General features: G+C 68.0%; 186 protein-coding genes and 2 tRNA genes (2 of these 188 only partly in view). 102 read left to right on the top strand and 86 right to left on the bottom strand.

The features are described 5' to 3' along the window. From PWS46_RS18955 to PWS46_RS18920, 8 genes are all read right to left on the bottom strand, one after another. Nucleotides 1–1,009, bottom strand: the 5' portion of a protein-coding gene (locus PWS46_RS18955; protein WP_434622968.1) for a glycosyltransferase family 4 protein. 305 nt of this gene lie to the left of the window's left edge; 1,009 of the gene's 1,314 nt are visible here — the first part of the coding sequence; it begins with the start codon at nt 1,007–1,009; its stop codon lies off the left edge, out of view. Nucleotides 1,010–1,064: 55 nt separating this feature from the next. Continuing rightward, nucleotides 1,065–3,260, bottom strand: coding sequence for a hypothetical protein (locus tag PWS46_RS18950; RefSeq protein ID WP_434622967.1), 2,196 nt, complete (start codon nt 3,258–3,260; stop codon nt 1,065–1,067). Further along, nucleotides 3,257–4,645 (bottom strand): glycosyltransferase family 4 protein, encoded by a 1,389-nt coding sequence (locus tag PWS46_RS18945; RefSeq protein WP_434622966.1) that lies wholly within the window; start codon nt 4,643–4,645, stop codon nt 3,257–3,259. Before PWS46_RS18945 ends, PWS46_RS18950 begins: the two co-directional genes overlap by 4 nt. Continuing rightward, nucleotides 4,642–5,484, bottom strand: a complete 843-nt coding sequence (locus PWS46_RS18940) for a class I SAM-dependent methyltransferase (protein ID WP_434622965.1) — start codon at nt 5,482–5,484, stop codon at nt 4,642–4,644. The genes PWS46_RS18945 and PWS46_RS18940 overlap by 4 nt, the downstream gene beginning before the upstream one ends. Continuing rightward, nucleotides 5,481–7,772, bottom strand: a complete 2,292-nt coding sequence (locus PWS46_RS18935; RefSeq protein ID WP_434622964.1) for a glycosyltransferase — start codon at nt 7,770–7,772, stop codon at nt 5,481–5,483. The genes PWS46_RS18940 and PWS46_RS18935 overlap by 4 nt, the downstream gene beginning before the upstream one ends. Before the next feature lie 142 nt (nt 7,773–7,914). After that, nucleotides 7,915–8,733 (bottom strand): calcium-binding protein, encoded by an 819-nt coding sequence (locus PWS46_RS18930; protein WP_434622963.1) that lies wholly within the window; start codon nt 8,731–8,733, stop codon nt 7,915–7,917. Between the two features lie 538 nt (nt 8,734–9,271). Then, the gene (locus PWS46_RS18925) at nt 9,272–10,627 is read right to left on the bottom strand and encodes an HlyD family type I secretion periplasmic adaptor subunit (protein ID WP_434622962.1); all 1,356 of its coding nucleotides are present in this window, start codon (nt 10,625–10,627) and stop codon (nt 9,272–9,274) included. After that, entirely contained in the window at nt 10,624–12,348 is a 1,725-nt protein-coding gene (locus PWS46_RS18920) for a type I secretion system permease/ATPase (RefSeq protein WP_434622960.1), read from the bottom strand. The genes PWS46_RS18925 and PWS46_RS18920 overlap by 4 nt, the downstream gene beginning before the upstream one ends. A gap of 538 nt (nt 12,349–12,886) precedes the next feature. Here PWS46_RS18920 and galE point away from each other — a divergent pair. The 3 genes from galE to PWS46_RS18905 are packed head-to-tail and all read left to right on the top strand — an operon-like array spanning nt 12,887 to nt 15,752. Further along, nucleotides 12,887–13,900 (top strand): UDP-glucose 4-epimerase GalE, encoded by a 1,014-nt coding sequence (gene galE, locus PWS46_RS18915; protein ID WP_434622958.1) that lies wholly within the window; start codon nt 12,887–12,889, stop codon nt 13,898–13,900. Between the two features lie 48 nt (nt 13,901–13,948). After that, nucleotides 13,949–14,509, top strand: coding sequence for a winged helix DNA-binding protein (locus tag PWS46_RS18910; RefSeq protein WP_434622956.1), 561 nt, complete (start codon nt 13,949–13,951; stop codon nt 14,507–14,509). 16 nt (nt 14,510–14,525) lie between these two features. After that, complete coding sequence (locus tag PWS46_RS18905) at nt 14,526–15,752, top strand: DUF2336 domain-containing protein (RefSeq protein ID WP_434622954.1); 1,227 nt, start codon at nt 14,526–14,528, stop codon at nt 15,750–15,752. A gap of 5 nt (nt 15,753–15,757) precedes the next feature. Here PWS46_RS18905 and PWS46_RS18900 read toward each other — a convergent pair whose 3' ends face one another. Beyond that, nucleotides 15,758–17,080, bottom strand: a complete 1,323-nt coding sequence (locus PWS46_RS18900; RefSeq protein ID WP_434622953.1) for a nitrate- and nitrite sensing domain-containing protein — start codon at nt 17,078–17,080, stop codon at nt 15,758–15,760. A gap of 222 nt (nt 17,081–17,302) precedes the next feature. Between PWS46_RS18900 and PWS46_RS18895 the strand changes: the two genes are divergently transcribed. Beyond that, the gene (locus PWS46_RS18895; RefSeq protein WP_434622952.1) at nt 17,303–17,494 is read left to right on the top strand and encodes a hypothetical protein; all 192 of its coding nucleotides are present in this window, start codon (nt 17,303–17,305) and stop codon (nt 17,492–17,494) included. A 120-nt stretch (nt 17,495–17,614) separates the two neighbouring features. Next, on the top strand, nt 17,615–18,829 hold the full coding sequence (locus PWS46_RS18890; RefSeq protein ID WP_434622951.1) for an alpha-hydroxy acid oxidase: 1,215 nt from the start codon (nt 17,615–17,617) through the stop codon (nt 18,827–18,829). Between the two features lie 84 nt (nt 18,830–18,913). Here the strand turns inward: PWS46_RS18890 and PWS46_RS18885 are convergent, their stop codons facing one another. From PWS46_RS18885 to PWS46_RS18875, 3 genes are all read right to left on the bottom strand, one after another. Further along, nucleotides 18,914–19,678, bottom strand: coding sequence for a hypothetical protein (locus PWS46_RS18885; protein ID WP_434622950.1), 765 nt, complete (start codon nt 19,676–19,678; stop codon nt 18,914–18,916). A 123-nt stretch (nt 19,679–19,801) separates the two neighbouring features. Further along, nucleotides 19,802–20,347: a hypothetical protein gene (locus tag PWS46_RS18880; RefSeq protein WP_434622949.1), complete on the bottom strand. Its 546-nt coding sequence runs from the start codon at nt 20,345–20,347 to the stop codon at nt 19,802–19,804. Nucleotides 20,348–20,419: 72 nt separating this feature from the next. Further along, entirely contained in the window at nt 20,420–20,593 is a 174-nt protein-coding gene (locus PWS46_RS18875) for a hypothetical protein (RefSeq protein ID WP_434622948.1), read from the bottom strand. A gap of 286 nt (nt 20,594–20,879) precedes the next feature. Here PWS46_RS18875 and PWS46_RS18870 point away from each other — a divergent pair, with 286 nt between their 5' ends. Next, nucleotides 20,880–21,665 carry a hypothetical protein gene (locus PWS46_RS18870; RefSeq protein ID WP_434622947.1) on the top strand — a complete coding sequence of 262 codons (786 nt, stop codon included), beginning with the start codon at nt 20,880–20,882 and terminating at the stop codon, nt 21,663–21,665. Continuing rightward, entirely contained in the window at nt 21,658–22,377 is a 720-nt protein-coding gene (locus tag PWS46_RS18865; RefSeq protein ID WP_434622946.1) for a metallophosphoesterase family protein, read from the top strand. The genes PWS46_RS18870 and PWS46_RS18865 overlap by 8 nt, the downstream gene beginning before the upstream one ends. A gap of 140 nt (nt 22,378–22,517) precedes the next feature. On the opposite strand, the gene PWS46_RS18860 is transcribed toward PWS46_RS18865, so the two are convergent. The 3 genes from PWS46_RS18860 to PWS46_RS18850 all read right to left on the bottom strand — a co-directional run bounded on the left by PWS46_RS18860 (nt 22,518) and on the right by PWS46_RS18850 (nt 26,675). Continuing rightward, complete coding sequence (locus PWS46_RS18860; protein ID WP_434622945.1) at nt 22,518–23,570, bottom strand: ABC transporter ATP-binding protein; 1,053 nt, start codon at nt 23,568–23,570, stop codon at nt 22,518–22,520. Next, nucleotides 23,563–25,230: an ABC transporter permease gene (locus PWS46_RS18855; protein ID WP_434622944.1), complete on the bottom strand. Its 1,668-nt coding sequence runs from the start codon at nt 25,228–25,230 to the stop codon at nt 23,563–23,565. The genes PWS46_RS18860 and PWS46_RS18855 overlap by 8 nt, the downstream gene beginning before the upstream one ends. Nucleotides 25,231–25,571: 341 nt before the next feature. After that, nucleotides 25,572–26,675: an ABC transporter substrate-binding protein gene (locus tag PWS46_RS18850; RefSeq protein WP_434622943.1), complete on the bottom strand. Its 1,104-nt coding sequence runs from the start codon at nt 26,673–26,675 to the stop codon at nt 25,572–25,574. Between the two features lie 182 nt (nt 26,676–26,857). Here PWS46_RS18850 and PWS46_RS18845 point away from each other — a divergent pair, with 182 nt between their 5' ends. From PWS46_RS18845 to PWS46_RS18790, 12 genes are all read left to right on the top strand, one after another. After that, on the top strand, nt 26,858–27,523 hold the full coding sequence (locus tag PWS46_RS18845) for a response regulator (protein WP_434622942.1): 666 nt from the start codon (nt 26,858–26,860) through the stop codon (nt 27,521–27,523). Further along, on the top strand, nt 27,523–28,971 hold the full coding sequence (locus PWS46_RS18840) for a sensor histidine kinase (protein WP_434622941.1): 1,449 nt from the start codon (nt 27,523–27,525) through the stop codon (nt 28,969–28,971). Before PWS46_RS18845 ends, PWS46_RS18840 begins: the two co-directional genes overlap by 1 nt. Before the next feature lie 516 nt (nt 28,972–29,487). Then, nucleotides 29,488–29,634 (top strand): hypothetical protein, encoded by a 147-nt coding sequence (locus PWS46_RS18835; RefSeq protein ID WP_169054973.1) that lies wholly within the window; start codon nt 29,488–29,490, stop codon nt 29,632–29,634. A gap of 136 nt (nt 29,635–29,770) precedes the next feature. Further along, nucleotides 29,771–30,409 carry a bifunctional nicotinamidase/pyrazinamidase gene (gene pncA, locus PWS46_RS18830; RefSeq protein WP_434622940.1) on the top strand — a complete coding sequence of 213 codons (639 nt, stop codon included), beginning with the start codon at nt 29,771–29,773 and terminating at the stop codon, nt 30,407–30,409. Nucleotides 30,410–30,519: 110 nt separating this feature from the next. Next, nucleotides 30,520–31,014, top strand: coding sequence for a GFA family protein (locus PWS46_RS18825; protein WP_434622939.1), 495 nt, complete (start codon nt 30,520–30,522; stop codon nt 31,012–31,014). Nucleotides 31,015–31,039: 25 nt separating this feature from the next. Beyond that, nucleotides 31,040–31,750 carry an extensin-like domain-containing protein gene (locus PWS46_RS18820; protein ID WP_434622938.1) on the top strand — a complete coding sequence of 237 codons (711 nt, stop codon included), beginning with the start codon at nt 31,040–31,042 and terminating at the stop codon, nt 31,748–31,750. Nucleotides 31,751–31,863: 113 nt separating this feature from the next. Continuing rightward, nucleotides 31,864–32,355 carry a BLUF domain-containing protein gene (locus PWS46_RS18815; protein ID WP_434622937.1) on the top strand — a complete coding sequence of 164 codons (492 nt, stop codon included), beginning with the start codon at nt 31,864–31,866 and terminating at the stop codon, nt 32,353–32,355. Between the two features lie 122 nt (nt 32,356–32,477). Then, the gene (locus PWS46_RS18810) at nt 32,478–33,914 is read left to right on the top strand and encodes a cyclic nucleotide-binding domain-containing protein (RefSeq protein WP_434622936.1); all 1,437 of its coding nucleotides are present in this window, start codon (nt 32,478–32,480) and stop codon (nt 33,912–33,914) included. Between the two features lie 420 nt (nt 33,915–34,334). After that, nucleotides 34,335–36,110 carry an N-acetylglutaminylglutamine amidotransferase gene (locus PWS46_RS18805; protein ID WP_434622935.1) on the top strand — a complete coding sequence of 592 codons (1,776 nt, stop codon included), beginning with the start codon at nt 34,335–34,337 and terminating at the stop codon, nt 36,108–36,110. Nucleotides 36,111–36,224: 114 nt separating this feature from the next. Next, nucleotides 36,225–37,985 carry an N-acetylglutaminylglutamine synthetase gene (gene ngg, locus PWS46_RS18800; protein ID WP_434622934.1) on the top strand — a complete coding sequence of 587 codons (1,761 nt, stop codon included), beginning with the start codon at nt 36,225–36,227 and terminating at the stop codon, nt 37,983–37,985. Between the two features lie 145 nt (nt 37,986–38,130). Continuing rightward, entirely contained in the window at nt 38,131–39,189 is a 1,059-nt protein-coding gene (locus PWS46_RS18795; RefSeq protein WP_434622933.1) for an osmoprotectant NAGGN system M42 family peptidase, read from the top strand. Nucleotides 39,190–39,238: 49 nt separating this feature from the next. Continuing rightward, entirely contained in the window at nt 39,239–39,703 is a 465-nt protein-coding gene (locus tag PWS46_RS18790) for a nucleotidyltransferase family protein (RefSeq protein WP_434622932.1), read from the top strand. A gap of 25 nt (nt 39,704–39,728) precedes the next feature. Here PWS46_RS18790 and PWS46_RS18785 read toward each other — a convergent pair whose 3' ends face one another. The 8 genes from PWS46_RS18785 to PWS46_RS18750 form a co-directional block, all read right to left on the bottom strand. Beyond that, nucleotides 39,729–41,399, bottom strand: coding sequence for an ATP-binding response regulator (locus PWS46_RS18785; RefSeq protein ID WP_434622931.1), 1,671 nt, complete (start codon nt 41,397–41,399; stop codon nt 39,729–39,731). Nucleotides 41,400–41,506: 107 nt separating this feature from the next. Further along, on the bottom strand, nt 41,507–42,274 hold the full coding sequence (locus tag PWS46_RS18780; RefSeq protein ID WP_434622930.1) for a response regulator transcription factor: 768 nt from the start codon (nt 42,272–42,274) through the stop codon (nt 41,507–41,509). Continuing rightward, nucleotides 42,271–43,401: a chemotaxis-specific protein-glutamate methyltransferase CheB gene (cheB, locus tag PWS46_RS18775; RefSeq protein ID WP_434622929.1), complete on the bottom strand. Its 1,131-nt coding sequence runs from the start codon at nt 43,399–43,401 to the stop codon at nt 42,271–42,273. Before cheB ends, PWS46_RS18780 begins: the two co-directional genes overlap by 4 nt. Continuing rightward, complete coding sequence (locus tag PWS46_RS18770; RefSeq protein ID WP_434622928.1) at nt 43,398–45,638, bottom strand: hybrid sensor histidine kinase/response regulator; 2,241 nt, start codon at nt 45,636–45,638, stop codon at nt 43,398–43,400. The genes cheB and PWS46_RS18770 overlap by 4 nt, the downstream gene beginning before the upstream one ends. Before the next feature lie 181 nt (nt 45,639–45,819). Further along, complete coding sequence (locus PWS46_RS18765; protein WP_434622927.1) at nt 45,820–47,508, bottom strand: methyl-accepting chemotaxis protein; 1,689 nt, start codon at nt 47,506–47,508, stop codon at nt 45,820–45,822. A gap of 46 nt (nt 47,509–47,554) precedes the next feature. Further along, nucleotides 47,555–48,262 (bottom strand): chemotaxis protein CheW, encoded by a 708-nt coding sequence (locus tag PWS46_RS18760; RefSeq protein ID WP_434622926.1) that lies wholly within the window; start codon nt 48,260–48,262, stop codon nt 47,555–47,557. After that, on the bottom strand, nt 48,259–49,659 hold the full coding sequence (locus PWS46_RS18755; RefSeq protein ID WP_434622925.1) for a CheR family methyltransferase: 1,401 nt from the start codon (nt 49,657–49,659) through the stop codon (nt 48,259–48,261). The genes PWS46_RS18760 and PWS46_RS18755 overlap by 4 nt, the downstream gene beginning before the upstream one ends. After that, on the bottom strand, nt 49,656–50,195 hold the full coding sequence (locus PWS46_RS18750) for a chemotaxis protein CheW (RefSeq protein WP_434622924.1): 540 nt from the start codon (nt 50,193–50,195) through the stop codon (nt 49,656–49,658). Before PWS46_RS18750 ends, PWS46_RS18755 begins: the two co-directional genes overlap by 4 nt. Before the next feature lie 241 nt (nt 50,196–50,436). Between PWS46_RS18750 and PWS46_RS18745 the strand changes: the two genes are divergently transcribed. Next, nucleotides 50,437–50,901 (top strand): MaoC family dehydratase, encoded by a 465-nt coding sequence (locus PWS46_RS18745; RefSeq protein ID WP_434622923.1) that lies wholly within the window; start codon nt 50,437–50,439, stop codon nt 50,899–50,901. A gap of 34 nt (nt 50,902–50,935) precedes the next feature. Here the strand turns inward: PWS46_RS18745 and PWS46_RS18740 are convergent, their stop codons facing one another. Both PWS46_RS18740 and PWS46_RS18735 read right to left on the bottom strand, forming a co-directional pair. Beyond that, entirely contained in the window at nt 50,936–51,868 is a 933-nt protein-coding gene (locus PWS46_RS18740) for a response regulator (protein WP_434622922.1), read from the bottom strand. After that, the gene (locus tag PWS46_RS18735; RefSeq protein WP_434622921.1) at nt 51,865–55,353 is read right to left on the bottom strand and encodes a hybrid sensor histidine kinase/response regulator; all 3,489 of its coding nucleotides are present in this window, start codon (nt 55,351–55,353) and stop codon (nt 51,865–51,867) included. Before PWS46_RS18735 ends, PWS46_RS18740 begins: the two co-directional genes overlap by 4 nt. Nucleotides 55,354–55,502: 149 nt before the next feature. On the opposite strand from PWS46_RS18735, the gene PWS46_RS18730 reads away from it, so the two are divergent. Together PWS46_RS18730 and PWS46_RS18725 are read left to right on the top strand one after the other, a co-directional pair. After that, a complete protein-coding gene (locus tag PWS46_RS18730) occupies nt 55,503–55,892 on the top strand; it encodes a DUF1636 domain-containing protein (RefSeq protein ID WP_434622920.1) in 390 nt (129 codons plus the stop codon). Between the two features lie 75 nt (nt 55,893–55,967). Then, entirely contained in the window at nt 55,968–56,222 is a 255-nt protein-coding gene (locus PWS46_RS18725; RefSeq protein ID WP_434622919.1) for a hypothetical protein, read from the top strand. 20 nt (nt 56,223–56,242) lie between these two features. Here PWS46_RS18725 and PWS46_RS18720 read toward each other — a convergent pair whose 3' ends face one another. The 3 genes from PWS46_RS18720 to PWS46_RS18710 form a co-directional block, all read right to left on the bottom strand. Next, nucleotides 56,243–57,547: a hemolysin family protein gene (locus PWS46_RS18720; RefSeq protein ID WP_434622918.1), complete on the bottom strand. Its 1,305-nt coding sequence runs from the start codon at nt 57,545–57,547 to the stop codon at nt 56,243–56,245. Nucleotides 57,548–57,574: 27 nt separating this feature from the next. Next, nucleotides 57,575–58,327, bottom strand: coding sequence for an exopolysaccharide biosynthesis protein (locus PWS46_RS18715; protein ID WP_434622917.1), 753 nt, complete (start codon nt 58,325–58,327; stop codon nt 57,575–57,577). 191 nt (nt 58,328–58,518) lie between these two features. Further along, nucleotides 58,519–58,953 (bottom strand): response regulator, encoded by a 435-nt coding sequence (locus tag PWS46_RS18710; RefSeq protein WP_085083386.1) that lies wholly within the window; start codon nt 58,951–58,953, stop codon nt 58,519–58,521. A gap of 236 nt (nt 58,954–59,189) precedes the next feature. Between PWS46_RS18710 and PWS46_RS18705 the strand changes: the two genes are divergently transcribed. Further along, on the top strand, nt 59,190–61,328 hold the full coding sequence (locus PWS46_RS18705; RefSeq protein ID WP_434622916.1) for an ATP-binding protein: 2,139 nt from the start codon (nt 59,190–59,192) through the stop codon (nt 61,326–61,328). A 34-nt stretch (nt 61,329–61,362) separates the two neighbouring features. Further along, complete coding sequence (locus PWS46_RS18700) at nt 61,363–61,971, top strand: transcriptional regulator (protein WP_109156451.1); 609 nt, start codon at nt 61,363–61,365, stop codon at nt 61,969–61,971. A gap of 32 nt (nt 61,972–62,003) precedes the next feature. Here the strand turns inward: PWS46_RS18700 and PWS46_RS18695 are convergent, their stop codons facing one another. Beyond that, entirely contained in the window at nt 62,004–62,510 is a 507-nt protein-coding gene (locus tag PWS46_RS18695) for a helix-turn-helix domain-containing protein (protein WP_434622915.1), read from the bottom strand. Between the two features lie 539 nt (nt 62,511–63,049). On the opposite strand from PWS46_RS18695, the gene fliF reads away from it, so the two are divergent. Genes fliF through PWS46_RS18645 form a run of 10 tightly spaced genes read left to right on the top strand, consistent with a single transcriptional unit; the run spans nt 63,050 to nt 74,963 of the window. Next, nucleotides 63,050–64,711, top strand: coding sequence for a flagellar basal-body MS-ring/collar protein FliF (gene fliF / locus PWS46_RS18690; protein ID WP_434622914.1), 1,662 nt, complete (start codon nt 63,050–63,052; stop codon nt 64,709–64,711). Nucleotides 64,712–64,758: 47 nt separating this feature from the next. Then, entirely contained in the window at nt 64,759–65,535 is a 777-nt protein-coding gene (locus PWS46_RS18685) for a FliH/SctL family protein (RefSeq protein WP_434622913.1), read from the top strand. 34 nt (nt 65,536–65,569) lie between these two features. Beyond that, a complete protein-coding gene (gene fliN, locus PWS46_RS18680; protein WP_085083374.1) occupies nt 65,570–65,887 on the top strand; it encodes a flagellar motor switch protein FliN in 318 nt (105 codons plus the stop codon). Next, nucleotides 65,887–66,807, top strand: coding sequence for a motility protein A (locus PWS46_RS18675; RefSeq protein ID WP_434622912.1), 921 nt, complete (start codon nt 65,887–65,889; stop codon nt 66,805–66,807). The genes fliN and PWS46_RS18675 overlap by 1 nt, the downstream gene beginning before the upstream one ends. A 4-nt stretch (nt 66,808–66,811) precedes the next feature. After that, the gene (locus PWS46_RS18670; protein ID WP_434622911.1) at nt 66,812–68,371 is read left to right on the top strand and encodes a sigma-54-dependent transcriptional regulator; all 1,560 of its coding nucleotides are present in this window, start codon (nt 66,812–66,814) and stop codon (nt 68,369–68,371) included. 53 nt (nt 68,372–68,424) lie between these two features. Beyond that, nucleotides 68,425–70,605, top strand: coding sequence for a flagellar biosynthesis protein FlhA (flhA, locus tag PWS46_RS18665; protein WP_434622910.1), 2,181 nt, complete (start codon nt 68,425–68,427; stop codon nt 70,603–70,605). 46 nt (nt 70,606–70,651) lie between these two features. Next, nucleotides 70,652–71,941 carry a GTPase gene (locus tag PWS46_RS18660; protein ID WP_434622909.1) on the top strand — a complete coding sequence of 430 codons (1,290 nt, stop codon included), beginning with the start codon at nt 70,652–70,654 and terminating at the stop codon, nt 71,939–71,941. After that, nucleotides 71,938–72,735: a MinD/ParA family protein gene (locus PWS46_RS18655; RefSeq protein ID WP_085083366.1), complete on the top strand. Its 798-nt coding sequence runs from the start codon at nt 71,938–71,940 to the stop codon at nt 72,733–72,735. The genes PWS46_RS18660 and PWS46_RS18655 overlap by 4 nt, the downstream gene beginning before the upstream one ends. A 21-nt stretch (nt 72,736–72,756) precedes the next feature. After that, nucleotides 72,757–74,607: a hypothetical protein gene (locus tag PWS46_RS18650; RefSeq protein ID WP_434622908.1), complete on the top strand. Its 1,851-nt coding sequence runs from the start codon at nt 72,757–72,759 to the stop codon at nt 74,605–74,607. Continuing rightward, nucleotides 74,604–74,963, top strand: a complete 360-nt coding sequence (locus tag PWS46_RS18645) for a hypothetical protein (protein WP_434622907.1) — start codon at nt 74,604–74,606, stop codon at nt 74,961–74,963. Before PWS46_RS18650 ends, PWS46_RS18645 begins: the two co-directional genes overlap by 4 nt. Before the next feature lie 120 nt (nt 74,964–75,083). On the opposite strand, the gene PWS46_RS18640 is transcribed toward PWS46_RS18645, so the two are convergent. From PWS46_RS18640 to PWS46_RS18620, 5 genes are read right to left on the bottom strand one after another with little or no spacing between them, the layout of a single operon-like run. Further along, a complete protein-coding gene (locus tag PWS46_RS18640) occupies nt 75,084–75,548 on the bottom strand; it encodes a diheme cytochrome c (protein ID WP_434622906.1) in 465 nt (154 codons plus the stop codon). 10 nt (nt 75,549–75,558) lie between these two features. Continuing rightward, nucleotides 75,559–76,014, bottom strand: coding sequence for a DUF1924 domain-containing protein (locus PWS46_RS18635; protein ID WP_434622905.1), 456 nt, complete (start codon nt 76,012–76,014; stop codon nt 75,559–75,561). Next, a complete protein-coding gene (locus tag PWS46_RS18630) occupies nt 76,011–76,547 on the bottom strand; it encodes a hypothetical protein (protein ID WP_434622904.1) in 537 nt (178 codons plus the stop codon). Before PWS46_RS18630 ends, PWS46_RS18635 begins: the two co-directional genes overlap by 4 nt. A 25-nt stretch (nt 76,548–76,572) precedes the next feature. Next, complete coding sequence (locus PWS46_RS18625; protein WP_434622903.1) at nt 76,573–76,722, bottom strand: hypothetical protein; 150 nt, start codon at nt 76,720–76,722, stop codon at nt 76,573–76,575. A 13-nt stretch (nt 76,723–76,735) separates the two neighbouring features. Next, complete coding sequence (locus tag PWS46_RS18620; RefSeq protein WP_434622902.1) at nt 76,736–77,140, bottom strand: cytochrome c maturation protein CcmE; 405 nt, start codon at nt 77,138–77,140, stop codon at nt 76,736–76,738. A 239-nt stretch (nt 77,141–77,379) separates the two neighbouring features. Between PWS46_RS18620 and PWS46_RS18615 the strand changes: the two genes are divergently transcribed. From PWS46_RS18615 to PWS46_RS18605, 3 genes are read left to right on the top strand one after another with little or no spacing between them, the layout of a single operon-like run. Next, the gene (locus PWS46_RS18615) at nt 77,380–77,706 is read left to right on the top strand and encodes a PepSY domain-containing protein (RefSeq protein WP_434622901.1); all 327 of its coding nucleotides are present in this window, start codon (nt 77,380–77,382) and stop codon (nt 77,704–77,706) included. A gap of 4 nt (nt 77,707–77,710) precedes the next feature. Beyond that, the gene (locus PWS46_RS18610) at nt 77,711–78,370 is read left to right on the top strand and encodes a response regulator (RefSeq protein WP_434622900.1); all 660 of its coding nucleotides are present in this window, start codon (nt 77,711–77,713) and stop codon (nt 78,368–78,370) included. A 22-nt stretch (nt 78,371–78,392) separates the two neighbouring features. Further along, a complete protein-coding gene (locus PWS46_RS18605; RefSeq protein ID WP_434622899.1) occupies nt 78,393–79,748 on the top strand; it encodes an ATP-binding protein in 1,356 nt (451 codons plus the stop codon). Nucleotides 79,749–79,765: 17 nt separating this feature from the next. Here PWS46_RS18605 and PWS46_RS18600 read toward each other — a convergent pair whose 3' ends face one another. Further along, the gene (locus tag PWS46_RS18600; protein WP_434622898.1) at nt 79,766–80,002 is read right to left on the bottom strand and encodes a thioredoxin family protein; all 237 of its coding nucleotides are present in this window, start codon (nt 80,000–80,002) and stop codon (nt 79,766–79,768) included. 15 nt (nt 80,003–80,017) lie between these two features. Next, entirely contained in the window at nt 80,018–81,070 is a 1,053-nt protein-coding gene (locus tag PWS46_RS18595; protein ID WP_434622897.1) for a permease, read from the bottom strand. Nucleotides 81,071–81,377: 307 nt separating this feature from the next. On the opposite strand from PWS46_RS18595, the gene PWS46_RS18590 reads away from it, so the two are divergent. The 6 genes from PWS46_RS18590 (at nt 81,378) to PWS46_RS18565 (ending at nt 90,517) form a co-directional block, all read left to right on the top strand. Further along, entirely contained in the window at nt 81,378–81,779 is a 402-nt protein-coding gene (locus PWS46_RS18590) for a hypothetical protein (RefSeq protein WP_434622895.1), read from the top strand. 317 nt (nt 81,780–82,096) lie between these two features. Further along, nucleotides 82,097–83,182, top strand: coding sequence for an aldose epimerase family protein (locus PWS46_RS18585; protein ID WP_434622894.1), 1,086 nt, complete (start codon nt 82,097–82,099; stop codon nt 83,180–83,182). Nucleotides 83,183–83,255: 73 nt separating this feature from the next. Continuing rightward, complete coding sequence (gene pyk, locus PWS46_RS18580; protein WP_434622893.1) at nt 83,256–84,755, top strand: pyruvate kinase; 1,500 nt, start codon at nt 83,256–83,258, stop codon at nt 84,753–84,755. 333 nt (nt 84,756–85,088) lie between these two features. Further along, on the top strand, nt 85,089–86,564 hold the full coding sequence (locus PWS46_RS18575; RefSeq protein WP_434622892.1) for an MHYT domain-containing protein: 1,476 nt from the start codon (nt 85,089–85,091) through the stop codon (nt 86,562–86,564). Between the two features lie 199 nt (nt 86,565–86,763). Continuing rightward, nucleotides 86,764–89,592 (top strand): EAL domain-containing protein, encoded by a 2,829-nt coding sequence (locus PWS46_RS18570; protein WP_434622891.1) that lies wholly within the window; start codon nt 86,764–86,766, stop codon nt 89,590–89,592. A 106-nt stretch (nt 89,593–89,698) separates the two neighbouring features. Further along, complete coding sequence (locus PWS46_RS18565) at nt 89,699–90,517, top strand: formate/nitrite transporter family protein (protein WP_434622890.1); 819 nt, start codon at nt 89,699–89,701, stop codon at nt 90,515–90,517. 9 nt (nt 90,518–90,526) lie between these two features. Here PWS46_RS18565 and PWS46_RS18560 read toward each other — a convergent pair whose 3' ends face one another. Beyond that, nucleotides 90,527–91,432 (bottom strand): LysR family transcriptional regulator, encoded by a 906-nt coding sequence (locus PWS46_RS18560; protein ID WP_434622889.1) that lies wholly within the window; start codon nt 91,430–91,432, stop codon nt 90,527–90,529. 152 nt (nt 91,433–91,584) lie between these two features. Between PWS46_RS18560 and PWS46_RS18555 the strand changes: the two genes are divergently transcribed. Then, entirely contained in the window at nt 91,585–91,941 is a 357-nt protein-coding gene (locus PWS46_RS18555; RefSeq protein ID WP_434622888.1) for a ribbon-helix-helix domain-containing protein, read from the top strand. Nucleotides 91,942–92,077: 136 nt separating this feature from the next. Here the strand turns inward: PWS46_RS18555 and PWS46_RS18550 are convergent. Further along, a tRNA-Arg gene (locus tag PWS46_RS18550) sits at nt 92,078–92,154 on the bottom strand. A 295-nt stretch (nt 92,155–92,449) separates the two neighbouring features. On the opposite strand from PWS46_RS18550, the gene PWS46_RS18545 reads away from it, so the two are divergent. The 8 genes from PWS46_RS18545 to PWS46_RS18510 all read left to right on the top strand — a co-directional run bounded on the left by PWS46_RS18545 (nt 92,450) and on the right by PWS46_RS18510 (nt 101,141). Continuing rightward, complete coding sequence (locus PWS46_RS18545; RefSeq protein WP_434622887.1) at nt 92,450–93,469, top strand: LacI family DNA-binding transcriptional regulator; 1,020 nt, start codon at nt 92,450–92,452, stop codon at nt 93,467–93,469. Between the two features lie 29 nt (nt 93,470–93,498). Further along, nucleotides 93,499–94,515, top strand: a complete 1,017-nt coding sequence (locus PWS46_RS18540; protein ID WP_434622886.1) for an ABC transporter substrate-binding protein — start codon at nt 93,499–93,501, stop codon at nt 94,513–94,515. An 8-nt stretch (nt 94,516–94,523) separates the two neighbouring features. Then, nucleotides 94,524–95,399, top strand: a complete 876-nt coding sequence (locus PWS46_RS18535) for an ABC transporter permease (protein ID WP_434622884.1) — start codon at nt 94,524–94,526, stop codon at nt 95,397–95,399. 5 nt (nt 95,400–95,404) lie between these two features. After that, nucleotides 95,405–96,208, top strand: a complete 804-nt coding sequence (locus PWS46_RS18530; RefSeq protein WP_434622883.1) for an ABC transporter permease — start codon at nt 95,405–95,407, stop codon at nt 96,206–96,208. Nucleotides 96,209–96,219: 11 nt separating this feature from the next. Next, nucleotides 96,220–97,269 (top strand): ABC transporter ATP-binding protein, encoded by a 1,050-nt coding sequence (locus PWS46_RS18525; RefSeq protein WP_434622882.1) that lies wholly within the window; start codon nt 96,220–96,222, stop codon nt 97,267–97,269. 170 nt (nt 97,270–97,439) lie between these two features. Then, nucleotides 97,440–98,258: a phosphodiesterase gene (locus PWS46_RS18520; protein ID WP_434622881.1), complete on the top strand. Its 819-nt coding sequence runs from the start codon at nt 97,440–97,442 to the stop codon at nt 98,256–98,258. A gap of 85 nt (nt 98,259–98,343) precedes the next feature. After that, nucleotides 98,344–99,330 carry an ABC transporter substrate-binding protein gene (locus PWS46_RS18515; protein ID WP_434622880.1) on the top strand — a complete coding sequence of 329 codons (987 nt, stop codon included), beginning with the start codon at nt 98,344–98,346 and terminating at the stop codon, nt 99,328–99,330. Between the two features lie 107 nt (nt 99,331–99,437). Continuing rightward, nucleotides 99,438–101,141, top strand: coding sequence for an ABC transporter permease (locus PWS46_RS18510; RefSeq protein WP_434622879.1), 1,704 nt, complete (start codon nt 99,438–99,440; stop codon nt 101,139–101,141). 2 nt (nt 101,142–101,143) lie between these two features. On the opposite strand, the gene PWS46_RS18505 is transcribed toward PWS46_RS18510, so the two are convergent. Further along, entirely contained in the window at nt 101,144–102,160 is a 1,017-nt protein-coding gene (locus PWS46_RS18505; protein ID WP_434622878.1) for an oxidoreductase, read from the bottom strand. A gap of 46 nt (nt 102,161–102,206) precedes the next feature. Further along, entirely contained in the window at nt 102,207–102,896 is a 690-nt protein-coding gene (gene pgl, locus PWS46_RS18500; RefSeq protein ID WP_434622877.1) for a 6-phosphogluconolactonase, read from the bottom strand. A 294-nt stretch (nt 102,897–103,190) separates the two neighbouring features. On the opposite strand from pgl, the gene PWS46_RS18495 reads away from it, so the two are divergent. The 7 genes from PWS46_RS18495 to PWS46_RS18465 all read left to right on the top strand — a co-directional run bounded on the left by PWS46_RS18495 (nt 103,191) and on the right by PWS46_RS18465 (nt 111,209). Further along, nucleotides 103,191–104,156, top strand: coding sequence for a carbohydrate ABC transporter permease (locus PWS46_RS18495; RefSeq protein WP_434622876.1), 966 nt, complete (start codon nt 103,191–103,193; stop codon nt 104,154–104,156). Further along, nucleotides 104,149–105,039, top strand: a complete 891-nt coding sequence (locus tag PWS46_RS18490) for a carbohydrate ABC transporter permease (protein WP_434622874.1) — start codon at nt 104,149–104,151, stop codon at nt 105,037–105,039. Before PWS46_RS18495 ends, PWS46_RS18490 begins: the two co-directional genes overlap by 8 nt. Nucleotides 105,040–105,046: 7 nt before the next feature. Beyond that, nucleotides 105,047–106,156, top strand: coding sequence for an ABC transporter ATP-binding protein (locus tag PWS46_RS18485; RefSeq protein WP_085084586.1), 1,110 nt, complete (start codon nt 105,047–105,049; stop codon nt 106,154–106,156). A gap of 304 nt (nt 106,157–106,460) precedes the next feature. After that, the gene (locus PWS46_RS18480; RefSeq protein WP_434622873.1) at nt 106,461–106,979 is read left to right on the top strand and encodes a 2Fe-2S iron-sulfur cluster-binding protein; all 519 of its coding nucleotides are present in this window, start codon (nt 106,461–106,463) and stop codon (nt 106,977–106,979) included. Continuing rightward, entirely contained in the window at nt 106,976–107,965 is a 990-nt protein-coding gene (locus tag PWS46_RS18475; protein WP_434622872.1) for an FAD binding domain-containing protein, read from the top strand. The genes PWS46_RS18480 and PWS46_RS18475 overlap by 4 nt, the downstream gene beginning before the upstream one ends. Next, nucleotides 107,962–110,247, top strand: coding sequence for a xanthine dehydrogenase family protein molybdopterin-binding subunit (locus PWS46_RS18470; RefSeq protein WP_434622871.1), 2,286 nt, complete (start codon nt 107,962–107,964; stop codon nt 110,245–110,247). Before PWS46_RS18475 ends, PWS46_RS18470 begins: the two co-directional genes overlap by 4 nt. Before the next feature lie 137 nt (nt 110,248–110,384). After that, on the top strand, nt 110,385–111,209 hold the full coding sequence (locus PWS46_RS18465; RefSeq protein WP_434622869.1) for an aldo/keto reductase: 825 nt from the start codon (nt 110,385–110,387) through the stop codon (nt 111,207–111,209). Between the two features lie 22 nt (nt 111,210–111,231). Here PWS46_RS18465 and PWS46_RS18460 read toward each other — a convergent pair whose 3' ends face one another. The 3 genes from PWS46_RS18460 to PWS46_RS18450 all read right to left on the bottom strand — a co-directional run bounded on the left by PWS46_RS18460 (nt 111,232) and on the right by PWS46_RS18450 (nt 113,867). After that, nucleotides 111,232–111,408 carry a type II toxin-antitoxin system CcdA family antitoxin gene (locus PWS46_RS18460; protein ID WP_434622868.1) on the bottom strand — a complete coding sequence of 59 codons (177 nt, stop codon included), beginning with the start codon at nt 111,406–111,408 and terminating at the stop codon, nt 111,232–111,234. 247 nt (nt 111,409–111,655) lie between these two features. Continuing rightward, complete coding sequence (locus tag PWS46_RS18455) at nt 111,656–113,116, bottom strand: ATP-binding protein (protein WP_434622867.1); 1,461 nt, start codon at nt 113,114–113,116, stop codon at nt 111,656–111,658. Next, nucleotides 113,106–113,867 (bottom strand): response regulator, encoded by a 762-nt coding sequence (locus PWS46_RS18450; RefSeq protein ID WP_434622866.1) that lies wholly within the window; start codon nt 113,865–113,867, stop codon nt 113,106–113,108. Before PWS46_RS18450 ends, PWS46_RS18455 begins: the two co-directional genes overlap by 11 nt. A gap of 263 nt (nt 113,868–114,130) precedes the next feature. Between PWS46_RS18450 and PWS46_RS18445 the strand changes: the two genes are divergently transcribed. The 3 genes from PWS46_RS18445 (at nt 114,131) to PWS46_RS18435 (ending at nt 118,680) form a co-directional block, all read left to right on the top strand. Then, nucleotides 114,131–115,399 (top strand): ABC transporter substrate-binding protein, encoded by a 1,269-nt coding sequence (locus PWS46_RS18445; RefSeq protein ID WP_434622865.1) that lies wholly within the window; start codon nt 114,131–114,133, stop codon nt 115,397–115,399. A gap of 622 nt (nt 115,400–116,021) precedes the next feature. Then, nucleotides 116,022–117,455: a hypothetical protein gene (locus PWS46_RS18440; RefSeq protein WP_434622864.1), complete on the top strand. Its 1,434-nt coding sequence runs from the start codon at nt 116,022–116,024 to the stop codon at nt 117,453–117,455. A gap of 100 nt (nt 117,456–117,555) precedes the next feature. After that, a complete protein-coding gene (locus tag PWS46_RS18435; RefSeq protein WP_434622863.1) occupies nt 117,556–118,680 on the top strand; it encodes a hypothetical protein in 1,125 nt (374 codons plus the stop codon). 25 nt (nt 118,681–118,705) lie between these two features. Here PWS46_RS18435 and PWS46_RS18430 read toward each other — a convergent pair whose 3' ends face one another. Beyond that, a complete protein-coding gene (locus PWS46_RS18430; RefSeq protein WP_434622862.1) occupies nt 118,706–119,782 on the bottom strand; it encodes an NAD(P)-dependent alcohol dehydrogenase in 1,077 nt (358 codons plus the stop codon). Between the two features lie 385 nt (nt 119,783–120,167). Between PWS46_RS18430 and PWS46_RS18425 the strand changes: the two genes are divergently transcribed. From PWS46_RS18425 to groL, 3 genes are all read left to right on the top strand, one after another. Then, a complete protein-coding gene (locus PWS46_RS18425) occupies nt 120,168–120,695 on the top strand; it encodes a hypothetical protein (RefSeq protein ID WP_434622861.1) in 528 nt (175 codons plus the stop codon). A 570-nt stretch (nt 120,696–121,265) separates the two neighbouring features. Then, entirely contained in the window at nt 121,266–121,583 is a 318-nt protein-coding gene (groES, locus tag PWS46_RS18420; protein ID WP_149199491.1) for a co-chaperone GroES, read from the top strand. 18 nt (nt 121,584–121,601) lie between these two features. After that, the gene (gene groL, locus PWS46_RS18415) at nt 121,602–123,227 is read left to right on the top strand and encodes a chaperonin GroEL (protein WP_434622860.1); all 1,626 of its coding nucleotides are present in this window, start codon (nt 121,602–121,604) and stop codon (nt 123,225–123,227) included. A gap of 65 nt (nt 123,228–123,292) precedes the next feature. Here groL and PWS46_RS18410 read toward each other — a convergent pair whose 3' ends face one another. After that, nucleotides 123,293–124,324 (bottom strand): sensor histidine kinase, encoded by a 1,032-nt coding sequence (locus tag PWS46_RS18410; protein WP_434622859.1) that lies wholly within the window; start codon nt 124,322–124,324, stop codon nt 123,293–123,295. A 234-nt stretch (nt 124,325–124,558) separates the two neighbouring features. Between PWS46_RS18410 and PWS46_RS18405 the strand changes: the two genes are divergently transcribed. Together PWS46_RS18405 and PWS46_RS18400 are read left to right on the top strand one after the other, a co-directional pair. Further along, nucleotides 124,559–125,722, top strand: a complete 1,164-nt coding sequence (locus PWS46_RS18405) for a PQQ-dependent sugar dehydrogenase (RefSeq protein ID WP_434622858.1) — start codon at nt 124,559–124,561, stop codon at nt 125,720–125,722. Between the two features lie 19 nt (nt 125,723–125,741). Next, entirely contained in the window at nt 125,742–126,218 is a 477-nt protein-coding gene (locus PWS46_RS18400) for a GNAT family N-acetyltransferase (protein ID WP_434622857.1), read from the top strand. Between the two features lie 19 nt (nt 126,219–126,237). On the opposite strand, the gene PWS46_RS18395 is transcribed toward PWS46_RS18400, so the two are convergent. Beyond that, on the bottom strand, nt 126,238–127,215 hold the full coding sequence (locus PWS46_RS18395) for a quinone oxidoreductase family protein (protein WP_434622856.1): 978 nt from the start codon (nt 127,213–127,215) through the stop codon (nt 126,238–126,240). Nucleotides 127,216–127,332: 117 nt separating this feature from the next. Here PWS46_RS18395 and PWS46_RS18390 point away from each other — a divergent pair, with 117 nt between their 5' ends. The 5 genes from PWS46_RS18390 to adhE all read left to right on the top strand — a co-directional run bounded on the left by PWS46_RS18390 (nt 127,333) and on the right by adhE (nt 133,642). Further along, nucleotides 127,333–128,208: a LysR family transcriptional regulator gene (locus tag PWS46_RS18390; protein WP_434622855.1), complete on the top strand. Its 876-nt coding sequence runs from the start codon at nt 127,333–127,335 to the stop codon at nt 128,206–128,208. 449 nt (nt 128,209–128,657) lie between these two features. After that, nucleotides 128,658–129,032 carry an ArsR/SmtB family transcription factor gene (locus tag PWS46_RS18385; protein ID WP_434622854.1) on the top strand — a complete coding sequence of 125 codons (375 nt, stop codon included), beginning with the start codon at nt 128,658–128,660 and terminating at the stop codon, nt 129,030–129,032. A gap of 23 nt (nt 129,033–129,055) precedes the next feature. Then, nucleotides 129,056–129,574, top strand: a complete 519-nt coding sequence (locus PWS46_RS18380; RefSeq protein ID WP_434622852.1) for an arsenate reductase ArsC — start codon at nt 129,056–129,058, stop codon at nt 129,572–129,574. A gap of 34 nt (nt 129,575–129,608) precedes the next feature. Then, nucleotides 129,609–130,640: an ACR3 family arsenite efflux transporter gene (gene arsB / locus PWS46_RS18375; RefSeq protein ID WP_434623028.1), complete on the top strand. Its 1,032-nt coding sequence runs from the start codon at nt 129,609–129,611 to the stop codon at nt 130,638–130,640. Nucleotides 130,641–130,960: 320 nt separating this feature from the next. Then, nucleotides 130,961–133,642, top strand: coding sequence for a bifunctional acetaldehyde-CoA/alcohol dehydrogenase (gene adhE, locus PWS46_RS18370; RefSeq protein ID WP_434622850.1), 2,682 nt, complete (start codon nt 130,961–130,963; stop codon nt 133,640–133,642). A 31-nt stretch (nt 133,643–133,673) separates the two neighbouring features. On the opposite strand, the gene PWS46_RS18365 is transcribed toward adhE, so the two are convergent. Both PWS46_RS18365 and PWS46_RS18360 read right to left on the bottom strand, forming a co-directional pair. Beyond that, the gene (locus PWS46_RS18365) at nt 133,674–135,266 is read right to left on the bottom strand and encodes a DHA2 family efflux MFS transporter permease subunit (protein WP_434622848.1); all 1,593 of its coding nucleotides are present in this window, start codon (nt 135,264–135,266) and stop codon (nt 133,674–133,676) included. Then, nucleotides 135,263–136,399, bottom strand: a complete 1,137-nt coding sequence (locus tag PWS46_RS18360; protein ID WP_434622846.1) for an HlyD family secretion protein — start codon at nt 136,397–136,399, stop codon at nt 135,263–135,265. The genes PWS46_RS18365 and PWS46_RS18360 overlap by 4 nt, the downstream gene beginning before the upstream one ends. A 598-nt stretch (nt 136,400–136,997) precedes the next feature. Here PWS46_RS18360 and PWS46_RS18355 point away from each other — a divergent pair. The 6 genes from PWS46_RS18355 (at nt 136,998) to PWS46_RS18330 (ending at nt 144,414) form a co-directional block, all read left to right on the top strand. After that, nucleotides 136,998–137,978 (top strand): TRAP transporter substrate-binding protein, encoded by a 981-nt coding sequence (locus PWS46_RS18355; RefSeq protein ID WP_295831212.1) that lies wholly within the window; start codon nt 136,998–137,000, stop codon nt 137,976–137,978. A gap of 58 nt (nt 137,979–138,036) precedes the next feature. Next, complete coding sequence (locus tag PWS46_RS18350; RefSeq protein ID WP_434622843.1) at nt 138,037–138,618, top strand: TRAP transporter small permease; 582 nt, start codon at nt 138,037–138,039, stop codon at nt 138,616–138,618. Between the two features lie 63 nt (nt 138,619–138,681). Further along, on the top strand, nt 138,682–139,965 hold the full coding sequence (locus PWS46_RS18345) for a TRAP transporter large permease (protein ID WP_434622841.1): 1,284 nt from the start codon (nt 138,682–138,684) through the stop codon (nt 139,963–139,965). 104 nt (nt 139,966–140,069) lie between these two features. Then, the gene (locus PWS46_RS18340) at nt 140,070–141,713 is read left to right on the top strand and encodes an SLC13 family permease (RefSeq protein ID WP_434622839.1); all 1,644 of its coding nucleotides are present in this window, start codon (nt 140,070–140,072) and stop codon (nt 141,711–141,713) included. A gap of 190 nt (nt 141,714–141,903) precedes the next feature. After that, a complete protein-coding gene (locus PWS46_RS18335; RefSeq protein WP_434622837.1) occupies nt 141,904–142,467 on the top strand; it encodes a GAF domain-containing protein in 564 nt (187 codons plus the stop codon). 129 nt (nt 142,468–142,596) lie between these two features. Then, nucleotides 142,597–144,414: a putative bifunctional diguanylate cyclase/phosphodiesterase gene (locus tag PWS46_RS18330; protein WP_434622835.1), complete on the top strand. Its 1,818-nt coding sequence runs from the start codon at nt 142,597–142,599 to the stop codon at nt 144,412–144,414. A 1-nt stretch (nt 144,415) separates the two neighbouring features. Here PWS46_RS18330 and hglS read toward each other — a convergent pair whose 3' ends face one another. Both hglS and PWS46_RS18320 read right to left on the bottom strand, forming a co-directional pair. Then, on the bottom strand, nt 144,416–145,813 hold the full coding sequence (gene hglS / locus PWS46_RS18325) for a 2-oxoadipate dioxygenase/decarboxylase HglS (RefSeq protein WP_434622833.1): 1,398 nt from the start codon (nt 145,811–145,813) through the stop codon (nt 144,416–144,418). Nucleotides 145,814–145,929: 116 nt separating this feature from the next. After that, complete coding sequence (locus tag PWS46_RS18320; RefSeq protein ID WP_434622831.1) at nt 145,930–146,841, bottom strand: LysR family transcriptional regulator; 912 nt, start codon at nt 146,839–146,841, stop codon at nt 145,930–145,932. A 189-nt stretch (nt 146,842–147,030) separates the two neighbouring features. On the opposite strand from PWS46_RS18320, the gene PWS46_RS18315 reads away from it, so the two are divergent. Further along, complete coding sequence (locus PWS46_RS18315) at nt 147,031–148,326, top strand: NAD(P)/FAD-dependent oxidoreductase (protein WP_434622829.1); 1,296 nt, start codon at nt 147,031–147,033, stop codon at nt 148,324–148,326. A 76-nt stretch (nt 148,327–148,402) separates the two neighbouring features. Here the strand turns inward: PWS46_RS18315 and PWS46_RS18310 are convergent, their stop codons facing one another. The 17 genes from PWS46_RS18310 to PWS46_RS18230 form a co-directional block, all read right to left on the bottom strand. Continuing rightward, nucleotides 148,403–149,104, bottom strand: coding sequence for a CBS domain-containing protein (locus PWS46_RS18310; RefSeq protein WP_434622827.1), 702 nt, complete (start codon nt 149,102–149,104; stop codon nt 148,403–148,405). 253 nt (nt 149,105–149,357) lie between these two features. After that, nucleotides 149,358–150,182 carry a cell wall hydrolase gene (locus PWS46_RS18305; RefSeq protein WP_434622825.1) on the bottom strand — a complete coding sequence of 275 codons (825 nt, stop codon included), beginning with the start codon at nt 150,180–150,182 and terminating at the stop codon, nt 149,358–149,360. Between the two features lie 148 nt (nt 150,183–150,330). Further along, a complete protein-coding gene (locus PWS46_RS18300; RefSeq protein ID WP_434622823.1) occupies nt 150,331–150,525 on the bottom strand; it encodes a hypothetical protein in 195 nt (64 codons plus the stop codon). Between the two features lie 461 nt (nt 150,526–150,986). Next, the gene (locus PWS46_RS18295; RefSeq protein WP_434622821.1) at nt 150,987–151,775 is read right to left on the bottom strand and encodes a hypothetical protein; all 789 of its coding nucleotides are present in this window, start codon (nt 151,773–151,775) and stop codon (nt 150,987–150,989) included. 301 nt (nt 151,776–152,076) lie between these two features. Next, on the bottom strand, nt 152,077–152,556 hold the full coding sequence (locus tag PWS46_RS18290) for a VOC family protein (RefSeq protein WP_434622819.1): 480 nt from the start codon (nt 152,554–152,556) through the stop codon (nt 152,077–152,079). Between the two features lie 50 nt (nt 152,557–152,606). Continuing rightward, nucleotides 152,607–153,041 (bottom strand): CopD family protein, encoded by a 435-nt coding sequence (locus PWS46_RS18285; protein WP_434622817.1) that lies wholly within the window; start codon nt 153,039–153,041, stop codon nt 152,607–152,609. Nucleotides 153,042–153,074: 33 nt separating this feature from the next. Beyond that, a complete protein-coding gene (locus tag PWS46_RS18280; RefSeq protein WP_434622815.1) occupies nt 153,075–154,025 on the bottom strand; it encodes a zinc-dependent alcohol dehydrogenase family protein in 951 nt (316 codons plus the stop codon). 128 nt (nt 154,026–154,153) lie between these two features. Continuing rightward, the gene (locus PWS46_RS18275) at nt 154,154–155,113 is read right to left on the bottom strand and encodes an isoaspartyl peptidase/L-asparaginase family protein (protein ID WP_434622813.1); all 960 of its coding nucleotides are present in this window, start codon (nt 155,111–155,113) and stop codon (nt 154,154–154,156) included. Between the two features lie 11 nt (nt 155,114–155,124). Beyond that, nucleotides 155,125–155,958 carry a M55 family metallopeptidase gene (locus tag PWS46_RS18270; protein WP_434622810.1) on the bottom strand — a complete coding sequence of 278 codons (834 nt, stop codon included), beginning with the start codon at nt 155,956–155,958 and terminating at the stop codon, nt 155,125–155,127. After that, nucleotides 155,955–157,034 (bottom strand): P1 family peptidase, encoded by a 1,080-nt coding sequence (locus PWS46_RS18265; RefSeq protein ID WP_434622808.1) that lies wholly within the window; start codon nt 157,032–157,034, stop codon nt 155,955–155,957. The genes PWS46_RS18270 and PWS46_RS18265 overlap by 4 nt, the downstream gene beginning before the upstream one ends. After that, the gene (locus PWS46_RS18260) at nt 157,009–157,893 is read right to left on the bottom strand and encodes an ABC transporter permease subunit (RefSeq protein ID WP_434622806.1); all 885 of its coding nucleotides are present in this window, start codon (nt 157,891–157,893) and stop codon (nt 157,009–157,011) included. Before PWS46_RS18260 ends, PWS46_RS18265 begins: the two co-directional genes overlap by 26 nt. Next, entirely contained in the window at nt 157,890–158,810 is a 921-nt protein-coding gene (gene gsiC / locus PWS46_RS18255; protein ID WP_434622804.1) for a glutathione ABC transporter permease GsiC, read from the bottom strand. The genes PWS46_RS18260 and gsiC overlap by 4 nt, the downstream gene beginning before the upstream one ends. A gap of 290 nt (nt 158,811–159,100) precedes the next feature. Continuing rightward, complete coding sequence (locus tag PWS46_RS18250; RefSeq protein WP_434622802.1) at nt 159,101–160,633, bottom strand: glutathione ABC transporter substrate-binding protein; 1,533 nt, start codon at nt 160,631–160,633, stop codon at nt 159,101–159,103. A gap of 23 nt (nt 160,634–160,656) precedes the next feature. After that, a complete protein-coding gene (locus PWS46_RS18245) occupies nt 160,657–162,582 on the bottom strand; it encodes an ABC transporter ATP-binding protein (protein ID WP_434622800.1) in 1,926 nt (641 codons plus the stop codon). Next, the gene (locus PWS46_RS18240) at nt 162,579–163,424 is read right to left on the bottom strand and encodes a D-amino acid aminotransferase (protein ID WP_434622798.1); all 846 of its coding nucleotides are present in this window, start codon (nt 163,422–163,424) and stop codon (nt 162,579–162,581) included. Before PWS46_RS18240 ends, PWS46_RS18245 begins: the two co-directional genes overlap by 4 nt. 40 nt (nt 163,425–163,464) lie before the next feature. After that, entirely contained in the window at nt 163,465–164,358 is an 894-nt protein-coding gene (locus PWS46_RS18235) for a MurR/RpiR family transcriptional regulator (protein WP_434622796.1), read from the bottom strand. Nucleotides 164,359–164,516: 158 nt separating this feature from the next. Further along, nucleotides 164,517–165,218 carry an MORN repeat-containing protein gene (locus tag PWS46_RS18230; RefSeq protein ID WP_434622794.1) on the bottom strand — a complete coding sequence of 234 codons (702 nt, stop codon included), beginning with the start codon at nt 165,216–165,218 and terminating at the stop codon, nt 164,517–164,519. 170 nt (nt 165,219–165,388) lie between these two features. Here PWS46_RS18230 and fliG point away from each other — a divergent pair, with 170 nt between their 5' ends. From fliG to PWS46_RS18200, 6 genes are all read left to right on the top strand, one after another. Then, on the top strand, nt 165,389–166,411 hold the full coding sequence (gene fliG, locus PWS46_RS18225) for a flagellar motor switch protein FliG (RefSeq protein WP_085084489.1): 1,023 nt from the start codon (nt 165,389–165,391) through the stop codon (nt 166,409–166,411). A gap of 239 nt (nt 166,412–166,650) precedes the next feature. Further along, nucleotides 166,651–167,664, top strand: coding sequence for a TRAP transporter substrate-binding protein (locus tag PWS46_RS18220; RefSeq protein ID WP_434622791.1), 1,014 nt, complete (start codon nt 166,651–166,653; stop codon nt 167,662–167,664). 113 nt (nt 167,665–167,777) lie between these two features. Further along, nucleotides 167,778–168,287: a TRAP transporter small permease gene (locus tag PWS46_RS18215; RefSeq protein ID WP_434622790.1), complete on the top strand. Its 510-nt coding sequence runs from the start codon at nt 167,778–167,780 to the stop codon at nt 168,285–168,287. Nucleotides 168,288–168,290: 3 nt separating this feature from the next. Further along, nucleotides 168,291–169,592 (top strand): TRAP transporter large permease, encoded by a 1,302-nt coding sequence (locus PWS46_RS18210; RefSeq protein ID WP_434622788.1) that lies wholly within the window; start codon nt 168,291–168,293, stop codon nt 169,590–169,592. 11 nt (nt 169,593–169,603) lie between these two features. Further along, on the top strand, nt 169,604–170,323 hold the full coding sequence (gene pxpB / locus PWS46_RS18205; RefSeq protein ID WP_434622786.1) for a 5-oxoprolinase subunit PxpB: 720 nt from the start codon (nt 169,604–169,606) through the stop codon (nt 170,321–170,323). After that, nucleotides 170,323–171,381: a biotin-dependent carboxyltransferase family protein gene (locus PWS46_RS18200; protein ID WP_434622784.1), complete on the top strand. Its 1,059-nt coding sequence runs from the start codon at nt 170,323–170,325 to the stop codon at nt 171,379–171,381. The genes pxpB and PWS46_RS18200 overlap by 1 nt, the downstream gene beginning before the upstream one ends. 8 nt (nt 171,382–171,389) lie before the next feature. Here the strand turns inward: PWS46_RS18200 and PWS46_RS18195 are convergent, their stop codons facing one another. Both PWS46_RS18195 and PWS46_RS18190 read right to left on the bottom strand, forming a co-directional pair. After that, nucleotides 171,390–172,526 carry a diguanylate cyclase gene (locus tag PWS46_RS18195; protein WP_434622782.1) on the bottom strand — a complete coding sequence of 379 codons (1,137 nt, stop codon included), beginning with the start codon at nt 172,524–172,526 and terminating at the stop codon, nt 171,390–171,392. Between the two features lie 230 nt (nt 172,527–172,756). Beyond that, nucleotides 172,757–175,306: an EAL domain-containing protein gene (locus tag PWS46_RS18190; RefSeq protein WP_434622779.1), complete on the bottom strand. Its 2,550-nt coding sequence runs from the start codon at nt 175,304–175,306 to the stop codon at nt 172,757–172,759. A 611-nt stretch (nt 175,307–175,917) separates the two neighbouring features. Between PWS46_RS18190 and PWS46_RS18185 the strand changes: the two genes are divergently transcribed. The 3 genes from PWS46_RS18185 to glmS all read left to right on the top strand — a co-directional run bounded on the left by PWS46_RS18185 (nt 175,918) and on the right by glmS (nt 179,411). Then, the gene (locus tag PWS46_RS18185) at nt 175,918–176,103 is read left to right on the top strand and encodes a hypothetical protein (protein ID WP_434622777.1); all 186 of its coding nucleotides are present in this window, start codon (nt 175,918–175,920) and stop codon (nt 176,101–176,103) included. 76 nt (nt 176,104–176,179) lie between these two features. Next, nucleotides 176,180–177,532 carry a bifunctional UDP-N-acetylglucosamine diphosphorylase/glucosamine-1-phosphate N-acetyltransferase GlmU gene (gene glmU / locus PWS46_RS18180; RefSeq protein ID WP_434622775.1) on the top strand — a complete coding sequence of 451 codons (1,353 nt, stop codon included), beginning with the start codon at nt 176,180–176,182 and terminating at the stop codon, nt 177,530–177,532. A 52-nt stretch (nt 177,533–177,584) separates the two neighbouring features. Further along, nucleotides 177,585–179,411, top strand: coding sequence for a glutamine--fructose-6-phosphate transaminase (isomerizing) (gene glmS, locus PWS46_RS18175; protein ID WP_434622773.1), 1,827 nt, complete (start codon nt 177,585–177,587; stop codon nt 179,409–179,411). Between the two features lie 232 nt (nt 179,412–179,643). Here glmS and PWS46_RS18170 read toward each other — a convergent pair whose 3' ends face one another. The 11 genes from PWS46_RS18170 to PWS46_RS18120 form a co-directional block, all read right to left on the bottom strand. Next, nucleotides 179,644–182,064, bottom strand: a complete 2,421-nt coding sequence (locus PWS46_RS18170; protein WP_434622771.1) for an HD domain-containing protein — start codon at nt 182,062–182,064, stop codon at nt 179,644–179,646. Continuing rightward, the gene (locus PWS46_RS18165) at nt 182,031–182,942 is read right to left on the bottom strand and encodes a hypothetical protein (RefSeq protein WP_434622768.1); all 912 of its coding nucleotides are present in this window, start codon (nt 182,940–182,942) and stop codon (nt 182,031–182,033) included. The genes PWS46_RS18170 and PWS46_RS18165 overlap by 34 nt, the downstream gene beginning before the upstream one ends. A gap of 202 nt (nt 182,943–183,144) precedes the next feature. Beyond that, on the bottom strand, nt 183,145–183,852 hold the full coding sequence (locus PWS46_RS18160) for an SDR family NAD(P)-dependent oxidoreductase (RefSeq protein ID WP_434622766.1): 708 nt from the start codon (nt 183,850–183,852) through the stop codon (nt 183,145–183,147). Further along, the gene (locus PWS46_RS18155; protein ID WP_434622764.1) at nt 183,849–184,607 is read right to left on the bottom strand and encodes a fumarylacetoacetate hydrolase family protein; all 759 of its coding nucleotides are present in this window, start codon (nt 184,605–184,607) and stop codon (nt 183,849–183,851) included. Before PWS46_RS18155 ends, PWS46_RS18160 begins: the two co-directional genes overlap by 4 nt. Nucleotides 184,608–184,623: 16 nt before the next feature. After that, nucleotides 184,624–185,805, bottom strand: a complete 1,182-nt coding sequence (locus PWS46_RS18150) for a sialidase family protein (RefSeq protein WP_434622762.1) — start codon at nt 185,803–185,805, stop codon at nt 184,624–184,626. 54 nt (nt 185,806–185,859) lie between these two features. Further along, nucleotides 185,860–187,812 carry a TRAP transporter permease gene (locus PWS46_RS18145; protein WP_434622760.1) on the bottom strand — a complete coding sequence of 651 codons (1,953 nt, stop codon included), beginning with the start codon at nt 187,810–187,812 and terminating at the stop codon, nt 185,860–185,862. A gap of 99 nt (nt 187,813–187,911) precedes the next feature. Next, a complete protein-coding gene (locus tag PWS46_RS18140; RefSeq protein ID WP_434622758.1) occupies nt 187,912–188,916 on the bottom strand; it encodes a TAXI family TRAP transporter solute-binding subunit in 1,005 nt (334 codons plus the stop codon). A gap of 86 nt (nt 188,917–189,002) precedes the next feature. Next, nucleotides 189,003–189,902: a dihydrodipicolinate synthase family protein gene (locus PWS46_RS18135; protein ID WP_434622756.1), complete on the bottom strand. Its 900-nt coding sequence runs from the start codon at nt 189,900–189,902 to the stop codon at nt 189,003–189,005. Between the two features lie 41 nt (nt 189,903–189,943). Continuing rightward, nucleotides 189,944–191,080: an iron-containing alcohol dehydrogenase gene (locus PWS46_RS18130; protein WP_434622753.1), complete on the bottom strand. Its 1,137-nt coding sequence runs from the start codon at nt 191,078–191,080 to the stop codon at nt 189,944–189,946. 12 nt (nt 191,081–191,092) lie between these two features. Then, a complete protein-coding gene (pdxA, locus tag PWS46_RS18125) occupies nt 191,093–192,127 on the bottom strand; it encodes a 4-hydroxythreonine-4-phosphate dehydrogenase PdxA (protein ID WP_434622751.1) in 1,035 nt (344 codons plus the stop codon). Then, a complete protein-coding gene (locus tag PWS46_RS18120; protein ID WP_434622748.1) occupies nt 192,124–193,341 on the bottom strand; it encodes a four-carbon acid sugar kinase family protein in 1,218 nt (405 codons plus the stop codon). Before PWS46_RS18120 ends, pdxA begins: the two co-directional genes overlap by 4 nt. Before the next feature lie 334 nt (nt 193,342–193,675). Here PWS46_RS18120 and PWS46_RS18115 point away from each other — a divergent pair, with 334 nt between their 5' ends. Next, nucleotides 193,676–194,506: a FadR/GntR family transcriptional regulator gene (locus PWS46_RS18115; RefSeq protein WP_434622746.1), complete on the top strand. Its 831-nt coding sequence runs from the start codon at nt 193,676–193,678 to the stop codon at nt 194,504–194,506. Between the two features lie 28 nt (nt 194,507–194,534). On the opposite strand, the gene PWS46_RS18110 is transcribed toward PWS46_RS18115, so the two are convergent. Beyond that, nucleotides 194,535–194,792: a hypothetical protein gene (locus PWS46_RS18110; RefSeq protein WP_434622744.1), complete on the bottom strand. Its 258-nt coding sequence runs from the start codon at nt 194,790–194,792 to the stop codon at nt 194,535–194,537. A 316-nt stretch (nt 194,793–195,108) separates the two neighbouring features. On the opposite strand from PWS46_RS18110, the gene PWS46_RS18105 reads away from it, so the two are divergent. From PWS46_RS18105 to PWS46_RS18065, 9 genes are all read left to right on the top strand, one after another. Continuing rightward, nucleotides 195,109–196,944, top strand: a complete 1,836-nt coding sequence (locus tag PWS46_RS18105; RefSeq protein WP_434622742.1) for an ABC transporter ATP-binding protein — start codon at nt 195,109–195,111, stop codon at nt 196,942–196,944. 100 nt (nt 196,945–197,044) lie between these two features. Continuing rightward, complete coding sequence (locus PWS46_RS18100) at nt 197,045–197,215, top strand: hypothetical protein (RefSeq protein ID WP_434622740.1); 171 nt, start codon at nt 197,045–197,047, stop codon at nt 197,213–197,215. Between the two features lie 131 nt (nt 197,216–197,346). Further along, a complete protein-coding gene (locus PWS46_RS18095; RefSeq protein ID WP_434622738.1) occupies nt 197,347–200,169 on the top strand; it encodes a xanthine dehydrogenase family protein molybdopterin-binding subunit in 2,823 nt (940 codons plus the stop codon). Next, nucleotides 200,166–200,744 carry a (2Fe-2S)-binding protein gene (locus tag PWS46_RS18090; protein ID WP_434622736.1) on the top strand — a complete coding sequence of 193 codons (579 nt, stop codon included), beginning with the start codon at nt 200,166–200,168 and terminating at the stop codon, nt 200,742–200,744. Before PWS46_RS18095 ends, PWS46_RS18090 begins: the two co-directional genes overlap by 4 nt. Further along, nucleotides 200,741–202,039, top strand: coding sequence for a c-type cytochrome (locus tag PWS46_RS18085; protein WP_434622734.1), 1,299 nt, complete (start codon nt 200,741–200,743; stop codon nt 202,037–202,039). Before PWS46_RS18090 ends, PWS46_RS18085 begins: the two co-directional genes overlap by 4 nt. Nucleotides 202,040–202,643: 604 nt before the next feature. After that, the gene (locus PWS46_RS18080) at nt 202,644–207,860 is read left to right on the top strand and encodes a DEAD/DEAH box helicase (protein ID WP_434622732.1); all 5,217 of its coding nucleotides are present in this window, start codon (nt 202,644–202,646) and stop codon (nt 207,858–207,860) included. After that, nucleotides 207,857–210,655 carry a DEAD/DEAH box helicase gene (locus PWS46_RS18075; RefSeq protein WP_434622730.1) on the top strand — a complete coding sequence of 933 codons (2,799 nt, stop codon included), beginning with the start codon at nt 207,857–207,859 and terminating at the stop codon, nt 210,653–210,655. Before PWS46_RS18080 ends, PWS46_RS18075 begins: the two co-directional genes overlap by 4 nt. Before the next feature lie 8 nt (nt 210,656–210,663). Beyond that, the gene (locus PWS46_RS18070) at nt 210,664–214,995 is read left to right on the top strand and encodes an Eco57I restriction-modification methylase domain-containing protein (RefSeq protein WP_434622728.1); all 4,332 of its coding nucleotides are present in this window, start codon (nt 210,664–210,666) and stop codon (nt 214,993–214,995) included. A 4-nt stretch (nt 214,996–214,999) separates the two neighbouring features. Beyond that, nucleotides 215,000–215,779: an HNH endonuclease gene (locus tag PWS46_RS18065; protein ID WP_434622726.1), complete on the top strand. Its 780-nt coding sequence runs from the start codon at nt 215,000–215,002 to the stop codon at nt 215,777–215,779. 167 nt (nt 215,780–215,946) lie between these two features. Here the strand turns inward: PWS46_RS18065 and PWS46_RS18060 are convergent, their stop codons facing one another. Then, nucleotides 215,947–216,195, bottom strand: coding sequence for a hypothetical protein (locus PWS46_RS18060; RefSeq protein ID WP_434622723.1), 249 nt, complete (start codon nt 216,193–216,195; stop codon nt 215,947–215,949). 570 nt (nt 216,196–216,765) lie between these two features. On the opposite strand from PWS46_RS18060, the gene PWS46_RS18055 reads away from it, so the two are divergent. Further along, nucleotides 216,766–219,081 carry an McrB family protein gene (locus tag PWS46_RS18055; RefSeq protein WP_434622721.1) on the top strand — a complete coding sequence of 772 codons (2,316 nt, stop codon included), beginning with the start codon at nt 216,766–216,768 and terminating at the stop codon, nt 219,079–219,081. A gap of 1 nt (nt 219,082) precedes the next feature. Then, nucleotides 219,083–220,723: a nuclease domain-containing protein gene (locus PWS46_RS18050; protein WP_434622719.1), complete on the top strand. Its 1,641-nt coding sequence runs from the start codon at nt 219,083–219,085 to the stop codon at nt 220,721–220,723. A gap of 60 nt (nt 220,724–220,783) precedes the next feature. Here the strand turns inward: PWS46_RS18050 and PWS46_RS18045 are convergent, their stop codons facing one another. Then, nucleotides 220,784–221,662, bottom strand: coding sequence for a hypothetical protein (locus PWS46_RS18045; protein ID WP_434622717.1), 879 nt, complete (start codon nt 221,660–221,662; stop codon nt 220,784–220,786). A 649-nt stretch (nt 221,663–222,311) separates the two neighbouring features. Between PWS46_RS18045 and PWS46_RS18040 the strand changes: the two genes are divergently transcribed. Together PWS46_RS18040 and PWS46_RS18035 are read left to right on the top strand one after the other, a co-directional pair. Further along, nucleotides 222,312–225,065: a MobA/MobL family protein gene (locus PWS46_RS18040; protein ID WP_434622715.1), complete on the top strand. Its 2,754-nt coding sequence runs from the start codon at nt 222,312–222,314 to the stop codon at nt 225,063–225,065. A 99-nt stretch (nt 225,066–225,164) separates the two neighbouring features. Beyond that, complete coding sequence (locus PWS46_RS18035; protein ID WP_434622713.1) at nt 225,165–225,521, top strand: hypothetical protein; 357 nt, start codon at nt 225,165–225,167, stop codon at nt 225,519–225,521. Nucleotides 225,522–226,329: 808 nt separating this feature from the next. On the opposite strand, the gene PWS46_RS18030 is transcribed toward PWS46_RS18035, so the two are convergent. The 3 genes from PWS46_RS18030 to malQ all read right to left on the bottom strand — a co-directional run. Next, nucleotides 226,330–228,306: a DUF6538 domain-containing protein gene (locus PWS46_RS18030; protein WP_434622711.1), complete on the bottom strand. Its 1,977-nt coding sequence runs from the start codon at nt 228,304–228,306 to the stop codon at nt 226,330–226,332. A gap of 130 nt (nt 228,307–228,436) precedes the next feature. Beyond that, nucleotides 228,437–228,510, bottom strand: a tRNA-Gln gene (locus PWS46_RS18025). Nucleotides 228,511–228,671: 161 nt separating this feature from the next. Beyond that, nucleotides 228,672–230,686, bottom strand: partial view of a 4-alpha-glucanotransferase gene (malQ, locus tag PWS46_RS18020; RefSeq protein ID WP_434622709.1) — the 3' portion only. Its footprint extends 178 nt past the window's final position; 2,015 of the gene's 2,193 nt are visible here — the last part of the coding sequence; its start codon lies off the right edge, out of view; it ends in the stop codon at nt 228,672–228,674.

The following is a 230,686-nucleotide window of genomic DNA, read 5'->3' as shown; positions in this document are numbered from 1 at the left end:
CGACGGGGGAATTCTCCCACCAGATCGACGGGATGATCATCCAATCGACGTCCTTCATCAGCCCCGGCAACTCGGCGGAGCGGTAGCTGCCGTAGAAGCGCACCCGGTCCCCGGCCTTCTCCACCGCCTCGTTGAAACGCTTCTGATAAGCTTCCGGCTGGCGTTCCAGATTTCCGCCGAAGATCATCAGCGCACCGTCCTCGCCCCAGGCCTTTTCGGAGATGCGCGACACCGCCTCCACCAGCAGATGGGCGCCCTTGAACTCGGTCAGCTGGCCAAAGAAGGCGAAGCGGTTGCGCTTGCCGGCTCGGGTGACCGGACGCGGCGGGGCGATGCCCTCGATGGTCAGGCCGTTCTCGATCATGCGGAACTTCTCGCGCGGGAGACCCCAGTCGACATAGCGGTCGATCAGGAAGTTCGACGGGCTGACGTAGAAATCCGCCTGCTCCAGGAAGGTCTTCAGGAACAATTCGCGCTTGAAGAACTCCGCCTCGCCGATTTGCGGGAAGCAGCCGGCGCAGTCGGCCGGGCTGGCGCGGTAGCACAGCGTGTTGCGGCTGGTCTTCACCATCTGGCCATGGTGATGGCAGATCGACAGGTACTCGTGCAGCGTCACCACGATGGGCACGCGCGGCAGGGCCTGACGCACCGCCTGGATCGTCTCGATCCCCAGCCCGAGGAAATGGTGGAAGTTCACCACGTCCGGCTGTAGGTCGCGGACGTAACGGACGAAGTCCTTCTCCAGCCCCGGCAGGTTGCGGTTGGACAGGCGGAAATGGTCGTAGTCGTTGGCGTAATACAGCACCTCCCGCTCCTTCTGGCGCAGAGCCATCAGGGCGGAGCCGCGATGCTGGGCGATCGGCGGCGCCACGCGGGCCAGATAATGGCTTTCCCAGCCCGGCAGGTCGTGCAGGCCGTTGTGCAGGTTGTAGGAGGCGACCTCACCCCCGCCCAGCGAGAAGGAGGGGTGGCCATGGCTGATGATCAGCGCGCGCTTGGTCTTGCTCATCGGGTGACCGTCTGTCCTAAGCGGGGGTGGTGAGAAACGGAATAGGGTCAATAACTCAGGCCGCGATCGACGCCTTCCAGCGCTCCGCGAAGTTCCATTCGTCGACCAGCGCGCTCATGCGCTCCAGCCGGGGGTCGCGGGCGTGGCGGGACTGTTCGTCAACCGCCACCAGCCGGACCTTCGGCAGCCACAGGCAGGAACCGCCGGCCGCCCGCACCCGCAGGCACAGGTCCAACCCCTTCGGCTCCGGCCCGAGATAGCGGCCGCCGTCGGCCATCGCCCGCACCAGCAGCTCGCGCGGCAGCAGCGCGCAGTCGGCCGACGCGGCATCGACCGCCGACACCTCCTGCTCCTTCAGCCAGTCGCGCGGATAGCCGGCGAAGCGGCGCTCGTAGGTGAGGACGCCGCCCGGCCCTTCCACCGCGACGATGCCGGCGAAGCGGACGGAATGGTCCTCATACAGAAGGGTCGGGCTGGCCATCACCGGCGCCAGTGCTGCGGAGCCCACGGCGTTCGGCTTGCGGATCGCACGCTCCAGCGCCGACAGCCAGCCGCGCTCGGTCGGCAGAACCGACGGCGACAGCAGCAGGACGCGGTCGGCGCGGACATGCGGCAGGGATGCCGCGACCGCTTCGAACGGATCGGCGGCGGTGGGTGCCGCGACGAAGCCGACCGCCAGCCGGTAGAAGCCGGCGGCTTGCCGGACCATGCCGGCCAGCCGTTCATGGGTGCCGGCACCGGCCACCACCAGGATTTCCGCTTCGGCGAAGTCCGAGTCGTTGGCCATGCGGGCAAGGTTCAGGTCCACATCCTCGCGCCCGTCGCAGACCGGCAGTATCACCGACACGCGCGGGCTCTTCACCGCGCGGCCCATCGGGTGCAGGACGGAGGAGGGAGCCGGCTGCCCGGACGCAGCCATGCGCAGCATCGGCCCGAGATGGGTGGCGATGACGCGGTCGATGGACGGGCTGTCGGGATTGACCGCACCCAGCATGCGGCGCAGCGCGTCACCGGTCGGCGGCTGGCAGGGCAGCGGCAGAAAGGCGATGCCGTCGGCCAGCGTCAGTTCCAGATGGAACTCGACGTCGGCGGCGATGCCGGCCGGTTCGCGGGCGAAGGCGGTGAAGCCGTGGCCGTCATTGCCCGGCAGCAGACGGCCGGCGAACATCGGGTCGTGAGCGAATGCCTCGGACACGTCCTTGCGGGCCAGCCGCGACCAGTCGGTGTCCAGCCGCGCCGTCATGCCACCACCCTTGACGGTCACCGCGCGAACCGCCTGGGTGGGGTCGAGCAGCCAGCCGCAGACGAACAGCCCGGCGCCCGGAACGCGCACCGCCATGTCCAGCCCCATACGCACCGGCGCCTGGATCTGCGATACCGTCTCCACCCCGTTGTAGCGGGCGGCGATGGCGGCTGCGACACCGCGGCGGGCGGCATCGCCCTGCAACTGGCCCAGCATGTCGCGGGCATGGGCGGAGGCGACGCCGTCGGCCAGCAACTGCCGGTGTTCGAAGATCGCCAGATGGCGCCAGCCGTCGGCGGCGCGGAAATGGATGCGGCGGATGGTGTCGGGGGCGGCGACCGGGCCTTCCAGAACGGTCAGCAAACCGGAGGCATCGTCCGGCAGGTCCGGGCGGTGGAAGGGCGCGGCGGCGCTGGCATGGGAGCGCAGATCGTCGGCCTCGACCAGCACGGGAGCGGTGCCGGCCGGAAAGCCGTGCGACCAGCCCTGCACCATCAGCGCGCCGTCGCGGAAGCGCCCCAGCACCTCGGCGAACCCGTCGGGGCGGGAGGCTTCATGGGCAAGACCCGACAGCAGGCGGGTGCGGCGGTCGCCGTCCCCCGCTTCGCCCTCGCCCATCTCCGGGCCGGACAGCAGGGTCACGGCGACATCCAGCGCCACGCCGAGCGACTGCGGCTGCACCTCGCGCAGTGCTGCGACGAGATGGGCGGGGTTGGTGCGGACATTGGACAGGCGCGGCAGCAGCAGATGCTTGCCCCGGGCATCCTCGATCTCGATGCGGGACGGGCGCATGTGGGCCAGCCCGGTGACACGGATGGCGCCCAGGAACCAGCGCTCCCCCGCCGCGTCGGTCCAGCAGCCGCCACGGAACCGTCCGTCGATCATGCCGTCCAGCATCACCGCGCTGTCGGCCGGCAGGGGCTGGTCGATAGCGCCGAACAGCATCAGCGTGTCCTCGTCCAGCAGGACGGCGGCGGTGATGTCGGCCTTGGTGCTGCGGTCCTTCATCGGGTGCGGTTCCCCTGGTTGAGAGCGGCGGGTGCGGATGACAGAAGTTCGCCGTAGAGCGCGAGGTGGAGCGACGCGGCCTCCTCCGTCGGGCGGACGGCGGGGATGTTGGCCGACAGCCGCTCCCACAGATCGGGTTCGGTCATGGCACGGGTCATGACGCGGGCGAGGTCGGCCGCGTCGTTGGGACGGACATGCAGGCCGTCGATGCCGTCGCGCACCGCCTCCGCCATGCCGCCGATGCCGCTGACGATGACCGGCCGGCGGTGCTGGAAGGCCTCCTGGATCACCAGCGGCGCGTTTTCCCACCAGATCGACGGCATCACCACCCAGTCGGCGGCAGCCATCAGCGCCGGCATCTCCTGCGGCCGATAGGGACCATGGGCGGTGGCAAGGCCGTTCGTCGCGTCGAAGCCGTCGGCCACGCGCTGGCGGAACTCCGGCGCCTGATAGAGGCTGCCGCCATGGACGGCGAGCGAGGGGAAGAGCCCCTGCCGCGCCATGCGGGCGACGGCGTCGAGCGCCACGGTGACGCCCTTGAATGGATTCAGGTTGCCGAAATAGGCGAAGGCGTCGCGCGCAGCACCGGGGGCGAGGTCGCGCCTCGGAGCCGGCTCCACCGCCGGCCGGCTGTTCGCCATCACCTCGATGCGGGCGGGGTCGAGGCCCCAGGCGACATAGCGGTCGCGCAGGAAGCGGCTCGGTGCCAGGAACTGGTCGACCAGCCCGAACATCGCCTTGATGTGCTTCTCGCGCAGCAGGAACTGGTCGGCCGGCCTGTCGGGGAAGCAGCGGTGACAGGCATCGGGCGACGCCTTGCCGCACAGCGCGCGTCCGCCCTCACCGCGCGGCGGCGTGACCATCTGCCCGTCATTGGCGCAGATCGGGTAATAGTCGTGCAGAGTGTAGACGATCTTCGCATCCGGGCAGACGCGGCGGATCAGGAACAGCATCTCCACGCCCAACAGCAGCGTGTGATGCACATGCACGATGTCGGGCCGGAAGGCGCGCAGCAGGTTGGACAGGTCGGGAACCAGCCCGTGCAGGTCGATCTGGCTCTGGTGGAAATGATCGAAATGACCGGCCCACAGCAGCACCTCGTCGGCGCTGCGGCCCAGCGTCTGGAAGCCTGTGCCGGGACGCGGCGCGCGGTGGGTATCGTTGGTGCAGGCCAGGAACAGGCATTCCGCCCCCGCCGCCTTCAGGCCGCCGAACAGCTCGTGCGCGAAGATCTCGGTGCCGCCGGGATGCAGGCTCGGATGGTTGTGCGCGATCAGCAGCACCCGCGGCGGCCGGGCGGCGACCAGCGGGCGCGCCGGCTGGCGCGGGGCGGGACGGGCGGCAGTGTGGTTGGCGGGAAGCAGCGGAAGGCGGCGGCGGCTCATGGCATGGCCCCCTTCTCCAGAACCAGCAGGTCCTGGAAGTTTTCCGCCTCGCGCTGGCCGCTCCAATGCCCGCGCATCACCGGACGCGCCGGGCGCAGGCCATGGGCGGCGAAGCGGCCGAGCAGGAACGCCTCGTCATAGGCGACGGCGGCGTTGGGGTGCTCCGGATCGGCCAGCAGTTCCACTCCCGGCGCATCGCGGCCCGGATCATCGCGGAACGGCGGCCGCGCGGTGCCCTTGGCGATGCCGGCGCGGGCGGTGGCGTCGGCCAGGAACAGGCTGAGGAAGCAGCGCCCGCCCGGCTTCAGCACACGCGCGATCTCCGCCGCGTAGCGCTCGGTGTCGGCCGTGCGCAGATGGGTGATGACCGAGGTCAGGATGACGAAGTCGTAGGATGCCGCCTTGAAGGGCAGCGTCGCCGTCTCCCCTTCGATCCTGCCGTCGGGATTGTAAAGGCCGTTGGCGACGTCGAGATGGTGGAAGCGGAACTCCGGATAGGCCGGCGTGATGGTCGAGGCGCACCAGCGGATGCCGTCCAGCACGATGTCGATGCCGTCGTAGGACGAATCGAGATATTGCGTCAACGGCAGGGCCATGCGGCCGACGCCGCAGCCGATCTCCAGCACCTTGTGGTCGGGACGCAGGCCGCCGAGACGAACGAAATGGCGCAGGAACTCCGCCCCGATGGCGCGGAAATCGCCGTCGCCGATGAAATGCAGTTCGGACGGCGGCACCGGCAGGAAGCGGTTGCGCGCGATCTGGGCGCAGAGCCATTCCAGCCGCGGATCGGTCTGGCGGCGCAGGACTGCAAGCTGCGGGGTCGGCAGAAGCGCATTCATCGGGTCACCTGTGCGGTCTTGCGGCTGCGGCCGGCCTTGGAAGGCCGTGCCTCGTCGTCGGCGCACCAGTCGCGCGCCATCAGCTCGGCCATGCGGTCGGCCCAGCGGCGGCCATGGAGCCAGCGGTTGTATTCGGAGGCGACTCCGCGGGTGTAGCCCTGGTGCCGGCCGATGGAGCGGCGCTCCAGATGGTAAAGCTCGACCGCCGGGGCATAGCGGATGTCGAGACCCTGGCCGCGAATGCGCAGGCAGAGGTCCGAATCCTCGAAGTCGCCGATGATGTAGTCCTCGCAGAAGCCGCCGGCGGCGGTGTAGGCGGCCCGCGTGGTCAGCAGGCAGGCGCCGGTGACGCCGGGAACCGCGCGCGGACGGCAGGCGGCGGCGAAGTCGCGCGGCAGGCCCTTGAAGTAATGGTGGTTGTACCAGGCGCCCTGCAGATCGCGGTCGAAATAGAGGCCGGCATGCTGGAGACTGTCGTCATCGAACAGCAGTTTCGGCCCCACCGCGCCGATACCCGGACGTTCCTCCAGCGCCGCGACCAGTTGCGGCAGCCAGCCGGCGCGGTCGGGCACGACGTCGGAATTGAGGAACAGCAGACGGTTGCCGCGGGCCACCGCGACGCCGGCATTGTTGGCGGCGGAGTAGCCGTAGTTGGCGCTCTGCACCAGCAGCAGCATCGGCAGGCCATAGAGGCCATGGAAGCCGCGCAGCAGATGCACCACCTCGTCGCGCTGCTCCGGGCTGTCGAGCACGAAGACCAGTTCGGCGTCGGCCATCGCCGGATCGGTGGCGAAACACGCGATCTGAAAACGCAGGAATTCCAGCGTGCGGTAGAGCGGGATGATCACCGACACCGCGGGCTTGGCCTTGCGCTCGCCGTAGACGACCAGTTCCGGCTCGCCACGGGTGGCGAGATGGGCGGCGTGCAGCGGGGCGACGGCTGGGCCGATGACGGTCTCCAGCAGTTCCGGCGTGGCGAAGCGTGGCGGCAGGCTGCCCAGCACGGCGGCGCGGGCGTCGGCATGGGCGCGTGGACGCGGCGGCGGGACGAGGCGCAGCGCGCCGCCCGACGCCAGCCGAAGCTCCGCCGTCACCTGAAGCGCCTCCGCCGGTTCGGGCGTACCCGGCAGATGCAGGATGAAGCCGCTGCGGTCGATGCCCGAGGTGGCGTAGAGCTTGGCGACATCCTCGCGCGGGAAACGGTGGGCGAAGCGCTCCACCCGGCGTTCGCCGCCGAAGGGAGTGCGCACCACCAGTTCCGCCGCCAGCGCATGGGGATCGTGCAGCCAGCCGGCAAGGAACAGCCCGCCGTCGGACGTGGGAACCGCGAGGTCGAGCGAGGCGCCGATCGGCCGCTTGGCATCGGCCGCCTGCCGGCGCGGCAGCGGGGCCAGCGCCTGCAACTCGCTGACCGCCGAGGCGGCGGACGCATCGCTGCGGCCACGCTGGGCGAGGCAGGTCAGCAGATAATGGCGAAGGGTGGCGGGCGTGTCGGGACGGGCGTTCAGGCGGTCGGTCAGGGTCGGGAGGCCGACCGGTTCTTCGGGGAAGCGGCGGCAGGCGACGCCGTTGGCGCCCAGCACCACCAGCAAGTTGCCCGGCGCGCACAACCCGTGGTCGATCAGCAGGTCGAAGGCGATGCGCCCCTTCCCAGCCGGATCGGCACCGATGCAGGCATCGAATGGCGCCCGTGCCACCGTGTTCGGCGACAGTACCACCAGACCATTGATGGCGCCGAAACGGCCGGACAGCGCGCCGGCACACAGCAGAAGGCCACCGCCCGCCGTCGCGCGGACCGCCAGATCGGCCGGCTCCGCCGCACGGTCCAGCACCAGCCGGCGGCACAGGCCAGCGAAGGCGGCATCGCGGCGAAGCGCCGGGGTGGAGCAGGCGAAATCGAACAGGAAGCGCAACACCCGCAGCCGGGCCGCGCCGTCCAGGCTGCCGAGCAGCCCGGTGGCGTCCAGATCGGCGGCGCCGGATTCGGTGCGAAGTTCGGCGATCACGCGGTTGTTGGCGATGAAATGGATGGGCATCCGCGGGTCGCGCGGTGCCGGCAGGATCGACAGGACGCGCCGCCCGCCCCAGCCGGTCTCGACGGTCAGCGTGGTGAAGGGCGGACGCACCGGCTCGCCGTCGACGCTCGGCGTGATCGGGCCGACCGGATCGGCCGTGCCGTCCACCTTCCCGTCCATGGTCCAGGAGACGAGGAGGAAGCGGCGGCCCAGCGCCAGACGTTGGGCGGGGGCGATCGACACCGAATTCGGCAGGACGGCGATGACGGTCATGATTGGGATTCCGGCAGCGTCGATGGGTTTGAAAGTCAAAGAAGGTGGACTTCAGGCAAAGGGGGACCGGCGGCGGCCTTGACACCACCGGTCCGTCCCTCTCGTCAGACGTTTGAAAAAGCGTCGGACGATCAGTGCCCGATCAGTGAATGACGAAGAAGTCGTTCGGGTGGTTGTGGATGTCTGCGGCCGAGACACCCTTCAGCGTGATGCTGTCGCCATGGCCGAGGTCGATCACGGCGTCGCCATGCTGGTCGGTGACGCGGGCGGCCAGATCGGCGGCGTCGGTCACCTTCAGACCGTTGATGTTGCGGGAGATCTGCAGGACGTCCTCGCCGGCCTTGAAGTCCAGGACCACGTCCTGGCCACCGCCGCCGGAGAAGATGAAGACGTCGTGACCGGCGCCGCCGGACAGGATGTCGTTGCCCTTGCCGCCGTCCAGGATGTCGTTGCCGTCATCGCCGAACAGCACGTCGTTGCCGTCGCCGCCGGACAGCATGTCGTTGCCGGTGCCGCCATGCAGGATGTCGTTGCCCTTGCCGCCGTCGAGGATGTCGTCGTGGCCGCCGCCGGACAGGATGTCGTCACCCTTGCCGCCGGTCAGAATGTCGTTGCCGTCCCCCCCGGACAGCACGTCATTGCCGTTGCCGCCATCCAGCACGTCGCGACCGGCGCCGCCGATCAGAACGTCGTCACCATTCCCCCCCAGGATGATGTCGTCGCCCGAACCGCCGTCGATGATGTCGTTGCCGTTACCCCCCAGCAGCACGTCCGCCGCGGTGCCGCCATGGATCACGTCCGCACCGTTCCCCCCGAACAGAGCGTCATGTCCATCGCCGCCGAGCAGAGTGTCGTTCCCGTTGCCCCCCAGCACCAGGTCGTTCCCCTGTCCGCCAACCAGCAGATCGTCATGATTCGTGCCGACATGCACGTCGTAGCTGCCCCCAGGAACCGTAGCCATCGTAGGTGTCTCCTTGCGATGTGATTGGGATTGTTGGGCCGTCTTTCGGCCTCGCTCGAAAGGCTGAGCTCGCCTTTCGGTGTAACCAAATCTATAGGGCGGATAGTGTGATAAAACTCGGGCACATGGAAGAGAAAGTTGAGTCAAGACAACGGATTCTTGCAGTAGAGCGCATTGTCGATATTTTCAAAAAGACAGTTAGTCTGATTTACATCGAAATTCTAAGCAGTTTCCGTCTTAAAAAATGATGGCCTATCCCTCATTCTGACTCCGAGGAGCCCGCGGACCCGTGTCGACATCAACCAAGACCGATTTTCGTTAAAGGATAGTTTTCAAATCCGGGCGGTCCGAACAAAGCCACAGAAGCAAAGGATGGGTTGTCGCCTGTCACCTTGTCCCATTCGCGGATGTGCAAAAGGGCCGGCGTGGGGGACGCCGGCCCTTCCACGGGGCCGCTTGGCAGGGGATGGATACCCAGGCAAGCACCCCAGCCCGCACCGGCCCGAACGGGGGAGGACCGGGGGGATGGCGGTTACGCTTACCGCTCGCGGAAGGCTCTCTGCAGGCCATCTGTCAGCGGTGTCAGGAAGTAATCGATGGCGCGGCGGGCGTGGCCATGGATCATTACTTCGGCCGGCATGCCGGGATGCAGCTCGACATTGGGCAGGGCCTTCAGTTCCGCCGCATCCATGCTGATCCGCGCCGCAAAGTAATAGGCGCCGGTGCGCTCGTCCTCCAGCTGGTCTGCCGACAGCGACACCACCTGCCCCGCCACCGGCGGCACGGCACGCTGACGGTAGCCGGTCAGCTTCACCATGGCCTTGCTGCCGACCTCCACATTCTGGACATCATGCGGTGAGACGCGCGCCTCCACGATCATGGCGTCGTCCTGCGGCACGATGTCGAGAATGCCGGCGCCGGCGGGGATCACGCCGCCGGAGGTGAAGAACTTCAGCCCCGTGACCCGCCCGGCCTGGGGCGCGGTGACCGCCTGCCGCAGCAGCACGTCGTCGGCGCTGCGCAACCGTTCCGACAGGTCTGAAACGCTGGCCTGGGCCGCCTGCAGGTCGGTCGAGACCTCCGACCGGCGGGTGTTGCCGATGTTGATCATGGTCAGTTCGGCAGCGGCGATGGCCTGTTCCGCCTTGGACTTGTTCGCCATCAGCTCGCCCAGCCGGCCTTCGGAGTCGGCTACGTTGCGCTGAAGCTCCAGCATCCGCGGCTTGCGCTCATAACCCTTGGCCAGCAGGCCCTGCACCACCCGCAACTCGTCCTGGGTGTAACGCAGCCGATCGGCGGTGGCGACGCGCTGGGCCTCCAGCGCCACGATCTCGTCGCGCAGCTGGGAGATTTGCTTGCGCTGGATCCCCAGCTGGGCCACGTAGCTGTCATGGCGGGAGCGGAACAGCCGTTCTTCGACCGCCATCGCCTCGGCCGCCACCGGATTGTCACGAGCGGCCTTGACCAATTCATCGGCGAACAGTGGATTGGCCGCGTCCGACTGTTCGGCGCGCAGCCTGCCCATCTTTGCCAATGCCGTCCAATACTGCCCCTGCAGCTGCGCGACCACCGCTTGGCTTTGCGTGGAGTCCATCCGCAGCAGCACTTGGCCGGCCTGCACGAGGTCGCCGTCCTTGACCAGCAGGTCGCGCAGGATGCCGCCCTCAAGATGGGAGACGGTCTTGCGGTGGCTTTCCACCATTACCGTACCGGCGGCAAGGGCGGCGCTGTCCAGGCTGGCGGTGAAGCCCCAGGTCAGGAAGCCGCCGAATCCCACCAGCACGGCCAGCGCTCCCGCCAGGGCGGTACCCCGAAGCGACGGTTCGACCGGCGCCATGTCGATGGTCGCGGTCCAGACGGGCTGGGACGACAGAAGGGGCGTTTCGCCGGTCATCGTTGTTCTCCACTGCGGACGAGACGGGTCACGCCAGCGGGTACGCCGCCCGGCTGCACCAGTTTCAGGACGTCGCTGCGGGCGCCGAAATGCTCGACGGCGCCCTCCTTCATCACCACCAGCTTGTCGGCGATGGCGACGATGGACGGACGATGGGCAATCATCACCACCGTCGTGCCGTCGGCCTTCACCTTGTGAACGGCGTTCAGCAATGCCTGCTCGCCTTCATGGTCAAGGTTGGAGTTGGGCTCGTCCAGCACCAGCAGGCGCGGACGGCCGAACAGGGCGCGGGCAAGCGCAATGCGCTGCCGCTGGCCGCCGGACAGGGAAAAGGCGCTGTCGCCCACCGGCGTGTCGTAACCGAAAGGCAAGCGGCCGATCATCTCGTGCACGCCCGCCAGCCGGGCGGCGCGGACGATCTCCGCCGGATCGGCGCTGGCCATGCGGGAGATATTCTCGCCGATGGTGCCGTCCAGCAACGCCACCGACTGCGGCACGTAGCCGACATATTTGCCGAAGCTCTCACGCTCCCACAGATAGGTGCTGGTGCCGTCCAGATAGATGCCGCCGGCCGTCGGCTGCCAGACGCCGACCAGCAGGCGGGCCAGCGTCGATTTGCCGGCGCCCGACGGGCCGATGACGCCCAGCACCTCCCCCGCCTCGATCGCGAAGGAGACGTTGCGCAGCACCGGGCGGCTCATCCCGGCCGGCACGTGGCTGACGCGGTCGACGGTCAGCGCGCCGGTGGGTTGCGGCAGCGGCATGGTCGAGCGGGCCGAAGCGCCGTTGTTCAGCAGGTCGCGGATGCGGCGATGCGCCTCCAGCGCCTTTACCCACTGGCGCCAGCCGTCCACCAGTTGTTCGAAGGGGTGCAGCAGCCGCCCGGTGATGAGGCCGGCGGCCATCATGCTGCCGGGGGTCACCAGATTGTCGATTACCAGCGTGGCGCCGGCCGCGATCACGCCGACCTGAAGGATCATCCGCAGCGAGCGGGAGGACGCCGCCAGCCCACGCGACAGCGTGGCGCCGCGGTCGATCATCCCGGCCGATCCGCTTTGCGCCGCTTGCCAGCGCCGGGCCAGGGCCGGCAGCATGCCCATCGCCTCGATCGCTTCCGCATGACGGACGGTGCCGGCGATGTCGGCGAAGACGCGGGCCGAGGCCTCGTTCGCCTGGGCCATCGGCCGCCGGGTCAGCATATCGGTCAGCACGCCCATCACCAGCAGCACCAGCGCCGAGATGATGGCGAGCACGCCGTAGACCGGGTGCAGCAGAAACAGGATCGCCAGGAAGATCGGCGCCCAGGCCAGTTCCAGCGGGGCGGTCACGGCGCTGCTGGTCATGAAGCTGCGCAGGTCGTTCAGGTCGCGCATGGTCTGCGCCGCATTGCGCGGGCCCCCAGACAGCGCGTCGACGATCGAGGCCTCCAGCGCCGGGACGTTGAAGCGGTGCGCGATCACGGCACTGGTCACCAGGAAGGCGCGGGCGCGGATGAAGTCCAGCACGCCGTACAGCGCCAGCGCCCCCACCGCGATGATCGCCAGCATCGTCAGCGTTTCCAGGCTGCGGCTGCTCATCACCCGGTCATAGACCTGCATGGTGAAAAGCGGCAGCACCAGCATCAGGACGTTCACGAACAGGCTGAGGATGCCGGCCAGCAGGAGGCCCTGTCCGATCTTCCGGTAGGCTTGGGTCAGCAGGGGCCGATCCACGGAACTCATAGTCGATCCTTCCTGATGGAGGACTCGCCGGCTCGTACGGCGCTGGAAAATGGGCACAAACGGAAAAAGCTGCCGGCGACGACGGGCGCGGGACAGGAAGCCGGCTGGGGGGATGCCGGATGCGGCCAGTCCCGTGATCGGGCGGTCGCCTATGATTGGACAGGTTCGGACGCGGGGGGAGGCGTCGGCGGACTTGGCACGCTTAAGCCCTACACCAGGGACATTTTAGGGACGTGTGACAAGTTTCGGTCTCCACTCCTTTCCAGCAGTCGAAAAAGGGGTATATGTGCGCCTGTAAGGCACTGACAGAAAACAGAAACTCAGCACTTCACCGAAGGTCTTAGGCCATTGGTGGCAGTTTTTGCAGCCATCTGGTCAGACGCGTCCGACATCGTGCATGCTGCGCTGCATGAGTTTTCGCAAGGCGCCGCGATCCCCCCATCCGGCCCGCCCTGCACCGCCCCCGCTTTCCTTCCACCATGCCGGCCGCCCGCTTCAGGTTGCGGCCCAAAATCCGGTTCAAGGAAACCCACGCTCCATGACGACCTCCAAAACCATCCTCGTCACCGGCGGCGCCGGCTATGTCGGCAGCCACTGTGTGGCAGAGCTTCTCGACCGCGGCCACAAGGTCGTGGTGTTCGACAATCTGCGCCAGGGCCATGCCGCCGCCGTTCCGGCCGAGGCGACCTTCGTCCAGGCCGATCTGGCGGACGAGGCGGCACTGGCCCGCGTGTTCGGGCAATGGCGCTTCGATGCGGTGTTCCACTTCGCAGCCCTGTCGGTGGTCGGCGAATCGATGCGAGACCCGCACGCCTATCTGCACGGCAACACCGTCACCTCGCTGAACCTGATCCGCGCCGCGGTGAAGGCGGGGGTGATGAAGCTGGTCTTCTCCTCCACCGCCAACCTGTTCGGCTCGCCCAAGCGGATCCCGATCGACGAGGACGAGGCGATCGATCCCGGCAGCCCCTATGGCGAATCGAAGTTCATGATCGAGCGCGCCCTGCATTGGGCCGACCGCTGCCATGGACTGCGCTCCGCCTGCCTGCGCTACTTCAACGCCGCGGGCGCCCATCCCAACGGACGGCTCGGCGAGGATCACAGCCCGGAGACGCACCTGATCCCGCTGGTGATGGACGCCGCCACCGGCAAGCGGCCGCACATCGAAATCTTCGGCGACGACTATGAGACCCGCGACGGAACCTGCATCCGCGACTATATCCATGTCTGCGATCTGGCCGACGCCCATCTGCGGGTGCTGGACGCGCTGGACGAGCGGTCGGTCCGCTACAACCTCGGCAACGGCACCGGCTACAGCGTGCGCGAGGTGATCGCGTCGGTGGAACGCATCACCGGCAGAAGCGTGCCGGTGAAGGTCGGTCCGCGCCGCCCCGGCGACCTGCCGGTGCTGATTGCCTCGTCGGAGCGCATCCGCCGCGACCTCGGCTGGCAGCCGCGCTTCCCGGAGCTGGACAGCATCATCGGCAGCGCCTGGGCGTGGCGCAGCGCACATCCCAACGGCTTCCGCGGTCTTGCCGCCGCGGCTGAGTGAGTCAGCAGGAAGGACGACGGCAATGCTAGAGCCGGGATCATGGACGCGATGAGCAATCTGGACTGGGACGACGACGACGCGCCCGAACCGGGACCGGACGACAAATCCGTGGACCAGCCGAGTGGCAAGCCCGGCGAGGCTCTCGACCTCGCCGACTTCCACGGCATGGCGCGCCTGATCGAGCGGATGCACCGCCGCTACCTCGATGTCGTCCGCGTCGGGCTGTCCAAGCAGGGGATCGAGGACATCGGGCCGGTCCAGGCACTGATGATCATGCTGATCGGCGAGGACGAGCTGTCGGTCCGCGACCTGATGGAGCGCGGCTATTACCTGGGTTCCAACGCCTCTTACAGCCTGAAGATCCTGGTCGACGCCGGATACATCAACCGGGCCGCCAACCAGCGCGACCGCCGCACCGCCCGCCTCCAGCTGACCGACAAGGGTCGGGAGCTGTGGGAGGGGCTGCGGCGGATGGAGCAGGCGCAGGCCGAGGCGCTGGTCCGCAACGAGACCGAGGTCCGCGACCTCAAGGCCAGCTACCGCACGCTCCGCCGGCTCGACCGGCTTTGGGGCGACATGGTCCGTTATTCCTGCCTCGATTTCGATTGAGCGAAGGTTTTCTCCGATGCCGCAGCCGGGTGCCATGATGCCACACGCCGCCGCCCACCCCGACGACCCCCACCCCAACGGCCTGTCAGCCAAGGACGTGGAGCGGCTGCTCGTCTCGCCGAACGCGGAAACGCGGATCGAGACGATGAACAAGCTGTTCCATGACCTGGAGGCAGGCGCGCTCAGCCCGGCCGAACGGTCGCTGGCGATCGAGGTGGTGCATTGCTTTGCCGGCGACGCCCAGGTGGCGGTGCGCGAGGCGGTGGCCTGGCAGCTGCGCAACAGCCCGCTGCTGACCGGGGATCTGGCGGAGCGGCTGGTGCGCGACGTCGGCCGGGTGGCCTTCCCCATCCTGCGCGACGCCGCCGGACTGACGGACGACCTGCTGCTGGACGTGCTGTCCGATCCCGATGCCGGCAAGCATGTGGCGGTCGCCAGCCGCTCCAAGGTCTCGGCCCGCGTCTCCGGCGCGATCGCCGAGCGCGGCAACGTGATCGCGGTGACCGCGCTGCTGCGCAACGACGGCGCCGAGGTGCCGGACAGCGCCATGAGCCGCGCGCTCGACCGCTTCGGCCGCGTCCGCATGGTCAGCGAGGCGGCGGCGACCCGCCCCGGCCTGTCGCTGGCGATGGTGGAACGGGTGGTCGCCTTCGTCTCCGACAGCATGCGCACCACGCTGATGCAGGCGCACGGCCTGTCGCGCGAGCTGGTCGAACGGCTGGTCGAGCGCGGGCGGGAGGCGGCGACCATGCGCATGCTGCGCCCGGTGCTGCGCGGGGCCGAGGACATCGACGCGGTGATCCAGTGGCTGCACACCAACCGCCGCCTGACGCCGGTCCTGCTGTTCCGGGCGCTGTGCGCCGGCGACCTCGGGCTGTTCGTCGCCGGCATGGCGCTGCGCGCCGGCATCCCACAGGAGAATGCCCGCCGGCTGGCCTGGGACGACGGCGAGCTGGGCATGGCGGCGCTGATGAAGAAGGCGACCGTCGCCCCCGGCCTGACCCACCCGTTCCAGGTCGCGGTCGGCGTCGCCAAGCGGATGGAGTATGAGGGCGGCGACGCAGGCCGCGAGGATTTCCAGGCGGAGGTCATCAGCGAGCTGTTCACCGCCTGCACCCCCACCAACGACTGGATGGTCGACGACCTGCTGCTGCAGCTGTTCGACCAGAAGTCCGAGGAGGTGATCGACCGGGCGCTGGATCAGGCGGGGCTGCCCTTCTCGCCGGTGCGGACGGTGCAGTAATCGGGTCAGCCTCCTCCCGCCGGGGCGCCGGCAGTGACGCCGCGGAGGATGTCGGACATGCTGAGGATGGCCTCCGCCACCTCGATGATTCGTTTGTTCTGGTTCATCGCCGTCTTGCGGATCAGCTTGTAGGCCTCCTCCTCCGACAGGTTGCGGGTGGACATCAGCAGGCCCTTGGCGCGGTCGATCACCTTGCGTTCGTTGAGCGCCGCCTTGGCGGTCTCCAGTTCCAGGCTGACGTCGCGCAGGCGCTGCGACTGTGCCTGCACGACGTCGAGGACCGAGCGCATCAGCTTCGGCCGCAGCCCGTCGGGGGCATAGAGGCCGGAGGTGTCCTGCCCTGCAAGGGTCGGATCGGCGTCGACCAGCACCATGGCGACCGGCATCACCGCGTCGGGGGTGCGGCCGTCGGACCGTTCCAGATCGGCGCGGGCCTGGACCAGCTTCGCCTCGCACAGGTGGCGGAGGTCCTCGGTCAGCCGGTCCTCCACCGTCTTCAGCAGATCCATGCGGCGGGTGGAGCGTTCGAACCAGACCTCCGGCGTGATGCCCGACAGTTCGCCGTGACGGGCATCGTCGGAGAGCGCCACCGCACGCATCCGCTCCACCTCCGCCACCGCCGGGTCGGCCAGGGCGGTGCGGAAGGCGGTGGCGTGGGCGGGATCGGCGAACTCCGCGAAGATGCGGAAGGCGCGGTTCTGTGCATCGATCAGTTGGGCGAGGCGGGCATGCTCCGCCCCGTCGAAGCGCCCGCGCGAGAATCCGGCGCTGGCGGTCGCCCGCTCCTGCCCGGCGAATTCCTTGCCCTGGACCATGTTGAACAGGGCGACAAGGGCGCGGGAGATCGCCGGGTCGGCGGCGATGTCGGCGGCCTCGAACACCACGGACAGCAGATGGCCGATGATGTCGGTGAAGGCCTTCACCGAATCCTGTGGCACCAGCGCCAGCGCCGACACCTGACCGCGCAGGCCCGGCAGCCCATCCAGGGCGTGGAGCGCGATGGCGACGCGGCTGTAGAACTGCGCGCCGGAACTGAGGCGGTCGAGCTGTTCGTCCACCAGATCCAGACGGTCGCGCAGCACCGCTTCCAGCGCCCTGGCATCGGCCTGCCAGCGGGCGCGGTCGTCGGCGAAGCGGCTGCCGCTGGAGCCCAGATAGATGGAGGAGGCGCCGCGTTCCTTCTGCAGGGCGTGGATCAGGGCGCTGAGATCGCGGACGAGCGCGCTGACCACCAGAAGCTGTTCGACGTCGCGGATGCGGCACAGCCTGGCGGCGCGCAGGAACCGCGCCGCGGCGGCGCTCGTCATGGTCTGCTGCTGTACGTCCATGCGGCCCGCTCCCCCGACATTGCCCTGCCCCACGGCCCTGTACGCAATGGATATGCCAGCGTGAATACGCATTCGCTCCGGGCGGAAATGCGGTTTCCTGCCCAAGATTCCGGCGGCGTTGCCGGAAAATTGGGCGGATCGGTGGCGCGAGGATGTGCAGTGCAACATCCGAGCGTCGGCCTTGTTTGTATGGGAGTTCTCCCGCACCGGAGTCGTCCGACGATGACCAAGAACCCTTTCATGAGCGCGTGGTTGTCCTGGGCCAACCGCGCCGGCGGCATGTGGACCTCCGCCGCGATGTCGGCGGCCCGGCGCAACCAGGCGACGGCCCAATCGGCGATGATCAAGGCCATGATGACGCCGCCCAAGTCCGGACACGCCAAACCGAAGCGCAAGTCCAAGCCGGCGCGCTGATCCGCACCGCGTGAACCGGGCAAAGGGCAGCGTTGCCGCAGCCATGGCTTGACGGTGCGCGGAGGGAGTGGCCAAATCCACCCCCTTCCGTTTCACGCGCAACCGTTCGAGACACGCCCCATGACCTCCGTTCGCATGCCTTCGTCGCGGCCGCCGTCGCGCTGGGCGAACCTGTTCACCGACCGGCCCGTCACCTGCATCGAGGATCTGCGGCAGCTGGCGGAATGGCGCGTGCCGCGGATGTTCTACGATTACGCCGATTCCGGCTCCTACACCGAGTCGACCTACCGCGCCAACGAGTCCGACTTCGGCCGGATCAAGCTGCGCCAGCGCGTGGCGGTGGACATGACCAACCGGACGCTGGCCAGCAGCATGGTCGGCCAGCCGGTGGCGATGCCGGTGGCGCTGGCCCCGACCGGCCTGACCGGCATGCAGCATGCCGACGGCGAGATCCTGGCTGCCCGCGCAGCCGCCAAGGCCGGCGTGCCCTTCACCCTGTCGACGATGAGCATCTGCTCCATCGAGGACGTGGCGGAGAACACCGACAAGCCCTTCTGGTTTCAGCTCTACGTCATGCGCGACCGCGCCTTCATCGACAAGCTGATCGACCGGGCCAAGGCGGCGGGCTGCTCGGCGCTGGTGCTGACGCTGGACCTGCAGATCCTCGGCCAGCGCCACAAGGACATCAAGAACGGACTGTCCACCCCGCCGAAGCTGACCATCGGCAACATCCTGGACATGGCGACCAAGCCGCGCTGGTCGATCAACATGCTGCGGACTCATCGCCGCACCTTCCGCAACATCGTCGGCCACGCCACCGGCGTCAGCAACCTGTCGTCGCTGTCCTCCTGGACGGCAGAGCAGTTCGACCCGACGCTGAACTGGGACGACGTTCGCCGCATCCGCGACCGCTGGGGCGGCAAGCTGATCCTGAAGGGCATCCTCGATCCGGAGGACGCGGTGATGGCGGCGGACACGGGCGCCGACGCGCTGATCGTGTCGAACCATGGCGGGCGGCAGCTGGACGGCGCGATGTCCTCCATCGCTGCACTGCCGGCCATCGTCGAAGCGGTGGGCGACCGCATCGAGGTGCTGATGGACGGCGGCATCCGCTCCGGCCAGGACGTGGTCAAGGCTCTGGCGCTGGGTGCCAAGGGCACCTTCATCGGCCGCGCCTTCCTCTATGGGCTGGGCGCCGGCGGCGAGGCCGGGGTGGCCCAATGCCTGGAGATCATCCGCAAGGAAATGGACGTGACCATGGCCATGTGCGGGCTGCGCGACATCAAGGACGTGACGTCCAACATCCTGGCGGGGAAGCCGAATTTCGGGGTTTGAGCGGGGTCTTGTCTCCGTCCTGGCCTGCGGTGGGATGGAACGGCGTGGAACGCTTTTTCCGATGCCGTTTCAACCTGCCGAGAGCTACGGGCGTCCCGACAGGCGCCAGGAGAAGGCACCGGCGGCGCGGCGGGACACCGGGCCGGGGATGAGGTTGGGGTAATGTTCGTACTGGTTGACGGTCCAGGGGAAGACGCCCTTCGGGCCGGCGGCTTCCGGCCGGGCCAGGATGGCGGCGACCATGGCCGGATTGGGCGGCGTGCGTTCGCGCAAAGCGCCGGGAATGTCGTCGTCGAGTTCAGGGACGGTGACGGCGGGCGGGTCTTCGGGACGGGGCGGCTGCGGCCCGGCATCCTGGATGTCCCTGGGCGGGATGTCCCTGGGCTGGATGTCCCTGGGCGGGATGTCCCTGTGGGTGTTCCTCATGGTCTCCCGGCCCGAGGCGGCCCCGGGAATCAGGCCCAGCCGCTCGGCCAGCCAGCGGACGGTGGTGGGATCGCCGGCCGACACCAACCGCTCGATCTGCTCGGCCACCAGAATGCGCAGCGAGGAGAGGCGCAACTCGGCCTCGCGGTTCAGCGCCTGCCGCTCCCACCACACACGCAGGCGGAAATCCTTGGAGCCGTAATAGGCGCGCCACAGCGTGGTGCGGCTGCAGCCCATGTCGCGGGAGACCTGAAGGAAGCTGTTGCCGCGGGCCAGCATGCCGGCGGCCATGATCCACTGTTCCTCGTGGAACTGCGATCCGGGAACCAGCGAGCCTTCGGCGGGCACCGGCGGCTCCTCCGCCCAGCAGGGGAAACGGTCGGCGGCGGCTTCGGCGGCGAGGGTGCGTTGGTCGAGGGGCATGGAGAGGCTCCGCGGAATGGTGGCTTTCGCGGAAGATTATAGGATAGTTTTCAGATTGATAGGACTTTGCGCAAATCGGCTTGGCGCAAACGGCCATTGGCCGCCTGTGTCGCCGCATCACGTTCAGCGATACTGCGCCTCTGGAACACGGAAATAGCCCTGGATGCTCGTTTCCGGTGTCAGCACGGCGATCTGGATGTGGGTCTTGCTCAAGATCTTAGATCCGTCGAAGACCGGATCATCTTCCTGATAAAGCCCCCGGACAGAGTTGAAGGGTGGGAGCGGGCTTGGGTTTCCATCGGCATCGACGTTCTCGGCCAGCATCTGGTGCAGATGGTTGATTACCGCACAATCGAGATTATGAGCCGGCCCCTTGGTTGTGCGCTTGTTTTCAGGTAACGGACTTCCGGGAAAAGATCTGGCGTGGAATTTTTCGAATGATCGGTAGGCGGACTTCAGCGCGTCAAGGGAACCGCGATCCATAAGGTTGAGGCAGTTGCCAAGATGAATGACAGCGCCGATCACGAATGGCTCACCACCCTTCGCCTTACAAGCTTCGACGGCCCACTCATAGCCACGTCGTGGGTCTGCCTCCCAGAAATACACGCCCTTGCCGAGCCAGTCCCAGGCGTTGTCGCTGAATTTCAGGTGCCGGTCGGCGTCGGCCAAAATAGCCTCCCCGATATCCCGGCGGCATCCATGATAGCCGAGGACAAAGGGGTTGGATAAGACAGACATGCTTTACCGATAATGCTTGCCGGGCTCACCGTTCTCTTCATAAACCCCCTCGCGGACGAGCATCTCCTTGGCAAATCCTGCATCACGCTCGGCTCGCTCATTGGCGCGCTCGATGGCCTCCAGGATGGCCTTCCTCTGCTCATCGCTCATCGTCGTCCCCGTCACATAGATCGTCATGATCGGTGCTCCCTTAAACCAGCCTGGAGTGACGACAGCAACCAGTTTTGCAGATATCTGCAAAATCGGGAAGCATCCGGGCTTTCGGGGATCTGGATGACTTGAGCCGCTCTTTCAAGCCGCCGACGAAGACCACCGTTCCGCAGTGTGCTGGCGGCTCGCACCTCCTTCCGACCGAACCACATCGCCTGGGCGATAGCTCGACCGCCACCCCCGCAACGCTTCCCGCCCTGCCCTGTTGTACCGAAGCAACGTGCCCGTTCCGGCGCATCTGGGGGAGTGGTCCATGAGCGAACTCCGTGAGGGCAGCGCCACCGTCACCGCGGAGGCCGAGGCCTTCTATACCGAAAGCCTGAAGCTGCTGACCCAGTCCGGCATCCCGTTCCTGCTGGGCGGGACCTACGCCATCAGCGCCTATACCGGGATCAACCGGCCGACCAAGGACATCGACGTCTTCTGTTGCGGCGGCGACTTCCCGCGCATCCTCTCCCATTTCCAGGACCATGGCTTCGAGACGGAGATCGAGGACGAGCGCTGGATCGGCAAAGTGAAGCATGGGGAACTGTTCTTCGACGTCATCTTCAATTCCGCCGTCGCCATCAACCCGGTCAACGACCGCTGGTTCAAGGAGGAGCACCGCGCGGTGATCTGCGGCGCCGACGTGCGGCTGGTGGCGCCGACGGAGATGATCTTCTCCAAATCCTTCGTCCAGATGCGCCACAAGTACGACGGGCCGGACGTGGTCCACATGATCCTGAAGCAGCATGACAGGATCGACTGGAAACGGCTGCTCGCCCATATGGAGCAGTATTGGGAGGTGCTGCTGATCCACCTGCTGAACTTCCGGTTCATCTATCCGACCGAGCGCGACCGCATCCCCGACTGGCTGGTGGCGGAGTTGCTGGAGCGGATGCAGGAGCGCGCCAAGCTGCCGGTCGCCCAGACCCGCATCTGCCGGGGACGGCTGTTCTCGCGCGAGGATTACCTGATCGACGTCACCCAATGGGGCTTCGCCGACGTGGTCGGGGAGGAGGGAACCAAGGAGAGCCTGAGGGAGAGTGGAAATGGATGAGCGCAGGCTGACCGTCGCCGCCATCGGCGACATCCATGTCGGCGAGACGACGCAGTTCCCCTATCGCGAGCTGTTCCAGGAAATCGCCGGCAAGGCGGACGTGCTGGCGCTGTGCGGCGACCTGACCAACCACGGCAAGCCGCGCGAGGCGGAGATCCTGGCCGACGCCCTGCGCTCCATCGGCATTCCGGTGGTCGCGGTGTTCGGCAACCATGATTACGAATGCGGCCATGTCGAGGAGATCGAGCATATCCTGACCCAGGCCGGGGTGCGGTTCCTGGACGGTGCGCCGCAGGAAATCGGCGGGGTCGGATTCGCCGGGGTGAAGGGCTTCGGCGGCGGCTTCGGAAACCGGATGCTCGACAGCTTCGGCGAGCCGGCGATCAAGCAGTTCGTCCACGAGGCGGTGAACGAGGCGATGCGGCTGGAAAGCGCGCTGCGGCAACTGGACACCGAGCGGGTTTTCGTCGTGCTGCACTATGCCCCCATCGCCGCGACGGTGGAGGGGGAGCCGACGGAGATTTTTCCCTTCCTGGGCTCGTCCCGGCTGGCGGAGACCATCGACCGCTTCGACACTGTGCGGGCGGTGGCGCATGGGCATGCGCATCACGGGAGCTATACCGGGAAAACGCTGCGGGGGACGCCGGTCTACAATGTGGCGCAGACGATCCCCAAGGAGACGGGGCGGCCTTATGCGTTGATCGAGGTTTGAGGGGTTCTCCTTCTCCCCCCCGGGGAGAAGGTCGGGATGAGGGGGTTCGGCGTAGCCGAAGAGGTCCGGCGGGAGCATCCCCCTCACCCTAACCCTCTCCCCGGGGGGGAGAGGGAATCTTGGGGCGCGAGAGGCCCCCCTCAAAACACCCAGAGCTGCTCCGGCGGCAGGTGCAGCCAGTGTGTGCCGGCCGACAGTGGACGGCCGAAGGCCCGCAAGGTCTGGTCGCCGCAGCGGAAGACATGCTCCCAATGGCTGCCGAGATAGACCGAGGTCTCCAGCTCCGCCGGAACGCAATTCTCGCCGTCTCCGTCCACCACCTCGACCTGTTCCAGGCGGATCACGCCGGTCGCCTCGTCCGACACGGACTTGCCGGCGCGGTCCTTGCCCCACAGCGGAATGCCGGACAGGTCGATGCGGGCGTAGCCGCCGCGCTTGTCCTGCACGCGGGCGCGGATCTGGTTGTTGACGCCCATGAATTCCGAGGCGAACAGGCTGACCGGCTCGGTGTAGAGCTGTTCGGGAGTGCCGGCCTGGACGATGCGGCCGCCGTCGAGCAGGACGATGCGGTCGGCGATCGCCATCGCCTCGATCTGGTCGTGGGTGACGAAGACGGCGGTCAGGTTCATCCGCTTGATCAGGTTGCGGATCCAGATGCGCGCCTCCTCCCGCAGCTTGGCGTCGAGGTTCGACAGCGGCTCGTCGAGCAGGATGACGGGCGGGTTGTAGACCAGGGCGCGAGCCAGGGCGACGCGCTGCTGCTGGCCGCCCGACAGCTGGTGCGGATAGCGGTCGCCGAGATGGCCGAGGCCGACGCCGTCGAGAACGGTGGCGACGCGCTGCTGAAGCTCCGCTTTCGGCACGTTGCGAAGGCGCAGGCCGTAGGCGACGTTCTCGAACACCGTCTTGTGCGGCCACAGCGCGTAGGACTGGAAGACCAGACCGAGCCCGCGCTTTTCCGACGGCACGTTCAGGCCGGCGGCGGCGTCGAACACCGGCTGGTCGCCGATGGAGATGACGCCGCGCTTCGGCTCCTCCAGTCCGGCGATCGAGCGCAGCAGCGTGGTCTTGCCGCTGCCCGACCGGCCGAGCAGGGCGACGATCTCGCCCTGGGCGAAGGTGGCGGTGATGCCCTTCAGGATCTCGGTGCTGCCGTAGGACAGGTGCAGGTCGTCGATGATGAGCTTAGCCATGGGAGCGTTTCCCGAAGAGCGACATCAGCAGCAGGCCGCCGCCGATCATCGCGATGTTGACGGTGGAGAGCGCGGTGACGAGATCGACGGCGCCGGTTCCCCACAGCGAGACCAGCAGCGAACCGATCACCTCGGTGCCGGGGGCCAGCAGATAGACGCCGGTCGAGTATTCGCGCATGAAGGTGACGAAGATCAGCAGCCAGCTGGAGAACAGGCCGACCTTGATCAGCGGGATGGTCAGGTCGCGCGACACCCGGCCGGGGCTGGCGCCGACGATGCGGCCGGCTTCCTCAAGCTCGGGGCCGATCTGCAGCAGGGCGCCGCTGACCAGACGCATGCCGTAGGCGAGCCAGACCAGCGTGTAGGCGACCCAGATGGCGATCATGGTCTGGCGCAGCGGGGCCAGGAAGGGCGTGAACAGGAACACCCAGAAGATCGCCAGACCGGCGACGAGGCCCGGCATGGCGCGCGGCAGCAGGACCAGATAGTCCATCAGCCGGGTCCAGCCCGACGGCCAGCGGTGGGCGGCGAGGTTCAGGACCGTGTAGACGCCGACCGACAGCGCCCCGCCGACCGACGCGATCAGCAGCGTGTTGACGATGCCGCGGGTCAGGTTGGGGAACTCCATCAGCTCGCGGAAATGGGCCAGCGTCAGCACGTCCAGCAGGTTGACGCCCTCGCCCCAGCTCGACACGAAGGCGCGGAGCACGAGGCCGCTGAGCGGGACGACGACGGTGAACAGCAGCCACGCGGTGATCATCGCCGCAGCCGGCCAGCGCCAGACGCCGATCGACACCGGCTTCTGCGCCGCGGCCTTGCCCTTCACCGAGACGTAGCGGTTGGCGGCGCGCAGCAGGAAGCGCTGGAGGGCCACCAGCGGCAGGGCGATGCAGATGATCGCGACCACGACCACCGCCATCAGCTGGTAGGACGGCGTGCCGAGCTTGTTGGTCAGCTTGTAGAGATAAGTCGCCAGAACCAGGATGCCTTCGGGGTCGCCCAGCACCAGCGGCAGGCCGAACAGCTCGAATCCCAGGAAGAAGACCAGCACCGCCGAATAGAGGATGTTCGGCATCACCATCGGCAGGCTGACGGTCATCGCCGTGCGCAGCGGGCCGGCGCCGGTCATCCGCGCCGCTTCCTCGACGTCGGAGCCCAGGCTGCGCAGGGCGGACGAGGTGTAGAGGAAGATGTGCGGGACGTGGGTCAGGCCGGCGATGACGATCAGCATCCACTTGGAATAGAGATACCAGGGGACATAGCCGAAGACGCCCTTGAACCACAGCGTGACGAAGCCGGCCGGGCCGAGGCTGACCACGAAGCCGAAGGCCAGCACCACCGACGACACGAACATCGGCACCAGGATCACCGGTTCGATCCAGCGGCGGCCCGGCAGGTCGGTGCGGGTCATCAGGAAGGCGAGCAGAGCGCCGACCGGCACCGCGATGGCGGTCATGCCGAAGGCGATGACGCACGAGTTGTAGAGGGCGTCGAAGAAATCCTCGTCGTCCAGAACGAACTCGTAGGCCGACAGGGTGAAGGAGATCTTGGGCTGGAAGAACGGCCCGTCGAGGAAGCTCTGGTAGACGACCAGCCCGATCGGGGCCAGCACGGCAATCGCCATGGCGACGATCACCGCGATGCGCGTCGCGCGGTTCATGGGGGGATTCCTTGAATTCGGCGGCTTCGGCGCCCTCCCCGTGGGGGATTCCCCCTCTCCCCCCGCTCACGCGCAAACGGAGTTTGCGCTGACGCGACAGGCGGACCCTTGGTCCGCCGAAAGCGGGGAGAGGGTCGGGGTGAGGGGGAGGCGTGGGGTGGATTTCGGGGGCACGCGGGGCGCTTTCCGGCGAACTAAGCCACGCCATGCGTCCCCCTCACCCTAACCCTCTCCCCGCTTTCGGCGGATCTTCGATCCGCCTGTCGCGTCAGCGCAAACGAAGTTTGCGCGTGAGCAGGGGGGAGAGGGGACTTTGGCGGGGTCGAGAGGAGGTGTTTAAATCACTTCCCCTGCAGGGCCTTCTGCCAGTCCTTCAGGAACTTCAGGCGCTTCACCTGATCGAGGTAGGTCAGCAGTTCCGGGCCGACATGGATCGGGCGGAGCGTGCTTTCCGGAACGCCGGCGGTCGGGTTGGCGCTCGCCAGATCGGGGCGGATCGAGCCCATGTAGCGGGCCTGCATCGCCTGCTGGCCGTCCTTCGACAGCAGATAGTCGAGGAACAGCTTGGCGGCGTTCGGGTGCTTGGCGCCCTTCGGGATGAAGGCGATGCGCGACATCACGATGGTGTAGTCGGACGGCAGCACGATGCCCAGCGAGTCCGGGTCCTTGTGCTGGCGCTCGAAGACGTAGGAGCCGATCATGTTGTAACCGATGGTGTGCTCTCCCGAGGTCAGGCGCTCGATCATCGCGCCCGACGAGGTGTAGAGCTTCACCCCGGTCTGGCCCATCGCCTTCACCAGATCCCAGGTGCCCTTGCTGGCCTGCACGTCCTGGGTGATGTAGAGGAAGCCGACGCCGCTGCGCTCCGGATCGTAGGAGGTGACCTTGCCCTTGTAGGCGTCGGGCTTCTCGGTCAGCAGCTTGGTCAGGTCGGCGTGGGTCTTCGGCACGTCGGCGGCGGGGACGACGCGCTTGTTGTAGGCGAAGACGATCGGCTCGGCGGTGGTGCCGAAGGCCTCGTTCTTCCAGTTGGCCCAATCCGGGATGTTCTTCGTTTCCGGCGAGCCGTAGGACTGGGCGTAGCCGTCGTTGACCAGCTTCATCTGCAGGTCCATCGCCGACGACCACATCAGGTCGGTGGTGCCGGTGTTGGCCGCCGCCTCGCTGATGAAGCGGTTGTACATCTCGGTGGAGTTCTGGTCGGCGTATTCCAGCTTGATCTTGGGATAGAGCGCCTCGAACCCCTTCAGGAGCTCCGACACGGCGGCCGCGTCGGTGGCGGAATAGATGCTGAGCGCGCCTTCCTGGTTCGCCGCCTCGATGACCTTGGCATAGGAGGGATCGTAGCCGGCGGGGACCGACTGCGCCATCGCGGTGCCGGCGGTGAAGGCCGGAACGGAGATCGTCAGGGCGGTCGCAACCAGAAGGGCCAGTTTGGTGCGCATCGTTTCCTCTCCTGCGGTTGGTTTCCACGGCGCCGTTGCGGGCCGGGTTGGTTGGGCTTACAAGCGACTTTGTCGTGACTATAGGCGGCCAACCTGTCGTCAATCTGTCGCGAGTGGAAATTGTTGGCGGAACGGAACAGGGGCGTTCGGATGATGGCCCGGTCTGACGAAGGGTGCCGCGCTTGCGCATCCTGATCGTGGAGGATGACGCCGCCCTGGCGCGCGGGCTGACCGCGTCGCTGAAGCTGGCCGGCTATGCCGTCGACCATGTCGCATCGGGCGAGGAGGCGGCGCGGCTGGAGCGGGCGGAGCCCTATGGGCTGGTGGTGCTCGATCTCGGGCTGCCCGACCTGTCGGGGTTCGAGGTGCTGACCCGCATCCGCCGCCGCGGCTCCACCGTGCCGGTGATGATCCTGACCGCGCGGGAGGCGGTGGCCGACCGGGTCAAGGGGCTGGATCTCGGCGCCGACGACTATCTGCTGAAGCCCTTCGACCCGGCGGAGTTCGAGGCACGGGTGCGCGCGCTGATGCGGCGCGGCCAGGGCACCCCGGTGCCGGAACTGGTGTGCGGAGGGCTGCGCTACGACCGCTCCACCGCGACGGTGACGCTGAACGGCCGGGCGCTGGATTTGCGCAAGCGCGAGCTGGCGGTGCTGGAGGGGCTGATCACGCGGGCCGGCAAGGTGGTGCCGAAGGACCGGCTGGCCGGCGAGGTGTTCGGCTTCGACGAGCCGGTGGCGCCGAATGCCATCGAGCTGTATGTCGCCCGGCTGCGCAAGAAGCTGGAACCCGACGGGCCGCAGATCCGCACCATCCGCGGGCTTGGTTACCTGATGGAAAGCACCTGATGGCAAAAAAGCCGGAGCGGGTGCCGTCGCTGCGGCGCCGGCTGCTGACCCGGCTGCTGGTGCCGCTGGGTGCGCTGGCGGTCGGGCTGGGCGTCGGCGGGTCGGCGCTGATCCATGGCTTCGTGCAATCGACCCATGACCGGCTGCTCGCCGGCTCGACGCTGGCCATCGCCGAGCGGCTGGCGGTGGACGACGACAATGGCGAGGTGACGGTCGACCTGCCCGCCGTCGCCTTCGGCATGCTGGAGAGCCAGGCGCGCGACAGCATCTACTACAACGTCGCCCATGAGGGCGGGGTTATCACCGGCTATCTCGACCTGCCGCTGCCGGACATCTCGAAGATGCCGGCCAACGTCACGGTGTTCCGCGATGCGACCTATCGCGGCCATGCGGTGCGGGTGGCGGCGCAGATCCGGCGGCTCTACGGCGTGCCGCAGCCGGTGCTGGTCCAGGTGGCGGAGACCACGGCCGGGCGGCGGGCGGTGGAGGTCGATCTGCTGCTGTGGCTGACCCTGCTGGAGGTGGCGCTGGTCGGCGGCAGCGGATTGCTGGTGTGGGGAGCGGTCGGGCGCGGGCTGGCGCCGCTGGGGCGGCTGCGGCGGGTGATCGACAGCCGGTCGGCACGCGGCATAACGGGAGGCGGAATGGCGCTGGTTCCGCTGCCGCTTGCGGTGGTACCGGTGGAGGTGCTGCCGCTGGTGATCGCCATCAACGGGCTGCTGGCCCGGCTTGACCAGTCCATCGGCACCATGCGCCGCTTCACCGCCGACGCCTCGCACCAGCTGCGCACACCGCTGGCGGTGCTGCGCACCCATCTGGCGCTGCTGCGCCGCTTCGGCACCGACAGCGCGGAGGGTCGCGCGGCGCTGGACGATGTCGAGGGGGCGGTGAAGCGGCTGGAACGGCTGCTGGTCCAGTTGCTGGCGCTGGCCCGCGCCGACGAGGACCCGCCGGCGGTGCCGGCCGCGCCTGAGGTGACCGACCTGCGGCAGGTGGCAATGGAGGTCGCCGCGGAGCAGGTGCCGGCGGCACTGGCCCAGGACATCGAGGTGCGGTTCGAGGAGCCGGAGGGCGGGGACGCGGGGCTGCGGGCGGTGGGAAACCCGGTGCTGGTGGGGGAACTGCTGGGCAACCTGCTGGACAACGCCATCCGCTACAACCGGCCGGGCGGCACGGTGACGGTGCGGGTTGGAGAGGGTCCTGTCCTGGAGGTGGAGGACGACGGCCCCGGCATCCCGGAGGCCGAGCGCGAGCGGGTGTTCGAGCGCTTCTACCGCCTGGACCGTCCGGGCGAGCCGCCACGCACCGGCAGCGGGCTGGGCCTCGCCATCGTCCGCGCGCTCGCCGACCGGCTGGGGGCGGTGGTGCGGCTGGACGCCGGGCCGGACGGCCGGGGGCTGAAGGTGACGGTGACGCTGCGGCCGGCGGATGGGGGGCACACGCCGTAAAGGCAATGGCCGAATTGTTCCGACACGCCGCAGGATCATCCACCGCTTTTTCAGCGTCATTCCCGCGAAGGCGGGAATCCAGCCGTTTCAACGGTTTCATTGCGGAGTTTCTGGATCCCCGCCTTCGCGGGGATGACGCAAAGTTCCTTTCGTTTCAGAAGCTTAGCGATGCCTGGAATTGTGTGAATGCCGTAGCTCCCCCCGGGGAGAGGGGATGGAGGCGCCACCCCAACCTCTGCCATGACAATTTTGTTAACCTGAGCTGCGCGGATATGTCGCCGGCTTCCATTGCCAGTTCGCAGCTGCGGGACTATCTGACCGCTCCGCGCAGACTGTGCCGGCAAGGTGTTGGAAGTAAAGACTGTCCGGATAACGGACGATTATTTTTCCTCATCACGGTCCAGTCCACGGAAGAATGAAGCAGCGTCCGGCGTCTATTGCCGGGAAGACCGCGGAATAAGGGTCTGGCTGCCCCGAACGGGTGGCCGAAAGAGGTTAGGGAAAGGGTCAGTCGCCATGCTTTGCAACATCGTCACCGTCGCCTCGCTGGGCGTCCTTCTGCTGTCGGGCATCGGCTTCAGCATCACCAAGACGCCGAAGCAGGACCGCCAGCATCAAACCGACATGCCGCGCCGTATCGCGGACGAGAACATCATGGGGTGATGCGTATCGCTGCCGCCGCTTGGCGGGAGCGCTTGTTTGTTGCCCTCTCCTGAGTTGGGGAGAGGGCGGTGGAACCGACCGGCGGATGTGCCTACACTCCAGGCGATCGTTTTCATTCGCCGGATGGACACAGCCGATGCCCACCCTCATTCCGCAACCGGCCGACGCGCTGGTCCTGATCGACATCCAGAATGATTTCTGCCCCGGCGGCGCTCTGGCGGTGGCGGATGGGGATGCGGTGGTACCGGTGGCGAACCGGCTGGCGCAAAGGTTCGGCACGGTGGTCCTGACGCAGGACTGGCACCCGGCCGGCCACCGCTCCTTCGCCAGCGCCCATCCCGGCAACGCGGCGTTTTCGGCCGTCGAGTTTCCCTATGGGCCGCAGGTGCTGTGGCCGGACCATTGCGTGCAGGGCACGAAGGGGGCGGAGTTCCATCCGGATCTCGACACCACGCGGGCGGAGCTGGTGCTGCGCAAGGGGTTCCGCGTGGGGATCGACAGCTATTCGGCCTTTTACGAGAACGACCGCAGCACGGCGACCGGACTGGCGGGCTATCTCCGCGAGCGCGGGGTTACGCGCGTGGTGCTGGCCGGGCTGGCGACGGATTACTGCGTGGCCTATTCGGCGGAGGACGCCGTGCGCTGCGGATTCGAGGCGGTGGTGGTCGAGGACGGCTGCCGCGCCATCGATCTGGACGGGTCGCTGGAGACGGCGCGGAATAGGCTGGTGAAATGTGGGGTGGTGTTCTGTTGGGAGGGGGAGATCAGGGGATAAGTCCCCTCTCCCGCCCCTCGCACAGACTTCGTTTGTGCTGACGGCGTCAGGCGGATCGGAGATCCGCCGAGAGCCGCGGGAGCGAGCATTTTTCCGAGGAGAACGCTGCCATGAAGCTTTCCGGTTCCTGCCGCTGCGGCGCCGTCCGCTTCACGCTGAACTCGCCGACGCCGGTGCCCTACATGCGCTGCTACTGCACGATCTGCCGCAAGAGCGCCGGCGGCGGCGGATACGCCATCAATCTGGGCGGCGACGCCGACACGCTGGAGGTCGAGGGGCGTGAGGCCGTCGCGATGTGGCGGGCGCCGATGGCGGACCCCGATCATCCGGAGCGGACCCACCTCGGCCCGTCGCACCGGCATTTCTGCAAGCACTGCGGCACGGCGCTGTGGGCGGAGGATCCGGCCTGGCCGGAGCTGGTCCATCCCTTCGCGTCGGCCATCGACACGCCGCTGCCGACGCCGCCGGAACGGGTGCACATCATGCTGGACTTCAAGGCGCCGTGGGTGGAGGTGCCGAGCGGGCCGAACGACGTGCATTTCGCCCGCTATCCGGAGGAATCGCTGGAGGACTGGCACCGGCGGCACGGGCTGCTCGACCGCTGACGGCGGTCGGCGATGGCGATCGGCGATGGCGAGGCTGTTGCGATGGCTGGCGCTGCTGGTCCTGCTGGCGCTGGCCGGGGCGGCGGCGGGGGTGTGGGCCGGGCTGATCGTGGTGCCGGCGCGCTATGATCCGTGGGCGCGGCTCGATCTGCGGGCGGAGCCGGACTGGCTGACCGGGTTCAAGCTGTCGCGGCTGGAGCGCGAGCCGGAGCAATGCCGGGCGGCGCTGGGTGAGACGGGCTTGCGCTTCACCGCCCTGCCCGACCGCGATTCGGATGAGAATTGCGCGCTGCGCGGCGTGGTGCGGGTGGCGCGGTCGGATGTGGCGTTCAGCAGCGGCTTCATCGCCACCTGCGGGCTGGCCGCCGCCTGGACCCTGTTCGAGGCGAACGCCCTGCAGCCGGCGGCGGAACGGCATTTCGGGCAGCGGGTGGCGCGGGTCGAGCATCTCGGCAGCTTTGCCTGCCGCAACGTCTATGGCCGGACGTCGGGGCGGCGCAGCGAGCATGCGACCGCGAATGCCATCGACCTTGCCGCCTTCGTGCTGGCCGACGGGACGCGGGTGGGCGTGCTGGGCGACTGGGAGGTGAAGCCGGACGGCCGGAAAGCGGCCTTCCTGCGCGATGTGCGCGACGGCGCCTGCCGCTTCTTCGACGTGGTGCTGGGACCGGACTACAACGAGGCCCACCGCAACCACTTCCACCTTGATATGGGGACCTTCCACACCTGCCGCTGAGACCCATCCGGTTCGGAATATGCCCAGCGGCTGCGACACCGACTCTACGAAAGAAAGGGTTACCACGCAGCGGTTTCCTCGCCATTTTCATAAGTAAAAATGGGAGGAACGCCATGCTGACTCTGCTCTACCGGAGTGATGCGGTCTCTCTGCTGCCTTTTTCGGCATTGGCGGACATTTGCGTACGAAGTTCCGCAAAGAACCGGCGTCTGGGCATCACCGGCTTCCTTATCGAACATGAGGGCACGTTTCTTCAGGTGCTGGAGGGCGAGCCGAAGGCGGTGAACGAACTCTTCGACCGCATCTCGCACGACGAGCGGCACTGCAACATGGCGGTGCTGGGCCGGTGGGAACGGACGGGACGGTCCTTCGGCTTCTGGGCGATGAATTTCGGCCCGCTGGACGATCCGTCCTTCTGGCAGGGGGAGTTCGCCGATCTGCGCGACGGCGATGCCTTCCGGCGCAAGAGCGGCAATGCCGACACCGCGCTGGCGGTGCTGTGCCGCGCCTATGCCTTCGCCGGCATGGTCGCGGGGTCCGATCCGGTGATCGGCGGCTTCGTGATGGGATACCCGCGGGCCTTGCCGGGTCCGGCGAGCGTCTGAACGGTCAAGTCTCTGATTCGATTGAGCGGATTCAATTGACCGCTTGACGGGAGGGCGCGTGCTCGTGCCATCGTCGCCCCTCGCCCGGCCGAGGTTGGCCGGCGGCCGAGGAGTCCCCGTCGATGAACGCCTTGCGGCGTCTGTCCGCCCCTGCCCTGGTCCTGGCCCTTCTGGCCGCGCTGGTCGCCGCCAAGCCCTGGCTGCACAGCCATCTGGAGCCCTTCGTCGGGCTGCCGCTGAGCGGCGGTTTCGACATCGCGGTCGCGTCGGCCGCGTGGCTGGTCGCCGCCTGGGGCGGGGCGCGGGTGATCGACATGCTGGCGGCGGGCAACGGCGGCCGGCCGCCGCGCATCCCCCGGCTGCTGGCCGACCTGCTGCGCTTCTTCGTCTATGGCGTCGCGGTGCTGGCAATCCTCGCCTTCGTGCTGGAACAGCCGGTGACGGGGCTGCTGGCGACCTCGGGCGTCGCCATCGCCGTGCTGGGCTTCGCGCTGCGCAACATGATCGCCGACATCTTCGCCGGCATCGCGCTGAACATCGAACATCCCTACCGGCTGGGCGACTGGCTGGAGCTGTCGCCCGGCGTGGCGGGGCGGGTGGACGAGATCAACTGGCGGGCCACCCGGCTGATCGCCAGCGACGGCACCGCCATCGTCGTGCCGAACGGCATCGTCGCCGGCAGCCGCTTCGTCAATTACAGCCGCCCCAACCCGGCCTTCCGCGCCTCCGTCCCGATCCTGCTGGACCAGGAGGTGCCGGTGGAGCGCGCCAAGCGCATCCTGCTGTCGGCGATGCTCTGTGCCGACGGCGTGCTGCCCACGCCGCGGCCGGACGTGATCGTCGAGGCGGTGACGCCCAACGGCGTGTCCTATCTGGCGCGCTTCTGGACCGACGACGGCGGGCGGGTGTCGATGGTGCGCGATGCCGTGCTGACGGCGGCACTGTCCAACCTCGCCCGCGCCGGGATCGAGCCGGCCCGACCCAAGCAGGAGATCCGCCGGCGCCAACCGGGGCCGCCCGACGGCGGCACGCTGCGGCGGGGGCTGCTGCGCCAGCTGGAGCTGTTCGACGCCTTCGACGACAAGGAGGTCGACGCGCTGGCCCAGGCGATGCGCCAGTTCCACATCCCCGCCGGCACCCCCGCCGTCCGTCAGGGCGACGCCGGCGAATCGCTGTTCGTCATCGCCGAGGGGGTGTTCGACGTCCAGGTCGCCGCCACCAGCGCCGCGGACGCGGAGGATGGGCAGCGCTCCGGCGTGGTCCACCTGACGCGGTTGCGGCCGGGCGACCTGTTCGGCGAGATGTCGCTGCTGACCGGGCAGCCGCGCAGCGCGTCGGTCGTCGCCTGCACCGACGCCGTGGTGTTCGAACTGGCCCGCGGCCATCTGGACCCGGTGCTGCGGCGACGGCCCGAGCTGGCGGAACGGCTGGCGGAACTGATGGCCGAACGCCAGACCCGCAATGTCAGCCAGTCCAAGCGCCAACAGGGCGTCACCCCGCCGCCGCCGGCGGAATCGCAGGCGCTGCTGGCACGGCTGCGGGGCTTTTTCGGGCTGTAGCCGGAGCTTTATGTCCCCTCTCCCCCCGGGAGAGGGTTAGGGTGAGGGGGAAGCGTGGCGGCCCCTTATCGAGAATCCTCGCGGTGCATCCCCCTCACCCCGACCCTCTCCCCGGGGGGGAGAGGGAGAATTCCGCCGTCCACAAACGGTGGCAAAATTGGAACTCCATCCCTATCTAAGCAGTCCCGGTCGTTATACGGCCGGCTGCGAGCGGTGATGCCCGGCGGTCTTTCTTCATGGAACCTCGGGCGGTGCGCGGCGTTATGCGCGCGGGTGCCGGCAATGATTTTGCGATCGGAGCATCGTCCATCGCTCGCAACGGGTGGCGGCCGCATTCCGCAGCCGGCGCCCCCGGTGTTTGGCCCTTCTTGCGGGTCGAGCGCCCCTTCGTCCTGAACCAACGAGGAGGCTCGACAGCCGATGTGCGGACTGAGTGGTGAAATTCGTTTCAAGGCCGGCGAGGCGGCCAGCACGGTGGCCGTCCAGGCCATGTGCGACAGACTGGCGCCCCGCGGGCCGGACGGCCACGGCCTGTTCGCCCATGGGCGCGTCGCCTTCGGACACCGCCGGCTGAAGATCATCGATCTCAGCGAGGCATCGCAGCAGCCGATGGTGGATGCGGCCCTGGGGCTCGCCATCGTCTTCAACGGCTGCATCTACAATCACCGCGATCTGCGGGAAGAGCTGGTCGGGCTCGGCTACCGCTTCTTCTCGGAGGGCGACACCGAGGTCCTGATCAAGGCGTATCACGCCTGGGGTCCGGATTTCGTCAAGCGACTGAACGGCATGTTCGCCTTCGCCATCCACGAGCGCGACAGCGGCCGGGTGGTGCTGGGCCGCGACCGGCTGGGCATCAAGCCGCTGTACTTGGCGGACATTCCCGGCGGCCTGCGCTTCGCGTCCTCGCTGCCGGCGCTGGTCGCGTCGGGCGGGATCGACACCGACGTCGATCCGGTGGCGCTGCACCATTACATGAGCTTCCACGCCGTCGTCCCGGCGCCCTACACCATCCTGAAGGGCGTGCGGAAACTGCCGCCGGCCACGGTCATGATCCTGGAGCCGGACGGCACCCGGCGCGAGAACAGCTATTGGTCGCTGACCTTCGGGCCGCAGTCCGGCGACGAGGGGCGCGACTTCGCCGACTGGCGCGAACTGGTGCTGGAGACGCTGACCCGCGCGGTGCGCCGCCGGCTGGTCGCCGACGTGCCGGTGGGCGTGCTGCTGTCGGGCGGGCTGGACAGCTCGCTGATCACCGCGCTGCTGGCCGAGAACGGGCAGAGCGGCCTGAAAACCTTCTCCATCGGTTTCGAGACGGTGGGCGACGAGCGCGGCGACGAGTTCCAGTATTCCGACATCATCGCCAAGCATTTCGGCACCGACCATCATCGCCTCTTCGTCGACAGCGCCCGCGCCCTGCCGGAACTGACCGACTGCGTCCGCGCCATGTCGGAGCCGATGGTCAGCCACGACAACATCGGCTTCTTCCTGCTGTCGCAGGAGGTGGCCAAGCATGTGAAGGTGGTGCAGTCGGGCCAGGGCGCCGACGAGGTGTTCGGCGGCTATCACTGGTATCCGCCGCTGCTGGACAGCACGGACGCCGTCGGCGATTACGCCCGCGTCTTCTTCGACCGCGATCAGGCGGAGATGGCGGAGGCGCTGGACCCGCGGCTGGTCGGCGAGAACCATTCCCGCCGCTGGCTGGAACAGCGCTTCGCCATGCCCGGCGCCGAGCGGCCGGTGGACAAGGCGCTGCGGCTCGACACCACCGTCATGCTGGTGGACGACCCGGTGAAGCGGGTCGACAACATGACCATGGCGGCAGGGCTGGAGGCGCGCGTGCCCTTCCTCGACCATGAACTGGTCGAGCTGGCCGCCCGCATCCCGGCGGAAATGAAGCTGCCGGACGGCGGCAAATACGTCCTGAAGGAAGCGGCGCGGCGCGTGGTGCCGGCGGCGGTGATCGACCGGCCCAAGGGCTATTTCCCGGTGCCGGCGCTGAAATACCTGCGCGGTCCCTTCCTGGAGCGGGTGCGCGACGTGCTGAACGCCCCGGTGGCGCGCGAACGCAGCCTGTTCCGGCGCGAGTATCTCGACCGGCTGCTGGCCGATCCGGAAAGCCACATCACGCCGCTGCGCGGGTCGAAGCTGTGGCAGGTGGCTCTGCTGGAATTCTGGTTCCAGGAACAGGGCCTGTAAGCGGTCCATCAAAGCTAAGAACGCTCCGCCGGCAACCGACCGGGCGCGGGACCGATCCGCGTCCGGCGGCGTTTTCCGAGCGAGGAGCCGCATCCGACGATCAGGGGGATCCCAATGAGCTACGCCCGCGTGAAACCGCACCGGCTGGAACGCGCCGCCAGCGCCACCCTGCGCCACACCCGGCGCTACACTGGCCGTCCGCCGGCCGGAGAGACCGAGGCCGACGCGCCGCGCGCCGACGTGGTGGTGGATTGCGGCTGGGGCCGGCTGATCTTCGCCCACACCTTCGGCGATCTCGACCGCATGATCGAGACGCTGCGGCAGGAGGCGCCGGGCACCCGCGACATCGTGTTCTATCTGCAGGACCCGCATGTCGCGCTGTCGCGCGCGCCGCAGGAGCTGTTCCTCGACCCCTCCCACACCTTCCGCCTATGGCTGACCGATTACCGGCCGTCGCGGCGGCGGCCCAAGGGCTACAGCGTCCGCCGGCTGCGCACCCGCGAGGATGCCGAGGGCGTGCAGCGCATCTATGCGCGGCGGCGGATGGTCCCGGTCTCCTCCTCCTTCCTGGTGGCGTCGCGCAACAGCCGGGTGCTGACCCATTTTGTCGCCTGCGACGATGCCAGCGGCGAGGTGATCGGCTCGGTGACGGCGGTGGACCACGCCCATGCCTATGGCGATCCGGAAAACGGCAGTTCGCTGTGGTGCCTGGCGGTCGATCCGCAGGCGTCGTTTCCGGGGATCGGCGAGACGCTGGTGCGCACCGTGGCGGAGCATGTGCAGGCGCGCGGGCGGGCCTTCCTCGATTTGTCGGTGCTGCACGACAACGAGAACGCCATCGCGCTGTACGAGAAGCTGAATTTCCGCCGGATTCCGACCTTTGCGCTGAAGACCAAGAACCCGATCAACGAGCGGCTGTTCACCGGCCCGCAGCCGGGCGAGCGGCTGAACCCCTATGCCACCATCATCGTCAACGAGGCGCGGCGGCGCGGCATCGGCGTCGATGTGGTGGATGCCGAGGCCGGCTATTTCTGCCTGACCTGGGGTGGGCGCAGCGTGGTCTGCCGCGAATCCCTCAGCGAGCTGACCAGCGCCGTCGCCATGAGCCGCTGCGATGACAAGGCGGTGACGCGGCGCGTGCTGGAACGCGCCATGCTGAAGGTGCCGGCCCAGGCGGTGGCGGGGAGCGCGGAGGAGAACGCCGCCTTCCTGGCAACGCATGGCCGCGTCGTGATCAAGCCGGCGCGCGGCGAGCAGGGGCGCGGCATCACCGTCGACGTGCGCGACGCCGAGACGATGGAAAAGGCCATCGCGTCGGCCCGCCAGCATTGCGACACGGTGCTGTTGGAGCAGTTCTGCGAGGGGCAGGATCTGCGGATCATCGTCATCGACAAGAAGGTGGTGGCCGCCGCGGTGCGCCGCCCGGCCGAGGTCACCGGCGACGGCACCCACAGCGTGCGCGAACTGATCGAGGCGCAGAGCCGCCGCCGCGCCGCCGCCACCGGCGGGGAAAGCCACATCCCGATGGACGCGGAGACCGACCGCTGCCTCGCCGCCGCCGGCAAGAGCCTGGACGACGTGCTGGCGGCCGGCGAGGTGCTGCCGGTGCGCAAGACGGCGAACCTGCACACCGGCGGCACGATCCACGACGTGACCGACAGCCTGCACCCGGAACTGGTGGAGGTGGCGACGGTGGCGGCCCGCGCGCTGGACATCCCGGTGGTGGGGTTCGATTTGCTGGTGGAGGCGCCCGACCGGCCGGGCTACGTCTTCATCGAGGCGAACGAGCGGCCGGGCCTCGCCAACCACGAACCGCAGCCGACGGCGGAACGTTTCGTCGACCTGCTGTTTCCCCAGACGCGGGGGGTGCTGTAGGCCCCCCCTCTCCCCCCCGGGGAGAGGGCCGGGGTGAGGGGGATGCACCGCGTGGATTCTCGGTAAGGGGTCACCACGCTTCCCCCTCACCCTAACCCTCTCCCCGGGGGGGAGAGGGGACTTTCAGCAGGAGGAAAAACCGACCATGGCCGTGCCGCTGCCCATCGATATGGGCTATGTCACCGACATTCTCTACCGGCTGCTGACCACGCCCAGCCCGACCGGCTATACCACCGACGTGGTCCGGCTGTGCTGTGCCGAGCTGGAGCGGATGGGCATCCATTACGAGCTGACACGGCGCGGCGCCATCCGCGCCGACCTGAAGGGCGTGCGGGCCAGTCCCGACCGGGCGCTGGTCGCCCATGTCGACACGCTGGGCGCCCAGGTGAAGATGCTGAAGGACAATGGCCGGATGGAGCTGGTGCCGATCGGCCACTGGTCGTCGCGCTTCGCCGAGGGGGCGCGCTGCACCGTGCTGACCGACCGCGGCCCCTGGCGCGGCACCATCCTGCCGCTGAAGGCGTCGGGCCACACCTTCAACAAGGAGGTGGACAGCCAGCCGGTCACCTGGCAGCAGGTGGAACTGCGCGTCGACGCCCCCTGCCGCAACCGGGCGGAGTTGGAGGAGCACGGCTTCAACATCGGCGACATCGTCGCCATCGACCCGCAGCCGGAATTCCTGGAGAACGGCTTCATCGTCTCGCGCCATCTCGACGACAAGGCGGGGGTGGCGGTGATGCTGGGCGCGGCGAAGGCGGTGGTCGATGCCGGGGCCGCCCTGCCCGTCGACTGCCACCTGCTGTTCACGATCTCCGAAGAGGTCGGATCGGGCGCGTCCTCGATCCTGCATCAGGACGTGGCGGAGATGGTGACCATCGACAACGGCACCACCGCCCCCGGCCAGAACAGCAGCGAATACGGCGTCACCATCGCCATGGCCGACAGCACCGGCCCGTTCGACATGGCGCTGACCCACTCGCTGATCACGCTGTGCAAGGCGCAGAACATCCCGCACCAGCGCGACGTCTTCCGCTATTACCGCTGCGACAGCGCGTCGGCTATCGAGGCCGGCAACGACATCCGCACGGCGCTGGTCTGCTTCGGCATCGACGCCTCGCACGGCTACGAGCGCATCCATGCGAACGCTCTGGAAAGCCTGGTGCGGCTGCTGGTGCTGTATCTGCAGAGCCCGCCCCGGGATTGAGGGTAATGCGCCGGACCTGCTAAACTGGAGTGGCTTCAGTGAGGACGATATGCAGGGCGCCGAACGAGACAGCCACCCTCCCACGCCGACGGTGCCGGACGAACTGCTCCGCCCGGTCATCGCCCATTTCCAGCCGCGGAAGGTGATCCTGTTCGGCTCGCAGGCGCGGGGCGATGCCGGAAGCGACAGTGACTTCGACCTGTTCGTTATCGTCGAGGACGATACGCCGCCGGAACGGCTTTCCTGGCAAAGCAAGTACGAAGCCCGCAGGACCTATCACCGGGCGGTCGACATCGTCGCCTGCCGTGCTTCGGTATTCGAACGCAAGCGCGGCGTGGCAGGGTCGCTTTCGAACATTGCCGACCGGGAAGGCGTGGTCGTTTATTCGGCTGATCTGGACCGGCGGCCCGCAATCGGAGATACCCCCTCTCCCCCCCGGGGAGAGGGTCGGGGTGAGGGGGTGGCACCGCGTGCCTTTCCCAAGAGTCCTCGTTGCGCTTCCCCCTCACCCTAACCCTCTCCCCGGGGGGGAGAGGGGACTAATGGGCCATTCCCGCCGTCCCGTCCCGCCGCACCTCCTCCAGCACGCGGCGCAACTCTCCGGGGTGGAGCGGCTTGTGCAGGAAGGCGCAGCCGCGGCGCTGGCCCTCCAGCAGGGATTCGGGCGCGGTCTCGCCGGTCAGGACCACCGCCGGAATGTCGGCCTTGAACAGCTTGCGCACGCGGTCGATCACGTCGAAGCCGGAGACCTTTCCCGGCAGGCGCAGGTCGGTCAGGATGGCGTCGGGCGGCCCCTCCAGCCCATCGACAGCCGCAAACACCTCGCGCATGTTGGATGCGGAGACGAAGGCGCAGCCCCAGCTTTCCAGGGTCAGCAGCAGGCCGGACAGCACCATGCTGTCGTCGTCCACCACCAGGATGCGCATGCCGTCCAAGGGCACGGCCGCCGCCCCGTGGTCGGCCGATGCCGTCGCCGACAGGGTGTCGGCAGCCGCCCCCTCCCCGTCCAGCCGGTCCACCGTGACGGCGAAGACCGAGCCGCGGCCGGAGCGCGACCGCACGTCGATGGGCGCGCTCAGCAGAACCGACAGGCGCCGCACGATGGCGAGGCCGAGGCCGAGGCCGCGCGTCGGGTCGCGGGCCGGGTTGGTCAGCTGGTGGAATTCGTCGAAGATGACATCCAGCTTGTCCTGCGGAATGCCGAAGCCGGTATCCCACACCTCGATCCGCCACTGGCCGTCGCGCCGGCGCAGGCCCAGCAGGATGCCGCCGCGCTGGGTGTAGCGGATGGCGTTGGCCAGCAGGTTGCGGACGATGCGGCCGAGCAGCACCGGATCGCTGCGGGTGAAGGCCCGGCAGGGCAGATGGACGCGCAGGCGCAGGCCCTTCTCCTCCGCCTGCGGACGGAACTCCTCGGCCAGCGACTGCAGCATCGCGTCGAGCGACACCGGCTGCAGATCGGCCTCCACCGTGCCGGCGTCCAGAGTGGAGATGTCGAGAAGCGCGTTCAGCAGTTGCTCGCCCGCCGTCATGGCGTTGGCCAGCATGCCGGCGGTGCGGCTCGCCCGCGCGTTGTCCTGCACCTGTGTGGTCAGGGCGTCGAGGAACAGCCGCATCGCCTGGAAGGGCTGGCGCAGGTCGTGGCTGGCCGAAGCGAGGAAGCGGGAGCGCGCCGCCGTGGTCCGCGCCACCTCCGCCCGCATCGCCTCCTCCAGCTTTGCGATGGCGCCGTCCAGCGTCGCCGTCGCCAGCACCCCCACCACGCGCCCGTCGACCAGCAGCGGCGTGGCGCGCAGGCTCAAGGGCGGCTCGGTCGGCAGCTGCAGCGGGGCGCTCTCCGGCGGCATGGCCGGGCCGTCCGTGCCGTAGAGCGGGCGCAGCGCCTCGGCCACCGCCGGCCAGCCGCCGGACAGCAGGGTCGGCCCGCTCTCGTCGCGGGTGGCGGCGCGGGGCTGGTTCAGCAGGGTGGCCAGCGCCTCGTTGCAGCGGACGGCGGCCATCTCCGGCCCGCCGATCACCAGCATGGTCGGCACCGTCCCGGCCGCGCAGACCCGGCGCGCGTTGTCGAGACACTCGCGATAGCGCAGATCGGTCGGGGACATTGGGGTGGCCGAAGATCGGTGCATCGCGTCGGGGTCTCTCGCGTCGGTGTCGCCGGTGAGCGGGGTGAGGATCGGAGTCTCGTGGAACGGCTGGAGGCTGATCGCCATCGGAGTAGGCACCGGCACCGGTCGGACCGTAGGACAGTTTCAGAAAGTCCGCAGAGAATAAACGGACAAGCCGGCTTCCGAAATCACACGATGGCTCTACTCCCTTCCTATGCGGAAGGTGCAGGCCGCGGCCGCCGCATAAGATGATCCTCCACAAAATATTTCCGACGCAGAAGCGCCATCAGGCGGGTCTTCAGGACATCCATTTCCTGCGCCTTTCCAACGAAATCGTCGGCGCCGGCGTTCAGGCTGATCATCAGCTGCTCCTCGTCGTCCTGGCTGGTCAGGATGACGATTTGGAAGAACAGGCCGCGCTGGCGCCGGAACCTGTCGAATCTTTCGCAGAGCTGGGTGCCGCTGGTGCCCGGCATTACGAGGTCGAGGATGACGCAGTCGAGCCCACCGCCGGCGAGCGCCGTCACCGCCTCGTCGGCGTTGCGGGCGGCGGTGACGGTGCAGCCCTCCTGCTCCAGCTCGGCGCGTAGGAACTCGCGGTAGGTCGCGCTGTCGTCGACGATCAGGATGCGGGCGCGGCGGAAGATTTCCGGCACGGTCGGCGGAGCGCTGCGCCGCTCCAGCAGCGCGCAGGCGGTCTCCACCAGCGCCTTGGGGTCGGAGGGATCATGCTCGCCCTCGCCACGGCCGAGCACCATGACGGCGGCGTCGCTGCGCGCGCGCAGGTCGGCAAGGCCGGTGGGGCCAGCAAGCTCGCCCTCGACGATCAGCAGGTCCTGCGAATTGCCGGCGATCTCGGCCAGGGCGGATTCGACGCCTTCGACGCAGACGGTCTCGACGCCGCGTTCCTCCAGCAGAAGCTTCAGCAGAAGCCCCTGCGTCTGGGAACCCATGACCACCAGGCTGCGGAGTCCGTTCATGGCGCCATCTTCTCGTCGGAGGTCAGTTGCAGCAGCCGTCCGGCCACCCGGTCGAGAGGCAGTTCCTCCACCGCGCCGCCCAGCCGCACCGCGGTGCCCGGCATGCTGTGGATCACCGCCGTGGAGGCGTGTTCGGCTATGGTGTAGGCGCCCACCCGATGCATGTCCACCAGTCCCCTCGCTCCGTCCTCTCCCATGCCGGTCAGCAGCACGCCGATGCCCGAGGCCCCATAGGCGCGCGCCATCGACTGGAACAGCACCTCGCCGGACGGGCGCTGGCCGCACACCATCGGGTCGCCCGACAGGTGGATGGCGCCGTTGTCCACCAGCATGTGCCGGTCGCCCGGCGCCACATAGACAGTGCCGGGGCGCGGCTTCACCCCCGCCTCGCCCAGTTGCACCGGCAGCGGGGAGACGGTGCCCAGCCAGTTGGCGAAGCCTTCCATGAAGGGAGCGCCCATGTGCTGGACCACGAAGACCGGCAGCGGGAAGCCGGCCGGCAGTTCCCGCAGGACCTTGGACAGCGCCGCCGGGCCGCCGGTGGAGGCGACGAGGCCCAGCCCACGGAACCGGCGGATGCGGCCGTCGGCGGTCACCGCCGCCTCGGGCAGGCGGCCGTCCGGAGCCGGGGTTTCGCCGGGGACGCTGTAGGACCGCGCGCCCCGCGCGGTGATGCGGTGGCGGATGACCTTCACCTGGCTCATGATGACGAGCTGGGTACAGAGATGGTGCGCCACCGTCTGGTAGTCGGCGCGCGCCATGCTGCCCGGCTTCTCCACCACCGCCAGCGCGCCGGCCTGCAGCGCCCGCATCGGGATGTCGAGGTCGCGCACGTCGGACGCCACCACCACGATCGGCAGCGGGGTCTGCCGCATGATGCGGCTGGTGACCTCGAAGCCGTCGATGCCCGGCAGGCGGATGTCGAGCGACACCACGTCGGGGGCGTTCTTCTCGATCATGCGCAGGGCCTGCTCGCCGCTGGAGGCGATGCCCGCCACCTCCAGCCGCGGGTCGGCGCCGATGACGTGGCTGAGAAGCTGCTGGATGACCGGACTGTCCTCCACCACCAGCACGCGGATGCGACGGTTTCCGGTGGTGGAGGATCCGGCGTTGCCCGCCCCGCTCACAGCAGCCGCCGGATGCCGGCCAGAAGCTCGTTCTGGTCGAAGCGCGTCTTGACGATGTAGGCGTCCGCCCCCAGCCGCAGGCCGCGCTCGCGGTCCTCGTCGCTGGCGCGCGAGGTGACGAGGATCACCGGAATCTCCTCCAGCCGCCTGTCGGCCTTCACCGCCTGCAGCAGGGCGAACCCGTCCATCCGGGGCATCTCGACGTCGCTGATGATCAGGCCAACCTCCATCCCTTCGGAAAGGCGCTCCAGGGCCTCGCGCCCGTCCACGCACAGCGTCACCCGATAACCATGGGCTTCGAGGATGCTCTTTTCCAGCGTGCGGGTGGTGATGCTGTCATCGACGACCAGGATATGCGCCCGGGCAGGGGTAACCTCTTCCGCCGGGCGTGCGGGGGGCGGCAGGACGCTGCCGGGCAGCGGCATCAGGCCGGAGATGTTCAGCACCAGCGCCGGCCCGCCGTCGTCCATCAGCACGGTGCCGAGATAGCGGCCGCTGTCGAGCCCGGTCTCCTCCGCCGCCGTCACCACCGTCTCGCGCGTCGCGACGAAGCGGTCGACCGCCAGCGCCAGCCGGCGGTCCGCCGCCCGCACCACCACCAGCGACAGCGAGCGTTCGGCGGCGGGCACCACCGGCGCCTCCATACCCAGCAGCGCGGCCAGCGAGGTGACGGGGGTCTCCTCTTCGCCGATGCGGATCATCGGGGTGCCGACGCCGGAGAACAGCGTCTCGGCGGTGGCGGTGCGCAGCCGGACGACGTCGGCGGACGGGATCGCCAGGATCTGGTCCTGCACGGCGACGAAGACCAGACGCTGGCTCAGCAGGCTCAGCGGCACCTCGATGGTGACGGCGGCGCCGCCTTCCGGCCGGTCGGCGATGGTCAGGTTGCCCTGCAGCCGTTCCACCTCCCGCCGGGCGATGGCCAGCCCCATGCCGCGCCCGGCCAGTTCGGTGGTGCGCGACGCGGTGGAGAAGCCGGGGTGGAACAGGAACTCGGTCAGCCGCTCCAGCGGCATCTCGTCGCCGGCGGACAGCTCGTCGGCGTCGATCAGGCCGCGTTCCGCCGCCTTGCGCAGGATCGCCGCGCGGTCCAGCCCGCGGCCGTCATCCTCGATGCGCAGGCGCAGGCGGGAGCCTTCCACCGACGCGGCGATGGTGACGCGCGCCGCCGGCCGCTTGCCCAGCGCCAGCCGTTCCGCCGGCGTCTCGATGCCGTGGCTGATGGCGTTGCGGGCGATGTGGAGGATGGGGTCCTTCAAGCGCTGGAGGACGTTGCGGTCGGCCTCCACCTCCAGGCCGCGGACGTCGACCTCGACCTCCTTGCCCTCGGCCCGGCTGATGTCGCGGATCATGCGGCCGAGACCGCTCAACTGGTTTTCCGCCGGCAGCATGCGCAGGCGCCGCATGTCCTGCTGGAAGCCGCCGCCCCAGCGCCGCATCGACCACAAGAGCCGGTCATGGCTGCGGTGCGCGCCGTCGAGCGCGCCGCCGAGCGCGCGGAAGCGCCGTTCGAAGGCCATCAGGGCGGGCAGCGCGCCGCGGCCGTCGAGCGCGTCGGCACCATCCTCCGGCCGGGCGTCGAGCCGGGCGCCGCGGCCGAGCTGCACGCGCAGATGCCGCCATGCGCGGTCGAGCGCCCGCCATTCCTGCCGCATGGCGCGGAGCTGCTCGCCGAGGCCGGCCTGCGCCTCCACCTCCGGCAGCAGGGCGGAGGCGGTTTCCGACAAGCGCTCCAGCCCCTGGGCGGCGATGCGGACCAGGGCGGCGGAATCGGCATCGCCGGCGGGCTCGCGCCGGCGGGTCGGACGGCCTTCGGCGGCACGGGCGGGCGTTGCCGGGGCGGGGACCGGAGGGACGCCGCCCCCGCCGGCCAGCGCGTCGAGGTCGGCGAGCACGCCGGCCGTCTCCACCTCGCCGCCGCCCTGGAGCGACCAGGCGACCAGATCCTCGATGGCGTCGAGCGAGCGGCGGAACACCCCGACATTGGCGGCGTCGAGCGGGATCTCGCCCTTCTGCACGGCGATGAAGGCGGCTTCCAGCCGGTGGGAGATCGCCTCCACCTCCGGCAGGTCGACGGCGCGGGCGGCGCCCTTCAGGCTGTGGGCGCGCCGGTGGATATCGACCAGATCGGGCGCCTCGCCCGTCGCCTCCGCATCGCGGAGCGCGTTGCGGATCGCGGCGAGATGGTCCTTGTGCTCCAGGTCGAAGGCGGCGAGCAGGCGCTGGCGGATGTCCATCAGGGTCCTCTCACGCCCGACGCCGGTCCCCTCTCCCCCCCGGGGAGAGGGTTAGGGTGAGGGGGACGCGCGGCGGGACTTTTGGGGCAATCATGCAATGCCTCCCCCTCACCCCGACCCTCTCCCCGGGGGGGAGAGGGGGAGTGGGGCGGGCGAGAGGTAAAAAGCCGCATCATCCGCATCACACCCGGTAGTTCCGCACCGCCTCGACCAGGCCCTGGCCGAGGTTGTTCAGGTTGGCGGCGGCGCCTTCCAGCTGGCGGGTACCGGCTGCCGTCTGGCTGCTAGCCTCGCGGATGTTCTGCAGCGCCTGGATCACCTGCTCCAGGCCGATCTGCTGCTGGTTGGTGCCGGCGACGATCTGCTGGAAGGCGAGAACGCTCTCCTGGATGTTCTCCGCCATGGTGCGGATGGTCGATTGGGTGGCGTCGGTCTGGCGCTTGCCGGCGGCGACGCGCTTCACCGCCTCCTCCGTCAGCATGACGGACGCATTGATGCCGTGCTGGATCTCCGACAGGTTGGAGCGGACCTGGGCGGTCGCCTCCTTCGACTGGTCGGCGAGGCTCTTGATCTCGCCCGCCACGATGGAGAAGGTGCGGCCATGCTCGCCGGCCGCCGCCGCCTCGATGGCGGCGTTCAGCGCCAGCAGGTGGCAGCGCTCGGCGATGTCGTTGACCGTCACGATGATCTCGCCGATCGCCTGGGTGCGCTCGGACAGCATGACGATGTTCTCGGCCACCGCCTCCGCCTGTTCGCGGATGGCGTCCATCGCCTGGATGGTGTCGTCCACCGCCTTCATGCCGGAATGGCTGGAGGACGCCACCGACTGGGCGCCGTGCGAGACGTCCTGGGCGCGGCGGTTGATCTGGGCGCCGGATTCGGTGATCTCCGACAGGGTCGCCGTGGTCTGCTCCACCGCCGCCAGCTGTTCGGCAACGCTGGCCGACTGCTGCTGGGTCGAGGCGCGGATCTGGGCGGTGGCGGCGTGCACGCTCTCCGCCGTCTCGCGGGTGGTGCGGGCCATCGACTTCAGCCGGCCGGCCATCTCGTTCAGGTGCTGGCCGAGGACGGACAGCTCGTCCTTGCCGGCGATGGCGATCTCCTGCGTCAGGTCGCCGTGGCCGACCTTGGTGACGAAGTCGATGGCGCGGCCGAGCCGCCGGGTGATGGAGCTGCCGATCAGATAGGCGACCGCCACCGCGATCAGGAAGACGACGACCAGCGCGATGACCGAGGACTGGATGGCGGAGTTGTAGATCGACCGGATGTCGGCGCGGCCGGCCTGGGTCAGATGGTCGATGGCGGTCTGGGCCTGGGCGATGCGCGCCTCCATGTTCTTGCGCAGCTCGTCCACCCGCTGGCGGCGCTGCAGCGCCTCGGCGATCTGGTTGCGCTCCAGCATGGTGTAGATCGTCCGCGCCTCGTCGCCGACCAGGGTGATGGCACGGGACATCTCGTTGACCGACGTGTCCAGTTCGACCCAGCCGCGGCGGCGGCTGTCGGTCACGCCGGTGGAGGACCGCTCCGCCACCATCGCCCGCAGCTGGCCCAGCCGGTCGCGCAGCTGGGCGCCGACTTCGTCGTAATGGCGGCGCAGCGGTGCCAGCAGCGTCGGGATCTCGGCCGTCCGACCTTCGGCGTTGGCGACGGACACGGCGTTCAGCGCCGTCTCGCGCGTGCTGCGCAGCTCCGCCTGCAGGTTGCCGACGTCCGTCACCATGTCGGCGGCTTCGTTGTCGTAGGTCGACACCGCCATGATGACGTCCAGCGCATCGGAAAAGCGCGACATCTGATAGAGCGCCAGCAGCGCCGTCAGGACGCAGACCACGCCGAATCCCAGGACCAGCTTGTGCGCGACTTTCATGTTCATTCTTGGACTCCAGCCCCGGACGGCTCTTCAGGTGGATCGGTCTTGATCAGGTCTTCACGAGGTCGAGCAGTGCCGCCATGTCGAGGATCGCCATGCGGTCGGCGGCGATGGCCCTGACCAGCGGCCCGGCCTCCGCCGGAGCGGCGCTGCGCGGCGGCACGATGTCGGCGACCCGCTCCACCTCGTGCACGCGCAGGGCCGCCGGGCGGCCGGTGCCGGTGCGCAGCACGATGGCATAGCCGGACGGGTCGGTCCCGACATCGGCCCTGGCAAGAGCGGCGGATACACTGGCCGACGTTCCATTGCACAGCCGGTCGAGGTCGAACAGCCGCATCACCCGGCCGGCGACGGCGATCACCCCCAGCACGGCGGGCGGCGCCCCCGGCACGCGGGCCAGCCGCGGCATCGGCACGATATGGCCGAGATGGCGCAGTTCCAGCCCATAGAGCGTTTCGGCGCCGCGGGCGACCAGCATCGGAATGCCGGCGCTTTCCTCCCCGTGGAGTTGCGGGATTTCGGCCAGATCCTCCGCCCGGCGGGCCAGCACCGCGTCGGCCCAGGGGCCGCGCCCGGCGAAGGTCGCCTCCAGCTCGGCATTGCGGCGGGCCAGCTTCCTGTGCACATCGTCCCAGTCGATTGCCGCACGGGCGGCGGCGCGGTCGGGGGATGCGCTTTCGAGGGCGGCGATCAGCGGTGCGGCGCCCGCTCCCGCTCCATTGACCGCCCCTGTCCCGGCGAGCGTGTCGTCCATCATCCCTCCTCACCGGTCAGCCAGAGGTCCAGCATGCCGCGCAGCTCCTGCACGGTCAGGCCGCCGCCCTCCGCCACCGCCTCGTCGTCGGGACGGCTCTCCAGCGCTTCGCGCGCATTGCGGAAATGGCGCTGCGCCGGGACCAGCCGGCCGCGCCGCCAATAGGCCAGCGCCAGATGATAATCGGCCAGGACGAAGCGCGGGTCGAGATACAGCGCGCGCTTGAAGGCCGCCACCGGGTCGCCGACGCCCAGTTCCTCCTCCGCCAGACCGAGCTGGTAGTGGGCGCCGGGGTCGAGCCGGTTGGCCTCCACCCGGGCCAGACAGGCTTCCAGAACGGTTGACCGCTCGTTGGTCTCGGCGGTGTCCGGCGGGGTCGGCGCGGCGGGAGGCGTCGCGGCCGGTGTTGCTTTGCGCGCGCGGGGAGCGGGGCGGAGGGCGGGATCGGCTGCGGCGTCCGGCGCCCGGCCGGTAGCGCTGCGGGACTTGAGCAGGGGGGCCGGAGCCGCCGCTGCCGGGGCCGCCTGTTCGACCTGCTTGCGGTAGAGGGTGGCGCCGGGGACCGAGACCGGGATGAACAGCTCGTTCATCTGCGGACCCGCCTCGGCATGGCCGACCACCAGCCAGCCGCCGTCGGCCAGCGCCTTGTGCAGGTTGCCCAGCAGCCGGTGCCGCGTCGCCTCGTCGAAATAGATCATGACGTTGCGGCACAGGATGATGTCGAAATGCCCGATCCCGTGCGGATAGGAGGGAATCGACCCGTCCACCAGGTTGAAGGGCATGAAGCTGGTCCATTGCCGGAATTTCGGCTTGACCGACCACAGCTTGTCCTGGCGGTCGAAGCAGGCCTCCAGCGTTTCCGGCGACAGGCCGCGCACCGCCCAGTCGCCGTAGGCGCCGCGCCGCGCCTGTTCCAGGAAGGCGCCGTTGATGTCGGTGCCGACGATGTGGACCTGCCAGCCGTCCAGCTGGGAGGCGAAATGCTGCTTCAGCAGGATTTCGAGCGTGTAGGCCTCCGGCCCGATGGAGCAGCCGGCGCTCCAGATCCGCAGCAGGCGGCTCGACTGGTTGCGGCGCAGGCATTCGGGGATGGCGACGGCGCGCAGCGCGTCGAACTGCTCGATGTAGCGGAAGAAGAAGGTCTCCCCCACCGCCAGCTCGTTGATGAGGCCCTGGTACTCGGCGCCGGACGGCCCCTCCGCCTCCAGCGCGGCGAGATAGCCGCCGACCGTGGCGATGCTGCCGAAGGGCAACCGGCGGTTGATCCGCTCAGCGAAGGCGGCGTCCTTGTCGGCGTAATAGGCGAGCCCGGTGGCGTCGATCACCATCGACTTCAGGCGCGGGAAGTTCGGATCGCGGCGGATCGCCTCGATCCCGGCGGCGACGGCGTTCGGCATCATGCGGCACCATCCGCGGACGGCGCATCCGGTGTCGTGGGATCGGGGGATGCGGTTTGCCACTGCGCCAGCCGGCGCTCCGCCACCGCGCGGAAGGCGTCGAGCAGCCGGGCTTCCGCCTCGCTGAGCAGCCGGTCGGGGTCGAGCAGGGTCACGGTGCCGCCGCGGCCGGTGACCCGGTCGGGAAAAGCGCCGGCGGCGCAGCCGTTGAAGGTCAGCGACGGGTCGGAGTGGGTGCGCTCGGCGGGATCGACCAGGGTGTCGCCATGGACCCGGTCGGCCAGCAGCGCCGCCGGCCGGCCCTGCCAGGTGACGAGGAACAGCGGCGAATAGAGGTTCGGCTCCGCGATTTCGGCGCCCTCCGCGGCCAGATCCAGCAGCACGTCCAGGCGCAGGACCGGCACCACCTCACCCTGATAGCGGAACACGCCCTCGACCGGCAGCGGCGCCGTCGGCAGCCGGTCGAGACGCGGCAAGGGCAGGAAACGCCGCACGGACTCCACCGGCAGCGCCAGCGCCCGGCCGGCTACCGAAAACACGACGCAACGGAATGACGATGGCGTGGCGGTGGTTTGCGCGGGGTTTGGTGACATCCGTCCGTCGATGGTCTGGAATCCGACCGGGAACATGCCCCATCACGACCGGAATGCGAATTACGCCAATGGTTTACGCCGTAGGGCCTATGCCCCCGCCGCAACCGTCCCTGCCCTTTGCCGGATGGACCCGGCGGGCTACTCTCCTGCGGCAAGGATAAACCAAGACCTGGGGAGAATCGATACGATGACCGGCCGCTATTTCGAGGATTTCCGCATCGGCGACGTGATCTTGTCGGAAGGGGCGACCCTGACCGACAGCCAGATCATGGATTTCGCCCTGCGCTTCGACCCGCAGCCCTTCCACATGGACGCTGCGGCGGCGGCCGACGGGCCGTTCCAGGGGCTGATCGCCAGCGGCTTCCACACCCTGTCGCTGACCTTCCGGCTGATTCGCGACACCGGCATCATCACCGGCACCAGCCTGGGCGGGTCCGGCATGGACGAGCTGCGCTGGCTGCGGCCGGTGCGGCCCGGCGACACCATCCGCGCGCGGGTGGAGGTGGTGGAGACCATCCCGTCGCGCCGCGGCGGGCGCGGCACGGTGCGGCTGGCCTACACCACGCTGAACCAGCGCGGCGAGCCGGTGATGACCTGCATCATGAACCACATCATCGCCGGACGGGGCGGGCCGCAGACCGTCGAGGTCTGAACGCCGCCTGTCCGCCGCCGCCACTCCACCGCCTTCAGGCCCGCGCGGCCAGGGTGCGGATCGCCAGCGCGGCGGCGGAGGCGCGGTTCTCCACCCCCAGCTTGGCGAAGACCTGTTCCAGGTGCTTGTTCACCGTGCGCGGGCTGATGCCCAGGATCTCGCCGATGTCGCGGTTGGGCTTGCCGTTGGCGATCCACAGCAGAACCTCCGCCTCGCGCGCGGTCAGGCCGAGCGCGTCGCGCAGCACCGCCTCCTGCCGGCCGGCGGTCGGCTCGCTGAGACGGAACAGAAATTCGTCAGGGTTGGCCGGGCTGAGATAGGTGAACTCCAGCCGCCGCACCCCCTCGCCGTCCGGCAGGTCCAGCGTGAAGCTCTCCGCCGAGGCGCCGGGGGACGAGGGCCGGCGCAGCCGGACCAGACCGGCGGCCAGGGCGGATGCCGCTTCGGGGCGCACGCCGTCGGGGCCGGGCAGCAGGCCGCAGAGCAGCCGCTCCGCCTGCGGGGTGCACCACAGCAGCCTGCCCTCCCCATCGGTCGCCAGCAGGAAGCGGCCGGTAGCGTCGAGCGCGGCGCGGGCGCCGTAGGCGACGCGGGCGTTGGTCAGATGGACGCGGATGCGGGCGATCAGCTCGTCCACCACGATCGGCTTGGTGACGTAGTCGACGCCGCCGGCCTCCAGCCCCTTCACCACATGCTCGGTGTCGCTGAGGCCGGTCATGAAGATGACGGGGATGTGCGACAGGTGGGGGATCTGCTTCAGCCGCCGGCAGGTCTCGAAGCCGTCGAGACCGGGCATCACCGCGTCCATCAGGATCAGGTCCGGGGTGATCTGGCCGACGAGGTCCAGCGCACTCTCGCCGTCGACGGCGACCAGCACGGTCAGGTCGGCCTGCTCGATGGCCTCCGTCAGGAATCCCAGCGTGTCGGGGGTGTCGTCCACCACCAGGATCATGTCGCGGCGCTTCATCCCGTCACGGCCCCGTCTTCTTCCAGATCATCTTCCGCCCGATCATTGTCGCTCCGCGCCGCGTCGCGCTGCGCCGCCGCCTCTTCCACCGCACGCATATAGCCTTTCAGGTCGAAGGCGCGCACCAGCGTTCGCAGCCGCTCGACGAAAGGCAGGGTGGCGGCATCCTCCGCCTCGATCTCGCGCAGCTTGGCCTCGATCCCGCGAATATAGCCGATCCGGCCAAGCTGGCGCAGGTCGTCGAGATGACGCAGCGCCGACTCCGGCAATTGGTTGGACAGCGTTTGATTGGACGGCGTTTGATTGGACGGCTCCGGCGTTTGATCGGCCGGCGCGGGCGGCGGGGCAAGCGGTTCCGCAGGCTTTTCCACCGCATGGATCCATTCCAGGCCGGTCAGCGCCTGCAGGCGGTCGAGCAGCGCGTGGATTTCGATGGGCTTGGCGACGAAGGCGTCGTGCGGCGCCCGGCCGTCGCCCGGCCCCTGCGCCTCGTAGGCGTTGGCGGAGACCATGATGATGCGGATGCGGTCGGCGAACTGCCGGCGCAGTTCCTCCGCCACGTCCCAGCCGCTCTCGCCGGGCATCGAGATGTCGAGCATGGCGACGTCGGGCTTGCACTGCGCCGCCAGCTCAAGGCAGGTGGCGGCGTCCGACGCGATGAACAGCACGAATCCAAGCGGGCGCAGGATGTCGGTCATCAGCGCCAGATGGTCGCGGTCGTCGTCGGCCAGCAGGATGGTGATCTGCGGCCCGGCATAGCCGGTGATGGCGCGGCGCTCCACCTGCTCGCCCGGCCGGTGCATGGCCTCCGACAGCAGCAGGCGGACGGTGAAGACGCTGCCCCGCCCGGCTTCGCTGCGCAGCGCGATGTCGCCGCCCATGATGCGGGTCAGCACCCGCGTGATGGTCAGGCCGAGGCCGGTGCCGGCCACCGCCCGCACCGCCGCCCCCCGCCCGCGCTCGAACGGTTCGAAGACGCGGTCGAGATCCTCGGCCCGGATGCCGATGCCGCTGTCGGCGATCTCGAACTCGGCGATCTGGCTGCGGTAGCGCACCGTCAGGGCGACATGGCCGCTCTCGGTGTATTTCACCGCGTTGGACAGCAGGTTGATCAGGATCTGGCGCAGGATCTTGCTGTCGGTGTGGACCCAGACCGGCAGATGCGGCACGCGGGCATAGCGGAACTCCAGCCCCTTGGCCGATGCCTGGATGCGGAACATGTCGGCCAGCTGGTCGAGGAAGTCGATCAGTTGCACCTTGTCGCGGCTGAGCCGGCGCAGTCCCGATTCGATCTTGGAGATGTCGAGCAGCCCGTCGATCAGGTTCGACAGATGCTCCGCGCTGCGGCGGATGACGCGGACGGCGTCCTGCGGGCGCTGGGTGCTGTTGCTTTCCAGAAGCTGGGCATAGCCGGAGATGGCGTTCAAGGGCGCGCGGATTTCGTGGCTGACGCCGATGATGTAGCGGCTCTTGGCGGCATTGGCGGCCTCCGCCACCTCCTTGGCCTTCTGGAGCGCGGCGTCGGTACGTTCGTGGGCGGCGATCTCGTCCATCAGCATGGCGGTCTGGCGGCCGGTCTCCTCCTCCGCCTTGCGGCGGCTTTCATGGGCCAGCACCAGGAGCCAGGCGGCGACGCCGGACAGGATGAACAGGCAGACGAAGACGGTGACCAGCGCGGCGTGGATCGCCGCCCGTTCCGCCGCCTCGGCATTGGCATATTGGAAGTCGATGACCAGCAGCACCCCGCCCAGCACCAGCGAGAACAGCGTCATCACCCCGATGAAATGGCCGGTGCGGGTGTGGACCCCGGCGGCCATGCGTTTGGGCAGCACGCGTTGCAGGGCGCGGGCGATCTGGTCGGCGAAGCGGCTGTCGGTCTTGCACAGATCGTGGCAGCGCGCCTCCAGCGTGCAGCAGAGCGAGCAGATCGGCGCGTCGTAGGCCGGGCAGAAGGCCATGTCCGGCCGTTCGAAATGGTTCTCGCAGATCGAGCAACGGACGGTCGCGCCCTCGCCGGGCAGGGGATCGGACTTGCGGGCGAGGTAATAGCGGCCTCCGGTCCTCCAGGCGATCAGCGGCGCGGCGGCGAAGGCGACGACCAGCCCGATGAAGGGGGCCAGCGCCTGGGCCACCGGGCCGAGAAGCCCGAAGAAGGCGGTGGTGGAGCAGAGGACCGACAGCCCCATGGCGCCGGTGCCGACCGGGTTGATGTCGTAGAGATGGGCGCGCTTGAACTCGATTCCCGGCGGGCTGAAGCCCAGCGGCTTGTTGACGGCCAGATCGGCGGCGACCGCCCCCAGCCAGCCGACCGCGACGTTGGCGTAGAGGCCGAGGATGCTCTCGATCACGCCGAGGATGCCGATCTCCATCAGCAGCAGGGCCAGCAGCACGTTGAACACCAGCCAGACGACGCGGCCGGGGTGGCTGCGGGTCAGGCGGGAGAAGAAGTTCGACCAGGCGATGGAGCCGGCATAGGCGTTGGTGACGTTGATCTTCATCTGGCAGACGACGACGAAGATGCCGGTCAGCGCCAATGCCGCGATGGGCGAGCCGAACACGTCGAGGAAGGCCATGTGGTACATGCCGTTGGGCTGCACCGCGTCCTCCACCGCCAGCCCGTGCTTGATGGCGAGGAAGGCCAGCAGCGACCCTGCCGCCAGCTTCAGGCTGCCGATCACCACCCAGCCCGGCCCGCCGGCCAGCATCGCCGTCCACCAGCGCACCCTGCCGATGCGGGACTGCGCGGGCAGGAAGCGCAGATAGTCGACCTGCTCGCCGATCTGTGGCAGCAGCGACAGCAGGACGGAAGCCGCCATGCCGAAGGGCAGCAGCGACAGCCCGCCGTCAGGGGCGTAGACGCCGGGCAGCGAGGTCCATTGCGCCAGGGTTTCACGGTCGAGCAGGAAGAAATAGGCCAGCGGCACGCATTGCAGCAGGATCCACACCGGCTGCGTCGCCCATTGCATGCGGCTGATGAAGCGGATGCCGTAGACGGCGATGGGGATCACCGCCAGCGAGCTGATGACATGGGCGAGCGAGGCCGGGATGCCCAGCACCATGGTCAGCCCGGCCGACATGATGCTGGCCTCGATCGAGAACAGGATGAAGGTGAAGGAGGCGTAGACCAGCGAGGTGATGGTGGATCCGAGATAGCCGAATCCCGCCCCGCGGGCCAGCAGGTCGATGTCCACCCCGGCCTTGGCCGCATGGTAGGTGATCGGCAACCCGACCAGGATGCTGAGGACCGCCACCGCCAGGATGGCGGCCATGGCGTTCTCGAAGCCGTAGGTCAGGGTGACGGCGGCGCCCAGCGCCTCGCAGGCCAGGAAGGAGATGGCACCGAGCGCGGTGTTGGCGACCCGCCATGCGCTCCACCGCCGCGCCCGCTCCGCCGTGTAGCGGAGCGCGTAGTCCTCCAGCGTCTGGTCGGCGGCGAGCTGGTTGTATTGCCGGCGTTCACGGACGATCCGTTGCCTCGCGCTCATGCCCGTCCGCCGTTCCCGCCCGTCGCCTGTGATGGTCCGCATCGTCGGGAGTTTCGCGGGGCTTGGCAAGGTGCAAGCGCGTTGACAGCGCCCGACCCTGCCTCTAGCTGTCGAACCCCACGACCCGGAAAATCTCTGAAAGCCCAAGCATGACCGTCGAGCTTGTCGTTTGCGAAACCTGCCGCCGGCCGGAGGACCCGCCCGAGGCCGTCCGGCCGGGCGCGGAGTTGGTGGCGCTGATGGGGCGGGCGCTGGCCGAGGCGCCCGATCTGGCCGAACAGGTGCGGCTGCGGCCGATGCGCTGCCTGATGAGCTGCCGGCGCCCCTGCGCCGTCGCCGTGCGCTCCGCAGCAAGGATGAGCTATGTGCTGGGCGACTTCGCCCCGGACGAGATGACGGTGGAGACGCTGACCGCCTACCTGCGCGCCTATGCCGCCACCGGGGACGGGATCGTTCCGTTCAAGCAATGGCCACAGGGGGTCAAGGGTCGTTTCGTTTCCCGACTCCCGCCGCTGGAGGGGCCGGACGGACAGGTTTGACAGGCGCGGGCCGCGGCCCAATTATTGTTGGCAAGACCAACGATATTCGCCCTTACGGGCGGGGAGGAGCGCCCGATGAAGGTCGACCCCGAGGTCCTGAACTGCGCCACCGGCCTGCTGCACATGGCGCGCGAGGCTGAACGCTCCAACGGCTGGGAAGCCGGCGACCTGTTGCGCACCACGCTGCGCCTGCTGGTGGTCGCCGGCGCCGACGGCCATGGCTGGGACGCCGACGATCTGTCGGAGGAAGTCCGCGATCTGGTCGAGGCTGTGCGGACGACGAACGAGGACGATGGGGAGTTCGAAGTCGGAGAGATGGTGGTGCATTGAGGGGGCGTTGAACTTCCGCCCTACCCCTCCGAAACCTCCGGGTTCAGCTGGATCAGCACCTTGTCGATGCGGCGGCCGTCCATGTCGACGACCTCGAAACGGATGCCGTTCCAGTGGAAATGCTCCGCCGCGGTCGGAACGTGGCCGAAATGATCGAGCAGGAAGCCGGCGATGGTGTGGAAATCGCCCTCCCCCTTCATGTTCTTCACGCCGACCAGCGCCTCGACCTCCTCGACCGGGGTCATGCCGTCGACCAGCCAGCTGCCGTCCTCGCGCTGGACGGCGGAGGAGTCGCCCTCCTGGGTGCTGTCGGGCAGTTCGCCGGCGATCGCCTCCAGGATGTCGGTCATGGTGACCAGACCCTCGACGCTGCCGTACTCGTCCACCACCACCGCCATGTGGACGCTGGCCTGCTTGAACAGGTCGAGCAGGCGGAAGACCGGCGTGCCGTCATGGACGACCAGCGGCTGGACCATCGCCGCCCGCACGTCGAAGGCGATCCCCTTCAGCGACTGGTCGAGCAGCGCCTTGGCGGCGACGATGCCCTGAACCTCGTCGACATCGCCGCGGCAGACCGGGAAGCGGGAATAGCCGCTTTCGCAGATCTCGCGGCCGATGGCGTCGGGGCTGTCGTCGATGTCGAGCCAGATCAGGTCGGGGCGCGGCGTCATGATCGACCGCACCGTGCGGTCGGACAGATGCATCACGCCCTCGATCATCTGGCGCTCGGCCGGCTCGAAGACGCCGCTCTGGGTGCCTTCGGCGATCAGGGTCTTGACCTCCTCCTCCGTCACCGTCTGCTCGCGCGAGGTCGGCAGGCGTAGCAGCTTCAGCACCGCGTCGCTCGACACGCCGAGCAGCCAGACCACCGGCGCCGACAGGCGCGACACCGTCCGCATCGGTGCGGCGACCAGGACGGCGATCCGCTCCGACGAGATCAGGGCGACGCGCTTGGGCACCAGCTCGCCGATGATGAGGGAGAAATAGGTGATGGCGGCGACCACCAGGGCGAACGCGACGGTGTGGCCGTAGGGGGCGATCCAGGCCACCTGCTCGTCCAGCACGCCGCCCAGCCGTTCGGCCAGGGTGGAGCCGCCATAGGCGCCGGCGATGATGCCGGTCAGGCTGATGCCGACCTGCACGGTGGACAGGAAGCGGCTCGGGTCCTCCGACAGCTCCAGCGCGGCGCGGGCGCCGGCGCCGCCCTTCTCCTCGGCCATCTGCTGAAGCCGGCCGCGGCGGGCCGACACCAGCGCCATCTCCGACATCGCGAAGAAGGCGTTGAGCAGGATCAGCAAAACGATGACCAACAGTTCCCAGATCATGGCTTTATGCCCTTTGCGGGCGCTCCCTCAACCGATCAGTTGTTGCGCCACGGCGATCGCCGCCTGCCCGAGACCGAGCAGGACGGCGGCGACGATGGCGATGGACAGAAGGCCGGCGATCAGGCCGGCCGTGACGAAGGCACCGTCGGATTCCATCAGCCCCAGCGCGATCAGCGCGATGGCGAAGGCGGGGGGCTGGTTTCCGAAGACGATGGGAAGGGACAGGATGCCGGCCAGAACCACCACCGCCAGCCCCAGCAGCCGTTCGGCGGCGGGACCGGCCAGCGCCGGCATGCGGGGCCGCAGATGCCGCTCCACCCGCTCCGCCCACGGCTTGGCCCGGCGGATCACGCCCAGGAAGGATTGGCGGTCGAAGCTGGCCGCCAGCATGCGGCGCGGCAGCCAGGGGCCGTGCCGGCCCAGCGCCATCTGGGCGCCGAGCAGGATCATCGGCACGCCGGTGGCGGTCGACAGGCCGGGAACCGGCAGCACGTTGGGTATGGAGAGGATCAGCAGCAGCGCGCCGAAGGCACGGTCGCCCAGCGCGTCCATAATCTCGCCCAGCGAGATTCGAGAAGGCGTCTCGCCCAGCGAGATGCGGGAGGGGACGGCCGGATCGCTGGAAAGGGGATCGCCGGTGGCGGCCCCGGTGGCAGTGGTGGCGCCGCGCGTCAGGAAGTCGTCCAGCAGGTCCGAAATGCGCGCACAGCTCCCTACCGCACTGGGATTGGGTGCGTCGTACGACCTGGGGGACGACCCGGGAGGTCGGTCTTTGCTCACGGCTCTCCCCGATGCCGGAAACGGGATCGGAGCGGGCCGGGCGAAGGATGGCAGGAAACCATGGACCTTTCGCGTCGCGGCGGCAATGACGTCCCTTCTACAGGAAGGGCGGCCAAAGCGCCAGCGCCGGTTGAGGCGCGGCGGGAATCGGACGGAAGAGCGTCCCCTGCCGCCCCCATCCCACGTCAGGGCTATTGCCGCTTCTGCATGACGAAGGTCAGGCGCTTGGTCAGGTCGGCCTTCGACACCGGCTTCACCAGATAGCCGGAGATGCCGTAGGCGATGGCGCGCTTCACCACGTCCGCCTCGCGGTGGCCGGTCAGCACCAGCACCGGCAGGTCGGCCAGCGGGTTGCCGGTGGCGGTGCGCAGGGCGTGCAGCAGGTCCAGCCCGGTCATGCGCGGCATCTCGAGATCGCAGATCGCCACGTCGACGTCCTCGCCGTTCTTGCGCAGGATGTCGAGCGCCTGGACGCCGTCCGCCGCCTCGAACACCGTCCGCAGCCCGATGTCGTGCAGCAGCCGGTAGATCAGCTTGCGGGTGAAATCGTCGTCCTCGACCAGAAGCACACCGAGATCCTGTATCGTCCGGACCTGGCGGGTCCGTCCGCCTGCCTCCACCACCATGACGCTCTCCGCTCCGCCTGTTTTCACCCGGACGCTGCCAATGCTGCCGGACGACACAGTTTTCTGGAAGTATTGTTGCGCAGTCGTTAACGGAATCATCATTGCGGGGCCGGCGACACATGGATCCCGCCGCCGGGGAATGGCAATCGGAGACGCAACGTCCTATCCTTGGCATTCGCCACAACGCCGGCCCTTCCGATCCAACCCCATTCGAACCGATCAGGACCGCTCCCCCCGTGACCCCGCCGCCCGCATCCCCCCTGTCCCCCTTCGGCAGCTCGCCCGACGCGGCGATGCTTGCCGCCGTGGTGGAGGCCGGCGGCGGCGGCATCGCCGTGTCCGACGCCACCCTCCCCGATCATCCGATCATCTATTGCAACCGCGCCTTCCTCGACATGATCGGCTATACGGTCGAGGAGGTGATCGGCCAGGACGGCAGCTTCCTGCAGGGGCCGGGCACCGATCCGGAAACGGCGGCGGCGATCCGCGCCGCGCTGGCCGAGGCGCGGCCGTTGTCGGTGGAGGTGCTGAATTACCGCAAGGACGGCACCGCCTTCTGGAACGCGCTGAACCTGCGGCCGGTGCCGGGGCCGGACGGAAACACGCGCTGGATCGCCGGCTCCTGCGCCGACGTCACCCACAGCCGCCGGTCGCAGGAGGAGCTGCGCGCCGCCGAGGACAAGCTGACCAAGCTGGCGGCCGAGACCTTCGCGCTCGCCGAAAAGCTGGACGGCGCGCGGGAGGAGGCGGAGGCCGCCCGCATCGCGGCGGAGAACGCCAGCCGCGCCAAGTCGCGATTCCTGGCGATGATGAGCCACGAGCTGCGCACGCCGATGACCGCGGTGATCGGCATGGGCGACCTGCTGATGGGCAGCGGGCTGAACGACCAGCAGAAGGCCTTCGTCAAGACGCTGCGCTCGTCGGCCGACACGCTGATGACGATCCTGAACGACGTGCTCGACTTCTCCAAGATCGAGGCGGGGCAGCTGACCTTGGAAGAGATCGACTTCTCGCTGCCCCGGCTGGTGGAGGACGTGGTCCAGCTGTTCCTGGTGCGGGCGGCGGCCAAGGGGCTGAGCCTGTCGGCCTCCATCGCCGAGGACACGCCGCGCCACGTCCGCGGCGACCCGACCCGGCTGCGGCAGGTGCTGTTCAACCTGGTGTCGAACGCCATCAAGTTCACCGACCGCGGCGCCATCGAGATCGCGGTGTGGTCGCCGGATCCGCCCGCCGCCCCGGCCGCGTCGGATGCCGCCGTCACCCTGCGGTTCGAGGTGCAGGACAACGGCATCGGCATGACGGCGGAGCAGCGCGCCCGTCTGTTCGAGGCCTTCGTCCAGGCCGACGTGTCGACCAGCCGCAAATATGGCGGCACCGGCCTGGGGCTGGCGATCTGCAAGCGGCTGGTCGAGGCGATGGGCGGCGAGATCACCGTGTCCAGCATGCCCGGCCGCGGCTCCACCTTCCGATTCTCGATCCGCAGCCGGCTGGCGGAGGCGCAGCCGGCCGCCGACCTCGGGTCCCGGCCGGCGCTGTCGGCGGCTGACCTGCCGGAGCCGACGCGGGTGCCGCTGCGGCTGCTGCTGGCCGAGGACAACGACATCAACCGCATGCTGATCGTCGCCATGATGACCCGCATCGGCCACCAGATCGACGCGGTGGCCGACGGGCGGGCGGCGCTGGCCGCGGTCACGGCGGCCGAGTACGACGCGCTGATCCTGGACATGGAGATGCCGGTGCTGGACGGCCGGTCGACGGCACGGGCGATCCGCCGGATGGATGGGCCGGTGGCGCGCATCCCCATCGTCGGGCTGTCCGCCGACGCCCTGCCGGAACATCGCGACGGCCATCTGGCCGCAGGGCTGGACGCCTATCTGACCAAGCCGATCGACTGGGACCAGCTGAACGCCGTGCTGATCGATCTGGCGACCCGCCCGCAGGACGGGCGCGTGGTGCCGATGCCCAGCCGCCCGCCGGCGGAGGGCGGGCAGTTCTCGGCATTGCCGCTGGTCGACCGGGTGAAGCTGGCGGAGCTGCGGCTGGCGCTGGGCGGCGAGGCGCTGGACGGCATGCTGCAGCTGCTGCCGGAGACGGCGCTGCGCGAGCTGACGGCGATCCGCTCCGCCCTGCAGGCCGGCCGGCCGAAGGAGCTGAAGCAGGCGGCCCACACGCTGGCCGGGCTGGCCGCCAATTTCGGCACCCCGCGCATGGCCGCCATCGCCCGCGCCATCAACGACAGCCCGGCCGACACGGAGAAGGTCGCCGCGTTGCTGCCCCTGCTGGAAACCACCGTCGCCGCCACCAGCAGCCTGGTGCGCGAACCGGCGGGAAGTATCTCTTCTCCCCCCGGGGAGAGGGAGATTACGCGCGGTTGAGCGGCGCGGGACCGATCTGCTAGAGACTCGGGGCATGAAGAAAGCAGCGCCGAAGCGGCGCGGCGGGTCGCCGCGCGTCACCCATCCCGACCAGTTCGATCTGCTCGACGTGCCCGAGCCGACGGCGGTGATGATCACCTACTCGGGCCGCACCGTCGATCTGGAGCGGCCGGATTTCGGCCCCTTCGACATCGAGGACATCGCCCGGCCGCTGGCCTACCAGTGCCGCTTCGTCGGCAACACCCAGCGCTTCTTCAGCGTGGCGCAGCACTGCGTCCTGGCCAGCCGGCTGGCGCCGCAGGGCTATGCCTACGACGCGCTGATGCATGATTGCGAGGAGGCCTTCACCGGCGACTGGCCGACGCCGTGGAAGGTACGGATCGGCCGCGACGCCATCCGGCAGGCGGTGGAGCCGATCAAGAGCGCGCTGGCCCTGCGCTTCGGCTTCCGCCATCCGGAGCCGAAGGCGGTCAAGCTGGCCGACCAGCGGGCGTTGGCGACCGAGCTGCGCGACCTCTGCGCGCCGCACCGCGTCAACTGGCGCGACCTGCCCGACCCGGACGAGGCCGCCATCGTGCCGCTCGGCCCGGAAGAGGCGCTGGCCGATTTCCTGGAGCATTACCGGCGGCTGAAGCCGGCCTGACACTGCCTGCGTGAGTCCAACCGGTCGGGATATCAGGCGTGGCCGCCCTGTTCCGCACGGCGGCCACGGCCGCGCTTGGGCGCCGGTGCGGCACCCGACACGGCGGTCCCGTCGGCCTGCTGCTCGGCGCAGCGCTCGGCAAGCTCGCGGATGGCGGCGCGGATCTGCGGATCGCGGATGCTCTGGAAATAGCGCGCCAGCATCAGCGCCTCGCGCGATTGCAGCGTGTTCTCCTGCTCCTCGCCGCCGCCGGCCGCCGGCATCTCGCCGCCTTCGGCCGCCTGCTGTCGGTTCTCCAGCCCTTCGAAGAAGACGGAAACCGGCACGCGGAAGAACTGGCCCAGCTTGAACAGGCGGCTGGAGGACACGCGGTTGAAGCCGCGCTCGTACTTCTGCAATTGCTGGAAGGTCAGACCCAACGCCGCGGCGACGTCGCTCTGGCTGAGGCCGGCGAGCATGCGCAGCTCCCGCAGGCGCTGGCCGACGAACACATCGACCTCGTTCAGGCCTTCCTTCTTTTCGCGCCCACGCCGTTTCATGGCTCTTCCCCCTTCGATCCTGTACTGGTTCCCGGCAGCCGATTCTGCGGAGTGACGTCGCCGGGAAAGACGAATCGGCCGAATGCGGGGATGGAATGCAACTCAGCTATGACCGAGACCTGCCGATGTCAACCGCGGCTCGACCAGATACCTCTTTTGGACAGTGAATTGTTCGCGAAAACCGGCCGGTTGGTCATAGGACCGCACTCTTTTCGCGCATCGGGCGGTATCCTCCTACCCCCAGTCGCGCCGGCCGGCCGGCACCGCTCACGCCCCGGCCAAGCTGCGGCATTGTGACCCAAGGTTGCAGCGACAACCGTGGCGCAGCCGCCGCAGGGCTGCAACATTTGCGGGGCACTAGGCATAATTTGCCGGGCGCCCGGCAAAAACTGCCGCCGATTAACCCTCTCTTCATCAAGACACCGCAGCATGCCCCGACATAGGCATGCCCGGCGCGGAACTTGCACAAACCGTCTCGCAATCGCGAAACGGAGACGTGTGGAGAGTATGCCGGGAAGACTTCCGATCGGGGACCGCGCGTGAACAACCTGCTGCAGACCTTGCGCAATCTCGGACCCGCCCGCCTCGCGGCGATCGGCGGGGTCGGGCTGCTGCTGATCGGATTCTTCGTCTATCTGACCACCCGGCTGTCCACGCCGGAGATGGAGCTGCTCTATTCCGACCTCCAGCAGACGGAGGCGGCGGCCATCGCCAAGAAGCTGGACGAGGCCAAGGTCCCCTACAGCGTCGACAAGTCCGGCACCAAGATCATGGTCCCCGCCGATCAGGTCGGGCCGATGCGCATGCGCATGGCGGCGCAGGGCCTGCCGTCGGGCGGGTCGGTGGGTTACGAGCTGTTCGACAAGGGCGAGGGGTTCGGCGCCACCAGCTTCATGCAGAACATCAACCACCTGCGCGCGCTGGAAGGCGAGATGGCGCGCACGGTGCAGACGCTGAACGGCGTCATGCAGGCCCGCGTGCATCTGGTGCTGCCCAAGCGCGAGCTGTTCGCCCGCCAGCAGAACCCGGCGACCGCCAGCGTCTTCCTGAAGCTGCGCCCCGGCGCCAAGCTGAGCCGCGAGAACATCCAGGCGATCCAGCAGCTGATCGCCGCCTCCGTCCCCAACCTGGACCCCAACCGCATCTCCATCGTCGACGACAAGGGCAACCTGCTGGCACGCGGCACCGGCACGGACACCGCCGAAGCGATGATGGCGAGCGCGGAGGAAAAGAAGCAGGCCTATGAGGGCCGGATGGCCCGCACCATCGAGGATCTGCTGGGCCGCACGCTGGGCTACGGCAAGGTGCGGGCGGAGGTGTCGGCCGACCTCGACTTCGACCGCATCACCACCCAGTCGGAAATCTTCGATCCGGACAGCCAGGTCGTCCGCTCGACCCAGACCGTCAACGAGTCGAACGAGAGCAGCGACCGCGACCCGCTGGCCCCGGTGACGGTGGACCAGAACCTGCCGACGGCGCAGGCCAGCAGCAGCGCCAGCCCGCTGTCCTCCAACAAGTCGTCGCGCGCCGAAGAGACGATCAACTACGAGATCACCAAGACCACCAAGTCCCATGTCCGCGAGGCGGGACAGGTGCGCCGCATGTCGGTCGCCGTGCTGGTCGACGGCACCTATCAGAACAACAAGGACGGGGCGCCGACCTACCAGCCGCGCAGCGAGCAGGAGATCGAGAGCATCAAGGCGCTGGTGCGGTCCGCCGTCGGGCTGGACGCCGTGCGCGGCGACTCGCTGGAAGTGGTGAACATGCGCTTCTGGTCGCCCGATGACGACATCCAGAAGCCCGAAGAGCTGTTCATGGGCATGACCAAGGACGACCTGTTCCGCATCGCGGAGATGGTCGTGCTGGGCATCGTCGCCGTCCTCATCATCCTGCTGGTCATCCGCCCGCTGATCTCCCGCGCCTTCGAGAAGGCGGAGATGCAGGAGGAGGACGAGATGGACCGCCTGCTGACCGATCAGGCCGGCATGCCGGCCGCGCTCGCCGCCCCCACCGGCGCGCTGGCCCAGGATCTGGCGCTGGAGGCGGCGCAGGCCGACGAGGAGCTGGAGCAGATGATCGACATCAACCGGGTGGAAGGCCGCGTCCGCGCGTCCTCCCTGCGCAAGGTCGGCGAGATCGTCGACAAGCATCCGGAAGAGGCGGTCTCCATCCTGCGCAACTGGCTGTATCAGGAGAGCTGAGCGATGCCGGCCTCCGTTTGCACAGTGTTTGAGGGAGGGTCGCGGCGATGAGCGTGCGCAAATTCCTCTTCGACGAGTCCTTCGACGTGGACGCCGTCCCCCGCATGACCCATGTGGAGGACGACGACCTGCTGCCCGAGGACGAGCTGTCGGCCCATCCGGAACCCGAGCAGGAGCCGGAACTGCCGCCCGCCCCGACCTTCGGCGAGGAGGAGCTGGCCGCCGCCCGCGCCCAGGGCTACGAGGAGGGCATGGCGGCCGGCAAGTCCGAAGGGACCGCCGCCGGCTACGGCAAGGGCTTCACCGACGGCATGGCCGCCGGGCAGAACACCGGCTACGAGCGCGGCAAGGCGGAGATCGAGGCGACGGTGAACAACCGCATCGCCAACGCGCTCACGCAGATCGCCGACGGGGTGCAGCGGCTGCTGGCGGAACGCGAGGCCGGCAACGCCGCGCGCAGCGAGCAGCCGGTCCATCTGGCGATGGCCATCGTCCGCAAGCTGCTGCCGGAATGGGCGCGGCGCGGCGGCATGGTCGAGGTCGAGGGCATGGTCCGCGCCTGCCTGACCGACCTGATCGACGAGCCGCGGCTGGTCATCCGGGTGGCGGAGGACACGATGGGTCTGGTGCGCGATCATCTGGAGGAAACGGTGGGCGCGCGCGGCTTCGGCGCCAAGCTGATGGTGATCGGCGACCCGTCGGTCGCCCCCGGCGGCTGCCGCATCGAATGGGCCGAAGGCGGCATGGAGCGGGACACCGCCCAGCTGCTGGCCGAAATCGAACGCCGCGCCGCGCACATGCTGGAGGCTCCGGCCCCCGTCTAAGGGGTGTCCGGAATGAAGGAGGTCCGAGACCGACATGCCGAGCGACAATTTCTCGCTGAACGATCTGCAGGGTGGCGACGGCGACGACTATGCCAGCCCCGGAATCACCAAGGATCTGGAGGCGGTGTACGACATCCCCGTCCAGATCTCCGCGGTGCTGGGCAAATCGACCATGCAGGTGGCGCAGCTGCTGAAGCTGGGCCGCGGCGCGGTGGTGGAGCTGGACCGCAAGGTCGGCGAGGCCATCGACATCTACGTCAACAACCGCCTGGTCGCCCGCGGCGAGGTGGTGGTGGTGGAGGACCGGCTGGGCGTGACCATGACGGAAATCATCAAGTCGGACCGGGGCTGATGGCGATTTCGTCCGACAGCGCAGCGTCCCGCGCCAAGACCGCCGCAGCCGGCGGCGGCGCCCGTACCGCGGAGCAGGCTCCCACCGGCGCGACCGCGCCGGGGCGGAGCGTGCGGCTGCGCGGCGGGCTGGACGTGGCGACGCTGGTCGGGCTGGCCGCCGCCGCCGCGGTGATCCTGATCGCCATCACCACCGGCGGTTCGGCCCGCGCCTTCCTCGATCCGCCGTCGCTGCTGATCGTGCTGGGCGGGACGCTGGCGGTCACCACCGCCTCCTTCTCGCTGGGCGACGTGGCGGTGGCCTGGAGGAACGCGGCGGCGGTGCTGGTCCACCAGACGCTCGACCCCAAGGGCGTGGCGCGGCAGGTGATCCTGCTGGCCGAGGCCGCACGCCGGGCCGGGCCGGAGACCCTGCGCAACGTCCTGCCGGAACTGCGCGGCGAACCCTTCCTGCACCGCAGCGTCACCCTGATCACCGAAGGCCTGCCGCCCGACGCCATCGAGCGGATGCTGACCGGCGAGGTCGAGGCGACCGCCGGCGGCCACGGCAAGAGCGCCGGCGTTCTGCGCCGCGCCTCCGAAGTGGCGCCGGCGATGGGGCTGATCGGCACGCTGGTCGGTCTGGTGCAGATGCTGGGCAGCCTGAGCGACCCGTCGGCCATCGGCCCGGCGATGGCGCTGGCGCTGCTGACGACCTTCTACGGGGCCGTGCTCGGCAACGTCGTCCTCGCCCCGCTCGCCGCCAAGGTGGAGCGGGCGGCGGAGGAGGACGCGCTGGTCAAGACCCTTTACACCATTGGCGCCGTGTCCATCGCGCGCCAGGAGAATCCGCGGCGTCTGGAGATGCTCCTGAACGCCGTCCTGCCGCCTGGAAAGCGGATCCAGTATTTCGACCGGGAAGCCCCGAGAGTGGGAGCGTAAGGCTATGCGTCTGCTGATCGTTGGAACGTTGGAAGGCTACATCACCGCCGCCGGCAAGATCGCCATGAAGCGGGGGGCCAAGGTGTCGCACACCGACAGCATCGAAGGGGCGCTGAACGCGTTGCGTGCCGCCGCCGGCGCCGATCTGGTGATGATCGACGTCAAGCTGGACATCGCCACCTTCATCGACAGCCTGAAGTCGGAGCGGATCACCATCCCGGTGGTCGCCTGCGGCATCGGCACCGATGCGGCGGCCGCCGTGCGCGCCATCCGCGCCGGCGCCAAGGAGTACCTGCCGCTGCCGCCCAATGCCGAGCTGATCGCCGCGGTTCTGGAGGCGGTTGCCGAGGAAAGCCATTCCATCGTCTGCAGCGACCCCGCCATGCTGGCGACGCTGCGGCTGGCCGAGCAGGTGGCGCCCAGCGACGCCTCGGTGATGATCACCGGCGAGAGCGGCACCGGCAAGGAGCTGATGGCCCGCTTCATCCACCGCAAGAGCCGGCGGTCAGGCGAGCCCTTCGTCGCGGTGAACTGCGCCGCCATTCCGGAGAATTTGCTGGAATCGGAGCTGTTCGGCCACGAGAAGGGCGCCTTCACCGGCGCCGTCGCCCGCCGTCTCGGCAAGTTCGAGGAGGCCAACAACGGCACCCTGCTGCTGGACGAGCTGTCGGAGATGCATCCGCGCCTGCAGGCCAAGCTGCTGCGCGCCATCCAGGAGAAGGAAATCGACCGCATCGGCTCCAGCCAGCCGGTGAAGGTCAATGTCCGTCTGATCGCCACCTCCAACCGCAATCTGGAGGCGGAGGTCCGCGCCGGCAATTTCCGCGAGGATTTGTATTTCCGCCTGAACGTGTTCAGCGTGGCGATCCCGTCCCTGCGCGAACGCCCGGCCGACATCCCGATGATCGCCGAGCATTTCCTGAAGAAATACGCGGAGGCCAACGGGCTGGGCGAGAAGCGCCTGACCGAGGACGCGCTGCTGATGCTGAAGGCGCATCACTGGCGCGGCAACGTGCGCGAGTTGGAAAACACCATGCACCGCGCCGTCCTGCTGTCGCGCGGGGAAGAGGTCGGGCCGGAAGCGATCATGCTGACCAGCAAGCTGCTGGCGCCGGAAGGCAGCGCCCAGGCCTCCATCCCCACCGACTCGCCGGTCGCCAACCCGTTCGCCGGCCCGGCCGGCACGGTTCCGGCGGCTCCGGCCCAGCCGCAGCAGCCGTCCGCTCCGCTGGTGGTTCCACCGCAAGGTGCTCTGCCGACCAGCTACGGCCCGCCGAAGGGCGGCAAGCCGGGCCCCTATGGCATGGCGGCCAACAGCAGCGCGGCGGCAGCGGCCAGCGCCGGGACCAGCGGCGCCGGTCTGGCGGCGCTGATCGGCCGCACGGTGGCGGACGTCGAGCGCGACCTGATCCTGGAGACGCTGACCCACTGCCTGGGCAACCGCACCCATGCCGCCAACATCCTGGGCATCTCGATCCGCACGCTGCGCAACAAGCTGAAGCAGTATGGCGACGAGGGCCGTAGCGTGCCCACCCCGGGCAACGACGAACGGGCAACGGCCTGACGGCGCGTGCGGTCCGGAGCCATGTGCGGCAGGATTGAGCGGCGGGAGCATCCATGGCGCTGACGGAGCAGAATAGCGGCGGGGGCGGCAGCGGGAGCGGTGGCCCCGGCAACATGGCCGCCTTCGGCGAGATGTGGTCGGTCGCCAAGTCGTCGCTGAAGCGCGGCGACGTGGCGATGGCCATCGGCATCCTGATCGTCGTGGTCGGGCTGATCATGCCGTTGCCAGCCGTCATGCTCGACATGATGCTGGGGCTGAACGTCACCATCTCCATCCTGATCCTGATGGTGGTGCTGTTCATCTCCAAGCCGCTGGAGCTGTCGTCCTACCCGACGATCCTGCTGATCACCACGCTGCTGCGCCTGTCGCTGAACATGGCTTCGACGCGCCTGATCCTGACGCAGGGGCATGAGGGCACGTCGGCCGCCGGCCATGTGATCGAGGCCTTCGCCAGTCTGGTCATGGGCGGCGATTTCGTCATCGGCGTGATCATCTACGCCATCCTGACCATCGTGAACTTCAAGGTCATCACCGCCGGTTCGGGCCGCATCGCCGAAGTGGCGGCGCGCTTCACCCTGGACGCCATGCCCGGCAAGCAGATGGCCATCGACGCCGACCTGTCGGCCGGCATGATCGACGAGGGCACGGCCCGCGCGCGCCGCAAGGAGCTGGAGGACGAAAGCGCCTTCTTCGGCTCGATGGACGGTGCGTCGAAGTTCGTGAAGGGCGACGCGGTCGCCGGCCTGATGATCATGTTCATCAACATCCTCGGCGGCGTGACCATCGCGGTTCTGCGCCACGACATGCCGGTGATGACGGCGCTGGACACCTTCACCAAGCTGACCATCGGCGACGGTCTGGTGTCGCAGATCCCGGCGCTGGTGATTTCGATCTCCGCCGGCTTCCTGGTGTCGAAGGCCGGCATGGGCGGCTCCACCGACAAGGCGGTGGTCGGCCAGCTGACCGGCCACAGCCAGGCGCTGGCCCTGGCGGCCGGCGCCGTCGGCGTGCTGGCCCTGCTGCCGGGCATGCCGATCCTGACGCTGGCCCCGGTCATCGGCGCCGTGGGCTTCGCCGCCTGGTACATGCCGCGCCTGCGCGCCAGGAAGGACGCGGAAGAGGCCGCGGCGGCGGAGGAAGCGGCGGCGGCCGGCGGGGCGCCGGGCGGAATGCCTGGCGCCGGGCCGGCGCCGGACGAACCGATCTCCACCGCGCTGTCGATCGACCTGATCCGGCTGGAGCTGGGCTATGGCCTGCTGTCGCTGATCAACCAGCCGCAGGCGGGCAGCCACCGGCTGACCGACCAGATCAAGGGCCTGCGCCGGCAGATCGCCGGCGAGGTCGGCTTCGTCATGCCGGCGGTGCGCATCCAGGACAACCTGCAGCTTCCGCCCAACACCTACATCATCCGCGTCAAGGAGATCGAGGCCGGGCGCGGCGACATCCGGCCCAACATGCTGCTGGTGATGGACCCGCGCGGCGACGCCATGAGCCTGCCCGGCGAACAGACGGTGGAGCCGACCTTCGGCCTGCCCGCCATCTGGATCGAGCCGGGTTACCGCGAGGAGGCGCTGTTCAAGGGCTACACCGTCGTCGACCCGTCGACCGTGGTGACCACCCACCTGACCGAGCTGATCAAAGACAACATGCCGGAGCTGCTGTCCTTCACCGAGACGCAGAAGCTGCTGGACGAGACCGACAAGGAACACCAGAAGCTGATCGCCGATGTGGTGCCCGGACAGATCACTGTGGGCGGATTGCAACGGGTGTTGCAGAATCTCCTTGCCGAACGGGTCTCGATCCGGGATCTTCCCACCATATTGGAAGGGGTATCCGAAGCGACCAGCCAGACCCGAAGCATCACCCAGATCACCGAGCATGTGCGGTCCCGCCTTGCCCGGCAGATCTGCGACGCGAACACGAACGAGATGGGCTTCATCCCGCTCGTCACCCTGTCGCCCGAATGGGAGCAGGGGTTCGCCGAATCGCTGGTGGGCGACGGCGACGACCGGCAGCTGACGATGGCCCCGTCCCGCCTGCAGCAGTTCATCACCTCCGTCCGTCAAACCTTCGAGCGACATGCCATGATGGGCGAGAGCCCCGTACTGCTGACCAGCCCGCTGATCCGGCCCTTCGTCCGCTCCATCGTCGAGCGGTTCCGGCCGGCGACCGTGGTCATGTCGCAGAACGAGATCCACCCGAAGGCCCGCATCAAGACCCTGGGGCAGATCTGATGGTGCGTGCCGTCCCCTCCTCCTTAGCTGACGGAAGGCGCTGCCGATGCGGCTGAAGTCCTTCCACGCCAAGACCATGTCCGACGCCATGCGGATGGTGCGCCAGTCGCTGGGCGACGACGCCATCATCGTCGCCACGCGCGAGGAGGAAGGCGGCGGCGTGCGCGTCACGGCGGCGGTGGAAGAGGACGACCTGCCGCCGGCCCAATCATCGGGCACCGCGCGCGGCGGCCGGGGCAAGGCGCCGCCCAAGCCGGTGGAACCCGAGATCGACGTGGGCGAGGTGGTGGCCGACGCCCTGCAGCGCCATGGCGTGCCGGCGGCGCTGGCCGAACAGCTGATCGACGCGGCATCGGGGCTGGACACCGAGGATCCGCGGCTGGCGCTGGGCTCGGCGCTCGATTCCTTCTTCACCTTCAACCCGCTGCCCGACGGCCGCGCGCCGGTGAAGCCCTTGGCGCTGGTCGGGCCGCCGGGATCGGGCAAGACGCTGGTCGCCGCCAAGCTGGCGGCGCGGGCGGTCTTCCGCAAATGCTCGGTCGGCGTCATCACCACCGACACGGTGCGGGCCGGCGGCGTCGACCAGCTGGCCGCCTTCACCCGGCTGATGAAGCTGAAGCTGGCGACGGTGGAGGATCCCGACGCACTGGCCGGCGCCTTCGAAGTGCATCGCCGCACCGACCTCGTGCTGGTCGACACCGCCGGGCGCAACCCGTTCGATGCCGACGACATGCAGGATCTGCGCGCGATGCTGTCCGCCGGCGACGTCGAGCCGGTGCTGGTGCTGCCGGCCGGGCTGGACGCGATGGAGGCCGCCGACATGGCGCTGGCCTTCAAGGCGGTCGGCGTTCGGCGCATGCTGGTGACCCGGCTGGACATCGCGCGCCGGCTGGGCAGCGTGCTGGCCATCGCCGCGCGCGCCCGGCTGTCCTTCTGCGACGCCAGCATCTCCTCCAAGGTGGCGGAGGGGCTGACGGCGTTGAACCCGCTGGCGCTTGCCCGCATGATGATCCCGGCGGAAGAGAAGGCGCCCGCCGTGAAGGAACCCGCGCCGCGCCGCGCCGCCCGCACCCCGGCATGGGACGAGGACGACGACATCGGCGAAGACGGCCAGCCCGATCACGAGCCGGATCATGAGCCGGCCCATCGGCCCGAGCGCAAGCCTAAGTTCGGCCGGGGCTATGAGCCGGAGGACGACGAGCCGGAGTTGGAACCGGCACCGCCACCGCCGCCACCGCGCAGGGCCGCCGCCGCCAAGCCGTCCAAACCCGCAACCCAGAAATCCGCAACCAAGGCTAAGGCCGCCAGTTCCCCCTCGTCGAGGACCCTGCCATGACCGATCCGGTGTTCCCGGCCGCCCTCAAGAACGTTCGCCCGCTGCGCGGCGCCAACGTCATCGCCGTGGCCAGCGGGAAGGGCGGCGTCGGCAAGACGTGGTTCTCCATCACGCTGAGCCATGCCCTGACCAAGGCGGGCATGAACACATTGCTGTTCGACGGCGATCTGGGCCTTGCCAACGTCGACATCCAGCTGGGCTTCTCGCCCAAGAACGATCTGGGCGCCGTCATCAACGGCGAGGTGACGCTGGCCAAGGCCGCGCAGCGCTTCCCCGACACCGGTTTCGACATCATCGCCGGCCGGTCGGGGTCCGGCACGCTGGCGCAGCTGCCGAGCCAGCGGCTGTCTGGCCTGCGCAACGACCTGCTGGAACTGGCGAAGAGCTATGACCGGGTGGTGATGGACATGGGCGCCGGCGTCGACCGCACGGTGCGCACCCTGTCGGGTCCTGCCGGCACCACGCTGGTGGTGACGACGGACGAGCCGACCTCGCTGACCGACGCCTATGCCTTCATCAAGCTGACCCACGCCACCAACCCGTCCGCCGATTTGCGGATCGTGGTGAACATGGCGCAGAGCGTGAAGGACGGCGAGCGCACCTACGGCACCATCCTGAAGGCCTGCCAGAACTTCCTGAAATACAAGCCGGCGCTGGCGGGCATCATCCGCCGCGACCTGAAGGTGCGCGACGCCATCCGCAACCAGACCCCGCTGCTGACCCGCTCGCCCTCCAGCGATGCGGCCCGCGACGTCGAGGCGATCGTGCAGCGGCTGCTCGCCGGCGCCAAGTAAGGGCCGGGAGTAGGGACAAGGATGGGCGGGGCGATCCCACCGTCGGTCACGCCTGTCGCCGCCACCGCCGCGGCAGCCCCCGCCGCGCCCACCCCGGTCACCGCCGAGGCCACGGTCGTCCAGCTTCCAGAACGGCTGCCGGAGGTCACCCGCCCGGTGGTGCTGACCGGCACCGTCGCCGGCCAGACGCCGGAGGGGCTGACCCGCGTGCGCACCGCGGCGGGCGAACTGCTGCTCGACAGCGCGGCGGAGCTGCCGCCGGACAAGCAGGTCACGGTGCAGATCACGCCCGGGAATACGAGTTCGCCCACCACCGCCCTGCCGGCCAAGCCGACGGCGCTGATCCTGCTGCAATCGCTGGGCAATCCCACAGTGGGGAATCCGGCCGCGCCGCAGACCGGGGGGACGACGCCGACCCCGGCGGCCGGAAGCGGGGCGGCGCCCGCCGTCCTGCTGCCCACCCCGACGGCGGCGACAGTTCCGACCAACCTGCCGCCGCTGCTGCCGGGCACCGTCGTGCCGGCGCTGGTTCTGGCCGGCGGGTCGGGCGCCAAGCCGTCGGCTCCGGCCGCGACGCCGTCGCAGGGTGCACCCGCCACGCCGGCCGCTGGTACTCCCGGCCCGGCGAAGCCCGAGGCTCCGACCACCGGAACGCCGGCCGCGCCGATGGGCGGTTCACCGACGCCTGCTCCAACCATGGGCGGCGGCAGCGCCACCTTCGGCACGCCGGTCCAACTGGGCGGCGATGCGGCCCATCCCGGCGCCGAAACGCCGGCCATGCCCAAACCGCCCGCCGAGACCGCCGGCAATGCCGAGCCGCCCGACCTGCCGCGCGGCGCCACGGTGGCGCTGAAGATCCTGACCATCACCCCGCCGCCGCAACAGCCGCGCCCGCCCGGCGATCCGGAAGCCGGTGGACGCAACGGGCAGGCGGGGAGCCAGCCGGGCCAGCAATCCGGCGGGCAATCATCTCCGCAATCGCTCCCCGAGCCGGACGAGGCGGCGCTGCCGCCCGACACGCCCATCCTGCGCGGCACGGTGGCCGGCAGCACACCGCAGGGACAGCCGATCCTGGCGACCAGGCAGGGCATGCTGGCGCTGAACGTCCCGGCCAGCCTGCCGCCGGGGGCCAAGGTGACAGCGGCGCTGACCGACCTCACCCAGGCGATGCAGGCGGCGGGTCCCACCCTGCCCGGCCCGCCGGGTCCGCTGGACGGGCGCGACTGGCCGGCGATGCGGCAATTGATGGCGACACTGGCGGCGGCCGATCCGGCGCTCGCCAAGTCGATGCTGGCGACGATGCCGCAGCCGAACCGCAAGCTGACCGCCGCGATCGGATTCTTCCTGGCGGCGATGCGCGGCGGCGACGCGGCGGGCTGGCTGGGCGACGACGCGGCCGGCGCCCTCGACAAGGCCGGGCGGCGCGACCTGCTGGAGCGGCTGGAGAAGGATTTCGACGGTCTGCGCCGCGAGGCGGCGGAACCGCTGCCGGGCGACTGGCGCAGCTACACCATCCCGCTGATGGACGCCAACGGGCCGAAGCCGATCAAGCTGCATGTCCATCCGCTGAAGGAGGACGAGGAGGGCGGCGGCAAGGAACGCTCCAAGCCGGGCAGCCGCTTCGTCATCGATCTGGACCTCAGCCGCTTCGGGCCGATGCAGTTGGACGGTCTGGTGCGGCCCAACCATTTCGACCTGATCCTGCGCAGCCACGCCGCCCTGCCGCCGGAGCTGCGGGTGGAACTGATCCAGGTCTTCGCCGACAGCGTGCGGGCCGTCGGCTACAGCGGCGGTTTGTCCTTCCAGTCGGGGGCGCGCAGCTGGGTGAAGCTGACCCGCGCGGGGCAGGCAGGATTGGGGGTGTCGGCATGAGGCGCGAGCGTCTGACCACCCGCCCCTCCCCCGACGCCCGCCACGACTTCCTGGTCGAACTTCGCGGGGAGCCGCTGCCGGGGGTCCGGCTGACCCTTCGGCTGGTGCCGGACCTGCTGGTGGCCGATCCGGCGTCGGTGCTGGCCTATCTGGCGGAGTTCGCCGGCTTCTCCGACGGGCTGGAGGCGCTGGCGGTCGCCATCCTGGACGACGTCAACAACGAGTTGGTGCCGCGCTGGGTCGAAGTGACGGTGGAGAGCGACACGCCCCTGCCCCACCGGGTGGTGATCGAGGACCGGCAACCGACCTGGGACAATCCGCGCATGTTCGCCCTTTCGCCCCGGGGGGCGGGGTGAGGGCGATGCACGGGGTGGATTTTCGAGAATCCTCGCTGTGCGTCCCCCTCACCCTAACCCTCTCCCCGGGGGGGAGAGGGGACTCTTGCGGTGTTGCGAGGATTGCTGCTTCCAAGCTGCTCAGTCATCCTCATAAAGCCCCTGCGCGGCGGTGCGGTGGCAGGCTTCGCAGTTGCTCTTGGCGGCGACCGACTTGCGCGTCCAGATCGACGGCGAAAAGTCGTGCTTGCGCAGCCACCAGCGCTGTTCGGTGATGCGGATCAGCCGGCCGTCGCCGCTGCCGGCATTCTGCGTCAGATAGCTGCGGATGGCCGCGGCGGTGTCGGCAGGCAGGCTGGCATTCTCGCCGAAATGGTCCTGCAGGCCGTCCATGATGCGGGTCCAGGACGCCGCCGGCAGCAGGCCCGGCTGAAAGGCCATGTGGCACTCGCCGCATTCCTTTTGGGTGGCGGCGTGGGTGACCGGTCGGACCCGTTCGAACTCGCTGGCCGAAGCTGCGTTGTTGGGCGCAGCGCCGGCGGTCGCTGCGAGCATGGCGAGCACGGCGATTCCCGTGAGCGGGCGGAAACTGCGGTTGGGGGACATCGGCGGCTCGCTATCGGTTCGACAGGAAGGTGATGAAGTCGCCCTTTTCCTGCGCCGTGCAGGCGCGGCCGAGGACGTTGACGCAGTCGCGCTCGAACCGCTTTTCCACCTCGGCGGGATCGGTGAAGCGCTTGGGATTGGCGGAGACCGCCATCGGCAGGATGTCGCGCCCGGTCTTGTAGTGGCGGCCGGTTCCGGCCGGGTCGCGGGTGTGGCAACTGGCGCAGCCGGGGGTGTCGGCGACCTTGCCGCCGGCATGCGGCCCGAGATAGAGCGCGCGCCCACGCTCCGCCGAGAAACCGGCGAAGCCGGGGGTCTGCGCTTTCGCCTGGGCGGCATAGCCGTCGAGGATGCGGGCACGCTCCGGATCGCCGGAGGCCGCCAGGGCGACGCCGGCCCCCAGGGACACCGCGGCGGCAAGCAGGAGGATCGGTCCGGTCGGTCTGGTCGGTCTGGTCGGTCTCATGGAATCACCCGGTTGGAAATGGTGGACAGCCACGCGGTGCAGCGGGACGCGACATCGGATGGAATCCGCTTCAGGCCATGCAGCGCGAAGACCAGGACGATGTGCGCCAGGATGAGGAAGAGGGAGGCCTCGCCGATCTCCTTGTGCAGATGCTCGACCTTGACGAAGAAGTCGGCGACGGCGCCGGTCGCCGCCGCCACCCCGACGCCGATCAGCAGGGCGGCGGCCATCCAGGCGGTCAGCGGGCTGCGCTCCGCCCTCGCCTTGGCGTCGCCGGTGACCAGGCGGCGGAGCCATCCGGCGACCGCTGCCAATGACGGCCGGGGAAGGCGCAGCGGGCTGCCCGCCGGGGCCAGCGCCCCCGCCGCCACCCGCAGGCCGATGGCGCCAAGGACGGCATAGCCGGAGAAGACATGCATGCCGTAGGTGTCCTCGTCGCCGGTGAGGTAAGCGACGATGAAGGCGCCCGAGACGATGGCGTGGAAGGCCAGCAGGGCGGTCATCTCGGCGGCGGAAGGCTTGCGGGCGGACATAATGGTCTCCCTTTCCGAAGGCGGGTCAGTCGTCGTGGCCGGCGTCGTGATTGAGGCCGCCGGTCAGCAGGGCGGCGATGCCGGCGGTGCCGTCTGCCCTGGCCTGATAGGCGGTGGCGAGGGCGCCGACGATCAGGGCCGTCAGCAGGGTGTGCAGGATCATCTTCTTCAGCATGGCGCGGCTCCGCTCAGTCGTCGTCGCGGTCGCTGTCATGGCCATGACGGCGGCCCTCATGCTTGCCCATGGCGTCGCGGCCGAAGGCGGTGCCGTCCTGGCGGATGATCTGGCCGGCCTGGATCGCACCCTGGCGGACACCGCCGACGACGGTGATCTGGTCGCCGGTCTGGATGCCGTCGGGCAGGAAGCCGCGGCTGGCGACGTCGATGCGGTCGCTGCCGTCGGACACGACGAACCAGTTCGCCGCCACCTTCTCCACGGTGCCGGTCACGGTGCCGCCGCCGGCCTTCACCACGTCGGCGATCGGCTGCGGGCTGGCCGGCTGGAAGGCGGCGCCGCGGTGATGGTCGCCGGCAAAAGCGGCGGTGGCGAGGGTGGCGGTCAGGAGGGTGGCGAGGGTAGCGGCTTTCAGCATGACATCACCTGTGGTGCGGGGTTGAGCGTCGAAGCGCCCGATGGACCGCACAATGCTCCACGCTGGCTGAGCCGAGCCTGAACGGGCCGTTCATCCGCCGTTCAGGATGAAAAAATCCGGTGGACCGTCATCGAGGGGCCATCGAGGGGCCATTCAGCGGCGGTTCAGGGATGCGACGATATGCTGGTTCGATCGCGCGGCCCCGATGCGCGATGCTGTCCCAGGTTTAGAGGTCGATCATGAGGACCGGTCCCGCATTGCTCCTTCTCCCCATCCTGCTGTTGACGGCAGGAACCGGCGCCCGTGCCGACGACGACCACGAGCGCGCCCGCAGCGCGCTGCGGGAGGGGCGAATCCTGCCGTTGGAGCGCATCGTAGAAAGCGCGCGGCAGCGGTTCGGCGGCGACGTGCTCGACGTCGATCTGGAGGATGAGGACGACGGCTTCCGCTACGAGCTGAAGCTGATCGCGCCGGACGGCCGGATCCTGAAGCTGGACTATGACGCCGCCACCGGCGAGCTGCTGCGGACCAGGGGCCGCCACCGGTCCCACGGCGACGGGAGGTGAGGCCATGCGCGTGCTGGTGGTTGAAGACACGCCGGAACTGGCCCGGCAGCTGAAACAGCGGCTGGAGGGCGAAGGCTATGCCGTCGACACCGCCGCCGACGGCGAGGAGGGCCGCTTCCTGGGCGAGACCGAGCCCTATGACGCGGTGATCCTGGATCTGGGGCTGCCGAAGATCGACGGGCTGACGGTGCTGCGGTCGTGGCGGCGGGCGGGCATGGCCGTTCCGGTGCTGATCCTGACCGCGCGCGACGCCTGGAACGAGAAGGTGCAGGGCATTGACGCCGGCGCCGACGATTATCTGGCGAAGCCCTTCAGCATGGAGGAGCTGCTGGCCCGCGTCCGCGCGCTGATCCGCCGCGCCAAGGGCCACGCCACCGCCGAGATCGCCTGCGGCGGCGTCGTGCTCGACACCCGCAGCGGACGTGTCACGGTGGATGGCGAGCCGGTCGAACTGACCGCCTTCGAATACCGGGTGCTGTCCTACCTGATGCACCGCAAGGGGCAGGTGGTGTCACGCACCGAACTGATCGAGCATGTCTATGCCCAGGATTTCGACCGCGATTCCAACACCATCGAGGTCTTCGTCGGACGCCTGCGCCGCAAGCTGGGGGTGGACGTCATCAAGACGGTGCGCGGGCAGGGATACCGGGCGGACGAGCCGTAAAGGCGGGGCATAGGAACTGGCGATGAGATGGACGGACTCGCTGCGCTTCCGGCTGCTGGCCGGCGCGGCCGTATGGGTGGCGCTGGCGCTGATGCTGGCGGGATGGATCATCGCCGACCTGTTCCACACCCATGTCCGCCAGCGCTTCGACGCCGAACTGGCCAACCATCTGGAACAGCTGGCGGCGGTGCTGGAGATCGGGCCGGACGGCAGGCCGGCGCTGCGCCAGCCCTTGAGCGACCCGCGCTTCCGCCGGCCGCTGTCGGGACTGTACTGGCAGGTCGGGGAGAGCGGGGATTCGCCGCTGCGCTCGCGCTCGCTGTGGGACAGCGTGCTGGATTTACCCGCCGACCGGGGCGAGGACGGGTCGCTGCACCGCCATGAAACGGCGGGGCCGGCGAACCAGTCGCTGTTCGTGTTGGAGCGCTTCGTCCTGCCGCCTGAGCAAACCCAGCCGATCCGCATCGCCGTTGCCGCCGACCGGGCCGAACTGGCCGGCGTCACCCGCGCCTTCAACACGACGCTGGCGCTGTCGCTGGCGGTGTTGGCGGCGGCGCTGATCGTCGCGGCGCTGATCCAGGTGCAGATCGGGCTGAGGCCGCTGTCCCGCCTGCGCGGCGCGCTGGCCGAGGTGCGGGCCGGACGGAAGAAGCGCTTCGACGTGGCGATGCCGACGGAGATCCGGCCGCTGGTGGAGGATCTGAACGCGCTGCTGGCCCATGCGGAGGAAACCGTCGGGCGCGGACGGCTGCAGGCCGGCAATCTGGCCCACGCGCTGAAAACCAACCTCGCCGTGCTGGCGAACGAGGCCGCCACGCTCGACGAGCGCAACGCGCGCGCGGTGGGGGCGGCGATGATCCGGCAGATGGAGCTGATGCGCCGCCATGTCGATCACCACATGGCCCGCGCCCGCGCCGCCGCCGCCCGCGGCGTGCCGGGCATCAGCACGCCGGTGCCGGATTGCGTCGCGGCGTTGGCGCGGGTGATGCGCAAGCTGCATTCGGACAAGGGGTTGGACATCCGCGTCGTCGCCGCAGACGGCCTGCTGTTCGCCGGTGAGCGCGAGGATCTGGACGAGATGCTGGGCAACCTGCTGGACAACGCCTGCAAATGGGCGCGCGGCCGGGTCGACGTGACAGGCCGAATGGAGGACGGCGGCATGCTGTCCGTCATGCTGGACGACGACGGTCCCGGCCTGCCCGACGACTGCCGCGAGGCGGCGCTGGAGCCGGGGGTGCGGCTGGACGAGAGCACGCCGGGGACCGGGCTCGGCCTTGCGGTGGTGCGGGATGTGGCGCGGCTCTATGGCGGCGACATCCAGCTCGACGCCTCGCCGCTGGGCGGGCTGCGGGCGACGCTGCGGCTTCCGGCGGCGTGACGGGGCTTGGCCGGCGGTTACGTCGTCAGCCAGCGCGCGATGTCCTCCGCCTTCGGCAGGCCGCCGGCATGGACGAGCTTGCCGTCCACCACCACGCCCGGCGTCGACAGCACGCCATAGCCGGCAATGGCCGCATAGTCGGTGATCTTGTCGATCCGGACCGGCACGCCGAGGCGGTCGGCCTCGGCCCGGACCATGTCCTCCGTCGTCTGGCACCGCTTGCAGCCGGGGCCCAACACCTTCACGTCCCTCATCGCGTCCTCCACCGGTCAGGTGAACAGGAAGTTGAACAGGAAGCCGACGGCGAGGATGCCGAGCCCGACCACCCCGGCGAACAGGGCGATCAGGCGGACGGTCAGCACCTTGCGCAGGATGATCATCTCCGGCAGCGACAGGGCGATGACCGACATCATGAAGGCCAGCACCGTGCCGATGGCCGCACCCTTGCCGATCAGCGCCTCCACCACCGGAATGATGCCGGCGGCATTCGAATACATCGGAATCCCGAGCAGGACGGCGGCCGGAACCGACCACCAGGCATCCCGCCCCATGATCGCCGCCAGCAGGTCCGCCGGGGCATAGCCGTGGATCAGCGCGCCGACGGCGATGCCGGCGACGATCCACGCCCAAACCCGGCCGACGATGTCGCGCACCGCCTCGATGCCCGCGCGGATGCGGTCGACCGGGGACGGCGTCTCCTCCGGCGGAGCCGCGGCGCCGCTGCGCACGGCCAGAACCCAGGGCTCCAGCCAGCCTTCCAGATGCAGGCGGCCGATCACCCAGCCGGCGACGATGGCAACCGCCAGCCCGAAGCCGAGATAGGCCAGCGCCACCCGCCAGCCCACCAGCGCGAACAGCAGGCCGAGCGCCACCTCGTTGACCATCGGCGCTGCGATCAGGAAGGAGAAGGTCACGCCCAGCGGCACGCCGGCCGACACGAAGCCGATGAACAGCGGCACCGCGGAGCAGGAGCAGAAGGGCGTCACGATCCCCAGCCCGGCGGCGGCGACGTTGCCGATCCCCTCGCGCCGGCCGGCGAGCAGAGCCCGCGTCCACTCCGGCGAGAAGAAGCTGCGGACGACGCCCATGGCGAAGACCACCAGCGTCAGCAGCATCAGCACCTTCGGCGTGTCGTAGACGAAGAAGCGCACGGACTCGGCGGACGCGCTGCCGGGAACCAGCGGCAGGTGTGAAACCACCCAGCCGGATAGGGGAACGAGCTGGCTGTAAAGCGCCGCCCAGGCCGCCAGTGCCGCCAGGGTGGCCGCGAACCACAGGCCCGTGTTCGGGCGTCGGGGGTCCGCCGGCGATGCAATGGTCATGGCCGTCACCCGCCATAGTGCATCAGAGCATTCTAATGCCAACGCCATGCCGACGGCAATCGCCGGGCGGTATGGCATGTCGTCACAGGCGGGCACGGCCTTGCGCCGGGGGCATCGCGGCCATGCGTCGGCTCGCAGCACTGCATCCATGAAATCGAGGTGGGGCAGAGGGTTGCGCTGCGTGTTGGGCGCATTCCAGATTGCAGGTCGCACCGGGCCCGGACCTGCGACAAGCTGGCGCGGTCGCCATTTTATCAGAGAGGCCTAATATCGCCGTGGGGGTGCTGATTTTCGACGGGAGGTTCCGATGAAACGCTTCCTCATTGCCGCGCTGTGCACCGGGCTGCTGGTTGGCGGCGCCGCACTTGCCCAGACCGGGCCGGGTCCCGGGCCGGGTCCCGGGATGGGTCAGGGCATGGGTCAGGGCATGGGCGGCCAGGGTATGGGCCAGGGCCAAGGCATGGGTCCGGGTAAAGGCATGGGCGGCACCGGTGCGATGCACCAGCAGATGTTCGACCAGCTCGATGCCGACAAGGACGGCGCCATCAGCCGGAAGGAGTTCGTCGATGCGCCGCGCGGCGGTCCCGGTTCGATGACCGACCTTGCCAAGGATCGCCGCAGTGCGCGGTTCGACCAGTTCGACAAGAACAAGGACGGCAAGCTGACGCCCGAGGAATGGGGCGCCTGGACGCCGGCCAAGGCCAAATAAACAAACCGGCTGAAACCCGGCCAATGCCCCTCGCCGCCATGCCCATCCTTCTGGGAATGACGGCCGAGGGGCGTTGGCGTCGCCGGACCAATCATGGCGTCCCTGGCCTGCGGCAAACTGTCCGGCGGGGGTTCGGAATGCCGATGCGGTTTGCTTTCCACTCTAATATATTAGTATAATACAGCCACGATCCATCCGGCGAGGCCCCGTCATGACCGCCGACCCATTGGAGACGGCACTGCTCCTGCGCGTGGTGATGGTTCTGGGGCTGCTGCTTCTCGGCTTTTACTAACCTCTTCCACAGGGATGCCTGGACCATGGCAACCGACCTCAAGCGTGAGAATTTCTCCGCCACCATCGACGGCAAGCCGGTGGATCTGTTCACCCTGCGCAACCGCCGCGGCATGGTGGTGCGCATCACCAATTACGGCGCCAAGATCGAGCAGGTCCTGGTTCCCGACCGCGACGGCACGCTGGGCGACGTCGTCCAGGGCTATGACGGGATCGAGGGGGCGATGGGCGGGCAGGCGTCGATGGGCTCCTTCATCGGGCGCTATTGCGGGCGCATCCCCGACGGGCGCTTCACGCTGGACGGCGTCGCCCATCAGGCCGCGGTGAACAGCCCACCCAACACCCTGCATGGCGGCCTGCGCGGCTCGCGCTTCCGCGTCTTCGACGCCCGGCAGCTGGACGAGGCCAGCCTGGAACTGACCTATGTCTTCCAGGACGGCGAGGAGGGCTTTCCCGGCACCCTGCCGCTACGGCTGGTCTATTCGGTCGGCGACGACAATGCGCTGACCATCGCCTGGACCGCGGTGGCGGCCGACAAGACCACCATCGCCAACTTCACCGACCACACCTTCTTCAACCTGTCGGGCGATCCGGGATCGTCGATCCTCGACCATGTCGCCACCGTTCATGCCGGGCGTTATCTGGCGTTGAGCGACAGCGCGGTGCCGACGGGCGAGATGGTGGACGTCACTGGCACCCCGCACGACTTCCGCACGCCCACGGCGCTGGGCGCCCGCATCGACGCCGACGACCCCATGCTGGCGCTCGGCAAGGGTTATGACCTGCATTACGTGATCGACAGGCCGGCGAATGGCCCGGCACCGGTGCTTCATGCCCGCTTCCTGCATCCCGGCAGCGGCCGGACGCTGGAGGTGCTGTCCACCGAACCCGGCCTGCAGTTCTACACCGGCAATTTCCTGGAGGGCAAAGCCCCGCGGGACGTCGGCAAGGGCGGCATCCTCTACACGAAGCACAGCGCCTTCTGCGCCGAGCCGTCGAAATTCCCCAACGCCGTCAACCTCTCCTCCTTCTGGCCCTCCTTCCCCTCGACCGTGCTGCGTCCCGGCCAATGGACCGCCGGGTCCATCGTCTACCGGTTCGGGGTCGCCTGAGGCGGCATTCCCGCCGCCCGCCTCCATCCGCATTGCACGGCCGCCCATCGTCTCCCTCGGAGTCCCTATCGCCATGAACACCGCCAAGCCGATCCGCCGTTACCGGCAGACGAAAGTCGTCGCCACGCTGGGTCCGTCCTCGTCCTCGCCCGAGATGATCCGCCGCCTGTTCGAGGCCGGCGTCGATGTCTTCCGCCTGAATTTCAGCCACGGCAGCCACCAGGACCACGGCGAGCGAGTCCGCGCCATCCGCGCGCTGGAGGAGGAGACCGGCCGCCCCATCGCCATCATGGCCGACCTGCAAGGGCCGAAGCTACGGCTGGGCCGCTTCGCCGACGGGCCGGTGACGCTGACCGCCGGGCAGCCCTTCTGCCTCGACCTGCTGGCGGAGCCGGGTGACGCCCGCCGCGTCGGCATGCCCCATCCGGAGATCTTCGCCGCCCTGGTGCCGGACGCCGAACTGCTGCTGGACGACGGCAAGGTGCGGCTGCGGGTGACCGCCTGCGGCGCCGATTACGCCGAGACCGTTGTGGTGTCGGGGACGAAACTGTCGGACCGCAAGGGCGTCAATGTTCCCGGCGTGGTGCTGCCGCTGTCGCCGCTCACGCCCAAGGACCGCGCAGATCTGGACTTCGCGCTCGACCAGGGGGTGGATTGGGTGGCGCTGAGCTTCGTCCAGCGGCCGGAGGATGTGGCGGAGGCGCGCAAGCTGATCGCCGGCCGCGCCGCCCTGCTTTCGAAGCTGGAGAAGCCGCAGGCGATCCAGCATCTGGACCGCATCGTCGAGATGTCGGACGGCGTCATGGTGGCGCGCGGCGACCTTGGCGTGGAAATGCCCCCGGAGGACGTGCCGTCGATCCAGAAGCGCATCATCCGCGCCGCCCGTCTGGCCGGCAAGCCGGTGATCGTCGCCACCCAGATGCTGGAATCGATGATCTCCGCCCCCGCCCCGACGCGGGCCGAGGCGTCCGACGTCGCCACCGCGGTGTTCGACGGCGCCGATGCCGTCATGCTGTCGGCGGAGACCGCGTCGGGCGAGTATCCGGTGGAAGCGGTGTCGATCATGGACCGCATCGCGCGGCGGGTGGAAGGCGATCCGCTGTACCGCGGGCTGATGGACGCCCAGCATGCCGATCCGGAACAGACGGAATCGGACGCCATCACCGCCGCCGCCCGGCAGGTCGCCCACACGGTGAAGGCGGCGGCCATCGCCACCTACACCACCAGCGGTTCCACCACCCTGCGGGCGGCGCGCGAGCGGCCGGAGGTGCCGATCCTCTGCCTGACCGAAAACCCCGCCATCGCGCGGCGGATGGTGCTGGCCTATGGCGTCCATGCGGTGCTGACGGAGGATGTGCAGAGCTTCTCCGACATGGTGCACAAGGCGGCGCGGCTGGCCTATGTCCACGGGCTGGCTGATGAGGGCCAGCGGCTGGTCATCACCGCCGGTGTGCCCTTCGGCATGCCGGGATCGACCAACGTCCTGCGCATCGCCTGGGTCGAGCCGCCGAGCCGTCCGGAGCGGCAGCAGGAAACGCGCGCGCATCAGCCGATGGCCTTCGCCGACGCCTGAGTCGCGGGGCCAAGTCCGACCGGGGTGGTGCGGCTTTCCGGCCACGCCGCCCCGTGGTTCGAATCGCATATCCCGCAGACCGCCAAGCTTCCGATCCGAACAAAGGTCGGCTCGCCAAAGTACCGACCGCAAGACCGGTCCGCCTTGCGGCCTATCGACTTCTATGCTCTTGACACCGATCAAATAAAGATAGCTTTTTAGCTAACTGCCGGCTTTTGCCGGATGCCGACCGGTGCCCGACTGTCGCAGTCGGGGTTTCCCCGTCTTGAAACCCGACCGGCGGAACAGGCAATCAGAAAGACCGGCGGTCGGGTGTTGCAGGAGAGTGGTGGGATGTCGATCGAACTGGCCGGGCTTTGTTTCACGTCGGCGTCCGGACTGCCGTTCTCCCACGACCATTGGCTGGTGACGCTGTCCTACGTCGTCGCCGCCTTCGCCTCTTACTCCGCGCTCGACATGGCGGAGCGGATGCACCGGACCAGCGGCGTCGCCCGCGTCATGTGGCAGGGCTGCGCCGCGGCGGCGCTGGGCGGCGGCATCTGGGCGATGCATTTCATCGCCATGCTGGCGCTGACCGTCGACACGCCCATCACCTATGACCCGGCGATCACCCTGCTGTCGCTGCTGACGTCGATCGCCTTCGTCGCCACCGGCTTCCGCATCATCCAGAGCCGCCGGACGCCCGCTGCGATCGCCGCGGCCGGCGTCATCGTCGGGCTGGGAGTGGCGGCGATGCATTATCTCGGCATGGCCGCGATGGTGCTGCCGGCGCGCATCGCCTACCAGCCCGTCCTGTGGTGCCTGTCGGTCGCCATCGCCGTGGCCGCGGCGACCGCGGGGCTTTGGCTGTCCACCCGCATCCACCACCGCCTGCGCGAGCGCGCGCTGGCCGCCCTGGTGATGGCGGTCGCCGTCTGCGGCATGCATTACACCGGCATGGCCGCCCTGGTGGTGCAGGTCGACCCCATGCTGATGCCTGCGGACGGCTCGCTGGCGGAGGGGGTGTCCAGCGGGCCGCTGGCCGCCGCGGTGGCGATCGGCAGCTTCGGCCTGCTGCTGCTGGCGCTGGTGTCCGCCACCGCCGACCGCCGGCTGTCCGCCGCCGCCGCCCATGAGGCCAGCGCCCTGCGCATCGCCAACATGGAACTGCAGGCCACCCGCCTGCAGCTGGAGGCAACCCAGCGCGAGATCATCCGCCGCCTGTGCAGCGCCGGGGAGTTCCGCGACAACGAGACCGGCCAGCATGTGGCGCGCATGGCGCAGATCTCCCATCATCTGGCCCTGTCGGCCGGCTGCGCGCCCGGTTTCGCCGCACAGCTGCTGGAGGCGGCACCCCTGCACGACATCGGCAAGATCGGCATTCCCGACCATGTTCTTCTGAAGCCCGGCCGGCTCGACGCCCAGGAGTGGATGACCATGCGCCAGCATGCGACCATCGGGCAGCGGCTGCTGGGCGGCAGCGGGCTGCCGCTCCTCGACCTCGCCGCCGAGATCGCCGGGACCCACCACGAGAAATGGGACGGCACCGGCTATCCCGCCGGCCTGCGCGGCACCGAGATTCCGCTGTCCGGCCGCATCGTCGCCATCGCCGACGTGTTCGACGCCCTGCTGTCCGCCCGCCCCTACAAGGAGCCCTGGCCGCTGGAGTCCGTCGTCGCCCACATGCGCGAGCAGTCCGGCCGCCATTTCGACCCGGAGTTGGTGGAGGTCTTCCTCGGCCGCCTCGACGCCATGCTGGAGATCCGCGGCCGCTTCGTCGACGAGGGGACCGAACGGCAGCTTTTGTCACAATCGGACGCTGCCGAGTGAGTATCGGGGCTTTCCCCGATGCAGTCCCTTGAAAACAGCCGGCTCCGGCCACCGATGTTCTTGAAACGGCTCAACATTGCCGCGGCGGGATTGGCAACAACCACGATGCGCCATTAACTTTTTCTTCGGCGATACAGGAATAAGCGTGTGATCCGGCCATTTTCACGCCGGACTTCGCCATCCTTATCGATCCGGGACGATGCACCAAACCCTGACCGCCGAGTTCGACTGGCTCCCGGACCGCAAGCCCGCGCGGATCAACGCGCTCCACGACGCGATCCCGGTCGGGATTGCGGTCCTCGACCGCGAACTCCGCTGCCTGCGGATGAACCGGCGCATGGGAGCGCTGGCGGGGCTTCCCGCGACCGCCGCGACGGGGCTGCCTTTCACCGATGTCTGGCCGGAAGCGGAGGACGCGCTGCTGGCCGCCGCATCGCTGGCCCTGACCGGCACGGTGGTGGAGGACATCGCGCTGACCGGTCCGCTCACCGGTCCGGGGCGGGCGCTGGTCGCCAGCCTGCATCCCCACAGCGAAGAGGACGGCGACGCCCTGCTCTGCATCGTGGAGGACCGGATCGCGCTGCAGCGGTGCGAGGCCGAATTGCGCCATTTCAAGGACCTGCACCGCCACACGCTGGAACTGAGCGACCTGTACCCGTGGTACTGCACACCGGACGGCATGCCGCGCACCACCCGGCGCTGGCGCGAGCGCACCGGCCTCGGCGCGGAAGACGTGGCGACGCCGCAGGGCTGGATCGCGGCGCTCCACCCCGACGACCGCGCGCCCTTCGAGGCCGCCTGGACCCGCAGCCTGACCAACGGCGCCGCGCTGGAGATCGACCTGCGCCTGCGCGTCGCCGGCAGCGATGTTGCCGGCGGCGAGGCCCATCGCTGGTTCCGCCGCCGCGCCGCCGCCCAGCGCGACGCGGAGGGACGCATCCTCCAATGGCACGGCACCGACGAGGACATCCACGAACGCCGGATCGCCGAAGACGCCCTGCGCGAGAGCGAATCCTTCGCCCGCCAGATCCTGGACAACAGCCCGGAATGCGTGAAGGTGCTGGACATGGAGGGTCGCGTGACCTTCATGAACATCCCCGGCGTCCGGCTGATGGAAGTGGACAGCTTCGACTGCCTGAAGGACCGGCCCTGGGAAGACAACTGGCCGGAGAAGCGGCGGCCGCAGCTGCGCACTGCGATCGACATCGCGAAGCGGGGCGGCACCGGCCGCTTCCTCGGCTTCTGCCCGACGGCCAGGGGCACGCCGAAATGGTGGGACAATCTGGTCTGCCCCCTGCCCGGCCCCGACGGACGGCCGCAGCGGCTGCTCGCCATCTCCCGCGACGTCACCGACATCCAGCTCGCCCGGCAGGCGCTGGAGGAGACCACCGCGCTGTTGTCCGGCGTGCTGGAAAGCACCACCGACAGCGTGGTGTTCGTCGACCGCGACTGGCGCATCACCTACCGCAACCCGACCGCCGCCGCCATCCATGAAGGCCGCGGCATCCGGCTGGGAGACGACTTCTTCGACGTCTTCCCGCAGCAGGCCCAGAGCCGCAGCCTGTTCCGCAAGGCGATGGCCGACCAGACCCCCGCCGTCTTCGAGGAATTCGTCGCGGCGCTCGGCCAATGGACGGAAATCCACGCCTTCCCGACCGCGGAGGGGCTGTCCGTCTTCTTCCGCAACGTCACCGAACGCCGGCGGGTGGAGGAGGAGCGCCGCGCCGCGCAGGAGAAGATCGCCCGCCTCGCCCGGCTGGATTCGCTGACCGGCCTGTCCAACCGGCTCTATTTCCTGGAAAGGCTGGAGCAGGCTCTGCGCGAGGCGCCCGACGAGGGCGTGATGGCGGTCCATTACATCGACCTCGACCAGTTCAAGGCAGTCAACGACACGCTGGGCCACCATGCCGGCGACGCGCTGCTGCGGCAGGTGGCCGACCGGCTGCGCGGCTGCATCGGCGCCGCCGATCTGGTTTCGCGCTTCGGCGGCGACGAGTTCGCCGTGCTGCAGCCCGAGCTGTGGGGACCGGCGGAGGCGGAGGACCTCGCCCGCTGCATCACCTCGGCGCTGGCCGAACCGTTCGACATCGACGGCGCCCAGATCCGGACCGGCACCAGCATCGGCATCGCCCTGTCCCGCCGCGACGGCGCCGAGGCCGACGCGCTGCTGAAGGCGGCCGACATCGCGCTCTACCGCGCCAAGGCCGACGGCCGCAACACCCACCGCTTCTTCGCGCCCGAGATGGCGGAGCGGCTGAAGGCCTTCCACGACCTGAAGCTGGGCCTGCACGAGGCGCTGCGGCGGGGCGAGTTCGAGCTGCATTACCAGCCGCTGGTCTGCACCGGCGAGTCCCGCATCCGCGGGTTCGAGGCGCTGATCCGCTGGCGCCGCCCCGGCCGTGGCCTGATCCGTCCGGCCGACTTCATCCCCGTCGCCGAGGAAACCGGGCTGATCGGCCCGATCGGCGAGTGGGCCCTGCGCGAGGCCTGCCGCGAGGCGACGCGCTGGACCGACGGCATCGGGGTCAGCGTCAACGTGTCGTCCGTCCAGTTCCGCGACAGGGGGCTGGTGGAGACGGTGCGCCAGGCGCTGGCCGACACCGGACTGGCGCCGGAGCGGCTGGAGCTGGAGATCACCGAGTCCGTCCTGCTGCAGGACGACGACGCCAATCTCGGTACCCTGCGCGAATTGCGGGATCTCGGCGCGCGGATCGTCATGGACGATTTCGGCACCGGCTATTCGGCGCTGGGCTATCTGTGCCGCTTCCGCTTCGACAAGGTGAAGATCGACCGCAGCTTCGTCGCCAACCTGCCGCGCTGCGACGGCTCCATTGCCGTCGTGCAGGCGGTGGCCGGGATGGGCCGCAACCTGGGCATCGTCATCACCGCCGAGGGGGTGGAGGAGCAATCCCAGCTCGACGCCGTCCGCCGGCTGGGCTGCCACGAGGCGCAGGGCTATCTGTTCTCGCGCCCGGTCCCGGCGGCGGAGGTGCCGGCGCTGATCGCGCGGCTGCGGGAGGGCGGCTGATGAGGGACGGCGGGGTTCAATCCGAACACGGAATGGGTATGGAAGGGAACGCCTTGCGGAGCGTTCCCTTATCTCTGTTGTAAGCCCTTTATCGGAGGTTCCGCCCGTGCCCGATGCCGACGACACCCGTCTGAACCAGGACGAGCGGGACGAGGTCAAGGAACGCTCCAACCCGCCGGCGCTGATCCTGCACGAAGCCATCCGCCTGGAGGGGCAGGAGGAGCTGAAGCGCCCGACCTCCTCGCTGCTGTGGTCGGGGCTGGCGGCCGGGCTGTCGATGGGCTTCTCGATGGTGGGCGAGGCGCTGATGACGACCCATCTGCCGGACGAGCCTTGGCGGCCGCTGATCGCCAGCTTCGGCTATTGCTTCGGCTTCCTGATCGTCATCCTGGGGCGGCAGCAGCTGTTCACCGAGAACACGCTGACGGTGATCCTGCCGCTGCTGCACCGCTGGTCGACGGGAACGCTTCTGCGGGTGGCGCGGCTTTGGGGGTTGGTCTTTGCCGCGAACATCGTCGGCACCCTGCTGTTCTCCGCCTTCGCCATCGGAACGGATGCCTTCGCCCCGCCGATGCACGCCGCCTTTGTGGAGCTGGGCACGACGGCGGCGCGGTCGGGATTCTCGACGACGCTGCTGCACGGGGTGCTGGCCGGCTGGCTGATCGCGCTGCTGGTGTGGATCACCCCGTCGGTCGGGCAGGCGCGCTTCTTCGTGATCGTCGCCCTGACCTGGCTGATCGCGCTGGGCAAGTTCGCCCACGTCATCGCCGGCTCGGTCGAGGTGTCCTTCGCCGCCATGTCCGGCGAGATCGGCTGGGACCGCTACGCCTTCGGCTTCCTGCTGCCGTCGCTGATCGGCAACGTGCTGGGCGGAGTCGGGATGGTGGCGCTGATCAACCACGCGCAGGTGCGGCAGGACCAGTGAGGGGGTGGGTCAATTGAACCAGGGCGAGTTGACGAAGGCCGTCCCAATCACGTCCCAGGCGCGCTTGATGGTCGGGAGTTTCAGCGATTCGGGTGTGGCCACTGCCCACAGCTCGATACCGATCCGCTCGCCGATTGGCAGAACGGAGACCAGATCGTCGATCTCCTCCGAGAAGTCGGGCAGAAGTGCGATGCCACGGCCGGTAAGGACCGCGCGATGGAGGGCGGAGCTGGTGCTGACATTGACCAGCGGTCCGTTCGCGCTGCCATGCGCGATGTCCGCCCACTGCGTGAAGGATGGGTGGTTCGAGTAGATCAGGTGGTTGAGGAGGGGTGCCTTTCCCAATTCCCTGTAATTGGCCGGGGCAGCGTTCTTGACGAGGTAGCTTTTCGCCACCACGGGCAGGAACCGCATCACACCCAGCTTTCGCGCCTTGTACTCGCCCTGTCGGTGGATGTCGCTGCCGGGGTGAACGAGGATGATTTCTATGTCCGCGCGGGACTCCATGGGCAGGATGCTGACCTGCGGCAGCGCGTCCTGCGGAAAACGGATCGGCGTCGGCGTATCGGCGAAGCCGGCGAGCTGCGGCGTCAGCAGGTACGACCCGATCCCCTCCGGCGCCGAGATCGTGACCGGCTTCGCGTGTCTGTTGGCGATGGTCTCCAGCAGCAGGTCGAAATTGGTGACCGCAACGACGGCAGATTCGGCAGTGCTGAGAAGCTGCAGCCCTGCGTCAGTAAAGGCCGTCCCCGTCGATCGCTTCACAAAGAGCGGGACGCCGGCTTTGCGCTCCAATACCGCCATCCGCCTGCTGACGGTTGCGGCATCTACGCCGAGAGACGCGGCAGCGTTGTAGGTCGATCCGCCTTCGGACAAGGCCAGCAGCATGCGCAGCGTGGTCAGGTCCGTCGCCATCGGTTCATCCCCATTGTTCAAACAGGCTTTGGTGCTGCATCCGTGCAGCAGGGTGCCGCTACCGGCGAGGGTAGCATGGCATAACCGGACATCATACTACAGCATCAAGCAGCAGAGCCGCATTATTGGTTAGAGGTATCAGAAATATGGGCTTGTATGACCCGATCCTGAAGAACATCGCAATCAATGGTCATCGCACGTCCATGAATATGGAACGTGTCTATTGGGAAATACTCGATGAAATTTGCGCTCGAGAGGACCTGACTCGCGATAATATACTGACGATGATCTACAAGCGCAATGCCATCCCATCAAATACTGAAGTAACGCTTACATCCGCCGTACGCGTTTTCATCCTGTCCTATCAGAGGGCTGCGGCCACGGAGTGCGGGCACCTTTTGGCGAGGCATGGGAACGGCACACCGATGCTCGGCACCCCTCTGGAGCTTTCCGAAGATCGCGTTATCTCAATAAAGTCAAAATACCCGGACGTCGTCACGTTACCGTGAACCGACGCGTCTTAATTATTCGAGAATTTCTTTGCCACAGGGAATCAGCCACTATTTGGCTTGGCCCTGCTTTTACGTCAGCGCAGATGAAAACGAAAAGGGCTTAGCCGCTGAAACGGCTAAGCCCTTGAATTCGTGGCGGACCCGACGAGATTCGAACTCATGACCTCTGCCTTCGGAGGGCAGCGCTCTATCCAGCTGAGCTACGGGTCCATCGCTGGTGGAGGCGCAACATAGCCCAAGGTCTGCGGGGACGCAAACACTAAAATCGCTGTTTTTTCGACGGCTTGCAGAGGTCCCTCCCAGCCCCCGAACCGCTGCCTCGGACGAGCCGCGGTCACGCCACAAGAGCGGATGGAAACGTTTCCATTCTTCACGAAACCGTTTTCACGGCGTCACGCGATTGCAACACGCCATCGCCACTCTGCGCCTACGCCGGATCGGCCGGTGCTGGAAACAAGGGTTGCGGATGGTGCGGGGCGGTATGAGGGTTACGGACGGGAGAGCCATGGACCGCGTGGCGACGATCCGCGACGTGGCGGCGCGCGCCGGGGTGTCCATCGCCACCGTGTCGCGCGTCCTCAACGGCAGCGGCAACGCCACGCCGGAAACCATGGAGAAGGTGCGCGCCGCCGCCTCCGACCTGTCCTTCCGGCCCAGCACCATCGGGCGCAATCTGAAGGCGGCGCGCACCCGCACCGTCGGCGTGCTGGTGCCGTCGCTGACCAATCCCGTCTTCGCCGAAAGCGTCGCCGGCATCCAGGACGCCGCGGCGGAGGTCGGATACAGCGTGCTGATCGCCTCCACCGACTATGATCCGGCCCGCGAATCGCGCGCCATCGAAGGGCTGCTGTCCAACCGGGTCGAGGGGCTGGTGCTGACCGTGGCCGATGCCGACCGCAGCGGCTCGCTCGACACGCTGGACGAGGTGCGGCTGCCCTATGTGCTGGCCTACAACCAGCCGGAACGGGCGCCGCGCGCCCATGTGTCGGTCGACAATGTCGCCGCCTCCCGCGCGGTGGTCGAGCGGATGGCGGCGCTGGGCCACCGGCGCATCGGCATGATCGTCGGGCGCTTCCGCCAGTCCGACCGCTCGCGCCGGCGCCATGCCGGCTGGCAGGCGGCGTTGGCCGATGCCGGGCTGCCGCCGGGACCGGTGGTCGAGGTCGATTTCAACGAGATGCGGCTCGCCCACCGGCTGGCCCCCCATCTGGAAGGGCCGGAGCGGCCGACCGCGCTGTTCGCCTCCAACGACATGCTGGCGCTCGCCACCATCCGCGCGCTGCGCGACCTCGGCCTTTCGGTGCCGGAAGACGTGTCGGTCTGCGGATTCGACGGCATCGAGGTCGGACGGCTGATGGCGCCCAGCCTCGCCACGCTGGTGCAGCCGGCCCGCGCCATGGGCGCCACCGCCTTCGAATGTCTGCGCACCGGCTTTTCCGGCGAGCTGCAAGGCCGCGCCGTGATGCTGCCCTTCACCCTGCGTCCGGGCGAATCGCTCGGGCCCGCACCGTCTGAATCGACCTAAGCGCTTTCCGAACGGAGACACACGCAATCATGTTCAAGCCGTTCCTGCTCGGCGCCGCCACCCTGGCCGCCGCCTTCACCGCCACGGTTGCCCCCGCCATGGCGGCGGAGCAGACCGCCATCTGCTACAACTGCCCGCCGGAATGGGCCGATTGGGCGTCGCAGCTGAAGGCGATCAAGGCCGATCTCGGTATCGCCGTGCCGTTCGACAACAAGAATTCCGGCCAGTCGCTCGCCGCCATGCTGGCGGAAAAGGACAAGCCGGTGGCCGACGTCGTCTATCTCGGCGGGCCGGTCGGCATCCAGGCCAAGGCGGCCGGCGTCGTCACCCCCTACAAGCCGGCGGGCTGGGCCGGGATCCCCGACGGGATGAAGGACGCCGACGGCAACTGGTTCGCCATCCACAGCGGCACGCTGGGCTTCTTCGTCAACACCGAGGCGCTGGGCGGCAAGCCGGTGCCGCAGAGCTGGGCCGACCTGCTGAAGCCCGACTATTCCGGCATGGTCGGCTATCTCGACCCGACCAGCGCCGCCGTCGGCTATGTCGGCGCGGTGGCGGTCAATCAGGCGCTGGGCGGCGATTACGGCAACTTCGACAAGGCCATCGGCTGGTTCAAGGACCTGCAGAAGAACCAGCCCATCGTGCCGAAGCAGACCTCCTACGCCCGCGTGCTGTCGGGCGAGATTCCGATCCTGATCGACTACGACTTCAACGCCTACCGCGCCAAATACACCGACAAGGCGCCGGTCGCCTTCGTCATCCCGAAGGAAGGCACGGTGTCGGTCCCCTATGTGATGGCGCTGGTCAAGAACGGCCCGAATCCGGAGAACGGCAGGAAGGTGCTGGACTACGTCCTGTCGGACAAGGGCCAGACGCTGTGGGCCAACGCCTTCATGCGCCCGGTGCGGGCCGAGGCGATGTCGCCGGAGACCGCCGCCAAGTTCCTGCCGGCCGCCGATTACGCCCGCGCCAAGCCGGTCGACATGGTGCGCATGGCCGAGGCGCAGAAGGGCTTCATGGACCGCTATCAGGCGGAGGTGAAGTGAGCGCCTGCGTGCAGGACGCTCCCCTCCCCCACCGGCCGGCGGCGCGTCCGCCGGCCGGGCCGGGGTGGATGGGCGAGCCGCTGCGGCTGGCCGCCCTGCTGGCGCCGGCGGCGGCGGTGTTCGCGGCCTTCTTCCTGCTGCCGCTGGTCCGCCTGATCCTGATCGGCGCCGGCGGGGCGGACGGGTGGAGCGCCTATCTCACCACGCTGGCCGATCCCGGCCATCTCGACAGCCTGATCTCCACGCTGGCGCTGTCGGCGGGTGTGACGTTGGTGACGCTGGCGGTGTCCACCGTCGCCGGGCTGTTCCTGGTGCGGCACCACTTTCCCGGCCATGCCGTGCTGGTGGCGCTGCTGACCTTTCCGCTGGCCTTTCCCGGCGTGGTCATCGGCTTCATGGTCATCATGCTGGCTGGACGCCAGGGGCTGATCGGCACCATCACCCAGGCGCTGACCGGGGGGAAGCTGGTCTTCGCCTATTCGATGGCCGGGCTGTTCCTCGGCTACGTCTATTTCTCGATCCCGCGCGTGATCCTGACGGTGATGGCGGCGGCGGAGAAGCTGGATCCGCGGCTGGAGGAAGCGGCGCGCTCGCTGGGGGCGGCACCCTGGCGCGTGGTGGCCGACGTGATCCTGCCGGCGCTGAAACCGGCGCTGATCTCGGCAGGCGCGCTCTGCTTCGCGACCTCGATGGGCGCGTTCGGCACCGCCTTTACGCTCGCCACCCGGATCAATGTGCTGCCGATGACCATCTATACAGAATTCACGCTGCAGGCGAACATCGCGGCGGCGGCGACGCTCAGCGTCCTGCTCGGCCTCATCACCTGGGCGGCCCTGGCGGTGGCGCGCAGCGTCGCCGGCACCTCCGTCGCGGCGGCGGGGTGAGGGTCATGCACAGTCTCACCAATCGCCGGGGCTGGGGCTTCTGGCTGCAACTGGGCTTCACCCTGCTGGTCTGCGCGCTGCTGACCGTGCCGATGGCGATGTCGATGCTGGCAGGGTTGACCGCCAATTACTTCGTAGGCTTGAAAAGCGGCCTCACCCTGCGCTGGGTCGATGAGGTGCTGCGGGTCTATTCCGGCACCATCCTCCTGTCCCTGCAGATCGCCTTCGCCTGTCTGGCCTGCACGCTGCTGCTGGGCGTTCCGGCCGCCTATGCGCTGGCGCGCCGGCCCGGTCGCTTCGCCCGGCTGGTCGAAGAGTTGCTGATGATGCCGGTCGCCATCCCCGGCCTCGCCACCGCGCTGGCGCTGATCGTCACCTATGGCAGTGTGGGCGATCTGCGCAGCAGCTGGCTGTTCATCCTGATCGGCCATGTGCTGTTCACCCTGCCCTTCATGGTCCGCGCCGTACTGGCAGTGATGGGCGCCATCGATCTGACGACGCTGGAGGAAGGGGCGGCCAGCCTGGGCGCCGGCTTCCTGCGGCGGTTCTTCACGGTGGTGCTGCCCAACTGCCGCTCCGGCATCCTGGCCGGGTCGCTGATGGTGCTGACCCTGTCGGTGGGCGAGTTTAACCTGACCTGGCTGCTGCACACGCCGCTGACCAAGACGCTGCCGGTCGGGCTGGCCGACAGCTACGCCTCGCTGCGGATCGAGATCGGCAGCGCCTATACCCTCGTCTTCTTCGTGATGATCGTGCCGAGCCTGATCCTGCTGCAGGGTCTGGCCAAGCGCGGCCGTCCGTCCGTTTGAGAGCGCCCGCCATGCCCGACAGCTTCCACCTCGACGCCGTGCCGATCCGCCTGGAGCGCTGCGGCAAGACCTTCGCCGGCGGCGCCCGCGCGCTGGAGCCGCTCGACCTGACCATCCGTGGCGGCGAGACCATCGTCTTCCTGGGCCCAAGCGGCTGCGGCAAGACCACGACCCTGCGCATCATCGCCGGGCTGGAAAGCCCCGATCCCGGTGGCCGCGTGCTGTTCGGCGAGGAGGATGTGACGGCGCTTCCCATCGAACGGCGCAATGTCGGCATGGTGTTCCAGAGCTACGCCCTGTTCCCCAACATGACGGTGGCGGAGAACGTCGCCTACGGCCTGAAGGTGCGCAAACTGCCGCGGCCCGAGCGCGCCCGCCGGGTCGAGGAGATGCTGGACCTGATGCATCTCGGCGAGTTCGCCGGGCGGCGGATCGACCAGCTGTCCGGTGGCCAGCGGCAGCGGGTGGCACTGGCCCGCGCGCTGGTGGTGCGGCCGCGCGTGCTGCTGCTCGACGAGCCGCTGACGGCGCTCGACGCCAAGCTGCGCGACAGCCTGCGGCTGGAGATCGACCGGCTGCTGCGCGGGCTGGGCATCACCGCCGTCTATGTCACCCACGACCAGGGCGAGGCGATGGCGCTGGGCGACCGCATCGTGGTGATGGCCAAGGGCCGGGTGGCGCAGGTCGGCACCCCGCGCGAGATCTATTACCAGCCGGCCGACGGCTTCGTCGCCGACTTCATCGGCACGATGAACCGGCTGGGCGGTTTGGCGCGCGGCGGGATGCTGAGCATTGGCGCGGCATCGGTGCCGTGGTCGGGGCCTGAGGGCGCAGTGGAGCTGCTGGTGCGGCCGGAGGATCTGGCGCTGGCATCGGAAGCCGACGGGCATCTGGGCGGCACGGTCGCCGCCGCGGTGTTCCTGGGCGACCGCACCCGGCTGGTGGTGGAGCCGGCGGACGGGCCTGCGCTGACGGTCGACACCCTGGGGCGGAGCGAGTTGGGACGCGGCGACCGGGTCTGGCTGCGGGTCGATCCGGCAAGGCTGCTGGCGGTTCCGTGAGGTTCGTTGACGCAGAGTTAGACCCCCACCCCAACCCTCCCCCGCTGGGCGGGGGAGGGGGCAAGTGCTTAGGCGGAAGAGTGGCGGTAGTCCCTCCCCCGCCCAGCGGGGGAGGATAGGTGGGGGTCTAGCGCCCCCAAGAATTGAACACTCATTCCCAAGGCCCCACCATGATCGTCGTCCAGATCACCGACACCCACATCAAGCCCCCCGGCCGCCTCGCCTACCGGCGCGTCGACACCGCGCCCTTCCTGGAGCGCGCCGTCGCCGCCATCCTGGCGCTGACGCCCCGGCCGGACGTGATCCTCGCCACCGGCGACCTCGTCGATGCCGGCCATGCGGAGGAGTATGAACGGCTGCTCGGCCTGCTGCGCCCGCTCGACATCCCGCTGTTCGCGGTGCCCGGCAACCATGACGAACGCGCCGGCCTCGCCCAGGCCTTCCCCGATCTCAAGGCCCGTGTCGGCGACAGCCGTTTCTTCCACTACACGGTGGAGGACTGGCCGGTGCGGCTGGTCGCCATGGACACCGTGCTGCCCGGTTCCGGCGCGGGGGAGGTCTGTGCGGAGCGGCTGTCCTGGCTCGACGCCCGCCTGTCCGAGCAGCCCGAGCGGCCGACCATCGTCTTCCAGCACCATCCGCCCTTTGCCACCGGCATCGGTCATATGGACCGGCTGGGACTGAGCGGCGCCGAGGCGATGGCCGAGGTGGTCCGCCGCCATCCCCAGGTGGAGCGGGTGCTGTGCGGCCATCTGCACCGGCCGATCCAGGTGCGCTGGGCCGGCACCATCGCCTCCACCGCGCCGTCCACCGCGCATCAGGTGGCGCTCGACCTGCGCGACGATGCGCCGTCGGCCTTCGTGATGGAACCGCCGGGCTATCAGATCCACATGTGGCGCGCCGACACCGGCGTGGTCAGCCACACCGCGGTGATCGGCGACTATGACGGCCCCTACCCCTTCTTCAAGGACGGGAAGCTGATCGACTGACTTGGTCATTCGGCCGGCCGTCACATGCCTGTCACGGGCTTGGCGTAAGACACACCTCACCGCCGATCCAACGGAGACGACAGAGATGAAGGCGTTCCTCGCCACCCTCGCCACGGTTCTGACGCTGGCGCTCGGACATGCTGCGCAGGCAGACGGCGCCACCGGCAGGCTGGTGCTCTACACCTCGCAGCTGGAACCGGACGCCCGCCAGACGGTGGAGGCCTTCAAGGCCAAGAATCCCGGCGTCGAGGTGGAGTGGATCCGCAGCGGCACCACCGAGTTGATGAACAAGCTGCGCGCCGAGTTCACCGCCGGGGCGCCGCAGCCCGACCTGCTGCTGATCGCCGACGCGGTGACGATGGAATCGCTGAAGGCGGAGAAGCGCTTGCAGCCCTACCAGGGCGCGCCGGTGGCCGGCTACCGGCCGGGCACGCACGATCCGCAGGGCTATTGGTTCGGCACCAAGCTGATCACCACCGGCATCGTCTACAACACCGCCGCCCCGATGAAGCCGACCTCCTGGCAGGATCTGCTGAAGCCGGAGGCCAAGGGCACGACCGTGATGCCGAGCCCGCTCTATTCCGGCGCCGCCGCCATCCACATGGCTTCGATCAAGGCGCAGCCGTCGCTGGGCATGGCGTACTATGAGGCTTTGCAGCGCAACGGCACCACGGCGGCCAAGGGCAACGGCGGCATCCTGAAGGACGTGGCCGGCGGGGCGAAGCTCTACGGCATGGTCGTCGATTACCTGCCGATCCGCGAACAGCTGAAGGGCGCCCCGGTCGCCTTCGTCTTCCCCAAGGAAGGCGTCAGCGCGGTCAGCGAGCCGGTGGCGATCCTCAGCACCGCGAAGAACCCGGCGGCGGCCAAGGCCTTCATCGACTTCCTGCTGAGCCCGGAGGGGCAGCAGCTGGCCTCGGCCCAGGGCTTCCTGCCGGCACTGCCGGGGGTGAAGCCGCCGGCGGGCTTCCCCGATCCGGCGACGATCACCCTGCTGCCCTACGATCCCGCCAAGGCGCTGGCCGAGGACGAGGCCAACAAGCGCGCCTTCGCCGATCTGTTCGGCGGGTGAGTGGGTTGGTGCAAAATATCCCTCTCCCACCCCGGGAGAGGGAAGGGGCCCATGCGGAGCATGGGAAGGGTGAGGGGTGGCGCAAGGAACCTTGGGCTTCCGGTTCCTTGGAACACCCCTCACCCTCCCCACGCCTTTGGCGCGGGTCCCCTCCCTCTCCCGGGGCGGGAGAGGGTGTTTTTTTACTCGTCGGCCTGCTGGTCCTTCTTCCGGTCCTGCGCCTGCTGTGGGAGGCCGGCGACACCGCGGTGCTGGCCCGCGTGCTGGACTCCCCCGCGACGTGGCGGGCCACCACCAACAGCATCGCCATCGCCGCAGGGGCCACACTGGCGGCGGCGCTGATCGGCGGGCCGTTCGCGCTGCTGGTCGGGCTGACGGACCTGCGCGCCCGCACCGCGGTGACCTTCGCGCTGATCCTGCCGCTGATGATTCCGCCGCAGATCGTGGCGATGGCCTGGACCCATCTCGCCGGCTCCGGCAGTCCGATCCTGAAGCCGCTGGGGCTGGCGCCGCCGGTCGGCAGGGCGAACCCGGTGCAGTCGGCGGCGGGCATGGTGCTGGTGATGGGGATCGAGCATGCGCCGCTGGTCTTCCTCGCCCTGCGCGCGGCGTTGCGCGCCATCCCCGGCGACGTGCTGGAGGCGGCGCGGGCGTCGGGGGCCGGGCCGTGGCGGGCGGTGCGGAGTGTGGTGCTGCCGCTTTGCCTGCCGGGGCTGGTCGCGGGACTGGCGATGGCCTTCGTCGCGGCGCTGGGGAATTTCGGGGTGCCGGCGCTGCTGGGTATTCCGGCCGGCATTCCGATGCTGCCGACGTTGATCTACCGGCGGCTGGCCGGGTTCGGGCCATCGGCCCTGCCGGAAGTGGCGGTGCTGGCCGCCCTGATCGGCATCGTCGCCTGCCTGGGCATCGCCACTCAGACCATCCTGCAGGCGCGCATCGCCAGCCGCCTGCCCGGCGGCGCCCGGCCGCTGGCGCCGGTGCCGCTCGGGTCAGCCCGTGTGGCTGTCGAGGGGCTTGCATGGGCCGTGCTGGTACTGATGGTCGCGGCACCGCTGACGGCGCTGCTGGCGACCAGCCTCGTCAGCGTCTATGGCCTGCCGGTCGGACTCGGGACGCTGACTCTGGCCCATTACCGCGAGGTGCTGGCGCTCGATCAGGTCGGGCGGGCCTTTGCCAATTCGATGCTGCTGTCGGGATCGGCGGCGGGGCTGCTGGCACTCCTGGCGGTGCCGCTGGCCCATGGCATGGCGCAGGGCGGCGGAGCCGGGCGGATCGCGCGGGCGGTCGGCGTGCTGGTGGAACTGCCGCACGCCGTGCCGGGGGTGGTGCTGGGCATCGGCTGCATCCTGCTGTTCCTGAAGCCGCTGCCGGGACTGGGCGTCAGCCTGTACGGCACGCTGTGGATCATTCTGGCGGCCTATCTGGTCCGCTTCCTGCCGCTCGCCCTGCGGCCGGTGCAGGCGGCCTGCGCCGCACTCGACCCGACGATGGAGGAGGCCGCCCGCGCGCTGGGCGCCGGGCCGCTGCGGCGGCTGGTGACGGTGGTGGCGCCGCTGGTGGCGCCTGCGGCTGCCGCCGGCGGGCTGCTGGTGTTCCTGACCGCCTTCAACGAGCTGACCGTCTCCATCCTGCTGTGGTCGCAGGGACGGGAGACGATCGGCGTCGTCGTCTATGCGCTGGAGGAGGGCGGCAGCCCGACTTTGGGCGCAGCGCTTGGCGTCATCGCCATCCTGGTCGTGCTGGTTGCGATGCTCGCCGCCGGGGCGCTGGGCCGCCGGTTGCCGCAGGGTGTGGTGCCCTGGCGAGGATAGAGTCAGGCCGGCAATCCCGCCGCCTTCCTCACCATTTCCAGTACCGTCAGCACGTCGCGCGCCTGCTCGGCCGTCACCGGCGGCGGGGCGCCGTCGAGGATGGATGCGGCAACACCTCGGTAGAAGGCAGGGTAGTCGCCGCGCAGTGTCTCCAGCCGCCGTTCCGTGCCGTCGGCCCGGACCAGCAGGGCGAAATTCTCCGGATCGTCCACGCCCCAGCCGGCTTCGGTCGGCATGCGGCCGGCGCGCAGGGCCGCCTCCTGCCCGTCCATTCCGTGCTTGAGGAAGCTGCCGCAGTCGCCATGCAGTTGGAAGCGCGGACCCGGCCGGCAGACCACCGTGCCGCAATGCAGGATCGCCCGCATCGGCCCATAGCCGAGCACGATGTGGAACCAGTCGTCGACCTGCGCGCCCGGCCGCTGGGCACCGACATCGGCGAGGATGCGGTCGGGCATGCCGAACAGGGTCAGCGCCTGATCGATCAGATGGGCGCCGAGGTCGAACAGCACGCCGGAGCCTGCCAGCGTCTGCTCGCGCCAGCCCTGCTTGATCTGCGGCCGGAAACGGTCGAAATGCGCCTCGTAGTGGTAGGGGCGGCCGACCTCGCCATTGTCCAGGCAGGCACGCAGGGTCAGGAAGTCGTTGTCCCAGCGCCGGTTGTGGAAGACGGTCAGCAGCCGCCCCTGCCGCTTGGCGAGGTCGATCAGCTCGTCGGCCTCGGCGGCGGTGGTCGCCATCGGCTTGTCGATCACCACATGCTTGCCGGCCAGCAGTGCCTCGCGGGCCAGGGGGGCGTGGCTGGTGTTGGGAGTGGCGATCACCACGAGGTCGATGGCGGGGTCGGCGATCACCGCCTCGGCCGTGGTCGCTTGCGCCCCCGGCGCGGCGCGGCGGATGTCGTCGGTGCGCGAACTGGCGATTGCCGTCAGGCGCAGGCGCGGTTCGCTGAGGATCAGCGGCGCGTGGAATACCGACCCGGCAAGGCCGAAACCCAGCAGTCCGACCGACAGACTCTTCATCGTCTCCAAATCCCTTCGTGACGTGTTGCCCGGCTAAGCCGCCGGTTCACGGTGCCCAGCAGACCATGGTGTCGGCCCCGCCCCGGCGCAACAGGGCGCGCACCGGCATCGCGTCTTCCGGACCTGCCGCGCGGGCCTGTTCCAGCACCGCGCGCTTGGCTCCGCCGGTGATCAGCACGACGATGCGCCGGCTGTCGAGCAGGCGCGGCAGGGTCAGCGACATGCGCGGATGCGGCGCGGTGGGGGAGCGCATGGCCCGGCACGGTGCCGCCCCCTCCCTGGCTGCGGCGAGCCCCGGAGCGTCAGGGAAGAGCGAAGCGATATGCCCGTCCTCGCCCATGCCGGTCACCATCAGGTCGAACGGTCCATCAAGCACGCGCAACGCCTCGGCGCAGGCGGCCTCGCCCTCCTCCGGCGTCGCGGCACCGGTATAAAGCGGGACGAAGCGGATGGCGGGCGCGGCGGACAGGAGAGACGCATGCAGGGTGGCGGCGTTGCTGTCCGGACTGTCGGGCGGCAGCCAGCGGTCGTCGACCAGCGTCGCCGTCACCCGGCTCCAATCGACATCGCGCCGGCCGAGCGCCGTCAGGAAGGGCGCCGGCGTCCGTCCGCCCGGCAGCGCCATGGTAGCGCGCCCGCGCGCCGCGATGGCGGCGGTCAGCAGGGCCGCCGTCTCGTCGGCCAGGGTTTCGGCAAGGTCCTGGGCATCTCGGAACACACGAAGGCGCGCGGTCATGATGGAAGCTCCCCGTCAAATCTTGTTCGTTGGCGCAGACCATAATCCGCCCGCCCCGCACGTGCGCGCGCATCTGTGTAACGGTTGCGTAACAACGCGGGCGCCGGGAAAGCGCCGCGTTACCAAATTGTCCGCCCCGCGCATCATCGGCAGCGTACAGTGACCGCCAAGCGAACGACCGCCGGACGAGACCTCATCCGGACGGTCCAACAGCAACCCGTCACGGGAGGGAACCGACATGCGCGACCTGCATCCGTGTGCAGCGCCGGCACACATGCTGCCGAGCATCTCACCATGACCATGCAGACCCCATCCTTGCGACCGGCCGCCGGAGAGGACGCCGGGGCCGTTCCTGGCAACGCCGCTCCGCCGCGGACGACCGGGCTGCGCGCGGTGGCGCAGCGGCATCTGTCGAAGCTGGTGGTCGCCCCGTCCTTCGCGGCGATCCTGCTCTTCGTCTACGGCTTCATCGCCTGGACGGTCTATATCAGCTTCACCAATTCCCGGATGCTGCCGTCCTACGATCTGGTCGGGGCCGAAGCCTTCTCCAAGCTGTGGCGGATCGAGCGCTGGTACGTCGCCATCGAGAATCTGCTGATCTTTGGCGGGCTGTTCATCGGCATCAGCCTCGTCATCGGCATCCTGCTGGCGGTGCTGCTCGACCAGCGCATCCGCGGCGAAGGGGCGTTGCGCACCGTCTATCTCTACCCGATGGCGCTCAGCTTCATCGTCACCGGCACCGCCTGGAAATGGATCCTCAATCCCGGCATCGGCATCCAGCAATTCGTACGCGACCTGGGCTTTCCCGCCTTCACCTTCGACTGGATCGTCCAGCAGGACACCGCCGTCTACACACTGGTGATCGCGGCGGTCTGGCAAAGCTCCGGCTTCGTCATGGCGCTGTTCCTGGCGGCGCTGCGCGGCGTCGATCAGGAGATCATCAAGGCGGCCTATCTCGACGGCGCCAGCCTGCCGCGCATCTATTGGGGCATCGTCCTGCCGTCGATCCGGCCGGTGTTCATGAGCGCCTTCGTCATCCTCGCCCACCTCGCGGTCAAGAGCTACGACCTCGTGGTGGCGCTGACCGGCGGCGGTCCCGGCTACGCGTCTGACCTGCCGGCGACCTTCATGTACGAGATGACCTTCCGCCGCAACCAGATCGCCATCGGCTCGGCCAGCGCGCTGATGATGCTGGCCACCGTGGTGGCGATCATCGTGCCCTACCTCTATTCCGAACTGAAGGGAGGCAAGCGTGTCTAGCCTGACCTCCGCCCTGCCGCCGGCGCAGGGCACCGGCGCCCGCATCGCCCGCTGGGGCCTGTACCTGATCCTCCTGCTGTTCGCGGCCTATTACCTGCTGCCGCTGCTGCTGATGATCACCACCTCCTTCAAGAGCCCGGAGGAGATCCGCACCGGCTCGCTCTTGTCGCTGCCGCGCGATTTCAGCCTGGACGCCTGGAGCTATGCCTGGAACCGCGCCTGCATCGGCGCCGATTGCCGCGGCATGGCGCCCTATTTCCTCAACTCCATCGTCATCGTCGTGCCGGCGGTGGTCATCTCCACCATCTTCGGGGCGCTGAACGGCTATGCCCTGACCAAGTGGCGGTTCCGCGGCGCCAACGTGGTGTTCGGCATGATCCTGTTCGGCAGCTTCCTGCCGTCGCAGGTGATCCTGCTGCCGATGGCGCAGACGCTGGGGTTCCTGGGGCTGGCCGGCAGCGCCGGCGGGCTGATCCTGGTGCATGTGGTGTACGGGCTTGCCTTCACCACGCTGTTCTTCCGCAATTATTACGTCAGCATCCCCGACGATCTGGTGAAGGCCGCGACCATCGACGGCGCCGGCTTCTTCCAGATCTTCACCAAGATCATGCTGCCGCTGTCGCTGCCGATCCTGGTGGTGACGATCATCTGGCAGTTCACCCAGATCTGGAACGACTTCCTGTACGGGGCGTCCTTCGCGGCGGGCGGCGCGCAGCCGGTGACGGTCGCGCTGAACAACCTCGTCAACACCACCACCGGCGTGAAGCAGTACAACGTCGACATGGCGGCGGCGATGATCGCCGGCCTGCCCACCCTCGTCGTCTATGTGCTCGCCGGGAAATACTTCATCCGCGGTCTGACCGCCGGCTCCGTCAAGGGGTGATCTTCCGATGGCGACTCTCAGCATCAACAATGTCCGCAAGCAGTATGGCAGCGTCGAGGTCCTGAAGGGCATCGACCTGGACCTGACGGACGGTGAATTCCTCGTCCTGCTCGGGCCCTCCGGCTGCGGGAAATCCACCCTGCTCAACATGATCGCCGGTCTGGAAACGATCAGCGCCGGCGAGATCCGCATCGACCAGCGCGTGGTCAACGAGGTCCATCCGAAGGACCGCGACATCGCCATGGTGTTCCAGTCCTACGCGCTCTATCCCAACATGACGGTGGCGCGGAACATCGGCTTCTCGCTGGAGATGCGCGGCCAGTCGAAGACGGAGCGCGACGGCGCCATCCGCCGCGTCGCCCGGCTGTTGCAGATCGAGCATCTGCTGGACCGCAAGCCGGCGCAGCTGTCGGGCGGCCAGCGCCAGCGCGTCGCCATGGGCCGCGCCCTGGTCCGCGACCCCAAGGTGTTCCTGTTCGACGAGCCGCTGTCCAACCTGGACGCCAAACTGCGCGTCGACATGCGCACCGAGATCAAGAAGCTGCACCAGCGGCTCGGCACCACCGTGGTCTATGTCACCCACGACCAGATCGAGGCGATGACGCTGGCCAGCCGCATCGCCATCATGAAGGAGGGCGTCGTCCAGCAGTTCGCCCCGCCGCAGGAGGTCTACGAGCGCCCGGCCAACATGTATGTGGCGAGCTTCATCGGCTCCCCCACCATGAACTTCGTGCGCGGCACTTTGTCGGCCGAGGGCGACCGGCTGGGCGTCAGCGTCGGGCGCGAGCGCAGCGGCTTCCTGCCGCTGTTCCAGGCGCCGGAGCAGGCCGGCCATTGGTTGGGCCAGGAGGTGATCCTGGGCATCCGTCCGGAGGCCATCACCTGCTACGACCCGGCGATTGCCGCCGGCAACCCGGCGCTGGTGAAGGTCGCCTGCGGCGTCAATGTGCTGGAGCCGACCGGTGCCGACACCATCACCTATGTCGAGCTGAACGGCCACGAGGTGGTCGCCCGCATCAAGCCGAGCGACCGGGTTGCGGAGGGCGAGACCGCCGACTTCATGATCGACATGGCGCGGGCGAACCTGTTCGATCCGAAGACCGAACAGCGGATCTGAATGGCTGATTAATCCCCTCTCCCCCCCGGGGAGAGGGTTAGGGTGAGGGGGGCGCGTTGGGAGGTTCTTCAAGAACCGCTTCCCCCGGCCCGTCTATGAAAATCCACGCTGTGCATCCCCCTCACCCCGACCCTCTCCCCGGGGGGGAGAGGGGGATTTGCCCAACCCGGAAAATTTTTCCCCGACCTGCGTGATTTCCCGCGTCGCTGACGGTTGATACGCCGGCTCAATCCGCCCGCAAGGCGGAGGGGCCGGCCGCCGGCTGCCGTCGGCCAGGACCCGCTCCGACATGGGGAATGCGCTGATGAACTTCACCATCAATGGACAATGCGTCGAGGTCGAGGCGGACATCCGCAGCTCGCTGCTCGACCTGCTCCGCAACAGTCTGGGCTTCACCGGCACCAAGAAAGGCTGCGACCAGGGCGCCTGCGGCGCCTGCACCGTTCTGGTCGACGGCGAACGCATCAATTCCTGCCTGGCGTTTGCGGTCCAATACCAGGGCCGCAGCATCACCACCGTCGAAGGGCTGGGCGACGACGACGAACTCCACCCGCTGCAGCAGGCCTTCGTCGAGCATGACGGCTTCCAGTGCGGCTACTGCACGCCTGGCCAGCTCTGTTCCGCCGTCGGCATGGCGCGCGAGATCGAGCGCAATGTTCCGAGCGTCGTCACCGCCGACCTGTCGGCGGCCAGCGTCACCGTGGACGAGCGGGAACTGCGCGAACGCATGAGCGGCAATCTCTGCCGCTGCGGCGCCTACAACGGAATCATCGAGGCGATCTCCGAAACGCTGGACAAAATGCAGGAAGGGGCGCGGGCATGAACCCCTTCACCTATGAACGGGCATCCGACTCCTCCGCCGCCATCGAACTGACCAAGGGCAACGCCGCGGCGCGCTATCTTGGCGGCGGTACCAATCTGGTCGATCTGATGCGCGAGACGGTCGAGCGGCCGGAGATGCTGGTCGACGTCACCGGCCTGCCGCACGGCATCGAGCCGCGCGCCGACGGCGGTCTGCTGATCGGGGCGGCGGCGACCAACACCGCGCTCGCCGCCGATCCCCATGTGCGCGCCCATTATCCGCTGCTGGCCCGCGCCATCCTTGCCGGGGCCAGCGCCCAGATCCGCAACATGGCGACGGTCGGCGGCAACATCCTGCAGCGCACGCGCTGCCGCTATTTCTACGACAATGCTGCGGCCTGCAACAAACGGCAGCCGGGGGCCGGCTGCGACGCCCGCGATGGTTTCAACCGCTACCACGCGATCCTCGGCGCGTCGCCGTCCTGCGTCGCCACCCATCCGTCCGACATGTGCGTGGCGCTGGCCGCCCTCGACGCCACGGTGCATCTGGACGGTCCGGACGGGACCCGGAGCATCGCGCTTGCCGACCTGCACCGCCTGCCCGGCGACCGGCCGGACATCGAGACGGAACTGAAACCGGGCGAGCTGATCACCGCGGTCGAACTCCCGCCCCTGCCCTTCGCCCGCCGCTCGACCTACCGCAAGGTTCGCGACCGCGCGAGCTATGCCTTCGCGCTGGTCTCGGTTGCCGCCGCCCTCGACATCGACGACAACGACACGGTGCGCGATGTGCGGCTGGCGCTGGGCGGCGTCGCCCACAAGCCGTGGCGGGCCTCGGCGGCCGAAGCCGCGCTGAAGGGCCGGCCGGCCAATGCGGAGAGTTTCCGCGCCGCCGCGGAGGCGGAACTGGCCGCCGCGACCGGGCTTCGCGACAACGCCTTCAAGATCGAGCTGGCGAAACGGACGATCGTCGCCGTCCTCGGCGAGCTGACGGGAGACGACGCATGAGCATGCAATCCGACTCCGCAAACAGCCGGCCCGGCCGCTGGCAGCCGGCGGTCACGCAGGATCCCCTCATTCAAAAGCATGGCGCGCTGGGCCAGCCGGTCTCGCGCATCGACGGGCCGCTGAAGGTTCAGGGCAAGGCCCAATTCGCCGCCGAGTTTCCCTATGAGGGGCTCTGCCACGCGGCACTCGCCTTCAGCACCATCGCGCGCGGGCGGATCACGGCGCTCGACACCGCGGCGGCGGAGGCGGCCCCCGGCGTCGTGCTGGTGATGACCCACCGCAACGCCCCGCGGATGAAGGCGCCATCGCTGATGATGTCGTCGCCGACCGCCGCCGGGGCGAGCGACCTGCCGGTCATGCAGGATGACGAGATCCATTGGAACGGCCAGCCCATCGCCGTCATCCTCGCCGAGACGCAGGAGCAGGCCGACCACGCCGCCTCGCTGGTGACGGCCGACTACGCGCCGCTGCCGGCGGTGACGTCCTTCGACGAGGCCAGGAAGACGCCGCGCCAGTTGGACAACATCCTGGGTCAGCCGCCGGTGGTCGAGATCGGCGATGCCGAAGCCGCCCTGAAAGCCGCAGCGGTGCAGGTGGACCAGATCTACCGGACGCCGCGCCACAATCACAATGCCATCGAACTGCATGCGGCGACGGTCGCCTGGACCGGCGACGAGTTGCGGGTGCATGACGCCAGCCAGCTTCTCGACCTGACCGCCGGGCAACTTGCCGACATCTTCGGTCTGGAGCCGGAGAAGGTCCGTGTCTCCTCCCCCTTCGTCGGCGGCGGCTTCGGCGGCAAATGCCTGTGGGACCACCAGATCCTCGCCTGCGCCGCCGCCAAGCTCGCCGGCCGGCCGGTGCGCATCATGCTGTCGCGCGAGGGGGTGTTCCGCGTCGTCGGCGGGCGGACGCTGACGGAGCAGCGCGTGGCGCTGGGCGCCAACGCCGACGGCAAACTGGATGCGCTGATCCACACCGGCATCGTTGCGATGACCACGCACAACTCCTGTCCCGAGCAATTCACCTTTCCCGCCCGCCATCTCTATGCCGCCAAGTCGATCCGGCTGGCCCAGGAGGTCGCCGACATGGACATGCTGGCAAACACCTTCATGCGGGCGCCCGGCGAATCGGTCGGCACCTTCGCGCTGGAATGCGCCATCGACGAGTTGGCGGAAAAGCTCGGCCTCGACCCCATCGAACTGCGGCGGCGCATCGAGCCGGGGACGGACCCGACCAGCGGCAAGCCCTTCTCCGCCCGCCACCTGATCGACGCCTATGACAAGGGCGCGGAACGGTTCGGCTGGGACCGCCGCAGTCCGAAACCGCGTGGGCGGCGGGACGGCGAATGGCTGATGGGCATGGGCTGCGCGACGGCCACATATCCCTACCACCGCTTCCCCGGCGGTGCCGCGCGGATCAGGCTGACGGCCGGCGGGCAGGTCACCGTCTCGACCGCGGTGCATGACATGGGCATGGGCACGGCGACGGCACAGGCCCAGCACATCGCCGCCCGGCTGGGCGTGCCGCTTACCCAAGTCAGCTTCGAATATGGCGACACGACCCTGCCGCGCGGGGTGATCGCCGGCGGCTCGACGCAGACGGCTTCCATCGGCGGCGCCGTGATCGCCGCGACGGAGGTGTTCGTCGAGGAGCTGCTGAAGCTCGCCGGCAACGACTCGCCGCTGGCCGGCCTGTCGCTGGCCGAGGTCGAGACGCGGGACGGCGGCATCGGCCACCGCGAGGATGCGGCGCGCTTCGAAAGCTACGAGTCGATCCTGCGCCGGTCGGGACGGGACGAGCTGGTCTGCGAGGGCGAAGCTCCGCCGCCGGCGGAGATGGAAGCCTTCTCGATGCACTCCTACGGCGCGCAGTTCTGCGAGGTCCGGGTCAGCGAGATAACCGGCGAGGTCCGCGTCTCGCGCTTCCTCGGCTCCTTCGACGCCGGCCGCATCCTCAATGCCAAGACGGCGACCAGCCAGTTCAAGGGCGGCATCATCATGGGGATCGGGCTGGCGCTGACCGAGGAAACCAACTTCGATCCGCGCAGCGGCCGCATCGTCAACGCCTCGCTGGCCGACTATCACGTGCCGGTGCAGATGGACGTTCCCGCCATCGAAATCCTTTACACCGACATCCCCGACCCGCAGGCGCCGATGGGTGCCCGCGGCATCGGCGAGATCGGCATCACCGGCGTCGGCGCAGCGGTCGCCAACGCCGTCTACAACGCCACCGGCAAGCGCATCCGCGATCTGCCGATCACGCTCGACAAACTGATGTGACGCTCCGCCGGGGTCTAACTGTGAATTGAATTCACAGGTGATATGGCGGGAGAGGCGGTTTCCAGACCGCCCTTCCCGCCATATGTCTGCATCCGAGACAAGAAAAGGCGCCACGGCGCCGATCAGGAGAGAGCAGAATGCAGACCGTGAATGCGAATGGAGCCGAAATTCCCGCGCTTGGCTTCGGCGTGTTCCGCATGTCGGACGAGGAGGTCGAGCGGGTGGTGCCGGCGGCGCTGGAAGCCGGCTTCCGCCATTTCGACACCGCGCAGATCTACCGCAACGAGGCGGCGCTGGGCCGCGCCCTGCAAGCGGCCGGTGCCCGCCGCGACGAGCTGTTCCTGACCACCAAGGTCTGGGTCGACAAGTACAGCCCCGACCTGTTCGCGGCGTCGGTGGATGAGAGCCTGGAGAAGCTGAAGGTCGACCGGGTCGATCTGCTGCTGCTGCACTGGCCGGCCGATCAGGTTGCCATCGCCGACCAGATCGGGATGCTGAACGCCGTCCAGGCCGCCGGCAAGACCCGCTTCATCGGCGTCAGCAACCAGAACATCGCCCAGCTGCGGGAGTCTGTGCAGCGCAGCCAGGCCCCCATCGTCACCAACCAGATCGAGGTCCACCCCTATCTCGACCAGAGCGCGATGGCTGCGGCAGCCAGGGAACTGGGCGTGGCGATCACCGCCTATTACGCCATGGCCGACGGCAAGGTGCCGCGCGACCCGGAATTGCAGCGGATCGGCGCCAAGTACGGCAAGACGGCGGCACAGGTGACGCTGCGCTGGCTGATCCAGCAGGGGCACATCGTGCTGTCGAAGACCGCCAAGCCGGAACGGGTGGCGGAGAATTTCGCGCTGTTCGACTTCACGCTGGACGACGGCGACATGGCCGCGATTGCGAAGCTGGCGCGGCCGAATGGGCGGATCGTCAGCCCGGCGGGGCTGGCGCCGGCTTGGGATAAGTGAGTGTAGTTTGGTACGAGCTTAATCAGTAGAGCCGGATCTTCGCCAGCGGAAGGCCATGCGCTTCGACATAGCTGTTGGAAGAGCGGATGGCCTCCCGGTTCTGCGCCAGCCATTGCAGGGCGTGCAGGCTATTTTGCTTACTCGCTGTTTTTGCGGGCTCCGGTACAGAGAACTTCACTGCATGGACAGGCTCGGTCATCGGCTTCTCCAGATGTCGGTCAATCTCAGAGTGCAGGTGATCGCCATATCGATCAAGGGGCTTTGCCCATCGCTCCCTCTCCCGCCCCAGGAGAGGGAAGGGGCCCATGCAAAGCATGGGAAGGGTGAGGGGTAGTGCAAGGAACCATGCGCTTTTAGTTCCTTGGATCACCCCTCACCCTCCCCACGCCTACGACGCGGGTCCCCTCCCTCTCCCGGGGCGGGAGAGGGCGTTTATCGTCGTCCCCTCACAACATCCGCGGCAGCGTCACCCTGACCCGCAAGCCGCCGCTGGCGCGGTTGCTCAGCTCGATCCTCCCTTGGTGCGCTTCGACGATCGACTTCACGATGGACAGTCCCAGCCCGCTGCCGCCGGTCTTTCGGTTGCGGGAGCCTTCCAGCCGGACGAAGGGCTTGAAGACGTTGGCGATCTCCGCTTCCGGGATGCCCGGCCCCTCGTCGCAGACGTCGACCACGATCTCGGCGGCGTCGGCATCGACGGAGACGGTGGCGCGCTCGCCGTATTTGATGGCGTTGTCGATCAGGTTGGCGAAGGCGCGGCGCAGGCTGGACGGGCGGCCGGCGAGGCGGAGCTGGCGCGGCTGGTCGAAACGGTCGCTGCGCTCCATCCCGCCGCCGAAGATGGTGCGGACGGCGGCGAACTGCAGCGGCGGCGGCTCGTGGTAGGTCACGGGAGCGCCGGTGTCGGCGTAATCGTCGCACAGGCTCTGCAACAGGCTGGCGAAGGCGACCACCTCGACCTCCTCGCGCAGCACGTCGTCGCCGAGGAATTCCAGCGTCGCGGTCACCATCGCCGCCATCTCGTCGATGTCGGCCATCATCTTGGCGCGCAGTGCGTCGTCATCGACATATTCGGCGCGCAGCCGCAGCCGCGTCGCCGGGGTGCGCAGGTCGTGGCTGATCGCCGCCAGCAGATGGGTGCGCCCCTCCATCAGGTCGCGCAGCGCGTTGCGCGCCTGGTTGAAGGCGCGGGCGAGCGAGGCAACCTCCTCCGGCCCGTCCTCCGGCAGCGGGCGGGGATGCAGGCGGTCGTGCGGACGGGTCGCCTGCTCCGCCAGGGACTCCAACGGGCGGACCAGCCGGCCGGGCAACCAGAGCAGCACCGCCAGCGCCAGACCGAAGGCCGCCAGCCCGGCCAGCACCATCTCGAACGGCGTGCTGCGCGGCCGCCAGAAGCGCGGGCTAGCGAACTCCAGCCAGCCGCCGCCGGCAAGCTGGACATAGACGCGGGCGTCGCGCAGCTGGGCCGCCGTGTCCTCCGCCACCATCGACAGCGATTCCGCCAGCGTCTGGGCATGGGCGGGCTGGAGCGGCAGCAGGGCGCGCGCGGCGGCGACGAACACCGGGCGCGGCGCGTCGACAACGCCGTCGAGCACCCAGCCGGGCGGCACGGTGGGGGTGCCGGGCGCCTGCCAGGACACCGAGAGGTCGGGCAGTCCGTGCAGAGCCAGCGCCGGCCCGGCGGCGACGCCATCCAGCACGGCGCGGTCGGCCGCCTCCACCGCCGCGGCCATCGCCGGACCCAGCCGATGGGCGGTCAGCAGTTCCCGCGCGCGGTCGTCCACCAACCGCATGCCGACCAGCGCCCCGCCATGGGTCAGCGCCAGCAGCGCCACCATCGCCGCCAGGATGCGGTGGCGCAGCCGGGCGGCGCGCAGGCGGGCCGGCAGCAGACGCTCAAGCGCCACGGCCGGTTCCGGCGCTGGTTCCGGAGCTGACGGATTCGCCCTGGTCCACCACCGTCGCAGTGAACTGATAGCCGATGCCGCGCACCGTCTTGATCAGGGCCGAGCCGCCCGGCCCCTCCTCCAGCTTGCGGCGCAGGCGGCTGATCTGGATGTCGATGCTGCGGTCGAAGGGGATCGAGGTGTCGCCGCGGTGCTTCTCCAGCAGTTCGGTGCGCTCCACCACCTGCGGTGCGCGTTCCAGCAGCGTGCCGAGCAGGGCGTATTCGCCCTGGCTGAGATGCACCACCACCCGGTCGGGCGTGCGCAGCTCCCGCCGGCCCTGGTCGAGCGACCAGCCGGCGAAGCCCAGCACGCGCGGCCGTTCGCGCACCGGCTCCGGCCCGCCGCAGCGACGGAGGATGGCGCGGATGCGGGCCAGCAGCTCGCGGGCGCTGAAGGGCTTCACCAGATAATCGTCGGCGCCGACCTCCAGCCCGACGATGCGGTCGACCTCGCTGCCCATGGCGGTCAGCATGATGACCGGGGTTTCCGACTTGGCGCGCAAGGATCGGCACAGGCTGGTGCCGTCCTCCCCCGGCAGCATGACGTCCAGCACGATGAGGTCGACCGGCCATTGCGCCAGCACCCGCGCCATCTCGCGCCCGTCGCCGGCGGTGGAGACGCGGAAACCGCTCTTCACCAGGAAATCATGCAGCATGTCCCGGATCTCGGGATCGTCGTCCACGACCAGCAGATGGCGCGCGCGCTCCATGGTTTTCCCGTCCCTGTTCCGTATGGAGGTTTCTTCTTGGTTGGCGCCGAGTGTAGCCTCCCCGGCCGGTCCGGGTACAGTGCGCCGCCGGGGCCGGTTTGTAACGGTTGCGTAACAGCGGCGGTGGCGTGAAAAGGCGTTGTTACCAAATAATCCGGGCATCGAATTGCGTGCGGGATAGAGTTCCTCCAGCGGCCGGAGGGCCTGGGGCCAAGGCCAACAGAAAGACCGAACGAAGAAGGGAACAGGGGGAAATGTCCAAGATGCCGTCTCTCAGCACATCCATCCTCGGCATGACCGCGATCGCGACGGTGATGGCCGGCGCCCTGCTGGCCGCTCCCGCCCGGGCCGAGCCGAAGGTGGAGGTGCTGCATTACTGGACCTCCGGCGGCGAATCGAAGGCGGCGGGCGCACTGCGCCAGGACTTCGAAGCGGCGGGCGGCAAGTGGATCGACGCGCCGGTGGCGGGCGGCGGCGGCGACGCGGCCAGCACCGTCCTGCGCTCCCGCGTGCTGGCCGGCGACCCGCCGAACGCGGTGCAGCTGAAGGGCCCGAACATCAAGGAATGGGCGGCGCAGGGCAAGCTGGCGACGCTGGACGACGTCGCCAAGGCGGAGAACTGGGACGCCATCCTGCCGCCGCAGATCCGCGACGTGGTGACCTACAAGGGCCATTACTACGCCGTTCCGGTGAACATCCACCGTGTCAACTGGATGTGGGTCAACCCGCAGGCGATGAAGAAGGCCGGCGTCGAGATCCCCAAGACCTGGGACGAGTTCAACGCCGCCGCCGAGAAGCTGAAGGCCGCCGGCATCATCCCGCTCGCCCATGGCGGCCAGCCCTGGCAGGAAGGCGCGCTGTTCGAGGATGTCGTGCTGGGCCTCGGCGGTCCCGACTTCTACCGCAAGGCGCTGGTGGAGTTGGACGAGAAGGCGCTGACCAGCGACACCATGGTCAAGGTGTTCGACCAGATGCGCAAGCTGCGCGGCTATGTCGACGACGGCTTCCCCGGCCGCGAATGGAACCTCGCCGCCGGGCTGCTGATGAACGGACAGGCCGCCATGCAGATCATGGGCGACTGGGAAAAGGGCGAGCTGACCGCCGCCGGCAAGGTGCCGGGCAAGGATTTCGTCTGCGCCCATGTGCCGGGCAAGTCGGGCTACATCGTCAATTCCGACAGCTTCGTCATGTTCAGCTCGTCCGACCCCGACCGCACCGCCGGGCAGAAGCTGTTGGCCAAGCTGATCCTGGGCAAGAAGTTCCAGGAGACCTTCAACCTGCTGAAGGGCTCGATCCCCGCCCGCCAGGACATGGCGCGCGACAGTTTCGACGAATGCGCCGTGAAGTCGATGGACGACCTGAAGGCCGCCATCGACAGCAACAGCGCGGTACCGTCGATGGCCCACGAGATGGCGGTGCCCGGCGCCGTCCGCGGCGCCTTCCTGGACGTCGTCACCGCCCACTTCAACTCCACCATGTCCTCGCAGGATGCGGTGAAGCGTCTGGCCGAGGCGGTCGATCTGGCGAAGTAAGCCTCCGGTTTTCTTTGGTGTCGTCTCTCCTTCCCTGGTGTTGCGCGTGACCTTGAAGCCCCCCTTCCACCTTGGGAGAGGGGCTTTCTTCTTTTGCCCCGCGCATTGCGCGAGCATCGCGGTTCCGGCGGTGAAACAGGATGGCGCCGGCCCGCCGGAAGTTCGGCATGGCAACCCGGCAGCCGTTGCGGCTGTCTCCGATGGGACCTGAATTGGTTCCTTAGGCCCGACAATAGCCGCCGAGCCGCGACCCACGCCCCCGTCCGCGCGGAAGCGAAAGATTCCGGTGGGCACGCAAGGAGAATGGCCATCGTCCGACTGGCAATCCCGGCATTGGTGCAGGCGCAATCTCCCTAGAATCTCTTTAGAAATTTATCGGTTCCACAGTCTTCCGCTAACGTGTTTACCGGCCTTCCCGTCGGGAACATCATTGGTGGGCGAAATGCGGATGCCGTTTCAAAAACTGATACCGCCTGCGGATGCCCCCTCACCCGGCGGAGGTGACGATAAATCGGTCAAGACTCTGGATCGTCTTGGACTGACAACAACCCTGTGCCTGCTGTCCTTCTCGGTGCTGAGCTATTTCTTCGCCGCGTCGAACGCACGCCATGGGGAGGTCGGCTTGCCAAATCAGGCTGCCTTCTTCGACAATCTGGCCGCGTTGCTTGCAGATTTTTCAATCCCGCTGGCGCATGCGCTGACCGCCGGCAACGTCTTCACCCATGACGGCCTGTATTTCCTGGCCTATTGCCTGCCGCTCGCCCTTCCGGTCGCCTTGGCCGCATGGCTGTTCCACTGGCTGTCCGAGCCCGGCCGGCCGGTCACGAAGGCAATGACGGATCGGCTTTTCCTGTGGCCGGTCGGCTTCACCGCCGTCAGCCTGCCGGCCTTTCCGGTGATGACGCAGGACATCTGGTTTTCCGCGCTGTGGGGCGAGCAAATCGTCCGGGGACAGAACCCCTACTATGTGCCCTTCACGCCGGGGCACGCCGCCGCCTTTCCGTTCGACGAGGTGCCGGCGATGATGACCTACGGGCCGCTGTGGGCGGTGGTATCGGCCGGGGTCATGGCGCTCAGCGGCGGGAATGTCTGGGTGACCGCGCTTCTGTTCAAGTTGGTCCTGGCCGGCGCCTGGATCGGCGGGCTCGCCATCATCCGGCAGATCGGCCGGACCCGTGACGAGGCGACCGCCGCCGCCGGGCTCGTCGCTTTCGGCTGGCTGCCCATCGGCCATATCTATTCGGCCGGCGAGGGGCACAACGACATGGCGATGGTCGTCCTGATGATGCTGTGGCTGATGCGCCTGTCCGCCGGCGACCGCGCCGGCCCGCTGGCGCTGGCGGCCTCGGCCGCCTGCAAATACACCAGCGCCGCCCTGGTTGCCGTCGATCTGCTCTACAGGCTCGGCAGAACCGGGACTCGGGATCTCAAGGGCGGGGTCACCGCCTATCTCCTGCGCGGGATCCCCGCGGCCGCCTTCTTCCTGGCCGTCCTGTTCCTGTTCTTCCGCTCGCCCGCCTTCTTCGACGCGGTGCGCGGCATGTCCGGCTGGCAATGGCTGCATCCGGTGGACGTCGTCCGGGTGGCGGAGCGGTTGCTGGGCGTCGACATGGCCCCCCTGCGCTGGCTGGTGCGCGGGGCCTTCGCCGGCTTCGCCCTGTGGTCGCTCGCAGCACTGTATCGGTGGCCGACCGCGGAGAATGCCTGGAAGGCCGCCGCCGCGGTGATGGCGGCGGTGGTGCTCGGCCTGTCGACCCATCTGTGGCCGTGGTTCATGCTGTGGCCGCTGGCGCTGGCAGCGCTGGTGCCATCCTGGTGGTTCTCGCGCTGGATCTTCGGCGTCGCGGCCTTGGCCCCCTTCGCGGTCGTCCCCTTCTGGCGCTACGAAGACGGATTCGATCCCTTCTACACCAAGACGCTGACCGCCCTGCCGCTCTATGCCGGCGCGACCCTCTTCATGGTCTGGATGCTTGGACGCAAGGAACGGGCAGCGGTCGCCGCATGGATGTCGTCGCTGCCGGGGCGCCTGCGCATCGCCCGGCCGCACCGGTCGTGAGGGGCCGCTCATGAAGGAGTGTCAGATGCCAGCCGGCACGATCGAAACCCTCGCCGCGACAGGCCGGAGCACGGCTCCGCCCTTGCCTGGGAGTGACCCTATGCTGATGCCGACCCCGCAGCCGGCCCGGGACAGAAGCCTGGACGTCGTCCGCGTCACCGCCCTTGTCTTCATGGTGGCGGCCCATTGGGGGCGAACGATCCCGGACGCCTATCCTCTGGTCAGCATCCTGCAGTTCGTTTTCGAACTGGCGCCGGTGATGTTCTTCTTCGCCTTCGGAATGACGCTCGATCACTTCCTGAGAAAGCCGCTTTGCAAGCGGATCGAAGGCCATCTGAAGCTGTTCATCCTGGCGGCCATCCACGGCCTGTACCAGGAGAAAAACCCGTTCACCAGCGACTTCTTCATGTTTCTGTTCGCCGCGCGGCTTCTGTTCGACATCCATGCCAGTGTGGGCGCCGCCAACCGGGTGTTCATCGCGCTTTTTCTTCTGGCGCTGTGCGGGGCCTGGATCGTCCTTCCGCTGCCCTACGTCTACGACCTGTTCGCGTCGCCCCTTCCGGGCTGGTTTCCGGTCTTTCCCTGGATCGTCTTCGTCGCCGCCGGGCGGATGTTCGCCCATCACCGGCACTCCTCCCGCACCGCGGCCGTCGCCCTGCTGGGGCTGTCGGTGGCGCTGTTCGACATCCTGATCCTCGGGCGCGGAGTGTCGAAATGGCCGCTGTCGCCCGACTATGCCCTGCTGTTCGGCAGCGGGACCGCGCTGGCGTTCATCGTTCTCGACCGTATCCGCTGGCCGTCCTTCCTGTACTGGCGGACGGTGGAGTTGCTGTCCGGCAATCTGCTGCTGGCGACCGCACTGCATTACATCGCCGTCGCCGCGGTGAAGTCGGCGCATGACGCGCTGTCGCCGGTCCTTGCCCGATCGGTTCCCGCCCCCTATCTGCCGGCGGCGATCACCCTGGAATATGTCCTGCTGGCCGGGATCGCCTTCCTCCTCCTGATCGTGCTGGTCCGCTCAACCCTGGCGGTGGGAGCATGGCTGGAGGGGCGCGGCATCCTCGGCATCGCCGACGCCCTGCTGCCGACGATCGCGGTGACCGGCATCGTTCTCTATGCCGCCATGCTGCACCTCAACAACGACCTTCGCGACGCCGGGTTGCCCTTCCTCGCCGCCGTCGCCTTCCTGATCGTCTACAAGCGAGGCATAGGAGGGCGGGCGTAGGAGGATCCCGGCGCCGCGACGGCCGTCAGTTCGGCGTGATCGCCACCTTCAGCACGCCGTCGCGCTGGTGGCCGAACAGCTCATAGGCCTCCTCGATCCGGTCGAGCGGGAAGCGGTGGGTGACGAGCGGCTTCAGGTCGACGCGGCCGGAGGCGACGACCCCCATCAGCCGCCGCATCCGCTCCTTGCCGCCGGGACAGAGCGAGGTGACGATGGTGTGGTCGCCCAGCCCGGCCGCGAACGGCCCCAGCGGCAGGCGCAGGTCGCCGGAATAGACGCCCAGGCTGGACAGCGTGCCGCCGGGCCGCAGGACGCGCAGCGCCGCCTCGAAGGTCGCCTGGGTGCCCAGCGCCTCGATGGCGACGTCGACGCCGCGGCCGTCGGTGAGACGCATGATCTCCTCCACCGGGTCGACCTCGCGGAAGTTGACCACGTGATCGGCGCCCATGCGCCGCGCCATCTCCATCCGCGCCGGCACGGCGTCGACGCCGATGATGGTGGTGGCGCCCTTCAGCTTGGCCCCGGCGGTGGCGCACAGGCCGATTGGGCCCTGCGCGAACACCGCCACCGTGTCGCCGATGCGGATGTTGCCGCGCTCCGCCCCGGCGAAGCCGGTGGACATGATGTCCGGGCACATCAGCACCTCCTCGTCCGTCAGCCCGTCGGGAACGGGGGCGAGGTTGACCATCGCGTCGGGCACCAGCAGGTATTCGGCCTGGGAGCCGTCGATGCTGTTGCCGAAGCGCCAGCCGCCCAGCGGCTTCCAGCCATGCCTGGTGCCGGCGCCGTCCTGGGAATGGCAGCCGCACAGGCAGGCGTTGCTGTGGCCGCTGGGGGTGATGGCTCCGGCGATCACCCGCTGCCCCTCCCGGTAGCCGGTGACGGCGGAGCCCAGCTTCTCGATGATGCCGACCGGTTCGTGGCCGATGGTCAGGCCGTGGGCAACCGGATATTCGCCCTTCAGGATGTGGATGTCGGTGCCGCAGATCGTCGTCGTGGTGATGCGGATCAGCGCATCGAGCGGTCCGACATCGGGAACCGGCTTGTCGTCCAGCACGATGCGGCCCGGTTCGACGAACACCGCCGCTTTCATCATGACCATGGCGTCCTCCCCTGGATGGTGGCCGCCGGCCAAGGGGCCGCGTCGCGCAAACATCGCAAACGGCCCGCGGCCGGCGTTGTGCTTCACGCCGTCCAGTCTGGCACGGCGGGGAGGAGCCGGCGTTGATGCAGATTAACTGGAGGGGAATGGAGCGCCGCGCCCGCTTCGATTCGCCCCGCATCTTCCACGTGCATTAGCTGTATCGAATACATTGGAATGGAATTAGGCGCCGCCTTGGCGTTCGCCGCCAAAAGTTGTTGTGTCTTGAGAAAATTTCCCCGTTACGGATGTATTATTTCGGTGATTCCTATTTTTAATCCGGTGACTCCGCCAGAATAAAACCCTAAACGGGAGTCGTTCACGTTCCACGCAATGAGGCAATTCAATGAAAACGTTTGCATTCGCCGCCGTATTCTCGATCGCTGCCGTTCTGTCCGCCGGTGTCGCCAACGCGCAGTCGAAGGGCGTCACCCTGTCGGCTCTGCCGCCGCAGAATTTTGCGTTCTGCCTGAACACCGATGCGACGGTTATCGTCTCCGACACCGTGGCCACCGAAGTCGGCGTCGTCATCACCAATGTCGGCAACAGCCTGACCAACACGTCCGGCACCGTCGTCGTCGCCGCCAACAATTTCTATAGCAAGGGCGCCGGCAGCGAGTGGAAGTCGGCGATGGGCCAGTTCAGCCTTCCCGGCGGCAACTGCTACAACGTCGCCTCGATGAACAAGACCACCTCGCCGGGCGCCGCGTCCTGGACCTGCGCCCTGACGAGCGGCGCCGCCTCCGGCGCCGGCGCCACGGTCACCGGCGTGATCTCGACGCAGACGCAGGTCACGCCGATCGCGTCGGCCTATGTGACGGCCGGTATCAGCTCGACGCTCAACGGCGCGCCGAAGGTGAACTGCCCGTACTGATCGGCATTGCCACTCCGGACGGCGCTTGCCGGACGGACGGTTTTCGAGCGGCCGCCCACCATCCCGGTGGGCGGCCGTTTTCGTCGGACCCGTGCCGCGGGCCTCGAATGGTCCCGGGAATCGGGGCGCCTCCGGAAGGACGGAAGTGTCTTGACGCCCGCCCGCGCCTGACTAGATTTCGCCCGCGCCGGAGTGCCTCGCCTCACAGGCTCCCGGCGTACCCGAAGACCGTGTCCTGCATGTTGCTCTGCGGAGGATATGTGCGATGCCGAGACTCCTGCGCCCCCCACCCCACCCCGTCCAACCGGAATCGGCGCCCGCCTGAAATAACGACCGAGACCGGCCGGCACGATATCAAGAAGATCCCAACGAGCAGATCACCCGTGCCTGCGGAAGCGGCCACGGGCACTCGGCGCTTGGGGTTAAATCTCAATAATCTCCAATGTTTTTTCTTGAAAATTCCTCTTGACGGCAAAAACAGCCTGAATAAATTTTTCAACCGCAAGCGCGGCCCATTCGGGCGCTCTTGGGAACTCGAGACATTCGCTTACGCTCAAGGAGTGTCACACCATGAAGTTCAAACCGCTTCACGACCGCGTTCTGGTCCGCCGCGTCGAATCCGACACCAAGACGAAGGGCGGCATCATCATCCCCGACACCGCCAAGGAAAAGCCGCAGGAGGGCGAGGTCATCGCCGTCGGCGCGGGCGCGCGGGACGAGGCCGGCAAGCTGATCGCCCTCGACGTGAAGCCCGGCGACCGCGTGCTGTTCGGCAAATGGTCCGGCACCGAGGTGAAGATCGACGGCGAGGATCTCCTGATCATGAAGGAGAGCGACATCCTCGGCGTGATCGAGGCTGCCGCCGAACCCGCCAAGAAGGCTGCTTGATAGGGGAGGAACAGGACCATGGCTGCAAAGGACGTGAAGTTCGGCTCCACCGCCCGCGACAAGATGCTGCGCGGGGTGGACATCCTGGCCGACGCCGTGAAGGTCACGCTGGGGCCGAAGGGCCGCAACGTCGTGATCGAGAAGTCGTTCGGCGCCCCGCGCATCACCAAGGACGGCGTGTCGGTCGCCAAGGAAATCGAGCTGGCCGACAAGTTCGAGAATATGGGCGCGCAGATGCTGCGCGAGGTGGCGTCGAAGACCGCCGATCTGGCCGGCGACGGCACCACCACCGCCACCGTGCTGGCCCAGGCCATCGTGCGCGAGGGCGCCAAGTCGGTCGCCGCCGGCATCAACCCGATGGACCTTAAGCGCGGCATCGACATGGCGGTCGACGCCGTGGTGACCGAGTTGAAGGCCCGCTCCAAGAAGGTGACCACCAACGAGGAGATCGCCCAGGTCGGCACCATCTCCGCCAACGGCGACCGCGAGATCGGCGACATGCTGGCCCGCGCAATGGAGAAGGTCGGCAACGAGGGCGTCATCACGGTCGAGGAGGCCAAGAGCCTGGAGACCGAGCTGGATGTCGTCGAGGGCATGCAGTTCGACCGCGGCTACACCTCGCCCTATTTCGTCACCAACGCCGACAAGATGCAGGTGGAACTGGATGACCCCTACATCCTGATCCACGACAAGAAGCTGTCCGGCATCCAGGCCATCATCCCGGTGCTGGAGAAGGTGGTGCAGTCGGGCAAGCCGCTGCTGATCATCGCCGAGGAGGTGGAGGGCGAGGCGCTGGCGACCCTGGTGGTCAACCGCCTGCGCGGCGGCCTGAAGGTCGCGGCGGTGAAGGCCCCGGGCTTCGGCGACCGCCGCAAGGCCATGCTGGAGGACATCGCCATCCTCACCGGCGGTCAGGTCGTCAGCGAGGAACTGGGCATCAAGCTGGACAGCGTCACCATCGACATGCTGGGCCGCGCCGGCAAGGTGGTCATCACCAAGGACAACACGACCATCGTCAACGGCGTCGGGTCGAAGGACGACATCAAGGCCCGCTGCGGCCAGATCCGTCAGCAGATCGAGGAGACGACCTCCGACTACGACCGCGAGAAGCTGCAGGAGCGGCTGGCCAAGCTGGCCGGCGGCGTCGCGGTGATCCGCGTCGGCGGCGCCACCGAGGTCGAGGTGAAGGAGCGCAAGGACCGCGTCGACGACGCCATGCACGCCACCCGCGCGGCGGTGGAGGAAGGCATCCTGCCCGGCGGCGGCGTGGCGCTGGCCCGCGCGGTCGCCGTGCTGGAGAACGTCAAGCCGGCCAACGACGACCAGCGCGTCGGCGTGGAGATCGTGCGCCGGGCGCTGACCGCCCCGGTGCGCCAGATCGCCACCAACGCCGGGGTCGACGGCTCGATCATCGTCGGCAAGCTGAACGACAGCAAGGACTACAGCGTCGGTTACGACGCGGCCAAGGGCGAGTGGTGCGATCTGGTGAAGGCCGGCATCATCGACCCGGCCAAGGTGGTGCGCACCGCGCTGCAGGACGCCGCCTCCGTCGCCGGCCTGCTGATCACCACCGAGGCGATGGTCGCCCAACTGCCGGAGAAGAAGCCCGCGGTGCCCGCCCCCGGCGCCGACATGGACTTCTGATCCGGACGGCTTCGGCCCGGACGTTCCCTGGACGGGGTCGCGCCGCACCGGCGCGGCCCCTCTTTTCATATGCCAGCGGGCCTGTCATCCGGCTCCGCTTCCCCGCAGCAGGGGAAGCGCAGTGTGACCTTCAGTCCCTGTTCCGGCCGGGGTTCGATGTCGAGGCTGCCGCGCAATTGCTGGGCAAGCTGCCGCATGATCCGGCCGCCCAGCCCGGTGCCCTGCGGCCGGTCCGACAGGATGCCCACGCCGTCGTCGCAGACGCTCAGCACGCACTCCGCCTCCCCCTTGCGGAAGGTCAGGTCGATGCGGCCGGCACGGCCGTCGGGAAAGGCGTATTTCAGCGCGTTGGTGATCAGTTCGTTGGCGATGGTGCCGACCGCCACGGCGACACCCATGTCGAGATCGACGTCGTCCACCTCGGCGCCGACCGCCACCGGCTGTATCCCGACGACGCCGAGCTGGATGTCCTCCACCAGGCTTTCCAGGAAGTCTTTGGAGCTGACGATGTTGACGCCCTCCACCCGGCGCAGGCGGACATAGACGCGCGACAGCACGCCGATCCGCTCGATGGTGCCGCTGACGATGTCCTGCCCAGTCCCCGACCGGTGGGCGGCAAGCGTCAGCTGGGCGCAGATCTGCTGCAGGTCGTTGCGGATCCGGTGGTGGATCTCGTGCAGCATCAGGTCCTTTTCCGCATTGGCGGCCGACAGCTGGTCCCAGGACAGGCGCAACTGCTCGTTTGCCCGGCGCAGAGCGTTGGCTCCGCCGGCGATGCCGAATCCCAGCCCCATGTAGATGAGGAAAGCCAGCCGGTCGCCCGGCTCGGCGATCCACAGCATCCATTCCGGCTTCATGAAGAACCACGCCGAACAGACCCCTGACAGCACCACGGCCAGATATCCCGCCCCGCGATCGAACAACAGCGAGATGACGAGGATGGTCGGGAGGAAGACCAGGAACGGGTATTTGAACAGCAGCGGTTCGAGCGCATAGCGCACCAGCGCGGTCAGCCCGACCAGCAGCAGCGTGATCCCGTATTGTGCCCAGGCCGCATGAGGCAAGCTGGAACTCAGCCGGCGCAAGAAATTTTCCATACTCCGTACTTTGCTCCCAACAGCGCAACCTGTGGCGCGACGGAAGGATAACAGCCGGAACGCGGATTCGGATGACCCGGGTATGCACACAATGATGTGACGAAATTCGTCGGCACGCGGTCCCACTATGACGGTTCTGAAGTCTTTCTGAGTGGGCGGCCTTGGCCGCCGACGTCACATCCCCACCTAGAAAGGTCAGCCCCCAAGATTTGCGAAAGATTCCGGAGGATCGTGATGCGCAGCACCCTGACCCTGTCGGCCGCCATTCCCGTTGCCGCTTTTCTTGCCGCGGGCCTTTTCGCCGCCTCCCCCGCCCTGGCGCAGTCGCAGGCGGTCAAGACCGTTCCGACCAGCGCCGGGCCGGTGGCGGTCAGCCGCTTCGCCGACGGGCTGGAGCGGCCCTGGGGCATCGAATTCCTCCCCGACGGCCGGGCGCTGGTGACGGAAAAGCCGGGACGGCTGCGGATCATGGCACGCGACGGCTCGCTGTCCGCCCCGCTGACCGGCACGCCGAAGGTCTTCAACCAGGGCCAGGGCGGTCTGATGGACGTGGCCGCCGATCCCGATTTCGCCCGCAACCGCGCCGTTTATCTCGCCTATGCCGAGCCCGGAGAAGGCAGCGGGGGTGGGGGCACCGCCGGGACGGCACTGGGGCGCGGCACGCTGGGCGAGCACGGGATCGAGGATTTCCAGGTCATCTTCCGCCAGTCGCCCAAGGTGGACGGCGGCAACCATTTCGGCACCCGCATCGCCTTCGCCCCCGACGGCCACATCTTCCTGACGCTGGGCGAGCGCTACAAGTTCGACCCGGCGCAGAAGCGCGACAACACGCTGGGCAAGGTGGTCCGGCTGAACCGCGACGGCTCGCTGCCGCAGGACAACCCCTTCGCCGGGGAGGGCAGGACGGCCGGCGCCATATGGTCCTACGGCCACCGCAACATCGAGGCGGCGGCCATCGATCCGCGCACGGGCGCGCTGTGGATCGGCGAGATGGGGCCGCTGGGCGGCGACGAATTGAACCGGCCGGAAGCGGGCCGGAACTACGGCTGGCCGGTGGTCAGCTGGGGCAAGCATTACGACGGCCGCGACATCCCCGACCCGCCGACCCGCAAGGAGTTCGCCGACGCGGCGGTGCATTGGACGCCGGTGATCTCGCCCTCCGGCATGGTCTTCTACACCGGCGGGCTGTTCCGCGACTGGCAGGGCAGCGCCCTGCTCGGCGGGCTCAGCGCCAAGGGGCTGGTGCGCGTCGCCATCGACGGAACAAGGGCGAAGGAGGTGGAGCGCATTCCGCTCGACGCGCGCATCCGCGATGTGGCACAGGGACCCGACGACGCCCTCTACGTCATCACCGATGCCGCCGACGGCGCGGTCCTGAGGTTGGCGCCGGCGAAATGACCGCCTGAAGATGGGGCAGATGAGGATCAGAGACTACCGACCATCGGACGCCCCGGTTCTGGCGGAGATCTATGCCCGCTCCGTCCGCGGCATCGGTTCGCGTTTCTACAGCGCGGAGCAGGTCGAGGCCTGGGCGGCGCAGGCGCCGACGGTGGAGCGGGTGCGCGAGGCCTATGGCGACGGCCGCGTCGCGCTGGTCGCGGTGGACGAGAGCGACCGGCCGGTTGCCTTCAGCGACGTCGAAACGGACGGCCACATCAACTTCCTCTATTGCGCGCCGGAAGCCGCCGGGCGCGGCGTGATGTCGGCGCTGGTCGACAGGCTGGAGGTCCGCGCCCGCGCGCTCGGCCACCGCCGCCTGCATGTGGAGGCCAGCGAGGCCGCCCGCCCCTTCTTCCTGCGCCGCGGCTTCGCCTTGCTGGAGCGCCGAGAGTTGCGGATCGGCGACGTGCCGATCCACAACTATGCGATGGAGAAGTGGCTGGCGCCGCAATAGGCGACGCGTCAGCCGGAGATCAGGCCGGCATCAGCACCAGGGCGCCGCTGGTGCCGCGCCCTTCCAGCGCGCGGTGGGCCTCGGCGGCGGCGTCCAGCGGCAGGCAGGTCACCGGGCCGGCGCTCAGGCCCTTGGCGACGCGGGACAGAACCTCCTCGGCGGCCACGCGGTAGGCGGCGAGGTCGGACATGTAGCCGAACACGCTGGGCCGGGCGAGGCAGAGCGAGCGGCGCGGTCCCAGTTCGGACAGCTCGATCGCCGAAACCGGGCCGCCGGCCTGACCGACGCTGGCCACGGTGCCGAACAGCCGCACCGCGTCGAAGGTCCGACGCAGCGTGTCGCCGCCGATGCCGTCCACCGCGACGTCGGCGCCGCGCCCGCCGGTCAGGTCGCGCACCGCGGCGACGAAGTCCTCTTGCCTATAAAGAATGGCGTGGTCGAGCCCGTGGGCGCGGGCGGTCTCCGCCTTGGCGGCGCTGCCGACGGTGCCGATGACGGTGGCGCCCAGGCTCTTCGCCCATTGGGTCAGCAGCAGCCCCAGCCCGCCGGCGGCGGCATGCACCAGGATCGTGCTGCCGGGTCCGACCGGACAGACCTTGTTGAGCAGCATGTGGACGGTGATCCCGCGCAGCATCAGCGAGGCGGCGGTCACCGGCTCCACCCCGTCGGGCAGGCGCACGACGCGGTCGGCGGCCAGCAGGCGCGCCTCGGCATAGCCGCCGGCCGGCAGCCCGGCCCAGGCGACGCGGTCGCCGACGGCGAGCCCCTGCACCCCCGGCCCGACCGCCTCCACCACGCCTGCGCCCTCGACGCCGAGCGTGGCGGGATATGCGGGCAGCGGATACAGGCCGGTGCGGTGGTAGATGTCGACGAAATTGACCCCGGCGGCCTCATGGCGCAGGCGGATTTCCCCGGCGCCGGGGGCCGGCAGGTCGTGAAGGGCGTGCGTCAGCACCTCGGCGCCGCCCGGCGCGGTCATCTGAATGGAGCGGATCATAGCGGCTGTCTCCGTCGGTCGTTGCGATGGAGTGGAGGTTAATCTGTGGTGCAGCACGCAGGAATTCGGCATAACTGCGCATTGTCTGGGTGTTTTTGCGCAGATAGGGCATAAGCAATGAACTGGGACGACCTGCGCGTCTTCCTGGCGCTGGCGGACAGCGGCAGCCTGTCGGCGACGGCGCGGCGGCTGGGGGTGGACCATTCCACCGTCGCCCGCCGGGTGGCGGCGCTGGAGGCCGATCTGGGCGTGCGCCTGTTCGACCGGCTGCCGCGCGGCTACGCCCCGACGGCGGAGGGGGAGGAGTTCGCGGCGCTGGCCCGCCGGGTGGAGGACGGCGTGCTGGCGGTGGAGCGCCATGCCCGCGGCCAGCCGGGCGAGCCGGCCGGCACGGTGCGCCTGTCGGCCCCGCCGGCCTTCGCCAGCCATTTCCTCGCCCCGCGATTGGCCGGGCTGCGGCGGATTCTGCCGAAGCTGGTGGTGGAACTGGTGGGCGATGCCCGCGCGGTCAGCCTGACCCGGCGGGAGGCCGACCTCGCCCTGCGCCTGCAGCGGCCGGAGGACGAGGGGCTGGTGGCTCGCCGCGTCGGCGCGATGGGCTACGGGCTCTACGCCACGCCGGGCTATCTCGACGGCCGCGACGAGGCAGGCTGGGAGTTCATCGGCTATGACGAGAGCCTGGACCATGTGCCGCAACAGCGCTGGCTGCGGCAGGTCGCCGGCCGCCGGCCCTTCGTCTTCCGCGCCAACGACCTGATGAGCCTGCGCGGCGCCGCCTCGGCCGGCGTCGGCATCGCGGCGATTCCGCATTTCATCGGCCGGTCCGATCCCTCGCTGGTCGCGGTGATGCCGGACCCCGCTCCCCCGCCGCCGCAGCCGCGCGAGCTGTGGCTGCTGGTGCATGGCGACCTCAGGCGGTCGGCACGGGTGCGGGCGGTGATGGACGCCCTGGTGTCGATCATCGCCGACGGCCGGCCGCTGCTGGAGGATTGAGGGTACCGCCGGCGGCGTCGGCGAAAATTTCGCGCGAACCGCGGGCATGGCAAAAAATCTTGGAACAGAATCGCAAGTCGTCCCGTTGATTCGGAAGCATCTGAGAGTTCTGCTCTTGCAACCTGCTGATCCGAATAGGGAGGCATAGCATGCCCATTCTTCTCTGGCTTCTGGGTGTTCCGGGAATCATCGTGATCCTTCTTTGGATGACGGGCATTATCGGCTTCTAAGTCGCCCACCCTGGCCTCCATCCGCCCAGGTTTGACGATCCCGACACACCAAGGCCTCCGCCGGCACCGCCGCGGAGGCCTTTGGTTTTTGGGCTCCGCTCATCGTTGGGACGCGGTGTAACCGACTGTTATTTCGATTGTCATGGAACTGTCGTTGACAGCATGGGTCGCGGCTGGCATTTCCATGTTTGTCGAAACATCGAATTCAGGAACGGCGGCATGGAGAAGAAGGACGTCCTGGCCGGGCTGGCGGCGCTGGCGCAGGAGACGCGGCTGGACATCTTCCGCCTGCTGGTGGAGGCGGGGCCGGAGGGCCGCTCCGCCGGGGCGATCGCGGAGGCGCTGGCGGTCGCGCCGGCCACCCTGTCCTTCCACCTGTCCAACCTGACCCATGCCGGGCTGATCGTGCAGCGGCGCGAGAGCCGGTCGCTGATCTACTCGGCCGATTTCGACCGGATGACCGGCATCGTCGGCTTCCTGTCGGAAAACTGCTGCGGCCGGTCGTCCGACGCGGGCGTCTGCATCCCGGTCTGCGCACCCAGGCCGGAGGCGGCCAACACGGAAAAGACCACGGCTCCGCGCTGCGGCTGCTGACAATCCGAATAACGGAGCGAAGAATGGCTGAGCAACGCGTCTACAACGTGCTGTTCCTGTGCACGCACAACAGCGCCCGCAGCGTCATGGCGGAATGCCTGCTGAACCGGGAGGGCAAGGGCCGCTTCCGCGGCTTCAGCGCCGGCAGCCAGCCGTCCGGACGCATCAACCCCCATGTCCGCGACCTGCTGGAACGGCTGGGTTTCCCGACGGCGGAGTTGCGGTCGAAGACCTGGGACGAGTTCGCCGCCCCCGGCGCCCCCCACATGGACTTCGTCGTCACCGTCTGCGACAACGCCGCCGGAGAGGTCTGCCCGGTGTGGCCGGGCCAGCCGATCAGCGCCCATTGGGGCTTCCCCGACCCGTCCAGCGCCACCGGCACCGATGCGGAGAAGGCCGCCTTCACCGCCACGGTGTTCGGGCAGATCCAGCGCCGCATCCAGGCCTTCGCCGCCCTGCCCATCGCGTCGCTCGACCGCATGGCGCTGAAGCGCAAAATGGACGACATGGCACGGGCGGAGGGCGGCACCGATGACCGCTGACGTCCACTCCACCGCCCCGGCGGCGCGTCCCGCCATGGGCCTGTTCGAGCGCTATCTCAGCCTGTGGGTGGCGCTGTGCATCGTCGCCGGTATCGCGCTCGGCCATCTGGTGCCCGGACTGTTCCACGCCATCGCGGCGGCGGAGGTCGCCCAGGTCAATCTGCCGGTGGCGGTGCTGATCTGGCTGATGATCGTGCCGATGCTGCTGAAGATCGACCTCGGCGCGCTGGGACAGGTGCGGGAACATTGGCGCGGCATCGGCGTGACGCTGTTCATCAACTGGGCTGTCAAGCCCTTCTCGATGGCGCTGCTCGGCACGGCATTCATCGGCCATCTGTTCGCCCCGCTGCTGCCGCAGGAGCAGATTTCCTCCTACATCGCCGGGCTGATCCTGCTGGCGGCGGCGCCCTGCACCGCGATGGTGTTCGTCTGGTCGAACCTATGCGAGGGCGAGCCGCACTACACGCTGAGTCAGGTGGCGCTGAACGACCTGATCATGGTGTTCGCCTTCGCGCCCATCGTCGGGCTGCTGCTGGGCGTCGCGTCTATCACGGTGCCGTGGGGGACGCTGCTGCTGTCGGTGCTGCTCTACATCGTCATCCCGGTGGTGGCGGCCCAGCTCTGGCGGCGCAGCCTGCTGGCCGGCGGCGGCGAGCCGGCGCTGGCGCGCGTGCTCGGCCGGATCCAGCCGGTGTCGCTGCTGGCGCTGCTGACCACGCTGGTGCTGCTGTTCGGTTTCCAGGGCGAGCAAATCCTGGCGCAGCCGCTGGTCATCGTCCTGCTGGCGGTGCCGATCCTGATCCAGGTCTATTTCAATGCCGGCCTCGCCTATTGGCTGTCGCGCCGGTTCGGGGTGGCGTGGTGCGTGGCGGCGCCGGCGGCGCTGATCGGCGCCTCCAACTTCTTCGAACTGGCGGTCGCCGCCGCGATCAGCCTGTTCGGGCTCGGCTCCGGCGCGGCGCTCGCCACCGTGGTCGGCGTGCTGGTCGAAGTGCCGGTGATGCTGTCGGTGGTGCGTATCGTCAAGGCAACCAAGCCGTGGTACGAAGGACGGGCGGGGGCGTGATTTTCATCAGTTCGGCGGGCTCTGCCGTGGATGACACGCCCGCTTTCAGCTTTAAATGGCATGTAGTTTAACTACATTGAGCGTCTTCAGTCGTTTGCCTGGAGTTTTGCTGAGCAGGGGCGTGCGCATAAGAACGGCGCCCCTGCATCCGCTCCAATCGACCTGATCCAGATCAATTCTGGCGGCAAATGGTAGGACCACTCTTGCGCGGCCGATAGGCGATGTGTAGGTTTACTACATACCGCATGGAACCGCGAGATCCGGGCGTTGCGGGCCGGAAGACCGGCCGCACGGCGACGCCCGACGGGAGAGGCCCGATCATGGCTACGACTGTCAAATCCCTTTCCGACCTGAACGCCCTGATCGCCCGGGTGAAGGCGGCGCAGGCGCGCTTCGCCGACTACCCGCAGGAGAAGGTCGACCTGATCTTCCGCAGCGCGGCGCTCGCCGCCGCCAACGCCCGCATCCCGCTCGCCAAGATGGCGGTGGCGGAGACCGGCATGGGCGTGATGGAGGACAAGGTCATCAAGAACCACTTCGCCGCCGAATACATCTACAACAAGTACAAGGACGAGAAGACCTGCGGCGTCCTCTCCGAGGATCACGACGGCGGCATCCTCACCATCGCCGAGCCGGTCGGCCTGATCTGCGGCATCGTCCCCACCACCAACCCGACCTCCACCGCCATCTTCAAGGCGCTGATCGCGCTGAAGACCCGCAACGGCCTGGTCCTCTCCCCCCATCCCCGCGCCCGCAAATCGACCTGCGAGGCCGCCCGCCTGGTGCTCGCCGCCGCGGTCGAGGCCGGCGCCCCCGACGACATCATCGGCTGGATCGACGAGCCCTCGCTGGAACTGTCCAACGCCGTCATGCACCATCCCGACATCAACCTGATCCTCGCTACCGGCGGGCCGGGCATGGTCAAGGCCGCCTATTCCTCCGGCAAGCCCGCCATCGGCGTCGGCGCCGGCAACACCCCGGCCGTCATCGACGAGTTCGCCGACATCAAGCGCGCCGTCGCCTCGATCCTGATGTCCAAGACCTTCGACAACGGCGTGGTCTGCGCGTCCGAACAGTCGGCGGTGGTGGTCGATGCCGTCTATGACGCCGTGCGCGACCGCTTCGCCCACCATGGCGGCTACATCCTGTCGGCCCGCGAGGCCGACGCCGTGCGCAAGGTCCTGCTGACCGACGGCCATCTGAATGCCGACATCGTCGGCCAGCCGGCCCACGCCATCGCCGCCATGGCCGGCCTGACCGTCCCCCACGCCACCAAGGTGCTGATCGCCGAGGTCACCGACATCGCCGACAGCGAACCCTTCGCCCACGAGAAGCTGTCGCCGACCCTGGCGCTCTACCGCGCCAAGGACTTCATGGAAGCCTGCGACAAGGCCGCCGCGCTGGTCGCGCTGGGCGGCATCGGCCACACCTCGGCGCTCTACACCGACCAGGACCAGCAGGCCGACCGCATCCGCCATTTCGGCGATAGGATGAAGACCGCCCGCATCCTGATCAACACGCCGTCGTCGCATGGCGGCATCGGCGACCTCTACAACTTCCGCCTCGCCCCGTCGCTGACGCTGGGCTGCGGCTCCTGGGGCGGCAACTCGATCTCGGAGAATGTTGGGCCGCAGCACCTGATCAACAAGAAGACGGTGGCGAAGAGGGCGGAGAACATGCTGTGGCACAAGCTGCCCAAGTCGATCTATTTCCGCCGCGGCTGCCTGCCTTTCGCGCTTGAGGAACTGCGCGGCAAGAAGCGCTGCCTGATCGTCACCGACCGCTTCCTGTTCGAGAACGGCCATGTCAACGACAGCGTCCGCGTGCTGAAATCGCTGGGTCTGGAGGTCGAGACCTTCTTCGAGGTCAGCGCCGACCCGACGCTGGCGGTGGTGCGCAAGGGCGTGGCGCTGGCGAATGCCTTCCAGCCCGACGTGATCCTGGCGCTGGGCGGCGGCTCGCCGATGGACGCGGCCAAGATCATCTGGGTGATGTACGAGGCGCCCGAAGTGGCGTTCGAGGATCTGGCCCTGCGCTTCATGGACATCCGCAAGCGCATCTACACCTTCCCCAAGCTGGGGGTGAAGGCGCAACTGGTGGCGGTGCCGACCACGTCCGGCACCGGGTCGGAAGTGACGCCCTTCGCCGTGGTCACCGACGAGCGCACCGGCACCAAATATCCGATCGCCGATTACGAACTGACGCCGACGCTGGCGATCGTCGATGCCAACCTCGTCATGGACATGCCCAAGGGCCTGACCGCGGCGGGCGGGATCGACGCGGTGACCCACGCGCTGGAGGCTTACGTCTCGGTGGTGGCGAACGAGTACAGCGACGGTCAGGCGTTGCAGGCGCTGAAGCTGCTGAAGGAGAACCTGCCCTCGGCCTACCGCAACGGGGCTCAGGACCCGAAGGCGCGGGAGCTGGTGCACAATGCGGCGACGCTGGCCGGCATCGCCTTCGCCAACGCCTTCCTCGGCGTCTGCCATTCGATGGCGCACAAGCTGGGGGCCGAGTTCCACCTGCCGCACGGCATCGCCAACGCGCTGCTGATCGCCAACGTGATCCGCTACAACGCGGCGGACATCCCGACCAAGCAGACGGCGTTCAGCCAGTATGACCGCCCCAAGGGCGTGGCCCGCTATGCGCAGATCGCCCGACACCTGGAGTTGGGCGGCAGCCGCGACCATGAGCGGGTGGAAAAGCTGATCCAATGGGTCGAGGAGATGAAGCGGGCGCTGGAGATCCCGGCCTCGATCCAGGCGGCGGGGGTGCCGGAGGCGGCGTTCCTGGCGCGGGTCGATGCGATTGCCGAAGCGGCCTTCGACGACCAGTGCACCGGCGCCAATCCGCGCTATCCGCTGGTCGCCGAGATCAGGCAACTGCTGCTCGACAGCTACTATGGCCGCGCTTATGCCGAGGCATCGACACAGGAAGTGGGGCCGGTCGAGGCCAAGCCTGCCAAATCCTCGGCGCGGAAGGAGACCGCGACCGTCAAGTAACGCCATTCGTGTCAGGACGGCCTTTGCGTTTTCAGTGTTTCACCCGCCGCAGGATGAGGGCCAGCGGCACGGCCGAGGCGGAAATCAGCATCAGCGCGAAGAACACGTCGATGTAGGCCCAATAGGCGGTCTGCATCTGCACTTGCTGGCCGATATAGGCGATGGCCCGTTCCCGCGCCCCCGCCTGCCCGCCGGCGGTGGAGAAATAGGTCGTCGCCTGTTCGAGGGTGTGCTGGTAGGCCGGGTTGGAGGGCACGATGGTCTCGACCAGCCGGCTGTGGTGGAACTGCTCCCGCATCGCCAGCACATTCTGGGCGATGGATACGCCGATGGAGCCGCCGACATTGCGCGCGACGTTGATGAGGGCGGAGGCCTGATCGGTCTTGTCGCGCGGGATGCCGTCATAGGAGGCGGTGGTGATCGGAATGAAGATCAGCGGCAGGCCGATGCCGATATAGATGCGCGACCATGCGAAGAACCAGAAGGTCGAGTCCGGGTTCAGCCGCGTCAGATCCCACATCGCCAGCGCGACGATGGTGGCGCCGGTGGCGATCAGGTATTTCGGCTGGATGCGCCCGGACAGCCGGCCGACGACGATCATCATCACCATGGTCACCATGCCGCCCGGCGACAGCGCCAGACCGGCCCAGGTGGCGGTGAAGCCGTAATAGGCCTGCAGCAGCTCCGGCAGGAACTGGGTCGTCGCGATCAGGATGGCGCCGGTCGCCAGCATCACCAGGAAGCAGGACCCGAACTGCCGCGTCGCCACCATCCGCAGGTCGAGCATCGGGTTCTCCCGCGTCATCTCCCACGGGATCATCAGGCAGAAGGCGGCGATGCAGATGATGGCGAAAGTGATGATGAAGCCGGACGCGAACCAGTCGTCGGTCTGGCCGCGGTCGAGGATCACCTCCAGCGAGCCGAGGAAGGTCGCCACCAGCAGGAAGCCGACCACATCCATGCGGATGCCCTGCCGCTTCATCCGCCGTCGCTCCTCAATGGCGGATTTGGGCTCCTGCACCAGAAGGCTGACCAGCGTGAAGGCGAACAGTCCGACCGGTCCGTTGATCAGGAAGCACCAGTGCCAGGACAGATTGTCCGACAGCCAGCCGCCCAGCGTCGGCCCCACCACCGGCGCCACCACCACGGCGATGCCGAAGATGGCGAAGGCCTGCCCGCGCTTGGCCGGCGGGAAGCTGTCGGCCAGGATCGACTGCGAGATCGGCACCATGCCGCCGCCGGCGAAGCCCTGGAGCACCCGGAACAGCAGCAGCGATTCCAGATTCCAGGCGAAGCCGCAGGCGATCGAACTGGCGGTGAACAGCCCCAGGCAGGTCAGGTAGAAGCGCTTGCGGCCATAGCGCTTGGCGATGAAGCTGCTGGCCGTCAGCACGATGGCGTTCGCCACAAGGTAGGAGGTGACGACCCACGACGCCTCGTCGGCGCTGACCGCCAGCGTGCCGGAGATGTAGCGCAGGGCGACGTTGGCGATGGTGGTGTCCAGCACCTCCATGAAGGTGGCGATGGAGACCACCACGGCGATCAGCCAGGGATTGCGGCCGCCGGCGGCACTCTGCGACGCATCGAAGCCGCCCGCACCGGCGCCTTCCGCCGCGGCGCTCATCGCACCGTCACCCGCGGCACCACCGACATGCCGGGGCCGATGGACACGCCGTCCGGCCAGCGGTCGACGACGATCTTTACGGGGATGCGCTGCACCACCTTCACGTAATTGCCGGTCGCGTTCTGGGCCGGCAACAGCGAGAAGGCGGTGCCGGAGCCGGGCTGCACGCTGTCGACATGGCCGGTGACCTTTTGGTCGGGATAGGCATCGATGCGGATGTCCACCGGCTGGCCCGGCCGCATGTCGGTGATCTGGGTTTCCTTGAAATTGGCGGTGACCCAGATGTCGTCAGGCACAAAGATGGCGAGGCTCTGGCCGGCCTGGACGAACTGGCCGACCGCGCCGCTCAGCTGCACCACCCGGCCCGGCTGCGCCGCGGTGACGGTGGTGTAGGATAGGTTCAACTTCGCCTGATCCAACTGCGCCTTGGCGCGCGCCAGATCGGCCACGGCGCTGCTGCGCTGGGCCTGCAGCGCACCGACCTGCCGTTCGGCGGCGATCACCGCGGCGTTGGCGCTGGTCAGCTTCGCCTGCTGTTCCTGCAGGTTGGCGGTCGACTGCTGCGCCTGCTGCACCGTTCCGGCGCCGCGGGACTGCAGGTCGCGGTAGCGCGCCGCATCCTCCTTGGCGAAGCCGACCGCCGCCTCTGCCTGGGCAACCTCCGCCTGGGCCTGATCGATCTGGGCGCGCTGGGCGGCGATCTGCGCGTCGTAGCCGGTGATCGCCGCCTGGGCGGAGTCGATCTGGGCCTGCGCCTGCTCCAGCGCGGTCTGATAGTCGCGCGGGTCGATGCGGAACAGCAGATCGCCGGCCTTCACATGCTGGTTGTCGCCGACCGCCACCTCCGTCACATAGCCGGACACCTTGGGCGCGACCGGGAACTGACGGCTGTCGATGAAGGCATCGTCGGTCGATTCATAGGGATGGATGTTGCGCTGCCAATAGATGTAGCCGGTCACCGCCAGCAGGGCGAGCACCACCAGCCCGACGATGATCGCCAGCGGATGGCGCCGGATGAAGCCGGGCTTCCTGCCCTTGCCGCCGGCATCCTCGGCCGGCTGTCCGCGTTCGCTGCGGCCGGCATCCTGATCGGCAAGTGTGACGACGTCCCTGTGCTGCTGGTCGTCCGGCATGGTGTGACGCTCCTGACCGAAATGCCGGGCAATCGGTTAGGGCCCGGTCGTTGTCGAGGCGGGAGCAGCGTGGCTCCCCAGCGCGAAACACCGCATCCCCCCATTACGTTGCACCGCAGCGGCAGAAAGCTGCCCGAAGCGTCCGCAGAACAGCCATGCCCCCGGTGGGGCTTTGATCCGGCAAGCACGCAGCACAGCGAGGCCGGACACGGCGCAGGCCTACAATTGCATCGGGCTTTCAACGTCACCGTGGAAGTACAGAGAAGCCGCCATCTGCGCTCATCAGAGAGTTCTCATGGTTATTTGTAAATAACTCTCAGAGAATGCCGCCGGTCTCTTCGCCATCTCAGCGCTATTTTATAGCCTGACCGCCATGGTCGGTCATCGTCACCGCTCGCGCCGTCTGTCCAAAACGCATGCGACATTTTGGCATCGGAGCGAATCCGCGCCAGTTCCCGTTTTGCCGACCCGACTTGATATATTAGTATAATTCCTCGACGGCTTCGGGAGCGGCCGCTCCGGGCAGCAGGCCCATGGGAGAGCCGCCCACACCGCCATCGGACGGCGGCACCGCGAATCAAGAACCGAGGAATCGACCATGAAGTCCATCGTCAAGCTCCTGGCCTCCACCGCCGTGGCGATCGTCGCCACCTTTGCGGTCGCGAACGCCCAGCAGGTCACGCTGCGTTCGGCCGAAATCCACCCCGACGGTTATCCGACGGTCGAGGCGGTGAAATACATGGGCGAGCTGATCGCCAAGGAGACCAACGGCCGCATCGCCATCAAGATCTTCCCCTCGGGCCAGCTGGGCGACGAGAAGGACACCATCCAGCAGACGCAGTTCGGCGTCATCGACATGAACCGCATCAGCATGGCGCCGCTGAACAACGTGGTGCCGGAAACCCGGATCGCCGGTCTGCCCTTTCTGTTCCGCTCGGTCGATCACATGCACAAGGTGATGGACGGCCCGATCGGCGACGAGATCCTGAAGGCCTTCGAGGCGCACGGCATGGTCGGGCTGGCCTTCTACGACTCCGGTGCGCGCAGCTTCTACAACAGCAAGCGCCCGATCAAGACGCTGGCCGACCTGAAGGGTCTGAAGCTGCGCGTCCAGCAGTCCGACCTGTTCATCGATCTGGTCAAGGCGATGGGCGGCAACCCGACGCCGATGCCCTATGGCGAGGTCTACAGCGGCCTGCAGACCGGCGTGGTGGACGGCGCCGAGAACAACTGGCCGAGCTATCAAAGCAGCCACCATTACGAGGTCGCGAAATACATGTCGCTGACCGAGCACACCATCACGCCGGAAGCGCTGGTGATGTCTAAGCGCAGCTTCGACAAGCTGTCCAAGGAGGATCAGCAGGTCGTCCGCAAGGCGGCCAAGGCCTCGGTCATCAAGATGCGTGAGCTGTGGCAGGCCAAGGAGAAGGAATCGGAAGAGATCGTCCGCAAGGCCGGCGTCGAGGTCACGACCGTCGACAAGGCCGAATTCCAGAAGGCGGTCGAACCGGTCTATGCCAAGCATGTGGCCGATCCGAAGATGAAGGACCTCGTCGCCCGCATCCGCGCCGTCCAGTAACGCCTGACCCGCCGCGCCGGATCGGTTCCGGCGCGGCAATTTTCGTGCGGAGACCACCATGAAAACCGCGCTCCACGCCCTCTCCAGACTTCTGGACCTCCTGGCCGGCATCGCCCTTTGGGTCGGCGGCACCGGACTGGTGATGATGACCGCCGCCGTCGGCTGGCAGGTCTGGGGCCGCTTCATCCTGAACGACAGTCCGTCCTGGACCGAGCCGCTGTCGCTGCTGCTGATGCTCTGGTTCATCCTGCTGGTCGCCGCCGTGGGGGTTCGCGAACGCTTCCACCTCGGGCTCGACCTGATCCGCGACATCGTGCCGGAGATCGTCCGCGTCGGCATGGACATCGCCAGCTTCGCCGTCGTCGGCTGCTTCGGCGCCGCCATGGCCTGGTATGGATCGGAACTGGTGATCGGCACCTGGGGGGCGACCATCCCGGTGCTGGACCTGCCGGAAGGCTTCAACTACCTGCCGGTGACGCTGTCGGGCGGGCTGATCGTGCTCTTTTCCATCGAGCGCATTCTCCACCTGCTGGTGGAGCGCCGGTCCCAGGCCGGGGCGGAAGCGCTGGCACAGGCGCATGCCCAGCCCCATTCGCAGGCCGCCGAGCCGGTCTGCGCCCTGGAACAGCCGGCCGACTAAGGCCGCCGGGCGTCTGAACGCAATCGGGCGGGCGTCCGGCCCGCCGGTATAAGGATTTCGGCCATGGAACTCACAGTCCTCTTCGGCACCTTCGTGGTGCTGCTGTTCCTGGGCGTGCCGATCGCCTTCGTGCTCGGCATCTCGTCGCTGGCGACCATCGTCTATATGGGCATGCCGCCGCTGATCGTCTTCCAGCGCATGGCGTCGGGCATGAACGTGTTCGCCCTGATGGCGATCCCCTTCTTCATCTATGCCGGCGAGCTGATGGTGCGCGGCGCCATCGCCGAGAAGCTGGTGCGGCTGGCAGCCGCCATGGTCGGCCATTTCCGCGGCGGGCTGGGGCTGGTCAACGTCACCGCCTCCACCTTCTTCGGCGGCGTGTCGGGCTCGGCGGTGGCCGACGCCTCGGCGGTCGGCGGGCTGATGATCCCGCAGATGGAAAAGCGCGGCTATGATGTGGACTATGCGGTCAACATCACCGTGACCTCGGCGATCATCGCGCTGATGATCCCGCCCAGCCACAACATGATCATCTATTCGATCTCGGCCGGCGGTTCGATCTCCATCGCCGACCTGTTCACCGCCGGCATCCTGCCGGGCCTGCTTCTGGCCAGCATGCTGATGGTCGCGGCCTATTACGTGGCGCGCAAGCGCAACTACCCGGCGGAAGCCTTTCCGGGCTGGGGCGCCGTGCGCAACATCTTCATCAACGCGGTGCCGGGCCTGGCCCTGATCGGCATCATCGTCGGCGGCGTGCGGTCGGGCATCTTCACCGCGACCGAAAGTTCGATGATCGCGGTCGGCTATGCCCTGCTGGTCACGCTGGTGATCTACCGCAGCATGAGCTGGTCGGACTTCGTCGCCGCCACCATGGGGGCGGTGCGCACCACGGCGATGGTGCTGCTGGTCATCGGCGCCGCCGCCTCCTTCGGCTGGCTGCTGGCCCTGCTGCAGGTGCCGACCGCCATGGTCAACCTGATGCAGGGGATCAGCGACAACCCCTATGTCATCTTCCTGCTGATCAACGTCGTGCTGATGGTTCTGGGCTGCTTCATGGACATGTCGCCGCTGATCATCATCACCACGCCGATCTTCCTGCCGGTCATCACCGCCTTCGGCATAGACCCCGTGCATTTCGGCGTCGTGCTGGTGCTGAACCTCGGCATCGGTCTGTGCACGCCGCCGGTGGGGTCGGTGCTGTTCGTCGGCTGCGCGGTGGGCCGCATTCCGATCATGCAGGCGGTGCGGACGATCTGGCCGTTCTACCTGGCATGCATCATCGCATTGGTTCTTGTCACCTACATCCCCTCGATCTCGCTGTTCCTGCCGCGTATGTTCGCGCAGTGAAATTTCCCGACACCGCGTTCCACCCTTCGTTTCCCGACTGCCGGTTCCTGGATGCCGGTCCCGGACGCCAAATCCGGGCGAAATCCAGGCAAGGAGACAAGATCATGCCGAACAAGATCTCCGCAGCCCTGGCCGGGGCACTGGTCCTGCTGCCGGCGACCGCCGTCCTGGCCGATACCGGTCACGATCACTTCGCCTATTCGACGGACAGCGGCGCCCAGATCGCCGTCGGGCTGCTGCTGGCGGCGCTGTTCGCCACGCTGATCGCCGAGACCTTCCACAAGACGCTGGCGGCCGGCGCCGTGGTCGCGGTGATGCTGATGGTCTCGGCGGCGACGCCGCTGCACATCATGGAGTTCGACACGGCGGTGCGCGCGGTCGACTGGAACGTCATCTTCCTGCTGGGCAGCATGATGGCGATCGTGTCGGTGCTGATCGGCACGCGGGTCTTCGACTGGCTGAACGCCCGCATGGTGGCCTGGGCGCGCGGCCGGTCCAAGCTGCTGGCGAACACCGTCATCGTGGCGACGGCGGTGCTGTCGGCCTTCGCCGACAACGTCACCACCGTGCTGTTCATGGCTCCGGTGGTGTCGAAGGCGGCGCGCAGCCTGCGGGTGTCGGTGTGGGCGCTGGCGATGCCGATGGTGATGGCCGCCAACATCGGCGGCACGGCGACGCTGATCGGCGACCCGCCCAACGTCATCGTCGGCGTGGCGGCCGGCCTGCCCTTCATGGACTTCCTCTATTTCCTGGCCGTGCCGGTGATCTTCATGATCGTCGCGCTCTGCGCCTTCAGCGCCTTCTGGTACCGCAAGGATCTGGCCGGCGCCCATGCCGAATCCGACGGCGAGGCCGAAACAGTGGAACTGCAGGACCCGAAGGTGCTGTCCTGGACGCTCGGCGTGGTCGGTCTGACCTTCCTCGGCTTCTTCACCCACAGCATCACCCACCTGCCGGTCGGCGTCGTCGCCTTCGCGGGCGCGGTGCTGACCATGGCCGGGCGGCACATCATCCTGCGCGGCCCGCTGGGGCCAAAGAAGGCGGAGCATCTGTTTACCCACGGCTTCGAACATGGGATCGAGTGGCTGACCCTGGGCTTCTTCATCTTCCTGTTCATGGCGATCAGCTCGGCCGAGCATACCGGCCTGATCGCCGCCGCCGCCGCCAAGCTGCAGGATCTGGTGCAGGCGGTCTCCGTCGGCTTCGGCATGGGACTGCAGGCGAAGCTGCTGACCGCGGCGCTGCTGATCCTGGTGTTCAGCGCGGTGGTGTCGGCGGTGGTCGACAACATCCCCTACACCATCGCCGCCGCCGCCATCGTCCGGGTCCTGGTCGCCTCTTTCGCCACGGAATTCACGGCAGCGGGGCTGGGCGGCACGGACCTGCAGACGACCACCAACGTGCTGTGGTGGTCGCTGGCGCTGGGCGCCTGCCTGGGCGGCAACGGCACCCTGATCGGCGCCAGCGCCAACGTCACCACCATCGGGCTGCTGGAAAAGGACGGGCACCACATGCCCTTCGTCTCGTTCCTGCGCTTCGGCGTGCCGGTCACCGCCATGACGGTCGGTATCGCGGCGCTGTACCTCACCAGCTATGTCTATGGCGGAGCGGTACAAACCAACGTGGTGGGGGCGATGGCGCTGCTGGCGATGGGCGTCGCCGCCGTCCTGCGCGGCATGAGCCGGCGGATGCCCAAGGCGGCGGACGAGACGGCGGATGGGGCGCTGTCGCCGCCGGCGGGGGAATAGCGCGGCCCGCCCGCCTGCATTGATGGATGGAAGCGTACGAGCCGGCCGGATCCCACAGGAGTCCGGCCGGCTCTCTTCGTTCCGTCGCATGACGACGCGGCAGCAAATAATTCCAAGCCGGCAAATCCAAAACTGCTCCCAAACGTAGAAGAAAAGCAGCCTCATCAATCGCACCGCGGAGCCCCAGCCCATGACATTTCTGACGGAGACCGGCGCGAGAGGCACCATCCGGGAGACTCCTCCCGGCACCATCCCGCGCGGCGCGGTCCCCATCGACGACGAGGCGGCAAGGCTGGAGGCGCTGCGGCGCACGGGACTGCTGGACAGCGAGCCGGAGCCGGCCTTCGACGATCTGGTCTCCTGGGCCTGCGACCATTTCCGCGTGCCCATCGCGCTGGTGTCGCTGCTGGATGCAGACCGCCAGTGGTTCAAGGCGCGCCGCGGCCTGGAGGTGCAGGAAACCCCGCGCGACGTCGCCTTCTGCCGCTTCACCATCCGCCAGAGCCTGCCGATGGTGGTGGAGGATGCCGCCGACGATCCCCGTTTCCGGAACAATCCGCTGGTGCTGGGCGAGCCGCACATCCGCTTCTATGCCGGCGCGCCGATCATCGACCGGACGGGTTTGGCGCTCGGCTCCGTCTGCCTGATCGACACGGTGCCGCGCAGCTTCGGCATGGTCGACCGCATGGTGCTGGCCCAGTTGACGGTCACGGCGCTGGCGGCCATCGAGCAACGCCATCGCGAAAGACGATAAGGCTGAAGACGGCAGGTTGTTTTTACGCTGCAGTGCACCATTCTCACTGGTTCATTAACGAATTTGACGGCAGGATCGGTGCCGGAATTGCCAGAAGACGATACTGCCCGGAACAGGATGACCATCCCCATGACGCCCGCGCCGGCACTGCCGCCGATCCCGGCCCGCGAGGGCGACCGCCTTGCGGCGTTGCAGCGGTTCGAACTGCTCGACACACCGGCGGAACCGGCCTTCGACCAGATCACGCGCCTGGCCGCCAAGCTGCTGAAGGTTCCGGTCGCCCTGATCTCGCTGGTCGACCGCGACCGGCAGTGGTTCAAGTCGCGGATCGGGCTGCCGGTGCAGGAGACGCCGCGCGAACATGCCTTCTGCGCCCATGCCCTGGAGTCCGACGCCCTGCTGGTGGTCGCCGACGCCCGGCAGGACGAGCGGTTCGCGAACAACCCGCTGGTCACCGGCGATCCCAACATCCGTTTCTATGCCGGGGCGCCGTTGCGCACAGCCGACGGGCTGGCGCTGGGCACCATCTGCGTGATCGACGACCAGCCGCGCGCCGCCCTGACCAGGGAAGAGGAGGAGGCGCTGCGCGACCTGTCGGCAATGACGATGGCGCATATCGAGGCGCGGCGCGCGGTGGGCTATCTGCATCCGGTCACCTCGCTGTCGAACCGCTTCCGCTTCCTTGCCGATGTCGATTCCATGCCGGCCGATGCGGCCGATTCCCGGGAAACGGCGGTGGTGATCGACACCGCGGCCTCCCAGCAATATGCCGAGCTGACCCGCGTGCTGGGGCAGGTCTGCGCCGATGCGTTCGAGGTCGATTGCGCCCGCCGCATCGCCGCCTGCCTGCCGGAGCGGACGCGGCTCTACCATGTGTCGCCGGCCCGCTTCGCCTTCATCCTGGAGGGCGATGACGCGGCGGACGGCGAGCTTGCCTCCACGCTCCATCGCATCGGCACGGCGATCCGCAGCCCCTTCCAGTATCAGGGCGTGCCGATCGCGACCTCCACCGGCATCGGCTTCGTCCACCGGTCGGACAGCCCGCCGGGAAGTGTCGAGCTTCTGCGCGCGGCCACCAGCGCCGCACACCAGTCGCTGGAGGAGCAGAAGCCCTGGTGCGCCTATGACGAGGAACAGGACCGCGCCGCCCATCGTGCCTTCCTGCTGCTGCGCAGCCTGACCGAGGCGATGGGCGCGCAGGACCAGTTGCACATCGCCTACCAGCCCAAGGTCGATCTGCGCACCGACCGCTGCATCGGGGCGGAAGCGCTGCTGCGCTGGACCCATCCGGAGCTGGGGCCGATCTCGCCGACCGAATTCGTGCCGCTGGCCGAACGCACGGCGCTGGTGCGGCCGCTGACCGAATGGGTGATCGCGGCGGTGCTGGGGCAGGTGGCGCACTGGCGCCGGCGCGGAATCGCCCTGCCGGTGTCGATCAACATCTCGATGCTGGATCTCGGCACCGGCGACTTCGCCGACCGGGTGGCGGCGATGCTGGACCGCCATGGGGTGCGGCCGGACTGGATCGACTTCGAGGTGACGGAAAGCGCCCTGATGACCGACCGGGCAGAGGTCGACCGCCAGCTCCACCGGCTGCGCAATCTGGGCATCGCGGTGGAGATCGACGATTTCGGCACGGGGCAGAGCGCCCTGTCCTACCTGAAGGACATTCCGGCGACGGCGGTGAAGATCGACCAGCGCTTCATCCGCGCCATCGCCGTGGAGCGCAGCGACCAGATCATGGTCCGCTCGACCATCGAGCTTGCCCACGACCTGGGCTATCTCGTCGTCGCCGAAGGGGTGGAGACGGCGGAGGCCTATGACTGGCTGCGCCTGCACGGCTGCGATTTCGGCCAGGGCTATCTGATTTCCCGGCCGCTGGCGCCGGCGGCGTTCGAAGACTGGCTGGCGGCGGGCGCCTTCCGGCCCGCCGCCATGTCCGCCTGACCTATTTCGCCGCGACGCAGGCGGCGATGGAGGCCCGTTCGATCTCGGCATAGAGGTCGAACGGGTTCAGCACCGGGGCGCCCAGATCGGCTTCGAAGCGCTGCTGGTTTGGGCTGGCGGTGAAATCCTGCTGCGAATCGTCGCCCAGGTTGGACTGGAAGATTCCGGCGGCGCTGACCGGCAGGAAATCCTCGTAGACCACCGGATCGAAGCGGACGAGGCCGATTTCGATCAGCGTTTCCAGATCGCTGCCCGGCGCCGGCGGGTTGCTACGGCCGGCCTTGGTCAGCGAATAGGCGAAGTAGCCGAGCTCTTGGCGGCGGATTTCGTCCCAGCTGTCGGGAAAGGGCGCGAACACCTCCTGCAGCGCCGCCATATACTGCGCGGCGTTGGAGCCGTCGGCCGCCGGGGCGACGAGGCGGCGGGAATCCTGCAGCAGCGTGTCGTACAGCGCCCGCCCCTTCGGCGTCAGGGCGATACCGCGCTGTTCGATCTCGCCGAAGCGGGCGGTGTGGACGCCCGAGCGCCAGCCGTCACCGTCACTGGCGCGGAAATCGACCGGCTCGCTGAGCGCCTTGAAGGAAGTCTGGCGCAGCAGGATCGGGCAGCGACGGGTCGGCGGGCCTTCCACCACCGCCTTCGGCGCAATGCCCTTTTCCGGCATCATCCGCTGCACCGCGTCGATGTCCAGCGTGCGCGGCGTCAAGTGGTTGATGTGCGGCCCCTTGAAGGACACCACGTCGGCGATCAGCCGGTGGGCGTCATGCAGGCGGTTGTAGAGGTCCAGCGGCACGTTGGCCCGGCTGTGCCAGCGGAAGGTCTCCAGCGCCTCGGCGACGAAGCGGCCGGCATCCTCCTCGTCAAGCCCGCCCTCGGCCTCCGCCTTCTCGATCAGGGCGAGGCAGCCGGGGGTGAAGATATTGCGGCCGGCCAGCACCTGCTCCGCCTCCCGCCGCAACGCTTCGTCGGCAATCAAGTCGAGCCGCAGCAGCGAGGTGAAGACGCGGAAGGGATTGCGGCTCAGCGCCTCGCCGTCCACCGGGCGGAAGGCGGTGGAATGGACGGGGACGCCGGCCTCCGACAGGTCGTAATAGCCGACCGGGTGCATGCCCATCACCGCGAACAGCCGGCGCATGGTCGACAGCTCCTGCGCCGTGCCGAGGCGGATGGCGCCGTGGCGTTCCTCCGTGATGCGGGCAAGGCCGCCGGCAGCCTCCAGCCGGTGGCGTTCGGCCGGGTCGGCAGCCAGCACCGCCGCGTTCACCTCCTCCACCAGCTCGACGAGCGTCTGATAGGCCGGAACCTCGGTCCGATACATCTCCGACATGGCGCTGGAGAACAGGGTGCGGATCGCATCGGGGCCAATGGCGACGGCACGGGTAATCGTCTGGACGCTCATTCCAAATCTCGCTCGCGTTGGCTTGCCGGACCTGTGCGGTCCCTTCCAAGCCTGTGCTATAGCAACGATTTCCCGCGCTGGATTGCGATTGTTTTTCCCGACTTCATGACCAAAGCTCATGACCCTGCGGAGTTGCGGCACTCTGCCGTCTCCGCCAGGATCCAGTCGCGGAAGGCGGCGAGCGGCGGATAGCCCGCCCGTTCCGCCGGCCAGACGAGGTAATAGGCGTATTCGCTCTCCATCGGCAGGTCGAGCGCCGGCACCAGCTGTCCCGACCGCAATTCCTCCTCGATCAGGAACAGCGGCAGCAGGGCGACGCCCAGGCCGGCGATGGCCGCCTGGGACGCTGTGGCGAACTGGTCGAACAGCATTCCATGCACGCCGTCTGCGGGGGTGCCGTGCAGGGTCAGCCAGCGCTCCCACGCATCGGGGCGGCTGGTCAGGTGCAGCAGCGGGGCGAGCCGCAGGTCGGCCGGCTGGCGGAAATCGAAGCGGTCGCGCAAGCCGCGGCTGCAAGCGGGGATGACGGTCTCGCGGCGCAGCAGCGCCATCTCTCCGCCGGGCCAGTCGGGGCGGCCGAAATGGATCGCCGCATCCACCGGGTCCAGCCGGAAATCGAAGGGCGCCATCCGCGTCACCAGATTGATGGTGATGCCGGGATTGTCGGCCAGGAAATTCGGCAGGCGCGGCGCCAGCCAACGTGTGCCGAAGGTCGGCAGGATGGCGATGCTGAGCGTGCCGCCGAAGGGGTTGGCGCGCAGGTTCAGCGACGCGGTGCTGATCCTGCGCAGCGCATCGCGGACCTCGCGCACATAATACTCGCCGCCGGCGGTCAGGCGGATGGTCTGCCGTTCGCGGTGGAACAGCTCGACCTCCAGCAATTCCTCCAGCGCCTTGATCTGGCGGCTGACCGCGCTTTGCGTCAAGGACAGTTCCCTAGCCGCCGCGGTGATGCTGCCGGTGCGTGCCGCCGCCTCGAACGCCGAGAGCAGGGCAAGGGAGGGAAGGAAGCGGCGTGGGCTCTGCATCTCATTCTCGTGCGGAATGACTGGTTGAGCAAACATCACTTGGCCGAAGGAGGTAGGCAAGTCAATGTTCCCAACCATCCAAGGACTGCGGCACGTTCCGCCCGTGGATGCGGCGGGGACGGTGTTTCCCACCGGGAATGATGGGCGTAGAAAAAGCAAAAGCAACTCGCACACAGAGGACCATAGGCGATGCAGAACGATCCGCGGTCGCATGGGCTTTGGGAACGCACCGCACCGGCGGCACCGCCGACCGCGCCGTTGACCGGCAGCGTCAGGGCCGACGTGGTCATCGTCGGCGCCGGCTACACCGGGCTGTCGGCCGCGCTGCATCTGGCCGAAAGCGGCATTGACGCCGTGGTGGTGGAGGCGGTGGAGATCGGTTTCGGCGGCGCCGGCCGCAATGTCGGGCTGGTCAATGCCGGCATGTGGGTGATGCCGGACCAGCTGGTCAGCACCCTGGGCCCGGTTTATGGCGAGCGGCTGATCGAGCTGCTGGGCAATGCGCCCCGATACGTCTTCGACCTCATCACCAAACACGGCATCGCCTGCGAGGACGAGCGCGCCGGCACGCTCCATTGCGGCGTCGGCGCGGCGGGCCTGCGCGAGTTGGAGCAGCGCGCGGCGATCTGGCAGAAGCGCGGCGCCCCGGTACGCCTGCTCGACGCAAGGGAAACGGCGGAGAAGGTCGGCACCACGGCCTACACCGGCTCGCTTCTGGATCTGCGCGCCGGCACCATCCAGCCGCTGGCCTATGCGCGCGGACTGGCGGCGGCGGCGATTGCGGCGGGTGCGCGCATCTTCACCGGCAGCCCCGTCCAGTCAGCAAGCCAGACCGGAGCCAAGTGGGAGGTGAAGACGCCGAACGGGTCGGTCACCGCCGATTGGGTGCTGGTCGCCACCGACGCCTACAGCACCGGCCCCTGGGTCCAGTTGCGCACCGAGCAGGTCCACCTGCCCTATTTCAATCTGGCGACGGAGCCGCTGTCCGAGGCCATGCAGCGGGCCATCCTTCCGGAACGCCAGGGCGTGTGGGACACCAAGTCGGTGCTGAGTTCCTACCGATTCGACCGGCAGGGCCGGCTGGTGTTCGGCAGCGTCGGCGCCCTGCGCGGCACCGGGACGGCGGTGCACCGGGCCTGGGCGCAGCGGTCGCTGGCGGCATTGTTCCCGCAGCTCGGCCCCGTCCGGTTCGAGGCGGAATGGTACGGGCAGATCGGCATGACCAGCGACAACCTGCCCCGCTTCCACCGGCTGGACCGCAACGTCATCGCCTTCAGCGGCTACAACGGGCGCGGCATCGCCCCCGGCACCGTGCTCGGCCGCTGTTTGGCCGAGCACGTCACCGGCAAGCTGCCGGAGGCGGAGATGCCGCTGCCCAACACGCCCACCGGGACGGTGTCGGGCCGCGCCATGCGGGAAGCCGTCTATGAGTATGGCGCGCAGGCGACCCATCTGGTCGGGGCAAGGCTGCCGGGGCGGATTTGACGGTCAAAGGTCCCTCTCCACGCAGCGAATAATCCCCTCTCCCCGGGGGAGAGGGGGGTAGGCACCGCCACCGGAATCACAGCCCCCAGGCGCCGCTTTCCGCCGCGTCGACGACCTGGATGTTGTTCTCCACCGCCTTGACGCCGGGGACGCCCTCCGCCGCGACGCGCACGGCGTCGCGCTGGGACCCGCTGCTGGCGAAGCCCCAGAGCTGGACCACCCCGTTGCGGACGACGATGGCGTCGTGCGAGCGCGAGTCCCAGGACACCTCCCTGACGGCGGCGGCCACCCGCTCCTTCAGCGCGCGGTCGTCGGGGGCGGCGGCCGGGGTGTCCGGCGCGACGCTGGCCAGCGCGCGCAACAGGTTGGCGCGGCTGACGATGCCGACCAGGGCGCCCTGGCGCACCACCGGCACGCGCTTGATCCGCTTGGTCTCCATCAGGCGGACGACGTCCTCCGGCGAGGCGTTCTCGTCCACGGTGGTGACGTGGCTGGTCATCACGTCGGCGACCTTGCGGGCGTGGGACTTGATGAAGTCCTCCGCCGGCAGGGTGCCGCCGGACACCATGCCGAGCCACCAGGAGCGATGACGCTCCGTCCCCAGTTCCACCCGGCGCAGCAGGTCGCCTTCGCTGATGATCCCCACCACCTTGCCGGCCGCATCGACCACGGGCATGCCGCTGATGTTGTTTTCCAGCATCTTGCGGGCGGCATCGGCGATGGTCGCATCCGGGCCGATGGTGATGACGCGCGGCGTCATAAGATCGACTGCCTTCATGGTTTCTCTCCCCTTCGAACTCGTTGGCCGTGATGTCTCCTGACTCATATTGTCATTCGACAAGCACAGCCTAGGAGGCCGACAGTCGAGACCGATTGATCTACAGCAATTCGCGACCGGTCTTTCCGCATGGTGGAAAATACGGGGGGACTATCCGCAATTTCAGGGAGTTGGCAGATTTGCCGACATTGTGGAACCGGCGGCACCTTACTCCACCTCCTCCACTCTCTCGATACCCGACGCTTTCCATCGGTTATTCGCTAATTTCGGCGACCAGCGTGGCGATGGGGTCGGCAGGCGTCTCGGCAGGCGCATCGGCGGGCGGCGCGGGATAGCGGTAGAAGGCATGGCCGCCGATGGAGGTGGTGTGCAGCCGCGCCTCCGCCCAGTCCGGCTTCTGGCGGCGGAGCGCCGTCTGCGTCGGCGGGCTGTAGAACAGCGAGGCACGGGCGGTGGGATCGGGCAGATCGTCGTCGTTCAGCCTCCAGGCCAGCCCGCGCGCGATGCGCAGCGCGTCCTGGTCGGGGGCGAGGCGCGGCTTCGGCCAGGACGGCATGCCGCCGGCCCGGATGACGCGGGCCTGCCGGCGGATTTCCGACAGGATGCGCCGCGCCTCGATACGCGGATCGGCGACGGGCTTCTCCGACTTGCCGGGCTTTCGCCGCGCCTTGGGTTCGACCGAGGGCACGGCGAAGGGTTCGAACTGCCCGGCGGCGACGATGACCCGGCAGGGCAGCGACGGCCGGTCGGCCGAGGCGGCGCGGTTGGCGACCACCCACATCACGGCGGCCATGGCGTCGGCCCCCTCCCCCCGCGCCTCGGCCCAGCCGGCCAACGCCAGACAGCGCCGCTCCCGCTCCGCCTGCCAGGGGGTCAGCATGTAGACCGACGCGCCGATGACGACCGGTTGCTTCGCGCCGCCGCGTTTCGGCAGGTTCCCCTTCACGTCCCCGACGAACCGCGCGCACCCGCTGTCGCCCGGCCGGCAGGCGGCGTCGCTGGCATCGATGACCTGCGCGCCGGCGGCGGCGGGCATCACAGCGGTCGCGAACATCAGGGCTGGGAGGAGATTACGCATCCCGGTCTCTCCGTCGTCGGAAGGGGGACTTCCTTCGACAGGAGGGCGGACGGCAAGTTCCCTGATTCGTCCACGTCCCAGACAGCTTAAGCCTGAGGGCGGAGGATGTACGCCGTTCGGGTCCGGGAAGGGTCGGTCCCCCCGCCGGTTACGCCGGAGAGCGGCCGGCCCCTTCCGGCTTTCCGCCGTCGCCGGTCCAATCGTCGGTCAGATACTCCTGCGAGCGGCTGATCTCCTCGACCTCGGCGCGTGAGGGCGGCTTCGGCACCTGGGCTTGGCCGGAGGTGCGGTCTTCGGTGCGGTCGGGGGTGGATTCGGGGCGGGGGTCGGGGGTGCTGGGCATGGTGGACTCCTTGTCGGTTGGGGTGGAGACCCAGCAAACAGGAGGTGGGCGGCAAGGTTGCGGTGCTTTGGAGTGCGGCGGCAGGTCTGTGGCGAGCGAACGCGTCGCCGCGGTGGTGAGCCAGATTTTCGGCCTGAGCCTTGAGAAATGCAAGCCATGCGGAAGCGGCAGGGCATTCGGTAGCGCGCATTCGCGATGATTTGGCGGTGGAATGAAGGCTTCGATCCCAATAATCGAAGCCCTCGCGTTCAAACGCTCAGACTTGCAAGTTTCAAGCGTCTCACATCTGTGCAAGACGGGTGTCGATGCAGACCTCACCATTCATGAAGTTGCCGTCGAAGGAAGCCAGGAACGCCGTCGCCGCGCCCCTTCCCTGAGATTCGGTGATGCGCCCGATAAGGCCTTACCTCCAAGCGCACACACTCCTTCCTCTCATCAATTTAAAATATGCTTTTTATTCCCTATAGATCGTCTCGTTGCACTATAAAAAGCTGTGCGTTCAAGTGAATTCTTGTCAGCTCCGCAAGCCTATACAGTTCTTTTCTTGGACCTCTTAAGCGTGCAACAGCTTCAGGTCGAAGTGGTTGTGGATTGACGCCATTCTTTCTTAGCATATTCTCCAAATCAGCCACAGCCTCATTTAATGGCCCCTCGCCAAGAGGGCGATTATCCTTATCTAATCCCTTAATGAAATCATCACTTACTGACCGACCCTTTTTTATACGCTCAATTTTAACCGGTTCGTCAGAAAAACGCCACCCCAATGCGGTATTATCATAAGCAACGTGGTGTGGTTCTGCGGTCAGCACGCCAATATCGCGTGGTCTAATAAAAAGCGTATTGTCTATTACTGTCCTTGTAACGTAGTACCTGTCAAAGTCTGCTGTTTGGTGGAAGCACGGAGATGCATAATACACCTCAGAAGATCCGTTATCGTGCCCCAAAAGAAGATCGTGCTGCTTTGAAATGGCAGAAGATCGAATATGCATGCGATAGAACGGTGTCGCCAGACCTATTCCGTGATCCGCGATTTCTTTTGATCGTCTAGTCAGCATTACATCAGGGCGCTTAAACTGAATTTTAACTGGCAGCCCCGGAGAATCGAAAGCTACATCGTAGCCACCATCATCCTGACCCTCTTCAATTAAGGAAGGGAATACTGGAGCCGCTCGCACAGTGGGCCTTAAAGCATACATGAATTCTTCAGTGAGTGCGTATCCAAATGAGAACTCTGAAAAATCAGTTCGCATACTTTTCTCCAGTTAATTCGAATGAGTTTCTATATGCTATATTATTTTTAGAAGAATCCTGTCAATGCAGTCGATATCGGCTAAACTCCACTTACATCACGAATCATCAGGCGAGCAATCTATGTAGACATATGCTTTCTCGGGTATGCCGGATCATAAGTGCTATCCGTTGGATATGCAACCATTCCTCCTGTCGCGCGCTGCTGCAATATAACAGCAGTCGTTTGTTGAGGAAATTTTTGGTTCTCCATCTCTTTTGATGTGAAATAGAAGCGCAAATCTCAAGGGTTGAGCGGTTCCCTCACCCCCGCCGCGCCGCCTCGATCGCCGCCACGTCGATCTTCGTCATCCCCATCATCGCCTCGAACGCGCGCTTGGCCTCCTCCCCACCTGCCGCCAGCGCATCGGTCAGCACGCGCGGCGTGATCTGCCAGGAGATGCCCCAGCGGTCCTTGCACCAGCCGCAGGCGCTCTCCTGGCCGCCGTTGCCGACGATGGCGGTCCAATAGCGGTCGGTCTCCTCCTGGTCGTCGGTGGCGATCTGGAACGAGAAGGCCTCGCTGTGGGTGAAGGCCGGGCCGCCGTTCAGGCCGAGGCAGGGGAGGCCGGCGACGGTGAACTCGACCGTCAGGACGTCGCCCGCCTTGCCGGACGGGTAGTCGGCGGGGGCGCGGTGGACGGCGTGCACGGCGCTGTCGGGGAAGGTCTCGGCGTAGAAGCGGGCGGCGGACTCGGCGTCCTTGTCGTACCAGAGGCAGATCGTGGTCTTGGCGACGGCCATGGCGTGTCCTTTCGCGCTGGAATCCTCCCGGTCCGACACCATACCCCTGTTCAATAGGGCTTCACCACCACCAGCGTGACGATGGCGATGACCCCGGCGATCACCGCCAGCGGGGAAAAGCGCAGCAGCGGGGAAACCGGGCGGACACCGGACGCAGGCGCCGGTTCGGCCAGCCGGCGCAGCCCGGCGGCGAGCTTGCCGTGCAGGGCGGACAGGGCGATGACGAAGATGACCTTCGCCACCAGCCACGGCTCGAAGCCCCAGCCGCCGACCACCACCAGCGCCGGCCCGAGAATCCAGGCGAGCCCCATCGCCGGGGAGGTCACGCGGCGGTCCCAGCGCAAGGCGGCGCGCAGGACGCGGGCCGGTCCCGGCTCGGCGGCGGTCGCGGGGTCGAGCGCGCTGATCAGGATGGCAGCGACGGACATGCCCGCGATCCACACCGTCACCGCGGCGACATGCAGCCCGATCAGCCAGATATACACAACGACCGCCCTTTCGAATGCCTCGTCCGGGCGTCAGGCGCCCAGTTGGAGGATGATCTTACCGCGGCCGTGGCCGGAATCGAGCCGTTCATGTGCCTTGCCGACCTGCTCCAGCGGCAGGACTTCGTCGACGATCACCCTGGCCTGTCCGCGCTGGAACAGCGGCGCCATCTCGCGCAGGCGGGCGCCCTCGCGGGTCAGAAAGGTGCCGTAGAGCGTCTGATTCTTCACATAGAGTGCGTCGAGGTCGCCGGTCGGCGGCAGGATGGTGGCAATGCGGCCGAAGGGGCGGGTCACTTGGGTGCTCATCGGCACATTGCCGCCGGCGGTGTCGAAGGCGGCGTCCACCCCCGCCCCGCCCGCCTCGCGCAGGATCCGGTCCATCACGTCGGTGTCGCGGTAATCGAGCGTCACGTCGGCGCCGAGATCGCGCATCGCCTCGTGGTTGGCCTTGCTGGCGGTGGCGAGCACGCGGGCGCCGGCCGTCTTGGCGAACTGGATGGCGAAGCTGCCGACTCCGCCGGCCCCGCCATGAATCAGCACCGTCTCGCCCGGCCGCACCGCCAGACGGCGGACGATGGCCTCCCACGCCGTGCCGCCGGCCAGCGGGATGCCCGCCGCCTCGATATGGCTGAGGCCCGGCGGCTTGTGCGCGACGATGGACGCGGCGGCGACGGTGTACTCGGCATAGCTGCCGTTGGGATTGCCGAAGATCTCCGGCGTGTAGAACACCTCGTCGCCGGCCTTGAAGCCGGTCACGCCGGGGCCGACCTCCTCCACCACGCCGGACACGTCATAGCCGAGCACCGCCGGGAAGGGGATGCCGGCCCAGCTGCCGGCCTGCCGGATCTTGGCGTCCACCGGGTTGGTGCCCGACGCCACCACCCGCACCAGCAGTTCGCCCGGCCCCGCGACCGGACGCGGCCGGTCCTGGAGTTCGAACACGTCGGGACCGCCGAACCGCGAAATCACCATCGCACGCATGCCGTCATCCTCCGTTCCGGGCGTTGCACTGGGGCAGCAGCAAGGTGGGGCGCCGGCCCCCGGCTGTCCAGCGGGGGAAACAGGATCCCCCTCTCCCCGGGGGGGAGAGGGGACTTCTTGGGGGAGGGTCAGCCGATGCGGAACTCCTCGCGGTGGATCGCCGTCATCGGCAGCCCCTCCGGGCCGATGGCGCCGCGGTACATGCCGGAGCAGTTGAAGGGCAGCGCCACACGGCCGTCGCGGTCGATGGCGATCAGGCCGCCGGAACCGCCGATCACGCCCAGCTCGTCCACCACGTCGCCGGCGGCGCGCTCCAGGCTCTGGCCGGCCCAGCGCATGCGGGCGTCGATCTCGTGGGCAGCGCAGCGGCGGATGAAGTGCTCACCGTGGCCGGTGGCGGAGACGGCGCAGGTGATGTTGTCGGCGAAGGTGCCGGCGCCGAACACCGGGCTGTCGCCGACACGGCCCTTGGCCTTGGCGGTCATGCCGCCGGTGGAGGTCGCGGCGGCGAGGTTGCCGTCACGGTCGCGGGCGACGGCGCCGACGGTGCCGTGGCGGCGCTGCTCGTCCCCGTCGTCGGGGGCGCCGGAGCGGCGGCGCTCCAGCTCGGCCTGCAGGGCGTCCCAGCGCGGCTGGGTGAAAAAATAGGGGGCTTCCTCCATCGCCAAGCCCTGGCGGCGGCAGAGATCCAGCGCGCCCTCGCCGATCAGCAGGACATGTTCCGTGTGCTCCATCACCGCACGGGCGGCCAGGATGGGGTTGCGCGGGCCGAACAGCCCGGCCACCGCACCGGCGGCACGGTCGCGGCCGTCCATGATGGCGGCGTCCATCTCCTGCACGCCCTCGGCGGTGAAGACGGCGCCGCGGCCGGCGTTGAACAGCGGCTCGTCCTCCAGCGCCATCACGGCGGATGTGACGGCATCCAGCGCGCTGCCGCCGTCGGCCAGCACCTCGTGCCCGGCGGCGAGCGCCCGGCGCAGGCCGGCGTGATAGCCCTCGGTCAGGGCCGGAGTCAGGGCGCTGCGCTTGATGGTGCCGGCGCCGCCATGGATGGCCAGCGCGAAGGGCTGCGGATGGGAGAGGGTCATGGGTGCGGGTCTCAGCGCAGGGTGGCCGACATGGCCGACAGGGTGTTGATCCAGCCCAGCACGGCGGCCATGCTGGCGGCCGGCAGGCGGACGGTGACGGGGTCGAGGCGCTCGGACACCGGGATCAGCGAGGCCAGATCGGCCAGCGCCGGGCTGTTCATCTCGATCTCCAGCCGGTAGGGCGCGCCATCGGTCTGCGGCGGGACGCGGAAGGGCGGGATGCCGGCGCCCCGGCGAACGGCGCGGGTAGCGGCCTCGCGGATGCGGTCGCGGGCGACCGACGGCGCCACCGAGCGGGCGGCGCGCTGGCCGAGCGCCTGCTTCACCACCACGCGTTCGGATTCGGGGAACAGCGGCGCCATCTCGGCGGCGAAGCGGTCGTCGCCGCTCAACAGGATCACCGGGACGCCGATCTCGCCGGCATAGGCGCCGTAATTGCCGGCTTCGCCCAGCTCCAAGCCGTTCACCCGGACGCGGCCGAAGGCGAAGCTGTTGGTGGTGTGGGCGAGGATGCCGTATTGCCGGGCCGAGGTGTGGAAGCCGACGCACATCACGCCCGCCGTGTCCGGCTCCAGACCGGCGAACATGCCGATGGGCTTGGGGCGGCCCAGGATCAGCTCGGCGGCCGGGTGCAGTTCGTCCGGCAGCAGGTTGACCATCGGGCCGTGGCTGTCGTTGACCAGGATTTCGGTCGCCCCGGCTTCGAGTGCCCCTTCGATGGCGGCGTTGACCTCGGCGGTCATCAGGCGGCGGGCACGCTCGTATTCGGGGTTGCCCGGCGTCACCTGCTGCTGGGAGACGACGCCGGCCACCCCTTCGATGTCGGCGGAGATGTAGATCTTCACTCTGTGCTCCCGGAGATCAGCATGTCGGACAGGCAGGGCCGGGTGGCGCCGTCGCGGCCGACCACCGGCGTGGCGGCGGCCAGCGCGTCGAGGACGGCTTCCTGCGTCGCGTCGGCCATCGCCTCGAACAGCGCGTCGATGCGGCGTTCGTTCAACATGCGCAGGGTCCCGATGTCGGCCCGCTCGTCATGGTCGATGCGGTTGGCGGTGGTGAAGCCCAGCGCGATGTCGCCGCTGCCGTGGCCCCAGAAGGATCCCACCCGCGCCAGCCCGACCCCGGCGCGGCGGATCACCCGGCGCAGCTGGCGGTGGTCGAGCGGCACGTCGGTGGCGGCGATGACGATGACGGAGCCCTTCTCCGGCGCGTCGTCCTTCACCGGCGGGGCGATGCGGCGGCCATCGGAAAGGCGCAGTTCCCCCGGCCGGCCGAAATTCGCCAGCACCAGCACGCCCAGGTGATGGCGCTTGCCGTCCAGCTTGAGGCGGCGCGAGGAGGTGCCGATGCCGCCCTTGAAACCGAAGCAGGACATGCCGCGCCCGGCGCCGACCGATCCGACCGCGACCTCCGCACCGTCCGGCTGGGACAGAGCGGCGGCAAGAGCGGCGGCGGCATGCGCCTCGGTCACCGCCAGCGCCTGGATGTCGTTCAGCGGACCATCGTTGCACTCCATCACCACGGGATTGACGGTGGCGGTGGTGCGGCCGATGTCGGGGTTGGCGGCGATGGCATGGCGGACCAGCGCGGTGGATGCGGTGCCCACCGACAGGGTATTGGTCAGCAGGATCGGGGTTTCCAACGCGCCGAGTTCCTCAACCTGCATCAGCCCGACGCTCTTGCCGAAGCCGTTCAGCACCTCGGCGGCAGCGACCGGCTTGTCGCGATAGAGGTTGCCGGCATGGGGCAGGATGGCGGAGACGCCGGTCTGGATGGCACCCTCATCCAGCGTGACATGGCCGACGCGCAGGCCGGGCACATCGGTGATGGCGTTGCGCGGTCCCGTCTTCAGCCGGCCGCAGGCCAGCCCGAGATCCCGCGCCCGCCGCGCGCCCTCAGCGCAGCTTGGGGTCGAGGGCATCGCGCAATCCGTCGCCGAGCAGGTTGAAGGCCAGCACCGTCAGGAAGATGGCGAGACCGGGATAGAAGGTGACGTGGCTGGCGACGCCGATGTAGCTGCGCCCGTCGGCCAGCATGGCGCCCCATTCCGGGCTGGGCGGCTGGGCGCCGAGACCGATGAAGCTGAGGCTCGCCGCCGTCAGGATCGAGGTGCCGATGCGCATGGAGACATAGACGATCACGCTGGGCAGCGTGCCGGGCAGGATGTGGCGGACCATCAGCAGCCGGTCGCGCACGCCGATCGCGCGGGCGGCGTCGACATAGACGGCGCGCTTCAACGACAGCGTGCTGCCGCGCACGAGGCGGGCGAAGACCGGCACGCTGAAGATCGCCACCGCATAGATGACGTTCTCGATGCCCGGCCCAAGGATGGCGACGATGCCGATGGCGAGCAGGATGCCGGGGAAGGCCAGCAGCACGTCGCAGATGCGCATGATGAGGCTGTCGATCCAGCCGCCGCGGAAGCCGGCGATCAGCCCAAGCGCGACACCGGCCGCCCCGCCCAGCAGCACCGACAGCAGCCCGACCGACAGCGAGATGCGCGCGCCCCACAGGATGCGGCTGAAGATGTCGCGGCCATAGGCGTCGGTGCCGGCCCAATGGTCGGGCGACGGGCCTTCCAGGATGCGGTCGTAGTCGAAGGCCGCCGGATCGAACGGCGCGATCCAGGGCGCCGCCGCCGCGGCCAGCGCCAGCGCTGCCAGGCAGATGCCGGCGGCCATGGCTGTGCGGTTGCGCCGGAACTTGCGCCAGAACTCGCGCAGCGGGGAGCGGACGGCTTCGTGGCTCACAGCCACGGCGGTTGCGTCGGTCGTGGTCATGAGTAGCGAATCTCGGGGTTGGCGAAGGCGTACAGCACATCGACCAGCAGGTTGATGATGATGAACTCCAGCGAGAACAGCAGGATCTCCGCCTGGATGACGGTGTAGTCGCGGTAATTGACGCTATCCACCAGCAGCCGGCCCAGCCCCGGCCAGGAGAACACCGTCTCCACCACGATCGACCCGCCGAGCAGGAAGCCGAACTGCAGGCCGACCATGGTGATGATCGGGATCAGCGCGTTGCGCAGCGTGTGCTTCCACACCACCAGCCGGGCCGGGACGCCCTTGGCCCGCGCGGTGCGGACGTAATCCTCGCGCGCGATCTCGATGAAGGCGGAGCGGGTGAAGCGCGCCATCACCGCGGCGACGCCGAGGCCGAGCGTCAGCGACGGCATGACGAAATGCTGCCACGTCCCGTATCCGCTGGTCGGCAGCCAGCCGAGCTTGACCGAGAACAGGTCGATCATCAGCAGGCCGAGCCAGAAGGAGGGGAAGGCGATGCCCGACACCGCCACCACCATGCCGACATGGTCCTGCCAGCGCCCGCGCTTCGTCGCCGACGCCACGCCGATCAGCAGCCCGGCCAGTGTCGCCCAGATCATGGCGACGACGGTGAGGTAGAGGGTCGGCATAAAGCGTTCGCCGATCTCCTCGGACACCGGCCGCTTGGACTTCATCGACCGCCCGAACTCGCCCTGCACCGCATTGCCGAGGAATCGGCCATACTGCACCCACAGAGGCTGGTCGAGGCCGAGATCCTGGCGCACCAGTTCGACGTCGCGCTGGGTCGCATCCGGCCCGGCGACCAGCCGCGCCGGGTCGCCCGGCAGCAGATGGACGAAGCCGAAGACGAAGACGGAGATCACCAGCAGCACCGGCAGGATGCCGGCGAGACGGCCGACGAGATATTTCAGCATGGGGCAGAGGTCCTGGTGGAGGGCCTGGAGGTGCGGATGAAAAGTTCCCTCTCCCCCCTGGGGAGAGGGTTAGGGTGAGGGGGCAGCACGGGCGTGAGCCCGTGCCAGGGGATGGCGAAGGGGCAGTATGCCCCTTCGCGGCGCGCAAACGCGCGCCGGCCCCCTCACCCTCCCCACCGCTGCGCGGCGGGTCCCCTCCCTCTCCCCGCTATCGGCGGACCAAAGGTCCGCCTGTCGCGTCAGCGCAAACTTCGTTTGCGCGAGAGCGGGGGAGAGAGGGCATTTTCACATCACTGCAGATCGGCCTCTTCCATCTGCAGGCCGCCGTCGGCGACATAGTAGAAGCCGGTCAGCTTCTTCGACTTGCCGGCCAGCAGGTTCTCGACGCCGAGGAAGATCCAGGGCGCGTCCTTCCAGATCTGCTCCTGGGCGACGCGGTAGGCCTCGGCGCGCTTGGCGGTGTCGGCGGTGCCGATGCCGGTCTCGATGGCCGCGTCGACCGTGTCGTTCTTATAGTACGCGACGTTGAAGAACTTCGGCGGGAAGCCCTTGCCCCACAGCAGCGGGCGCAGGCCCCAGTCGGCGTCGCCGGTCGAGGCCGACCAGCCGCCATACTGCATCTGCACCGTGGCGTCCTCCGGCTTCTCCACGCCCCAGACGCGGGCGGTCTCGACGCCGGCCTCCAGCGGGGTGACGGTCAGCTTGACGCCGATCTGCGACAGCTGCTGCTGGACGAACTGCATGCCGCGGATGAAGTTGGTGCTGTTGCGGCCGAACATCTCGGCCTCGAAGCCGTTCGGATAGCCGGCTTCAGCCAGCAGCGCCTTCGCCTTGGCGAGATCGTAGGTGTACTGGTTCGGCTGGGTGACGTGGAAGCCCAGCTTGGACGGGATCGCCGAATCCAGCGGGCCGGCATGGCCGCGATAGACCACCTTGGCGTAGGCGTTCTTGTCGATGGCGTAGTTCAGCGCCTGACGGACGCGCGGGTCGTTGAACGGCTTCTTCATGGTGTTCATCGCCACATAGCGGGCGATGATCGACGGGGCGTCGATGATCTCCAGCTGGGTGTTGGCCTCCACCATCTTCACCATTTCGGGCGGCAGCGGATAGATGAACTGCGCCTCGTTGGTCTGCAGCATGGCGATGCGGCTGCCGTTCTCCGGCACGCTCTTCAGCGTGACGTGGTCGATCTTCGGCAGGCCCTGCTTCCAGTAATGGTCGTTCTTCTCGACCTTCAGCGTATCCGCTTCCCAGCTGACGAACTTGTAGGGGCCGGTGCCGACCGGATGGCGGCCGATCTCCTTGCCGTAGGTCTCCAGCGCCTTCGGGCTGTGGATCATGGCGCCGGGATGGGCGAGGTTGTTGTTCAGCGCGCCGAAGGGCTGGGCCAGCTTCAGCTTGACGGTGTAGTCGTCGACCACCACCGTCTCGGCCAGCATCGCCAGCAGGCTCTGGCGCTTCAGCCGGTTGGCCGGGTTGGACAGCCGGTCGAAATTGGTCTTCACCGCCTGGGCGTTGAAGGGCGAGCCGTCATGGAAGGTGACGCCCTTGCGCAGGTGATAGGTGTATTCGGTGGCGGTGTCGTTGACCTCGAAGCTCTCGGCCAGCAGCGGCACCAGCTTCATGTCCTTGTCGAAGCCGAACAGGCCCTGCATCATCGTGCGGCTGGCCGACTGCGACAGGGTGTCGTTGATGTCGGCCGGGTCCAGCGTGGTGATGTTGTCGGGAATGCCGACGACCAGATCCTTCGCGGCGAAGGCCGGACCGGCCAGCGCGGTGCCGGCGAGCAGGCCGGCCAGCAGGGGAAGAGCAAAACGCTTCACGTGAGAACTCCCTGTTTTTTGATTCAGAAATCGCCGCCCACGGCGTGACGCGCGACGAAATGGCCGTCGCCGACCTGCACCAGCGGCTGGACCAGCGGCTCGTCGCCGAGGTTGCGGATGGGGCTGGGAATTTCGCCGGTCAGCAGCCGCAGGTCGCGGGTGCGGCGGCTGGGATCGGCGATCGGCACCGCCGCCATCAGTCGGCGGGTGTAGGGGTGCTGCGGATTCTCGAACACGGCGCGGCGGGGGCCGAGTTCGACGATCTGGCCGAGATACATCACCGCGACACGGTGGCTGACCCGCTCCACCACCGCCATGTCATGGCTGATGAAGAGATAGGACAGGCCGCGTTTCGCCTGCAGCTCCATCAGCAGGTTGACGATCTGCGCCTGGATCGACACGTCGAGCGCAGCCACCGCCTCGTCGGCGATGATCAGCTTGGGGTCGCAAGCCAGCGCCCGGGCGATGCAGATGCGCTGGCGCTGTCCGCCGGAGAATTCGTGCGGATAGCGGCGCGCATGCTCCGGCTTCAGGCCGACCTGGGTCAGCAGTTCGGCGACCCGCTCCTCCACGGCGCGGCGGCGCGACACGCCCGGCTTGGCCGTCGGCACATAGTCATGGACCAGCATCGGCTCGGCGACGCTGAAGCCGACGGTCATGCGCGGGTTCAGCGAGGCGAAGGGATCCTGGAAGATGTACTGGATCTTTTCCTTCAGCTTGGCCTGACCGTTGGAATCCAGCGTCGCGGTGTCGGTGCCGTCGAAGCGGATGGTGCCGGAGGTGGCGGTCTGCAGCCCCATGATGGTGCGGCCGGTGGTCGACTTGCCGCAGCCGGACTCGCCGACCAGCGCCAGCGTCTCGCCCGGACGGACGGCGAAGCTGACCTTCTCCACCGCATGGACGCGGGCCTTCAGCGATCCGAAGATGCCCTTGCGCACGTCGAAGCGGGTGGTGAGGTCGCGCACCTCCAGAAGCGGCGCGTCGGCTGCGCGCACGGTGTCCTGCACCGGCGGGGCCGGCGGCGCGGCGTCCGCCTTGGCGTCGTCCACCACGAGCAGTGGAAAGCGGATCGGCAGATCCTGGCCGCGCAACGCACCAAGCTTCGGCACGGCGGACAGCAGCGCCTTGGTGTAGGGGTGCTGCGGCGCCTGGAAGATGCGCTCGACAGGCCCTTCCTCCACCTTGCGGCCACGCCACATCACGACGACCCGGTCGGCCACCTCCGCCACCACGCCCATGTCGTGGGTGATGAAGATGACGCCCATCCCCATCTCGTCCTGCAGCAGGCGGATCAGACGCAGAATCTGCGCCTGGATTGTGACGTCCAGCGCCGTGGTCGGCTCGTCGGCGATCAGCAGCGACGGCCGGCAGGACAGCGCCATGGCGATCATCACGCGCTGGCGCATGCCGCCCGACAGCTGGTGCGGATGGCGGTCGAGCAGCCGGGCCGGCTCGGGAATGCGCACCTTCTCCAACATGCGCAACGCTTCGGCCCGCGCCGCCTTGCGGTCGAGACCCTGGTGCAGCATCACCGCCTCGGCGATCTGGTCGCCGATGGTGAAGACCGGGTTCAGCGACGTCATCGGCTCCTGGAAGACCATGGCGATGTCGTTGCCGCGCATGTCGGTCAGCGCCTCGGCCGGTGGGCCGGCAAGGTCGCGTTCCCGCCCGTCACGGCCCTTGAAGCGGATGCGCCCGCCGACGATGCGGCCGCCGGCATAGTCGACCAGCCGCATCAGCGACAGCGAGGTCACCGACTTGCCGGAGCCGGACTCGCCGACGATGGCGACCGTCTCGCCCGGCGCCACGGTGAAGCTGACATCGTCGACCACGCGCACGGGACCATGCTCGCCGTCGAAGGCGACGCTCAGCCCCTCTACGGACAGCAGGGGCACCGACAGCAGGGCCGGGGCGGTGTCGACCGCTTTCACGGCAGCGGCGCCGCTCATCGGCCCAGCTTCTCGGCGAACAGCGCGAAGATGCGGCGCCAGACCATGCCCGGCGCGCCGCTGCCGACCGGCTTGCCGTTCAGACTGGTGACGGGGGTAATTTCCTTGGTGGTGCTGGCGATCCAGATCTCGTCGGCGGCCTCAAGCTCCGCCGCCGGGATGTCGCGCTCCTCCAGCCGCAGCCCGGCCTCGGCGGCCAGCCGCAGGACGACGATGCGGGTGATGCCCTCCAGAATGCGGTTGTCCTTGACCGGCGTGGCGATGACGCCGTCCTTGACCACGAAGATGTTGGTGGCGGCGCCCTCGGTCACCATGCCGTCGCGCAGTTGCAGCGCATCGACCACGCCGGCGTCGGTCGCCGCCTGCTGCGCCAGCACGCTGCCGAGCAGCGCCACCGTCTTCAGGTCGCAGCGGCCCCAGCGGATGTCGGGGATGGTGATGGCGGCGACACCCTGGTCGCGCCACGCCGCGGGCGGGCGCTTCAACGGGCTCGCCATGCCGAACACCGACGGGGTGACGCCGGCCGGGAAGGCATGGCCGCGGCTGGATGCTGCGCCGCGGGTGACCTGCAGGTAGACGGTCAGGTCGCCGTCGATGCCGGACTCCGCCGCCAGCCGCTCCATGATGTCCAACCAGTCGCCGGCCGACAGGGCGCAGTCGATGCGCAGCTCGGCCATGCCGCGCTGCAGGCGGGCGACGTGCGCCTCCGGCTCGAACAGGCGGCCATTATAGGCGGCGGTCACCTCATAGAGGCCGTCGGCGAACAGGAAACCGCGGTCCAGCGGCGACACATGGACCTCGTCCAGCGGCAGGTAACGCCCGTTCCAATAGGAGATCGTCATCGCTTTCCAGCTTCGTTGGCGCGTGGAGGGGAAGTGCCGTTCACTCGGGAGGCCGGCTCGATTTCGGCACGACGTGGAGGTAGGGCAGGATGCGTTCGGCCATGTCGGCGGCCTGATGGACGCTGTCGGGACGGGAGCGCGACAGCGCGGTGCCGAGCGCCACGATCAGCGCCATCAGACCGGTGGGGGAGCTGTGGCGCACGCCATGGTCGGCCCCGGCCAGCAGGGTCACGTCGGCCAGCGGCACGATCGGGCTGTCCGGCGCGTCGGTCAACGCGATGGCCTTCGCCCCCCGCTCCCGGCACAGCTGCAGATGCTCGATGGTCCGGCGCGAATAGCGCGGGGAGGTGATGGCGATCACCAGATCGCCGGGCTTCATCGTCATCAGCCGGCGGATGGTGCGCTCGGTGCCCGCGAACTCGATGGCTTCGTGGACATTGTCGACATAGGGCTCCAGCACGTCGGTCAGGAACAGCGCGAGATAGGCGCTGTCGCCGAGCCCCAACGCCACGACGCGGCCGGCATCGCGGATCAGGCGGATCGCCGCCTCGCACTGCTCCGGCTGCAGCAGATCCATGGTGCGGGTGATGTTGACGGCGTCGCTGGCCAGCGATTCCCGCATGATCTCGGCGTTCGAGGTGTCGCGCTGCACGGCGACGCGCAGCTTTTCCACCGGCGCGAAGGTGGATTCGAAGGCGCGCAGCAGATCCTCGCGGAATTCCGGATAGCCGTCATAGCCGAGGAAGCGGGCATAGCGGTTGACTGACGCGACGGAGACCTCCGCTGCCGCCGCCAGTTCGCCGATCTTCAGCGTCGCGGTGCGGAAGGGATAGGCCAGCGCCCAGGCCCCGACCTTGGCGAGCGCCGCCGGAAGCTGCTGCTGGCAGTTCTGCATGCGGATCAGCAGCGATCCCGTCTGAATGGGTGGCTCCATCCCCCGCTCCCCCTTCGCAGCGTCAGCGCCGCCTCTATGTCGATAGAGTTACAGGATCGCCATATTCCTGTAAATCCATTTTCACATAGTGGCGTATGCGGTGGGACGGAGTCCGGGTGGCTATCCCCTCTCCACCCTGGAGAGAGGGAGATTTCCCCTTACCGTGGGCGGTCGCGAAGGAGATGATCCGACTGGTTCAGCCACTCTTCGAGCTTCTGCGGCCGGCCCGCTCGGGGCGGCGGCGAAGCGGGGTCGGACTCTGCGGCCGGCGCGATCTCGGCCGATTGCGGCGGGCGGTCCAGCGGTGAGCCGGCACTGACTTTGCCGTGGGCGTCGATCCGCGCCCGGTAGCGCTCTCCATCGGCCGTCACGAACTCGCCCGGCCCGGTCGGGCGGTTGCGGTGGAAACGGCCGACATACTTGTTTCCACTGGGGAAGGTGAGCGCGCCGAGGCCGGTGCGGCGGTCGTCCTTCCACTCCCCCTCATAGACGCGCCCGTCGGGCCAGACATGGGTCGCCTGCCCCGAAACCAGCCCGTCGCGGAAATTCCCGTCGAGGCGGCGTCCGTCGCGCCAGCTGACGAGTGCCTGCCCTTCCAGCCGCCCGTCGACCAGCGTTCCCTCCACCTGCCCGTCATAACGGCCATCATAGGACCAGCTCAGCACGCCGGGACCGTTCCCCCAGCCGCCGGGGCAGGCCCCGGACCAGCGGATGGTCTTGCGCCGGTCGGGATACTGGTCCCACACCCGGCAGTCAGTTCCCTCTGTCGTCACCGCCCGTTCCGCCAGGGCGGAGCCCGGCAGCAGTGCCGACAGGACGGCCCCGAGACAGGGCAGCAGAAGGGCGGCACGGGCGGGCATGGACGCCACCTTTCGCGCGAGAGTTGGGGCTGCACCCTCCAACCGCCCTGCCCGGATTCGGTTCCGACCCTGCCCTTTCGCAACGCCCCGAGCCTCATCCTTATCGTTTGTTAACGATGTTTGTCGCAATCATCGCGCATCATCGGAACCGCGCATCATGAAGGGTAGCAATGGCTCAGAAGGTTCGTGAGGACTACCGGACCCTCACCGGCCCGGAAAAGGCCGCCATCATGATGCTGGCGCTGGGCGAGGAGCATTCGTCCAAGCTGTTCTCGCTGATGGACGACGAGGAGATCAAGGAACTGTCCCAGGTGATGGCGAACCTGGGCACGGTGTCGGCCAACCTGATCGAGCGCCTGTTCGTCGAGTTCGCCGAGCAGATGTCGTCGAGCGGCACCGTGGTCGGTTCCTTCGATTCGACCGAGCGGCTGCTGCTGAAGACCCTGCCGAAGGACAAGGTCGACCAGATCATGGAGGACATCCGTGGTCCGGCCGGTCGCACGATGTGGGACAAGCTGACCAACGTGAACGAGTCGGTGCTGTCCAACTATCTGAAGAACGAGTATCCGCAGACCGTCGCCGTCGTCCTGTCCAAGATCCGCTCCGACCACGCCGGCCGCGTGCTGGCGCAGCTGCCGGAAAGCTTTGCGATGGAGGTCATCATGCGCATGCTGCGCATGGAGGCGGTGCAGAAGGAGGTCCTGGACGACGTCGAGCGCACCCTGCGCACCGAGTTCATGACCAACCTCGCCCGCACCAGCCGCCGCGACAGCCACGAGATGCTGGCCGAGATCTTCAACGGGCTGGACCGCACCACCGAGCACCGCTTCATGGCCGCCCTGGAGGAGCGCAACCGCGACAGCGCCGAGCGCATCAAGTCGCTGATGTTCACCTTCGAGGACCTGTCGAAGCTCGACCCCACCGGCGTCCAGACCATGCTGCGCACCGTGGACAAGCAGAAGCTCGGCACCGCGCTGAAGGGTGCTTCGGAGTCGCTGAAGGACCTGTTCTTCTCCAACATGTCGGAGCGTGCGGCGAAGATCCTGCGCGAGGACATGGCCGCCATGGGTCCGGTGCGCGTCCGCGACGTGGACGAGGCGCAGATGTACATGGTCCAGTTGGCGAAGGACCTCGCCGCCCGCGGCGAGCTGGTCCTGGCCGAGGGCAGTGGCGAGAACGAGCTGATCTACTGACCTGTAGGTGCTTTCTCGCCGATAAGCTGCGGACAGCGCTGAATTTTTCCGCCTCCCTCACAGGACGTTTGACGGACGGCGCGGAACGGTGAACCTTTGGATTCCGAGAAAGGGCGGGATCGGGGAGGCCACCGTTCCGGGACATGACCGTTCCGGAATTGCGGCTTCCGCTCCCGCCCGACCGGCCACAAGGCCGGCGGCTGCCGTTTCGGCCAACAATCAGGGAGCTTCCGAACATCATGACCGCTGACACGCTGCAATCCCGTCTCACCCGCCGGATCGCCGGTCCGGTGGTCGCCGGCCTGCTGGGTCTGGGCGTCGTCGCCGCCGGGCCGCTGGCCGCCGCGGCCGAGACCTGGGACATGCCGACCCCCTATCCGGACACGAACCTGCACACCGTCGTGGTGAAGCAGTTCGCCGACGACGTGAAGGCGGCCACCAACGGCAAGATCAGCATCACCGTCCACACCAACGGCTCGCTGATCCGCCATCCGGAGATCAAGCGCGCGGTCCAGTCCGGTCAGGCCCAGCTGGGCGAGGTGCTGATCAGCTCCTGGGCGAACGAGGATCCGCTCTACGGCCTCGATTCCGTGCCCTTCCTCGCCACCGACTTCAAGGCCGCGCACAAGCTGTACGACGTCTCCAAGCCCTATCTGGAGAAGAAGCTGGAGCGCCAGCGCCTGAAGCTGCTCTATTCGATTCCGTGGCCGCCGCAGGGCCTCTATGTGAAGGAGGAGATGCAGTCGATCGACGGGCTGAAGGGCCAGAAGTTCCGCGCCTACAACCCGGCGACCACCCGCATCGCCGAGCTGTCCGGCGCCATCCCGGTGAAGATCGAGGCGGCGGAGGTCGCGCAGGCCTTCGGCACCGGCATCGTCACCGCCATGATCACCTCGGCCGCCACCGGCGTCGACACCAAGGCCTGGGACTTCGTGAAGGTCTATTACGACGTCCAGGCCTGGCTGCCGCGCAACATGGTGTTCATCAATTCCGAAGTCTGGAAGGGTCTGGACGCCAACACCCAGAAGGCGATCCAGGACGCCGCGGCCAAGGCCGAGGCCAAGGGCTGGTCGGAGTGGGAAAAGAAGACGGCCGAGCTGAACAAGACCATGTCGGACAACGGGATGAAGGTTCTGCCGCCGTCGGACAAGCTGAAGGAAGGCCTGTCCGCCATCGGCAAGACGATGACCGAGGAATGGACCAAGGCCGCCGGCGCCGACGGCGAGGCGATCATCGCCGCTTATCGCAAGTAAGGCTCCCTCGCCAAGGTTGGGGTCCGGCCGGCAGCCAGCAGCAAGGCGGCCGGCCGGACGCCCCTCTTGCAAACGCCCCTTCGCCACGACCGACCGCAGGAGGTGGTTGCGCCATGCGCACCGCACTGTCCATCCTTTACCGAACCGCCGAGATTCTCGGTGCGGTTTCGCTCGCCGCCATCGCCGTCCTGATCGTCGCCCAGGTGGCGAGCCGCCTGTTCGACCGCATGGTGCCGGGCGCCGACGAGCTGGCGGGCTACTGCATGGCAGCGTCCTTCTTCCTGATGCTGGGACCGGCGCTGCGCCGCGGCGCCCATATCCGCGTCGGCGTTCTGGTGGACCGGCTCCGCGGCGGCCCGCGCCGGGCGCTGGAGCTGCTGTGCCTGGGCTTCGCCACCGCCCTCAGCGCCTATTTCGCCTGGTACTGGGTGCGCATGACCTATGATTCCTACGATTTCGGCGATCTCAGCCAGGGCGTGCTGCCGATCCCGCTGTGGATTCCGCAGGCACTGATGGCGGCGGGCCTGGTGGTGCTGGTCATCGCGCTGATCGACGATTTGCTGGCCGTGCTGCGGGGGCGCGACGCCTCCTATCAGCATGCCGGCATGCAGAGCGAGGGCTGAGCGATGGACGAGACCACCGCTTCCATCGTCGTCGTGGTGACGATGTTCCTGATGCTGGGGGCCGGCGTCTGGGTGGCGCTGGCGCTGGCCGGCGTCGGCTTCGTCGCCATGGTGCTGTTCACCGCACGGCCGGTGGGCATGGTGATGGCGACCAACGTCTGGGGCGCCAGCACCTCCTGGACGCTGACGGCGTTGCCGCTGTTCATCTGGATGGGCGAGATCCTGTTCCGCACCCGCATCTCGTCCGACATGTTCAAGGGTCTGGCGCCCTGGACCGGCTGGCTGCCCGGCAGGCTGATGCATGTGAACATCGTCGGCTGCTCGATCTTCGCCGCGGTGTCCGGTTCCTCGGCCGCGACGGCTGCCACCATCGGCCGCATGACGATCCCGGAGCTGAACCGACGCGGCTACGACCCGCTGATGACCATCGGTTCGCTGGCCGGGGCCGGCACGCTGGGTCTGCTGATCCCGCCCTCGATCATCATGATCGTCTATGGCGTGGCCGCCGACGTGTCGATCGCCCGGCTGTTCATCGCCGGCGTCATTCCCGGCATCGTGCTGACCGGCCTGTTCATGGCCTATGTCGGCGGCTGGTCGCTGCTGAATCCCGGCCGGGTGCCGCCGCCGGAAGCCTCGCAGAGCTTCGCGGAAAAGATCCGCGACACCGGCGCGCTGATCCCGGTCGTGCTGCTGATCGCCGCCGTCCTGGGCTCCATCTATGTCGGCATCGCCACCCCGACGGAGGCGGCGGGCATCGGCGTGCTGGGCTCCCTGGTGCTGGCGCTGGTGACCGGCACGCTGAGCTGGGCGACCTTCCGCGAAAGCCTGTTCGGCGCCGCCCACACCTCCTGCATGATCGGCTTCATCCTGGCCGGCGCCGCCTTCCTGACGGTGGCGATGGGCTATACCGGCATCCCGCGCCTGCTGGCGGAATGGATCATCTCGCTGCAGTTGTCGCCGGCGGCGCTGCTGGTGGCGCTGACCCTCTTCTTCATCGTGATGGGCTGCTTCCTCGACGGCATTTCCATGGTGGTGCTGACCACTTCGGTCATCCTGCCGATGGTGCAGCAGGCGGGCATCGACCTTCTGTGGTTCGGCATCTACATCATCATCGTGGTGGAGATGGCGCAGATCACCCCGCCGGTGGGCTTCAACCTGTTCGTGCTGCAGTCTATGACCGGCAAGAGCATCTTCACCATCGGCAAGGCCAGCATGCCCTTCTTCCTGCTGATGGTGGTGATGGTCGTCCTGCTCTGGGTGTTCCCCGGACTGGTGACCTGGCTGCCGTCCAAGATGATCGGGTAAGGAGCGACAGCGTGGACGTCCGCTTCACGAATTGCGGCGACACCGCCTTCAACGTCGAGTTCGGCGAGACCATCGAGCGGGCGACCAACGCCCGCGTCATGGCCCTGCACGCCCGGCTGAAGGCCGCCCCGCCGGCGGGGCTGGTGGAGACGGTGCCGACCTTCCGCTCGCTGCTGGTGGTCTATGATCCCGTCGCGACCGGCCGGCGCGAGATGCAGGCGGCGGTCGAGGCGGCGCTTGCCGGCAGCGACACCGCCCCGGCGGAGGGACGGCTGTGGCGCCTGCCGGTCTGCTACGACCCCGACCTCGGCCCCGATCTGGCGGAGCTGTGCGACGGGATGGGCCTGACGGCGGAGCGGGTGGCAGCCTTGCACGGTTCGGTGGAGTATTTCGTCTATATGTTGGGTTTCATGCCGGGCTTCGGCTACATGGGCGACCTGCCGGCCGAACTGGAACGGCCGCGCCGGACGGAGCCGCGGGTGCGGGTGCCGGCGGGATCGGTCGCCATCGCCGGGCGGCTGACCACCGTCTATCCCTGGGAAAGCCCCGGCGGCTGGCATCTGATCGGCCGCTGCCCGGTGCCGCTCTATGACGGCGGCCGGCCCGACCCGGTGCTGCTGGCCGCCGGCGACCGGGTGCGTTTCGAGGCGGTGGACCGCACCGCCTTCGATAGCATCGCCGAGGCGGCCAGCGCCGGCCGTTTCGACTCCGCAAGCCTGAGGGCCGCGTGATGAACGGCTTCCTCACCGTCACCCGCCCCTGCCCCTTCACCACCGTTCAGGATCTTGGCCGCTTCGGCTATCAGGAACTGGGCATGCCGGTTGCCGGCGCGCTCGACCCGCTGGCGCTGCGGCTCGCCAATGCGCTGGTCGGCAATCCGCCGGGCATGGCGGGGCTGGAGATCGCCCTGCTCGGCCCCGCCCTGCGGGTGGACGCACCCTCCGTCCGCATCGCCGCCGTCGGGCCGCTGGCGCTGACGCTGGAGCGCGAGGGTGACGCCCCGCAACCGCTGGCCCCGCACCGCAGCCACACCCTGCGGCAGGGCGACGTGTTGCGGCTGGGCGCGGTGGACGGGGCTTCCGTCGCCTATCTGGCGGTGGCCGGCGGCTTCGCGCTGGCGCCGGTGATGGGCAGCCTGTCCACTTACGTGCGCGCCGGCGTCGGTCCGCTCGGCGGCCGGCCGCTGGCCGAGGGCGACCGGCTGCCCCTGGCCTTCGAGACCGCACCGGACGGGCCGGACGTCGAACTGCCGCAGCCGCCGGACTATGGCGCCGGCCCCTTGCGCGTCGTGCTTGGACCGCAGGAGGACCGCTTCACCGACGCCGCGGCGGAGACCTTCCTGTCGGCGACCTACCGCGTCGGCAAACAGGCCGACCGCATGGGCCTTCGGCTGGAGGGGCCGGCGCTGGCGCATCTCGGCAGCGCCGACATTCCGTCCGACGGGCTGGTCACCGGCTCCATCCAGGTGCCGGGCAACGGCCAGCCGATCCTGCTGCTGAACGACCACCAGACCGCCGGCGGCTATGCCAAGATCGCCACGGTGATCTCCGCCGACCTGCCCCGTGCCGGCCGTCTGCGCCCCGGCGACAGCCTGTCCTTCCAGGCGGTGACGGTGGAGGACGCCGAAGCGATCCGCCGCCGCCAGGAACAGGCGATCGCCGGCTGGATCCGCGCCATCCGCCCGGTGCGCCCCACCGGCGGCATCGACCTCGAGGCGCTCTATGCGGAGAACCTGATCTCCGGCACCGTCGACATCGTGAACGGCGGCAGCGACATTCCGCTGCTGTGACGCCCCGCTCAGGATACCGGTTCCGGCCTCTTCACGCCGGCGTCGGCATGGCGGCAGACGCGGTCCCGGCCGCCCTGCTTGGCACGGTAGAGCGCCATGTCGGCCGCCTTGATCATGGCGTCGGCCCGGCCGATGTCGGGGGCGAGCGTCGACAGGCCGATGCTGACGGTCACATGCAGGATCGCGCCGTCCTGCGGGATGCTCAGGTCGCGGACGGCGCAGCGCAGGCGTTCGGCCAGTTGGAGTGCCCCGTCGCCCGGCGCGTTGGGAAGCAGGATGGCGAATTCCTCGCCGCCGAAACGGGCGACGAGGTCGCTCTGCCGCACGCTGCACTGGAGCAGGCGGCTGAGCGACACCAGCACGGCGTCGCCGGCATCGTGGCCGCGGCTGTCGTTGACCTGCTTGAAATGGTCGATGTCCAGCATCAGCAGCGACACCGGCGTGTCGTGGCGCAGCGCGCCGGCCACGGCCCGGTCGATGGAGGCGAAGAAGGCGCGTCGGTTCGCCAGCCCGGTCAGAGGGTCGCTCAAGGCCGCGTTGCGCAGCATATGCTCGGTGTCGACGCGGCGGCGCTCGCGCGCCAGCATCGTGCCCAGCAGCAGGATGCCCGCCGCCGTGAACAGCGCGATGGGGATCCCGCCATCGACGAAGACCGGCAGCGCGACCTCCCACGGCAGCACGAAGATGCTGAGGGAGTGGAGGGACGCAACCGGCGCGAGGATGAACAGCGGCCGTGAATTCCGCCACTCCGCAGCGGGCACCAGCCGCCGCAGCAGCAAGCCGACGGAACCGGCCACCAGGATCCCGATCACCCCCGGGATCGTCCCGGCGCCGCCGATCGCGATGCGGACCGCCGACACGGTCCCGGCGGCCAGCATGGCGGCCAGCGGCCCACCGAAGGGAGCGGCCAGCGCGACCGGCACCGCCTTCACGTCCAGATACACACCGGGGGAGATGGGAACCGACTGCAGCATGGCGGCCACGCCGCCGACGCCGAACAGCAGCCCCAGGGAAAGCTGCCGCATCCGGGGCCGTTCCTCCAGCCGATAGAGGATCGTCCCGTAAACGAGCGTCACCAGCGCCAGCAGCCCGACACCGCCCGCGAGGGCGGTTGCGATCGTCGCCGTGGCGCTGGGTTCCTCCACCTGCCGCCCCCCTTCGAACCGTCGGGTTGCCGACCTTCAGGCATCCGTCTTCGAGTGATTATCCTAATATGCTTAGTGCGGACATCCTAGTGCGATGCGCAAGGGTTTGTCGCAAATGCTGCGTATAGTCCGGGCGGTTGCACGATCGGAACCGGTTTTCGGGTGCCGACGGGTCGAGGATGCGCGGCGGAGCGGCCCGAATGGCGCGAAAGCAGGCATCTCGCGGCCGGTCAGCTCTGCTCGTCCACGGAACACAGCGACTCGCCAGTTGCTTCGGCGGGAACCGCCGTTACCGGACCGAACGCGGTCCCAAACGTCGGGTCGAACTCGTCTGCCGGGATGGGCCGGCCGAGGAAAGCCCCTTGGGCGAAACCGCAGCGGACCTCGCCAGCCAGGAGTTGCTGCTCTCCCGTCTCGATCCCTTCGGCGATCACCGTCAGGTTCATGCTGCGGGCCAGCGCCACGATGGCGCGCAGCGTCTCCCGGCTGGCCGGATTGCGGATCATGTCCAGCAGAATGCCCTGGTCGATCTTCAGGAATTCCACCGGAAGCCGCCGCAGATGGCCGAGCGACGCATAGCCGGTGCCGAAGCCGCTGACGGAGAAGGTGACACCCAGCGTCCTGAGCGCCTGCATGGTCCGCGCCATCTCCGCCGACGGCGCCAGCATGGCGGCCTCCGGCAGTTCCAGGATCAGCCGGTCCGGCGCCGCCCCATGACGGGCGAGGCAGCCGGCAACCTGATCGCCGAAGCCGGAATGCTTGAGCTGCAGGGTGGACACCGGCACGGTCAGCCGCAAGCCCGCGGCGCCGCGGTCGCTCCAGCCCGCCAATTGCCGGCAACCGGCATCGAGCAGCCATGCGCCGATCTGCAGGATCAGCCCGTTCGCCTCGGCCAGATGCAGGAAGTCGGTGGGGGGCAGCAGGCCGTGGTCGGGATGGTTCCAGCGTACCTCCGCCTGCGCGCCGGCCAGCAGGCCGCTGCCGACTTCCACCACCGGCTGGAGGAACAGCGCCAGCTGGCCCTTGGCCACCGCCTCATGCAGCTGGTTCTCCATCCGCAGATGGTCGAGCGCGTCGGCGTCCATCTCCGGATCGTAGAAGGTCCAGTTGGCCGTCCCCTGCCGCTTGGCGTGGTACATGGCGACATCGGCGTTCTTCACCAGCAGTTCCGGGTCGCTCCCCTGCTCCGGTGCGAAGGTGACGCCGATGCTGGCCGAGATGTGCAGCGTCTGGCCGGCGATGTGGAAGGGCGCGCCCAGGCATTCTAGCAGGCGGCGGGCCACCGCTTCCGCTTCCGCCCGGTCACCGATCTGCGACAGGATGACGGTGAACTCGTCGCCGCCGATCCGGGCGATGGTCTCCGACCCGCGGACGCAGGCCGCCATCCGCTGCGCCGCCTCGCGCAGAAGCACGTCGCCGGTGTGGTGGCCCAGCGTGTCGTTGACCCATTTGAAGCGGTTCAGGTCGATGAACAGCAGCGCCATGCAGGTCCGGTCGCGCGCCGCCCGCCGCAGCGCATGGCGCAGCCGGTCATAGAACAGCGGCCGGTTGGGGAGCCCGGTCAGCGCGTCGTAATTGGCCTGGTGGCGGATCGTCTCCTCCGCCCGGCGGCGCGCGGTGACGTCCTGGATGGCGGTGATCAGCCCCAGCACGCGGCCGTCGGCGTCATGGAAGGGCTCCCCGACCTCCTGAAGGTCCAGATGAACGCCGCCCGGCCGGGCGACGCGGTATTCGATGTCGAACCGCGCGTTCTCGGCCCAGGCCCGGCGATAGGCGTCCTGCACGTCCGGCCGCTGTTCCGGCACCACCCGGTCGAGAAGCTGCCCGACGGTGAGCCGCTCGCTTCCGTCGCCCGGATCCACCCGTTCGAGCCCGACCAGCTCGCGGAAATTGGCCGAGACCTCCAGCAGGTCTTCGGGCAGATGGACGGTGTAGGCCAGCTTTGCGACGCGCTGCGACTGGGCCAGCCGGGCCACGCTGAGACGCAGCGGTTCCTGCCGCTTCAACCGCTGCAGCACGCGCTGGAACAGGAACAGCAGGGCCAGCAGCGCCAGCGCGAAGCCGCCGGCATAGGGTGCCGTCTCGCGGACCAGGGTGCGGCCGGGCTGTTCCGGCGTCCAGGTCAGCACGCCGAACCGCTGCCCGGCGATGCTCTCCAGCGGCAGGCTGACGACAGCCGCCGGAGCCGGCCCGCCGGCCTCGGCCACGCGCAGGTCGGCGATCCGGCGCGAGCTTGCCAGCTTCGCCAGTTCCGAATCGAGCCGGGTCATGAAGACCTGGACCGGCCGGTCGGGGTTCGGCGGCAGGGGATCATGCCCGTATTCGTACGCGATCACCCGCGCGCCGAAGACGAAGGGGATCTGCCCGATATGGACGATGCCGCTGACCGGCTTTCCGGCGGCGCGCGCCGCCGCCAGCACCGGCCGCAGATCGGCGGCCTCGCCGGTCGCCGCGTCCATATCATCGCGAAGGGCGCCGTCCTTCGACGCGTAGATCAGCCCGTCACGGCCGTTCCAAGCATAGGAGCGGTCGAGCCCCCACAGCCGCTCCGCATAGGGTCCGACATTGGCGTTGGCCCAGACGGGGTCGTAGCCGACGACCAGATGGTCGACGGCGTCGTTCCAGAGGCTGTATTCCTCGGCCTTCTTACCCATCGCGGCGCCGAGGTCCGCAACGGCGTCGGCGATCTCGTCCTTCGTCCGCTCCGCCGTGGCCATGTCGATCCGACGGGCCGTCTCCAGCGCCATGAACAGCACGAACGCGATGGTCAGAACAACCATAGCGGCAAAAAGCAGGCCGGCCACATTAAACCGGCGAGCATCGCCCGCGGCATGATCGAAGTTTCCTGGGGTTCGTGCGGAGATCATCGCAGCGATTACCAAATTCCGGACAGTGCGATTATTCTACTCCGCCCTCCGTTAATTTTCCGCTTATGAGAACAGTTCGCAACGCAGGCGCACCAATCTTTCGTTCTCGTCAAGCCGCCCATGGCCGGCATCCCGCCAGTCCTTCGGCGATTTGCGCCGATACAGACAAACCGCCATTGAAAAAGCGCGCCGACGCAGGTGGGCCGACATCACCATCGCCACCATCAAGGAGCCTATGCGCCGGGCCGTGGTTCCGCCGCTCCCCCCGGCCGGAGGTCATCGGACCTCGTCACGATGCGGTGGGATGACTATGACGGCTGCGAGATCCAGGTTACCCAGGAAAAGACCAGTACCCGGCTTTGGGTACCGTGCCACGCGGACCTAAAGGTTGAGTTGACTGAGTCGGGGAGAAACGCTACCTCCGTACCAGTACTGGTCAAGGCACATGTCACTGAAAAGCCTTGGAATTTACACACGTCAGGCAAACCGGCGACGACGGGCGGACGCCACCCTCGCGAAGCTGGATGACCACCGACGGAAAACATAGGATATTGGGCAGGCAACCCTTTGGAAACATTCGTTTATTGCAGATTGAAACAAAAGTTGACTTGGGCTTTTCCGGCGCGCTGTGGCACACCACCTTCGGAATTGCCGATGGTGCGGCGCCCACTCCGGAAGAAGCCTCGTCCATCCCGGCAGTGATGTCTTAACCTTTCCCGGCTCAAGTACGACGCCTTTTGCGACCGGTTTCCCCCCTCCACACAAGGTCCGACCAGGAACACCACCATGGCCAATCGTCCGCTCGCCTGCGTGATCCTCGCCGCCGGCAAGGGCACGCGCATGAAATCCGATCTGCCCAAGGTGCTGCACCGGGTCGCCGGCCGGCCGATGGTCGGGCATGTGCTGGCCGCGGTGAAGACTCTCGATCCCGACCATGTGGTGGTCGTTGTCGGTCCCGGCATGGACAGCGTCGCCGCCGCCGTCGCCCCCTACCCCACCGCGGTCCAGCACGAGCAGCGCGGCACCGCTGACGCCGTGCGCGCCGCCTTCGGCCTGCTGGAGGGCTTCACCGGCGACGTCATCGTGCTGTACGGCGACACGCCGCTGGTCACGCCGGACACGCTGCGCGCGCTGGTGCAGGCGCGCCGGCAGGCGGCCGACCCGGCGGTGGTGGTGCTGGGTATGCGTCCCGACGATCCCGGCGCCTATGGCCGGCTGATCCTGAACGCCCGCGGCGGGCTGGAGAAGATCGTCGAGTATCTCGACGCCAGCGAAGAGGAGCGCGCGGTCACCCTGTGCAACGCCGGTCTGATGGCGTTCGACGGCGCCAGCATGTTCGACCTGATCGGCAGCGTAGGCAACGACAACGCCAAGTCCGAATATTACCTGACCGACGTGGTCCAGATCGCGCGCCGCGCCGGCATGGCCTGCGCCGTGGTGGAGGCCGCCCCGGCCGAAGTGGTCGGCGTCAATTCCCGCGCCGAACTGGCGGAGGTGGAAAAGCTGCTGCAGCGCCGCCTGCGCAAGGCGGCGATGGACAACGGCGCTACCCTGATCGACCCCGACAGCACCTTCCTTAGCGTCGACACCAGGCTGGGCCGCGACGTGGTGGTCGGTCCCGGCTGCTTCTTCGGCGCCGGCGTGACGGTGGGCGACCGGGTGGAGATCAAGCCCTACTGCCATCTGGAAGGCGTGCGCATCGACAGCGGCGCCGTCATCGGCCCCTATGCCCGGCTGCGTCCGGGGGCGGAGATCGGCCCGGACGTCCACATCGGCAATTTCGTCGAGGTGAAGAACGCGGTGATCGAGGCCGGGGCCAAGGCCAATCACCTGACCTACATCGGCGACGCCCGCGTCGGCGCCAAGGCCAACATCGGCGCCGGCACCATCACCTGCAACTACGACGGCTTCACCAAGAGCCGGACGGACATCGGCGCCGGGGCCTTCATCGGCTCCAACAGCGCGCTGGTCGCCCCGGTCGTCATCGGCGACGGCGCCATCGTCGGCGCCGGCAGCGTGGTGACGATGGCGGTGGAGGCCGACGCCCTGGCCGTCGCCCGCGGCAGCCAGAAGCTGTACGCCGGCTGGGCAAAGCGCTTCCGCGAACGGAAGCAAAACGAGAAAGCGAAAAAGGCGTAAGGTCGGTTCGGGTCTTCTCTCCGGTCGGCATCCATTCAGGAGCATCAGGTCCATGTGCGGCATCATCGGCATCAACGGCATTCACGACGCGTCCCCCCGGCTGGTGGAAGGCCTGCGCCGGCTGGAATACCGCGGCTATGACAGCGCGGGCGTCGCCACCCTGGTGAACGGGCACATCGAGCGCCGCCGCGCCGAGGGAAAGCTGAGCAATCTGGACATGAGGCTGCGCGACCAGCCGCTGTCCGGCACCGTCGGCATCGGCCACACCCGCTGGGCGACCCATGGCGGGCCGACGGAGAACAACGCCCACCCGCACGCCACCAAGCGCGTCGCCGTCGTCCACAACGGCATCATCGAGAATTACCAGGAGCTGAAGGACGAGCTGACCGGCCACGGCTACGTCTTCGAAAGCGCCACCGACACCGAGGTGATCGTCCACCTCGTCACCTATTACCTGGACCAGCACGGCTTGACGCCGGTCCAGGCGTCGGCCGCCGCCTTCAAGCGCTTCACCGGCGCTTTCGCCCTGGTGCTGATCTTCGCCGGCGAGCATGAGCTGATGATCGGCGCCCGCCACGGCACGCCGCTGGCCGTCGGCTATGGCGACGGCGAGATGTATCTGGCTTCCGACGCCTTCGCGCTGGCGCCGCTGACCAACCGCATCTGCTATCTGGAGGACGGCGACTGGGTCGAGGTCAGCCGCACCGCCGCCATCGTCCACGACGCCACCGACACGGTGGTGGAGCGGCCGGTGAAGACCACGGCGGTGTCGGGCGCGCTGATCGGCAAGGACGGCTACCGGCACTATATGCTCAAGGAAATCTACGAGCAGCCGCAGGTCATCGGCGACACGCTGAACGCCTACATCAACCCGGAAACCGGTGAGTTCTCGCTGCCGGACTTCCCCTTCGATCTGGCCGGCGCCAGCAAGCTGACCATCGTCGCCTGCGGCACCGCCTATTATGCCGGCTTCGTCGCGAAATACTGGTTCGAGACGCTGGCCCGCATCCCGGTCGAGGTCGACATCGCCTCTGAGTTCCGCTATCGCGAGGCGCCGCTGCCGCCGGGCGGCATCGCGCTGTTCATCTCGCAGTCGGGCGAGACGCTGGATACGCTGGAAGCGCTGCGTTACTGCAAGCGCCAGGGCCAGAAGATCCTGTCGATCGTCAATGCCCCGGAAAGCACCATCGCGCGTGAATCCGACGCCGTGCTCTACACCATGGCGGGGCCGGAGATCGGCGTCGCCTCGACCAAGGCCTTCACCACCCAGCTGACCACGCTGGCCTGCCTTGCCGTCACCGTCGGCCGCGCCCGCGGCGCAATCGACCAGGAGCGGATGCAGCAGATTGCCCACGCCCTGCGCGAGGTCCCGGCCCGCGCCGCCGACGTGTTGGCCCATGACGAGCGGCTGAAGGAGCTGGCGCAGGAGGTGTCGGAGGCCCGCGACGTGCTCTATCTCGGCCGCGGCGCCATGTACCCGCTGGCCCTGGAAGGCGCGCTGAAGCTGAAGGAAATCAGCTACATCCACGCCGAGGGCTACGCCGCTGGCGAGCTGAAGCACGGCCCCATCGCGTTGATCGACGACAATGTGCCGGTGATCGTGCTGGTGCCGTCCGACGCCCTGTTCGAGAAGGTGGTGTCGAACGTGCAGGAGGTCTGCGCCCGCTCCGGCAAGGTGCTGCTGCTGGCCGACAAGAAGGGCATCGACAAGCTGAAGGACAAGGTCCGCTGGTCGGTGGAATTGCCGGCCTGCGACCCGCTGGTGGCGCCACTGCTGTATGCCATCCCGGTGCAACTGCTGGCCTATCACACGGCGGTGCTGAAGGGGACCGACGTGGACCAGCCGCGGAACCTGGCGAAGAGCGTGACGGTGGAGTAGCTTAGTGAGGCAGAGCCTGTTTGAGAATTGGTTAGGAACACAATATGTAGCGATTGAATCGCGATATATGCCGATGCATGTCGTCGGTTTGCCGCAATCTCAAACAGGCTCTCAACGCCCTCCCCCAATTGGGGGAGGGAAACAAAAGTTGAGGATTTCACTCAAAGCAGCAAAGACAGCGCTGAGGATACTTGTGCTTAACAGCTTGTACTCTATAGATGCCCTGTGTATCTCATCTCAACCTTGAGTAAACGGCCGCATATCTTCGAATTTCTATATCATCCACGCTTCCTATGCATTCAAAGTCATCCTCAACTTGGAAATCTTTCCACACTTCTTTAAGCGCTTTCATAAAAAGTTCTTTAAATGGGCATGGGCTATTGTAAGAATAGACTGAGCGCCCTGTAAAAATAGACCCATATCGCGGAGACTTTCGGCGGTAAATAAAAAATGCGTCCGTATTCGCTATAAATCCGCTTTCAAATTCACGCTCTATCACGTCGTCAGCGTCAGAATCGTAAGATAAATCTCCATCGTCACATAAGTAAATTTTGTCCAACCCTTTAATCTCTTCTATAAATTGCTCTTTATTTAAATTTACGCCTCGGTTTTTTATAAACTTAAGACCACTTATATCCCCACCACATCCTGCGATAATCCCCACCGGATTCTCATCTGGATCTTCTTGAAGAAGGCTTGAAATAATATTTGCTTGTTCGCTAGACCAACGAGAGAGAATATCTGCAGGAGTCAATAAATTAGCAACATTACGTGTTGCCATGTCGGTTGCACCAAGAAAAATCCCTGAAATACCCGATACCTGTTCAGCGTAATATCCTCCAACAGCAACTATACCGAACGACCGATCGACTGATACACAGCCACGACCGTATATTTTACCCCGGTCATCGGTTAAAAGCCTTAAACTTTTCGCACATTGCTCCAGCGCTTTGCGTTCATGCGACAAAGGCTTCCGAGATTTGGAAAAAATTCGCTCCAAAAGCTTATCGCCATCTAGAGTTATCCAATCATTAGCTCTTACACAAACATTGGTGAGGCCATCTTTAGAAAAATTAAGATTTGCGTCGATGGCTGGCGCGAGGTAAGCAAGTAGAGTTGCAGGATCAGCTATTTCACTTCCTCCCCAGGATTTTGCGCAACACAAAATCCCTCCTTGTTCGTCAGGCCTCTTAGCCAACAACACCCGAACCCTTGTTCCAGGCTCCTCCATACGCTCACTCTCGGTCGGTGCACGCAGGATGGGCCGCATTTCGACACCGCCACGAAATTCCAGCGTCCGGGCTTGGTCGAACCCTGCATCGTAGCGCCGCGACGTCACCGTCACCCGGTCACCCAACATGAACACGGAATAGAAGCCGATCCCAAAACGACCAGTCGCTTCCATCCCGGCCGCTGCCAGACCAGGGAACTCCTCCGCAGCCATTGAACTGCGCCAGAACGATTTTCCGAAGTCCAACAGCGGCCCCGTCATCACGCGAGGCGACATACCGATGCCGTCATCCAGCACCTCCAGCCAGGTTCCCTCGGCGGTCTCATCGAAGCGCACGGTGATGGTGCCCCAACTCTCGGGCTTTTTCTGCAATATGCGCCGGGCGCGGATCGCGTCGCAGGCGTTCTGCATCAACTCGCGCAAAGGGACGGTCGGATCGTCACCATAAAGCTGCGCCCCGCCCAGGGTGCGGACCAGCGCCGGAACGTCGGAAATCGTCACCCGCGCGTCCACCGGCTGCCACCCCTTGACCCGGACCAGCTTGGCCAGCCGTTCGGGGGATCCCGCCCCCTCCACCTCCCTCGCCTGAAGACGCGGGCGGTTGGTGTCGGCCAACAGGATATCGACGGCGCGCAGTTCCTCCTGAACCATGCTCAGGCTTTCGTGACACAGCCACCAAGCGTCGGCATGTTCCAGAGTGAAGCCGGCTCCGCTGGATGTGTAGGTCAGCCGGTCGCTTTTGACACGCGGCTGGGCCAGCTTTGTTTGGAACGTCCAATGGCGGGCCGATTCACCGGTGGGACGGGTGATCGCCATCAGGAAACGGGGAGCGCGGTCGGAACTGAGATGGGCAGCGTCGGCCACCCGCAGCAGACCGGCGACCTTGACCGGATCGACCGTCCAGTCATCGGGCAGGCGGCGCGCGGCGTTCAACGGCTCCCCCAATTCACCTTCCAAGCGCGACACCGGCCACCAATGGCTGTGCGCGATCTGGCCGATGATCTCGCCGTAGAATTCGCGCAACTCCCCGTCGTCGATCAGATATTCGTCGCCCCCCTCAGCTTTCCATCCAGCGGTAGCGATGGCCTGGGCCTGGATGGCGTGCCGCACCCGCAGCACGGCTGGCAGGGCCTGCTTATCGATCTCCGCCTCAGCCACGCCATCGGCCTTCAGACGCGCCATCATGTCCCGCCACTGGTCGGTCAGGCGCAAGCCCTCCATGCCATTGGGATAGGCGGCGAGGCTCATCGCGGCGTCGTGCAGCAGGATCGCCCCACCCAACACGAACGCCTCCGCCGGGGTAAAATTCTTCGGGTTGAGGTAATCCTCGCCGGCGATCATCGATGCCATGCTCCAAAGGGCATCAAGATGGCTGACGTCGTGAACGGTCAGGCCAGGGATGTCTCCCGGAATCTGGGCCACGAGAACGGCCGCCTTTGCCCGCATTCCGAGGAAGGCTTCACGCAATAGTCGCCGTGCGTCGGATTGCGGATCATTCGGACGCTCCTTGAGGGAAGCGATCCACAACGGACTATCGGGAAACGGCGGGAGCGCGGCCATGATGCAGTCTTAAAGTGGCAAAGGGTTTTCAGATTATAGCCCAGCGCAACACACATCAACCATCGGACACCGCCGTCATGGCCGAGCAGGTAGCCGGCCAAACCCGAGGCATGGTCGCCACGTCCGACGGCGGCGGACACACGCCCCAGATCACGCAGGAAAAAGCTGTTCATTAGATCGGGTTCGATCGCGTCGCAATCGGCCAACGTCAGCGCAGGCGCATCGCCCGATGGATTGGTCCCCTCCCCCTCCGACTCCAGGATTTCACGTTCGGCGAGATAATCGGTGATGCGCGTCGCAATCCGCTCCTCCACCGCGCCGAAATCGCCGAAACGCAACTCTCCCTTGGCCTCGGCGATCTCGTTCATCGCCCACGGCACCGCCGATACGGCGGGCACGCCGAAGGGGTGGCCGTCGGCGGTGACGCAAAGGCAGACCATTGACGCCTCGCGACCGCGCGGACGTTCCTCGTCATCGTCCACGCCTAGCCGTTCGCGCAGTTCCTCGACCACCTTCTCCATCTCGAACAGGCCGATATGGACCTGGAAGCGCCACCGCCGGTCGCGCGTTTCGGCATAGGTGGCACGCATCCGTTCATGCCATGGCAGCGTCGTCTCGTCCGCCGCCGTCCAGGCGTGATCCCTGCGGTCGTTCTTCGGCGGAGCCGCGGGAGACAGCGCTTCGATGGCCTGCCAATAATCGAGGATCGTGAGCGCGGCGTTCGTACGGTCGGGCGTCATCGGCGGGAGGGCTGTCGCAGAAAATCAATCTATAGCAGGCGGCAGGGCGCCGATACCACCGACAAGGGCGAAGATCGGAAATGATTTCCCGGAAAGATTTGCGGCTTTGCAAGGCTTCCGTCCGGCGAGACCGTCGCTCTGGTCCCGAATCCGGAAAATCGATCACCGCCGCCCATGATCGATGTCCGACCAGACGCCCGCGTCACACCAGCGACGCACCGCCGCACACGACGATCTGCTGGCCGGTCAGGCTGGCCGCGCCCGGCGAAAGCAGGAACAGGGCCAGTGCCGCGATTTCCGCCGGATCGACGAAGCGGCCCATCGGCGGCAGTCGTGGCGCGACCGATGACCGGCTGGGGTCCCTGAGCATCGGCGTCTCGGTCGCGCCCGGCGCGATGACGTTCACCGTGATCCGCCGGGGGGCGAGTTCGATCGCCCAGGACCGCGCCAAACCGGTCAGCGCTGCCTTGGTCGCGGCATATTGGCCCCGCCCCGCCGAACCGGCCGCCGTGCGGCTGCCGAGCAGGACGATGCGTCCGCCGTCCGGCAGGCGCGGTGCGACATGCTCGACGAGCTGGGTCGCGGCCTCGACATGGAGCCGCCACATGGCGGCGCCGTCTTCGCGTTTCTGTTCACCGATCCGCCCGACCCGGAGGATGCCTGCGGCATGGACCAGCGCGTCGACCGGGCCGATGGTCGCCAGCGCACGGTCGAGCGCGCCGGCGTCGGACAGATCGACGGCGACATGGGTCAGACGCTCCCGCGCGGTCACCGGCGGCGTGCGGCTGAGACCGATCACCCGCCAGCCGGCGTCGAGGAGCGTCCGGCCGATCGCCTCCCCGATGCCGGAGCTGATGCCGGTGACGAGGCAGGTGGGGGCGCCGCCCTGGTGTGTATTTCCGGTGCTCATGGTGCCAGCCTGATGGAGATTGGTTCAAATCCGGCGATCTCGCCGACGGCCTCGTCGCCCGGTGCAATGGGATGGCTGCCGCCGAAGGCGCCGGTCGTCACCACCTGCCCGGCGACCAGGGGCCTGCCGAGGCGGACGAGGGCATTGGCCAGCCAGGGGACCGAATGGAACGGATCGACCGACGGGTGCCCACCGGTCGCCGACACCACGACCCGGCCGGAAATGGCGAGGGTGGCCGTCACATCGGCGCGGACCGCCCCCTGCCAGTCGCCGAGCTCGGGACCGACGACGAGGCCGTGGTTGCTCATGGCGTCGGCGCGGGCGGCGGGCGCCGGCGGGTTCGGCGGCAGGCGCGAGCCGAGGATCTCGAAGGCGGCGAAGGCTCCGCTGACGGCCGCCCTCACCTCTTCGACCGAATAGGGCGCACCGTCGGCGCGGCCGGGCAGATCCCGGCCGATGCGGAAGGCGATCTCGATCTCGATCTTCAGCCGCCACCCGGCCGCGTCCAGCATCGCCGGCGACCTTTCGATGGCCGATGCCGGGATGAATCCGATGCTGCCGTCGCGGTCGGCGACCTGCAGCACCTTGTAGCCGCCGATCGGACCCAGCCGGTCGGCGCACAGCAGCTGGACGGCGTCGGCCCCGGCGGCGTCGATGGAGGCGAGGTCGTCGGGGAGGGCCGCGAGCGGGGCCGCCGCCGCGCGGGCTTCGAGGAGAAGCCCGGCGAGGCGCCGGATCTTTTCGCCATCGGGCATGTTGGGCACCGCGCTGTCAGAGGATGTCCGGGGTGAAGGAGACGTGCTTGATCGCCTTGCGGAACCAGGTGTAGGCGACATGGATGCGGCCGTCCGACGCCTGCCGGATCGACGGATAGGACAGCTCGCGGTTCTTGGCCTCGCGCGAGTTGTTCGACAGGCAGAAGCCGTCGCCCTCCTCGATGTCGAGCGCGCGACGCCAGCTGCGTCCGCCGTCATCGGAAACCGACAGGGTCATCGGCGCGCGCGGCGCCCCCCAGAAGGCGGTCGGGCGGTCGTCGACCGGCGCGGCTTCCCGGGTGGTTCCGGCCTCCGGATCCTCGATCTCGTCATAGAGCGACAGGCGGCGCTCGGTGGCGTCGAGGCGGCTCGACCAGTTGTGGACCATGGCGAGACGGCCGTCGGCCAGCCGGATCGCCTGGACCGACGAATTGTTGTTGGGAAGCGCGGTGTCCTCCGGCGCGGTCCAGCTCAGGCCGCCGTCCTGCGAACGCGACAGGCGGACATGGTCGGCCCAGCGCGAGCGGTAGACCGCGACCATCTCCGCCCCGCCGAGCGGCACGATGTTCATATGGACGGCGCCGAGGCTCGACGGCACCTCGGCCCGCGTCCAGCTGCGGCCCTGGTCGTGGCTGATCTCGACGGCGGAGATATCGTCGTCGCCGACCCAGGCGATCCCCGGCTCGGTGCGGCAGAGGAACACCGGAAGCAGCCACGTCCCATCATCGGCGACGATGACCGGCTGGCGGATGAAGGTGCCGGGCGTCCCGATCAGCGTTTCGATCGGTCCCCAGCTCTTGCCGTTATCCTCAGAGATGCGGCAGCGGACGATGGAGGTGTCCTGACGCCCGTTGATCTGGGCGGTCCACAGCAGCCACAGCTTGCCGTCGGGGGCGAGGAACAGCACCGGATTCTGTTCCGACCGGGTCGGATCGTCGGACAGCTTCACCGCGTCGGTCCAGGCGTCGCCGCCGCGCGGCAGGCGGGAGAACCAGACCGAGATGTCGGGAATCCCCTCCTGCGTGCCGCCGAACCAGACGCAGGCCATGTCGCCGTTCGGCAGCTCCAGCAGATTGGCCGCGTGGTTCTGTACGCAGGGCGACGGGATCAGCGCCAGGGTCGCAGCACCGGGGCCGAGCGGGAGGGGGCGCAGCACGCCGTCATGCGGCATGTCGGGATGCGTCGCGTGGTCGGTCATCTTCAATTCCAATGGTCTGCGGGCGCCGGCCGGCGGCGCCCGCGAGGTTGGGAGTTATTCGGCGTGCGCCACTTTCGGTGCCTGGGCCATCAGCTCCTCCGCCGTCATCGCCGGCGGCGGGGCCGCGACCTTGGGCGCGTCGGCGAAGAATTTCGGCCGCAGCAGGAAGCACCAGCCCATCATCAGGAAGAAGGCGCCGAGCAGCGCGAACCACAGCGGGTCGAGGCTCTTCAGCAGCACGATGCCGACGCAGATCACCAGACAGATCAGCCGCTCCGGCCAGCTCAGGGTCTGGCGCATCCAGCCCTGGATGAACATCGCCCAGGCGGTGATGGCGCACATCATGCCGAAGGCGGCGATCAGGATCGACGGCAGCGGGCCGTTCCACAGGATGATCGGATCGCTGACGAAGCCGAAGGGGATGAGGAAGCTCACCGCGCCCAGGCCGCTGGCCAGCATGCCGGTCTTCATCGTGTTGGCCTTTGCCATGCCGGCCGCGGCGAAGGAGGCGAGCGCCACCGGCGGCGTCACCATCGACAGCACGCAGAAGAACATGACGAAGAAGTTGGCGGCGAGGCGGTCGACGCCGAGATCGACCAGCGCCGGCACGAACATCACCGAACCGATGATGTAGGCGGCGACCGTCGGCAGGCCCATGCCCATCACCAGACAGCCGATGACGATCAGGATCAGCGACAGATAGAGGCTGCCGCCGCCCAGCACGGTCAGGCCGGTGACGAACTTCAGCGCCAGGTTGGACTGGGTGGCGACCGCCATGATGATGCCGATGGTGCAGAGCGGGATCGACAGCAGCGCCATCTGCTTGGGCACGTCCAGCGCGATCTCGTAGAGCTGGCGCAGGTCGTAGCGCGTCTCCTTGCGCAGGACCGGCACGATCAGCGCGACAATGGACGAATAGAAGGCGGCGAAGGGGGCGGAGAAGCCGGCGAACAGCATGCCCAGCATCAGCAGCGGGCCGATCAGCAGGTGCAGGCGCGGCATCAGCGGCGCGATGGTCGAGGCGTCGAAGGCGATGGTGCCGACGCCGGACTTGCGGGCGCGCAGATCGACGATCAGGAACAGCGCGCCGTAGAAGGCCAGCGCCGGGATGACGCCGGCCAGCGCGATGCGGGTGTAGGGCACGCCGAGGATGTCGGCCATGACGAAGGCGGCGATGCCCATCACCGGCGGCATCAGCTGGCCGCCGGTCGAACCGATGGCCTCGGTGGCGGCGGCCTGTTCCGGGGTGTAGCCGGCGCGGCGCATCAGCGGGATGGTCAGCACGCCGACGGCGGCGACGTTGGACACGGCGGAGCCGGAAATGGTGCCGAACAGCGCCGACCCGATCAGCGCCGCCTTGGCGGCACCGCCGACCATGCGGCCGGCCGCCATCATCGCGATGTCGATGAACAGCTGGCCGCCGCCGGTGGAGGCGAAGATCGCGCCGAACATGATGAAGTAGAAGACGAAGTTGATCGAGGTCGTCGCGGTGACGCCGAACAGCCCGTCGGTGTTCATCGACATCATGTCGGTGAGCTGTTCCAGATCGAAGCCGGAGAAGCCCAGCGGCGCCGGCACCAGATTGCCGAAGGCGCCATAGGCCAGGAAGGCCAGGATCATGCCCAGCAGGCTCCAGCCGACGCAGCGGCGCACGCCTTCCAACAGCGCCAGCGTGCCGACGACGAACACGATCTTGTCGATCGTGAACACCTCGTCGATGTAGGGAAGCCGCGTCTGCATGCGGTCGAGGTCGAGGACGTAATGAACGGCGATGGCCAGACAGGCGGCCACCATCGCCATTTCCACGACGCGGCCGATGAAGCGCGGCACCGGCGACGTGAATTTGAAGGGAATCAGCAGGGTGGTGACCGCCATCGCCATGAAGACATGGACGGGGGCGGCGAGCATCGGCGGATCCGGCCAATAGAACTGCTTCACCAGGAAGGCGAAATAGGACAGGGACAGCACGGCCAGGATCAGGCGGTGGAATTTGTCGTATGTGGTCATCGTGATGCTCACGGGGCGAGAAGGCGTGATCGTGACCGCTCCGTCCGCGGTGGGACTGGGCGCCGGACGGCCAGCGGCCGGCGCCTCAGGAAGGGTCCCTTACTTGAGGTAGCCGAGTTCCTTGCACAGCTTCTCGGCGCCCGGATGCAGCGGCAGAACCGCATTTTCCGGCTGGCAGCCGGCGGCGGGATCCCACGCCTTCAGGGCGGCGTGCTGCTCCCCGATGTAGGACTTGCTGTCGATCAGCGTCTTCAGGACGTTGTAGACGGTCTTTTCCGAAACGTCCTTGTTGGTGACCAGCACCGTGGCGCTGACCGGGTTGCGGTAATCCTCGTCCTGGCCGCGGAAGGTGTTTTTCGGCATGGTGCCGGTCGGCAGCCCGGCCTTGGCCAGATCCGTCAGCGTCTTGTCGGCGATGGGGACGAAGACCATGTCGTTGGTCAGCGTCATCTCGGTCACGGTGGCGGTGCCGGCCGGCGCGTTCTCGATATAGACGTCCAGCCGGTTGTCCGACAGCATGCCGGTCAGCTGGCCCGGCGCCGCCTGGGTGACGATGCCCTTGGAGCGCAGCTCGGCGAGCGTGACGCCGGCCACCGACTGGAACATCATGTCGGCGATGACCGGAACCTGGCTGCCGGTCGGCTTCAGGCCGATGCGCGGCGGGTTCGGCGACTTCAGCATCGCTTCCAGCGACTTCAGGCCGGTCGAGTCCACATAGGCCTTGCGCGCGATCACCATGGTGTAGGCGGACTGCATGGCGCCGGTGACGGTGCGCAGGTTCTCCGCCTTCTTGCCCTTATAGACCTCCTCCAGGCCGCTGGCCGCCCAGGCGGCGGCGTTGGACGAGGTGAAGCCGAACTGGGCCAGATTGCGGTCGACCGAGCTGGGGTTGGCGAAGGCGCCGCCGCGCGGAACGATCTCGGCGGTCAGGCCGGCGGCCTTGTTGTCGTCGATCAGCTTGGCGAAGGTCGCACCGTAGGAATAGAAGCTGCCGCCCGGCTCCTGCGCGGCGATCTTGACGGTTTCAGCGGCGAGCGTGGCGCCCGCCGTGCCGATGGCGAGGCCACCGGCCAGCAACGCAGCGACGAGACTGGTCTTCTTCATGGTCTTTCCTCACTGGCACGGGGGTATTGCCCCCCTTGTGTTGATTGTCTGTGTTGATGGTCGGAGTTGATCGTCGTTATGACGGCTCAGTCCCGGAGTTCGACATACTCGGCCGCGATCGCGGCGATCCGGCTGTCGACGTCCGCGGAGATGCAGACGGGAAGGCGGCTGGCGCCGACCTCCGGCATTGCGCTGCGCAGAGCGCGCTTGACCATCGCGGGCGGGAAACCCAGCGCGTACAGATCCTTGCGCAGCGTGCTGAAATGGGTCTGGCGGGCGTCGGCGGTGGCGTCGTCGCCGGCGACGAAGGCGGCGTGGATGGCGTTCAGCGTGGCCGGCGCGATGTTGCCGAGGCCGGAGATGCAGCCGGCGGCGCCGTTGCGCAGCCCATGCAGCACAAGGGAATCCGGGCCGACCAGCACGTCGAAATCGTCACGCTCGCGCGCGATGGCCAGGAAGGCGTCCAGGCTTTCCTGCGACCCGGCGCTGTCCTTGATGCCGATGATGTTCGGGTGATCGGCCAGGATGCGCGCGGTCTCCGGGTCCAGCGTGTTCCCGGTGCGGGCGGGGATGTTGTAGAGATAGACCGGAACGGTCAGCGCGTCGGCGACACGGCGGTAATGCTCCACCAGCTCGGTCTGCGAACAGGCGATGAAAGACGGCGTGATGGCCGACACCGCCTTGACGCCCAGACCCTGTATGGTCTTGCCCAGCGCGATGGTCTGGTGGGTGGAGATCTCGCCGATATGGGCAAGCACCGGCACCCGGCCGTCGGCCGCCTCGACGCAGGTCTCCGCCACCGCCAGCTTCTCGTCGAAGGACAGGGCGTAGAACTCGCCGTTGGTGCCGGCGCAGAAGACGCCGTTGCCGGCCGACGCCTGACGTTTCACCTGCCGCCGCAGCGCTGCGAATTCGACGCGCTCGTCGCCGTCGAAGGGGGTGACGATGGCGACGAAGGGGCCGCCGATCTTGCTGGTGGTGCTCATGAAGGTGTCGCCTTTGACCGGACGTTGAGGGTGCCGCGCCGTCAGGCGGCGGCGCGGTAGATCGCCAGGATATCCTCGCGGCCGAGGTCGCGCGGGTTGTTGTCGAGCAGCCGGCGGATGGCGTGCGCCTCCTCGGCCATGCGCGGCAGGTCGCTTTCGGGCACGCCGAACTCCGACAGCCGCATGGTGCAGCCCAGCCGCAGGCACCAGCCATGGGCGGCCTCCAGCACGGCGGCCGGGTCGCTCGACGGCGGCAGCCCCAGCGCCTCCAGCACGGCGGCGGTCTTTTCCGGCGCGGCAGGCGCGTTGAAGGCCAGTACATGCGGGAAGATCAGCGCGTTGGCCGCGCCATGGGCAATGTGGTGGCGGGTGCCCAGCGGATAGGCCACGGCATGGCCGCCCGCCGTGTTGACCGGCCCAAGGCAGACGCCGCCGTAGAAGGAGGCGAGCGACAGGCCGGCCCGCGCCTCGCGGTCGCCGCCGTCGGCGATGGCGCGCGGCAGGAAGCGGCCGACCAGCCGGATGCCTTCCAGCGCATAGAGGTCGATCAGCGGATGGGCCTTGCGGTTGGTGTAGGCCTCCACGCAATGGGCCAGCGCATCGACACCGGTGGCGGCGGTGACGGCGGACGGCACGCTCAGCGTCAGGTCGGGGTCGATCACCGCGATGTCGGCCAGCGTATGGACGCTCTGGACCGCCAGCTTGTTCATGGTCGCCGGGTCGGTGACCAGCGCGCGGGTGCCGACCTCGCTGCCGGTGCCGGCAGTGGTCGGCACCTGCACCAGGGCGGCGCGCTTGGCCGCGACCTTTTCCGGGCCGACCACCTCGTGGATGGTCTGGCCGCTGCCGGGCAGCACTGCGGCCAGCTTGGCCAGATCCATGGCGCTGCCGCCCCCGAAGCCGATCACCACCTGCGGCTCCGCCTGCTCGGCGACGGCGAGCAGGGCCTCCAGGTTGGGCACGTCGGGTTCCGGCTTGATGTCGGCGAAGATCGTGACGCCGCCGCCCAGCCCGAGCAGTTCCACCCGCGCGGCGTTGAAGGCGTCGGCGACCACCAGAACGCGGGTGAAGCCGCGCTCGCTTACCCAGCGGCCGGCCTCGGCCGCCGTGCCGGCGCCGAAGACGACGCGCGGCGGCCGCAGCAGTTCGATGGGCGTGGTCAGGTCGATGTTGCTCATTGTCTCGGATCCTCAGGCTGCCGTGCGCACGCGGGCGGCGGCCAGCTTCTCGGCGTAGTCGATGGCCTCGATCAGGCTCAGCTCGTTGGCGATGCCCTTGCCGGCGATGTCGAAGGCGGTGCCATGGTCGACGGAGGTGCGGATGATCGGCAGGCCGAGCGTGATGTTGACGCCGCTCAGCGCGTCCCAGGTCCCGGTTTCCGGATTGACGTTGAAGCCCAACAGCTTCACCGGGATGTGCCCCTGGTCGTGGTACATGGCGACCACGGCGTCGTACTGGCCGGCGCGCAGCTTCACGAAGATGGTGTCGCCCGGCACCGGCCCGACCACGTCCAGCCCGTCGGCGACGCATTGCGCGATCACCGGCTCCGTCACCTCGATGTCCTGGCGCCCGAACAGCCCGCCCTCGCCGGCATGCGGGTTCAGCGCGGCGATGGCGATGCGGCGGCGCGGCAGCCCCAGCCCGGCCAGCGTCTCCTCGGTGCGGTCGATGACGTAGCGCAGCCGTTCCGGCGTCAGCTTCTTCGGCACGTCCTCCAGCGCGATGTGGGTGGTGACGTGGCTGACCCGCATGTTGCCGTGGGCCAGCATCATCACCGAACCACGCGCGCCGGTCAGTTCGGCCAGCAGGTCGGTGTGGCCGGCGAAGTGATAGCCGGCCTTGTTCATCGCCTCCTTGTTCAAAGGCGCGGTGACGATGCCGTGGATGCGCCCGTCCTCGGCCAGCCGCACCGCGCGCTCCACCGCCAGATAGGCGAAGCGGCCGCCGTCGACCGAGAGGACTCCGGGGCGGATCGGCTCGCCCTCCGGCCCCGCCTGCAGGCAGGCCAGCGCCGGCCAGTCGCCGGCGACGTCGGTCACTTCGGGAAAGTCGAGGTCGCTGCCCAGCGCGGCGCGCGCCGCGTGCAGCGCCGGGTTGCTGCCGATGACCAGCAGGCGCAGCGACCCGTCGTCCAGCCGGTCCTTCAGACGCGCGCAGGCCTTCACGATGATCTCCGGACCGACGCCGGCCGGATCGCCCATGGTGATGGCCAGATGCGGTGTCATGCTTGTTCTCCCTGATGAAGCGGCGCACCCGGCGCGACCAGCCGGCGCAGCAGTGCCGGGTCGCCGAAAGCGCCCGATTTGGAAACGACGCGGACCCCGTCGAAGCGTCCGCCGCGCAGGATCGAGCGGGGAACCCCCGGCCAGATCTGGCCGTCGAGGTCCAGCCGGTCGGCCTCCAGCGCCAGGCACAGGCCGCGCAGGGTCTCTCCGCCGGCGACCACCAGGGTGCCGGGCGGATCGAGCCGGCGGACCAGCCGTGCGAACTCCTGTTCGATGCGGTGCGCGGCCTCGGCACGGGACAGCCCGTCCGGCAGGGCGAGCGTGGCGAGCGCAACCCCACGCTCGTCCAGCCGCCGCGAAAGCGCTGCGACGCTCGTCGCGCCGCCGTCGGGAATGGTCAGTACATGCTGCGCGCAGGCGTACAGCTGCGCCACCATCGCCGGATGGTTGGTCCCGAACAGTCCCAGGATCGGCCCCGGCAGATGGATCGGGCCGCCGTCCCGGACACCCGCCTGACGGGCGATGGCGCCGGCCAGACCGCTGCTGCCGCACCACAGGACGGGACCGTCCAGCGCAAGGCCGGCGGCTGCGATGGCGTCGAGATCGGCGTCGGTCTCCGCATCCCAGACGCTGACGCCGCAGGGGACCGGATCGCCGGGCGAGCAGAACCGGACCCGCAGTCCCTGCCCCGTCAGCTCGGTTCGAAGGTCGCCGGCGGCCGGCGACCATCCTGGCCCGTCCTTTTGCCGGACAAGCTGGACCCCGTCGCGGGTGATGCGGCCCTGATAGGGGAATGCCGGGGCTACGATGCAGTGCGCCGGCGCCATGACCGACAGCCAGGCGGCGATTTCCGCACCGGTGTTGCCGCGCAGCAGGCTGTCGAGCTTCGCATAGTAGAGTGCGCCGCGATGGCGCGGCAGCTTGGCCGCCAGTGCCGCGACCCGCCGGTGCGCCTCGGCCGGCGACAGCTCGCGCGTGCCGCTGTCCAGGGCGATGCCGGCCATGTCGTCGCCGGCCTTCGTCGCCATGTCGGGCGGGCTGCGCCAATGGACGGGAATCGGTTCGCCGGACGCGAATTGCGCTGCGGTGTCGAGCGCGCCGGTGAGGTCGTCGGCGATCAGATGGGGATGGAGCTGGACACGCGGCCGGACCGCCGTCTGAACCGGCCTCCCGGCACCTTCCGCCGGGCCGTCATTCGGAATCATGCTGTCCATGGGTGTTCCCCGTTCTTCTGGACGGCGGCCGGCATCGGGACGATGGACTGCCGCCGGGCGCTCCCTCCGCCCTCGACGATGACCCACCACATCACAGCGCTGCGAGGTTGTCAATAAGTTGTTATGTTGTGCAGTGCACGCCGGCGGATAGCCGTGCTTTCTGGAATTAACATGTTTACAAGCTGCGTGATAATTGGCAAAAACCTTACATGTGCCGGACAATGGAGCGGAGCTTGGAGGTTTGCGGTGCGCGGCTCCGCCTCCGTCGTGGTGGCCGTCGTCATGGCGACAGAACCGGCACAGGCATGATCCACGGCAAGATGCGTGAGATGGTATGATGGCTGAACGCAACGATCTCGAAGACGGCTCCTCCCATCACTTGGAGGCGGACGACCGGGCGGGGCATTCCGCTGCCGCAGCTTCGCAACGGTCGCCCTCGCAGCGGGACAGCCGCCAGCGCTCGACGCCGCTGGTCCAGCGCGTCTATCAAGGGCTGCTGATGCAGATCAACGCGGGAACCTACCGGCCCGACCAGCGCCTTCCCGGCGAGCATGAGCTGGCGGAACAGTTCCTCGTCTCGCGGCCGATCATCCGCGGCGCGCTCAGCCGCCTGCGGGACGAGGGGGTGATCTACTCCCGCCATGGCGCCGGCAGCTTCGTCAAGGCGCGCGCGGCAGCCGCGGAGCCGCGTCCGGTGCTGGGCTATGCGCCGGTGGAGACGATCGCCGACATCCAGCGCTGCTACGAGTTCCGGCTGAGCCTGGAACCGGACTATGCCTATTACGCCGCTCTGCGCTGGAACAAGGAGGCGCTGGACGCCATCTCCGCGGCGCTGGAGGCGATGGAAACGGCAACCCAGCTGCACCGCCACCGCGAGGATGCCGACTTCGCCTTCCATTGCGCCATCGCCGAGGCCGCCAACAACCACTATTACCTGTCGTCGCTCCAGGCGTTGAAGGACCACATCGCCATCGGCATGAAGTTTCACGGCGCTTCGCTGCTGAGTTCGCAGGACGGTCTGTCCGATGTTCTGGACGAGCATCGCGGCATCTTCGACGCCATCCGCAACCGTGACGCCGAGCGCGCCCGGAACGTCATGCGCCGCCACCTGCAAGGCTCCCGCGACCGAGTTTTCGAGGGGAAGATGCTGGACCTCGCTCTGTAGACGCGGGTTCCGGGCCATCGAATGCCCCTCACTGCGCCTGTCGCGAGCCGGCCGTTTCGGACGACATCGTGAGCCCGGCGGTGATGGCACGCTCCGCCTCGGCGATGTCGTTTTCCGCCAGCTGGGGCGCCTCCTGCCGCTCGGCCGCGGCCGGCAGATGGCAGAGGCCGGCCAGCAGGGGGTGATGGTCGGACCCGAACTCCGGAAGCCGGCGGAAGTCCACCAGGGCGAACTCGTCCTGGTAAAGCACCTGATCGGGCGGCCAGGTGACCAGCCGGTCCGGCAAAGCCGAAACCGATGAAGCGTGGATATGGCCGTGCGATCCCCTGAATCGGGTTCAGCGTCGGCAGTCCGGCATTTTTTTGACTGTGAGGCACCACCCGCGGGCTGCCGGCCGCCATGCAGGACATCCGCAAAGGCATCTCCGCCTTCGCCAAGCCCCGAGCGCACGGTTCACGGCGCGCCCTGTCCCCTCCCCCGTGTTCGCATAATCAAAAGGATGATGGATGGAACTCGGTTCGAAGAACGAAGTTGTTCCTATACGCCTGTAGCGCAGAAGCGATGCGCTGGGCGCATACGTCAACTTGCGTGACCAGAAAACCATGACGAAGAAGACGCTGCCGAGCGCCATCTATTGGCGCGCGCTCAAGGAAGCTCGTCCTTGGTACCCACAGCTGGTGGCGATCGTCGTGCTCGGCCTGCTGGCGACGCCGATCGGGCTTCTTGCGCCGATCCCGATCAAGATCATCCTCGACAGCGTGCTCGGCGACTCCTCGTTCCCCTCCTCGCTGGCCAAGTGGCTGCCGCCGGACTTCGTCAGGGACAAGGAGACGGTGCTCGCGCTGTGCCTGATCTCCGGCGTTCTGATCGCGCTCGTGACGATCATCCACACGGTGGTCGAGTGGCTCTACCGCGAGACCATCGCCGACCAGATGGTGCGCGGTTTCCGCGGCAAGGTGCTGGGCAACGCGCTGCACCAGTCGCCCTCGCGCGGCGACGACCGCGGCGTGGTCGACCAGGTCTTCCGCGTCAGCCAGGACGCGCCCGCGCTCCAGGCCATGACCATCTGGGGCGTCATCCCGCTGATCACCAAGGCCGGCTCGGTCCTGTGGATCGTATGGGTCACCGCCCTGATCAATCCCAGCATGGCCGCCGTCGCGCTGGGCACCGCGGTGCCGCTGATCGTGCTGATCGTGCTCAAGCAGCGCCCCTTGTGCGACCGCTGGCACAAGGTGCGCGAGCTGGAAAGCCGGCTCGTGCAGCTCGCCTACGAGGTGCTCGGCGCGCGCCGCATCGTGCTCACCACCTGCCGCGAGGAGCAGGAGGTGCAGCGCCTCGTCGAACAGGGGCGCGCCTGCTTCATGGCGAAGATGGCGGTGATGGTGATCGATGCCGGCTTCCGCATCGTGCTGGCGCTCGCCATCGGGCTGGGCACCGCTGCCATCCTGTACATCAGCGTGCGCGGCGTCCAGGCCGGCACCCTCAGCGTCGGCGACCTCGTCGTGCTGCTTGCCTACATGGCCCAACTCTACGAGCCGCTGAAGGGCATCGCCGAGCACATCGTCGCCCAGCAGGCCGCCTTTGCCTGCGGCGAGCGCGCCTTCGAACTGCTGGAAGCACCGCCCTCCATCCCCGAGAAGGCCGGCGCCCTGCCCCTCCGGCGCGCCCAGGGCGCGGTGGAGTTCCGCGACGTGTCGTTCTCCTATCCCGGCGGCCCCGAGGTGCTGCGCCATGCGTCCTTCAACATTCCGGCGGGAACCTGCGTGGGGGTCGTCGGGCGCACGGGCTCCGGCAAGAGCACGCTGGTCAACATGCTGGTGCGCCTCATCGATCCGACGCTCGGTTCGGTGCGGCTGGACGGCGTGGATCTGCGCGAGTACCGGCTGTGCGACCTGCGCCGGCAGTTCGCCATCATGGAGCAGGAGCCGTCGCTGTTCTCCACCACCATCGCCGAGAACATCGCCTATGGCCGGCCCGATGTCGGCATGAGCGAGATCGAGGAGGCGGCGCGCCGGGCGCACGCGCACGAGTTCATCGCCGCGCTGCCACGCGGCTATCACAGCCATGTGGGCGAGCGGGCGCTGATGCTGTCGGGCGGCGAGCGCCAACGCATCTGCCTTGCCCGCGCGTTCCTGAAGCAGGCGCCGATCCTCATCCTGGACGAACCGACCAGCGCGCTGGACAAGCAGACCGAGACGGCGATCACCGAGGCGATCGAGGAGCTGATGCGCGGGCGCACCACCTTCATCATCGCGCACCGCCTGTCCACGCTGCGCCGCGCCGACCTGATCCTTCGCGTCAACGACGGCCGGATCGACGCCGAGCATGCGGGTCCCTTGCCGGTGCCCGAAATGGAACCCTTTACGGGAAGCGGATCGCCGATCTGGCAGCAGCGCTGGGCGGCCCAGACCACCGGATCGAAACGCGCGACCGGCTGAGCCCGCCGATGGCGCGGGTGGCGAGGCGATCCGTAGCGGGGCGGCGGAGGTCGATTGCGTCATCGGCGGCGGCGGAACGCTTCACAGCTGCGCCTCTGCCATGCTGAACAGCGGACTGCCGCTGGGTACGGCGATTGATCCGGCCCGGGCGCTGGGGATCGCCCCGGACCCGGTCGCCGCCACCCCCGCCACCTTCCGCATCCGTCCGCGCGCCGTGACGGTCTACGCCCCCGAACGTCGCCCGGCTTCGCGGTCGGGCGCGACGGGATGATCCCTTATCCCTTTGCGCAATAGGGGGATCCACGCCATCCGGGTGGAACCGATCTTCCGGGTGCCAGTTGACCCTGCGAGTCCCGGCCCTCCGCGGCCATCTTCCCCATTGTCCGGAGGATCACGGCCACCATGCGTCCACCCAGGCTGTCCCGCCGCGCCTTCCTGCAGGCCGCCGCCGCCGCCGGCGTCAGCGCCACCGTTCTGCCGCTCAACCGCGCCCTGGCGATCATGCAGACCGGAACGGTCACCCAGCCGCCCGATTGGCTGGATGCGCAGGGTCGCATCCGCTTCCGCCGCGACGGGATTCCCAAGGTGACCGGCGACAAGGTGTTCGCCATCGACGTGCGTGCCCGCGACATGCCGGGATGGCCGGCCGAACAGGCCCATGGCTTCCTGCTGCGCGCCACCCGCGCCGACCGGATTTTCGAGGGGATCGATCTGTCGATGCTGCCGGACCATCTGCAGCCCGACCGGCTGGTGCTGGAGGAGACGCTGGCCGCCGACGGCGTGACGATGCCGGAGCCGGACTTCTACGGCGACCTGCTGCTCGCGCGCGGCCGGACGCCGGTGCTTCTGGGACAGCCGCTCGCCCTTCTGATCTATCGCGACTATCCCCGGTTCCGCGCCGCCAAGGCCCTCCTGAAATGGAACGAGGACGCCGTCCGCTGGGGGGCCGAGACCGGCTATGTCCGGCGCGACCCCTATGGCGCGGCGCGCTATGTCCGCGTCGGCGGCGAGACGCCTTTTGCCGAAGACGTCTACTCGCCGATGAAGAACACCACGGTCAGGGCCAAGGTGCAGAACAGGGAAACAACCTGGCCGACGGCCAACCAGCAGGGCTCCCCCTCGGCAGAGGCGATGTACCACGCGGGGGAGATCGAGCGCGAACTGCAATCGCCGCCCGCCGACTGGGCGATCTTCCGGCGGAAATTCCATTCGCAGTATGTCGACCCCGCGGCGATGGAGACCGACAACGGCAACGGCTGGTACGACCGCGAAACCGCGACCCTGCATCTGGTCACCGGCACGCAATCCCCCTACACCAACGCCACCCACGCCATCGACATGGTGGGGAAGAGCGGCTTCGCGCTGAAGGATCTGCGCTTCTATCCCGGCTACACCGTCGGCTATGGGCAGAAGGAGCATCATTCCTTCCCCTACTACGTCGTCATGGCGGCGCTCTACGGCGACGGCCGGCCGGTGCGCATGGCGCTCGACCGCTGGGAGCATTTCCAGAGCGCCATCAAGCGGCATCCCTTCTGGATCGACACCACCATCGCCGTCGACCGCGCGACCGGGGAATTCCGCACCCTGCGCAGCGAACTGGACGCGGACGGCGGCGGCTGGGCCAATTTCAGCGCGTCGGTCGGACAGGTGGCGGCGACCGCGCTGCAGTCGATCTATTATTTCCCCAAAAGCGATCTGGCGGTGACCGCCCGATCCTCGCGCGCGCCGACGGCCGGATCGATGCGCGGCTACGGCACGCTGCAGTCGATGACCACCACCGAGATGCTGGTCGACGAGATCGCCGCCGACCTGAAGCTCGACGCCATCGACCTGCGCCTGCGCAACGTGATGCGCGCCGGCATGAAGAACACCCAGGGCGCCATTCCCGCCGGTACCATACGCGCCCATGAACTGCTGGAGCGCGCCCGGACCCATCCCCTGTGGACCGGCCGGGACGAGCGCAAGCGCGCCTATGAGGCCGACAATCCCGGTCACCATTACGGCGTCGGGTTCGCCTGTGTGCACAAGGACTACGGCACCGGGGCCGAGGCGGCCATCGCCCAGGTCGAGATCGACCCGCAGGGCCGCATCCTGCTGCGCCACGTCGTATCGGAGATCGGCAACGGATCAACCAGTTCCCAGATGCTGGTGGTCGCCGACTGGCTCGGCCGGCCGGCAGACGACGCCGAATTCGCGGTGATCGACTGGCCCAGCATGCCGCTCACCTCGGACGACCAGCCCTACACCCACACCCAGGAAGAGGAGGACCGCCTCGCCAGCGATCCGCGGTGGGTGCCGCGGATCACCTCGCCGCGCAGCGCCTCCAACTCCTCCTACTATCTGTCCCATGCGACGCGCGAGGCGGCGCGGCTGCTCTTGACCCTCGGCCTGTGGAAGGCGGCGCTGGCGATCTGGAGCCGGGGGATCGGCGGCGGACAGGCGGCCCCCCTGGCGATCCGCGTCGAGGATGCCGAGCTGCGGGACGGCGTCCTGCGCTGCAAGTCGCTGGAGCCGCTGCCGTTGGCCCGCTTGGCCGCTACGGCCCATGCGCTGGGGCTGGTCACCGGGGTGACGGTGCACAGCTTCAACCGCTGGGCCTGGGCCGAGGCGGAGTTCGACCTCGACGGGGAGACGCTGCGGGCGCCGATCGACGCGCTGTCGCTGCGCTGGGGTGACGGAGCGACGGCGGAGCGCAAGGCGCGGATGACCGACGGCGGTTACGCCTTCCAGCCGCGCACCCGCGTCTTCTATCCGCCGGTCCAGCGCAACAACGCCGGCGTCGTCTATTACGCGCCGCTGGCGACGCTGGTGGAACTGTCCGTCAACAGCGGGACCGGCGCCGTCAAACTGCTGTCGCACCATTCCTGGATGGAATGCGGCAGCATGATCGTGCCGGAACTGGTCTCCGGCCAGTTGCAGGGCGGGCTCGCCATGGGGATCGGCCACGCGCTGTTCGAGGAGTTGCCGCTCTACGAGGATGGTCCCGGCAACGGCACCTGGAACTTCAACCGCTACCGCCTGCCCCGGGCGGGCGACGTCGCCGTCTGGAAACAGACCGGCGAGGTGCTGCCGCCGCTTTCCGCCGCCGATCCGCCCAAGGGAATCGCCGAGGTTGTGATGATCCCGGTGGTGCCGGCCATCGCCAACGCGGTGGCTCACGCCATCGGCCACCGCCTCTACGACCTGCCGCTCACGCCCGAGCGCATCCGGGAGGTGCTGGCATGAACGCCATTGCGACAAGGACCGTGCGCATGACGGTCAACGGCAGCGCCGTCGGGCCTTTCGACATTCCGGAAGACCTGATGATGCTGGAGTTCCTGCAGGAATATCTGAACCTGACCGGAACCCGCTACGGCTGCGGCCAGGGGGTTTGCCGCGCCTGCACGATCATCATCGACCGCCCCGGCGGATCGGAGGCGGTGCCGGGCTGCATCACCGGGGCGGCCTATCTCGACGGCGCCACGGTGCGCACCATCGAAGGGCACGCGCGGCGGGACGGGTCCGGGACCGTAGAGGCGCTGTCGCCGATCCAGCAGGCGTTCCTGGAGCATTTCTCCTTCCAGTGCAGTTACTGCACGCCGGGCTTCGTCAACGGGGCGACGGTGCTGCTGGAACGCCTGGCCCGCAATCCGGTCCCGCGATCGCAGGTCGAGCAGGTGGTGCTGGAGGGGATGAACCGCCACATCTGCCGTTGCACCGGCTATGTCCGCTATCTCTCCGCCATCCGCGACGTGGTCCTCGCCACCCCCGGCCTGACGGTGGAGGACGCGCCCGGCGCCGGCCGCAAGGAGGGCACATGAGGAAAGCAGCCCTTATTCTTGGCGGGCTGGTTGCCGGTGCCGTGGTCCTGGCGCTGCTGGCCTATGCGCTGTTTTCCGGCGCGGGGCCGATTCCGCCGGCCACTGTGGCTTTCGACAAGCTGACGGCCGAGGAGCACCGCGCCCTGGTGGATCGCGGGCGTTACGTCGCGCGCGCCGCCGACTGCGCCGCCTGCCATGTGTCGGAGGACGGGGTGGCCTATGCCGGCGGCTTCGCCATGGCCACGCCGTTCGGCACGATCTACGGCACCAACATCACGCCGTCGCGCAGCCACGGGATCGGCGGCTGGACGGCCGACGACCTCTATCGGGCGGTGGTGTGGGGTATCCTCCCTGACGGCGGCCATCTGTATCCGGCGATGCCCTATACCTCCTATCACGCGATGGAACGGGCGGACGTCGATGCGCTGTGGGCCTATCTGATGACCCGCCCACCGATCGACAGGCCGGACCGGAAGCCGGACATGGCCTTTCCCTTCAACATCCGGCCGGCGATCGCCTTCTGGAACATGCTGTTCCGGCCCGGCGACACGACGCTTCCGGCGGCGGCGGACAAGTCCGAAGATTGGCGGCGCGGGCGCTATCTGGTCGATGTTCTCGGCCATTGCGGCGACTGTCACACCCCGCGCAATCTTCTCTATGCCAAGACCGGCCGCCACCTGAGGGGCGAGGTGATGGAGGGCGATCTCGCGCCGGACATCTCGCCCAAGGGATTGTCGGCCCGCGGCTGGACGGCTCCGGATTTGAAGTCCTTCCTTTCCACCGGCCTGTCGCGCCAGGGCAGCACGACTCTCGGCATGTATCCGGTGCTGGAGCACTCCACCCGCCATCTGACGGAAGCGGACCTGGATGCCATCGCGTCCTATCTGCTGGCTGGAGCGCCGCCGCCGGCCACGCCTGCCCTGACCGCCGCCCCGGGCCGGCGTGACCGCGAGGCCGCGAGGGCGGCATCGGTCGAGGCCGGACGCCACACCTATGTCGGCCTGTGCGCCGGTTGCCACGGCACGCAAGGCGAAGGGCGCCCGCACGCGTCGGTGCCGCTGGCGACCAACACTACGGCGATGTTCGAAAGCCCGCACAACCTCATCAAGATCATCCGCGACGGTGTCCCGGCGCGGCGGCTGGCGGGGTCCGAACGCATGCAGGAAATGCCTGCTTTCCGGGACCGGCTGAGCGACCGCGAGATCGCCGACCTCGCCAACTATCTCCGCGCCACCTGGGGCGGTCGTCCGCCGGATGTAACCGCCGGACAGGTTGCCGAGGTCTCCGAGCGGTAACATCACGGCCGGGATGGAAAAGAAAAGGAACTGCGGGAGGGCGCAGGCCGCTGGCACCGTTGGGGGACCAACCTGCTGGCTTCGCCCTAAGAGCCTGATGTGCAAGGATTTCTAGGAAAGGTTGGTTGGGGGACTAGGACCCCCAACTACGTTCACCGGCGCGGCGCTGCACAAAGAGAAATCAACGGGTTGCGCGCTTCTCCGCCACCTATCGCACGCTGTTGTGTGACAGACAAGTGTGACAGGAGTGCCCCTTGGTGTTACGCCAGGTCGGCATGAGCCTGCCAATGGGTGGGAGAGACCACAGGCGGCGCGGGAATTGGCTCGAATGCTGATGCTCGGCCCAACACCACAGCCGGCCATGAACGATCTACCCCCAACTGGCGAGGCGACCCAAGCTCAGTTCCAGCCAATCGAGTTTCTCTTCCACCAGACGGTAGGCGTCATCGCCGATGGTCAGGGGTGGGCTGTGTGCTCTGGCGCCGAAGTAGCAGTTCTAGCTGCTTGACGTATCGCCGATCCCTTTCGATGATCCGCGCCGGACTTTGCCCCGCCAACCTGCGCAAATCTGTTCCACCTTACGTGTCAAGGAAAAGCAGCCCCCATGGACGTGTTCTCGCTGGATGAATGGCTTCTTAGGCAGTACATGGCCTTCGCACGGTCTTTCGTCCGGATCAGGTCGACGCAGATCAAGGAGCAGGTCGACAGAGAATACGGCGGGCGCCGGTTCTGGCCGGAACCGCTCATTCAGCTCAATCCGCACTTCGAAGCTGGAGGGTCCATTCAGAGTCTGATCGGCAGAGAGGGGCTGGATCCGGACTGCGCCAGGATCTTCCATGATGGACGCGCCCATCCGGATCAAGCCGATCGTACCCTCAAGCTCCGCCGCCATCAGGAGCAAGCGATCGGCCTCGCCGTCGATGGAAAGAGCTTCGTCGTCACGACCGGCACCGGATCGGGCAAGTCGCTCTGCTTCTTCATTCCCATCGTCGACGCGATTCTCAAGGCGAAGCGCGCCGGCGAAGGGCCTCGGACACGCGCCATCATCGTTTATCCGATGAACGCGCTTGCCAACAGCCAGATGGAGGAACTGAAGAAGTTCGTCGGCGAGGCCGACGGGGCGCTCTCCGTTACTTTCGCCCGCTACACCGGGCAGGAGAGCCAGGAGGAGCGTGATCGCATCAAAGACAACCCTCCGGACATCCTTCTGACCAACTTCATGATGCTGGAGTTGCTGATGACCCGCCAGTCCAAGGTCGACCGGCAGGTCATCGAGAACTGCCGCGGGCTTCGTTTCGTCGTTCTCGACGAGTTGCATACCTATCGCGGCCGACAAGGTGCGGATGTCGCCATGCTCATGCGGCGCCTGCGCGCGCGCGTCGGCAATCCGCAACGGCCGCCGGTCTGCATCGGCACCTCGGCGACCATGGCCAGTGAAGGAGATGACGGGGACCGCGAAAAAGTCGTCGCCGACGTGGCGTCCCGTCTGTTCGGGACCCCGATCGCGCGGGATGCCGTCGTCACGGAAACGCTGCGTCGGGTTACCGATCCCACTCGGTCGGCCGACCAGGGGCTGGCCGGTCTTGGTGAGGCGATCGACCGGGCGGCGGAAGGCAACGCTTATGATGGGTGGAGCAACACCGAGGTCGCCCTTGATCCCTTGGCGGTCTGGATGGAGACGCGGGTAGGCCTTCGCGATGTCGACAAGAAGCCGCGCCGCGGCTCGCCACAGTCGCTGAAGGACATTGCAAGAGCGCTGAGCGAGGAAACCGGGCGCAACGAGGAGCAGTGTCGACAGGCTCTGAAGGCCGCTCTTCTGGCTTTCAGCAGATCCGAGAAGGATCGCGGCGTCCCGGATGGACGCGACGAACCGCTGTTTGCATTCAAGCTGCATCAATTCATATCCGGCGCCGGGCGGCTCTACACCACGCTGGATTCCCCGGATCAGCGGACCGTCACCTTCGACGGCCAGATCTTCGACCCCGACCATCCAGAAAAGCGCCTGTTCGCGACCCATTTCTGCCGCAACTGCGGCCAGGAGCATCACCCCGTAACACTGCTGGACGAAGAGGGAGCCAGACGCTTCGAGAAGCGCGAAATCGACGATGTTCCGCTGAACGAGAACGACGACCCCGACGGGGCAGCCGGCGTATGGGGCTTCCTAATGCCCGAACCGGTCGACGGGGAGTTCACCTTCCAGGGTCGGGACGAGGATTATCCGGACCCATGGCTGGAGGAAACCCGGGCAGGCGAGATCCGGCTGAAGGCGACTTACCGCCGCACGCGCGCCGAACTGGTTATGGTTCGGCCCGACGGAACCTGCGGGGGTGGCCGGAGAGCCTGGTTCCTTCCCGGCCGCTTCAAGTTCTGCCCGGCCTGCGGCGACTACCACAGTGACTCTACACGCGACATCAACCGGCTCGCCTCGCTCAGCGCGGAGGGCCGAAGCTCGGCCACCACCATCATCATCACCGCCATCCTGCGCTGGATGCACGGTGCCGGCCACGCCATTGACCGCGACGCGCGCAAGCTGCTGGCGTTCACTGACAACCGGCAGGATGCCGCATTGCAGGCCGGGCATTTCAACGACTTCATCTTCGTAACGCTACTGCGCGGCGCTATTCTGGCTGCCCTTTCCCGATGCGGTGAAGAGGGATGCAGGGAGGATGAAATCGGGCAAATGGTTCAGCGGATGCTCGGCTTTACGGCCGGCAACCTGGAGCGCCGGGTCGAGTGGCTGCTCGAACCCGATTTGAAGGGGGGAAACCTCCTTAACGCTGAACGGACCATGCGCGACGTCCTCACCCACCGCTTCTGGGTCGATCAGCGGCGCGGCTGGCGGTACACCAACCCGAACCTCGAACAACTGGGGTTGATCGAAGCGGTCTATGCGTCGCTCGACGAAATGGTTCGCGACGAGGCTCTTTTCGCCGGCGGCCCCGAGTTGTTGCGACTGTCTTCGCCCGAACAGCGTGCGGCCGCGGCAAAGGCGGTCTTCGACATCATGCGGAAGGGACTGGCGGTCGAAACAGATGCGCTCGACCGCCTGCGGATGGAGAGTGTTGCGAGCCGTGCCCGTTCGTCCATGAAAGCCCCCTGGTGTCTGGATGATGAGCGGCCCCGGACGGCCACAACCTTCATGCCGCGCCCGCCGGCGCGGCGCGACATGCAGATCCGCGACGAAGACCTCATCATTCGCGGAAGTCCTCAGAGCGCGGTCGGACGCGCCCTCAGGGCGCTTCCCTTCGGACCTCTGGGGAGCCCGCGCCCAAGCGGCGCAGACCTGATCCGCATCATTGAAACACTGCTGCGGGGTGGGGTCGAATACGGATTGACGCTTCAGGTCGTTGCGCCCATCGAAGGTGATGGCTGGCGCCTCAACCCCTCCGCCGTTCTTTTCCGGACTGCCGACGGCTCTCCGGACGTGAAGCACGACAACCGCTTCTTTCGTAGCCTCTACGGAGAGATCGCCGCTCTGCTGGAGGCCGGCGGCGGCGCGCTGTTCGGCCTGGAAGGGCGTGAGCACACCGCACAGGTGGACAGCGACCGGCGACGCCTGCGCGAGGCACGGTTCCGCTACGGCAAGGATGACATAAAGCTGCTTGAAAAGGAGACGGAGCGTCTGAAGGAACTGCGGGAAGACAGCCGCTTCCTTCCGACGCTCTTTTGTTCCCCCACCATGGAACTGGGCATCGACATCTCGTCGATGAACGTCGTTTACATGCGCAACACTCCGCCGACGCCGGCCAATTATGCTCAGCGCAGCGGACGGGCGGGTCGCAGCGGACAGGCGGCGCTGGTGCTTGCCTATTGCGCAGCGCAGAGCCCCCATGACCAGTACTTCTTCCAGCAGCCGAAGGCGATGGTCGATGGCGTGGTCCGCCCGCCTTCGATCGACCTGACCAACCCCGATCTGGTGCAGAGCCATCTTCATGCGGAATGGCTGGCGGCCAGCCGCATCGAACTACAAGCGTCGATCAGTGCCAACCTGGACATGGAGGTTTCGGGGAAGCCGCTCCTCCCGGCAATCGCGGCAAAGGCCGCCGATGCGGAAACTGCACGGGCAGGAGAACGCCAGGTCGCGGCGGTCCTGTCCGCGCTGGCGGCCGACTATGCCGACAGTCCACCGGAATGGTTCACCGACGTGAATGGTGTGGCGCGACGCGTGGTGCAGGAGGCGCCGTCCCGCTTCGCCTCGGTGTTCGACCGCTGGCGTGATCTGCTGGCTTCGGCAGAGCGGCAGGTGGACGACGCGGCCCGGACCTTGCGGGACTATTCCATCTCCTCCCGCGAGCGGCAAGCCGCCGAGCTGCGCCAGCGCGACGGCAACAACCAGATCGCCATCCTCCTGGGAGGAACGGAGAGCCAGGGGGCGGACTTCTACGTCTACCGGTATCTTGCCACGGAGGGCTTTCTGCCGGGCTACAACTTCCCCCGGCTGCCGCTGATGGCTTACGTGCCCGGCGGTGAAGGCGGCGAGGGGCGCCGCTACATCCAGAGGGCCCGCTTCCTCGCCATCTCCGAGTTCGGTCCGAGCAGCCTCGTCTATCATGAAGGAAGGGCGTTCCGCGTCGACCGCGCCTTGCTCAAGGGCGCCGGCGGCGGCCCGGATGGGATGCTGGCGACGTTCGCAACATCGGTCTGTCCCATGTGCGGCGCCAGTCATGACGGCGAACCGCCGGAGGAATGCCACGTCTGTGGCCACGAACTCCGCAACCCGCCGATCATCACGCGCCTTTACCGCATCGAGAATGTCGGCACCCGTCCGGTCGAGCGGATCACCGCCAACGACGAGGATCGCCGTCGCCAAGGCTTCGACCTTCAGACCACCTTCTCCTTCCAGCGCGCGACGGGTGTCGCTTCCCGCGTGCTGGAGGATGCCGACGGCGAGATCCTGACGGCAACCTTTGCGCCGGCCGCGACCGTGCGGCGGATCAACAAGGGGCTCCGGCGGCGCCGTAACGAGGGGGATATCGGCTTCTGGATCGATCCGCGCACCGGCCGGTGGGTTGGGGCTGAAGCCGATGAGGGGGCGCCGGATCCCCTGCGGGCGCGTCAGCAGATCACGCCCGTGGTGGAGGACCGCAAGAACGCGCTGCTGCTGCGTTTCCCGCAGGCGCCCCGGCTGGCGGCAGGGGATGCCGTGGACACCGTGATGGCCACGCTCCAGCATGCGCTGGCCCGCGGAATCGAGACGGTTTACCAGCTCGAGGAAGGGGAAATCCTGGGCGAGCCGACTCCAAGCCGGAGGGAGCGGCATGCGCTGTTCTTCTACGAGGCGGCGGAGGGCGGCGCCGGCGCCCTGTCCCGCCTTGTCAACGATGCCGACGGCTTCCGTGCGGTGGCGCGCGCGGCGCTGGTCACGATGCACATCGAAGAAGCGAGCATCGATGACGCTGCGGGCGATCCTGCCGCATTGCGCGACGCGCCGGCCCGGTGCGTAGCCGGCTGCTACCGCTGCCTGCTCTCCTATTTCAACCAGCCGGACCATGAACGGATCGACCGCCGGAACGCGCAGGTGCTGACCATTCTGCTGCGTTTGGCGACTTCGGAAAGCCGCGCGCCCGACGCGGATGCCACTGGTGGTGGACTTCCAGGCTGCCCGCCGGGCGACGGGCCGATCACAGTCGAAGGCGTCTCCGTCCCCTGGTTCTGGCGGGCGGCGCGGATCGCCGCAATCGAGGATGCCGACGCAACGGAGGAGTTGGCCGACAGCCTTGCCGCGAAAGGGGTAGATCTTTATCGCTTGCCGCGCAATCCTGAGCAGCGAACCATCACGCTCTCCACCCTGTCCAATGTCCTGAAGGACCGCAACTCGTGACCACTGCCATGCCGTTTTCCCCGGGCGAGCTCGTCCGCGCCCGTGGCCGCGAATGGATCGTGCTGTCATCGGGCGACGCGCTGCGTCTGCGCCCGCTCAGCGGGTCGGAGCAGGAAGTGGAGACGCTGGTCCCCGAGTTGGAGATCGAGCCGATCAGCCCGGCCACGTTCGATCCACCCACGGGCGAGCGGACCGGCCCGCGTGAGGCGGCGGTTCTGCTACGCGACGCGTTGCGGCTGTCCTTGCGCCGCGGCGCCGGCCCGTTCCGCAGCGCTGGGCGCATCAACTTCGAACCGCGCGCCTACCAGCTGGCACCGTTGATGATGGCGCTGCGGCAGGAGACGGTGCGCCTGCTGATCGCCGACGATGTCGGCGTGGGCAAGACAATCGAGGCCGCTCTGATCCTGCGGGAGTTTTTGGATCGCGGCGACATCGACCGCTTCGCGGTCCTTTGCCCTCCCCATCTCGTCGAACAGTGGACGGCTGAGCTTGAGAGCAAGTTCGCCCTGACCGCCACGCCAGTCACCGCGTCGGAGGCCGCCCGGCTGGAGCGCGACCTGCCCACCAGCATGAGCGTCTTCGAGGCCTATCCCTTCACCGTCGTCAGCTTGGACTTCATCAAGAGCGAACGGCGACTGGACGACTTCCTGCGCGCCTGCCCCGACATGGTGGTGGTGGACGAGGCGCATGCCGCGGTGTCCGGCGGGCGCGGGCGGCACCGGCGCTTCGACCTCCTGCGCAAACTGGCGGAGCGAGCCGACCGCCATCTGGTGATGCTGACCGCCACGCCCCACTCCGGCGACGAGGAGGCGTTCCATAACCTTCTCGGCCTGCTGGCCGAGGAATTCGGCGGTTTGCGGGAAGCCGCGGGCGACGATTACCGGACCCTTCGCGAAAAGCTGGCCGGATACTTCATCCAACGTCGCCGCGCCGACATCGAAGCCTGGCGTGAACCCGGCCTGTTTCCCATCCGTGAAACGACGGAGCAGAAATACAGCCTGTCCGGCACGGTTGAGCGGTTCTACGGCGACGTCCTCGACTACTGCGCCGAAGTCGTGGAGGCTCAGCAGGGCGAGCGGGGCCGGCGGCTGGCCTTCTGGGGCACGCTGGCGCTGATGCGGTGCGTCGGCTCCAGCCCGGCCGCCGCCGCGCGGGCCCTGCGCACGCGCGCCATCCTGGAGGAGGATGACACAGCCGAGGCAGAGCGGATCGCCGCCACCACGCTGGACGACGAGGATCTGACTGAGGACGACATCGAGCCGGGTGCGGCCATCGAAGACCCGCGGCTGGCCGTCCTCGTCGCCACCGCCGACACGCTGGCCGCCAACATGCCGCGCGACCCGAAGTTCATGGCGCTGAAGCGGGTGCTGGATTCGCTGATCGGGGACGGCTTCTCGCCCGTGGTCTTCTGCCGTTACATCGCCACGGCCGAGGCGGTGGGAGCGGCACTCGCCAAGGCGTTCAAGAACCACACCGTGGAGACGGTCACCGGCGCCCTGCCGGGCGAGGAGCGCGAGGCCCGCGTCCTGGCGCTGGGGGAGGAAGAACGGCGCATCCTGGTCGCCACCGACTGCCTGTCGGAAGGCGTGAACCTCCAATCCTGCTTCGACGCGGTGGTGCATTACGACCTTTCCTGGAACCCCACCCGCCACCAGCAGCGCGAAGGGCGCGTCGACCGGTTCGGGCAGAAGAACGAGAAGGTCCGCACCGTCCTGCTGTACGGAGAGAACAACCCGGTCGACGGCGCCGTGCTCGACGTGATCCTGCGTAAGGCCCGCGCCATCGAGAAGCAGACCGGCGTGCAGGTGCCCATGCCGGACGACGGCGGCAGCCTGACCAAGGCGCTGATGGCCGCAGTGCTGCTGCGCGCGCGCGAACGGCGACAGATGTCGCTGGATTTCGGCATGACCGATACCGACGCCGCCAAGCAGATCGACGTCGCCTGGACCAACGCGTCGGAGCGGGAGAAGAAGGCCCGCACCGTTTTCGCCCAGCGCACCCTGAAACCGGACGAGGTGATCCCGGAGTGGGAGGCGACGCGCAAGGCCCTTGGCGGGTTCGAGGATGCGGAGCGCTTCGTCTCCCGCTCCATGATGCGGCTGGGGACGGGCCTCGTGTCGCTGTCGCGCGGCTTTGCCGCGTCCCTGCACCTCGCCCCCGACCGCCTGCAGGAGCGCTTCCAGGCCGAAGGGCTGCTGGACGAAAGCGCCCAGCCCAAGCCGCTGCGCATCGCGTTCGAAGCACGGCCCGCCGCCGGCTACCTGTCGATCCACCGCGCCCATCCGCTGCCCGGCATCCTGGCCGAGAGCTTCCTGGAGAACGCGCTCGACCGCCATGCCCCCGCGGACGACCCGGCAACCCTGCCGCGTTCCGGCGTGTGGGAGACGGACGGGGTGGACAGCGTGACCACGCTGTTGCTGGTGCGCATCCGCCACCGCATCGATTCGCGCGGGCGGCTCGGTCCCCGGTTCGCCATGGCCGAGGAGGCGGGCGCCATCGCCTTCGCCGGCAAGGGCATGGAGCGGATCGCCGATGGCGATGCCGCCTTCGCGCTGCTGGAGGCGGCCAGCGCCAACGTGGTGGACGCCGTGCGCGATGCGCAGATCGCCAGGGCGGTCGCGGCGCTGCCCACCCTGCGGCCGGCGCTCGACGCGCTGGCCGGCGAGCGCGCCGCCGTCCTCGCCGAGGATCACCAGCGCGTCCGCCAGGCGCTGGGGTCCAAGGCCGCCGTGAAGGTCGAGGCGGTGACGCCCGTCGACGTGATCGGTCTCTATATCCTCATGCCCCGTCTGTGACATCCACCATGGCCCGTCCCGCCTCATCCGCCGCCAAGCCCCAGCGCCGCGCCCGCCTGCGCGCGTCGCGCCGCGCCGCCCGGCTTGAATTCGCCGCCATCGAGATCGTCGGCGCGCTACTCACCCCGCACCTGATGGGCGAGATCAACGCCGAGCGTGCCGGGGAACAGGATCCCGACGCCTACGACGTCCCTCCCGGCTTGAAGCTGCGCGACGAGATCGCCCGCTACTTCCGCATCGGCGAGGCGCTGTGGAGCCGCTTCGCTGCCGTGCGCGCCGCCAGCCCGGCGGCGTCGGAGCGCTTCATGCTCGACCTGCTGCGCCAGTGCTTCGGGTTCGACGGCATCGCGCCGGTGCCGCCGGTGGTGCTGGGCGACCGCATGTTCCCCATCGGTCACGCGGCACTGGACGGGCGTGTTCCCGTCGTCATCGCGCCCGCGGCGGCGGAGGGTGCCCGGCGTCCGGGGCTGGACGAGAGCGTGGCGCAGTTCGCCGATGGCGGGCGCCGCCGGTCCGCGACGCTGCTGCTCCAGGAATACCTGAATGCCGACGAGCGGGTTCTGTGGGGCATCGCCGCCGACGGGACGACGCTGCGCCTGATGCGCGATAATGTCAGCCTGACCCGCCCGGCCTGGATCGAGGCCGACCTGGGCCGCATCTTCGGCGAGGGCCTGTTCGCCGACTTCTCCGCACTGTGGCTGCTCATCCACGGCAGCCGCTTCGGCGCAGCCGGTGCGCTTCCCTCCGATTGCCCGCTGGAGCGCTGGCGCGAGCGCGGCCGGACGGAGGGCATGACCGCCCGCGAAAAGCTGCGCGACGGCGTGCGGGACGCGCTGCTCGACCTCGGCCAGGGCTTCATCGAGCATCCCGCCAACGGCGAACTGCGTGAGGCGCTGAGCAGCGGCCGCCTGTCCCGCCAGGGCTATTTCGAGGAGCTGCTGCGCCTCGTCTACCGGCTGATCTTCCTGTTCGCGGCGGAGGACCGCAATCTGCTGCATCCCCCCGGCACGGAGGAGGCGGCGAAGCGCGCCTATGCCGGGGGCTATGGCGTCGGGCGCCTGCGCGAACGCTGCATGCGCCGCACCGCCTGGGACCGCAACGCCGATGTCTGGGAGGGGCTGAAGGCCACCTTCAACGCGCTGGACCAGGGGGAGCCGCGGCTGGGCCTGCCGGCGCTGGGCGGCCTGTTCGCCCGTGGCCAGACGCCGCATCTGAAGGCCGCGCGCATCGAGAACCGGCGGATGCTGTCCGCCATCTTCCGCATGGCCTGGATGCGGCCGGACGGCCAGCCGCTGACCCGCGTCAACTGGCGCGACATGGAGACGGAGGAGCTTGGCTCCGTCTATGAAAGCCTGCTGGAACTCCAGCCGCTGCCGCGCGCCGACAGCCGCAGCTTCACCTTCGCCGAAGGCGACGAGACCAAGGGCAACGCCCGCAAGACCACCGGCAGTTACTACACCCCCGACGCGCTGGTGAAACTGCTGCTGGACAGCACGCTCGACCCCGTGCTGGACGCGGCGGAGGCCCGCAACTCCGCTGATCCGGCGGCGGAGATCCTGCGCCTGACCATCGTCGATCCGGCCTGCGGCTCCGGCCATTTCCTGCTGGGCGCCGCAAGGCGGGCGGCAGCGCGCATCGCCAGGCTGCGCAGCCCCGGCGTACCCTCCCAAGCGGAGTTCCAGCACGCCCTGCGCGAGGTGGTGTCGCACTGCATCCACGGTGTCGACCGCAACCCGATGGCGGTGGAGCTGTGCAAGGTCGCCCTGTGGATCGAAGCGCTGGAACCGGGCAAGCCGCTGACCTTCCTGGACGCCCGCATCCGCTGCGGCGACAGCCTGATCGGCGTGTTCGACTATGACATGCTGCGCAAGGGCATCCCCGACGCCGCCTATGCCCCGCTGACCGGCGACGACAAGGCGGTGGCGAAGGCCTATGGCAAGCACAACGCGGTGCAGCGCGACGGCCTGGGGGCCACCGGCTTCCTGGCCGAACTGCGCCCGCCCACCGACCTGATCGACGCCCACCGGCGGTTGATGGACATGCCGGAGGACACGCTGGCGCAGGTCGCCGCCAAGCAGGCGGCCTTCGTCGACCTGCATCACGGCCGTGGCTGGCAGGGGCTGAAGGCCGCCTGCGACCTCTATGTCGCCGCCTTCTTCCTGCCGAAGACCGGCAAGGCGCCAACGCCGGAGGTGCTGATGCACCCGGTCATGCCGCTGACCGATCACGTCTGGGCCGCTGTGCGCGGGACGCTGCCCTATGGGCCTCTCGGCGCCCTGGCCGACGAGGTGGCGCACCGCATCGGCGCCTTCCACTGGCCGCTCCAGTTCCCGCACGTCTTCGCGCTGGGCGGCTTCGACGTGGTGGTCGGCAACCCGCCGTGGGAGCGGCTGAAGCTGCAGGAGCAGGAGTTCTTCGCCGCCCGCTCCCCCGACATCGCCGGCGCCCCCAACAAGGCGGCGCGCACCGCGCTGATCAAGGCGCTGGCCAACGCCCCGGAGGACTCGCCACAAGCCTCCCTGCTGAGGGAGTTCGAATTCGCCAAGCGCGCCGCCGAGGCGTCCAGCGTGTTCGTCCGCGGCACGCCGCGCTACCCGCTGACTGGCGTTGGCGACGTGAACACCTACGCCCTGTTCGCCGAACACTTCACCCGCCTGACCCGTGACCGCGGCCGGTCCGGCGTGATCGTGCCGACGGGAATCGCCACGGACAACTCGACGAGCGCGTTTTTCGGAAGATTGATCGACGGCGCGCGGCTGATCTCGCTCTACAGTTTTTATGAGATCAGGCGCTGGTTTAAACAGACAGACGATCGCAAATCATTTTGCATTTTGTGTCTGGGTGCGGCGCAGGGACCAGCAGAGTTTTGTTGTGAGATCGACAGCATTACGGACGTAGAACGGCCGGAACGGCGCTTTTGCCTCTCACCGGAACAAATTTTAAAGATCAATCCGAACACCAAGACGGCCCCGATCTTCCGCACCAAGGCCGATGCCGAACTGACGGCGAAGTTCTATGACCGCGCGCCAGTGCTGATCGAGGAACGGACGCGCGAGGAAGGCGGCGATGTGAACCCTTGGGGGATCACGTTCCAGACCATGTTCCACATGTCCGGTGATTCCGAATTGTTCCGCACCGCCGCCCAACTCGCGGCGGAGGGCTGGCAACGGGACGGCACCGACTGGATTCGCGAAGCCAACGGACCGCCTGAGCGCCGGGTACCGCTGTACGAATCCAAGATGATCCACCATTTTGACCACCGTTGGGCGACCTACGCCAACGGATCGGTGGAGGACGAGGACGGCGTTCGCGACACGACGTTGATGGAAAAGCAGGATCCGGCATTCGAACCCACCCCCCGCTATTGGGTGCCGGAGGACGAGGTGACGCTGCGCGCCGCCCGCGTCCCCTCCGGTCTCAAGCGCGCATGGCGCGAAGGCAGCGGGGAGCGCTGCGCCAAGGCACTGGCCGAATGGCTGGTCGGCTGGTTCGACCTGACCCAGGGGCGCCGCATGCGTGAGGACGATTTGGGTCGCATCCTCGGCCGCGACCAGCCGTGGCGCTCCATCCTCGGCAAGAGCCCTGCCGTCTGGTTGATGGAATCGAAGACGCTGGAGAACGGGCAAGACGCACAGCGTGCCGCTCAGCTGACGGCTGACGACGTAACCTTTCTTGCTGAGGGTGCCCACGTGCCCCTCGACATTACTGCCCTCATAATTGCCCGCAAACAGCCTCGCTATCTGATGGGATGGCGAGATATCAGCCTGTCCTCCGTTGAAAGAACGGTCATTGGTGCAGTTGTTCCAAAACAAGGCGTTGGCAATAATCTTCCAATATGGCACATTGATCAAATGCATATGGCTGAATATTTTGCCATATTTTTGGGAATGATGTCTAGTTTAGTGTTGGATTTTTGCGCAAGATTTAAAGTGGGCGGAAATCATCTCAATTTCTTTATTGCGCAGCAGCTTCCCATCCTCCCACCCTCAGTCTTCACCCTCACAGATCGCGACTTCGTCGTTCCTAGGATGCTGGAGTTGACCTACACCAGCCATTCGCTGCGGTTGTGGGCGGAGGATCTCGGGCATTTCGGCGCACCCTTCGCCTGGGACGAGGAACGGCGGGCGCTGCTGCGCGCCGATCTCGACGCCTTCTTCGCCCACAAATATGGCCTGACCCGCGACGAGCTTCGGTACATCCTCGACCCCGCCGATGTGAAGGGGGCGGACTACCCGTCCGAAACCTTCCGGGTGCTCCAGGCCAACGAGCGGCGCCGCTACGGCGAATACCGCACGCAACGGCTGGTGTTGGCCGCCTTCGACCGGCTGACGGGGGCGTGAGGCGGTGGCGCTGTCTCCCCTCGACCGCATCCGCCTGGACAAGGCCGCCGTGGACGAGGGGTTCGGGCTGCGCCGCCCCTCCGAAGAGGCCGCCGGGGATGCCGGCAACTGGCTGGCCTACGGCAGTTTGGGCGCGCCGGCCGCCTTGCTGCTGACCCGCGCCGCCGAGGGCTATGTCGTCGCCGTCGACCACCCCGGCGTCGCCGCCGACCTGGCGGAGCGCTGGCCGTCCTGGCCCGGCGCCGCGCCGGCCGGCCATGCCGCCTTCGTGGTGACCGACACCGCGCCGCTGCACGATCTGATCCGCGAGGTCTGGCGGCTTGCCCGCACCTTGCCCACCGCTCCGCTGCGCGCCTTCCAGGACCGCACCGCGGCGCTGCCCCGCCGCACGGAGGCCGAACGGCTGACCGTGCAGCGCATCGGCCAGGATCTGTTCCGTGTCGCGCTGATGGACTACTGGTCCGGCGCCTGCGCCGTCACCGGCCTGTCCGACGCCCGCCTGCTGCGCGCCAGCCATATCCGCCCTTGGGCCGCCTGCGACAGCGACTCGGAACGGTTGGACGTGCACAACGGCCTGCTGCTGGCCGTGCATCTGGACGCCGCCTTCGACGCCGGGCTGATCGCCTTCGCCGACGACGGCACCCTGCTCGCCGCCTCCGCCTTCGCCCCTACCGACCGGACCATCCTCGGCATCCACGACGGCATGCGCCTGCACCGCCTCTCCCCCGCCCACCGCCCGCGCCTGGCGTGGCACAGGGAGAACGTGTTCCGTGGCGCCCGGTAGGCCCGATTTCCGATATTTCCGATGGATGGGGGCGTGACGTTGAAGCCGACCTTTTGTTCGGCACCAACGTCACGCAATTCTCATGGCCAAAAACAGACGCCCTTCAAGTTGCCCAACAACCGCGATTTTGAAACGGTGGCCCGAAAGCTGTCAGCATAAGGTCTCGCTCAGATGGCACGTACGCTGACGGAGGGATGGCAGTACTCGTGGATCATCGCTTGGACCCTGGTTGCCGCACTGGCCGTCGGGAAGCTGAGGATCAAGGCCCCCCGACTGTCGTAGCGGTCGTTGGTTTGGCCTCGCTTGGCCCTGAAGTAGCCGCACTGGTCAACGATACGCCGTGCCTGGTCCAGAATGATGCGGGGATTGTGGTTGGTGGCGCCCACCTTGAGTTCGAGTTTGGTTCGCTTTGACATCTTATCAGCCTCATATGTTCCTATGCCCAACAGGCTGATCTGACCAACGGGAAGCCCCGAAAGCCGATTGACAGCTATCCTTCGAGCCAAGGACACCCCGAGCGTTGGAGGATGCACCGCCTGGGTCTGTTGAACGCAATTATAAGAGGTGGCTCCTCGTGCAAGTCAATACAAATTGCGCCTATCATATCACAAAAACTTGTGTATATATAATAGGGTAGCAGGTTTGCCGATTCTGTCAATAGTTTTTTTATTTAGGATATTCAATCACCTAAGGCATCTCCGAAGGCCGTTTCGGAGGGGGCTGAAGTGAACGTGAGTTGCTTGTTGCTGTGGTTTTCCGATGAAACGCACCATCGATTCGGGGGCACGGCTTCTCCCATCCCCTTAGGCTTGCACCCATGATCGCATCGAAATGCCGGAGCTGTGCCCGGCGTGTGTTGGGAATTGAGAGGAGAGATTTTGTACTCCTGTGCTTTCCGGCCGCGCCGATCCACCCGCTGGCGCCGATAGACTTCCACCCTGGCGTGTTATACCCTGATCGTCAGAACGTTCTGAGAGAGCGATGCGGTGGACGATCTAAAGACGCTGTATGAAACCGAGTTCGCGAAGTCCTTCAGCGAGGAGTGGCACGCGAACTACCGCCGCGCCGTCGACGATGTGCATACCCTGCCGGAAGCGGAATGGAAGCACCCTCGTTTCCAGATGCGCCTGTGGGATATGGACGAGGTGGCCAACATCGGCTTGGGCCGCTCCGTGAACGTGTCCGGCGCCGCCTCCGATCCCGCGGTGATCGATGCGCTGTGGGAGGTGAGGAATCTCGACCTGCCGACGGTTGCGGAGCAGCGGGGGAGACAGCTCGACCTCGCCTTCGAGCGGATCATGCGGCTGGTCCATCCCAAGCACAACGTCCGGCGCCCATCGGCACGGCTGGTGCGCATCTTCGCAGTCCTGTTCCCGCATGATGTCCTGTGCCTGCTGGACGACCGCCGGATCCAGGCGCTGCGCCGCCATCTGAAGATGCCGGCCCAGCGTGGCCTGAGCCTGATCGGCAACCACGTCATGATCCGCGATGAACTCCGCCGCCGGATCGGAGAGAACACCGATCTGACGACCGACATCCGACACAGCATGTTCGCTTGGTATCTGTGGGAACGGGTGATCGAGCCCATGGGCGAGGTGGAGTTGCCCGAGGCGCCGCTCGCCGCGACGCCCCAGCCGCCGGAGCGCACCGCCACCGACCGGCCGCACATCGTCCTGCTGCCCCCCGCCCAGCAGCGCAAGGGCATGTTCTTCGTCGCCGACAACCTGTCGCTGCTGCTGTCGATCCTGCGCGCCGCCGAGGGCGGCGTCGGCCGTGACGAGATGATCGCGGCCATCATGGCGGAAGCACCGCAGCTCAAGGCCAATTCTGCCGGGCAGGTGCTGTCTCAGGCCGTGACCCTGGGCCTGCTGACGGTGGACAGCGGCACCTACCGCCCGACGGAGGCCGGCACGGCTCTGCTGGAGGGTGAAAACCCGGCCAACATCCTGGCCAAGGTCTTCCTGCGCAACATCTACGGCTTTGCCATCCTGCTGGACGAGCTGCGCCGCGCCGAAGGACCGGTGACCAAGTCGGCGATGATCGATGTGGTGCGCGCCTGCCGGCCGAGCTGGACCAGCGAGCGCGCCCCCAACATGCTGATCAAGTGGGCCAGCACTCTCGGCCTCATCCGCGAACCGGAAAGCGGCGGCATCGAGCTGACCGAAGACGGCGACTATTGGGCGAGTGGCTTGCCCGACGATCCGGCGGCGTTGGAGGCGATGCGCGGGACGGCCGCGCTCGACGGCGACGCGGAGGCCGGATCGCAGGCGGACCTGGATGCGGAAAGCGACGTGCCGGCACCCGCCCTGCCGCCGATCGACGCCATCCTGGCTCGCTTCGCCGAGGATCCGGAGCTGCGCTCGCTGGTCTTCACCGACGATCAGATCCGCCTGTTCCACGCCGCGCTGACCGCGCTGGAGGGCAAGCGCTTCGTCCTGCTGGCCGGCCTGTCCGGCACCGGAAAGACCTCGCTGGCGCGGGCCTATGCGCGGGCCTGCTGCGACATCCTGGGGCTGCCGGTGAAGCGGCACTATCAGGAGACCGCCGTGCTGCCGGACTGGACCGACCCGACGGGGCTGCTGGGTTTCGTCAACCCGCTCGCCAACCCGCCGGCCTTCCAGGAAACCGAGACGCTGCGCTTCCTGATGGCCGCCGACAGCCAGCGCGACCAGCCCTTCTTCCTGTGCCTGGACGAGATGAACCTCGCCCGCGTCGAGCATTATTTCGCCCCCTTCCTGTCGGCGATGGAGGGGCGGTCCACCCGCCTGTCCATCCACGCCGCCGGCGACGTAGTGGAGAATGTGCCGACCACCGTTCCCTGGCCGCGCAACCTGGTGATCGTCGGCACAGTGAACATGGACGAGACGACGCACCCCTTCTCCGACAAGGTGCTCGACCGCGCCTTTACCTTCGAGTTCTGGGACGTCGATTTGCCCGGCTGGCGCAAACGGGCGCTCGCCAAGGGTGCCGCCCCGGAACTGGTCGGCCGCGTCGGCGATGCGCTGGAGGCGCTTTACGCCGCACTCTACCCGGCACGCCGGCACTTCGGCTACCGCGCCTGCGACGAGGTGCTGGCCTTCTGCCAAGCCTTCGCCGGCCCCGACCCGGCGGTGGCGCTGGACGCGGCCGTACTGGCGAAGGTGCTGCCGAAAATCCGCGGCGACGACGGCGGCGCCCTGCCGAAGGCGCTGGAGGAGGCTCGCGCCGTTTGCTCCGCCCACGCACTGAAGACCTCCGCCGACCGGCTTGCCCGCATGGCCGAGCAGCTGCGGGCGCAGGGCGTCGCCCGCTTCTGGAGCTGATGTGGACATCACGCTTTCCCTGTACCGGAAGAGCAATGGCTGGCAGGACGCGACCCCGCCGGACGAGGACGCCATCGTTGCCTGCGCTGAGGGAGACCGGCTGCAGCTGCGGGTGAGGGCGGCGGAGGCGCCGACGGTCCATATGGGGGGCGACGACCTCGCACCGGCCCGGTTAGGCATGGTGGAAGGGCAAGTGGAAGCCACCTACGAGTTCGTCATCGACAGCTGGGCGGGACGCACGAGCCTGCACGTTGCCATGGGCGAGCGTCGGCGCCGGCTGATCCTCGATGTGCAGCCACACCCTGGGAAGCTTGGCATCGAAGCCTTCGCAGCCATGCTGAATGAGCTGTCGGAGCGCTCCGCCGCCCTGCCCTGGGGCATGTCGCCGGGGCAGCAGGGTGGGCGCATCGCCGGTCCGACGGCGGCAGCGATCTTCCCGGCGGTGCTGGACGCGCTCATGCCGGAACTGTTGCGCCACCTCCGCCGCTTCCTGCGCGACCCGCCGATTGCCGTGCGGCGGCGGCGCGACTTGGCGCCGCTGTCCATGGCGCGGCGCCCCGACACCCAGACGGTACGCTGGCTCGCCAACCATCCGCGGACCCTGCTGGCTCTGCGCCCAGGTGACCGGGGCACCGGGGAGCAGCTGGCCGTGCTGCCCAGCGTGGAGCAGCCGATCACCGTGACCAACCACGACCACCCGGTCACCCGCCATCTCCACTTCCAGCTCTTGCGGGTGCGCCAGATGGTGGACGCCACGACGCGCCGGTTCGAGACATTGGCCGGCAGCGGCAACTGGCGCATCGATCCGTTTGTTCGTGGGTATGCCGCGCGGGTTGCCGAGCAATGCCGTCAGCATCGCGCCGCGCTGGCCGACACATTGTCCGCCCCTGCCTTCCGACAGTCGCTGCCCGAACCGGCACGGGAGGGCGCCTTGCAGGCGCTGGCGGACCTGCCCGCCGCGGCCGCGGTCCAGCGTCTGGCGCACCGGCTGCTCGGCGCCGGCCTGCAGCTCGATGCTGAGTCTGCGCTGGAGGCCAGCGTAAAGCGGACCTACGACCTGTACGAGTCGGTGGTCTTCTACAGGTTGGCCGACGCGGTGCAGGCGGCGCTCGGCCCGGGTTGGACGGCGCGCTGGTCCGAACCGGCCGGCGATGTGCACGAGGAGAAACCTCATGCCGCTGTTGAATGGCAGCGGGATGGGCAGCCGGCCGAGTCCGTGCGGCTGCTGTACCAGCAGACGTTCCGGGCGCATTCCGGCAAGCCCAACATGTGGCGCAGCCTGAGCGGGGAACTCCGTCCCGACTACGTCATCGTGTTCGAGACGGACGGCGACTGCCACGGGTGGGTAATTCTCGACGCCAAATACCGCGCCAGCCGCGCCGCCGTGCATGACGCGCTGCGTGATCTGCACGTCTACCGAGATGCCCTGCGCCATCGCGACCGCAGAGCCCATGCCGCGTTCATCATCGTCCCTGCGCTGGACCAGGACGCCTCCGCCTATGCCACAGCCGATTACGTTGCGGAGCACGCCTTCGGCGCCGTATTGAGCGGTACTGATGGAGATGGCTTGGCGTCCTGCCTGCGCGTTCACTGCAGCTGTGTGATGGGTTCGCAGGAAAGCGCTGTCGAACCATCCATGTGAGAGCGCCTTTGGAGCCGTTGGGCAGACCGCCCGACTGCGACGTTTTACAGAACGTCTGGCTCAGGCGCCGCCCGACACAGCGGCCTCCGCAAGACCCAGGCCAGGCTGATCGGCGGGCAGCATCTTCCGCGCCGCCGGTCGAGGACTCGACTGCGCGGAAGGCGCAACTGACGTTTTCAAGACTTCCACCTGCTCCTGGAGGCGGGCCATCTCCTCCCGGGTATCCTGAAGCGCCTGATCGAAGTGAGCTGTGGCGGCCACGTCTGCACGGATCTGCTCCAACAGAGACTCGTGACGCTCGGCTGTGAACTGTTCCAATTGACGGCGCATCTCCTGTCGCTCGGTCTGTGCCTCAGCTTCCCGACGCCTACCGTCCTCGACGGCCTCCTCCAACGCCAGGATTTTGGCTTCGCTGTCCGCAAGCTCGATCCGGAGCCGCTCCTGCTCCTCGACGGCAGTGTCAAAATCCGCAAGAAGTTTCTCGTACTCCTTCTCTGCGGTCGCGAGCCGCATGGTGAGGCCGTTCTGCCGTTCCTGACTGGCAGCGAGTGAACGCTGAACGCCCTCCAATGCCAGGAGCTGCCGCTGGGCGCTGGACCGCCTCTCTTCGGACCGGGCCGCTTCGGTCGCAATGAAGAAGGCCTTCAATGCTTGTTCAACGGCTTGACGGAGATGGGCTTCAGCCGTCCGGTTTCGTGCTTCGGACCCACTCTCGGGAGGTTCTACGTCCGCGGGACTCGTCGTGGGTTCATCGACGACGAAAAGATCAGGTTCCTGTGCCTTCAGCGCCCGGATTTCGCGGCCGATGTCCCGGTAAGAGCCACCACCGATCTGAGCACGGACGTCGTCGTATGTCGGGGAGATCTTGCGGCTAACCAACGTAATCACGGCAGTTCGGATTACCGCGTAGAGCGTGGGACCGCTCTTCTGGGAAGACATTTACAAACCTCGCAGATGGCGACGCCATGGCGTCAGCGTATCTGTGATCTGCCATTTTTTTCTGGCCGGGGAAGGGGCATTGCGGAATCGCAAGCTGTCTCCGCCGAACGCCTGCCTACCCGCTACCCGCTACCCGCTACCCGCTACCCGCTACCCGCTACCAGGATGAACACACGCCTGCCGGCGTCTAGGCCAAAGCGTCGGGTGAGGCAAGTTCTGGTTGGGAATGTCGGGACGGCTTGCGCTTCCACGCTCCTGCGGCGGCTCGTTCCGTCAGATCGCGCCGAGCCGCTTTCCGCTCCCAACGTCATGATGTACCAGGTCGATCCACAGGGGGCGCTGGTGGTGCCCCTCGATGATCGGACGACCACAGCTCGGTTCCGAGCCTGGGTACGGCGCATGTCCCTGGGATTGCCGGGGCCAATGCAGAACAACACCAAAAAATTGCCGGCCCCCGATGCGGCGGGGCGGAACCCTCCATACGCTTCCTTCGGAACCAAGCTGCCCGGGCGTCGGACCTCCGGCCCTCGCCACGGGCAGCCTCGAGCGAAGAAGTGTGCAGTTAGGCGTTGCGGCGGGCCGCAACGCCTCCGGGGCCGGCCAGGGCCGGTTGCCGGATCGACGACGACGGCGGGGAGGTGCCAATGCCGTGGCGGACTTGGGATACTTTCGCATCGAACAGGGCATGCTCTCCCGCGGCGCCGGCGCAACGGCCGGAGCGTCGGCGGCCTACCAGTCCGGTGGCCGGTTCCGCACCGTCATCGCAGCGGCCGCTTACCAGGCTGGGGTCGGTCTGACCATCGGTGCCGACCTGCGGGAGGCGTGGGCGGCGAAGGGGCAGGACCCTGTGTCGGCGGTCGTGGACTTCACGGCCAAGGCCGGTGTCCACCACACCGACATCCGCGTGCCCGCGGGCGCGCCCGCTTGGTGCGCCGACCGGCAGACCTTGTGGACCCGGGTGGAACTCAGCGAACGGCGCCGTGACGCGACGCTGGCGCTGCAATACACGCTGTCGCTCAGCCGAGAGGTGCCCATCGCGACGTCGATCCGGTCGGTGGAGCGCTTCGTTGATGAGTACCTCGGATCACGCAACCTGATCGCCGACATTGCGATCCATCTGTACGGGCGCCCCCTGGACCCCAGGGTGCCGGCCGCCGCCGAGAGGCTGGCGAACACGGTCGATCTCGGGTGGCCGGTGATCCTGGTGGCCCGTGTCCCCAGCACTCCACCGGTGGACGGCCCGCACCTCTTGGAACTGCCCGACGGACGCCTCGTCGTCTACCAGCCGCACGCGCACGTTCTGGCAACGACGCGTCCGCTCGTCGACGGCGCCCTCGGCGCCAAGGACCGCGATCTTTCGCGGAAGGCCTTCCTCATCGGAAGCAGGAAGCTGTGGGAGCGCCTGTGCAACGAGGCCCTGGCCGAGGTTGGGGCGCCTCATCGCGTGTCTCAGCGGTCGAAGTGGCATCGCCACCGTCAACAACAGGACCTCGGCGCCGTCGGGCCGAACCACGAACCGCTTTCCCAGGTGCCGCTCGGTCCGGCCTATCACCCGGTCGTCGAGGGGCGCGCCCTGGATTTTGGAGAAGTGGATGTGATGCCTCATCAATTCAACGCCATCGTGGCGGAACTCGAAAAATCCAGACGCGCAGCGCCCGACGAAAAGTCGGTGCGTCTGGCTCGTGCCGTTGTCCGGATCGAAGAGCTGGAAGCGCAAGGGGTTCGTTTCAGCCGGGAAACGGGTGGGATGGTGAAGGTCGATGCTCCTCCCGGTGTCGTCGTTGACTGGCATGACCGCCGCTTGTGGAGCGGGATACACGCGATGGTGCTCGACTACCTGGAGACCCGCGACACGGAACGGAAAGCGCGTGCGCCCGAACCGGGCACCATCGGGATCTCCGTTCCTGATGCAAGCGACAGGATGACGACGGTGCCGGAGCCGGCGGCGGACGCGGCGCGGCTGCGGGAGGAACTGGACGCTGCCACGCAGAGTGTCGCAACCATTGCCGCGGCAACCGGGCAGACGCAGCCGGATGCCGCGGCCTCTCTGGCCGATGGCATCGTCACGGTCGCCCGCGGCGCCATGGCGACCGCGTACGAGAGATCGCGTGGCGTGCTGATGCGCGAGCAGCAGGCGCGTGCGTCGGCGGAGACGCGCGCCGAGGAACTCACCAAGGATTTGGCACGTACGAAGGCCGCCCTGGCGCAGGAGCAGGAGCAGCGTCGGGCAACGGATGCGGACTGTGGAGCCCTGCGCGCGGAAAGGACGGCACTGCGGCAGCAACTGACCGAGGCGAAGCGCAGCGCCGAGCCTGCGACCGTCACGGGAGCGGCGGCTGCCCGGCAAGCCGATGAAGATCGGCAAGCGCGTCACCGTGCCGAAGAGGCACTCCGCCTCGTGCGCCAGACGATCGACACCGAGGCTGCCGACGAGCAGTTGGCATCTGAACTGCGCAAGCGGCTGCAGGCGGCCAGCCGACAGTCCGACGCCGTGGAGGATGCGGCACGGTCAGCGGGGCTGACGCCGGAGGCCCTGCCAAGTGAACCCGGCGCCCGGCTGCGGGCGATTGCGCGGGCGAACCGCGACCGGGCACTGGATGAGGTGGCCACCCTGTTGGACGCGCCGGTGCGGGCGCTTGGTGTGCACCTCCGCGGCGCCGCTGCCGAGCGGGTTCCCGCGGCTCTGGCGATCCTCACGACGGCGATCGAAGGGCGGGAGGCAGAGCTTGCGCGGGAGCGCGCCAGTCGGGAGCAGGCGGAACTGGAAGCGCAGGGATGGAAACGCGCCTACGAGGTTCTGGTTCGCCACGGCCGGCGATTGGTGATGCTCCTTGCCCGGCAGGCTGGGCTGGTCGAACCGGCGAAGGCGGCGTGGCGTCTGCTGATGCATGCCATCAGTCATGGCAAGGAGCCGGGCGATCTTTCCTCTGCGCTCCCCAGCCGGCGCAATGATGCTCCAGCGCGCGGTGAGGCGCCGAACAGGAGCCCGCGGCAGGATGAGGGCCAACGGACTGGCCGCACCGACAAGGTGAAGTCCGACGCGGAAGCGGCGCCCATCATGGGCGGCGTGAAGCCACCCGCGGCAACCTGGGAGTCGCTGGAGGTTTTGACCGGCGAGAAGCCGCGGCCGTCGGGCGTGGTGGCGGGCGCCGTCCGGTTGACCAGCGCCGCGACCGAAGCCGTCAGGGCCTTGGAGGCGCGGCTCAAGGTTATGAGCAAGGACGACCTCCTGGAGGCGGCGCAGGCGACCGAACGGGCAGCGCACGAGGCGGGCGAGGAGAGGCGCCGGAACGAACACCGGCACGCCTACTCGGTCATCGCAAGGATTGCGCGGCAGCGTGGCGTCGCCCTGCAGCCCCTCCGGCCTTCCAAGCCCCGGATCCGCGACGAGTATGCGAGGTGACAGGTGAAGGTTGGGACGCGTCGGCGTTGCGTCCACCCGGGGTGGCGGCTTGCCCTGCGGGCCGCCACACCGGGCGGTCGCAACTCAGGACGACCCGTGATGATGACCACCCCAGTGCGGAGCGGCGCCGGCTTGGCCGCGTGCATCGAAGACGATGCGATCATCCGTGTGATTCTGACGGAACAGAGCGCGGCGACCATGAAGTTCGCAGATTGGCTTCAGGAAACCCTGCAGCGCTGGGCCTGCGGTCAGCGCGCCGCCGCCGACCGTCGGAAGCTGGACATGATCGTCCAGGCAGCAGAGGCGATGGACTACCGGCTTTCCCTGTCGGTACAGGACATCTTCGACATCGTAGAAGACCTCGACACGGCTCTTGACGCCGGTCTGCTTCTGCTCCGCGGTTTCGACCGGCCCGTCATCCGTGTGCACCTCGTGAGCAAGGGCGCTGCGCGGTAGGTGGGGGCACCGGAGCGTTACGGCGGGTTCCGCTATACAAACCCACCGCGCTCCAGTTCCTGATATGAGCTCCCTGCCTCGACCCATCGGGCAGGGAGCATTCTTTTCGGCAGGGCACGTTGCTGGTCCCGAACGCAAACGGATGCAGAACTTGGCGGAAGGGGCTGCCATCCCGGCGGGACCGGGAGTATCCAGCCGAGCTGTCCCGCTTCTCCGCTCAGCATCTGCCGATCGTCCAATCCGCTAACCCCTTGGCCTTGTTGCTGATTTCCACAACAGCGTCCCGAATTCTGCCGATGTGCCTGCCGATCTCTGTTCAGTCCGCAAACCATTGATTCCGCAGAAGATTATTCTGTCCCGGCCCTACCAACCTTGCCGATCCTCGCTACGTCGTCGGAAATGCCCCTTTCATTCAAGGGGTCTTGCCGGTTCGATGACATGCCGGGAGAGATTCGGATAGTAACTTTTCCAGTAACGCACCGATTAAAATGAGTTTGCCCGGCATTTTTGCACATCTGCCAAATACCCGAAAAACGCCTATACATCAGGCTATTAGCGCCGTAATACGTGGACATGGAATTGAAAGCTCGGCGTAGAGGACGTAAACCGCTATCCTCTCAAGTTGCCAAGCTGTAGCCGTGAAAGCCAAGGCATTTTGCCCTGGAACGGAATCCATCCCCGCACCACGCAAGATCCTCGGCGCCCACCCGCGGCGCCAGCCGCCGGGAGGTCTCCGGCTGGCAGTTCCCAGGTACTGATGAGTGATCCTGGATCGCTCCCGTCTGATGCGGAAGCACTGGATGCTCATTCAAGGCTTAATTCGATGCTTGGCAGGATCGAAGGGCACAAGATGGGAAAGATTTACATTGGGATCGAACATATCCACCACGTCCTTGAGCGTAGGCATCTTGATTCGCTTGGTGTACCGACCGCCTTCACCCAGCACAGCGGTCAAGCTGTGCCCAACCACTTTGGAGATATGGACGGACTTTGCTTGCGTGTCCTCCAGAAAGGTCCGGAATGAGGCCCGTAGTGCATGGAACGGCCGCGACGCATCGTAGATGTTCGTCTGTCGACAATATGCGGTAAACCGCTGAGTATAATAATGGGCAAACTTCCCGTCGGGTCCACCGCGTTTCAGAGTCGGCCAAAGATGGTCATCGGCGCCGCTACGGAAAAGACCGATATAATCGAGGAAGCCCAGAGCAATAATGACTGAGTGGAGCGGAACACGTCGTACCCCGGCATTGGTCTTAACGTGGTTGCCATTGTTTGCATGGACGTTCATGAACCAGACGCCACTCTCCTGCTGAATATCGGAGGCACGGAGTTGGGCAATCTCCTCCTGGCGAAGGCCGTGATACGTGGCGAGCAAGGGAAGCCAGTAATACGCGTCATAAATCACGGCGATGCCCGGTTTGGCCCGGCGGGTGGGTTCGCAGCCAGTCCAGATCGGCGTGTGGAACAGAGCATTCAGATCGTCGGTGTCCCACATCCAGCGCGTGGCCTCAGAGCGGACATAGCTGTGCCCTTGGAAATGATTCGGACCCTTGTAGCCGTAGTCATCGGGCCGATCATCCACCCAGGAGAGCAGGCCGGAGAGAGCCGACATATGCCGCTTGACCGTCTTGGCCGCCAAGCATTCAGGCGGGTTTTTGCCGGCGCCGATCAGATCCTTCACCTGCGCAACCGCATCGCGCATTGGCATCCTCCAAGCGGGCGACCGCCCATGTAGGGTCGGAAGGTGCTCCAGCGCGACCTTGAAATTGCGGGCGTCGTCTTTGTTGTAGGCGTCGAGGGTCCGGTCGCCAGCGAATTCGATGAAGAGGCGCGCAGTCATCGCGTTCTGGCGGCTCGTCTGATTGGTCCACCTTGCCGCCTTGGCCAGCGGCGACGTCATGAAGCGCTCATATTCGGCGTAGACCTCCGACAGGAGCTTCCCTCGTCCCTGACAGGTAGGCGCCTTTATGGTGGCTTCGACCTGCTCTGCGGTTCCGGGACGCACGGTGGCTGGTGCCAGGGGCATATCCAGCGTGGGATCATCGGCCGGAAAGGCACCGTAATCACCGCGCTCCCGACGGGCGTTGATTCCGTGCGCTTCTGCCAATGTTCGCAGCGCCGAGCGACTAAGCAGGTTCCGCGCGGTACCATCAAGCGGCACCCCAGGGGCGTGCTTGTCAAGCAAACGCTCCACGACGCCATCGGCCAGTTCCAAATCGTTCCTACGGACCGCCTGCGTCATGTAGTGGGACAGTCCCGCAAAGAAGGCCGCGCGCCGTGCCGGTGTGGCGAGATCTGGCGGGGGCACGCCGTCCGTTGCCGTAGATGCGCCCGCGGCCGGCGCATCGCCAGACGAGCGTCGGCCAAGAGGATGCTCCTCGATCAGGTCTTCATCTGGAACCGAAGGCATTTCGCTGAGTGCCATCAGATCGGCCAGGGAGGATTCAGCCAAGCCCGTCGGGTTCGACGCGGGAGGCGTTCCGAAGGCCGCGCTGGGCGCCGTCGGGCGCGACGCGCGCTCCATCTCGCCCTCAAGCACCAGCTCGTTGCGCAGGTTGACCAGCAGCGTGCGGATCGTGAGACCGGGCGGCGGCGCATCCATAATCATGACCTCTTCCAACGCGAGATCGAGCGCAAGCCCTCGTCGATTGGCCGTGCGCCGGTCGCCCGTCTTGAGCGACATCTCGTATGTCGTCCCATGATCGCCGCAGGGAAGAGCGCGCGGGCAGCGTCGCCGCCAATACCAGATTCCGGAACGCAGAGAGAGGTGGGCCAGCTTCGCCACGCTCGGTCACTCCAGGCCAGCCGGGGGTGCGCGATGTGCGACAGCGTTGCGAGTCAGTTTCGCACACGCCCAGCGTTGCGGGGTGCGCGCAGCCCGTAAGTTCCTGAAAGTGCTGGCCGTTTGGAGAAGGTGGTTGGGGGACTAGGATTCGAACCTAGGCTGGCGGAGTCAGAGTCCGCTGTCCTACCGCTAGACGATCCCCCAGACCGTCACCGGGGCGGCTCGTTTGCCGTGCCCCGTGGTGTGGGCGGGTTTATAGCGACCATGTGATGGGCTGTGAAGAGCTTTTTTCGCTTGGGATGCATTTTTTTCCAGCCGTCAACGGCGACCCGGACTCCCCCAGGGCCGCCGGTGGCCGACGGTGGTCAGCGCGGGGCGACGGCGGCGATCGGGGCGATGATGCGGCGCAGGTCGTCGTCGGACTCCAACTCCTCCAGCTTGCGAGGAAGGCGGCGGCGCCAGTTGGGGTGCTGGTCCACCGTGCCGGGAAGGTTGGGTTGCTCGTCGTCGGCCAGAGCGTCTTCGATCTGCACCATCACGATGCGGGACGGGGTGCGTGCCAGATAGGCGTGGACGGCGGCGGACAGGTCGACGTGGAATGGCTGATCGCCGTCCTCCGTCGGATAGCTGTCCGGCCGCAGCCCCTCCCGCGACAGCGCCTGCAGCAGGCGCCAGCGGTCGACGCCACGGTCCCAAATGTCCTTGTCGCGGCTGGCGTCGTCCGGATAAAGGCCGAGGCGCCGGCGCCAGTCGAGATCCCGGCCGGTCCAGAAGCCTTTGAATGGCGCCAGATCATGGGTGCTGACCGTCGCCATCGACCCGGCGGGATAGTCGCCAGGGAGCTTGAAGCCGCCGTCGGCGGTGCGCTCGAAATACAGCACGCGGTAGCTGAGGATGCCGGCCTGCTCCAGCGCCGGGCGGAAGCCCTCCGGCACGGTGCCCAGATCCTCGCCGATCACGACGCAGCGGTTGCGGCGGCTCTCCAGCGCAACGATGCGCAGCAGGTCGTGGAAGGGATAGGCGACATAGGCGCCGGGGCTGCCGTCCTCCGGAATCCAGAACAGGTGCTGCAGCGCCATCACATGGTCGATGCGGAGCGCCGCGGCATGACGCATGTTGGCGCGCAGAAGCTCGATGAAGGGGCGGTAGGCGGACTCGCGCAGGCCCAGCGGCGACAGGGGAGCGAGGCCCCAGTTCTGGCCGTTCATGTTGAACTGGTCGGGCGGCGCCCCGACATTGGCGCCCTGCACCAGCATCGACGGATCGGCCCAGGCGGAGCCACCGCCGGGATGCGCGGCGACGGCGAGATCGCGGTAGAAGCCCATGGCAAGCCCTGCCGAGCGCCCGCGTGTCGCGGCCTCGCCCAGTTGGCGGTCGGCCTCGAACTGGGTCCAGGCGAAGAAATCGACGCGGTCGGCATGATCGTGGGCGAAGGCGGCAACCTCGGCGCTCTGCGGGTCCTGGAAGGCGGCCGGCCAGCTCCGCCACATCCACTGCGCGGAATCCTGGCGGAAGAAATGCTCGTGCAGGGCATCGAACAGGGCGTGGCGATCCAGCGCCGTCCCCATGTCCTGGCGGAAGGCGGCATAGGCGGCCTTGCGCGGATGGTCGTCGGGGAGAGCACGGAAACGGGCGTGCAGAGCCTCCAGCAGCGGCAGCTTCAGCGCGGCGACGGCGGGGTAGTCGACCAGCTCAGCCTGACGGGCGGCGGCCAGCGCCGTTTGAAAGGCGGGATCCTCGATGCGGGCGCGCAGGTCGTCGGCTTCGGCGAATTCGGGAACGGAGGCCGGGTCGATGTAGAGGATGTTCAGGAACTGGCGGCTGGACGGTGAATAGGGGCCGATGTGGTTGGGGTCGGCCGGAAACAGGGCGTGCAGCGGGTTCAGGCCGACAAGCCCGGCGCCCAGCCGCCCCGCAACCTCGGCGAAGCCGGCAAGGTCGGCGAAATCGCCCATGCCCCAGTCATGCTCCGAGCGCAGCGAATAGACCTGCAGGCCGATGCCCCAGCTGCGGCCGGCCGGCACCATCTCCTCCACCGTCACGCAGCGGTCCGGCGCGACGATCAGGGTGGTGGAGCCCGATGGGCCCGACGCCCCCCCGGCGGTCTCCACATGCAGGTCCAGCCGGTGGTAACCGATGGGCAGCGATACGGGAAGCTGGGCGCCCAGCGCGCGGCGCTCGTAGGCCGTGCCGTCCAGGGTGGCGCGATCGGTGACGGGCAGGTCGCGGATGGCGGTGCGGCCACCCTGGGCGGTGCCGCCTTCCGGCGTCAGGTCCCACGCCAGGGTGGCATCGTCGAGGCCGACCGGCAGCGCGACGTCCAGAACGATCCCCTGCCCTTCCCCGACCACCAGCACCGGCGGCAGCGGGCGGCTCCAGG

It is taken from the genome of Azospirillum sp. B2RO_4, assembly GCF_051124815.1.
Lineage (GTDB): Bacteria > Pseudomonadota > Alphaproteobacteria > Azospirillales > Azospirillaceae > Azospirillum.
This window is presented reverse-complemented; position numbering and strand designations above follow the sequence as displayed.

Bases quoted from the DNA above. Each gene is read 5' to 3' on its own strand.
- PWS46_RS18650 (WP_434622908.1), top strand. From the start codon at position 72,757: ATGGGCGGGGCGATCCCACCGTCGGTCACGCCTGTCGCCGCCACCGCC.
- PWS46_RS18770 (WP_434622928.1), bottom strand. From the start codon at position 45,638: ATGGACATCCGCCAGCGCCTGCTCGCCGCCTTCGACCTGGAGCACAAG.
- PWS46_RS18355 (WP_295831212.1), top strand. From the start codon at position 136,998: ATGAAGTCCATCGTCAAGCTCCTGGCCTCCACCGCCGTGGCGATCGTC.
- hglS (WP_434622833.1), bottom strand. From the start codon at position 145,813: ATGAGCGTCCAGACGATTACCCGTGCCGTCGCCATTGGCCCCGATGCG.
- PWS46_RS18790 (WP_434622932.1), top strand. From the start codon at position 39,239: ATGCAGGGCGCCGAACGAGACAGCCACCCTCCCACGCCGACGGTGCCG.
- PWS46_RS18590 (WP_434622895.1), top strand. From the start codon at position 81,378: ATGAAACGCTTCCTCATTGCCGCGCTGTGCACCGGGCTGCTGGTTGGC.
- PWS46_RS18780 (WP_434622930.1), bottom strand. From the start codon at position 42,274: ATGAACGGACTCCGCAGCCTGGTGGTCATGGGTTCCCAGACGCAGGGG.
- PWS46_RS18740 (WP_434622922.1), bottom strand. From the start codon at position 51,868: ATGAAGCGCCGCGACATGATCCTGGTGGTGGACGACACCCCCGACACG.
- glmS (WP_434622773.1), top strand. From the start codon at position 177,585: ATGTGCGGCATCATCGGCATCAACGGCATTCACGACGCGTCCCCCCGG.
- PWS46_RS18945 (WP_434622966.1), bottom strand. From the start codon at position 4,645: ATGAGCCGCCGCCGCCTTCCGCTGCTTCCCGCCAACCACACTGCCGCC.
- PWS46_RS18810 (WP_434622936.1), top strand. From the start codon at position 32,478: ATGAACGCCTTGCGGCGTCTGTCCGCCCCTGCCCTGGTCCTGGCCCTT.
- PWS46_RS18695 (WP_434622915.1), bottom strand. From the start codon at position 62,510: ATGAAACGGCGTGGGCGCGAAAAGAAGGAAGGCCTGAACGAGGTCGAT.
- PWS46_RS18835 (WP_169054973.1), top strand. From the start codon at position 29,488: ATGCTTTGCAACATCGTCACCGTCGCCTCGCTGGGCGTCCTTCTGCTG.
- PWS46_RS18515 (WP_434622880.1), top strand. From the start codon at position 98,344: ATGAAGGCGTTCCTCGCCACCCTCGCCACGGTTCTGACGCTGGCGCTC.
- PWS46_RS18570 (WP_434622891.1), top strand. From the start codon at position 86,764: ATGCACCAAACCCTGACCGCCGAGTTCGACTGGCTCCCGGACCGCAAG.
- PWS46_RS18290 (WP_434622819.1), bottom strand. From the start codon at position 152,556: ATGGCCGTCGCCAAGACCACGATCTGCCTCTGGTACGACAAGGACGCC.
- PWS46_RS18505 (WP_434622878.1), bottom strand. From the start codon at position 102,160: ATGAAGAGTCTGTCGGTCGGACTGCTGGGTTTCGGCCTTGCCGGGTCG.
- PWS46_RS18130 (WP_434622753.1), bottom strand. From the start codon at position 191,080: ATGAGCAACATCGACCTGACCACGCCCATCGAACTGCTGCGGCCGCCG.
- PWS46_RS18870 (WP_434622947.1), top strand. From the start codon at position 20,880: ATGAGCGAACTCCGTGAGGGCAGCGCCACCGTCACCGCGGAGGCCGAG.
- PWS46_RS18600 (WP_434622898.1), bottom strand. From the start codon at position 80,002: ATGAGGGACGTGAAGGTGTTGGGCCCCGGCTGCAAGCGGTGCCAGACG.
- PWS46_RS18330 (WP_434622835.1), top strand. From the start codon at position 142,597: ATGACGCCCGCGCCGGCACTGCCGCCGATCCCGGCCCGCGAGGGCGAC.
- PWS46_RS18660 (WP_434622909.1), top strand. From the start codon at position 70,652: ATGCGGCTGAAGTCCTTCCACGCCAAGACCATGTCCGACGCCATGCGG.
- PWS46_RS18045 (WP_434622717.1), bottom strand. From the start codon at position 221,662: ATGTCTTCCCAGAAGAGCGGTCCCACGCTCTACGCGGTAATCCGAACT.
- PWS46_RS18900 (WP_434622953.1), bottom strand. From the start codon at position 17,080: ATGGACGTACAGCAGCAGACCATGACGAGCGCCGCCGCGGCGCGGTTC.
- PWS46_RS18815 (WP_434622937.1), top strand. From the start codon at position 31,864: ATGCTGACTCTGCTCTACCGGAGTGATGCGGTCTCTCTGCTGCCTTTT.
- PWS46_RS18645 (WP_434622907.1), top strand. From the start codon at position 74,604: ATGAGGCGCGAGCGTCTGACCACCCGCCCCTCCCCCGACGCCCGCCAC.
- PWS46_RS18460 (WP_434622868.1), bottom strand. From the start codon at position 111,408: ATGACCGAGCCTGTCCATGCAGTGAAGTTCTCTGTACCGGAGCCCGCA.
- PWS46_RS18435 (WP_434622863.1), top strand. From the start codon at position 117,556: ATGCTGATGCCGACCCCGCAGCCGGCCCGGGACAGAAGCCTGGACGTC.
- PWS46_RS18825 (WP_434622939.1), top strand. From the start codon at position 30,520: ATGAAGCTTTCCGGTTCCTGCCGCTGCGGCGCCGTCCGCTTCACGCTG.
- PWS46_RS18605 (WP_434622899.1), top strand. From the start codon at position 78,393: ATGAGATGGACGGACTCGCTGCGCTTCCGGCTGCTGGCCGGCGCGGCC.
- PWS46_RS18760 (WP_434622926.1), bottom strand. From the start codon at position 48,262: ATGATGGACGACACGCTCGCCGGGACAGGGGCGGTCAATGGAGCGGGA.
- PWS46_RS18390 (WP_434622855.1), top strand. From the start codon at position 127,333: ATGAACTGGGACGACCTGCGCGTCTTCCTGGCGCTGGCGGACAGCGGC.
- PWS46_RS18875 (WP_434622948.1), bottom strand. From the start codon at position 20,593: ATGACGATCTATGTGACGGGGACGACGATGAGCGATGAGCAGAGGAAG.
- PWS46_RS18300 (WP_434622823.1), bottom strand. From the start codon at position 150,525: ATGCCCAGCACCCCCGACCCCCGCCCCGAATCCACCCCCGACCGCACC.
- PWS46_RS18685 (WP_434622913.1), top strand. From the start codon at position 64,759: ATGAGCGTGCGCAAATTCCTCTTCGACGAGTCCTTCGACGTGGACGCC.
- PWS46_RS18820 (WP_434622938.1), top strand. From the start codon at position 31,040: ATGGCGAGGCTGTTGCGATGGCTGGCGCTGCTGGTCCTGCTGGCGCTG.
- PWS46_RS18365 (WP_434622848.1), bottom strand. From the start codon at position 135,266: ATGAGCGCCGCGGCGGAAGGCGCCGGTGCGGGCGGCTTCGATGCGTCG.
- PWS46_RS18735 (WP_434622921.1), bottom strand. From the start codon at position 55,353: ATGAGCGCGAGGCAACGGATCGTCCGTGAACGCCGGCAATACAACCAG.
- PWS46_RS18625 (WP_434622903.1), bottom strand. From the start codon at position 76,722: ATGCTGAAGAAGATGATCCTGCACACCCTGCTGACGGCCCTGATCGTC.
- PWS46_RS18855 (WP_434622944.1), bottom strand. From the start codon at position 25,230: ATGAACCGCGCGACGCGCATCGCGGTGATCGTCGCCATGGCGATTGCC.
- PWS46_RS18160 (WP_434622766.1), bottom strand. From the start codon at position 183,852: ATGAGCACCGGAAATACACACCAGGGCGGCGCCCCCACCTGCCTCGTC.
- PWS46_RS18210 (WP_434622788.1), top strand. From the start codon at position 168,291: ATGGACGAGACCACCGCTTCCATCGTCGTCGTGGTGACGATGTTCCTG.
- PWS46_RS18240 (WP_434622798.1), bottom strand. From the start codon at position 163,424: ATGACGATCTCCTATTGGAACGGGCGTTACCTGCCGCTGGACGAGGTC.
- PWS46_RS18165 (WP_434622768.1), bottom strand. From the start codon at position 182,942: ATGACGCCCGACCGTACGAACGCCGCGCTCACGATCCTCGATTATTGG.
- PWS46_RS18630 (WP_434622904.1), bottom strand. From the start codon at position 76,547: ATGTCCGCCCGCAAGCCTTCCGCCGCCGAGATGACCGCCCTGCTGGCC.
- PWS46_RS18595 (WP_434622897.1), bottom strand. From the start codon at position 81,070: ATGACCATTGCATCGCCGGCGGACCCCCGACGCCCGAACACGGGCCTG.
- PWS46_RS18260 (WP_434622806.1), bottom strand. From the start codon at position 157,893: ATGACCACGACCGACGCAACCGCCGTGGCTGTGAGCCACGAAGCCGTC.
- PWS46_RS18405 (WP_434622858.1), top strand. From the start codon at position 124,559: ATGCGCAGCACCCTGACCCTGTCGGCCGCCATTCCCGTTGCCGCTTTT.
- PWS46_RS18755 (WP_434622925.1), bottom strand. From the start codon at position 49,659: ATGATGCCGAACGCCGTCGCCGCCGGGATCGAGGCGATCCGCCGCGAT.
- PWS46_RS18920 (WP_434622960.1), bottom strand. From the start codon at position 12,348: ATGAGTTCCGTGGATCGGCCCCTGCTGACCCAAGCCTACCGGAAGATC.
- PWS46_RS18520 (WP_434622881.1), top strand. From the start codon at position 97,440: ATGATCGTCGTCCAGATCACCGACACCCACATCAAGCCCCCCGGCCGC.
- PWS46_RS18905 (WP_434622954.1), top strand. From the start codon at position 14,526: ATGCCGCAGCCGGGTGCCATGATGCCACACGCCGCCGCCCACCCCGAC.
- PWS46_RS18730 (WP_434622920.1), top strand. From the start codon at position 55,503: ATGACCGTCGAGCTTGTCGTTTGCGAAACCTGCCGCCGGCCGGAGGAC.
- PWS46_RS18070 (WP_434622728.1), top strand. From the start codon at position 210,664: ATGGCCCGTCCCGCCTCATCCGCCGCCAAGCCCCAGCGCCGCGCCCGC.
- glmU (WP_434622775.1), top strand. From the start codon at position 176,180: ATGGCCAATCGTCCGCTCGCCTGCGTGATCCTCGCCGCCGGCAAGGGC.
- groES (WP_149199491.1), top strand. From the start codon at position 121,266: ATGAAGTTCAAACCGCTTCACGACCGCGTTCTGGTCCGCCGCGTCGAA.
- PWS46_RS18190 (WP_434622779.1), bottom strand. From the start codon at position 175,306: ATGGTTGTTCTGACCATCGCGTTCGTGCTGTTCATGGCGCTGGAGACG.
- PWS46_RS18890 (WP_434622951.1), top strand. From the start codon at position 17,615: ATGACCTCCGTTCGCATGCCTTCGTCGCGGCCGCCGTCGCGCTGGGCG.
- PWS46_RS18930 (WP_434622963.1), bottom strand. From the start codon at position 8,733: ATGGCTACGGTTCCTGGGGGCAGCTACGACGTGCATGTCGGCACGAAT.
- PWS46_RS18135 (WP_434622756.1), bottom strand. From the start codon at position 189,902: ATGAGCACCACCAGCAAGATCGGCGGCCCCTTCGTCGCCATCGTCACC.
- PWS46_RS18495 (WP_434622876.1), top strand. From the start codon at position 103,191: ATGACCATGCAGACCCCATCCTTGCGACCGGCCGCCGGAGAGGACGCC.
- flhA (WP_434622910.1), top strand. From the start codon at position 68,425: ATGGCGCTGACGGAGCAGAATAGCGGCGGGGGCGGCAGCGGGAGCGGT.
- PWS46_RS18450 (WP_434622866.1), bottom strand. From the start codon at position 113,867: ATGGAGCGCGCGCGCCATCTGCTGGTCGTGGACGACGATCCCGAGATC.
- PWS46_RS18235 (WP_434622796.1), bottom strand. From the start codon at position 164,358: ATGGAGCCACCCATTCAGACGGGATCGCTGCTGATCCGCATGCAGAAC.
- PWS46_RS18925 (WP_434622962.1), bottom strand. From the start codon at position 10,627: ATGACCGGCGAAACGCCCCTTCTGTCGTCCCAGCCCGTCTGGACCGCG.
- PWS46_RS18865 (WP_434622946.1), top strand. From the start codon at position 21,658: ATGGATGAGCGCAGGCTGACCGTCGCCGCCATCGGCGACATCCATGTC.
- PWS46_RS18950 (WP_434622967.1), bottom strand. From the start codon at position 3,260: ATGAAGGACCGCAGCACCAAGGCCGACATCACCGCCGCCGTCCTGCTG.
- PWS46_RS18335 (WP_434622837.1), top strand. From the start codon at position 141,904: ATGACATTTCTGACGGAGACCGGCGCGAGAGGCACCATCCGGGAGACT.
- PWS46_RS18340 (WP_434622839.1), top strand. From the start codon at position 140,070: ATGCCGAACAAGATCTCCGCAGCCCTGGCCGGGGCACTGGTCCTGCTG.
- PWS46_RS18115 (WP_434622746.1), top strand. From the start codon at position 193,676: ATGATGGCTGAACGCAACGATCTCGAAGACGGCTCCTCCCATCACTTG.
- PWS46_RS18540 (WP_434622886.1), top strand. From the start codon at position 93,499: ATGTTCAAGCCGTTCCTGCTCGGCGCCGCCACCCTGGCCGCCGCCTTC.
- PWS46_RS18275 (WP_434622813.1), bottom strand. From the start codon at position 155,113: ATGACCCTCTCCCATCCGCAGCCCTTCGCGCTGGCCATCCATGGCGGC.
- PWS46_RS18385 (WP_434622854.1), top strand. From the start codon at position 128,658: ATGGAGAAGAAGGACGTCCTGGCCGGGCTGGCGGCGCTGGCGCAGGAG.
- PWS46_RS18785 (WP_434622931.1), bottom strand. From the start codon at position 41,399: ATGGCGATCAGCCTCCAGCCGTTCCACGAGACTCCGATCCTCACCCCG.
- PWS46_RS18155 (WP_434622764.1), bottom strand. From the start codon at position 184,607: ATGCCCGATGGCGAAAAGATCCGGCGCCTCGCCGGGCTTCTCCTCGAA.
- PWS46_RS18585 (WP_434622894.1), top strand. From the start codon at position 82,097: ATGGCAACCGACCTCAAGCGTGAGAATTTCTCCGCCACCATCGACGGC.
- PWS46_RS18635 (WP_434622905.1), bottom strand. From the start codon at position 76,014: ATGAGACCGACCAGACCGACCAGACCGACCGGACCGATCCTCCTGCTT.
- PWS46_RS18080 (WP_434622732.1), top strand. From the start codon at position 202,644: ATGGACGTGTTCTCGCTGGATGAATGGCTTCTTAGGCAGTACATGGCC.
- PWS46_RS18795 (WP_434622933.1), top strand. From the start codon at position 38,131: ATGGCCGTGCCGCTGCCCATCGATATGGGCTATGTCACCGACATTCTC.
- PWS46_RS18615 (WP_434622901.1), top strand. From the start codon at position 77,380: ATGAGGACCGGTCCCGCATTGCTCCTTCTCCCCATCCTGCTGTTGACG.
- PWS46_RS18120 (WP_434622748.1), bottom strand. From the start codon at position 193,341: ATGGACAGCATGATTCCGAATGACGGCCCGGCGGAAGGTGCCGGGAGG.
- PWS46_RS18425 (WP_434622861.1), top strand. From the start codon at position 120,168: ATGAAAACGTTTGCATTCGCCGCCGTATTCTCGATCGCTGCCGTTCTG.
- PWS46_RS18310 (WP_434622827.1), bottom strand. From the start codon at position 149,104: ATGAAGGCAGTCGATCTTATGACGCCGCGCGTCATCACCATCGGCCCG.
- PWS46_RS18095 (WP_434622738.1), top strand. From the start codon at position 197,347: ATGCGTCCACCCAGGCTGTCCCGCCGCGCCTTCCTGCAGGCCGCCGCC.
- PWS46_RS18090 (WP_434622736.1), top strand. From the start codon at position 200,166: ATGAACGCCATTGCGACAAGGACCGTGCGCATGACGGTCAACGGCAGC.
- PWS46_RS18745 (WP_434622923.1), top strand. From the start codon at position 50,437: ATGACCGGCCGCTATTTCGAGGATTTCCGCATCGGCGACGTGATCTTG.
- PWS46_RS18100 (WP_434622740.1), top strand. From the start codon at position 197,045: ATGCTGAACAGCGGACTGCCGCTGGGTACGGCGATTGATCCGGCCCGG.
- pncA (WP_434622940.1), top strand. From the start codon at position 29,771: ATGCCCACCCTCATTCCGCAACCGGCCGACGCGCTGGTCCTGATCGAC.
- PWS46_RS18720 (WP_434622918.1), bottom strand. From the start codon at position 57,547: ATGATCTGGGAACTGTTGGTCATCGTTTTGCTGATCCTGCTCAACGCC.
- PWS46_RS18410 (WP_434622859.1), bottom strand. From the start codon at position 124,324: ATGGAAAATTTCTTGCGCCGGCTGAGTTCCAGCTTGCCTCATGCGGCC.
- PWS46_RS18035 (WP_434622713.1), top strand. From the start codon at position 225,165: ATGATGACCACCCCAGTGCGGAGCGGCGCCGGCTTGGCCGCGTGCATC.
- PWS46_RS18765 (WP_434622927.1), bottom strand. From the start codon at position 47,508: ATGAACATGAAAGTCGCGCACAAGCTGGTCCTGGGATTCGGCGTGGTC.
- PWS46_RS18445 (WP_434622865.1), top strand. From the start codon at position 114,131: ATGCCGTCTCTCAGCACATCCATCCTCGGCATGACCGCGATCGCGACG.
- PWS46_RS18360 (WP_434622846.1), bottom strand. From the start codon at position 136,399: ATGCCGGACGACCAGCAGCACAGGGACGTCGTCACACTTGCCGATCAG.
- ngg (WP_434622934.1), top strand. From the start codon at position 36,225: ATGAGCTACGCCCGCGTGAAACCGCACCGGCTGGAACGCGCCGCCAGC.
- galE (WP_434622958.1), top strand. From the start codon at position 12,887: ATGACGACCTCCAAAACCATCCTCGTCACCGGCGGCGCCGGCTATGTC.
- PWS46_RS18675 (WP_434622912.1), top strand. From the start codon at position 65,887: ATGGCGATTTCGTCCGACAGCGCAGCGTCCCGCGCCAAGACCGCCGCA.
- PWS46_RS18640 (WP_434622906.1), bottom strand. From the start codon at position 75,548: ATGTCCCCCAACCGCAGTTTCCGCCCGCTCACGGGAATCGCCGTGCTC.
- PWS46_RS18475 (WP_434622872.1), top strand. From the start codon at position 106,976: ATGAACCCCTTCACCTATGAACGGGCATCCGACTCCTCCGCCGCCATC.
- PWS46_RS18935 (WP_434622964.1), bottom strand. From the start codon at position 7,772: ATGACCGTCATCGCCGTCCTGCCGAATTCGGTGTCGATCGCCCCCGCC.
- PWS46_RS18060 (WP_434622723.1), bottom strand. From the start codon at position 216,195: ATGTCAAAGCGAACCAAACTCGAACTCAAGGTGGGCGCCACCAACCAC.
- PWS46_RS18560 (WP_434622889.1), bottom strand. From the start codon at position 91,432: ATGGCGACGGACCTGACCACGCTGCGCATGCTGCTGGCCTTGTCCGAA.
- PWS46_RS18670 (WP_434622911.1), top strand. From the start codon at position 66,812: ATGCGTCTGCTGATCGTTGGAACGTTGGAAGGCTACATCACCGCCGCC.
- PWS46_RS18655 (WP_085083366.1), top strand. From the start codon at position 71,938: ATGACCGATCCGGTGTTCCCGGCCGCCCTCAAGAACGTTCGCCCGCTG.
- PWS46_RS18395 (WP_434622856.1), bottom strand. From the start codon at position 127,215: ATGATCCGCTCCATTCAGATGACCGCGCCGGGCGGCGCCGAGGTGCTG.
- fliN (WP_085083374.1), top strand. From the start codon at position 65,570: ATGCCGAGCGACAATTTCTCGCTGAACGATCTGCAGGGTGGCGACGGC.
- PWS46_RS18105 (WP_434622742.1), top strand. From the start codon at position 195,109: ATGACGAAGAAGACGCTGCCGAGCGCCATCTATTGGCGCGCGCTCAAG.
- PWS46_RS18380 (WP_434622852.1), top strand. From the start codon at position 129,056: ATGGCTGAGCAACGCGTCTACAACGTGCTGTTCCTGTGCACGCACAAC.
- PWS46_RS18295 (WP_434622821.1), bottom strand. From the start codon at position 151,775: ATGCGAACTGATTTTTCAGAGTTCTCATTTGGATACGCACTCACTGAA.
- PWS46_RS18895 (WP_434622952.1), top strand. From the start codon at position 17,303: ATGACCAAGAACCCTTTCATGAGCGCGTGGTTGTCCTGGGCCAACCGC.
- PWS46_RS18525 (WP_434622882.1), top strand. From the start codon at position 96,220: ATGCCCGACAGCTTCCACCTCGACGCCGTGCCGATCCGCCTGGAGCGC.
- PWS46_RS18400 (WP_434622857.1), top strand. From the start codon at position 125,742: ATGAGGATCAGAGACTACCGACCATCGGACGCCCCGGTTCTGGCGGAG.
- PWS46_RS18545 (WP_434622887.1), top strand. From the start codon at position 92,450: ATGGACCGCGTGGCGACGATCCGCGACGTGGCGGCGCGCGCCGGGGTG.
- PWS46_RS18940 (WP_434622965.1), bottom strand. From the start codon at position 5,484: ATGAATGCGCTTCTGCCGACCCCGCAGCTTGCAGTCCTGCGCCGCCAG.
- PWS46_RS18700 (WP_109156451.1), top strand. From the start codon at position 61,363: ATGAAGAAAGCAGCGCCGAAGCGGCGCGGCGGGTCGCCGCGCGTCACC.
- PWS46_RS18860 (WP_434622945.1), bottom strand. From the start codon at position 23,570: ATGGCTAAGCTCATCATCGACGACCTGCACCTGTCCTACGGCAGCACC.
- PWS46_RS18230 (WP_434622794.1), bottom strand. From the start codon at position 165,218: ATGCCCGCCCGTGCCGCCCTTCTGCTGCCCTGTCTCGGGGCCGTCCTG.
- PWS46_RS18485 (WP_085084586.1), top strand. From the start codon at position 105,047: ATGGCGACTCTCAGCATCAACAATGTCCGCAAGCAGTATGGCAGCGTC.
- PWS46_RS18710 (WP_085083386.1), bottom strand. From the start codon at position 58,953: ATGGTGGTGGAGGCAGGCGGACGGACCCGCCAGGTCCGGACGATACAG.
- PWS46_RS18480 (WP_434622873.1), top strand. From the start codon at position 106,461: ATGAACTTCACCATCAATGGACAATGCGTCGAGGTCGAGGCGGACATC.
- PWS46_RS18140 (WP_434622758.1), bottom strand. From the start codon at position 188,916: ATGAAGAAGACCAGTCTCGTCGCTGCGTTGCTGGCCGGTGGCCTCGCC.
- PWS46_RS18220 (WP_434622791.1), top strand. From the start codon at position 166,651: ATGACCGCTGACACGCTGCAATCCCGTCTCACCCGCCGGATCGCCGGT.
- PWS46_RS18575 (WP_434622892.1), top strand. From the start codon at position 85,089: ATGTCGATCGAACTGGCCGGGCTTTGTTTCACGTCGGCGTCCGGACTG.
- PWS46_RS18470 (WP_434622871.1), top strand. From the start codon at position 107,962: ATGAGCATGCAATCCGACTCCGCAAACAGCCGGCCCGGCCGCTGGCAG.
- PWS46_RS18085 (WP_434622734.1), top strand. From the start codon at position 200,741: ATGAGGAAAGCAGCCCTTATTCTTGGCGGGCTGGTTGCCGGTGCCGTG.
- PWS46_RS18345 (WP_434622841.1), top strand. From the start codon at position 138,682: ATGGAACTCACAGTCCTCTTCGGCACCTTCGTGGTGCTGCTGTTCCTG.
- adhE (WP_434622850.1), top strand. From the start codon at position 130,961: ATGGCTACGACTGTCAAATCCCTTTCCGACCTGAACGCCCTGATCGCC.
- PWS46_RS18465 (WP_434622869.1), top strand. From the start codon at position 110,385: ATGCAGACCGTGAATGCGAATGGAGCCGAAATTCCCGCGCTTGGCTTC.
- PWS46_RS18430 (WP_434622862.1), bottom strand. From the start codon at position 119,782: ATGGTCATGATGAAAGCGGCGGTGTTCGTCGAACCGGGCCGCATCGTG.
- PWS46_RS18185 (WP_434622777.1), top strand. From the start codon at position 175,918: ATGACCACCGACGGAAAACATAGGATATTGGGCAGGCAACCCTTTGGA.
- PWS46_RS18910 (WP_434622956.1), top strand. From the start codon at position 13,949: ATGAGCAATCTGGACTGGGACGACGACGACGCGCCCGAACCGGGACCG.
- pgl (WP_434622877.1), bottom strand. From the start codon at position 102,896: ATGACCGCGCGCCTTCGTGTGTTCCGAGATGCCCAGGACCTTGCCGAA.
- PWS46_RS18200 (WP_434622784.1), top strand. From the start codon at position 170,323: ATGAACGGCTTCCTCACCGTCACCCGCCCCTGCCCCTTCACCACCGTT.
- PWS46_RS18150 (WP_434622762.1), bottom strand. From the start codon at position 185,805: ATGACCGACCACGCGACGCATCCCGACATGCCGCATGACGGCGTGCTG.
- gsiC (WP_434622804.1), bottom strand. From the start codon at position 158,810: ATGCTGAAATATCTCGTCGGCCGTCTCGCCGGCATCCTGCCGGTGCTG.
- PWS46_RS18215 (WP_434622790.1), top strand. From the start codon at position 167,778: ATGCGCACCGCACTGTCCATCCTTTACCGAACCGCCGAGATTCTCGGT.
- groL (WP_434622860.1), top strand. From the start codon at position 121,602: ATGGCTGCAAAGGACGTGAAGTTCGGCTCCACCGCCCGCGACAAGATG.
- PWS46_RS18620 (WP_434622902.1), bottom strand. From the start codon at position 77,140: ATGCTGAAAGCCGCTACCCTCGCCACCCTCCTGACCGCCACCCTCGCC.
- fliG (WP_085084489.1), top strand. From the start codon at position 165,389: ATGGCTCAGAAGGTTCGTGAGGACTACCGGACCCTCACCGGCCCGGAA.
- PWS46_RS18320 (WP_434622831.1), bottom strand. From the start codon at position 146,841: ATGCAGAGCCCACGCCGCTTCCTTCCCTCCCTTGCCCTGCTCTCGGCG.
- PWS46_RS18145 (WP_434622760.1), bottom strand. From the start codon at position 187,812: ATGACCACATACGACAAATTCCACCGCCTGATCCTGGCCGTGCTGTCC.
- PWS46_RS18530 (WP_434622883.1), top strand. From the start codon at position 95,405: ATGCACAGTCTCACCAATCGCCGGGGCTGGGGCTTCTGGCTGCAACTG.
- PWS46_RS18610 (WP_434622900.1), top strand. From the start codon at position 77,711: ATGCGCGTGCTGGTGGTTGAAGACACGCCGGAACTGGCCCGGCAGCTG.
- pyk (WP_434622893.1), top strand. From the start codon at position 83,256: ATGAACACCGCCAAGCCGATCCGCCGTTACCGGCAGACGAAAGTCGTC.
- PWS46_RS18725 (WP_434622919.1), top strand. From the start codon at position 55,968: ATGAAGGTCGACCCCGAGGTCCTGAACTGCGCCACCGGCCTGCTGCAC.
- PWS46_RS18245 (WP_434622800.1), bottom strand. From the start codon at position 162,582: ATGAGCGGCGCCGCTGCCGTGAAAGCGGTCGACACCGCCCCGGCCCTG.
- PWS46_RS18805 (WP_434622935.1), top strand. From the start codon at position 34,335: ATGTGCGGACTGAGTGGTGAAATTCGTTTCAAGGCCGGCGAGGCGGCC.
- PWS46_RS18315 (WP_434622829.1), top strand. From the start codon at position 147,031: ATGCAGAACGATCCGCGGTCGCATGGGCTTTGGGAACGCACCGCACCG.
- PWS46_RS18305 (WP_434622825.1), bottom strand. From the start codon at position 150,182: ATGCGTAATCTCCTCCCAGCCCTGATGTTCGCGACCGCTGTGATGCCC.
- arsB (WP_434623028.1), top strand. From the start codon at position 129,609: ATGGGCCTGTTCGAGCGCTATCTCAGCCTGTGGGTGGCGCTGTGCATC.
- PWS46_RS18280 (WP_434622815.1), bottom strand. From the start codon at position 154,025: ATGCGTGCGATGGTGATTTCGCGGTTCGGCGGTCCCGACGTGTTCGAA.
- PWS46_RS18840 (WP_434622941.1), top strand. From the start codon at position 27,523: ATGGCAAAAAAGCCGGAGCGGGTGCCGTCGCTGCGGCGCCGGCTGCTG.
- PWS46_RS18850 (WP_434622943.1), bottom strand. From the start codon at position 26,675: ATGCGCACCAAACTGGCCCTTCTGGTTGCGACCGCCCTGACGATCTCC.
- PWS46_RS18350 (WP_434622843.1), top strand. From the start codon at position 138,037: ATGAAAACCGCGCTCCACGCCCTCTCCAGACTTCTGGACCTCCTGGCC.
- PWS46_RS18885 (WP_434622950.1), bottom strand. From the start codon at position 19,678: ATGCCCCTCGACCAACGCACCCTCGCCGCCGAAGCCGCCGCCGACCGT.
- PWS46_RS18265 (WP_434622808.1), bottom strand. From the start codon at position 157,034: ATGCCCTCGACCCCAAGCTGCGCTGAGGGCGCGCGGCGGGCGCGGGAT.
- pdxA (WP_434622751.1), bottom strand. From the start codon at position 192,127: ATGACACCGCATCTGGCCATCACCATGGGCGATCCGGCCGGCGTCGGT.